This is a genomic window from Spiroplasma endosymbiont of Nomada ruficornis, assembly GCF_964030795.1.
In the GTDB taxonomy this organism is placed as follows: Bacteria; Bacillota_I; Bacilli_A; order Mycoplasmatales; family VBWQ01; genus Spiroplasma_E; species Spiroplasma_E ixodetis_A.
This window is the reverse complement of sequence record NZ_OZ034962.1, coordinates 1211102-1441787: the sequence shown is the minus strand read 5'-3', so window position 1 is coordinate 1441787 and position 230686 is coordinate 1211102. Positions and strand designations below refer to the sequence as shown.

The 230686-nt window shown below is 24.6% G+C and carries 250 protein-coding genes, 1 tRNA gene, 3 rRNA genes, 6 pseudogenes, 1 riboswitch and 1 other annotated feature (2 of these 262 cut by a window edge); of the genes and pseudogenes, 149 read left to right on the top strand and 111 right to left on the bottom strand.

From position 1 onward, the window contains the following. Positions 1-783, bottom strand: the 5' portion of a protein-coding gene (locus AAHM79_RS08675; protein ID WP_342257662.1) for a hypothetical protein. Its footprint begins 495 nt before the window's first position; 783 of the gene's 1278 nt are visible here — the first part of the coding sequence; the start codon lies at positions 781-783; the stop codon falls past the left edge of the window. A 73-nt stretch (positions 784-856) separates the two neighbouring features. Here AAHM79_RS08675 and AAHM79_RS08670 point away from each other — a divergent pair, with 73 nt between their 5' ends. Together AAHM79_RS08670 and AAHM79_RS08665 are read left to right on the top strand one after the other, a co-directional pair. Then, positions 857-2017: an Mbov_0401 family ICE element transposase-like protein gene (locus tag AAHM79_RS08670; protein WP_338957526.1), complete on the top strand. Its 1161-nt coding sequence runs from the start codon at positions 857-859 to the stop codon at positions 2015-2017. Between the two features lie 120 nt (positions 2018-2137). Beyond that, entirely contained in the window at positions 2138-3088 is a 951-nt protein-coding gene (locus AAHM79_RS08665; protein ID WP_342257661.1) for an IS30 family transposase, read from the top strand. A 329-nt stretch (positions 3089-3417) separates the two neighbouring features. Here AAHM79_RS08665 and AAHM79_RS08660 read toward each other — a convergent pair whose 3' ends face one another. The 5 genes from AAHM79_RS08660 to AAHM79_RS08640 all read right to left on the bottom strand — a co-directional run bounded on the left by AAHM79_RS08660 (position 3418) and on the right by AAHM79_RS08640 (position 6829). Continuing rightward, positions 3418-3807, bottom strand: a complete 390-nt coding sequence (locus AAHM79_RS08660; protein WP_339039284.1) for a hypothetical protein — start codon at positions 3805-3807, stop codon at positions 3418-3420. Positions 3808-3846: 39 nt separating this feature from the next. Further along, positions 3847-4440 (bottom strand): hypothetical protein, encoded by a 594-nt coding sequence (locus tag AAHM79_RS08655; protein WP_342257660.1) that lies wholly within the window; start codon positions 4438-4440, stop codon positions 3847-3849. A gap of 294 nt (positions 4441-4734) precedes the next feature. Beyond that, positions 4735-5667 carry a hypothetical protein gene (locus AAHM79_RS08650; RefSeq protein ID WP_342257659.1) on the bottom strand — a complete coding sequence of 311 codons (933 nt, stop codon included), beginning with the start codon at positions 5665-5667 and terminating at the stop codon, positions 4735-4737. A 224-nt stretch (positions 5668-5891) separates the two neighbouring features. Continuing rightward, positions 5892-6458, bottom strand: coding sequence for a hypothetical protein (locus AAHM79_RS08645; protein WP_342257658.1), 567 nt, complete (start codon positions 6456-6458; stop codon positions 5892-5894). 137 nt (positions 6459-6595) lie between these two features. After that, the gene (locus tag AAHM79_RS08640) at positions 6596-6829 is read right to left on the bottom strand and encodes a hypothetical protein (protein WP_342257657.1); all 234 of its coding nucleotides are present in this window, start codon (positions 6827-6829) and stop codon (positions 6596-6598) included. 392 nt (positions 6830-7221) lie between these two features. Between AAHM79_RS08640 and AAHM79_RS08635 the strand changes: the two genes are divergently transcribed. Together AAHM79_RS08635 and AAHM79_RS08630 are read left to right on the top strand one after the other, a co-directional pair. After that, positions 7222-7665, top strand: coding sequence for a hypothetical protein (locus AAHM79_RS08635; protein ID WP_342257656.1), 444 nt, complete (start codon positions 7222-7224; stop codon positions 7663-7665). A gap of 88 nt (positions 7666-7753) precedes the next feature. Then, positions 7754-8878, top strand: coding sequence for a hypothetical protein (locus AAHM79_RS08630; RefSeq protein WP_342257655.1), 1125 nt, complete (start codon positions 7754-7756; stop codon positions 8876-8878). Between the two features lie 12 nt (positions 8879-8890). Here the strand turns inward: AAHM79_RS08630 and AAHM79_RS08625 are convergent, their stop codons facing one another. Then, positions 8891-9841 (bottom strand): IS30 family transposase, encoded by a 951-nt coding sequence (locus AAHM79_RS08625; RefSeq protein ID WP_342257654.1) that lies wholly within the window; start codon positions 9839-9841, stop codon positions 8891-8893. A gap of 479 nt (positions 9842-10320) precedes the next feature. On the opposite strand from AAHM79_RS08625, the gene rpmE reads away from it, so the two are divergent. The 12 genes from rpmE to AAHM79_RS08565 all read left to right on the top strand — a co-directional run bounded on the left by rpmE (position 10321) and on the right by AAHM79_RS08565 (position 20958). Then, a complete protein-coding gene (gene rpmE, locus AAHM79_RS09700) occupies positions 10321-10650 on the top strand; it encodes a 50S ribosomal protein L31 (protein WP_368862541.1) in 330 nt (109 codons plus the stop codon). A 178-nt stretch (positions 10651-10828) separates the two neighbouring features. Then, entirely contained in the window at positions 10829-12799 is a 1971-nt protein-coding gene (locus AAHM79_RS08615) for a hypothetical protein (protein WP_342257653.1), read from the top strand. 14 nt (positions 12800-12813) lie between these two features. Beyond that, a complete protein-coding gene (locus AAHM79_RS08610; protein ID WP_342257652.1) occupies positions 12814-13839 on the top strand; it encodes a bifunctional oligoribonuclease/PAP phosphatase NrnA in 1026 nt (341 codons plus the stop codon). Between the two features lie 24 nt (positions 13840-13863). Beyond that, positions 13864-14454 (top strand): thymidine kinase, encoded by a 591-nt coding sequence (locus AAHM79_RS08605; RefSeq protein WP_342257651.1) that lies wholly within the window; start codon positions 13864-13866, stop codon positions 14452-14454. 15 nt (positions 14455-14469) lie between these two features. Continuing rightward, the gene (gene prfA, locus AAHM79_RS08600; protein ID WP_342257650.1) at positions 14470-15567 is read left to right on the top strand and encodes a peptide chain release factor 1; all 1098 of its coding nucleotides are present in this window, start codon (positions 14470-14472) and stop codon (positions 15565-15567) included. Positions 15568-16012: 445 nt separating this feature from the next. Beyond that, on the top strand, positions 16013-16852 hold the full coding sequence (gene prmC, locus AAHM79_RS08595; RefSeq protein ID WP_338980284.1) for a peptide chain release factor N(5)-glutamine methyltransferase: 840 nt from the start codon (positions 16013-16015) through the stop codon (positions 16850-16852). A 329-nt stretch (positions 16853-17181) separates the two neighbouring features. Next, positions 17182-17727: an L-threonylcarbamoyladenylate synthase gene (locus tag AAHM79_RS08590; protein ID WP_342257649.1), complete on the top strand. Its 546-nt coding sequence runs from the start codon at positions 17182-17184 to the stop codon at positions 17725-17727. Positions 17728-17920: 193 nt separating this feature from the next. Continuing rightward, the gene (locus AAHM79_RS08585) at positions 17921-18871 is read left to right on the top strand and encodes an IS30 family transposase (RefSeq protein ID WP_342257648.1); all 951 of its coding nucleotides are present in this window, start codon (positions 17921-17923) and stop codon (positions 18869-18871) included. A gap of 89 nt (positions 18872-18960) precedes the next feature. Beyond that, complete coding sequence (locus tag AAHM79_RS08580; protein WP_342257647.1) at positions 18961-19188, top strand: hypothetical protein; 228 nt, start codon at positions 18961-18963, stop codon at positions 19186-19188. 83 nt (positions 19189-19271) lie between these two features. Continuing rightward, entirely contained in the window at positions 19272-19520 is a 249-nt protein-coding gene (locus AAHM79_RS08575) for a hypothetical protein (protein WP_252319347.1), read from the top strand. A 60-nt stretch (positions 19521-19580) separates the two neighbouring features. Then, positions 19581-20279 (top strand): hypothetical protein, encoded by a 699-nt coding sequence (locus AAHM79_RS08570; protein WP_338958318.1) that lies wholly within the window; start codon positions 19581-19583, stop codon positions 20277-20279. Between the two features lie 82 nt (positions 20280-20361). Continuing rightward, the gene (locus tag AAHM79_RS08565; protein ID WP_342257646.1) at positions 20362-20958 is read left to right on the top strand and encodes a hypothetical protein; all 597 of its coding nucleotides are present in this window, start codon (positions 20362-20364) and stop codon (positions 20956-20958) included. Between the two features lie 70 nt (positions 20959-21028). On the opposite strand, the gene AAHM79_RS08560 is transcribed toward AAHM79_RS08565, so the two are convergent. After that, positions 21029-21436: a hypothetical protein gene (locus tag AAHM79_RS08560; protein ID WP_342257645.1), complete on the bottom strand. Its 408-nt coding sequence runs from the start codon at positions 21434-21436 to the stop codon at positions 21029-21031. A gap of 212 nt (positions 21437-21648) precedes the next feature. Between AAHM79_RS08560 and AAHM79_RS08555 the strand changes: the two genes are divergently transcribed. The 16 genes from AAHM79_RS08555 (at position 21649) to AAHM79_RS08480 (ending at position 34877) form a co-directional block, all read left to right on the top strand. Beyond that, on the top strand, positions 21649-21816 hold the full coding sequence (locus AAHM79_RS08555; RefSeq protein WP_342257644.1) for a helix-turn-helix domain-containing protein: 168 nt from the start codon (positions 21649-21651) through the stop codon (positions 21814-21816). Further along, positions 21804-22604 (top strand): IS30 family transposase, encoded by an 801-nt coding sequence (locus AAHM79_RS08550; RefSeq protein ID WP_342258251.1) that lies wholly within the window; start codon positions 21804-21806, stop codon positions 22602-22604. The genes AAHM79_RS08555 and AAHM79_RS08550 overlap by 13 nt, the downstream gene beginning before the upstream one ends. A gap of 275 nt (positions 22605-22879) precedes the next feature. Continuing rightward, complete coding sequence (gene upp / locus AAHM79_RS08545) at positions 22880-23506, top strand: uracil phosphoribosyltransferase (protein ID WP_252319382.1); 627 nt, start codon at positions 22880-22882, stop codon at positions 23504-23506. A gap of 53 nt (positions 23507-23559) precedes the next feature. Further along, a complete protein-coding gene (locus AAHM79_RS08540) occupies positions 23560-23916 on the top strand; it encodes a hypothetical protein (RefSeq protein WP_174480965.1) in 357 nt (118 codons plus the stop codon). Beyond that, positions 23917-24723: a F0F1 ATP synthase subunit A gene (locus AAHM79_RS08535; RefSeq protein WP_342257643.1), complete on the top strand. Its 807-nt coding sequence runs from the start codon at positions 23917-23919 to the stop codon at positions 24721-24723. A 26-nt stretch (positions 24724-24749) separates the two neighbouring features. Then, positions 24750-25043, top strand: a complete 294-nt coding sequence (gene atpE, locus AAHM79_RS08530; RefSeq protein WP_281749185.1) for an ATP synthase F0 subunit C — start codon at positions 24750-24752, stop codon at positions 25041-25043. 33 nt (positions 25044-25076) lie between these two features. Continuing rightward, positions 25077-25604 (top strand): F0F1 ATP synthase subunit B, encoded by a 528-nt coding sequence (atpF, locus tag AAHM79_RS08525; RefSeq protein ID WP_342257642.1) that lies wholly within the window; start codon positions 25077-25079, stop codon positions 25602-25604. A gap of 12 nt (positions 25605-25616) precedes the next feature. Then, the gene (locus AAHM79_RS08520; protein ID WP_252319360.1) at positions 25617-26159 is read left to right on the top strand and encodes a F0F1 ATP synthase subunit delta; all 543 of its coding nucleotides are present in this window, start codon (positions 25617-25619) and stop codon (positions 26157-26159) included. 11 nt (positions 26160-26170) lie between these two features. Then, positions 26171-27754, top strand: a complete 1584-nt coding sequence (atpA, locus tag AAHM79_RS08515; protein WP_281749182.1) for a F0F1 ATP synthase subunit alpha — start codon at positions 26171-26173, stop codon at positions 27752-27754. A gap of 27 nt (positions 27755-27781) precedes the next feature. Further along, on the top strand, positions 27782-28633 hold the full coding sequence (gene atpG / locus AAHM79_RS08510; RefSeq protein ID WP_342257641.1) for an ATP synthase F1 subunit gamma: 852 nt from the start codon (positions 27782-27784) through the stop codon (positions 28631-28633). A gap of 17 nt (positions 28634-28650) precedes the next feature. Beyond that, on the top strand, positions 28651-30213 hold the full coding sequence (atpD, locus tag AAHM79_RS08505; protein ID WP_342257640.1) for a F0F1 ATP synthase subunit beta: 1563 nt from the start codon (positions 28651-28653) through the stop codon (positions 30211-30213). A 14-nt stretch (positions 30214-30227) separates the two neighbouring features. Next, positions 30228-30545 carry a F0F1 ATP synthase subunit epsilon gene (locus tag AAHM79_RS08500; RefSeq protein ID WP_174480958.1) on the top strand — a complete coding sequence of 106 codons (318 nt, stop codon included), beginning with the start codon at positions 30228-30230 and terminating at the stop codon, positions 30543-30545. A 5-nt stretch (positions 30546-30550) separates the two neighbouring features. Further along, positions 30551-30781 (top strand): hypothetical protein, encoded by a 231-nt coding sequence (locus AAHM79_RS08495; protein WP_174480957.1) that lies wholly within the window; start codon positions 30551-30553, stop codon positions 30779-30781. A 265-nt stretch (positions 30782-31046) separates the two neighbouring features. Further along, positions 31047-33104, top strand: a complete 2058-nt coding sequence (locus AAHM79_RS08490) for a PTS transporter subunit EIIC (protein ID WP_342257639.1) — start codon at positions 31047-31049, stop codon at positions 33102-33104. Positions 33105-33207: 103 nt separating this feature from the next. Further along, entirely contained in the window at positions 33208-33840 is a 633-nt protein-coding gene (locus AAHM79_RS08485; protein WP_342257638.1) for a hypothetical protein, read from the top strand. 86 nt (positions 33841-33926) lie between these two features. Then, positions 33927-34877 (top strand): IS30 family transposase, encoded by a 951-nt coding sequence (locus AAHM79_RS08480; RefSeq protein WP_342257637.1) that lies wholly within the window; start codon positions 33927-33929, stop codon positions 34875-34877. A gap of 64 nt (positions 34878-34941) precedes the next feature. On the opposite strand, the gene AAHM79_RS08475 is transcribed toward AAHM79_RS08480, so the two are convergent. Both AAHM79_RS08475 and AAHM79_RS08470 read right to left on the bottom strand, forming a co-directional pair. Continuing rightward, positions 34942-36207, bottom strand: a complete 1266-nt coding sequence (locus tag AAHM79_RS08475) for a rod shape-determining protein (protein ID WP_342257636.1) — start codon at positions 36205-36207, stop codon at positions 34942-34944. Between the two features lie 252 nt (positions 36208-36459). Then, on the bottom strand, positions 36460-37410 hold the full coding sequence (locus AAHM79_RS08470; RefSeq protein WP_338979395.1) for an IS30 family transposase: 951 nt from the start codon (positions 37408-37410) through the stop codon (positions 36460-36462). Positions 37411-37580: 170 nt separating this feature from the next. Between AAHM79_RS08470 and AAHM79_RS08465 the strand changes: the two genes are divergently transcribed. The 13 genes and pseudogenes from AAHM79_RS08465 to thrS all read left to right on the top strand — a co-directional run bounded on the left by AAHM79_RS08465 (position 37581) and on the right by thrS (position 52864). Next, a tRNA-Phe gene (locus AAHM79_RS08465) sits at positions 37581-37656 on the top strand. Positions 37657-37788: 132 nt separating this feature from the next. Beyond that, positions 37789-38982 (top strand): N-acetylglucosamine-6-phosphate deacetylase, encoded by a 1194-nt coding sequence (gene nagA, locus AAHM79_RS08460; protein WP_342257635.1) that lies wholly within the window; start codon positions 37789-37791, stop codon positions 38980-38982. Positions 38983-39009: 27 nt separating this feature from the next. Next, positions 39010-39758, top strand: a pseudogene (gene nagB / locus AAHM79_RS08450) (glucosamine-6-phosphate deaminase). A 16-nt stretch (positions 39759-39774) separates the two neighbouring features. Then, positions 39775-40524, top strand: coding sequence for a triose-phosphate isomerase (tpiA, locus tag AAHM79_RS08445; RefSeq protein WP_342257633.1), 750 nt, complete (start codon positions 39775-39777; stop codon positions 40522-40524). Between the two features lie 41 nt (positions 40525-40565). Then, positions 40566-41942 carry a hypothetical protein gene (locus tag AAHM79_RS08440; protein WP_342257632.1) on the top strand — a complete coding sequence of 459 codons (1377 nt, stop codon included), beginning with the start codon at positions 40566-40568 and terminating at the stop codon, positions 41940-41942. A 17-nt stretch (positions 41943-41959) separates the two neighbouring features. Then, a complete protein-coding gene (gene gpmI / locus AAHM79_RS08435; protein WP_342257631.1) occupies positions 41960-43495 on the top strand; it encodes a 2,3-bisphosphoglycerate-independent phosphoglycerate mutase in 1536 nt (511 codons plus the stop codon). Positions 43496-43686: 191 nt separating this feature from the next. After that, positions 43687-44256 carry a hypothetical protein gene (locus tag AAHM79_RS08430; protein WP_342257630.1) on the top strand — a complete coding sequence of 190 codons (570 nt, stop codon included), beginning with the start codon at positions 43687-43689 and terminating at the stop codon, positions 44254-44256. Then, positions 44217-44522: a hypothetical protein gene (locus AAHM79_RS08425; RefSeq protein ID WP_342257629.1), complete on the top strand. Its 306-nt coding sequence runs from the start codon at positions 44217-44219 to the stop codon at positions 44520-44522. Before AAHM79_RS08430 ends, AAHM79_RS08425 begins: the two co-directional genes overlap by 40 nt. A gap of 16 nt (positions 44523-44538) precedes the next feature. Then, a complete protein-coding gene (locus AAHM79_RS08420) occupies positions 44539-46878 on the top strand; it encodes a hypothetical protein (protein WP_342257628.1) in 2340 nt (779 codons plus the stop codon). Positions 46879-46997: 119 nt separating this feature from the next. Next, complete coding sequence (eno, locus tag AAHM79_RS08415) at positions 46998-48302, top strand: phosphopyruvate hydratase (RefSeq protein WP_342257627.1); 1305 nt, start codon at positions 46998-47000, stop codon at positions 48300-48302. 106 nt (positions 48303-48408) lie between these two features. Next, positions 48409-49461 carry an ATP-dependent 6-phosphofructokinase gene (locus AAHM79_RS08410; protein ID WP_342257626.1) on the top strand — a complete coding sequence of 351 codons (1053 nt, stop codon included), beginning with the start codon at positions 48409-48411 and terminating at the stop codon, positions 49459-49461. An 18-nt stretch (positions 49462-49479) separates the two neighbouring features. Continuing rightward, positions 49480-50886, top strand: a complete 1407-nt coding sequence (gene pyk, locus AAHM79_RS08405) for a pyruvate kinase (RefSeq protein WP_342257625.1) — start codon at positions 49480-49482, stop codon at positions 50884-50886. Between the two features lie 43 nt (positions 50887-50929). Beyond that, entirely contained in the window at positions 50930-52864 is a 1935-nt protein-coding gene (gene thrS, locus AAHM79_RS08400; protein WP_342257624.1) for a threonine--tRNA ligase, read from the top strand. A gap of 205 nt (positions 52865-53069) precedes the next feature. Here the strand turns inward: thrS and AAHM79_RS08395 are convergent, their stop codons facing one another. Further along, positions 53070-53912 (bottom strand): IS30 family transposase, encoded by an 843-nt coding sequence (locus AAHM79_RS08395; protein WP_342257623.1) that lies wholly within the window; start codon positions 53910-53912, stop codon positions 53070-53072. A 306-nt stretch (positions 53913-54218) separates the two neighbouring features. Here AAHM79_RS08395 and AAHM79_RS08390 point away from each other — a divergent pair. The 3 genes from AAHM79_RS08390 to rrf all read left to right on the top strand — a co-directional run bounded on the left by AAHM79_RS08390 (position 54219) and on the right by rrf (position 59061). After that, positions 54219-55739: ribosomal RNA gene (locus AAHM79_RS08390) — 16S ribosomal RNA — on the top strand. Between the two features lie 192 nt (positions 55740-55931). Further along, a 23S ribosomal RNA gene (locus AAHM79_RS08385) occupies positions 55932-58872 on the top strand. An 82-nt stretch (positions 58873-58954) separates the two neighbouring features. Next, a 5S ribosomal RNA gene (gene rrf / locus AAHM79_RS08380) occupies positions 58955-59061 on the top strand. Together the 16S, 23S and 5S rRNA genes form the textbook arrangement of a ribosomal RNA operon. A gap of 82 nt (positions 59062-59143) precedes the next feature. Here the strand turns inward: rrf and AAHM79_RS08375 are convergent. Further along, on the bottom strand, positions 59144-59416 hold the full coding sequence (locus AAHM79_RS08375) for a hypothetical protein (RefSeq protein ID WP_338988300.1): 273 nt from the start codon (positions 59414-59416) through the stop codon (positions 59144-59146). A 282-nt stretch (positions 59417-59698) separates the two neighbouring features. Next, entirely contained in the window at positions 59699-60649 is a 951-nt protein-coding gene (locus tag AAHM79_RS08370) for an IS30 family transposase (protein WP_342257249.1), read from the bottom strand. A gap of 40 nt (positions 60650-60689) precedes the next feature. Here AAHM79_RS08370 and AAHM79_RS08365 point away from each other — a divergent pair, with 40 nt between their 5' ends. The 14 genes from AAHM79_RS08365 to AAHM79_RS09695 all read left to right on the top strand — a co-directional run bounded on the left by AAHM79_RS08365 (position 60690) and on the right by AAHM79_RS09695 (position 73675). Then, positions 60690-61871, top strand: a complete 1182-nt coding sequence (locus AAHM79_RS08365; protein ID WP_342257622.1) for a hypothetical protein — start codon at positions 60690-60692, stop codon at positions 61869-61871. Between the two features lie 297 nt (positions 61872-62168). Further along, positions 62169-62711: a translation initiation factor IF-3 gene (infC, locus tag AAHM79_RS08360; RefSeq protein WP_174480738.1), complete on the top strand. Its 543-nt coding sequence runs from the start codon at positions 62169-62171 to the stop codon at positions 62709-62711. Between the two features lie 16 nt (positions 62712-62727). After that, positions 62728-62916 (top strand): 50S ribosomal protein L35, encoded by a 189-nt coding sequence (gene rpmI, locus AAHM79_RS08355; RefSeq protein WP_338959025.1) that lies wholly within the window; start codon positions 62728-62730, stop codon positions 62914-62916. Positions 62917-62932: 16 nt separating this feature from the next. Further along, positions 62933-63292, top strand: coding sequence for a 50S ribosomal protein L20 (rplT, locus tag AAHM79_RS08350; protein ID WP_342257621.1), 360 nt, complete (start codon positions 62933-62935; stop codon positions 63290-63292). A gap of 235 nt (positions 63293-63527) precedes the next feature. Beyond that, positions 63528-64349: a hypothetical protein gene (locus AAHM79_RS08345; RefSeq protein ID WP_342257620.1), complete on the top strand. Its 822-nt coding sequence runs from the start codon at positions 63528-63530 to the stop codon at positions 64347-64349. 72 nt (positions 64350-64421) lie between these two features. Next, positions 64422-65372 carry an IS30 family transposase gene (locus AAHM79_RS08340; protein ID WP_342257619.1) on the top strand — a complete coding sequence of 317 codons (951 nt, stop codon included), beginning with the start codon at positions 64422-64424 and terminating at the stop codon, positions 65370-65372. A 130-nt stretch (positions 65373-65502) separates the two neighbouring features. Next, a complete protein-coding gene (locus tag AAHM79_RS08335; RefSeq protein ID WP_338959033.1) occupies positions 65503-66006 on the top strand; it encodes a dUTP diphosphatase in 504 nt (167 codons plus the stop codon). 35 nt (positions 66007-66041) lie between these two features. After that, the gene (locus AAHM79_RS08330; protein WP_342257618.1) at positions 66042-66749 is read left to right on the top strand and encodes a SprT family zinc-dependent metalloprotease; all 708 of its coding nucleotides are present in this window, start codon (positions 66042-66044) and stop codon (positions 66747-66749) included. After that, positions 66727-67506 carry an RNA methyltransferase gene (locus AAHM79_RS08325; RefSeq protein WP_342257617.1) on the top strand — a complete coding sequence of 260 codons (780 nt, stop codon included), beginning with the start codon at positions 66727-66729 and terminating at the stop codon, positions 67504-67506. Before AAHM79_RS08330 ends, AAHM79_RS08325 begins: the two co-directional genes overlap by 23 nt. Before the next feature lie 64 nt (positions 67507-67570). Next, positions 67571-68635 carry a phenylalanine--tRNA ligase subunit alpha gene (gene pheS / locus AAHM79_RS08320; protein WP_252320310.1) on the top strand — a complete coding sequence of 355 codons (1065 nt, stop codon included), beginning with the start codon at positions 67571-67573 and terminating at the stop codon, positions 68633-68635. A gap of 24 nt (positions 68636-68659) precedes the next feature. Beyond that, on the top strand, positions 68660-71065 hold the full coding sequence (gene pheT, locus AAHM79_RS08315; RefSeq protein WP_342257616.1) for a phenylalanine--tRNA ligase subunit beta: 2406 nt from the start codon (positions 68660-68662) through the stop codon (positions 71063-71065). Positions 71066-71141: 76 nt separating this feature from the next. After that, positions 71142-72563, top strand: coding sequence for an MATE family efflux transporter (locus AAHM79_RS08310; protein ID WP_342257615.1), 1422 nt, complete (start codon positions 71142-71144; stop codon positions 72561-72563). 162 nt (positions 72564-72725) lie between these two features. Then, positions 72726-73211 carry an IS30 family transposase gene (locus AAHM79_RS08305; protein WP_342257614.1) on the top strand — a complete coding sequence of 162 codons (486 nt, stop codon included), beginning with the start codon at positions 72726-72728 and terminating at the stop codon, positions 73209-73211. Then, positions 73208-73675 carry an IS30 family transposase gene (locus tag AAHM79_RS09695; RefSeq protein WP_425289560.1) on the top strand — a complete coding sequence of 156 codons (468 nt, stop codon included), beginning with the start codon at positions 73208-73210 and terminating at the stop codon, positions 73673-73675. Before AAHM79_RS08305 ends, AAHM79_RS09695 begins: the two co-directional genes overlap by 4 nt. Before the next feature lie 12 nt (positions 73676-73687). Here AAHM79_RS09695 and AAHM79_RS08300 read toward each other — a convergent pair whose 3' ends face one another. The 7 genes from AAHM79_RS08300 to AAHM79_RS08275 form a co-directional block, all read right to left on the bottom strand. After that, a complete protein-coding gene (locus AAHM79_RS08300) occupies positions 73688-74212 on the bottom strand; it encodes a hypothetical protein (RefSeq protein ID WP_342257613.1) in 525 nt (174 codons plus the stop codon). 12 nt (positions 74213-74224) lie between these two features. Next, entirely contained in the window at positions 74225-74356 is a 132-nt protein-coding gene (locus AAHM79_RS08295; protein ID WP_342257424.1) for a hypothetical protein, read from the bottom strand. A gap of 509 nt (positions 74357-74865) precedes the next feature. Further along, positions 74866-75234, bottom strand: a complete 369-nt coding sequence (locus tag AAHM79_RS08290) for a helix-turn-helix domain-containing protein (RefSeq protein WP_342257612.1) — start codon at positions 75232-75234, stop codon at positions 74866-74868. A gap of 76 nt (positions 75235-75310) precedes the next feature. Continuing rightward, complete coding sequence (locus tag AAHM79_RS08285; protein ID WP_342257611.1) at positions 75311-75595, bottom strand: cysteine peptidase family C39 domain-containing protein; 285 nt, start codon at positions 75593-75595, stop codon at positions 75311-75313. A 54-nt stretch (positions 75596-75649) separates the two neighbouring features. Then, positions 75650-75865 (bottom strand): hypothetical protein, encoded by a 216-nt coding sequence (locus tag AAHM79_RS08280; RefSeq protein ID WP_174480618.1) that lies wholly within the window; start codon positions 75863-75865, stop codon positions 75650-75652. A 220-nt stretch (positions 75866-76085) separates the two neighbouring features. Further along, on the bottom strand, positions 76086-76313 hold the full coding sequence (locus AAHM79_RS09690) for a phospho-sugar glycosidase domain-containing protein (RefSeq protein WP_425289559.1): 228 nt from the start codon (positions 76311-76313) through the stop codon (positions 76086-76088). A 35-nt stretch (positions 76314-76348) separates the two neighbouring features. Continuing rightward, positions 76349-77188 (bottom strand): MupG family TIM beta-alpha barrel fold protein, encoded by an 840-nt coding sequence (locus AAHM79_RS08275; protein ID WP_342257610.1) that lies wholly within the window; start codon positions 77186-77188, stop codon positions 76349-76351. Between the two features lie 175 nt (positions 77189-77363). Here AAHM79_RS08275 and AAHM79_RS08270 point away from each other — a divergent pair, with 175 nt between their 5' ends. Beyond that, on the top strand, positions 77364-78314 hold the full coding sequence (locus AAHM79_RS08270) for an IS30 family transposase (RefSeq protein ID WP_342257609.1): 951 nt from the start codon (positions 77364-77366) through the stop codon (positions 78312-78314). Here the strand turns inward: AAHM79_RS08270 and AAHM79_RS08265 are convergent. From AAHM79_RS08265 to AAHM79_RS08220, 10 genes are all read right to left on the bottom strand, one after another. After that, the gene (locus tag AAHM79_RS08265) at positions 78311-78802 is read right to left on the bottom strand and encodes a hypothetical protein (RefSeq protein WP_342257608.1); all 492 of its coding nucleotides are present in this window, start codon (positions 78800-78802) and stop codon (positions 78311-78313) included. The genes AAHM79_RS08270 and AAHM79_RS08265 overlap by 4 nt on opposite strands. A 171-nt stretch (positions 78803-78973) precedes the next feature. Next, a complete protein-coding gene (locus AAHM79_RS08260; RefSeq protein ID WP_342257607.1) occupies positions 78974-79636 on the bottom strand; it encodes a thiamine diphosphokinase in 663 nt (220 codons plus the stop codon). Beyond that, positions 79626-80312, bottom strand: coding sequence for a ribulose-phosphate 3-epimerase (locus tag AAHM79_RS08255; protein WP_342257606.1), 687 nt, complete (start codon positions 80310-80312; stop codon positions 79626-79628). The genes AAHM79_RS08260 and AAHM79_RS08255 overlap by 11 nt, the downstream gene beginning before the upstream one ends. Before the next feature lie 13 nt (positions 80313-80325). Further along, entirely contained in the window at positions 80326-81207 is an 882-nt protein-coding gene (gene rsgA / locus AAHM79_RS08250) for a ribosome small subunit-dependent GTPase A (RefSeq protein ID WP_342257605.1), read from the bottom strand. A 12-nt stretch (positions 81208-81219) separates the two neighbouring features. After that, complete coding sequence (locus AAHM79_RS08245; protein WP_174481523.1) at positions 81220-82191, bottom strand: serine/threonine-protein kinase; 972 nt, start codon at positions 82189-82191, stop codon at positions 81220-81222. An 84-nt stretch (positions 82192-82275) separates the two neighbouring features. Continuing rightward, positions 82276-83025: a PP2C family protein-serine/threonine phosphatase gene (locus AAHM79_RS08240; protein ID WP_342257604.1), complete on the bottom strand. Its 750-nt coding sequence runs from the start codon at positions 83023-83025 to the stop codon at positions 82276-82278. 11 nt (positions 83026-83036) lie between these two features. Next, the gene (locus AAHM79_RS08235) at positions 83037-83813 is read right to left on the bottom strand and encodes an RsmB/NOP family class I SAM-dependent RNA methyltransferase (RefSeq protein WP_342257603.1); all 777 of its coding nucleotides are present in this window, start codon (positions 83811-83813) and stop codon (positions 83037-83039) included. 169 nt (positions 83814-83982) lie between these two features. After that, positions 83983-84318: a transcription antitermination factor NusB gene (locus AAHM79_RS08230; protein WP_342257602.1), complete on the bottom strand. Its 336-nt coding sequence runs from the start codon at positions 84316-84318 to the stop codon at positions 83983-83985. Positions 84319-84472: 154 nt separating this feature from the next. Further along, positions 84473-84841: a SemiSWEET family sugar transporter gene (locus AAHM79_RS08225; protein WP_174481526.1), complete on the bottom strand. Its 369-nt coding sequence runs from the start codon at positions 84839-84841 to the stop codon at positions 84473-84475. Between the two features lie 5 nt (positions 84842-84846). Then, the gene (locus tag AAHM79_RS08220; protein ID WP_174481527.1) at positions 84847-85194 is read right to left on the bottom strand and encodes a SemiSWEET family sugar transporter; all 348 of its coding nucleotides are present in this window, start codon (positions 85192-85194) and stop codon (positions 84847-84849) included. Positions 85195-85507: 313 nt separating this feature from the next. Here AAHM79_RS08220 and AAHM79_RS08215 point away from each other — a divergent pair, with 313 nt between their 5' ends. From AAHM79_RS08215 to AAHM79_RS08095, 25 genes are all read left to right on the top strand, one after another. Further along, the gene (locus AAHM79_RS08215; RefSeq protein ID WP_342257601.1) at positions 85508-86458 is read left to right on the top strand and encodes an IS30 family transposase; all 951 of its coding nucleotides are present in this window, start codon (positions 85508-85510) and stop codon (positions 86456-86458) included. 332 nt (positions 86459-86790) lie between these two features. Beyond that, positions 86791-87033, top strand: coding sequence for a hypothetical protein (locus AAHM79_RS08210; RefSeq protein ID WP_338957432.1), 243 nt, complete (start codon positions 86791-86793; stop codon positions 87031-87033). Positions 87034-87640: 607 nt separating this feature from the next. Continuing rightward, on the top strand, positions 87641-87772 hold the full coding sequence (locus tag AAHM79_RS08205; RefSeq protein WP_338958910.1) for a hypothetical protein: 132 nt from the start codon (positions 87641-87643) through the stop codon (positions 87770-87772). Positions 87773-87784: 12 nt separating this feature from the next. Beyond that, positions 87785-88045 carry a hypothetical protein gene (locus tag AAHM79_RS08200; RefSeq protein WP_342257313.1) on the top strand — a complete coding sequence of 87 codons (261 nt, stop codon included), beginning with the start codon at positions 87785-87787 and terminating at the stop codon, positions 88043-88045. Between the two features lie 63 nt (positions 88046-88108). Beyond that, a complete protein-coding gene (locus AAHM79_RS08195; RefSeq protein ID WP_342257314.1) occupies positions 88109-88303 on the top strand; it encodes a hypothetical protein in 195 nt (64 codons plus the stop codon). 134 nt (positions 88304-88437) lie between these two features. Beyond that, entirely contained in the window at positions 88438-88602 is a 165-nt protein-coding gene (locus tag AAHM79_RS08190) for a hypothetical protein (protein WP_338957566.1), read from the top strand. A gap of 2 nt (positions 88603-88604) precedes the next feature. After that, entirely contained in the window at positions 88605-89042 is a 438-nt protein-coding gene (locus AAHM79_RS08185) for a hypothetical protein (protein WP_338957565.1), read from the top strand. Then, positions 89032-89352: a hypothetical protein gene (locus tag AAHM79_RS08180; RefSeq protein WP_342257315.1), complete on the top strand. Its 321-nt coding sequence runs from the start codon at positions 89032-89034 to the stop codon at positions 89350-89352. Before AAHM79_RS08185 ends, AAHM79_RS08180 begins: the two co-directional genes overlap by 11 nt. Further along, positions 89328-89489, top strand: a complete 162-nt coding sequence (locus tag AAHM79_RS08175; RefSeq protein ID WP_338957563.1) for a hypothetical protein — start codon at positions 89328-89330, stop codon at positions 89487-89489. Before AAHM79_RS08180 ends, AAHM79_RS08175 begins: the two co-directional genes overlap by 25 nt. 17 nt (positions 89490-89506) lie before the next feature. Next, positions 89507-89713, top strand: a complete 207-nt coding sequence (locus AAHM79_RS08170) for a hypothetical protein (RefSeq protein ID WP_342257224.1) — start codon at positions 89507-89509, stop codon at positions 89711-89713. Between the two features lie 61 nt (positions 89714-89774). Beyond that, a complete protein-coding gene (locus AAHM79_RS08165; RefSeq protein ID WP_342257317.1) occupies positions 89775-89999 on the top strand; it encodes a hypothetical protein in 225 nt (74 codons plus the stop codon). Then, positions 89938-90432, top strand: a complete 495-nt coding sequence (locus tag AAHM79_RS08160; RefSeq protein ID WP_342257318.1) for a hypothetical protein — start codon at positions 89938-89940, stop codon at positions 90430-90432. The genes AAHM79_RS08165 and AAHM79_RS08160 overlap by 62 nt, the downstream gene beginning before the upstream one ends. A 70-nt stretch (positions 90433-90502) precedes the next feature. Further along, positions 90503-90646, top strand: coding sequence for a hypothetical protein (locus tag AAHM79_RS08155; protein ID WP_338957559.1), 144 nt, complete (start codon positions 90503-90505; stop codon positions 90644-90646). Beyond that, entirely contained in the window at positions 90639-90914 is a 276-nt protein-coding gene (locus AAHM79_RS08150; protein ID WP_338957557.1) for a hypothetical protein, read from the top strand. Before AAHM79_RS08155 ends, AAHM79_RS08150 begins: the two co-directional genes overlap by 8 nt. After that, positions 90883-91155 (top strand): hypothetical protein, encoded by a 273-nt coding sequence (locus AAHM79_RS08145; RefSeq protein WP_342257221.1) that lies wholly within the window; start codon positions 90883-90885, stop codon positions 91153-91155. The genes AAHM79_RS08150 and AAHM79_RS08145 overlap by 32 nt, the downstream gene beginning before the upstream one ends. A 115-nt stretch (positions 91156-91270) precedes the next feature. After that, complete coding sequence (locus AAHM79_RS08140) at positions 91271-91654, top strand: hypothetical protein (RefSeq protein WP_342257220.1); 384 nt, start codon at positions 91271-91273, stop codon at positions 91652-91654. A 15-nt stretch (positions 91655-91669) separates the two neighbouring features. After that, positions 91670-91828, top strand: coding sequence for a hypothetical protein (locus AAHM79_RS08135; RefSeq protein WP_338957552.1), 159 nt, complete (start codon positions 91670-91672; stop codon positions 91826-91828). A gap of 34 nt (positions 91829-91862) precedes the next feature. After that, on the top strand, positions 91863-92054 hold the full coding sequence (locus AAHM79_RS08130) for a hypothetical protein (RefSeq protein WP_342257320.1): 192 nt from the start codon (positions 91863-91865) through the stop codon (positions 92052-92054). A 16-nt stretch (positions 92055-92070) separates the two neighbouring features. After that, positions 92071-92448 (top strand): hypothetical protein, encoded by a 378-nt coding sequence (locus AAHM79_RS08125; protein ID WP_342257219.1) that lies wholly within the window; start codon positions 92071-92073, stop codon positions 92446-92448. 18 nt (positions 92449-92466) lie between these two features. Next, entirely contained in the window at positions 92467-93651 is a 1185-nt protein-coding gene (locus tag AAHM79_RS08120) for a hypothetical protein (protein WP_338958609.1), read from the top strand. Between the two features lie 11 nt (positions 93652-93662). Continuing rightward, positions 93663-95360, top strand: a complete 1698-nt coding sequence (locus tag AAHM79_RS08115; RefSeq protein ID WP_342257600.1) for a hypothetical protein — start codon at positions 93663-93665, stop codon at positions 95358-95360. Between the two features lie 3 nt (positions 95361-95363). Then, entirely contained in the window at positions 95364-97256 is a 1893-nt protein-coding gene (locus tag AAHM79_RS08110; RefSeq protein WP_342257599.1) for a hypothetical protein, read from the top strand. Positions 97257-97260: 4 nt separating this feature from the next. Further along, complete coding sequence (locus AAHM79_RS08105) at positions 97261-97383, top strand: hypothetical protein (RefSeq protein WP_338957828.1); 123 nt, start codon at positions 97261-97263, stop codon at positions 97381-97383. 13 nt (positions 97384-97396) lie between these two features. Next, the gene (locus AAHM79_RS08100) at positions 97397-98635 is read left to right on the top strand and encodes a hypothetical protein (RefSeq protein ID WP_342257210.1); all 1239 of its coding nucleotides are present in this window, start codon (positions 97397-97399) and stop codon (positions 98633-98635) included. Beyond that, complete coding sequence (locus AAHM79_RS08095; protein WP_342257322.1) at positions 98586-100610, top strand: hypothetical protein; 2025 nt, start codon at positions 98586-98588, stop codon at positions 100608-100610. Before AAHM79_RS08100 ends, AAHM79_RS08095 begins: the two co-directional genes overlap by 50 nt. On the opposite strand, the gene AAHM79_RS08090 is transcribed toward AAHM79_RS08095, so the two are convergent. Then, on the bottom strand, positions 100607-100885 hold the full coding sequence (locus tag AAHM79_RS08090) for a hypothetical protein (RefSeq protein ID WP_342257212.1): 279 nt from the start codon (positions 100883-100885) through the stop codon (positions 100607-100609). The two genes, AAHM79_RS08095 and AAHM79_RS08090, sit on opposite strands and share 4 nt — an antisense overlap. Positions 100886-101035: 150 nt before the next feature. Beyond that, the gene (locus AAHM79_RS08085; RefSeq protein WP_338958622.1) at positions 101036-102742 is read right to left on the bottom strand and encodes a hypothetical protein; all 1707 of its coding nucleotides are present in this window, start codon (positions 102740-102742) and stop codon (positions 101036-101038) included. A gap of 73 nt (positions 102743-102815) precedes the next feature. On the opposite strand from AAHM79_RS08085, the gene AAHM79_RS08080 reads away from it, so the two are divergent. Then, positions 102816-103976: an Mbov_0401 family ICE element transposase-like protein gene (locus AAHM79_RS08080; RefSeq protein WP_342257598.1), complete on the top strand. Its 1161-nt coding sequence runs from the start codon at positions 102816-102818 to the stop codon at positions 103974-103976. 120 nt (positions 103977-104096) lie between these two features. After that, entirely contained in the window at positions 104097-105047 is a 951-nt protein-coding gene (locus tag AAHM79_RS08075) for an IS30 family transposase (RefSeq protein ID WP_342257214.1), read from the top strand. 518 nt (positions 105048-105565) lie between these two features. Here AAHM79_RS08075 and AAHM79_RS08070 read toward each other — a convergent pair. The 5 genes from AAHM79_RS08070 to AAHM79_RS08050 all read right to left on the bottom strand — a co-directional run bounded on the left by AAHM79_RS08070 (position 105566) and on the right by AAHM79_RS08050 (position 108828). After that, complete coding sequence (locus tag AAHM79_RS08070; RefSeq protein WP_252319596.1) at positions 105566-106429, bottom strand: DegV family protein; 864 nt, start codon at positions 106427-106429, stop codon at positions 105566-105568. Positions 106430-106600: 171 nt separating this feature from the next. Beyond that, positions 106601-106912: a single-stranded DNA-binding protein gene (locus AAHM79_RS08065; RefSeq protein ID WP_342257597.1), complete on the bottom strand. Its 312-nt coding sequence runs from the start codon at positions 106910-106912 to the stop codon at positions 106601-106603. Positions 106913-107047: 135 nt separating this feature from the next. Next, the gene (locus AAHM79_RS08060; RefSeq protein ID WP_342257596.1) at positions 107048-107653 is read right to left on the bottom strand and encodes an IS30 family transposase; all 606 of its coding nucleotides are present in this window, start codon (positions 107651-107653) and stop codon (positions 107048-107050) included. Then, positions 107608-107997, bottom strand: a complete 390-nt coding sequence (locus tag AAHM79_RS08055; protein WP_342257415.1) for a helix-turn-helix domain-containing protein — start codon at positions 107995-107997, stop codon at positions 107608-107610. The genes AAHM79_RS08060 and AAHM79_RS08055 overlap by 46 nt, the downstream gene beginning before the upstream one ends. Before the next feature lie 534 nt (positions 107998-108531). Then, positions 108532-108828 carry a hypothetical protein gene (locus tag AAHM79_RS08050; protein ID WP_342257595.1) on the bottom strand — a complete coding sequence of 99 codons (297 nt, stop codon included), beginning with the start codon at positions 108826-108828 and terminating at the stop codon, positions 108532-108534. A gap of 201 nt (positions 108829-109029) precedes the next feature. On the opposite strand from AAHM79_RS08050, the gene AAHM79_RS08045 reads away from it, so the two are divergent. Both AAHM79_RS08045 and AAHM79_RS08040 read left to right on the top strand, forming a co-directional pair. Then, on the top strand, positions 109030-109329 hold the full coding sequence (locus AAHM79_RS08045; RefSeq protein WP_342257594.1) for a hypothetical protein: 300 nt from the start codon (positions 109030-109032) through the stop codon (positions 109327-109329). 243 nt (positions 109330-109572) lie between these two features. Continuing rightward, a complete protein-coding gene (locus tag AAHM79_RS08040; protein WP_342257593.1) occupies positions 109573-109941 on the top strand; it encodes a hypothetical protein in 369 nt (122 codons plus the stop codon). A gap of 184 nt (positions 109942-110125) precedes the next feature. Here AAHM79_RS08040 and aspS read toward each other — a convergent pair whose 3' ends face one another. The 6 genes from aspS to AAHM79_RS08010 form a co-directional block, all read right to left on the bottom strand. Further along, positions 110126-111868: an aspartate--tRNA ligase gene (gene aspS, locus AAHM79_RS08035; RefSeq protein ID WP_342257592.1), complete on the bottom strand. Its 1743-nt coding sequence runs from the start codon at positions 111866-111868 to the stop codon at positions 110126-110128. Beyond that, complete coding sequence (gene hisS / locus AAHM79_RS08030; RefSeq protein ID WP_342257591.1) at positions 111852-113144, bottom strand: histidine--tRNA ligase; 1293 nt, start codon at positions 113142-113144, stop codon at positions 111852-111854. Before hisS ends, aspS begins: the two co-directional genes overlap by 17 nt. Positions 113145-113404: 260 nt before the next feature. Continuing rightward, a complete protein-coding gene (locus tag AAHM79_RS08025) occupies positions 113405-115657 on the bottom strand; it encodes a RelA/SpoT family protein (RefSeq protein WP_342257590.1) in 2253 nt (750 codons plus the stop codon). 13 nt (positions 115658-115670) lie between these two features. Then, entirely contained in the window at positions 115671-116192 is a 522-nt protein-coding gene (locus AAHM79_RS08020) for an adenine phosphoribosyltransferase (RefSeq protein ID WP_342257589.1), read from the bottom strand. Positions 116193-116201: 9 nt separating this feature from the next. Next, positions 116202-119366: a protein translocase subunit SecDF gene (gene secDF / locus AAHM79_RS08015; RefSeq protein ID WP_342257588.1), complete on the bottom strand. Its 3165-nt coding sequence runs from the start codon at positions 119364-119366 to the stop codon at positions 116202-116204. A 121-nt stretch (positions 119367-119487) separates the two neighbouring features. Next, entirely contained in the window at positions 119488-119790 is a 303-nt protein-coding gene (locus AAHM79_RS08010) for a Holliday junction DNA helicase RuvB C-terminal domain-containing protein (RefSeq protein WP_342257587.1), read from the bottom strand. A 270-nt stretch (positions 119791-120060) separates the two neighbouring features. Between AAHM79_RS08010 and AAHM79_RS08005 the strand changes: the two genes are divergently transcribed. Continuing rightward, positions 120061-121011 carry an IS30 family transposase gene (locus tag AAHM79_RS08005; RefSeq protein ID WP_342257586.1) on the top strand — a complete coding sequence of 317 codons (951 nt, stop codon included), beginning with the start codon at positions 120061-120063 and terminating at the stop codon, positions 121009-121011. 52 nt (positions 121012-121063) lie between these two features. Here AAHM79_RS08005 and ruvA read toward each other — a convergent pair whose 3' ends face one another. From ruvA to rplU, 27 genes and pseudogenes are all read right to left on the bottom strand, one after another. Continuing rightward, positions 121064-121609, bottom strand: coding sequence for a Holliday junction branch migration protein RuvA (gene ruvA / locus AAHM79_RS08000; protein WP_342258249.1), 546 nt, complete (start codon positions 121607-121609; stop codon positions 121064-121066). 83 nt (positions 121610-121692) lie between these two features. Continuing rightward, positions 121693-122415, bottom strand: a complete 723-nt coding sequence (locus AAHM79_RS07995) for a YebC/PmpR family DNA-binding transcriptional regulator (RefSeq protein WP_342257585.1) — start codon at positions 122413-122415, stop codon at positions 121693-121695. A 12-nt stretch (positions 122416-122427) separates the two neighbouring features. Next, on the bottom strand, positions 122428-123174 hold the full coding sequence (gene nadE / locus AAHM79_RS07990) for an NAD(+) synthase (RefSeq protein ID WP_342257584.1): 747 nt from the start codon (positions 123172-123174) through the stop codon (positions 122428-122430). A gap of 2 nt (positions 123175-123176) precedes the next feature. Beyond that, positions 123177-124268, bottom strand: a complete 1092-nt coding sequence (locus AAHM79_RS07985; RefSeq protein WP_342257583.1) for a DNA recombination protein RmuC — start codon at positions 124266-124268, stop codon at positions 123177-123179. A 24-nt stretch (positions 124269-124292) separates the two neighbouring features. Further along, entirely contained in the window at positions 124293-125579 is a 1287-nt protein-coding gene (obgE, locus tag AAHM79_RS07980) for a GTPase ObgE (protein ID WP_342257582.1), read from the bottom strand. A gap of 121 nt (positions 125580-125700) precedes the next feature. Further along, the gene (locus AAHM79_RS07975; RefSeq protein ID WP_342257581.1) at positions 125701-126651 is read right to left on the bottom strand and encodes an IS30 family transposase; all 951 of its coding nucleotides are present in this window, start codon (positions 126649-126651) and stop codon (positions 125701-125703) included. Between the two features lie 76 nt (positions 126652-126727). After that, positions 126728-126910: a hypothetical protein gene (locus AAHM79_RS07970; protein WP_342257580.1), complete on the bottom strand. Its 183-nt coding sequence runs from the start codon at positions 126908-126910 to the stop codon at positions 126728-126730. A gap of 16 nt (positions 126911-126926) precedes the next feature. After that, positions 126927-127118, bottom strand: a complete 192-nt coding sequence (locus tag AAHM79_RS07965; protein ID WP_342257320.1) for a hypothetical protein — start codon at positions 127116-127118, stop codon at positions 126927-126929. A 34-nt stretch (positions 127119-127152) separates the two neighbouring features. Further along, a complete protein-coding gene (locus AAHM79_RS07960; protein WP_338957552.1) occupies positions 127153-127311 on the bottom strand; it encodes a hypothetical protein in 159 nt (52 codons plus the stop codon). Positions 127312-127326: 15 nt separating this feature from the next. Further along, positions 127327-127710, bottom strand: a complete 384-nt coding sequence (locus AAHM79_RS07955) for a hypothetical protein (protein WP_342257220.1) — start codon at positions 127708-127710, stop codon at positions 127327-127329. Positions 127711-127825: 115 nt separating this feature from the next. Further along, the gene (locus AAHM79_RS07950; RefSeq protein ID WP_342257221.1) at positions 127826-128098 is read right to left on the bottom strand and encodes a hypothetical protein; all 273 of its coding nucleotides are present in this window, start codon (positions 128096-128098) and stop codon (positions 127826-127828) included. Continuing rightward, positions 128067-128342, bottom strand: coding sequence for a hypothetical protein (locus AAHM79_RS07945; RefSeq protein ID WP_338957557.1), 276 nt, complete (start codon positions 128340-128342; stop codon positions 128067-128069). Before AAHM79_RS07945 ends, AAHM79_RS07950 begins: the two co-directional genes overlap by 32 nt. Next, the gene (locus AAHM79_RS07940) at positions 128335-128478 is read right to left on the bottom strand and encodes a hypothetical protein (protein WP_338957559.1); all 144 of its coding nucleotides are present in this window, start codon (positions 128476-128478) and stop codon (positions 128335-128337) included. Before AAHM79_RS07940 ends, AAHM79_RS07945 begins: the two co-directional genes overlap by 8 nt. A 70-nt stretch (positions 128479-128548) precedes the next feature. Beyond that, a complete protein-coding gene (locus tag AAHM79_RS07935; protein WP_342257318.1) occupies positions 128549-129043 on the bottom strand; it encodes a hypothetical protein in 495 nt (164 codons plus the stop codon). Next, positions 128982-129206, bottom strand: a complete 225-nt coding sequence (locus tag AAHM79_RS07930) for a hypothetical protein (protein ID WP_342257317.1) — start codon at positions 129204-129206, stop codon at positions 128982-128984. The genes AAHM79_RS07935 and AAHM79_RS07930 overlap by 62 nt, the downstream gene beginning before the upstream one ends. 61 nt (positions 129207-129267) lie before the next feature. After that, positions 129268-129474 carry a hypothetical protein gene (locus AAHM79_RS07925; RefSeq protein ID WP_342257224.1) on the bottom strand — a complete coding sequence of 69 codons (207 nt, stop codon included), beginning with the start codon at positions 129472-129474 and terminating at the stop codon, positions 129268-129270. Between the two features lie 17 nt (positions 129475-129491). Further along, a complete protein-coding gene (locus tag AAHM79_RS07920; protein ID WP_338957563.1) occupies positions 129492-129653 on the bottom strand; it encodes a hypothetical protein in 162 nt (53 codons plus the stop codon). After that, entirely contained in the window at positions 129629-129949 is a 321-nt protein-coding gene (locus AAHM79_RS07915) for a hypothetical protein (RefSeq protein ID WP_342257315.1), read from the bottom strand. The genes AAHM79_RS07920 and AAHM79_RS07915 overlap by 25 nt, the downstream gene beginning before the upstream one ends. Continuing rightward, positions 129939-130376, bottom strand: coding sequence for a hypothetical protein (locus tag AAHM79_RS07910; RefSeq protein WP_338957565.1), 438 nt, complete (start codon positions 130374-130376; stop codon positions 129939-129941). The genes AAHM79_RS07915 and AAHM79_RS07910 overlap by 11 nt, the downstream gene beginning before the upstream one ends. Positions 130377-130378: 2 nt before the next feature. Further along, the gene (locus AAHM79_RS07905) at positions 130379-130543 is read right to left on the bottom strand and encodes a hypothetical protein (protein ID WP_338957566.1); all 165 of its coding nucleotides are present in this window, start codon (positions 130541-130543) and stop codon (positions 130379-130381) included. Positions 130544-130677: 134 nt separating this feature from the next. Then, complete coding sequence (locus tag AAHM79_RS07900; protein WP_342257314.1) at positions 130678-130872, bottom strand: hypothetical protein; 195 nt, start codon at positions 130870-130872, stop codon at positions 130678-130680. Positions 130873-130935: 63 nt separating this feature from the next. Then, the gene (locus AAHM79_RS07895) at positions 130936-131196 is read right to left on the bottom strand and encodes a hypothetical protein (protein ID WP_342257313.1); all 261 of its coding nucleotides are present in this window, start codon (positions 131194-131196) and stop codon (positions 130936-130938) included. Positions 131197-131208: 12 nt separating this feature from the next. After that, positions 131209-131340, bottom strand: a complete 132-nt coding sequence (locus AAHM79_RS07890) for a hypothetical protein (RefSeq protein ID WP_338958910.1) — start codon at positions 131338-131340, stop codon at positions 131209-131211. An 805-nt stretch (positions 131341-132145) separates the two neighbouring features. Then, a complete protein-coding gene (gene coaBC, locus AAHM79_RS07885; RefSeq protein WP_342257579.1) occupies positions 132146-133318 on the bottom strand; it encodes a bifunctional phosphopantothenoylcysteine decarboxylase/phosphopantothenate--cysteine ligase CoaBC in 1173 nt (390 codons plus the stop codon). A 102-nt stretch (positions 133319-133420) separates the two neighbouring features. Beyond that, on the bottom strand, positions 133421-133708 hold the full coding sequence (rpmA, locus tag AAHM79_RS07880; protein ID WP_338976131.1) for a 50S ribosomal protein L27: 288 nt from the start codon (positions 133706-133708) through the stop codon (positions 133421-133423). A 2-nt stretch (positions 133709-133710) separates the two neighbouring features. Beyond that, entirely contained in the window at positions 133711-134022 is a 312-nt protein-coding gene (locus tag AAHM79_RS07875) for a ribosomal-processing cysteine protease Prp (protein WP_281748879.1), read from the bottom strand. A 334-nt stretch (positions 134023-134356) separates the two neighbouring features. Then, positions 134357-134647 (bottom strand): annotated as a pseudogene (gene rplU / locus AAHM79_RS09685) (50S ribosomal protein L21); the annotation flags it as partial. A gap of 11 nt (positions 134648-134658) precedes the next feature. Next, positions 134659-134731: a sequence feature (ribosomal protein L21 leader region), on the bottom strand. Between the two features lie 153 nt (positions 134732-134884). Between rplU and AAHM79_RS07865 the strand changes: the two are divergent. From AAHM79_RS07865 to AAHM79_RS07850, 4 genes and pseudogenes are all read left to right on the top strand, one after another. After that, positions 134885-135121, top strand: a pseudogene (locus AAHM79_RS07865) (ISNCY family transposase); the annotation flags it as partial. A 105-nt stretch (positions 135122-135226) separates the two neighbouring features. Further along, positions 135227-136177: an IS30 family transposase gene (locus AAHM79_RS07860; protein WP_342257576.1), complete on the top strand. Its 951-nt coding sequence runs from the start codon at positions 135227-135229 to the stop codon at positions 136175-136177. A gap of 115 nt (positions 136178-136292) precedes the next feature. Then, positions 136293-136478: a hypothetical protein gene (locus AAHM79_RS07855; RefSeq protein WP_342257575.1), complete on the top strand. Its 186-nt coding sequence runs from the start codon at positions 136293-136295 to the stop codon at positions 136476-136478. A gap of 690 nt (positions 136479-137168) precedes the next feature. Then, positions 137169-137384, top strand: coding sequence for a hypothetical protein (locus AAHM79_RS07850; RefSeq protein ID WP_342257574.1), 216 nt, complete (start codon positions 137169-137171; stop codon positions 137382-137384). A gap of 97 nt (positions 137385-137481) precedes the next feature. On the opposite strand, the gene AAHM79_RS07845 is transcribed toward AAHM79_RS07850, so the two are convergent. The 5 genes from AAHM79_RS07845 to AAHM79_RS07825 all read right to left on the bottom strand — a co-directional run bounded on the left by AAHM79_RS07845 (position 137482) and on the right by AAHM79_RS07825 (position 140407). Continuing rightward, positions 137482-137937: a DxFTY motif-containing membrane protein gene (locus AAHM79_RS07845; protein ID WP_342257573.1), complete on the bottom strand. Its 456-nt coding sequence runs from the start codon at positions 137935-137937 to the stop codon at positions 137482-137484. Positions 137938-138093: 156 nt separating this feature from the next. Continuing rightward, positions 138094-138618, bottom strand: coding sequence for a hypothetical protein (locus AAHM79_RS07840; RefSeq protein ID WP_342257572.1), 525 nt, complete (start codon positions 138616-138618; stop codon positions 138094-138096). A 224-nt stretch (positions 138619-138842) separates the two neighbouring features. Next, a complete protein-coding gene (locus tag AAHM79_RS07835; RefSeq protein ID WP_342257571.1) occupies positions 138843-139061 on the bottom strand; it encodes a hypothetical protein in 219 nt (72 codons plus the stop codon). A 197-nt stretch (positions 139062-139258) separates the two neighbouring features. Further along, positions 139259-139888, bottom strand: a complete 630-nt coding sequence (locus AAHM79_RS07830; protein ID WP_342257570.1) for a hypothetical protein — start codon at positions 139886-139888, stop codon at positions 139259-139261. 78 nt (positions 139889-139966) lie between these two features. Then, positions 139967-140407 (bottom strand): hypothetical protein, encoded by a 441-nt coding sequence (locus AAHM79_RS07825; RefSeq protein WP_342257569.1) that lies wholly within the window; start codon positions 140405-140407, stop codon positions 139967-139969. A gap of 212 nt (positions 140408-140619) precedes the next feature. Between AAHM79_RS07825 and AAHM79_RS07820 the strand changes: the two genes are divergently transcribed. From AAHM79_RS07820 to AAHM79_RS07790, 7 genes are all read left to right on the top strand, one after another. Continuing rightward, a complete protein-coding gene (locus AAHM79_RS07820) occupies positions 140620-141510 on the top strand; it encodes an IS30 family transposase (RefSeq protein WP_342257568.1) in 891 nt (296 codons plus the stop codon). A gap of 247 nt (positions 141511-141757) precedes the next feature. Further along, positions 141758-143899, top strand: coding sequence for an ATP-dependent Clp protease ATP-binding subunit (locus tag AAHM79_RS07815; protein WP_342257567.1), 2142 nt, complete (start codon positions 141758-141760; stop codon positions 143897-143899). A gap of 83 nt (positions 143900-143982) precedes the next feature. Further along, positions 143983-144996 carry a heat-inducible transcriptional repressor HrcA gene (gene hrcA, locus AAHM79_RS07810; protein ID WP_342257566.1) on the top strand — a complete coding sequence of 338 codons (1014 nt, stop codon included), beginning with the start codon at positions 143983-143985 and terminating at the stop codon, positions 144994-144996. 15 nt (positions 144997-145011) lie between these two features. Then, entirely contained in the window at positions 145012-145656 is a 645-nt protein-coding gene (locus AAHM79_RS07805) for a nucleotide exchange factor GrpE (RefSeq protein WP_338957498.1), read from the top strand. A gap of 14 nt (positions 145657-145670) precedes the next feature. Further along, positions 145671-147518, top strand: a complete 1848-nt coding sequence (gene dnaK, locus AAHM79_RS07800; RefSeq protein ID WP_342257565.1) for a molecular chaperone DnaK — start codon at positions 145671-145673, stop codon at positions 147516-147518. A 20-nt stretch (positions 147519-147538) separates the two neighbouring features. Next, a complete protein-coding gene (locus AAHM79_RS07795; protein ID WP_342257564.1) occupies positions 147539-148648 on the top strand; it encodes a DnaJ C-terminal domain-containing protein in 1110 nt (369 codons plus the stop codon). 232 nt (positions 148649-148880) lie between these two features. Beyond that, positions 148881-149657, top strand: coding sequence for a BspA family leucine-rich repeat surface protein (locus AAHM79_RS07790; RefSeq protein ID WP_338957508.1), 777 nt, complete (start codon positions 148881-148883; stop codon positions 149655-149657). A 757-nt stretch (positions 149658-150414) separates the two neighbouring features. On the opposite strand, the gene AAHM79_RS07785 is transcribed toward AAHM79_RS07790, so the two are convergent. After that, positions 150415-153372 (bottom strand): AAA family ATPase, encoded by a 2958-nt coding sequence (locus tag AAHM79_RS07785; RefSeq protein ID WP_342257563.1) that lies wholly within the window; start codon positions 153370-153372, stop codon positions 150415-150417. A 289-nt stretch (positions 153373-153661) separates the two neighbouring features. Here AAHM79_RS07785 and AAHM79_RS07780 point away from each other — a divergent pair, with 289 nt between their 5' ends. Beyond that, on the top strand, positions 153662-154612 hold the full coding sequence (locus AAHM79_RS07780; protein ID WP_342257562.1) for an IS30 family transposase: 951 nt from the start codon (positions 153662-153664) through the stop codon (positions 154610-154612). A 19-nt stretch (positions 154613-154631) separates the two neighbouring features. On the opposite strand, the gene AAHM79_RS07775 is transcribed toward AAHM79_RS07780, so the two are convergent. Further along, entirely contained in the window at positions 154632-155000 is a 369-nt protein-coding gene (locus AAHM79_RS07775; RefSeq protein WP_342257561.1) for a hypothetical protein, read from the bottom strand. Between the two features lie 483 nt (positions 155001-155483). Here AAHM79_RS07775 and aguA point away from each other — a divergent pair. After that, positions 155484-156616 (top strand): annotated as a pseudogene (gene aguA / locus AAHM79_RS07770) (agmatine deiminase). Positions 156617-156721: 105 nt separating this feature from the next. On the opposite strand, the gene sepF reads toward aguA, so the two are convergent. The 12 genes from sepF to AAHM79_RS07705 form a co-directional block, all read right to left on the bottom strand. Further along, entirely contained in the window at positions 156722-157006 is a 285-nt protein-coding gene (gene sepF, locus AAHM79_RS07760) for a cell division protein SepF (RefSeq protein ID WP_174480582.1), read from the bottom strand. A 6-nt stretch (positions 157007-157012) separates the two neighbouring features. Continuing rightward, complete coding sequence (gene ftsZ / locus AAHM79_RS07755) at positions 157013-158167, bottom strand: cell division protein FtsZ (protein WP_252320022.1); 1155 nt, start codon at positions 158165-158167, stop codon at positions 157013-157015. Positions 158168-158202: 35 nt separating this feature from the next. Beyond that, entirely contained in the window at positions 158203-159483 is a 1281-nt protein-coding gene (locus AAHM79_RS07750; protein WP_342257559.1) for a hypothetical protein, read from the bottom strand. Between the two features lie 21 nt (positions 159484-159504). Continuing rightward, positions 159505-160455, bottom strand: a complete 951-nt coding sequence (gene rsmH, locus AAHM79_RS07745) for a 16S rRNA (cytosine(1402)-N(4))-methyltransferase RsmH (protein ID WP_342257558.1) — start codon at positions 160453-160455, stop codon at positions 159505-159507. A 5-nt stretch (positions 160456-160460) separates the two neighbouring features. Next, the gene (mraZ, locus tag AAHM79_RS07740) at positions 160461-160892 is read right to left on the bottom strand and encodes a division/cell wall cluster transcriptional repressor MraZ (protein WP_252320016.1); all 432 of its coding nucleotides are present in this window, start codon (positions 160890-160892) and stop codon (positions 160461-160463) included. 284 nt (positions 160893-161176) lie between these two features. Next, the gene (locus AAHM79_RS07735; protein WP_342257557.1) at positions 161177-162019 is read right to left on the bottom strand and encodes a BspA family leucine-rich repeat surface protein; all 843 of its coding nucleotides are present in this window, start codon (positions 162017-162019) and stop codon (positions 161177-161179) included. A gap of 240 nt (positions 162020-162259) precedes the next feature. Then, positions 162260-162664: a hypothetical protein gene (locus AAHM79_RS07730; protein WP_342257556.1), complete on the bottom strand. Its 405-nt coding sequence runs from the start codon at positions 162662-162664 to the stop codon at positions 162260-162262. Positions 162665-162831: 167 nt separating this feature from the next. Then, positions 162832-163026 (bottom strand): hypothetical protein, encoded by a 195-nt coding sequence (locus tag AAHM79_RS07725; RefSeq protein ID WP_342257555.1) that lies wholly within the window; start codon positions 163024-163026, stop codon positions 162832-162834. A 301-nt stretch (positions 163027-163327) separates the two neighbouring features. Then, positions 163328-164032, bottom strand: a complete 705-nt coding sequence (locus AAHM79_RS07720; protein ID WP_342257554.1) for a BspA family leucine-rich repeat surface protein — start codon at positions 164030-164032, stop codon at positions 163328-163330. 152 nt (positions 164033-164184) lie between these two features. Continuing rightward, positions 164185-166065 (bottom strand): hypothetical protein, encoded by a 1881-nt coding sequence (locus AAHM79_RS07715; protein WP_342257553.1) that lies wholly within the window; start codon positions 166063-166065, stop codon positions 164185-164187. A 253-nt stretch (positions 166066-166318) separates the two neighbouring features. Next, complete coding sequence (locus AAHM79_RS07710) at positions 166319-166690, bottom strand: hypothetical protein (RefSeq protein WP_342257552.1); 372 nt, start codon at positions 166688-166690, stop codon at positions 166319-166321. A 292-nt stretch (positions 166691-166982) separates the two neighbouring features. Beyond that, a complete protein-coding gene (locus tag AAHM79_RS07705; RefSeq protein ID WP_342257551.1) occupies positions 166983-167669 on the bottom strand; it encodes a hypothetical protein in 687 nt (228 codons plus the stop codon). A 328-nt stretch (positions 167670-167997) separates the two neighbouring features. Between AAHM79_RS07705 and AAHM79_RS07700 the strand changes: the two genes are divergently transcribed. Beyond that, entirely contained in the window at positions 167998-168489 is a 492-nt protein-coding gene (locus AAHM79_RS07700) for a helix-turn-helix domain-containing protein (protein WP_342257550.1), read from the top strand. Here the strand turns inward: AAHM79_RS07700 and AAHM79_RS07695 are convergent. Continuing rightward, positions 168486-169130 carry a hypothetical protein gene (locus AAHM79_RS07695; RefSeq protein ID WP_252319995.1) on the bottom strand — a complete coding sequence of 215 codons (645 nt, stop codon included), beginning with the start codon at positions 169128-169130 and terminating at the stop codon, positions 168486-168488. The two genes, AAHM79_RS07700 and AAHM79_RS07695, sit on opposite strands and share 4 nt — an antisense overlap. Positions 169131-169229: 99 nt before the next feature. On the opposite strand from AAHM79_RS07695, the gene AAHM79_RS07690 reads away from it, so the two are divergent. Continuing rightward, positions 169230-169784, top strand: coding sequence for an inorganic diphosphatase (locus AAHM79_RS07690; protein WP_342257549.1), 555 nt, complete (start codon positions 169230-169232; stop codon positions 169782-169784). A gap of 52 nt (positions 169785-169836) precedes the next feature. Next, a riboswitch (cobalamin riboswitch) is annotated at positions 169837-170015 on the top strand. A 124-nt stretch (positions 170016-170139) separates the two neighbouring features. Beyond that, positions 170140-170727, top strand: coding sequence for a hypothetical protein (locus AAHM79_RS07685; RefSeq protein WP_342257548.1), 588 nt, complete (start codon positions 170140-170142; stop codon positions 170725-170727). Between the two features lie 52 nt (positions 170728-170779). Here the strand turns inward: AAHM79_RS07685 and AAHM79_RS07680 are convergent, their stop codons facing one another. From AAHM79_RS07680 to AAHM79_RS07655, 6 genes are all read right to left on the bottom strand, one after another. Further along, complete coding sequence (locus AAHM79_RS07680) at positions 170780-171559, bottom strand: J domain-containing protein (protein ID WP_342257547.1); 780 nt, start codon at positions 171557-171559, stop codon at positions 170780-170782. A 334-nt stretch (positions 171560-171893) separates the two neighbouring features. Continuing rightward, positions 171894-172229 (bottom strand): hypothetical protein, encoded by a 336-nt coding sequence (locus AAHM79_RS07675; protein ID WP_342257546.1) that lies wholly within the window; start codon positions 172227-172229, stop codon positions 171894-171896. A gap of 14 nt (positions 172230-172243) precedes the next feature. Beyond that, complete coding sequence (locus AAHM79_RS07670; RefSeq protein WP_342257545.1) at positions 172244-172483, bottom strand: hypothetical protein; 240 nt, start codon at positions 172481-172483, stop codon at positions 172244-172246. Positions 172484-172654: 171 nt separating this feature from the next. Continuing rightward, on the bottom strand, positions 172655-173983 hold the full coding sequence (locus AAHM79_RS07665) for an FtsX-like permease family protein (RefSeq protein ID WP_342257544.1): 1329 nt from the start codon (positions 173981-173983) through the stop codon (positions 172655-172657). Positions 173984-174057: 74 nt separating this feature from the next. Then, positions 174058-174240: a hypothetical protein gene (locus AAHM79_RS07660; RefSeq protein WP_342257543.1), complete on the bottom strand. Its 183-nt coding sequence runs from the start codon at positions 174238-174240 to the stop codon at positions 174058-174060. 123 nt (positions 174241-174363) lie between these two features. Next, on the bottom strand, positions 174364-175707 hold the full coding sequence (locus AAHM79_RS07655; RefSeq protein ID WP_342257542.1) for an ABC transporter permease: 1344 nt from the start codon (positions 175705-175707) through the stop codon (positions 174364-174366). Positions 175708-175747: 40 nt separating this feature from the next. Here AAHM79_RS07655 and AAHM79_RS07650 point away from each other — a divergent pair, with 40 nt between their 5' ends. After that, a complete protein-coding gene (locus AAHM79_RS07650; RefSeq protein ID WP_342257541.1) occupies positions 175748-176698 on the top strand; it encodes an IS30 family transposase in 951 nt (316 codons plus the stop codon). A gap of 12 nt (positions 176699-176710) precedes the next feature. Here AAHM79_RS07650 and AAHM79_RS07645 read toward each other — a convergent pair whose 3' ends face one another. From AAHM79_RS07645 to AAHM79_RS07620, 6 genes are all read right to left on the bottom strand, one after another. Beyond that, positions 176711-177241, bottom strand: coding sequence for a hypothetical protein (locus AAHM79_RS07645; RefSeq protein WP_342257540.1), 531 nt, complete (start codon positions 177239-177241; stop codon positions 176711-176713). 117 nt (positions 177242-177358) lie between these two features. Next, positions 177359-180922 carry an ABC transporter permease gene (locus AAHM79_RS07640; protein ID WP_342257539.1) on the bottom strand — a complete coding sequence of 1188 codons (3564 nt, stop codon included), beginning with the start codon at positions 180920-180922 and terminating at the stop codon, positions 177359-177361. 2 nt (positions 180923-180924) lie between these two features. Then, positions 180925-181644 carry a ribonuclease III gene (gene rnc, locus AAHM79_RS07635; RefSeq protein ID WP_174481262.1) on the bottom strand — a complete coding sequence of 240 codons (720 nt, stop codon included), beginning with the start codon at positions 181642-181644 and terminating at the stop codon, positions 180925-180927. A gap of 28 nt (positions 181645-181672) precedes the next feature. After that, the gene (plsX, locus tag AAHM79_RS07630) at positions 181673-182701 is read right to left on the bottom strand and encodes a phosphate acyltransferase PlsX (RefSeq protein ID WP_174481261.1); all 1029 of its coding nucleotides are present in this window, start codon (positions 182699-182701) and stop codon (positions 181673-181675) included. A gap of 757 nt (positions 182702-183458) precedes the next feature. Next, positions 183459-183854: an IS30 family transposase gene (locus AAHM79_RS07625; RefSeq protein WP_342258248.1), complete on the bottom strand. Its 396-nt coding sequence runs from the start codon at positions 183852-183854 to the stop codon at positions 183459-183461. A gap of 12 nt (positions 183855-183866) precedes the next feature. Further along, the gene (locus AAHM79_RS07620) at positions 183867-184409 is read right to left on the bottom strand and encodes an IS30 family transposase (protein WP_342257538.1); all 543 of its coding nucleotides are present in this window, start codon (positions 184407-184409) and stop codon (positions 183867-183869) included. 158 nt (positions 184410-184567) lie between these two features. On the opposite strand from AAHM79_RS07620, the gene ruvX reads away from it, so the two are divergent. Together ruvX and udk are read left to right on the top strand one after the other, a co-directional pair. Continuing rightward, positions 184568-184993: a Holliday junction resolvase RuvX gene (ruvX, locus tag AAHM79_RS07615; protein ID WP_174481257.1), complete on the top strand. Its 426-nt coding sequence runs from the start codon at positions 184568-184570 to the stop codon at positions 184991-184993. Between the two features lie 16 nt (positions 184994-185009). Next, positions 185010-185630: a uridine kinase gene (gene udk, locus AAHM79_RS07610; protein ID WP_342257537.1), complete on the top strand. Its 621-nt coding sequence runs from the start codon at positions 185010-185012 to the stop codon at positions 185628-185630. Positions 185631-186054: 424 nt separating this feature from the next. Here the strand turns inward: udk and AAHM79_RS07605 are convergent, their stop codons facing one another. Together AAHM79_RS07605 and AAHM79_RS07600 are read right to left on the bottom strand one after the other, a co-directional pair. Further along, a complete protein-coding gene (locus AAHM79_RS07605) occupies positions 186055-186666 on the bottom strand; it encodes a hypothetical protein (RefSeq protein WP_342257536.1) in 612 nt (203 codons plus the stop codon). A 315-nt stretch (positions 186667-186981) separates the two neighbouring features. Further along, on the bottom strand, positions 186982-187932 hold the full coding sequence (locus tag AAHM79_RS07600; RefSeq protein ID WP_342257535.1) for an IS30 family transposase: 951 nt from the start codon (positions 187930-187932) through the stop codon (positions 186982-186984). Between the two features lie 242 nt (positions 187933-188174). On the opposite strand from AAHM79_RS07600, the gene AAHM79_RS07595 reads away from it, so the two are divergent. From AAHM79_RS07595 to AAHM79_RS07565, 8 genes and pseudogenes are all read left to right on the top strand, one after another. After that, on the top strand, positions 188175-189590 hold the full coding sequence (locus AAHM79_RS07595; RefSeq protein ID WP_342257532.1) for a glycine--tRNA ligase: 1416 nt from the start codon (positions 188175-188177) through the stop codon (positions 189588-189590). A 16-nt stretch (positions 189591-189606) separates the two neighbouring features. Then, a complete protein-coding gene (gene dnaG / locus AAHM79_RS07590) occupies positions 189607-191382 on the top strand; it encodes a DNA primase (protein WP_342257531.1) in 1776 nt (591 codons plus the stop codon). 32 nt (positions 191383-191414) lie between these two features. Next, positions 191415-192767 (top strand): sigma-70 family RNA polymerase sigma factor, encoded by a 1353-nt coding sequence (locus AAHM79_RS07585; RefSeq protein ID WP_342257530.1) that lies wholly within the window; start codon positions 191415-191417, stop codon positions 192765-192767. A gap of 8 nt (positions 192768-192775) precedes the next feature. Next, positions 192776-193030 carry a Nif3-like dinuclear metal center hexameric protein gene (locus tag AAHM79_RS07580; RefSeq protein WP_342257529.1) on the top strand — a complete coding sequence of 85 codons (255 nt, stop codon included), beginning with the start codon at positions 192776-192778 and terminating at the stop codon, positions 193028-193030. A gap of 86 nt (positions 193031-193116) precedes the next feature. Beyond that, positions 193117-194067 carry an IS30 family transposase gene (locus AAHM79_RS07575; RefSeq protein WP_342257528.1) on the top strand — a complete coding sequence of 317 codons (951 nt, stop codon included), beginning with the start codon at positions 193117-193119 and terminating at the stop codon, positions 194065-194067. A gap of 35 nt (positions 194068-194102) precedes the next feature. Beyond that, positions 194103-194279 (top strand): annotated as a pseudogene (locus tag AAHM79_RS09680) (JAB domain-containing protein); the annotation flags it as partial. A gap of 153 nt (positions 194280-194432) precedes the next feature. Next, positions 194433-195032, top strand: coding sequence for a LemA family protein (locus AAHM79_RS07570; RefSeq protein ID WP_342257534.1), 600 nt, complete (start codon positions 194433-194435; stop codon positions 195030-195032). Positions 195033-195292: 260 nt separating this feature from the next. Then, on the top strand, positions 195293-195439 hold the full coding sequence (locus AAHM79_RS07565; protein WP_342257526.1) for a hypothetical protein: 147 nt from the start codon (positions 195293-195295) through the stop codon (positions 195437-195439). Between the two features lie 19 nt (positions 195440-195458). On the opposite strand, the gene AAHM79_RS07560 is transcribed toward AAHM79_RS07565, so the two are convergent. Continuing rightward, the gene (locus AAHM79_RS07560; RefSeq protein ID WP_342257533.1) at positions 195459-196409 is read right to left on the bottom strand and encodes an IS30 family transposase; all 951 of its coding nucleotides are present in this window, start codon (positions 196407-196409) and stop codon (positions 195459-195461) included. A 242-nt stretch (positions 196410-196651) separates the two neighbouring features. Between AAHM79_RS07560 and AAHM79_RS07555 the strand changes: the two genes are divergently transcribed. From AAHM79_RS07555 to AAHM79_RS07525, 8 genes and pseudogenes are all read left to right on the top strand, one after another. Then, the gene (locus tag AAHM79_RS07555) at positions 196652-198067 is read left to right on the top strand and encodes a glycine--tRNA ligase (RefSeq protein ID WP_342257532.1); all 1416 of its coding nucleotides are present in this window, start codon (positions 196652-196654) and stop codon (positions 198065-198067) included. Positions 198068-198083: 16 nt separating this feature from the next. After that, a complete protein-coding gene (gene dnaG, locus AAHM79_RS07550; protein WP_342257531.1) occupies positions 198084-199859 on the top strand; it encodes a DNA primase in 1776 nt (591 codons plus the stop codon). Between the two features lie 32 nt (positions 199860-199891). Further along, on the top strand, positions 199892-201244 hold the full coding sequence (locus tag AAHM79_RS07545; RefSeq protein WP_342257530.1) for a sigma-70 family RNA polymerase sigma factor: 1353 nt from the start codon (positions 199892-199894) through the stop codon (positions 201242-201244). Positions 201245-201252: 8 nt separating this feature from the next. Next, positions 201253-201507, top strand: a complete 255-nt coding sequence (locus AAHM79_RS07540; protein ID WP_342257529.1) for a Nif3-like dinuclear metal center hexameric protein — start codon at positions 201253-201255, stop codon at positions 201505-201507. Between the two features lie 86 nt (positions 201508-201593). Further along, entirely contained in the window at positions 201594-202544 is a 951-nt protein-coding gene (locus AAHM79_RS07535; protein WP_342257528.1) for an IS30 family transposase, read from the top strand. Positions 202545-202579: 35 nt separating this feature from the next. Then, positions 202580-202756: pseudogene (locus tag AAHM79_RS09675) on the top strand (JAB domain-containing protein); the annotation flags it as partial. Positions 202757-202909: 153 nt separating this feature from the next. Further along, positions 202910-203509 (top strand): LemA family protein, encoded by a 600-nt coding sequence (locus AAHM79_RS07530; RefSeq protein ID WP_342257527.1) that lies wholly within the window; start codon positions 202910-202912, stop codon positions 203507-203509. A gap of 260 nt (positions 203510-203769) precedes the next feature. Then, positions 203770-203916 (top strand): hypothetical protein, encoded by a 147-nt coding sequence (locus tag AAHM79_RS07525; protein WP_342257526.1) that lies wholly within the window; start codon positions 203770-203772, stop codon positions 203914-203916. Positions 203917-203935: 19 nt separating this feature from the next. Here AAHM79_RS07525 and AAHM79_RS07520 read toward each other — a convergent pair whose 3' ends face one another. Continuing rightward, positions 203936-204886 (bottom strand): IS30 family transposase, encoded by a 951-nt coding sequence (locus AAHM79_RS07520; protein WP_342257525.1) that lies wholly within the window; start codon positions 204884-204886, stop codon positions 203936-203938. A gap of 320 nt (positions 204887-205206) precedes the next feature. On the opposite strand from AAHM79_RS07520, the gene AAHM79_RS07515 reads away from it, so the two are divergent. Next, a complete protein-coding gene (locus AAHM79_RS07515) occupies positions 205207-205536 on the top strand; it encodes a hypothetical protein (RefSeq protein ID WP_342257524.1) in 330 nt (109 codons plus the stop codon). A 71-nt stretch (positions 205537-205607) separates the two neighbouring features. Here AAHM79_RS07515 and AAHM79_RS07510 read toward each other — a convergent pair whose 3' ends face one another. Continuing rightward, the gene (locus AAHM79_RS07510) at positions 205608-206096 is read right to left on the bottom strand and encodes a hypothetical protein (RefSeq protein WP_342257523.1); all 489 of its coding nucleotides are present in this window, start codon (positions 206094-206096) and stop codon (positions 205608-205610) included. A 404-nt stretch (positions 206097-206500) separates the two neighbouring features. On the opposite strand from AAHM79_RS07510, the gene rpsB reads away from it, so the two are divergent. From rpsB to AAHM79_RS07455, 11 genes are all read left to right on the top strand, one after another. Then, positions 206501-207277, top strand: coding sequence for a 30S ribosomal protein S2 (gene rpsB, locus AAHM79_RS07505; protein ID WP_342257522.1), 777 nt, complete (start codon positions 206501-206503; stop codon positions 207275-207277). A gap of 15 nt (positions 207278-207292) precedes the next feature. Next, a complete protein-coding gene (tsf, locus tag AAHM79_RS07500) occupies positions 207293-208171 on the top strand; it encodes a translation elongation factor Ts (RefSeq protein ID WP_338957349.1) in 879 nt (292 codons plus the stop codon). A 56-nt stretch (positions 208172-208227) separates the two neighbouring features. Further along, positions 208228-208773 (top strand): hypothetical protein, encoded by a 546-nt coding sequence (locus AAHM79_RS07495; RefSeq protein WP_342257521.1) that lies wholly within the window; start codon positions 208228-208230, stop codon positions 208771-208773. A gap of 63 nt (positions 208774-208836) precedes the next feature. Next, entirely contained in the window at positions 208837-209565 is a 729-nt protein-coding gene (pyrH, locus tag AAHM79_RS07490) for a UMP kinase (RefSeq protein ID WP_342257520.1), read from the top strand. A 23-nt stretch (positions 209566-209588) separates the two neighbouring features. Continuing rightward, positions 209589-210581 (top strand): phosphate acetyltransferase, encoded by a 993-nt coding sequence (gene pta, locus AAHM79_RS07485; RefSeq protein ID WP_342257519.1) that lies wholly within the window; start codon positions 209589-209591, stop codon positions 210579-210581. 18 nt (positions 210582-210599) lie between these two features. Next, positions 210600-211853 carry an acetate kinase gene (locus tag AAHM79_RS07480; RefSeq protein WP_342257518.1) on the top strand — a complete coding sequence of 418 codons (1254 nt, stop codon included), beginning with the start codon at positions 210600-210602 and terminating at the stop codon, positions 211851-211853. A 201-nt stretch (positions 211854-212054) separates the two neighbouring features. Then, positions 212055-212192, top strand: a complete 138-nt coding sequence (locus AAHM79_RS07475) for a hypothetical protein (RefSeq protein ID WP_252319741.1) — start codon at positions 212055-212057, stop codon at positions 212190-212192. Positions 212193-212328: 136 nt separating this feature from the next. Then, complete coding sequence (locus AAHM79_RS07470; protein ID WP_342257517.1) at positions 212329-213831, top strand: FAD-dependent oxidoreductase; 1503 nt, start codon at positions 212329-212331, stop codon at positions 213829-213831. Between the two features lie 39 nt (positions 213832-213870). Next, positions 213871-215007: an alpha/beta hydrolase gene (locus tag AAHM79_RS07465; RefSeq protein ID WP_342257516.1), complete on the top strand. Its 1137-nt coding sequence runs from the start codon at positions 213871-213873 to the stop codon at positions 215005-215007. A 7-nt stretch (positions 215008-215014) separates the two neighbouring features. Then, complete coding sequence (locus AAHM79_RS07460) at positions 215015-216007, top strand: lipoate--protein ligase (RefSeq protein ID WP_342257515.1); 993 nt, start codon at positions 215015-215017, stop codon at positions 216005-216007. Between the two features lie 88 nt (positions 216008-216095). Then, positions 216096-216824: a hypothetical protein gene (locus AAHM79_RS07455; RefSeq protein WP_342257514.1), complete on the top strand. Its 729-nt coding sequence runs from the start codon at positions 216096-216098 to the stop codon at positions 216822-216824. A 76-nt stretch (positions 216825-216900) separates the two neighbouring features. Here AAHM79_RS07455 and AAHM79_RS07450 read toward each other — a convergent pair whose 3' ends face one another. Further along, positions 216901-217851 carry an IS30 family transposase gene (locus tag AAHM79_RS07450; RefSeq protein ID WP_342257513.1) on the bottom strand — a complete coding sequence of 317 codons (951 nt, stop codon included), beginning with the start codon at positions 217849-217851 and terminating at the stop codon, positions 216901-216903. Between the two features lie 153 nt (positions 217852-218004). Here AAHM79_RS07450 and AAHM79_RS07445 point away from each other — a divergent pair, with 153 nt between their 5' ends. The 8 genes from AAHM79_RS07445 (at position 218005) to lpdA (ending at position 226465) form a co-directional block, all read left to right on the top strand. Further along, entirely contained in the window at positions 218005-218313 is a 309-nt protein-coding gene (locus AAHM79_RS07445; RefSeq protein ID WP_342258247.1) for a hypothetical protein, read from the top strand. A gap of 37 nt (positions 218314-218350) precedes the next feature. Beyond that, positions 218351-219388, top strand: a complete 1038-nt coding sequence (locus AAHM79_RS07440; RefSeq protein WP_342257512.1) for a lipoate--protein ligase — start codon at positions 218351-218353, stop codon at positions 219386-219388. A gap of 1 nt (position 219389) precedes the next feature. Next, entirely contained in the window at positions 219390-220586 is a 1197-nt protein-coding gene (locus tag AAHM79_RS07435) for an NADH-dependent flavin oxidoreductase (RefSeq protein WP_342257511.1), read from the top strand. 29 nt (positions 220587-220615) lie between these two features. Then, a complete protein-coding gene (msrB, locus tag AAHM79_RS07430; RefSeq protein WP_342257510.1) occupies positions 220616-221056 on the top strand; it encodes a peptide-methionine (R)-S-oxide reductase MsrB in 441 nt (146 codons plus the stop codon). Between the two features lie 363 nt (positions 221057-221419). Continuing rightward, on the top strand, positions 221420-222577 hold the full coding sequence (locus AAHM79_RS07425; RefSeq protein WP_252320590.1) for a thiamine pyrophosphate-dependent enzyme: 1158 nt from the start codon (positions 221420-221422) through the stop codon (positions 222575-222577). A gap of 2 nt (positions 222578-222579) precedes the next feature. After that, a complete protein-coding gene (locus AAHM79_RS07420) occupies positions 222580-223620 on the top strand; it encodes an alpha-ketoacid dehydrogenase subunit beta (protein WP_342257509.1) in 1041 nt (346 codons plus the stop codon). Positions 223621-223650: 30 nt separating this feature from the next. After that, entirely contained in the window at positions 223651-224952 is a 1302-nt protein-coding gene (locus tag AAHM79_RS07415) for a dihydrolipoamide acetyltransferase family protein (protein ID WP_252320586.1), read from the top strand. Between the two features lie 16 nt (positions 224953-224968). Further along, on the top strand, positions 224969-226465 hold the full coding sequence (gene lpdA / locus AAHM79_RS07410) for a dihydrolipoyl dehydrogenase (RefSeq protein ID WP_342257508.1): 1497 nt from the start codon (positions 224969-224971) through the stop codon (positions 226463-226465). A gap of 66 nt (positions 226466-226531) precedes the next feature. On the opposite strand, the gene AAHM79_RS07405 is transcribed toward lpdA, so the two are convergent. The 3 genes from AAHM79_RS07405 to AAHM79_RS07395 form a co-directional block, all read right to left on the bottom strand. Further along, a complete protein-coding gene (locus tag AAHM79_RS07405; protein WP_252320582.1) occupies positions 226532-226876 on the bottom strand; it encodes a hypothetical protein in 345 nt (114 codons plus the stop codon). A 181-nt stretch (positions 226877-227057) separates the two neighbouring features. After that, positions 227058-228035, bottom strand: coding sequence for a hypothetical protein (locus AAHM79_RS07400; RefSeq protein WP_342257507.1), 978 nt, complete (start codon positions 228033-228035; stop codon positions 227058-227060). A 1149-nt stretch (positions 228036-229184) separates the two neighbouring features. Next, positions 229185-230132, bottom strand: a complete 948-nt coding sequence (locus AAHM79_RS07395; protein ID WP_342257506.1) for an IS30 family transposase — start codon at positions 230130-230132, stop codon at positions 229185-229187. A gap of 344 nt (positions 230133-230476) precedes the next feature. On the opposite strand from AAHM79_RS07395, the gene rpsP reads away from it, so the two are divergent. Then, positions 230477-230686, top strand: the 5' portion of a protein-coding gene (gene rpsP, locus AAHM79_RS07390) for a 30S ribosomal protein S16 (RefSeq protein ID WP_342257505.1). Its footprint extends 147 nt past the window's final position; 210 of the gene's 357 nt are visible here — the first part of the coding sequence; its start codon is at positions 230477-230479; its stop codon lies beyond the right edge, outside the window.

The window sequence follows — 230686 nt, the reverse complement described above, 5'->3', positions numbered from 1 at the left end:
TAATGGTAAAAATGGTGTACAGTATTTTAAATAAAATGGATGATATTTATCATAAGGATTACATGTAAAAGTAATGAAAAAACTTTTATAAAAATAACGAGTAATCTTTTGTCCAAAGGTAGAACTATATATATTTTTATCAATAAATGTTCAACTTCACTCTTTAATAGGTTTATTTGATACTTTAATACGATTACTTCTAAACATAGAGTTTTGTAAACGTTCATATCGATATGTTAATTGTTTTTCAGTTAATGTTTCTTTTTCTTCTGCCATAATAATTTCATCTGTTCTTGAACCTAAAAAACTTGACCCACCTGCTTCTTTTCCAAAAATCTTATTACCATTAGCATAACCAATAAAGTCAATTTGTTGATTACTTGGAAAGATAATACATCCCCCATCCTTAGTAATTTTTCATTTAATGCCATGTGGATTATTAGGTAATAAATTAATATTATATGTATCTAATAAAACTTGACAAACATTCATTAAAGCACCAATTGTAGTTTCACTATGAGTATTTTCATATCTTCTTACTTCTTGAACACTACTATCTCTAAAATTACAACATATAAATAAATCAAATGCTAAACAGTTTCAAGTTTTTCTTGTTCCACGTGCTGTTGGAACAAAACGATAAAAACAATTAGTAGTAAAATATTCTGCTCATTCATCACCAACAAATTCTTTAAAAATATCTCAACTAAAACCATAATTATTATCACTAAAATTAAGATTATATTTTTTATTTAATTGTCCATAACTACTAATAAAAGCCATATTTACTCCTTATTTTTAAAAAAAAATTAAACTTAAATTATTAACAAACAAAAATTAGAAAGGAACATTAAAAATGTTTATATTACCATTCGCAAATCATTTTGATTGAGACAAACATGATTTTAATCAAGATGAATTAAGTTTAAAACAAACAGAAGAATTATTTGCAAAAATAGATGATTATTTATGAAGTATATGTGATAAATCTGAATATAAATCATATAGATTTAGACAACGAAAATTAAAAGCAAAAAAAGGTTTATTAACTTATAAGCGACGTATTTGTACACATTATAACACAAAAACACAAAAAATGGAGTACGTATCATTATTAGATAATTATCTTGGTGTTAAAAAATATAGTAAACTTGCACCTAACGTTATTAAACAAATTTTAAAATATTTTGCTGATGGTAAAAAGTATCGTGATGTTTGTGATACTTTTATTGAAGATTTAATAAGTAATAGTACAGTTTGTAGAACATATCAAAAATTTGAATTACCAAAAGCAAATATTCCCAAAATACCATTACAACCAAATCAAAATTTATATGTAAATATTGATGATGGTCATCGAAAATTTAAGTTTAATGAAAAACACAATACTAAAAATTGTAAAAAATGTTCGATGAGATTAATAGTAATGTGTACTGGTAAAAAGAAAAATGGAAAATTAATTAATAAAAGAGCTGTATGTAAAATAAGAGTTTCAAAAACAGAAATTGGTGCTGAAAAAACCGCAAAATTAATAGAAAAATATGGTAATTTATTTTTTGAAAACTTTGACCAAGCAAATTTAATAGTTTGTGGAGATAGTGCAAAATGAATTAGAAAAACTGCTACAATTTTAAATGCTAAATTTATTTTAGATAAATTTCATGCTTTTCATGTTTTATTTCTTGGTATAATGGCAGGAAGAAGAAAAAATCAAATTGCTAAATTACACTATCAAAATGCAATAAATTTATTTGCCAAAGGTCAATATTATGAATTAATTGATTTTTTACAATCATTAACTTTACAATATAAAAAATTAAAAGTTGGTTATTTTATTAATGCAAAAGATGGTGTATTAAACCAAGCATTAGTTGAAAATATTGGTTGCTTTACTGAAACTAATATTAAACAAATTTTAAAGCATATGATTGGTGATAGAACTTATAACATTGATATGTATACAAAAATGGTTAATTTTAAATGTTATCAAATAAATACAATTATCCAGTTATTATAAATTAAAACTTAAATTTGCTGAATTATACTTGTAAGTGCAAGTAAATAAAATTGCAAAAAATTCTCATATAAAAATTTCATAATGCTAAATTTAGTTTAGAAAAAAGTAAGGAGTTTTTATATGAGTTATAAACATCTTGGCATAGATGAAAGGATTTATATTGAGAATCAATTGAAATTTAAATTTAAAATTAGTGAAATAGCTAAAAATCTTAATCGAAGTATTAGTACTATTATTCGAGAAATTAATAGAAATAAAGATAATAATCATTATTTTTCATTAATTGCACAAAATAAAGCTGAAAATCGAAAACAATCACATATTAGTTTTCATAAGTTTAAAAATAAGAATTTAGTAAAATATGTACAACAAAAATTACTATTAGGTTGATCATCTGAACAAATTTATGGCAGAATTAAAAATTTTCATAAAGAGTGAGTTATTAGTTTTAAAACAATTTATACTTGAATTTATTTTGGAATGCTTGATAAAGTTACTAGTAAAAATTTAAGAAGAAAAGGTAAAAAACGAAAATCTAAAGAAAATCGTGGCAAGTTTAATGGTAAATCAATTAAAGAACGAGATATAAATGTTAATGATCGTATAACACTTGGTCATTGAGAAGGAGATACTATAGTATCATCACGAGGTAAAAGCAAATCATGTTTAATAACTTTAGTTGAAAGAGTATCACGATTTACTTTAGCAATATTAGTTAAAAACAGAACTACTAAAGTTATTAATAAAAATGTCAGTTATTATTTATCAATTCTTCCTAAAAACATTGTTAAAACTATTACTTTTGATCGTGGCAAAGAATTTTCAAATTGACAACAACTTGAAAAAAATTTAGATGTAAAAATTTATTTTGCCAATCCATATTCACCTTGACAAAGAGGTACTAATGAAAATACTAATGGTTTAATTAGAGAAAAATTTCCTAAAAAATTTATTTTTTCAAAAACTAATAAAAATGAAGTTCATAAATTTATATTGTCTTTAAATCAAAGACCGAGAAAAATACTAAATTATCTTTCACCAATCGAATATTTGGATAGAAAAATAATTTAGTTGCACTTACCTTTACAATTTAGCAAATAAATAAAAATAAAATAAAACTTATTAAAGAAAACTTTAATAAGAATTTTTGAGTTATAAAAGTAAGTATTATTGTTGACTAATATTTTTGAAGTGTTAAGATTAACTTACAATTGCATATTGAAGTCTAAATTATTCTCGTCTAAACTTATAATTTAAAGACAAATTTGAATATTATTGACAACATCGGTACGCTCCCAATAATTTTACATTATTTCAAAAATAAAATAGTATTTATAATACTTTTGAGTGTTATTTATGAGGTTAATGTAAGTATTTTAGAAAGATATTAAATTAGAAATCTATATTAAATTTTTTTGATTAATATATGAAGTATTTACAAAAGGTTCATTTAATAAATCATTAATTTCTTCGATATTTATGATTTTTTCTGTAGTTATTTCTTGAATTTTATTTCAACTTAAACTTAAAAAATTATTTATTTCAGTATCATTTAATTTTAAAATTTTGCTTATTATTTCCAAAGTATTATTTGTTATTTTAACAGTTTTTTTAATCTTTTTATAATATAGTGAAACATCCGCTAGTAATTCTAAGTTACTATAAAATTTATTTTCTTCTTTTTTTGAATTTATAAGTTTTACTAAGAACTCTTTGATTTGATCATTTTTATATTGTTTTTCTAAAATTGATTTAACTTCTAAGTCACATTTTTCATCTTCATCATTCATTGTTATATTGTCCCCTTTTTATTATTATAATTAATAAATTTAGCTTAAATATGCACTATTTATTTGAAGTTTAAAGTGTGTTCCTTCTACAGCATTTTTTGATTCTTCTTTTAAATGAATAGATAAATATATATTGCCATTATTACTATATCAAAAAAATGCTTGAGCATAGATATGAATAAAAACTAACTGAGTAAGTCAACTGCCATAATAATACATAAATTCTATATTTCAAGTTTTGTTTTTTTCATCATTTGTGTTGTTTGATGTGTTAATTTTTGCTGTATTAACTGATAAGTTAGGTCCTGTAATTTGAAATGGTAAATTATGTCATATACAGTTTTTATATGTGGCAATTTCAACTTTAATAATTGCTTTATCATCAAAATTTAATAATTGATACTTTTTAATAAATGATTGTCAATCTAAATGATATTTTTTTCAAGACATTATATTGATATTGTCTACAATATTACCTTCATATTGAGAACTTGTGCCATTAAATCATTCTTCATTTTCATACAAAGGTTTTGATTTGTGAGAATTGTTATCAAAAAAGTCACAAGCGTTAATGTTAATAGTAGTTAATGCACTAAATGTTAAACAACTTAAAATATTTAATATTCTTTTCATTTTATACCTCTTTAAAATTTTTAAACTTATGGTGACATATTCAAATATGTCATTTATTTATTATAATATTTTTACAACTTTTTTCAGTGTATAAAAGATAATTTATTTCATTTCATTTCAAGGATATATGAAATTATATATGGATAAAAATTAATAACATCACTACCTTATAATTTCTCCAAACACTACTATAAATGAATTAATGAAGTAAAATATTAAATATTTTTTCAATTTTTAAAATTAATTAGTTGCGTAATATGTCTAAAGTTTTAAAGTATCTAAGATTTATATTTTTTATAATTTATTACTAGAACTTTGACCTTTACTTGTTGAAACTTTGCTATTTTCTTGATTAATAAAATCTATATCTGTTTTATTTCATTGTGAATAAAATGGTATTTCTTTTCATAATATTTTACTTAAAATAGTTTCAGTAAAATTTATAGATGCATTATTTCAATCTTCTGCTACTGTTATTGATTTTTTAACAATTTCTTCAACTACTTTTGTATATTCTTTAATAATTTTTAATTTCAATGAATCATTTTTCAAACACAAATCAATTATTTTATTACTAAAGTTTTCATAAGCATTTGCTTCAGATTTTAAATTTGGATAGAAATTTAATAATGTCTTAAATTCAAACAATTCATATTTAAAAAAGTCTTCAAAACTATAATTTTGATATTTTTTAAAACTTTCAACATTAAATTCTGAATTTAAAAAATTATTCAAATTTGTATCTTGTTCTATTTTACATTTGATGTGTTTTGGCAACTCTTTATATTTATAAATAAATTCTATTTCTTCTTTATTATTTTCTTTTTTAACAAGACACATTATTGCAATTAAATGTATTGTCTTATAATTTTCTATTAATGTATTTACGGTTTCTTGTGTTTGTTTTAGTAAAATTTTTGGTATTTTATGACTTAAATTTATTTTTGATACTTCATCTAATAATTCTAAAATATTTTGTATGTCATGTGAGGCTGATTGAGGAATTGATTTTCCTACCATAATTTTTTCAGCTATTTTTCCCGCAAGATTAGAAGATATCATTGATAATAATGAAACATTTTCTGATGGTTCTATCATTGTATGACCACCGCCATTGTTTTTAATAGTAATTCCTTTTTCTGATAATGAAATACCTTTTGCTAAGTTTATAAAAGCATGTCCTGCCTCATGATAAATTGTATTTATTAAATCATCATTGATAGTCATTTTTAACTTTCTCCTTTTTTAAAATATAAATAACTCCATTACTTATTCAAAAGTAATTTAGTTATAAACTATATTTGATTTATATACAGTATAGATATTAAAAATAAAAATGTCAATGTTATTAAATATTTTAATGATTTTCAATTATTAAAAAATATAAAAAATAAAAAATTATAATCTAGTAATATATTATAATTTTTTATTTATATTTAATATAATACTTTTTATAAAGTTGAAGATTGTTTTTGAACAGTTGTTTGTTCATCATAATAATTATTCATATCATCATCTGTATTAATTGAAGGTTGAACTTGTAGTTGGTTAACTTCGGTAATTATTTGTTCAGTAACTTTATTGTTTTCATTTTCTTCATGTTCTTCAATAGTTTGTAATTCTTTTTTAATTTTTGTAATTTCTTGATCAATTTGTTTATGTTTAGTATTATTTCAAGGTTTAAATTTAAGTTTCTTTTTTTCATCAAGTTTTTTATTTAATAATTCATAAAGAGCAATTTTTCTATTAGTATTGTTACTTTTTAATTCTTTAATTTCATCTTCTTCTGTTATATCTCATTCTTCATTTTCTTGCTCATTTTCTTTTGCCAATTGTTTAATATTTCTTTTTCTGTTTTGCATTTCATTCATACTATTTTTGCTTATACTTTCTTGAAATTCTGGTAATAGTTCTTCTAATAAAAAACAATTATCAGTAAAAACATCATCAAATTTATTAAGTTCTTTATAGATTTTTTCTAATTCTTTTAAATTTTTTAAAATTTCAGAAATTACCAAAGTATTATAATCATTGTTAAAATATTCATTAATTCTTTGATAAATAGCATAGTGAGTTTGAAATACTTCATCTGGATAATTTTGACGACTATATTTTATTCTTCTTTCTTCAAGAGCATAAATTTTTTTAAAATTTTTTAATTTTCATTCTTGTAGAGTTTTTTTACATCATTAAAAATAAACATTTTAATTTCTTTTTCAATTAGTGATTTAAATTCTTTGAAATCATTAGTTTCTTTTAATATTAATTCTTCCTCTGAAATATTAATTACATTTTCATTTTTTCTATTTTCTTTAATTATATTTTTCATGATTGAATCAAAATATTCACCATCACTTTGTAAATCAAAATATTTAGCAAAATCTAACATCTTTATTTTCTCCTTTAATATATTTCTAAATAAAAAAACCTATTTACTTTTAAATAAAGTAATAGGTTTTTTAAAAATTATATGTTTATGATTAAAGGTTATCAAATTTTCTATTTTTTTCAATATTTTTTTCGATATTAATAAATTTAAATAGTAAATGATTTAATATTAAAACTATTTAAAACATTCTATTATGATAAATAATTTATAGTTAAGGTAGAGGGAAATATTTGGTAGATATCTAAAATATATACAACAAACTTAAAACATATATAAGTGAATTTTAAATTCATTTTCAATAAGCGAATTTTTATTTACTTAAGGTTAGTCTAGTAAAAGTTTGTTATCAGAGGAAGGAGGTAAAGAATGTACTTGCATGCACTTATATCATTATGTGCCATTGGAGCAGTTCAAAGTATGCTGGTACTAGAAATACTGTAGTTAATTATTATACATATTTTTCGATAATGGTATTGGTGTTGACACCATTTGATGAAACAACTTTAAAACATTTTTTAGCAAGTAAAAATTGAGTAAATTTAAATATCACTATTTTTGCGCAAGACAAGTTTTTAAAGTGTATTAATGGCACAATATTACAATTAATTAATAATCCTAAAGTTCCACCTGATCCACTCATTCCTCTTAGTCCCCCAACTCCAATCCCAGATCCAGACCCTAATCATAGTACTAGTGGTTTTAACACAACATGAATTGTCTTTACAGTATTTCGTTCAATTTTTATTCTTACTGGAGTTGCTTATTTAAGATATCATCGTAAGAAAAAGTGTATTGGCGGTTTAAAGAGAAATATAAACACTAAAAAAATTAAATAAAGTTCATATTTACTTGTTTTTGTTTTTTATAAAAAATATAATTTTACTAAGAAATTTAATTTAACAATTTATAAGGGGGGTACTAATAATGATTTTTAATAGAAATAACTGTCTTAGTAATGTTTTTGAGTCAAAAAAACAACAAATTAAAAATGAAGTAGAACAATGTGAAGACAATTATATTTTGAATGTTAATGAAGAAGAGTATACAAATTATTTATATGATAAATTTTCGTTAGATGAAATTACATTAAGTTTTGATACTGCAGAATCCGATGTTGAAGAAGCAATAGTTAATGGTCAAGATTTTTTTGGTCATCATTGTCAAACAAAGAAACCAAGAATTAAATTTAAAATTCCTGTTTTTGGAAGTTATGAACTTTTATCTTATTCTCCAAGTTCTTTTATTATGGTTTGAGGTCTTTTTTCTAATAAAAATATAAACTTGAGTTCCAATTGTTTATCATTTGAAATTATTTCGTACCAAGATGATAATATAGAAAGTGTTAATCATGAATATAATCAAATGGAAAAAGTCATTAAGGATAATACAGGAATTATTAACAGAGATCTTAAAGAATTTAATGTTAATTTAAAACCATATATTAGTAATGTTTTTAAAAATAGAAAAGAAGTTTTATTAAAAAGACAAAAAGATTTTACTAGACTTAAAATACCACTAAAACAAAATAAAAATATGTCAGAGACTTTCTCTATACCTATTTCCAAACCCGGAAAAAGAATAGAAATTCCTAAAATAGTAACTAAAAGCCATATTAGTGAATCAACTCCAATAATAGATGTTAGATTTTATGAAGAAATACTTAAAATTATTAATGATTGTGGAAAAGAATTTGAAAGATTAAAAAATTCTTATCAACAAAATCAAGAAGAAGACTTTCGCAATAACATATTATTTGTTATTAACAGTCATTTTAATGGAACAGCAACTGGCGAAACTTTTAATGTTTCTGTAAAAACAGATATATTATTAAGATATGATAATTCTAATGTTTTTATTGCAGAATGTAAAATATGAAATGGCATATCTCATTTTAAAAAAGCTATTGATCAATTAATTGGTTATTTAACTTGACGAGATACCAAAACAGCTTTAATAATTTTTGTTCGAAAAAGTAATGTCAAAAATGTTATAGAAACTATTAAATTACAAATTAATGAACATAAAAAATTTAAAAAAGCTAAATTGTAAAGGTAAGTGCAACTAAATTATTTTTCTATCCAAATATTCGATTGGTGAAAGATAATTTAATATTTTTCTCGGTCTTTGATTTAAAGACAATATAAATTTATGAACTTCATTTTTATTAGTTTTTGAAAAAATAAATTTTTTAGGAAATTTTTCTCTAATTAAACCATTAGTATTTTCATTAGTACCTCTTTGTCAAGGTGAATATGGATTGGCAAAATAAATTTTTACATCTAAATTTTTTTCAAGTTGTTGTCAATTTGAAAATTCTTTGCCACGATCAAAAGTAATAGTTTTAACAATGTTTTTAGGAAGAATTGATAAATAATAACTGACATTTTGATTAATAACTTTAGTAGTTCTGTTTTTAACTAATATTGCTAAAGTAAATCGTGATACTCTTTCAACTAAAGTTATTAAACATGATTTGCTTTTACCTCGTGATGATACTATAGTATCTCCTTCTCAATGACCAAGTGTTATACGATCATTAACATTTATATCTCGTTCTTTAATTGATTTACCATTAAACTTGCCACGATTTTCTTTAGATTTTCGTTTTTTACCTTTTCTTTTTAAATTTTTACTAGTAACTTTATCAAGCATTCCAAAATAAATTCAAGTATAAATTGTTTTAAAACTAATAACTCACTCTTTATGAAAATTTTTAATTCTGCCATAAATTTGTTCAGGTGATCAACCTAATAGTAATTTTTGTTGTACATATTTTACTAAATTCTTATTTTTAAACTTATGAAAACTAATATGTGATTGTTTTCGATTTTCAGCTTTATTTTGTGCAATTAATGAAAAATAATGATTATTATCTTTATTTCTATTAATTTCTCGAATAATAGTACTAATACTTCGATTAAGATTTTTAGCTATTTCACTAATTTTAAATTTAAATTTCAATTGATTCTCAATATAAATCCTTTCATCTATGCCAAGATGTTTATAACTCATATAAAAACTCCTGACTTTTTTCTAAACTAAATTTAGCATTATGAAATTTTTATATGATAATTTTTTGCAATTTTATTTACTTGCACTTACAAGTATAATTCAGCAATTTAGCATTCAGCATGAACTATTAGTGAACTTGAAAGCTATTGTCAACAAGTAGTTAGTAAGGTACAACGTAATGGTTTTGGTTGTAATCAATTAACTAACTTTCAATTAGTTAATATTATTAATTTGATTTATAATTCTTATAGTAAACCTATTACTATAAAATAATTTAAACATTATAAAAATAATTTAGAAAATATTTTATCATTTAAAGATTTTACTCTAGTTAATTGAATTAGAACACATTTTTACAATATAATCTATCAAAATAAAAACTCTATCTATCATTAATATTTATTTGCTTTTTTATATTGTTAATGATATTATTTTTAAGTACTTTTTATTAATAGTAATTTTATAAGTGAGGTGAAACCATGGCAAAAGCAAGCATCCATCCAGAGTATTTTCAAACTAAAGTAACATGTATAACATGTAGCAATAATTTTATAAGTGGTTCAACTAAGGGTAAAGAAATCCGTGTTGATACATGTTCAAGTTGTCATCCATTTTATACTGGAAAACAATCATTTGTTTCAGCAAAAGGAAGAGTTGAACGCTTTAATACAAAAGCAAGCAAACAAGTTGAAACAAAATCAAAAACTGTTGAAATAAACAAAGCAAAACCACAAAATACTAAAACTATTGTATTAGAAACAGCAAAAGATGTTCTAAAACTAACTGATACTAAACAAGTGAAAAAATAATTTTAATTAAACTAGAAACTAATAATAGTTTCTTTTTTTTATACTTTAAAAATAAAATTATTTACAGACATATTTACCATTAATTAAGTTAAAATATTGTATGTATACAACCCAATAAATATAGAATATAATTTTAATAGTATATGAAATAAAAAACTTTAAGGTAGGGAATGGTTTTATGGAAAAATCATCTGATTTTAATAAATTGGTAATAAGTAAAGGTATTAGATATAATACTGAGCAAACTAGTAACTTTAATTTTAGTATTATTAATTTATCCGTTGAAAAAACCGTAAAAGATTGAAGTTTTGACGGAAAATATCCTAGTTGCTTGGCAATTTTTAGTAATGATGAAGATAATATTGAAAAATTAATTAATGCTCTAGCAGGTTCTTCTGCTATTATGGAGGGTAAAATTTTAATTGATGATATTGATGTTACTTATAATAGTATTGGTTTTGAACGAAAAATGGCTTATGTTAGTAGGCATTTACAGAGTTGAAATAAATTATTTAGTATTCAACGTAACTTAGCAAGAACAGCAATTACTAATAAACCCTTTTTACAAGAAATAAGCAATATTAATCAAAAAATTAAGACTGATATTGAAAACTTAAAAAATACAGGTTTAAATTTAGACAGTGGTTATTTTAAAGAAAAATTAATTAATATTATTAAAAATTTTATTAATGAAACACAAAGCACTCGTAATAATTTTATTAAAGAATATCAATATCAAATTAATCATTTTCATAAAAACTTTGCTCAAGAGAAATTTAATTTTGCTGGAAGTGAAAAATTAACAGATATTCTAATTAAAACATTTACTGCCGAAGAAAAAAATATTATTGCAAATAATAACTTATTATTTTTACAATCTTTGCAAGATCGTATTTCTAGTTTGGAAAGTTTAGTGGGACCATGTTTTTGTGGATGTAATCCACCAAAAGAAAGAAAATGAGAATTTCAACTACGAGAAATTAGTTTTGTTATTAAAGAAATAAATAATTATTTAAATAGAGAGATTAGTACTACTAGAAGTGAAATTAGAACTACGTTAAAAACTTGTAACAATCATAATCAAAATTTTAATAGCGAACTTAATCATTTAGTTTCATATCAACAAATTAAATGTACTCGTAGTCAAATTGATCAAATTTTAGACCAGTGAATTGACTTAGCAGAAGTACAAAGAATTAAATTTAATATGAAACAAGATTTTGTGGCAATGCAACTTTTACCAGATGAAATGCATTTACTTTTAAAAAATATTAAAGATGAAATTAAAATTTATCATGATAAAATTTTAAAAAATCCACAGTTACAAGATAAAGAAACATATCAACAACAATTACAAACTTTATATTCACAGTTAATTGATGTCCGTGATTTAATGAGTGAAAATATTGTTATGATATTTAAACATTTGGAACTAAGTCATTTATTGTCACTACGTTTAACACAATTAACAATAGTAGAGCGACAAATAATAAAAATCATTCAACAATTAATTGTACCTACTAAAATTTTAATTTTGCATAACCCATTTGAACTTTTAAATGTTGATAATAAAGAACAATTAGCAAATTGAATTAAAAAATTACAAAAATTTTTGAAAATAATTATTATTTTTACAACTAATAATCAAGTTGATATTAATTTATTAGCGACTAATGTTACTGTTATTGAAAATGAAATAATTATTCAACAAGGAAATGTTAGTGAAATCACTGATAAACCATTATCTTTAAATTTATTGAAAGAAATAAATGAACAGCATATTAATATTGCAAAGGGAGAATGAAATGCTCATAATTTATATTTTTATAATGTAAATTTAGGTAAGTTTGATGTTAAAACTGCTTCTACTATTGCTTTTAAATCAAATGCCATTTTGTTTAGTGCAAAGAAACCACGATTTACTTTTTTAAAAAATTCAATTATTATTAATGGTGTTATTAAAAATATTACTAAAGTTGATGATAAAAAAGCATATTTATTTGTTAAAACTACTAAATCAGAACAATTTGAAGTTTTAACAAATAATAATGATAATTTAGAAGTGGGAACTGTTGGTTGAATTAGTATTACTAAAAATTCAATTTTTGTTTTTGATGATGAAACAAAGCAATTAATTGGTACATGATAGAAAGGATATATAAAATGAATAAGTTTAAAAAAGAAGCACAAGCAATTTATGAATTAATAAAAATCAGTAATCCAATTATTATTCATCGTCATATTAATCCTGATGGAGATGCTTTGGGTTCACAATGAGGATTAAAAAAAATTATTGAAGATAATTTTCAAAATAAAAAAGTACTTGTTCCAGGCGAAACAAATGAACATATGGCATCATTATTTCCACAACCAACTTTTGTTAAAAAAGAAGATTATGAAAATGCACTAGTAATAGTCGCTGATACAGCTAATCGCGAACGAATTAGTGGTCAATTTTGAGAAGAAGGAAAAAAGATAATTAAAATTGATCATCATCCAATTGTTGATAAATATGGTGATATTGATTTAATTGAAGAAAAGGCTTCTGCTGCTTGCCAAGTAGTGGCAAAATGAGCACAAGTATTGAATTTAAAAGTTTCTGCTTTAGCAGCTAGAAATTTATTTCTTGGTTTAGTTACCGATTCTGGTAGATTTTTGTATCGCTCTGTTAATGAAGAAACTTTTCAGGTTGCTAGTTTTTTAGTTAAACAAAATTTTAATTTATTAGACTTATATCAAAGTTTATATATTCAAAGTTTAAAAATCGCAAGATTGAAAGGATATATATTATCAAATTTTAAAATTACTGATAATGGTGTTGCTTATATAATATTTAACGATAAAATAATTACTGACTTACAAACAAAAATTATTAGTCAAAATAAAATATTAAATATTAAAGGCGAAGTTGTTTTAACTAGAGAAGATTTAACTAGCCAAGTTAATGTAATGTCAAATATTGATGGTATTAAAATTTGATTAATTGCTGCTTATGATCAAATGAATAGTAAAATTAAAGTTAGTGTTCGTAGTGCAAGATGAATAATTAATGATGCTATTGCAAAGTTTGGTGGTGGTGGTCATCAGACAGCAGCTGGTGCATATTTACAAAATATTAATGAAGTTGAAAAATTGATTGATAGTTTAGATAAAATTGCTAGTAAATCACCAGAATTAACAAACAATTAAAATTAGAGATGGAGTTGGATATAAATGTATAGTCGTTATAATGAGGGATGAATTGAAGTAATTACTGGTTGTATGTTTGCTGGAAAAACCGAAGAGTTTATGCGACGTATAAATCGTTTACAGTATGCTAAACGCAAAGTGCTAGTTTTTAAACCCAAGGTTGATATTCGTTATGATGCTCAAAAAGTAGTAAGTCATAAAGGAGTATCTATCACAGCGATAGTAATTGATGATCCAATGCAAATATTAAAACATGTAGATAAAGAAATAGAAGCAGTTGCAATTGATGAAGTACAATTTTTTAAACCATCAATTATTGAAGTGATTAAAACATTAGCAAATCAAAATAAGCAAGTTATTGTTGCGGGTTTAGATCAAGATTTTCGTGGTGAACCATTTCCTGTTACTAAAGAATTATTAGCTTTAGCAGAATTTGTAACTAAATTAGATGCTGTTTGTGTAAAATGTGGTAAAGCAGCAACAAGAACACAACGTATTATTAATGGCCGGGAAGCTAGATATGATGATGAAATTATTTTAATTGGTGCGCAAGAACAATATGAAGCTCGATGTCGTAGTCATCATCGTGTCTTAACAAATAATCAGAATAGATAAATCAGGTGTGATATTATGAATGAAAAAACATTAGAACAGTTAATGCAACTTACTAAAAAATATAGTGAAATTGAAAAGCAATTAGAAAATCCCGAATTAATTCCTCGTGATAAATACACTGAATTAACAAAAGAACATAGTAGATTAGAACCAATTATTGAACAATATTGAAAATATGAAAAAATTAACAAAGAAATTATTGAAGCAAAAAAGGCATTAGTAACCGAACAGGATCAAGAACTTTGTGAAATGCTTAAAACAGATATTAAAGCAAATGAAATTGAATTAGAAAAAGCAGAAAATGAATTAAAACTAACACTAGTTCCTAAAGATATAAATGATGATAAAAATGTTATTATTGAAATTAGAGGAGCTGTTGGTGGCGATGAAGCAAATATTTTTGCTGGTGATTTATATCGTATGTATAGTAAGTATTGTGAAATTCAACGATGAAAAATTGAAACTATTGAAGCAAAAGAAGCAATAAATGGGGGATTTAGTTATATTGCTTTTATGATTAAAGGTAAACATGTATTTGCTAAATTAAAGTTTGAAGCTGGTGGACATCGTGTTCAGAGAGTTCCAAAAACCGAATCACAAGGACGAGTTCATACTTCAATTGCAACGGTTGCTGTATTGCCAGAAGTTAATGAAGTTGAAATTAAAATAAATAATTCTGATTTAAGAATTGATACTTATCGTTCTAGTGGTGCTGGTGGTCAACATGTTAATACTACCGATTCAGCAATTAGAATTACTCATATTCCAACAGGTGTTGTTGTAACTTCACAGGACGGACGAAGTCAACATGATAATAAAGATAAAGCAATGCGGGTATTAAGAGCTAAACTTTATGAAAAAAAAGTTGAAGAAGAACAGGGAAGAATTGGTAATTTAAGAAAAACAGCTGTTGGTAGCGGTGATCGTTCAGAAAAAATTAGAACATACAATTATCCACAAAATAGAGTAACCGATCATCGAATTGGATTATCTTTATTAAAGTTAGATCGTATTATGGAAGGTAATATTGATGAAATTATTATTGCTTTAATTAGTAGTGAACAAAAAGAAAAATTAGAAAATATTGATGAAAATATTACAGTATTAAAGTAAAAAAGGAAGAAATTATTATGGATTTTAAGATTTTAGACTCTAGAACAAAAATTTTGTTTTTAATATCAGTTATTTTTTTATATGCGGCATTAGGAACGTTTATTACATTAACTTTTAGTAGTGGTATTATTCACATTTTATTTTTAGTTTTAACATTATGATTTGCTAGTGCATCTAGTTTAATTTTTCATTATTTATTATGAAAAAATTTAGAATTTTTACGAAATATTAATGGTAATAATATTAATAATTTTGGTTTTATTATTAGTATTTGTAGTTACATTATTCTTTTTCCAATTATTTGTTTATTAACAATTAGTTTTTTATTTATTTTTAGTATTATTGTTTTAATTCTCGTTGTTAATAATTTAATAAAAAAAACTTCAAGAAATAATAATTCATCTGTTAATTTTCAATAAAATATTTATTTTTGGAGTATAAATTAATGACTTATAGAGATTATCTTTTATTAGCAAAAAAAATTAATAAAAAAAATGAACAAATTAATAAGATAATTTTATTAAAGTTTATTAATAAAGATTTATCTTGATTATATGCAAATCTTAGTCAAACAATAGCAATAGATTTTTTAGAATCATATTTACAACTAGTTAAAAAATTTGTTGCTGGCTATCCTTTACAATATATTATTGGTTATCAATGATTTCTTGATCATAAGTTTGTTGTTGATAATAGAGTATTAATTCCTCGTAATGAAACCGAAGAACTAGTTAAAAATGTTTTTGTCTATGCGCAAAACATTTTTAATAATGATAATTTAAAAGTATTAGATTTAGGGACAGGCAGTGGTGCTATTGCTATTAGTTTAGCGTTAAAGAAACCTAATTGAAATATAGTAGCAAGTGATATTAGCAAAGATGCATTAACTATTGCTAAGATTAATAATGATAATTTTAACCTAAAAAATATTAATTTTGTTGAAAGCGATATATTTACAAATCTTAAAAATCATAAATTTAATATTATTGTTTCAAATCCACCATATATTGATGAGACAGCAAATACTTTTTCAAAACATAATTTACAATATGAACCAAAATTAGCTTTATTTGCTGATCATAAAGGATTATATTTTTATGAAGTAATTTTTCAACAATGTCATGCAGTTTTAGAAAAATCTTTTTTATTAGCATTTGAATTTGGTTTTGATCAAAAAGAAGCACTAACTATTCTTATTAAAAAGTATTTACCACAATATAATTACAAATTTATTAAAGATATTAATAATAAATGAAGAATGCTATTTATTTGGCAAGCATTATAACATATAAAAATAATTTAAGAACAATAATTTTGTCACTCAAAAGGTGACTATTTTATTTTTTGAAAAGGAAAATCTCATTTAATCTTTCAATTAGGATAACGAGGGCAGTTTTAATGTGGCGTATCATTGAAATATGCTGAATTATACTTGTAAGTGCAAGTATAATTCAGCACCATTAATGAATGATTTTCCAATCTTTAATTAGTAATTTTAAGGTTTATTTTAAATTACAAATATCATTTATAAGTTTTTTATTCATTATTTTGAAACAACTATTATATTTAAAATAATAGGTGTATAATTTAGTTAAAATTTATAGTGGTGTTTTCATGATAACTTTACAGCAAAATAAAATTAAAGAAATTAGTCAAATCATTGCTAATGGCGAAGTGGTTGCTTTACCAACAGATACAATTTATGGTCTTGTTTGTAAATTTAATGATGACAAAGCTATTAATAAAATTTATCAAATAAAAAAACGTGATTATACTAAAGAACTGCCAATTTTAGTTGCTAGTTGAGAACAAGCTAAAAGCATTGGTATAATTAGCGATCAATTACAGTCATTTTGAATAAATAATTTTAGTGCTGGTAAAGTTACTGTTATAGTTTTAAAACAACCTAGTTTAAACACATCATATTGAATAAATAAAAAGACAATAGCAATTAGAGTTAGTGCTTCACATTTTATTCAAAAATTAATTAAATTAACAGGGCCTTTAGTAGCTACAAGTTGTAATTTAAGTAATGAACAACCAATTAACGATTATCATAATATAAACTTGCCTAACTTAAGGTATAGAGTAGCAGGTGAGATTTTAACAAATAAACCATCAACTATTTTTAATAGTTTTAATGATAAAATTATTAGATAATAATTAGATAACAGTATTAAAAAAGGAGATAATACTATGAATTGATGAATAATTTTAATTATTATTGCATGCACAACAATATTGATTTTGCTGAATTATACTTGTAAGTGCAAGTAAATAAAATTGCAAAAAATTCTCATATAAAAATTTCATAATGCTAAATTTAGTTTAGAAAAAAGTAAGGAGTTTTTATATGAGTTATAAACATCTTGGCATAGATGAAAGGATTTATATTGAGAATCAATTGAAATTTAAATTTAAAATTAGTGAAATAGCTAAAAATCTTAATCGAAGTATTAGTACTATTATTCGAGAAATTAATAGAAATAAAGATAATAATCATTATTTTTCATTAATTGCACAAAATAAAGCTGAAAATCGAAAACAATCACATATTAGTTTTCATAAGTTTAAAAATAAGAATTTAGTAAAATATGTACAACAAAAATTACTATTAGGTTGATCACATGAACAAATTTATGGCAGAATTAAAAATTTTCATAAAGAGTGAGTTATTAGTTTTAAAACAATTTATACTTGAATTTATTTTGGAATGCTTGATAAAGTTACTAGTAAAAATTTAAGCAGAAAAGGTAAAAAACGAAAATCTAAAGAAAATCGTGGCAAGTTTAATGGTAAATCAATTAAAGAACGAGATATAAATGTTAATGATCGTATAACACTTGGTCATTGAGAAGGAGATACTATAGTATCATCACGAGGTAAAAGCAAATCATGTTTAATAACTTTAGTTGAAAGAGTATCACGATTTACTTTAGCAATATTAGTTAAAAACAGAACTACTAAAGTTATTAATAAAAATGTCAGTTATTATTTATCAATTCTTCCTAAAAACATTGTTAAAACTATTACTTTTGATCGTGGCAAAGAATTTTCAAATTGACAACAACTTGAAAAAAATTTAGATGTAAAAATTTATTTTGCCAATCCATATTCACCTTGACAAAGAGGTACTAATGAAAATACTAATGGTTTAATTAGAGAAAAATTTCCTAAAAAATTTATTTTTTCAAAAACTAATAAAAATGAAGTTCATAAATTTATATTGTCTTTAAATCAAAGACCGAGAAAAATACTAAATTATCTTTCACCAATCGAATATTTGGATAGAAAAATAATTTAGTTGCACTTACCTTTACAATTTAGCGTTATAAAATTAAAGACATTAATCTTATCAAATCATCAGATTTTATACCTTTAAATCAAATAGACTTGTTAATTTCACGAAATAATCTTTATTTTATTGATTCTTTTGAACTACAAATAATACCATTAGTTAATGTTAAAAGTATTACATTTTTTTGAGAAAAAAATAATTATATAAAAAATAAACAAAAATATATTGGTATTGAAATTAATTTTCAAAATAAACGTTTATTTTTTCTTTTTAATAAATATGAAGAAGCAATTAGTTTTGCTGTTCATGTTATTAGTTTATAACAATTATTATTTAATAATTAAAAATTTTGCTTTTTTTGTGAAAATGATATAATTATACAAAATATATTATTAGGAGCAAAATTATGGCAAAAAAACACTTTAAATTTAATACTTGAAAGTTTATTCAATTTACTGGCTTTTTTTTAATTACTTTAGGAATTATATTTTCTTTTTCTTCTTTTAAAGTTAGCCTATTGTTATATTTTGGTTTAGTATCAGTATTAATAGGTTCTATTAATATTTTAATTTACTATATTTTTATTGGAACAAATAGTTATAAAAAATATTCAAGAAAACAAAATAATAATAAGTTAATAATCAAAAATAATTAAGAAATATAAAGTTAAAACTAAGAAGATTAGTTTTTTCGAGAGAATAATAGGTGAAAAACTATGAGAAAAATATTAAAAGTATTTAAAACGATGTTTTTAACGAGCATTATTTCTTTACCACTTATTGCATGTGATAAGGTAAATGATGCAAATCAAAAATATGTTGATATTAGTAATATTAATATGGAAGTTACTAATGCTCCTGTTGAATTAAATAAAGATATTTATAATACAGCTTTAATTAAATTTAAAACTAAAGTACAAACTGAAATTAATAAATTAGTTCCAGAAGGAAAAAAACCAGAAAATGGAACCGATTATAAAATAACAATTGTTAATCATAATGATATGTATGCTAAAATTGATAAATTTGAATCACTTGCTGTTAATGTATCTGCTTCAAATAATAGTAATTTTTTAAAAGGTAGTTTTAATGCTTGTGTAAAATTAGTATCAAAAGCTAAAGACATTAGTAATGTTAATATTGATAAGCAAGAAGAAAAAATTAAAATTAATACCACTACTTTTGGTGAAGCAATTGCTTTACGTTGTTTATCATTAATTGAAAGTAAAATTAATGCTATTGTTGCAACAGCAAAACAAGATAGTGACTATATTGTTAATGTAGAAGGTCATACTTTATCAGAATCTATTAAAACATTTGATGATGTTCATATTAATGTTAATGCTATTGAAGATGATTATCATTTTTTATTACATGGTAGTTTTAGTTTTGTCTTAGCTTTTGTTAAAGATTAATTTATATTATTTTGGGTAATAAAAAAGAAAACTTGATTTTCATTATTATCATAAAAATAAAGTAGTATAGTATGGGGTAAGAATGTCAGAAGTAGAAAAATTATTAACAATGAATTATGAAAATGTTTGTAATTTTTTAAAAAATAAATATGGATGTATTTCAAAAAATTATTTTTCAGATGCAACAATGTCTAAGAAATCACAAGGAATAACAAGGGGAAAAGAAGGTTTATATATTCATCATATTGATGAAGATAAAGCAATTTTGTTATCTACTCCCAAATGAGCTCAAAAGTCACCATTTGCATATCAATATGCTGATCGATTAGTTGATTGTAATTTACTAGAACATTTGGTTTTGCATATTAAAATTTTTGAATATCCTCATCCAAATAAACATAATTTTATGGAAGTTGGTGTTGGTGGAATTTATGCTTTTATTGTTCCTGAATTAAATGATATTTATAGTGGTATTCAATATAAACAACCACGAAAACAGAAAGTTACTGAAGTTGTTTTACCATTAAAAGGAGATTATTTTAAATGTATTAAAAAATTAGTAGAACTTGGGTTTTCTTATCCTTTGCTTACTTCTTTTAATCATCAATTTGGTACATGAAATAATAGAAATAATAATAGGTTATATGAAGAAATGAAAAAAATGGGTTTTAAACAGTAACTTTTTTTTATTGTTATTTAATCATAAATAAAAAATGTTAGTAAATTACCAACATTTATTTTTATTAAGTTTATGAAAAAGTTAATTGACAATGATTTTGATTAATTATTGGTAATTGTTCACCATTAATACTTGTTATATCGTTATTTCTTAATAATGGAGTTCTTTCAGATATTTGTTGTTCGTTATTACTTTCAACATTAATATCAGAAATATTTGTTGGAAAACATTTATCATAAATATTTGAAATGGAAGTGCTAATTCCATATCCTAGTTTAGAACCTAAAAATGCTCCAATAAAAGTTGAACCTGTTATACTAACCATTATTCCAAAGAGTGCCATTCCTGCTTCTGGTTCATATAAAGCTTCCTTATTTTTTGAAATTAAATCATAATAAAAATAACTTATGCCACTTAGCGCTGCACTACCACCTAATATTCCACCTGTATATGTAAAGTATTTTTGAATTTTTTTCATTTTTTCTCCTTTCAAAATAAAAAAACTATTTATTTTAAAATTAAAATAATAGTTTAAAAACTTGTATGAAGTTTTATCTTTTAATTTTAACATAAGATTTTTTTTGATGCTGAATTATACTTGTAAGTGCAAGTAAATAAAATTGCAAAAAATTCTCATATAAAAATTTCATAATGCTAAATTTAGTTTAGAAAAAAGTAAGGAGTTTTTATATGAGTTATAAACATCTTGGCATAGATGAAAGGATTTATATTGAGAATCAATTGAAATTTAAATTTAAATTTAAAATTAGTGAAATAGCTAAAAATCTTAATCGAAGTATTAGTACTATTATTCGAGAAATTAATAGAAATAAAGATAATAATCATTATTTCTATTAATTGCACAAAATAAAGCTGAAAATCGAAAACAATCACATATTAGTTTTCATAAGTTTAAAAATAAGAATTTAGTAAAATATGTACAACAAAAATTACTATTAGGTTGATCACCTGAACAAATTTATGGCAGAATTAAAAATTTTCATAAAGAGTGAGTTATTAGTTTTAAAACAATTTATACTTGAATTTATTTTGGAATGCTTGATAAAGTTACTAGTAAAAATTTAAGAAGAAAAGGTAAAAAACGAAAATCTAAAGAAAATCGTGGCAAGTTTAATGGTAAATCAATTAAAGAACGAGATATAAATGTTAATGATCGTATAACACTTGGTCATTGAGAAGGAGATACTATAGTATCATCACGAGGTAAAAGCAAATCATGTTTAATAACTTTAGTTGAAAGAGTATCACGATTTACTTTAGCAATATTAGTTAAAAACAGAACTACTAAAGTTATTAATAAAAATGTCAGTTATTATTTATCAACTCTTCCTAAAAACATTGTTAAAACTATTACTTTTGATCGTGGCAAAGAATTTTCAAATTGACAACAACTTGAAAAAAATTTAGATGTAAAAATTTATTTTGCCAATCCATATTCACCTTGACAAAGAGGTACTAATGAAAATACTAATGGTTTAATTAGAGAAAAATTTCCTAAAAAATTTATTTTTTCAAAAACTAATAAAAATGAAGTTCATAAATTTATATTGTCTTTAAATCAAAGACCGAGAAAAATACTAAATTATCTTTCACCAATCGAATATTTGGATAGAAAAATAATTTAGTTGCACTTACCTTTACAATTTAGCAAAAACAAAGTTATTAAAATAAAATTTATAAATTATATTTTTATTTAGTTAATTTTGAACTATAAGAATGTTATTAACAATTAAAAAAATAATTTTTGAATAAATCTTTTATCTTTTTTCGTTATTTTTATTGTTATTTTATTGATTTATAAATTAAAAGGCGTAAAATTTCATATTAGTATATATTTTAAATTATTGAAAATATACGCATTAAAGATAAAGGAGTGTTTTTAGTGGAAAGTAGTAAAAATCTGTTTATTGTTAATCATCCTTTAATACAAGATAAATTAACAAGAATTAGAAATCACTTAACCCAAAAAAAAGATTTCAAAGAGAATTTAAGCGAAATTGCAACGTTAATGGCTTATGAAGTATTTAAAGATATTCCTCTTGATGAAATTGAAGTTGAAACACCCATTACTAAAGTTATTGGTAAAACATTAACCAAGACAATCATTCTTTCTCCGATTTTAAGAGCAGGATTAGGGATGACAAATGGATTTGAGTATGTAGTACCTAATGCAATTATTAGTCATGTTGGTCTTTATCGTGATGAAGAAACTTTAAAACCACAAAAATATTTTTTTAAATATCCCAAAAATATTAAAAATATAAGTGATGCATTAGTATTTATCTTAGATCCAATGCTTGCTACTGGTGGTACTGCTGACGCTGCTATTAAAGAATTAAAAAAAGTAGGTTTTAAAAATATTACTTTAGTTTCCATTGTAGGAGCACCAGTAGCTATTAAGAAAATTAATCATAATCATCCTGATGTTAAGATTTTTTTAGCAGCGTTGGATAAAGAATTAAATGATGATGGTTATATTGTACCTGGATTGGGTGATGCTGGTGATCGAATTTTTGGAACTAAATAAATATTTTAATGAAAAAAATTAGAAATAACCTTTTTCTTTCAATACTTTTTACAATGTTATGCTATTGATTATTAATTAATGTAGGATTAATTATAACAGTTATAATTAATACAAACCATTGGTTATTAATTGCTGGATTTAATATTGGTTTTATAGGAAGTATGATTGGGTTATGCTTTTTATATTTATCGTCAAAATGATTAACCAGCGGAATACATTTAAAACAAACCTTAGCATATTTTGGATTCTTATTAAGAATGTTAATTTATGGTTCAATTATAGTTTTGAATATTTTCTTTAACTTTGCTAATATTTTTACTATAATTGCCGGAATGTCAATATTAATGGTTGCTACTATTACTGCAACATTATGTGTATATCAAAAAAATAACTTAAAAGAAGGAATTTAAATGGAAACTTTAGCTGGATTGGAAAGTTGGAATTATTTACAAATTATGCCACAATTGGTAACAATTTTGATAACAACAGTCTTTATCAGTGTTATTAGTTATATTTATTATTATAAAGTAAAAAGAATGAAGCCTGATGAAGATCCAAGAGGTATTGTTTTAGTTGTTGAATTAATAATTAAATCAGTTGAAAAAATTGTTGTTGATGTTCTTGGTGTAAAGTATAAAAACCTGACAGTTTATTTGTTATATGTAATGGGTTATATTTTAATTGGTAATTGATTATCGATTATTGGTCTTGAACCACAGTCATCAATGTATACTGTTACTTTATCAATGGCATTAGTTACTTTTATTGGAATATATTATATTGCTATTAAATTTCAGAAACTTTTATTTTTTAAAAAATTTATTATTAACCCTCTAGAATTAATTACTCAATTTGCACCTTTGATTTCTTTATCTTTTCGTTTATTTGGTAATATTTTAGGTGGAAGTATTATTTTGGCAATGCTTTATGGGGTAACTGCTAATATTTGAAGTAATATCCCAATTATTGGTCAGATGAATTTATTAATTGGTGTAATTGGACCATTCTTACATATTTATTTTGATTTATTTGCTGGAAGTATTCAAGCCTTAATTTTTGGTACCTTAACTCTTGTTTATTGGAAGTTACAAATGGAGGAAGGAAGTTCTCATAAGGGAGACCTTACTATTAAATTACCAAAAAAACTTCGTAAACAACAAGCAATAAATCATGAAGAAGAAATTTATACCGAACGTTCAATTATGGAAAAAAAATAAAACACAAAAAGGAGAATTTATTGATTATGGAATTATTAACAACAGTAATGACACATGTCTTTCATTTTTTTAATCATTTAGCAGCTGATCCTAATGGATTGATGAATTTAAAGTTTGTTGGAGCTGGAATTTCAACTATTTCTTGTGCAGGAAGTGGAATTGGTCAAGGTTTTGCTGCTGGTAAAGCTGTTGAAGCGGTTGCTCGTAATCCTGAAGTAGAATCTAAAATTAGAACACAATTTGTTATTGGTGCAGCTATTGCCGAATCAGGTGCTATTTATGGATTAGTTGTTTCTCTAATTTTAATATTTGTAGCATAAGGTATTAAAAAATATTAAAAAGTAGGTGATTTTATGAATTTTAATTTCAATGATTTAGTATCAGGTGATGATATTGTTAATCAATTATTTCCCAATCTTCCTGTTTTTATTGCTCATATTTTTGCAACATTAATTTTATTAATGGTACTTTGAAGATGAGTTTATGCTCCGTTTTGTAAGGCTTTACATTCGCGACATTTAGTAATTAAAGAAAAACTTGATGATGCTGCTTGCAAGCAATCATTAGCTAATCAAGATCGTGGTGAAGCTAGTCAAATATTAAAAGCTGCTAAAATTGAAGCTCAGGAAATTATTGCTAATGCACAAAATGATGGTTACAATAAGCGTAAACAAATTATTGATAAAGCGCAAGAAGAGAGTATGCGTATTACTAATCAATCAAATCGTGATTTAGTTCGTGCTCGTAAAGAGGTAGAAGCAAAGATTAACGAAAAAATCAAAGTAGTAGCATTAGAAGCAGCTAAAAAAATTATTGGTGCTGAAATGAATGCTAAAAAACATGAACAATTAATTACTGATTTTATTAAGAATTTGGAATAGTGGTGAAGTTAAATGATAGATGAAGGATTAGCTAATCAATGAAGTAATGGTCTTTTTCAATTAGCAAGAGAAATAAAAAAAATTACTCAATTTGCTGAAGAAAGTAATAAATTAATTGATATTTTTACTACTTATCCAGAATTTATTGATATTACTAGTAGTAGTAATATAACTATTGAAACACGTAAACAAATTATTAGTGAAACTTTTAAAAATCATATTGAACCATATATGTTAAATTTTTTCTTTTTGTTGATTGATGAACATCATTTCCAGTGTGTTCGTTTTATTTTAAAAGAATTTCGCAAATTATGTAATGAATATCAAGATGTAAACTATGGCATTATTTATTCAGTAATAGAACTTTCAAACCAACAAATAAATCAAATAAAATTGAAAATTGAGAAAGTCATTAAACATAAGATTAAAGTCGTTAACAAGATTGATAAATCATTAATTGGCGGTATTAAAGTTAAAGTACGGAATCAAGTTTTTGATGGTTCCGTTAAAGGTCAAATTGATCAATTAAAACAAGAATTATTAAGTCATGAATAGAGGTAAAACAAATGTCCTTAAATGTTAATCAAATTTCAGAAATTATAAAAAGCCAAATTAAAAATTATGGTAAAAAAATTAGTGCTAATGAGGAAGGCATTGTTGTTACTGTCGGTGATGGAATTGCGCTAATTCATGGTTTAGATAAGGCTGTTAATGGTGAATTAGTATTTTTTCCTAAAAGTAATATTTATGGTATGGTTTTGAGTTTAGAAGAAACTGCTGTTGGTGTTACTTTAATGGGGGATGACACAGGTATCAAAGAAGGAGATATTGTTAGTAGAACAGGTAATGTTGTTGAAACACCAGTTGGTAATATGCTTTTAGGAAGAGTTGTTAATGCACTAGGGCAAAAGATTGATGGTAAAGGTCCAATTAAAACTACGAAAACTAGACCGATTGAAAGAATAGCGCTGGGTGTGATGACTAGAAAATCTGTATCAGAACCTTTAGCAACAGGATTATTATCAATTGATGCAATGATTCCGATTGGCAAAGGTCAAAGAGAGTTAATAATTGGTGATCGTCAAACTGGAAAAACAACGATTGCTATTGATACTATTATTAATCAAAAGGGTAAAAATGTCTTTTGTGTTTATGTTGCTATTGGTCAAAAAGCTTCAACTGTTGCTCAAATTGTTGATAAATTAACACAACTAGGGGCAATGGAGTATACAACTATTGTTGCTGCTACTGCTAGTGAAGTTGCTCCTTTGCAATATATTGCTCCTTATACAGGAGTAACTATTGCCGAAGAATGAATGGAAGAAGGTAAAGATGTCTTAATTGTTTATGATGATTTGAGTAAACATGCAGTGGCCTATCGTGCTATTTCCTTATTATTAAGAAGACCACCAGGAAGAGAAGCTTATCCAGGAGATGTTTTTTATCTTCATTCACGTTTATTAGAGCGTGCAGCTAAATTAAATGAAAAACATGGTGGTGGGAGTATTACTGCCTTACCTATTATTGAAACACAAGCCGGTGATATTTCTGCATATATTCCTACTAATGTTATTTCAATTACTGATGGTCAAATTTTTTTAATGTCAGAATTATTTAATGCCGGAATTCGTCCAGCAGTTGATGTAGGTTTATCAGTTTCACGGGTAGGTTCATCAGCACAAATTAAAGCAATAAAACAAGCAGGTGGAACATTAAAATTAGAATTAGCACAATTTCGTGAATTACAAGCTTTTTCACAATTTGGTTCTGATTTAGATGAAAATACTAGAGCTGTTATTGAACATGGTAAACGTGCCATTGAAATTTTAAAACAAAAACAAAATGAACCATTAAATCAAATTGATCAAGCAATTATTTTATTAGCAATTAAAAATAAGGCAATTAAATGATTACCAGTAGAAATGATGGATTCTTTTAAAAAGGAAGTAATAACTTATTTTCAAAAACAACAACGAAAAAGTTATTTAAAGTTACAGCAAGATCAAGCATTTAGTGAAGAGTTACAAGTGAGCATTAGTCAAGGCATTATGCAGGTTGTTTATAATTTGACTAATAAGCTAAATGACTATAATCCTAAAATATATGGTAGTCTTGAAGAATGGGAAACACTAATTAAAACATTCAAATAATGTATTAGGAAGGTAAGGTGAAATATCATGGCTCAAAGCATGGAACAAATTAGACAAAAAATTAAATCTGTTAATACTAGTTATAAAATTACTAAAGCAATGCAACTAGTATCAACAGCTAAATTAAAAAAAGTAGGTAAAAGAATTGAGATGATTAAACCTTATTATTCTGAAGTTTATGATACATTCAATCAACTAATACCTAAATTAAGTAATTCAATTTATTTAAAAACAAAGGATCAAGTTATTAATAAAACAATATGAGTTGTTTTTAATTCTAATTTAGGATTATGTGGTGGTTTTAATAATAATTTAAATAAATTAGTACTAGAACAATATCAACCACAAGATGAAATAGTTGTTATTGGTAGTAAAGGAGTTTCATACTTTACTAATCATCATTGTAAAATTATGCAATCTTATACTGAAATTAACATTCAATCATCATATAATGAGTCGCAAGAGATATCTTTGTTGTTACTTTCTAAGTTTAATAATCAAGAAACTGATGCTATTAAAATTGCATATACAAAATATGTAAATACGGTAACAACAATTCCAACAATTATTGATTTATTACCAATTGTTTCTATTAAAACTAATCAAGAAAGTAATTTAATTCAAACTGATTTTGAACCAGACGCTAATACTGTTATTAATAGTGCTATTCCTTTATATGTTGGTGCCATTGTTTATGGTGCATTAGTAGAATCACAAGTGTCAGAGCAAGCATTACGAAGATTAGCAATGGAAAATGCTTCAAATAATGCCAAAGAAATGAAAGATAAATTATTAGTAAGTTATAATCGTGCCCGTCAAGGTGCTATTACCCAAGAAATTTCAGAAATTATTGGTGGCGCTGATTCCCAATCATCATAATAAAGGAGTAAACTAAAATGAAAAATGCAACTAGTAAAAAATCTATAACAATTAAAGAAAAAAATGTTAGTGATAAAAATTCTTTAAAAAAAGATAACACTAAAGTTATTGCTAAAGTAAAAGCAAAAGTGACTAAAAAAGTAGTTAATAGCAAAGAAAGTGTTAAAACTAGTAAACAATTACCAACTAAACGAAATATTGGAAAAATTGTTCAAATTTCAGGTCCAGTTATTGATATTGGTTTTAATGATAATAGTTTACCTAATTTAAATAATGCTATTAGTATTGATAATAATGGTCAAAAATTAATTGTTGAAGTTGCAAAACATATTGGTGATGATAGTGTTCGTTGTATTTCAATGGGTCCAACCGAAGGATTACTACGTGGTCTTGAAGCAGTTGATTTAGGAATACCAATTAGTGTTCCTGTTGGTGAAGAAGTTTTGGGTAGACTTTTTAATGTATTGGGTGAAGTCATTGATGATGGTAAAGAACTTAAAACTAAATTAAAATATCCTATTCATCGTACACCTCCTAGTTTTGATGAATTACAATCAAAATCTGAAATTTTAGAAACAGGAATTAAAGTTATTGATTTATTAGCACCTTATGCTAAAGGTGGAAAAATTGGTTTATTCGGTGGAGCTGGAGTTGGTAAAACAGTTTTAATTCAAGAATTAATTAATAACATAGCTAAAGAACATGGTGGTATTTCTGTCTTTTCAGGAGTTGGCGAAAGAACACGTGAGGGTAATGATTTATATTATGAAATGCAAGACTCAGGTGTTATTAGTAAAACTGCTTTAGTGTTTGGTCAAATGTCAGAACCACCAGGTGCTAGAATGCGTGTTGCATTAACTGGTTTAACAATTGCTGAATACTTCCGTGATGAAAAACAACAAGATGTATTATTATTTATTGATAATATATTTCGTTTTACACAAGCTGGTAGTGAAGTATCAGCTTTATTAGGAAGAATGCCTTCAGCAGTAGGGTACCAACCAACATTATCGACAGAAATGGGTGCTTTACAAGAACGTATTGTATCAACAACACGTGGTTCTATTACATCTGTACAAGCAGTATATGTACCAGCTGATGATTTAACTGATCCAGCTCCTGCGACAACATTTACTCACTTGGATGCCAAAATTGTTTTAGATCGTAATATTGCTGCTTTAGGGCTTTATCCTGCTGTTCATCCTTTACAATCTTCATCAAGAATGTTAGATCCTGCTATTGTTGGTCAGGAGCATTATGATGTTGCGCAAAGAGTTATTGAAACAATTCAACGTTTTTCTGAATTAGAACCAATCATTGGTATTTTAGGAATGGATGAGTTGAGTGAAGAAGATAAAAAAATAGTAGCTAGAGCAAGAAGAATTCGTAATTTTTGTTCACAACCATTTCATGTTGCTGAAAAATTTTCGGGTTTAAATGGTATTTATATTCCGATTAGTAAAACTGTTAATAGTTTTAAACAAATTTTAGATGGTGAATGTGATGATTTACCAGAGCAAGCGTTTTTATATGTAGGAACTATTGAACAAGCAATTGAAAAGGCAAAGAAATTGAGATAATTGAAGGTGATAGTATGGCATTAAATCTTAAAATTATTACTCCTGATGGTATTTTTTTCGATGGAGAAGTACAGTGAGTTAATGTTAAAACAACTGAAGGCTATGTTGGTATTCTTGAATGGCATACACCTTTGATTGCTAATATTCAAATATCGAAAATGTCATTTAAAATTAAAGAAAAAATTCGTAATTTAACGATTTCTGGTGGACTTTTGGTAACTGATTTACATATGGTTCGTATTATTAGTGATAAAGTTGAATATACATCAATTTTAAAAGAGCAAGAAACAAAGGTATTTGATGAGCGTATTAAAAGGGTTAGTGGAGGTTAATAAATATGCATGATTCACATTTAATAAAATGAATAATTGAAATAAGTATTTATCTTTTTAGTTTTATTGCTAGCGGATTTGCTGTAAAAGCAATTCCTTTTAATAAATTTCTTGATCATAAAAGAATAAAAGAATCATGAATTTTATATATGTTAACAACTTTAGTTTTTACTTATTGTATTGGTACGTTAATTATTAAATTTATTGGTTTAGATATTTGGTTTAATTTAAATTAATACTTAAAATTAAAAAAATAAAAATAGTAAGTGTTTTAAAATACTTACTATTTTTTTAATTACAATATATTATTAAAATTTATAGTAGTTATTGATAATACCTATATATATTATAAAATTTCTCCGAAATTACTATTATAGTAGTAAAAAAATCGTTTTTATTTATTTTATTGTTGTTTTTACTATTATATATATATATAATATTTTTATCTGTATAGAATAAAATTCTCATCTGTATAGAACAATATAGAATGGAGGTGAGAAAATGAGTAAATTTTTTCATAGTAAACAAACAACTCCTGAGGATAAGAAAAATCCTAGTTTTACTTTTAAAGGAACTTTTAATAAATTAGGTGGCAAAATGTTTGGTAAAATGCAAAACTTATCAAGAGCCATTGTTTTACCAATAGCCACATTACCAATAGCTGGCTTATTGTTAGGAATTGGTGGTGGAGTTGCTAGTGCTTTAAAGCAATTACCTAATCATGATAGTCTTGTTGGTATTATTAATATTTTTGCAATTATGCAATCAGCTGGAAACGTTGTTTTTGCTAATTTAGGATTGATTTTTGCTATTTCTATTGCTTTTGGTTTTGCAAAAGCTAGTAAAGGTGTAGCTGCTCTTTCTGGATTTATTACTTTTATTGTTATGACTTCAGTTATTAGTGGCATGTTTTTTTGAAATCCTAAAACAGGAATGTTGGGATTTGATCCATGAGGTTTAGGTGAAGGTGCCAAGATTACTCCAGAAAGTGGTAAATCTTCTGGTTTATTTTCTTCTGTCTTAGGATTATTTCCTACGTTTGATACTTCAGTTTTAGGTGGCATTCTTGTTGGTTGATTAGTATCAGTTGTTCATAATCATTCATACAATATTCGTATGCCAAGAGTATTAGCTTTTTTTGGTGGTGAACGTTTTGTGCCAATTTTAGCTGTTTTTGTTGGAATAGGAATGGGATTAGCTTTTTTCTTTATTTGACCAATGTTATTAATTGCTTTTAGAGAAATTGGTAATGGCTTAGCAGCTGGTATGAATACAGGTCAACTTACTGATGGACAGTTAACTGGTGATAATTTTCATCCAACAGTTGGTGGAGCATTTATTGCAATGTTTTTTGGAATTACTGAACGTTTATTAATACCAACAGGATTGCATCACGTTCAATATGCACCTTTCTGATATACTGGAATTGGTGGTACGTGAACTAATGGATCTGACACATTTGTAGGAGCGTACAATATTTTCTTTGGACAATTTGCTTCTAATGCAGTAGGACACATGAATCAAACACCAGGAACAATGTTTATGAGTGGGCGATTTGCATATATGCAATATGGTTATCCATTTGCAGCGCTTGCTATGTGAATGTTAGCACGACCAGAAAATAAAAAAATGGTTGGTGGTATTTTAGGATCTGCTGCTCTAACTTCTTTCTTAACAGGAGTTACAGAACCATTGTTGTTTTCATTCTTATTTGTAGCACCATTATGTTTTGTTTTCCATGCATTTATGGCAGGAATTAGTTTTATGATGGCGTATTTATTAAATATAGTTGTTGGTCAAGGTTTTGCTGCTGGATTTATTGACTTTTCTTTCTTTGGAATATTACCAAGTATTCTTGGTAAAGAAACAGGCTTCTATTGAGTATTTGCTACTGGATTAATTATGGCACCTGCTTATTTCTTTGGGTTCTATTACATTATTAAGTGAAGAAATTACAAAACTTTAGGTCGTGAAAAAGGAGAATTAGCAACCAACTTAGCTTTACAAAGTGTTGAAAGTTCTTTAGATAAGTCTTCAAAAAAAGGTAGAACAAAAGTAGAAAATTTATTACTTGGACTTGGTGGAGCATTAAATATTATTGATGTTAACGCTAAAGATAAAGTATTAGTTGCAACTTTAAAAGATGCAAATATTTATTCAAAAGCTTTATTAAGATTAAGTGGAACTAAAAATATTAAAGTAATTGCCAATAAAGTTGAAATTACTTATCTTGATGGTGCAGAGTCTATTCATAAAACTTTACAAGCAGAAATGACAAAGAAACAAACATTAACACCTGATACTAATAAAGATAAAAATAATGATATGTTAGAAAATATTTTTAAAGGTCTTGGTGGACGAAGTAATGTTAAATTATTAGACAATTGTGCTACAAGATTGCGTGTTACAGTTTTTGATGAAACTAAAGTTGATGATAATATTTTAAAATCAACTGGTGCAGTTGGTATCTTTAAAAAAGGTACAGCTATTCAAGTAATTTATGGGCCACAAGTAGGTAATATTAAAAATGATTTATTAAAAACTTGAACTCCAAAATAAACTATTACTAAAATATAAAAATGAGCAACTTTTTAAGTTGTTCATTTTTTTAGTTTTAGTTACGGATAATGTTAAAATTATGATATAGGATGGAGGGAAAACTATGTTTTTTGATGATGATGAAGAAAAGTTAGAAGAAGCTAGGTATGAAGAAATACAAACAAATATACAAAATTTAACATTAACAATTGATGTTAATATTGTTGTTAAAGATTTATTTAAATATATTAAATTAAAATGTACACAAAAAATTAGAATTATGGATATATTAGCATTGTTTTTATCAATATTTTCAATAATTCTTTCAATATTATTAACTGTTATTGATAAAACTGATCAAAAAATTAGTTTTGAACTTCGAAAATTATTGTATGCGGTAAATATATTTAAAGATTTAACAGTGGTAATGGTATTAGTAATTGCATTATTTATGATTATTTATGAGATTAAATATTGAATTAAACAAAATAAGCAATTCAAATCTTTTTATGCAGCAAATGCTGATTTTACACCCGAAGAAATTGTTTCGGAACTAATGGATCTTAATAATATTTTTAGTTTTAAGCATTGAAATGAAATTTCATTCCATATTAAATACTATAAAAAATGTAAATCATTTAAACGACATGCAATTTTAATCGCTATTTTGGATTATTATCAATTGCCAATTAATAAATGAAATTTAATGTATTTAAATCAAACAATTAATTATTTAAATGCTGAATTATACTTCTAAGTGCAAGTAAATAAAATTGCAAAAAATTCTCATATAAAAATTTCATAATGCTAAATTTAGTTTAGAAAAAAGTAAGGAGTTTTTATATGAGTTATAAACATCTTGGCATAGATGAAAGGATTTATATTGAGAATCAATTGAAATTTAAATTTAAAATTAGTGAAATAGCTAAAAATCTTAATCGAAGTATTAGTACTATTATTCGAGAAATTAATAGAAATAAAGATAATAATCATTATTTTTCATTAATTGCACAAAATAAAGCTGAAAATCGAAAACAATCACATATTAGTTTTCATAAGTTTAAAAATAAGAATTTAGTAAAATATGTACAACAAAAATTACTATTAGGTTGATCATCTGAAAAAATTTATGGCAGAATTAAAAATTTTCATAAAGAGTGAGTTATTAGTTTTAAAACAATTTATACTTGAATTTATTTTGGAATGCTTGATAAAGTTACTAGTAAAAATTTAAGAAGAAAAGGTAAAAAACGAAAATCTAAAGAAAATCGTGGCAAGTTTAATGGTAAATCAATTAAAGAACGAGATATAAATGTTAATGATCGTATAACACTTGGTCATTGAGAAGGAGATACTATAGTATCATCACGAGGTAAAAGCAAATCATGTTTAATAACTTTAGTTGAAAGAGTATCACGATTTACTTTAGCAATATTAGTTAAAAACAGAACTACTAAAGTTATTAATAAAAATGTCAGTTATTATTTATCAATTCTTCCTAAAAACATTGTTAAAACTATTACTTTTGATCGTGGCAAAGAATTTTCAAATTGACAACAACTTGAAAAAAATTTAGATGTAAAAATTTATTTTGCCAATCCATATTCACCTTGACAAAGAGGTACTAATGAAAATACTAATGGTTTAATTAGAGAAAAATTTCCTAAAAAATTTATTTTTTCAAAAACTAATAAAAATGAAGTTCATAAATTTATATTGTCTTTAAATCAAAGACCGAGAAAAATACTAAATTATCTTTCACCAATCGAATATTTGGATAGAAAAATAATTTAGTTGCACTTACCTTTACAATTTAGCATATTATCCCTCCAAAAATTTTAATTTTAATATTTTTATCTTATTCTTCTTCTTTTTTAAGAATTTCGCGGTTAGGATTTTGTTCGGCTATTATTTGTTTATAAATTGTATCACGATATTTTACACAACCATCAATAACGTTATCTAAAGGGTTTTTAGCAATACGTACTTCAAAGATATCTCCTTCATATTTTTGACGAATTAGTTTTGTATTTGATTTATTATATTTAACTTCAATGAAATATTCTTTAGATAATTCTTCTTTAATGAATTCATCTATTTTTTTAATGTAAGCTCCACCCCCGCAAATTGTAATACCTTTACCTTTCTTCTTTAAATCACTAACACTACCAGCAGCTTTTTCTCCAACAGTTCTTAAGACTGTACGAATGGACGGAATAACATGTTCTCTAAATTCAACTTTCATAACATTTTCGCGAATTTCTTCGGGTGTAATTTCAATAGTTTTAGAAATTGACATTGTTTCTCCGGGTTGGGAGTCCAATCTAGGTAATGAAATTCCCGAAATAGTATACGGTTTTTCATTTTGATATTTCATAAGTGAGCCAATATTTTTAAGAACATCTTCAGCTTCTTTTGTTCCGATTCTTATAGCATGTTTTTTAGCAATATAGTCTTTAATTTTTTGTGTTAAAAAATCTCCAGCACAATGTGTTGTATATGAATATAAAATTGAATCATTATTAATGACAGCAATATCAGTACTTCCTCCTCCAATATCAATACACATAATTGCTGTTCCAAAAATATCTTGTCCTGAACCTAAAGCTGCCATTTTAACTTCTTCTTGTACAAAACCACGAAGTGCTCCTAATTGATGAACAATATTTTCTAGAGCTTCTCTTTGTATTGTATTGATTTCACTTGGTGTAGCCATTAACACAATTAAATCACGATTTTTATCTATTTTTTCAAGTTCTTTAGAATTTTTTATAATATTATTATCAATTTGTTTTGAATTTTTAATTTCAAGTCTAAAATCTTGAAAAATTTTAGCAAGAATACGCTGTAAAGCATCGGGATCAGCAATATTACCATCACGAACTGGACGTTTAATAATAACATTTTCATTGCTTTTATCCATCAATGCTTTTGCTTCTTCACCATAAATAATTATATTTTTTTCATAATCTTCAGCTAAATATGTTGGTGCATCATATCTAAGACCAGTATTAATATATCTAGCTTTAAAATTTTCAGTTCCAATATCTAAAGCTAATCACTGATAATCATTTATAGATTTAAGCTTATTACTTTTTTTAATTTCTTTTATTCTTTTAAACATTTTCTTTACCTCATTTTTAAAAAATTTCAAACCCTAAATTTTCTTACTTATAATTTTATCAAATTTACTGAATAAATTTTTACTAATTATGGAATATGTCTAATAAAAGAAGAATTAAAAAAATTATCAAGTTTAAAAATGGAAATTTATAACAAAAATTTAGAAAAATTAAAAAGTTTGATGAAGTTAAAATTAATAGCTTTGAAAAAATTCTAAGGGTTATAAAATGCTAAATTGTAAAGGTAAGTGTAACTAAATTATTTTTCTATCCAAATATTCGATTGGTGAAAGATAATTTAATATTTTTCTCGGTCTTTGATTTAAAGACAATATAAATTTATGAACTTCATTTTTATTAGTTTTTGAAAAAATAAATTTTTTAGGAAATTTTTCTCTAATTAAACCATTAGTATTTTCATTAGTACCTCTTTGTCAAGGTGAATATGGATTGGCAAAATAAATTTTTACATCTAAATTTTTTTCAAGTTGTTGTCAATTTGAAAATTCTTTGCCACGATCAAAAGTAATAGTTTTAACAATGTTTTTAGGAAGAATTGATAAATAATAACTGACATTTTTATTAATAACTTTAGTAGTTCTGTTTTTAACTAATATTGCTAAAGTAAATCGTGATACTCTTTCAACTAAAGTTATTAAACATGATTTGCTTTTACCTCGTGATGATACTATAGTATCTCCTTCTCAATGACCAAGTGTTATACGATCATTAACATTTATATCTCGTTCTTTAATTGATTTACCATTAAACTTGCCACGATTTTCTTTAGATTTTCGTTTTTTACCTTTTCTTCTTAAATTTTTACTAGTAACTTTATCAAGCATTCCAAAATAAATTCAAGTATAAATTGTTTTAAAACTAATAACTCACTCTTTATGAAAATTTTTAATTCTGCCATAAATTTGTTCAGGTGATCAACCTAATAGTAATTTTTGTTGTACATATTTTACTAAATTCTTATTTTTAAACTTATGAAAACTAATATGTGATTGTTTTCGATTTTCAGCTTTATTTTGTGCAATTAATGAAAAATAATGATTATTATCTTTATTTCTATTAATTTCTCGAATAATAGTACTAATACTTCGATTAAGATTTTTAGCTATTTCACTAATTTTAAATTTAAATTTCAATTGATTCTCAATATAAATCCTTTCATCTATGCCAAGATGTTTATAACTCATATAAAAACTCCTTACTTTTTTCTAAACTAAATTTAGCATTATGAAATTTTTATATGAGAATTTTTTGCAATTTTATTTACTTGCACTTACAAGTATAATTCAGCAATTAAAAAATAAGTTTTAACCCCTTGTTATTTTTTACTTTTATATGCTATTATTGTATAGGTAACGGCTCGGTAGCTCAGTTGGTAGAGCATTCGCCTGAAGAGCGAAGTGTCAGTGGTTCGAATCCGCTTCGAGCCACCATTATTTAAAATATAGGCAATTAAGCCTTTTTTTTAATTATTTTTCTTAGATTTAGGTTTAAGTTAAAATTTTAGGTATAATAGTGTCATTAGCAATTTTAAACAATTAATAATTCTAGAAAGAAGGGTATTAGTGTCTAAAATTTTAGTTTTAAATAATGCGAAAATAATTAGCATTAAGAAAATAATAAATAATGGTTTTTTAGTAATTAAAGATAATTTAATTTTCCAAATTAATGAAGGAAAGTATAATTATGAATTTCAAGATGCTCAGGTTATTGAATGTCATAATCAAACAATAATACCTGGTTTTATTGATTTACATGTACATGGAGGTTATGGCTATAGTTTAATGGATGGTACCATTGAATCAATTAATAATTTTGCAAAATTAGTTCCAAAAGAGGGAGTAACAAAGTTTTGTTATGCAACAGTTACTGCCAGTAAAAAAGAAATTGATAATATTCTTTCAGTATTTGCTAAGTATATGAAAACAGAAAATAAAGGTAACAAGGCACGAATTATTGGTGCATATTTAGAAGGACCTTTTATCTCAGAATTACAAAAAGGAGCACATACTCCGTCATTACTTCATGTTCCTGATCTTAATTTAGTAAAATCTTGAAATATAATTAGTAACAAAAATTTAAAATTTATTGTTTATGCTCCTGAGATAGATCCTAATTTAAATAATAAAAATTCAAATTTTATTTCTTCATTAATTAAAAATAATATTATTCCTAGTGTTGGTCATAGTAATGCTACTTTTAAAGAAATAACTAAAACTGTCGAATATGGTTTAACGCATATTACCCATCTTTATAATGCAATGAGTCCCTATAATCATCGCGATCCTGGTGTTGTTCCAGCATCATTATATTATGATCAATTAGTTACTGAGTTAATTTGTGATGGAATTCATGTTGATATTGATATTTTAGCAATAACATATAAAATTAAAAGTGCCGATGGAATTTGTATGATTACTGATGCCATGAGTGCAAAGGGACAGCCTGATGGTAAGTATTTATTGGGACCATTACCTGTCATTAAAAGTAATAATAAGGTTACTGTTGAAGCAACCGGAAAATTGGCAGGCAGCATTGCAACAATGATTGCTGGTTTTAAAAATTTATTAAAAATTACTAATAATAATTGACAAGATTGCATCAAAATGGCCTCTTATAATAGTGCTAAACAAGTAGGAATTGCAAATAAAACGGGTGATATTGTTATTGGTAAATTAGCAGATATTATTGTATTAACTAAGAATAATGATATTTTTTTAACAATATGCGAAGGAAAAATTGCGTATCAACAAGAATAAGTAAGTAATGTAAGGGGTTTTTAAATTATGAAATTAATTATTTTAAAAGATAAAACTGAGGTTGCTCAATTATTAAGTAAAATTATTATTGATATTATTAAAGTTAAACCAAATGCTATTTTAGGATTAGCAACAGGAAGTAGTCCAATTGAAACATATAATTTATTAATAGCAGATGCAAAAATAACAAAAGAGATTGATCAAAAGTTGTAACATTTAATTTAGATGAATATGTTGGTTTAACTCCAGATCATGTAAAAAGTTATCGTTATTTTATGAATCATCAATTATTTAATCATATTAAAAGTCTTAATTTAAAAAATACGTATGTTCCTAAAGGTATTGGTGATTTAGACCAAAATGTGGAAGAATATGAAAAATTATTAAAAGAAAAAGGACCAATTGATTTACAAATATTGGGTTTAGGTACTAATGGTCATATTGCTTTTAATGAACCAGGTACTCTTGCAAGTAGTAAAACACATGTTGTTAATTTAACTAAAGAAACAATTGAAGCTAATAAAAGATTTTTTTCTAAAGTTGAAGATGTACCAACCAAAGCTGTTACGATGGGCATTCATACTATTTTACAAGCTAAATTGATTGTTTTAATTGCTACAGGAACTAATAAAGCACAAGCTATTCGAGAGTTAGTTGAAGGTAAAGTTTCTCCAAATTATCCATGTACTTTTTTACAAAATCATGATGATGTTACAATTATTATTGATGAAGAAGAAGCAGCATTATTAAAACCAACTATATCAAAAAAAAATTAACTTAAAGGAGAAACAAATGGAACGTAAAAAGATTATTATTGGAAATTGAAAAATGTATAAAAATATAGAAGAAACTCAATTTTTTTTAAATGAATTTAATAAATTAATAAAAACTAAAAATATTAAATATGATTATGGAATAGCAGCTAGTTTTACTAATTTACCCTTACTAAAAATGAATAAAACTTCTGCTTTAATTATTGCAGCTCAAAATTGTCATTATGAAACCGAAGGTGCATATACTGGTGAAATTTCAATTAAGATGCTAAAAGATATGATGGTTAGTCATGTTATTATTGGTCATTCTGAACGCAGAATGTATTTTAATGAAGTAGATGAAACAATAAATAACAAAATACATTCACTATTTAATGCTAATATTATACCAATTTTATGTTGTGGTGAAACTTTAAACCAATATGAAAATAAAGAAACTAATGAAGTAATTAAAAATCAAATTAAGTTAGCATTAAAAAATATTAAAGCAGAAAATATTGCTAAGTTAGTAATTGCCTATGAGCCAATATGAGCAATTGGTACTGGTAAAACAGCAACAGCTCAACAAGCCCAAACGGTTTGTAAAATGATTCGTGAATTTATTAGTGAATTATATAATAAAAATGTTGCAGAACAAGTACGTATTCAGTATGGTGGTTCAGCAAAACCCGATAATATTAAATTAATACTTTCTGAACCCGACATTGATGGTGCATTAGTTGGAGGTGCTTCATTAGTACCACAATCTTTTTTTGATTTACTAATTTAACTCTATTTAAATTACTAATAAAAATAAGGAGTTAACTAAACATGGAATTATCAAAGATACAAATTAAAAGTATGTGAACAAAACTAACAAAAAAAATTAAACATCGTGCCTTTCCGGCAACCACTTTTGTCAATGCTTTTAGGAATAAGTCAGAAATTTTAGCATTGTTTAGTAAAAATGGTGAAGACACTAATCAATTAGAACAAATTGGCTTTATTATTTGTACTAAAACTATTTTTGCTCCTAGTAGTGATAGTATTGTTAGTGACAAAGGTATTATTACTAATGAATATTTTACTGGTGAAGTAATTGATGTTAATAATACTCTTATTCCTAATACTTATATTCATTTAGTTAAGGTTAATAGTGGACCAATCGTTATTAACGATATTCCATTGTATTTAACTATCAATGAAAGTCATCATCAATCATTAGTTAATAATAAAATTGGTGCTAAATTATTTATAAATAGTTTGATGAAACAATTAAATTATAAAACTTCTAATTTTAGTTCTATTTCTATGACTGAACAAAATTTTATTGTTGCTCTTAATAATTTAAAGATAAATAGAAAACAAATATTGCAAAGTGAATTTATCATTAATTCTTTATTAGAACAAAAATTATCATTAGAACAGTTAATTTTATTGCAAAATAAAAAAGAATATAGTTATTTAAAAAAATTTAATGAAGTTGAATTACAAGAAATTATTAATTTGCAAAAAATAGCAGTTGTTGCTATTAAAACTAATAAAGATCAGCGAAAAATAACATTAATAGCAGGTAATAAACAACGAATTGAAAACTTTTTTATTAATGCTAAAAAACCAATCATTATTGCTATTAATGCTATTAATAAAAAAATTAGAGCAATTAATCAGCCCGAAAATATTCAACCAATAGCACCGATAACTAATATTACTAATTATCAAGATTTATGACAATTACAAAAAATTCATAAAGAACTATTGAAGTCATTTTCAAAATGGCGGATAGTATCTCAAGATATATTAGAAAATTTATCACAGACTTTTGCTTATGGTTATTATTCAGAAGTCATTGATAATTTGAAAATTACTCATTATTCTTTTAATAATGATTTATTAGATTATAATTTAATGGAAATTAAAGGACACAATTTATTAGCTAATAGTAGTAATACTATTTTATTTCTTTCTAATAATATTAGTGATAATCCTAGTATGGTTATTTTATTAAGTGAAGATTTAAAATCAATTTGTGATTTAAAAACAATAATTACTAAAATTACTAAAAAGCAATCTATTAAAATAGTCTTTAAAAGAGATATTGTTATTTTGAGTACTGTTCATTATCAATGTATTACTGATTTTATTACTAAAATGATTCCTATTTTTAAATCTGATAATTTTAAACATCAGTTACAAGTTATTAAATAAAATATGAGGTGAAATTTATGAAAACAAAACAACCAATATTACTATGTATTTTAGATGGTTTTGGTATTGCAAAATCTAGTTCAACTAATGCTATTAGTTCTGCAACAAAACCTAATTTGGATTATTTATTAAAAACTTATCCGCATACTGAAGTTTCAGCTTCTGGCCTTGCAGTTGGTTTACCAGAAGGACAAATGGGCAACTCTGAAGTTGGACATTTACAAATTGGTGCCGGTAGAGTAATTTATCAGTCATTAACATTAATTAATAAGTCAATAAATGATAAAACATTTTTTAAAAATGAAACAATATTGTCAGCAATTAATCATGCCAAAAAGAATAATAGTAATGTTCATATTATTGGTTTACTAAGTGATGGTGGAGTACATGCTCATATTAATCATATTTTAGCATTATTAGAAATTGCTAAACAACAAAATTTTAAGAATGTTTATGTTCATGCTATTTTAGATGGTCGTGATACAAAAGCTGATATTTCTAAAATTTATATTGAACAGTTATTAAAAACTATGAAACAATTAGGCATTGGTATGCTTGCTACTATTTCAGGAAGATATTATGCTATGGATCGCGATAAACGTTGAGATCGTTTAAAAATAGCATATGATGTAATAGTTAATCATGAAGGTGCTTCATTTATTGATCCTATTGCTTATGTTAATGCAGAATATAGCGCTGGTCGTAATGATGAATTTATTATGCCTGCTTATAATTCTGAAATTAATAATGGTAATATTAGGAATAACGATAGCATTATTTTTGCTAATTTCCGTCCTGATCGTGCAATTCAATTAGCATCAGCATTAACAAATAATAAATATGATTTTAATATTAGTATGAAAATACCAACATTAAAAAATACTTTTTTTATTTCAATGATGGAATATGCTAAAAGTGTTAAACCACAAGGTGTTATTTTTCCACCTATATCAATGCTTGATGCTTTAGGGGAATGATTAAGTAAAAATCAATATCATCAATTACGAATTGCTGAAACTGAAAAATATGCACACGTAACTTATTTTTTTGATGGTGGTGTTGATGTTGAATATCCACTATCAACAAGAATTTTAATTCCTTCACCAAAAGTAGCAACTTATGACTTAAAACCAGAAATGAGTGCTCGCGAAATTACTACTTGTTTAGAAAGTGAAATTTCTAAAAACATATATGATGTTATGGTTTTAAATTTTGCTAATCCTGATATGGTTGGTCATACTGGTGTTTTAAATGCTGCCATTGATGCGATTGATGTTATTGATGAATGTATTGGAAAATTGTATCAAGCAATAAAAAAAGTGAATGGTATTTTAATGATTACTGCTGATCATGGTAATGCTGAAATCATGATTGATAAAGAGGGTAATCCTAATAAAAAACATACATCGCAACCAGTACCATTTATTATTTGTAAAACAGGATTAAAATTAAAATCAGGTGGTTGCTTAGCAAATATTGCTCCAACGCTATTAGACGTTTTGGGTTTAGTTAAACCAACTGTTATGACCAGTGAGTCTTTAATTATTAAATAGAAATATATTGATTTTTCTTTTTATTGATAAGTGCTTGTTTTAAGAATATAAAAGTATTAAAATATAGGCATATGAATTAAATATAGTGTTTCCCCTTTTATTTTTTTAAATAAATATAAGGGGTTTATTATATTTAGTTCCTATATTATTTTAGAAATCTATACATTTATTAAAAATTATGGAGGTAAAGTATGCCATTATCAGAAACAGTAGAATATCGAGAACTTAATGACTTTCTACAAAAATCATTAAGTTCTAAAAAAGATGAATCATCACCCAATATAACTTTAAATAGTTTGGAAGTTAAGATTGATGATATAAAAACACAATTAGATAGTAGTTTAAAAGAATATATTATTGAACTTGTATATGTAGATGAAAAGGGACGTTTAGTAAAAAATACTAATGATGAAAATGTTAGTATTATTCAACAACCACCTTTAGCAATTAATAGTGATCAATTACAACAACTAGTAATAGTAAAAGAAAAATTAGATATTTCTCTAGTACATTTATATCGAACTAAAAAAGAAAATGATAAGATTATTCTTGAATATTTAGGTAAAAAAGAATTACCGGCATTATTATTAAAAACTCAATCAGAATCCAATAATTTAAATAATGAAGAATATAAAGAAGAGTTAGATGATCTTAATGTTAATATTATAAAAAGATCTGAAGAGCCTATGAAATTATCATTTGCTGAAAATGGAACGTGTTATTGTTTATTGATAATAAAAACAAAACAATTGTTCCTGTAGATGTAAATGATGCTAAGGAATTTAAAAACTTTGTAGCCAAAAAATGTCCTCGTAATGGTAGTATAAATATTGAAGTTGATAAAAATGGAAAGATTTTGTTTGCATATATTATTGATAACCAGACTCATAAGAGGAAAGATATAAAAATTGATGAAAAATTAATTGATACTCTTGAAAGAGTAATTAGTACAGCCTCTTCTTTACATTCACAACATTCACAAAATAATTCTGTTGCACCTAAAAAAGAAGTACAAAGTAATAATTAAAGGAGAAAATATAAAAATGCCACTAATGGAAAATTTTAAATGATTTACAAACATTATGAGAAGTATATATCAATCAGAAATAAGTGATGTTGAAGATATTGCTATTGAAGTAGAGGATGACCTATATTCAAAAAAGAATACACTTAATATTTTGAAGAATTCTTCTTTCAATATTAATCCATTAAAAGTAAAAAAAATAGTTAGTTTAAATCAAGATGGAAAATTTGTTGTTGATAGTGGTTCATTAGTTAATACTATATTTATTAGTGATGAATCATTAATTCAAAATGATCAAAGTATATTTAAAAAAGACCAATTAGTTTTCGTTGACGATGAAACTGACAATACTAAAATTAAAGTATATAAAATTTTATTTGATGAATCTGAAGGTGAAATAAGACCTGAATTAGGATTATTAGGAAGTATAAATTTATTAAAATTTAATGAAATTTTTATAAATTCTGGACTGTTTAAAGAAAATGATGTTTTAATTAATCAAAAGATTAAAAGTTTATTAGATACTCCACAGTTGCGAAATCCATTTGAACAATCAAACCCAGTTTGAGATGTGGAACAGTATAAAATTAATGATTATTCTTCAAATAGTACAATGATCGAAGATTTTAAAAAACATTTAAACTTAGTGAATGTTGAAAAAGACTATTTGATTTATCGTCAAGGAAATGAAATTTTTATTAAAAATGTTACTGATCCAAATGATACTTTTATAATCTCAACAACTGCTCAAAGTATTACTGATAATGATATTTTTTATTTAAATAAAAAGATTAACGAAAATGGAGAAATTTTTTGAGAAACCTATAAAATAACAAAAAAACCTGTTCTAGGATGATTATATGATAATGTAAAATATCAAGGACATAAAGTTAAATCTTTAACCGACCAGCAATTTGATGATTTAAAAGCATTAAGTACTCCTCCACAATTGGGATTTACTATAGAACCAACAATTAATATTGGATTAGCATCTGTTGTTAAAGAAGAACAAGAAGAAATTGATTTAGTTGCTATGCGTTTTTTAGTTATTGCACCAGAAGTGTTACCAGAAGATTTACCTGCACCTTTATCGATTACAAATAATATCATTGAAACATTACAAAATAATAGCATAGAAGGTTTGTATAGTTTAGTAATAGAAGATGGTAAAATAAAAATATCAGATGCTAAATCAGATCCAGAAAATGTAATTTTTGAACAAGAATTTTCTCGGGATAATAAAAAAATATGAAATGATATAGAAGTTGCTGGTAAGTATCAAAAAGTATACTTTGCAAAAAACCCAAGTAATAATTTAGTAGAAAAATGAGTAGTTATTGCTGATCAAAATCAACTACAATGTATTGGAACACTTTCTTTATTAGAGTTAAGAAAAAGTTTTGCAAATAATAATTTATTTCCTAATGGATTAAAGGGTATTCACTGTGGAGAAAATGGATCACAAGTTAAAGTGGCAAGAGCTGCTGCTGAACAGGTAATATCACCAAAACCATCAGCTACAAAATTATCTCCAGTTATCGTTAAAAATTTTATTAATTTAAAATGAGATGATAGTAGAGAATTATGAGATTTAAACATAACAACTGATGAGCAAACATTGGATAAAAAATTAAAATTAGAAAAAGATGAAAATGATATTTTGAAAAATTTAATAGATAAAAATAATAATGCAAATACTGTTATTTTATTTAATAAGTGTGATGGAAAATTTTTAAGAGCATATTATTTTGATGAAAATAATAAAAAAGTAAATTGCTCTAATAAGTTAAGTGATGAAGATAAAGAACAACTTAGTATCATAAATCAGAAAGCAAAAGTAAGAGTATCAGAAACAAGAACAGTAAGACCAATACATGATTTAAAATCAAACTTATTTTCAAAAAATATTAAAACTTTTAATTTTAATATTTTTAATGGAAAATGTTATGTTTTATGTAATGATGAACTTGGAATTCCATTAAAAGTAGAAGTGAAACTTAGTCCTGAACAAATTCGTGCATTATCATATTTAACTAAAAATGAAGTTGATTTTTCTTTAACTTTTGATAAAGATGATAATTTTAAAAGTATAAGTTATATCTTTTATAGAGATGAAGTAAAACAAAATGTAACTATTAACAGAAAAGATTTATCTAATAGTAATAATTTTCATCAAAAAACGATTGAAACTGATGAATTAATGGAAGCAATAATTACTGCTCTTAATAATCCTGAAAGTTTAATACCAGAGGATGATGGAGTAACTCCAAAACCATGAAATAGTGATACTGCTGCTAAAGTTAATGATACATCATCACCAAGTAGTACAACTCAACATTCACAACAACAACAAATGTAATTAAATCATCATTATTTTAGAAGCACAAATAAAAAATATTTGTGCTTTTTTGATTCTAAACAATATTTTTTTCTGTATAATAATTAGTGAAATATTAAAGAAAGAAGGAATTAACAAATATGTCTTGCATTATTGATATTAGAGCACTACAAGTAATAGACTCAAGAGGAAATCCAACTATTCAAGTTGAATGTTGAACTGAAGATGGTGGATATGGGATTGCTTTAGTGCCATCAGGTGCTTCAACAGGTACTAGAGAAGCTTTAGAACTACTAGACAAAGATACTAAAGTTTATGGTGGACTTGGTGTTATGAAAGCTATTAAAAATATTAATGAAAATATTGCCGAAGCCATTATTGGTTTGGAAGTGACTAATCAAAGATTAATTGATCAAACAATGATTAAGTTAGATGGAACAGAAAATAAAACAAAATTAGGTGCCAATTCTATTTTAGGGGTATCATTAGCAGTTGCTAAAGCTGCCGCTGATGAATTATATGTGCCCTTATATACATACTTAGGTGGTACTAATGCTTGTCAGTTGCCAGTCCCAATGTTAAATGTAATTAATGGTGGTGCTCATGCTGATAATAATATTGACTTTCAAGAATTTTTAATAATGCCAGTTGGTGCTAAAACATTTTCAAAGGCAATCCAAATGGCTGCTGAAACTTTTCATGCTTTAAAAAGTATTTTAAAAGGTAAGGGTTTAGTTACTGCAGTTGGTGATGAAGGTGGTTTTGCTCCTAATTTAAAATCAACTGAAGAAGCATTAGATTTAATTGTTGAAGCTATTAAAAAAGCGGGTTACACTCCAAATAAAGATATAAAAATTGCTATGGATTGTGCATCATCAGAGATTTATAAAAATGGTAAATATGTTTTTGGCAATAAAGATGGTAAAAGTAAAAATACTGAAAAATTATTAACTTCAGCGCAACTAGTAGATTATTTAGTTGATTTAACTAAAAAATATCCAATTATTTCAATTGAAGATGGTTTGGCTGAAGGTGATTGAGAAGGATTTAAATTATTATTAGAAAAATCAGAAGGTAAATTCCAAGTTGTTGGTGATGATTTATTCGTTACTAATCCAAAAATTATTAAAGAAGGAATTATTAAAAACGTTGCTAATTCAGTATTAATTAAACTAAATCAAATTGGAACATTAACTGAAACTATGGAGGCTATTGAAATGTGTCAAAAAGCTGGGTGAACAGCAGTAGTATCTCATCGTTCTGGGGAAACTGAAGATACAACGATTGCTGACTTAGCAGTAGCTTTTAATACTGGACAAATTAAAACAGGTTCAATGTCAAGAACTGATCGTGTTGCAAAATATAATCGTTTATTAACAATTGAAGCCGATTTAGCAGATCAAGCTAAATTTTTAGGTGACGATGTATTTTATAATATTAATTAATTAAAATCATATTTTATGGTTAAATTTACTGATATCCTTTTTAATTTTAAACAAATTATAATAATTATCACTAAAATAATGTAATTAGAAGAGAGGATGACTAAATATGCAAGAATTAAATAAAAGAAGAATTGGAATCTTAACTTCTGGTGGTGATTCACCAGGTATGAATAATGTTATTAATGCAGTATATAAGACTTTTCGTGGTATAAATCATGAAAATAGTAAAATTGCTACTGCTGATAAAAGACCATTTGAATTAGTTTTAATAAAAAATGGTTATAAAGGAATAATGACAAATGACATTCACGTTATTGATAACAATTGAGCAAATTTAATTGATCTAGGAACTGAGATGGGGGGAACAATCATTGGGTCTGCTCGTTTTAGAGAATTTGAGCAAGAAGAAACTCGTAAAAAATGTATTGAAATTTTAAAATCTAAAAAAATTGAAGGTTTAATTGCTATTGGTGGTGATGGCACATATAATGGTTTGCAAAAATTAAGTAATGAAGCAGCTATTCAATGTGTGGGTATTCCAGGTACTATTGATAATGATATTAGTTCAAGTGAGTTTACTATTGGTTTTGATACCGCTCTTAATACAATTGTTGAAAATCTTGATAAAATTCGTCAAACTGCTAATTCTCACGGAAGAATTATGATTGTTGAAGTAATGGGTCGTAATTGTGGTGACCTTGCTCTTCACAGTGCTGCTGCTGCAAATTGTGATTTAGTTGCAACTAAAGATTTAGGAATTGGAGAACAGTCATTGATTGATATTATTAAACAGTTGTACACTAAAAAACAACGTCGTTCATTAGTAATAGTAGTAACTGAACGTCAATATGATGTTAATAAAATAGTTAAAATCATTGAAAAGGATACTGATTGTGAAACAAGAGCAGTAATATTGGGTCAAATTCAACGTGGGGGAACACCAAGTGCATTTGATCGTTATTTAGCAACAATGATGGGTATTTTTGCTGCTGAAAGATTTGCAAATAGTAATAAATCTAGTATTTGTATTGGATTACAAGATAATAAATTAGTAGCTATTGAAATTCAAGATGCATTAAACACACCTTCAATAAATAAAAATAACGTTGCTAATAAAATTTTACGTTTGTCAGGAGTTATTTTTAAAAAAAATACTTAATAAAAAGAGGTGAATAATTTGATATCAATTATAAAAAGAACTAAATGTGTAACTACTTTAGGACCTGCTTCAAATTCTGCTGATGTTATTAAACAACTAATAGAAAATGGCTCAATTTGTGGGCGTTTAAATTTTTCTCATGGTACTCATGATGAACATTTAGCAAGGGTTTTAATGATTAGAGAAGTATCTAAACAATTAAATGTACCAGTTGCTATTATGTTAGATACTAGAGGTCCGGAAGTTAGAACACATACCTTTACAAAGGGTAGTGTAGAAATCAAAAAAAATGAAATTATTACGATAATTGATAATAAAGAGATTATTGGTACTGCGGATAAGTTTTCTGTAAATTATGGTAATTTAGCAAAGGATATTAAAGTTAATGATAATTTACTAGTAGATGATGGTAAATTATCATTAAAGGTTACAGCGGTTAAAGACCATACTGTTATTTGTCAAGCTTTAAATACACATACTATTAAAGATCGTCGTGCTATTAATATTCCAAATGTTAAATTATCTTTACCTTTTATTTCTGAAAAAGATAGAGCAGATTTAATTTTTGGTTGTCAGCAAAAAGTAGATTATGTTGCTGCATCATTTGTTTGTTCAGCAGCTGATATTAAAGAAATCCGCAAAGTTTTAGATGATAATGATGGTAAACATATTCAAATCATTGCTAAAATTGAATCACAATTATCAGTTAATAATTTTGATGAAATTTTAAAAGAATCAGATGCTATTATGGTTGCTCGTGGTGATTTAGGAGTTGAAATTCCTTTTGAAAAAGTTCCTTTTTTAGAACGTGAATGAATTAAAAAATGTCGTACTGTTAACAAACCGATAATTGTTGCTACGCAAATGCTAGATTCAATGATAGATAACCCTCATCCAACACGTGCTGAAGTTACTGATGTTTGGGTTGCTATGGATTGGGGAGCAACATGTACAATGTTATCGGGTGAATCTGCTAATGGTAACTATCCTGTGTTATCAATTGCAACAATGAGTAAAATTCTTGTTGATGCTGAAAGTCATCAAGAACAGATTAAAATTGCTACTGATTTATTGCATACAAAAGATCAATTAGTTGCTAAAACTATTAAAAAAATTATTGAAGAAAAACCACAATATTTAATTACTAATAGTCAAGATAGTAATTATATTAGAACTATTGCTAATGCTCATTTGCCAGTTTATATAATTCCTATTGTTAATAATGTTATTGATTATAATAAATTTGCAATAAACTTTGGAATTTATACTTTTTTAGCAACTGAAGGAATTCCAGTAGAATTAAGTAATTCTTCGCAATTAGTTAAAAGCATTAGTAGCACTTATATAATCCCTACTAAATCAAAAGTATTAGTAGTAGATATTAATAATAATACTAATCCTTTTACAACTTTTATTGTTAAATAACCTAGTACTACTGAGGTAAATTAGAAAAGGAATTAGGTAAAACATGAAAATTAATGTAATTAAATTAAATGGCAAAACAATGACTTATAATATTGAAAATCCAATTACTGGTTATCAATTATTAAAACAGGAAAATGAAAATATAGATTCTTCAATTATTGCTTTTACTCTGAATGGACAATTAAAAGATTTATATTGAGAAATTAAAGAAGATGCTGAAATCAAGTTTATTAAAAAAGATGATGCTTTAGGATGAACTATTTTAAATTATGGATGTGCTATGATTTTAGCTCATACTATTAAATTAATGTATCCACAAGCGTTAATTACGATTGCTAATACTAATGATAATAGTTTTTATTTAGATTTTGATTATGAAAAACGACTTTCTAATGATGAATTAATTAAAATTGAAGAGAAAATGCGTGAAATTTTAATAAAAAATATTGAAATTAAAAGAGTTTGTCAAACTAAAGAAGAATCTTTAAAAACTCATAAAGACAATCCTTTTGCTTTAGAATATATTAAATTAAATAATGTTAATGGATTAAAATGCTCTTATTTAGTTGATAATAAAACTTTAGTAGTAGCATCGGGTGTTGCTATTAATAATTCTTCATCAATAAAATATTTTAAATTATTAAGTATTACTGGTGCATATTGATTAGGAAATGATAAAAATAAACAATTACAGCGCATTTCTGGAATTTGTGATTATTCAAAAGTAAAATTAGTAGATAAACTTAATGAACTTGAAGAACAAAAAAATCGTGATCATCGTAAACTAGGTAAAGAATTAAGTATTTTTACTTTTAATGATGATTGTGGTAAAGGATTACCTATATTTTTACCAAATGGTATGGTTATTAAAAAAGTTTTGCAGGAATATTTGAGAAAACAAGAATTTATGTGAGATTATCAAGAAGTAGCGACACCAGTTTTAGGTTCTGTTGAATTATATAAAAAAAGTGGTCATTGAGATCATTATCGTGAAAATATGTTTACTCCAATTAAAAAAGAAGAAGAACAATTGGTATTAAGACCAATGACTTGTCCTCATCACTGTATGATTTATAAAAGTGCTCTTCGTAGTTATAAAGATTTGCCTTTGCGTTTAAGTGAACATGCTTTATTATATCGTTATGAAGCAAGTGGGGCTTTAACTGGTTTAGAACGAGTAAGAAGTATGGAATTAACCGATTCTCATATTTTTGTTAGATTTGATCAAATGAAAACAGAGTTTAAACGTTGTTATCAGTTAATTGCTGAGGTTTTAAAAACTTTAAATATTAAAATTGATTATTTATCATTATCTTTACGAGATCCTGCTGATAAAGAAAAATATTTTAATGATGATAAAATGTGAAATCAAGCAGAAACAGCATTACGTGAAGTATTAGATGAATTACAATTAGAGTATAAACCAATGATTGGTGAGGCTGCTTTTTATGGACCAAAATTTGATGTTCAAATTAAAACAGCATTAGGTCATGAAATTACAATATCTACTATTCAATTCGATTTCTTATTACCGAAAAAGTTTAATTTAACTTATATTGATGAAAATAATAATGAAATAAATCCAGTTATTGTTCATCGAGGATTAATTGGTACATATGAACGTTTTATTGCCACATTATTAGAACAAAATAAAGGTGTTTTTCCACTATGATTAGCACCAAGGCAAATTGCAATTTTACCAATAAATGAAAAAGAAAAAACCTTAGAATATGCTAATAAATTATTGCAAACTTGTAAACAACATAATTTACGAACGGAAATTATTAGCAGTGGAACTATTGGCAAACGTATTGTTGAAACACAAACTCAAAAAATTCCTTATCAAATTATTATTGGTGATAAGGAAATAGAAAATAATAATTTAAGTTATCGTCAGTATGGTCAAAAAGAAAGTAAAATTGTTACTTTATCAGAATTTTTAAAATTATTAACAAAACAAGTTGATAATAAAATATAATTATAAAAATTAAAAAACCATTTAAGGTTCTAATTCTTAAATGGTTTTTTTAGTTAATTAAGCAATTTAATTTTACTAAGTATATTAGTAAAATTTAAACCATTTTTTTATACGCTAAATTGTAAAGGTAAGTGTAACTAAATTATTTTTCTATCCAAATATTCGATTGGTGAAAGATAATTTAGTATTTTTCTCGGTCTTTGATTTAAAGACAATATAAATTTTTAGGAAATTTTTCTCTAATTAAACCATTAGTATTTTCATTAGTACCTCTTTGTCAAGGTGAATATGGATTGGCAAAATAAATTTTTACATCTAAATTTTTTTCAAGTTGTTGTCAATTTGAAAATTCTTTGCCACGATCAAAAGTAATAGTTTTAACAATGTTTTTAGGAAGAATTGATAAATAATAACTGACATTTTTATTAATAACTTTAGTAGTTCTGTTTTTAACTAATATTGCTAAAGTAAATCGTGATACTCTTTCAACTAAAGTTATTAAACATGATTTGCTTTTACCTCGTGATGATACTATAGTATCTCCTTCCCAATGACCAAGTGTTATACGATCATTAACATTTATATCTCATTCTTTAATTGATTTACCATTAAACTTGCCACGATTTTCTTTAGATTTTCGTTTTTTACCTTTTCTTCTTAAATTTTTACTAGTAACTTTATCAAGCATTCCAAAATAAATTCAAGTATAAATTGTTTTAAAACTAATAACTCACTCTTTATGAAAATTTTTAATTCTGCCATAAATTTTTTCAGATGATCAACCTAATAGTAATTTTTGTTGTACATATTTTACTAAATTCTTATTTTTAAACTTATGAAAACTAATATGTGATTGTTTTCGATTTTCAGCTTTATTTTGTGCAATTAATGAAAAATAATGATTATTATCTTTATTTCTATTAATTTCTCGAATAATAGTACTAATACTTCGATTAAGATTTTTAGCTATTTCACTAATTTTAAATTTAAATTTCAATTGATTCTCAATATAAATCCTTTCATCTATGCCAAGATGTTTATAACTCATATAAAAACTCCTTACTTTTTTCTAAACTAAATTTAGCATTATGAAATTTTTATATGAGAATTTTTTGCAATTTTATTTACTTGCACTTACAAGTATAATTCAGCATACGAAAAAAATATTTATATTTTTAGTATTATTTTCATTGACATTGGGTTTTGTTTTCTGTAAGATACTTATTGTGCCCGAAAATAAATGGGTTACAAACTAGAAAAAACGATCTTTGAAAACTAAATAGAACAAGAATTAATCCGTCAATTTTTTATTAAAAATTAAATAAGTCAGACATCATCTTTTCACAAAAACAATTTTATTGAGAGTTTGATCCTGGCTCAGGATGAACGCTGGCGGCATGCCTAATACATGCAAGTCGAACGAAAGTAGCAATCTTTAGTGGCGAACGGGTGAGTAACACGTATCTAACCTACCATTTAGTGGGGAATAACTGTTGGAAACGACAGCTAATACCGCATATGTTATTTATTTGCAATGATAAATAATGAAAGGAGCATTTGCTTCGCTAATTGATGGGGATGCGGTGCATTAACTAGTTGGTAAGGTAATGGCTTACCAAGGTAACGATGCGTAGCCGATCTGAGAGGATGAACGGCCACATTGGGACTGAGACACGGCCCAAACTTCTACGGAAGGCAGCAGTAGGGAATTTTTCACAATGGGCGAAAGCCTGATGGAGCAATGCCGCGTGACTGATGAAGGTCTTCGGATTGTAAAGGTCTGTTGTAAGGGAAGAAGTGCTAGAATAGGAAATGATTTTAGTATCGACCATACCTTACCAGAAAGCCACGGCTAATTATGTGCCAGCAGCCGCGGTAATACATAGGTGGCAAGCGTTATCCGGATTTATTGGGCGTAAAGCGTGCGTAGACGGTTTTGCAAGTCTGAGGTTAAATTTAGGGGCTCAACCCCTAACCGCCTTGGAAACTACATTACTAGAGTATAGGAGAGGTTAGTGGAATTTCATGTGTAGCGGTGGAATGCGTAGATATATGAAGGAACACCAGTGGCGAAGGCGGCTAACTGGCCTATTACTGACGTTGTGGCACGAAAGCGTGGAGAGCAAATAGGATTAGATACCCTAGTAGTCCACGCCGTAAACGATGAGTACTAAGTGTTGCCATGAGGCAGTGCTGTAGCTAACGCATTAAGTACTCCGCCTGAGTAGTATGCTCGCAAGAGTGGAACTCAAAGGAATTGACGGGGACCCGCACAAGCGGTGGAGCATGTGGTTTAATTCGAAGCAACGCGAAGAACCTTACCAGGTCTTGACATACCTTGCGAAGCTATAGAGATATAGTAGAGGTTAACAAGGATACAGGTGGTGCATGGTTGTCGTCAGTTCGTGTCGTGAGATGTTTGGTTAAGTTCAGCAACGAACGCAACCCTTGTCCTTAGTTGCCAGCATTAAGTTGGGGACTCTAAGGAGACTGCTAGTGTAAGCTAGAGGAAGGTGGGGACGACGTCAAATCATCATGCCCCTTATGACCTGGGCTACACACGTGCTACAATGGCTGATACAAAGAGTCGCTAAACCGCGAGGTCAAGCAAATCTCAAAAAGTCAGTCTCAGTCCGGATTGAAGTCTGCAACTCGACTTCATGAAGTCGGAATCGCTAGTAATCGCGAATCAGCAATGTCGCGGTGAATACGTTCTCGGGTCTTGTACACACCGCCCGTCAAACCACGAGAGTTGGCAATGCCAGAAGTCGGTGTCCTAACCGTAAGGAGGGAGCTGCCAAAGGCAGGGTTGATGATTGGGGTTAAGTCGTAACAAGGTATCCCTACCGGAAGGTGGGGATGGATCACCTCCTTTCTATGGAGTTTAGTTTCTAATAAGAAACCAAGACAACAAGAAAAATTAGATGGATGATTTATTGGATTACTTCTTTTGTTCTGTTTAGTTTTCAGGGATTGTTTTCTCTGAGCAATTGTTCTTTAAAAACTGGATAATAGACATCTTTTAAAAAAAATAAGATAATTTTTATCTTGCAATAGGATATTCTAAAAATAAATTATTAAGAGCGTATGGTGGATGCCTTGGAATTGGAAGACGATGAAGGACGCGATTACCTGCGATAAGCTTCGGGGAGCTGGAAATAAGCTTTGATCCGGAGATGTCCGAATGGGGAAACCCACTATCTTTAATCAGATAGTACTGTACAATGAATGCATAGTTGTGCAGAGTGATACCTAGAGAATTGAAACATCTTAGTACCTAGAGGAAAAGAAAGCGAATGCGATTCCCTTAGTAGCGGCGAGCGAAAAGGGAGCAGCCTAAACCAGTCGTCAGACTGGGGTTATAGGACTGTCTATTAGGTTCGACCTATGAAGAGTTACAAAATTTATATATAGCAGAAGTTGTTGGGAAGCAACGCCATAGATGGTGAAAGCCCAGTATGCGAAATGTATAAATCTCTTGACAGTATCCTGAGTACGGCGAGGCACGTGGAACCTTGTCGGAATTTGCGCAGACCACTGCGTAAGGCTAAATACTAACCAATTACCGATAGTGAACCAGTACCGTGAGGGAAAGGTGAAAAGTACCCCGAGAGGGGAGTGAAATAGTTTCTGAAACCATATGCTTACAACAAGTCGGAGCCCGTTAATGGGTGACGGCGTGCCTTTTGTAGAATGAGCCGGCGAGTTACGATTACATGCAAGGTTAAGTTGAAAAGACGGAGCCGAAGTGAAAGCGAGCCTGAATAGGGCGTTTAGTATGTGGTCGTAGACCCGAAACCAGGTGATCTAGCCATGAGCAGGTTGAAGTTAATGTAACAGTTAATGGAGGACCGAACCAACGTTCGTTGAAAAGACCGTGGATGACTTGTGGCTAGCGGTGAAATTCCAATCGAACCTGGAGATAGCTGGTTCTCCCCGATATAGTTTTAGGACTAGCGTCAGAATTAGTGCAATGGAGGTAAAGCTCTGAATGTATGATGGCCCCACCTCGGGATACTGAATGCAATTAAACTGCGAATGCCATTGTTACATATCTGGCAGTCAGTCTATGGGTGATAAGGTCCATGGACGTGAGGGAAACAGCCCAGATCATCAGCTAAGGTCCCCAAATCAATGCTAAGTGGAAAACGATGTGGAATTGTTCAGACAGCTAGGAGGTTGGCTTAGAAGCAGCCATCCTTTAAAGAGTGCGTAACAGCTCACTAGTCGAATGATTCTGCGCGGAAAATGTACCGGGGCTAAGCATTGTACCGAAGCTATGGGTCTATATATATATGTTTACATATATTGTGGGCGGTAGGGGAGCGTTCTAATCTGCGACGAAGTTAGACCGGAAGGACTAGTGGAGCGTTTAGAAGTGAGAATGCCGGCGTGAGTAACGATTGAAGGTGAGAATCCTTCATGCCGATTGACCAAGGTTTCCTGGGCTAGGTTCGTCCACCCAGGGTTAGTCAGGACCTAAGGCGAGGCCGAAAGGCGTAGTCGATGGATAACAGGTTGATATTCCTGTACCACCATGGTGACTGATGGAATGACGGAGAAGGCTAAAATGTCCCAGTGGTTGGTAGTGCTGGGCTAAGTACAAAGAGGGTTGTGTAGGCAAATCCGCACAGCGTTAACCTTGAAGTACGATGGGGAGTGAACGGTTCGCTTAGTAACGAAGCATTTGATGCCATACTTCCAAGAAAAGTTTCTAAAGACATCACCCATGGTGCCTGTACCGAGAACGGACACACGTGGTCAAGGAGAATATCCTAAGGCAAGCGAGATAACTATAGCTAAGGAACTCTGCAAAATAACCCCGTAAGTTAGCGAGAAGGGGAGCTCATAGCAATATGAGTCGCAGTGAAGAGGTCCGGGCGACTGTTTAGCAAAAACACAGCTCTCTGCTAAGTCGTAAGACGATGTATAGGGGGTGACGCCTGCCCAGTGCTGGAAGGTTAAAGAGATTTGTTAGCGTAAGCGAAGCTTTGAACTGAAGCCCCAGTGAACGGCGGCCGTAACTATAACGGTCCTAAGGTAGCGAAATTCCTTGTCAGGTAAGTTCTGACCCGCACGAAAGGCGTAACGATCCGGACGCTGTCTCGGCTATAGACTCGGTGAAATCTTAGTACCTGTGAAGATGCAGGTTACCCGCGATTAGACGGAAAGACCCCGTGGAGCTTTACTACAACTTGATATTGAATTTTGGTGTAGTTTGTACAGCATAGGTGGGAGACGTTGATATGCAGACGCTAGTAGGCATGGAGTCACCATTGGGATACCACCCTTGCTATATTGAAATTCTAACTTGAGACCATAATCTGGTCTAAGGACAGTGTCTGGTAGGTAGTTTGACTGGGGCGGTCGCCTCCTAAAAAGTAACGGAGGCGCCCAAAGGTACCCTCAATATGAATGGAAATCATATGTAGAGCGCAAAGGTAAAAGGGTGCTTGACTGCGAGACATACAAGTCGAGCAGGAACGAAAGTTGGGCTTAGTGATCCGGCGGTGCTGTGTGGAAAGGCCGTCGCTCAACGGATAAAAGTTACCCCGGGGATAACAGGCTAATCTTTCCCAATAGTTCATATAGACGGGGAGGTTTGGCACCTCGATGTCGGCTCATCGCATCCTGGAGGTGTAGTCGCTTCCAAGGGTTGGGCTGTTCGCCCATTAAAGCGGTACGCGAGCTGGGTTCAGAACGTCGTGAGACAGTTTGGTCCCTATCTGTCGTGGGCGCAAGAAATTTGAGGAAAGCTGTTCCTAGTACGAGAGGACCGGAATGGACCTACCTCTGGTGCACCAGTTGTCACGCCAGTGGCACAGCTGGGTAGCTATGTAGGGCATGAATAAGCGCTGAAAGCATCTAAGCGCGAAGTCAGTTCCAAGATGAGATTTCTCATTCGAAAGAAGTAAGATCCCTTGAATAATACAAGGTTGATAGGTCAGGTGTGTAAGCATAGTGATATGTTCAGCTTACTGATACTAATAGATCGAGGATTTATTGAAGAATATATTCTCTATTGCAAATCAAAAGTAATCAAATTTAAAGATGTCTGTTTCTAGTTTTTAGGGAGCAATTGCTAAACTATTTGGTGTCCATGGCGGAGTGGTCACACCTGTTCCCATCTCGAACACAGCAGTTAAGCACTCCATCGGCGAAAATACCAGCAATGGGAAAATAGCACGATGCCAAATTTTTTTTATTGTTAATCTTAATGTAAAAATTAAGATTTTTTTAATTTTTACATTAAAATAAGTAAAAAATTTTATTTTTAATTTATGATTGTTTTAAACCACTTATACGCTCTGCTATTGATAAATCATTTTTTATTCATCAATAAATAGTAATAATAAATCCAATTAATGATATATAAGTTATATATTGTAGTAAACTGCAAAGTCCATAGATTAGTTTTTCTTTACGATTTGATCCAACATTAATTCCGGTGACGATTTCACCAACGGATCTAATATTAAAAATTCATAAAATAGCATTAATAATAAATAAAAAATTATTAATTAAACTTTTAATTAAACGTTTTGTTTGCATATTATTCTCCTTTAAACTAAAAATATTAATAATAATAATAATTTTAACATTTTAACTATAAAATATATTATTTTAAACATTACCTTTATTATTGATATTAAAATAATATTAAATTAAAAATAATCTTGATGCTTTATCATAAGAAATGTAACAAATATTAATGTAAAGGAAATTGATATTAATTATTTTTTCATTGGTTTTTTATGTATAAAAAAGAAGGAAAAACAATGATAAAATATTATTCATAATTTTTTATTAGCTAAATTGTAAAGGTAAGTGCAACTAAATTATTTTTCTATCCAAATATTCGATTGGTGAAAGATAATTTAGTATTTTTCTCGGTCTTTGATTTAAAGACAATATAAATTTATGAACTTCATTTTTATTAGTTTTTGAAAAAATAAATTTTTTAGGAAATTTTTCTCTAATTAAACCATTAGTATTTTCATTAGTACCTCTTTGTCAAGGTGAATATGGATTGGCAAAATAAATTTTTACATCTAAATTTTTTTCAAGTTGTTGTCAATTTGAAAATTCTTTGCCACGATCAAAAGTAATAGTTTTAACAATGTTTTTAGGAAGAGTTGATAAATAATAACTGACATTTTTATTAATAACTTTAGTAGTTCTGTTTTTAACTAATATTGCTAAAGTAAATCGTGATACTCTTTCAACTAAAGTTATTAAACATGATTTGCTTTTACCTCGTGATGATACTATAGTATCTCCTTCTCAATGACCAAGTGTTATACGATCATTAACATTTATATCTCGTTCTTTAATTGATTTACCATTAAACTTGCCACGATTTTCTTTAGATTTTCGTTTTTTACCTTTTCTTCTTAAATTTTTACTAGTAACTTTATCAAGCATTCCAAAATAAATTCAAGTATAAATTGTTTTAAAACTAATAACTCACTCTTTATGAAAATTTTTAATTCTGCCATAAATTTGTTCAGGTGATCAACCTAATAGTAATTTTTGTTGTACATATTTTACTAAATTCTTATTTTTAAACTTATGAAAACTAATATGTGATTGTTTTCGATTTTCAGCTTTATTTTGTGCAATTAATGAAAAATAATGATTATTATCTTTATTTCTATTAATTTCTCGAATAATAGTACTAATACTTCGATTAAGATTTTTAGCTATTTCACTAATTTTAAATTTAAATTTCAATTGATTCTCAATATAAATCCTTTCATCTATGCCAAGATGTTTATAACTCATATAAAAACTCCTTACTTTTTTCTAAACTAAATTTAGCATTATGAAATTTTTATATGAGAATTTTTTGCAATTTTATTTACTTGCACTTACAAGTATAATTCAGCGTTTAGAAAATAAACATAGTGCAATTAACTTAGCAGATATAATAGTAAATAATAATTTAGGACTTATTAATAGTGGTAAGGATTTAGCACCATCTAAAATGAGTTTACTAATAGGTATTATTGAAGCAAATCATGCAATTAAATCATTAACTATTAATGATTTTGATATTAAAAGACAAGATACTAGTATTGCTACAATTATTGGCAAAGGTGATTATATAGGAACAGTTAATTTGTATTATAGTATTACTAATTTTGTTTCTCAAAAATTAACAAATGGAAACATTTATGCTTTAGGTGTTGATTCACAAGGTAATATTTTTAGAGCACAAGAAGATAAGGTTTATAAGATTACTCCAACAGGATTAGAAATTTTAATGGCAGGATTCGAAGGATATTGGGCAGTTAGAGCCTTAGTAATTGATAATGAAGATAATGTTTATGTTGGTAGTGATAATGGCTTTGTTTATAAGAGCGATGGTGTACGTAGTTTTGAAAAAATTATAATACCAGGACCAAAAAACTGAATTTGAGCTTTAACATTTGATAAAAATAGTGAAACCGTTTATGTTGGTAGTGATACTGGTGTATTCAAAATCAGCAAAAATGGAAGCACTAGTTGAATGCAAGGAACAAATGGTGATCATATTAGAAGTTTAGCAGTTGGTCCAGATGGTTCAATTTATGCTGGTGATGATGATCGTGGAATAATTTATAAAATCGATAAAATAAGTCAAACTTTTGGAATATTTCAACAAATAAACGATGGACATCAAATTGATAGTTTAGTAGTTGACAAGGATAATACTGTTTTTGCTGGTTCTTGAAATGGTCGTCTTTATAAGATAAAGAATGGAATATATGAGGTAATCTTAGAAACAAATCCAAACCACGAGGTTAAACTTTTAGTCATTGATAGAGATAATAATTTATTTGTTGGTATTGACTCCAATAAAGTATATAAAAAAATAGAAGGTACAGATTTATGTTCTGAATTATCTGGAATAAAAAATACTGATGATCATATTTTTGCTTTAGCAGTTGGTCCAGATGATTCAATTTATGCTGCTGGATCGCAAGGAATCTTATATACAGCTAAAAATTTTAATAAAAGATAGGTTATATATAAGTAATTAGTATTAAAATTAATAAAAATAAAAGACTTGCTGCCTAATTATATAGTAAGTTTTTTTATTTTTATTTAAATTTATGTATTAACATATTAAAAAAATCTTGTAATTTATTAAAAATCTAATATAATAATACTTGACATAAAGAAAGTAGTTTTTACGCTCACCTGATAGCTAAGTTGTTATAGGTTCAATGCTTTAAATTTTTATTTTTAAAATAAAGTTTTGTAGTGGTGAGTGTGCGTTTTAGCACACTTTTATTTATGCAAATTAAAGGAGGTATGTATGGCTTTTAAAAATAATGATAATTTATGAAATAGTAATATTCCCTTTTATGAATTTTTATTAATTGGTAATGATGGTACTAATTATGGTTTAATGAAAAAAAATGATGCTTTAAAAAAAGCAGAAGATTTAGGATATGACCTATTATGTATATCACCAAATGCTAAACCACCTGTTTGTAAAATGTTTAAATTTGATACATATCGTTTTGAACAACAAAAAAAGGAAAAAGAAGTTAAAAAAGCACAAAAATTAACAATTGTTGAAGAAAAAGAAATTCGACTAAGTGTTGTTATTGATAACAATGACATTAAAACAAAGGCAAATAAGGCTCGTAAATTTCTAAGTAATGGTAACAAAGTAAAAGTTACATTAAAATATCGTGGTCGTGAATTACATAATCCTGAAGCAGGATTTGAAGTAATTACAAAATTTTATAAAGAATTAGAAGATATTTGTATTTATGATAAAAACTTTGATAAAAAAGAAAAAAATATACAAACTATTTATCTTTTTCCAAAAAAGAAAAATCAAGAAAATTAACAATAGGAGGTAAAATATGCCAAAAATGAAAGCAAAAAAAGCTTTAAAAAAAAGAATTAAAGTAACAGGAAGTGGTAAATGAATGCGTAGTGGTGCTTTTGTTTCTCACTTAGCTCAAAATAAAACAACAAAACAAAAACGTCAATTACGTGGGTGAAGTGAAGTATCTGCTTCTGACTATAAGCGTTTAAAAGATTTAATTTAGGAAGGTGACAAAATAAATGGCTAGAGTTAAAGGTGGTTATACAACTAATCATCGTCGTAAAAAAATACTAAAAGCAGCAAAAGGATATTATGGAGCAAAACATAGTTTATATCGTACAGCAAATGAACAAGTAATGAACTCATTAGCATATGCTTATCGTGATCGTAAAAATTGTAAACGTGAGTTTCGCAAGTTATGAATTCAAAGAATTAATGCAGCTGTTCGTAATTATGATTTATCATATTCACGTTTTATTGATGGCTTAAATAAAGCTAATATTAATCTTAATCGTAAAATATTGTCTGAGTTATCAATTCATCAACCAGAAGAATTTGAAAAATTAGTTTTGGCATCAAAATCTGCTTTAGCAAAATAATTAATTGCATAATTTTATATAAATTAAAAACACTTGAAATAAATTAAATTTATTATAAGTGTTTTTAATTTATATAAAATTATGATAAGTTTTAGAAATGTATTTAATATAAATTTCAAAGAATATTTTTTTATCACAAACTTTGTTTTATAATATATTTAATGGTAAAATTAAAAAATAAATTCGCTTCTTAGTATAAAAATAAGAAAGAAATCTAAAAAAAGAGGGGGCCATTATGCAATTTGTTTTTCTTGGATTTTTTGATGGTAATCCACAAGCAGTTATTAATCCTTTATTTGGTATGTATTATTGAATTGGCTTATCTATATCATTATTCTTGATAATTAGTTTATTTATTTTTAAAAGGTTTTATGCTAATTTAAGTAAGTGCTATAGTTTTAAATGTAGTTTAGGTATTTTTCAAATACTTTTATATATTAGTTTTTATATTGTTCATGGATTGAATGGTGATAATTATCAATGGTATGATTATTTTCCTTTTCAATTATGTTCGGTATTAAATATTACTAGTGGTATACTATTAATTATTCCTAATAAAAGTTTATTTAATATTACTTTTCCTTTAATTGGTCCTGTTATTTTGGCATTTTTATTACCAGATAAAACAAAATGAGTTTTTGGTCCACAGCATTTTCTTTATTGAAATTATTATTTTATTCATATTATTATTCTTTTTTCTTATTTACTTTTATATTTATATGGTCATATTGAATATGACAAAATATATATCAAAAAAAGTATATTATATTTAACTTTATTTGGTAGTGGTGTTTTTATTTTTAATACTTCTTTTGGTACTAATTACTTATTTATTGGTAATGCTGGTTATACAGCAAGTTTTGGTAAAAAAGTATTAGAAACTTCAGTGTGGTTACCAATTTTACGTTTTACATTTATGTCTGTTGTTGGTATTTCATTACTAGTTTTAACATATATTTTTATTATAAAAACTTTATCTCCTTTTTATTTAGAAAAAGGAACAAAAATTAATCCTATTTATAAAGGCTGAATTATACTTGTAAGTGCAAGTAAATAAAATTGCAAAAAATTCTCATATAAAAATTCCATAATGCTAAATTTAGTTTAGAAAAAAGTAAGGAGTTTTTATATGAGTTATAAACATCTTGGCATAGATGAAAGGATTTATATTGAGAATCAATTGAAATTTAAATTTAAAATTAGTGAAATAGCTAAAAATCTTAATCGAAGTATTAGTACTATTATTCGAGAAATTAATAGAAATAAATATAATAATCATGATTTTTCATTAATTGCACAAAATAAAGCTGAAAATCGAAAACAATCACATATTAGTTTTCATAAGTTTAAAAATAAGAATTTAGTAAAATATGTACAACAAAAATTACTATTAGGTTGATCACCTGAACAAATTTATGGCAGAATTAAAAATTTTCATAAAGAGTGAGTTATTAGTTTTAAAACAATTTATACTTGAATTTATTTTGGAATGCTTGATAAAGTTACTAGTAAAAATTTAAGAAGAAAAGGTAAAAAACGAAAATCTAAAGAAAATCGTGGCAAGTTTAATGGTAAATCAATTAAAGAACGAGATATAAATGTTAATGATCGTATAACACTTGGTCATTGAGAAGGAGATACTATAGTATCATCACGAGGTAAAAGCAAATCATGTTTAATAACTTTAGTTGAAAGAGTATCACGATTTACTTTAGCAATATTAGTTAAAAACAGAACTACTAAAGTTATTAATAAAAATGTCAGTTATTATTTATCAATTCTTCCTAAAAACATTGTTAAAACTATTACTTTTGATCGTGGCAAAGAATTTTCAAATTGACAACAACTTGAAAAAAATTTAGATGTAAAAATTTATTTTGCCAATCCATATTCACCTTGACAAAGAGGTACTAATGAAAATACTAATGGTTTAATTAGAGAAAAATTTCCTAAAAAATTTATTTTTTCAAAAACTAATAAAAATGAAGTTCATAAATTTATATTGTCTTTAAATCAAAGACCGAGAAAAATACTAAATTATCTTTCACCAATCGAATATTTGGATAGAAAAATAATTTAGTTGCACTTACCTTTACAATTTAGCAAAGATAAAAAATCATTAATTACAAAATTTTATAAAAAATTAAATTTAAAAGATAAAAAAATAATGAAATCTTAATTAATAATTAAAAAAAGAAAGTGAGTTAATTATGTTAAATTCAAAACAATTTTTAACAATTATCCAACTTCAAAATGAGTTAGATAAAAAAATAATTATTAATCGTGGTGTTAGCGATATTAAAACATTAAATTCTAGATTTTTAGCACTTTTAGTTGAATTAGGTGAATTTGCAAATGAACAAAGATGTTTTAAATATTGAAGTTCAAAACCAAGTAGTGAAAAATCAGTAATGCTTGAAGAATATATTGATAGTCTTCATTTTATTCTTAGTATCGGTAATAGCCTTAATATTGATTTTCAAAATTTTAGTTTTTCAGAAAAAACAAATTATCAAGATCTTAATCTTGCATTCATTGATTTATTTGCTTTTGTTACAACTCTTTTTAAATCAAAATCAAGTAATGATTTTTTTGAATTATTAAATATTTATTTTACAATTGGTAAAAAATGTAATTTTAATAGTGAAGACATTATTTCTTGTTATATTTATAAAAATGAAATAAATCATTTACGACAATCACAAAATTATTAATGGAAATAAGTGATCGTTTTATTTAGGAGATTAAAATGACTAATGTTAAAATTTTCAATTATAATAATACAAAATGAGAGTACATTATTACATATAAACAACAAAAAAATATGTATTTAAAAGTGCGCAACGATCAAATTATTATTAGTGCTCCATTTTTTATGCAAGAAAAATTAATTGAAGATTTCATTTTAAAAAGTTTACCTAAAATTTTAAAAAAGAAAACTATATTAAAACCTAATATTGTTATTAATAATAATGACAGTTATCTTTATTTTTTAAGTAAAAAATATAAATTAATTACTAAGTATCATTCAAAAAAAACCATTATTTATTTTGAATTTAATAATTTGGTAGTATGCACAAATATTCAAGATGATAAGCAAATATTAATTAAAATTCAAAAATTTTTAAAAGAAGAGTCAAAAAATATTTTTATGAGTCGCTTACAATATTGATCAGAAATTATCAATATTGAGTTTTCAGTACTAAAAATTCGTTCGATGTTAAATAAATGAGGTGTTTGTCAACCAAATACTAAAATCATTACACTTAATTATAAATTAATTCATTTTGATTATGCTGTAATTGATTATGTTATAATTCATGAGTTAACGCATATAATTCATGCTCATCATAAAAAAACATTTTGAAATTTTGTTGCTCAATATTGTCCAGATTTTCAAGATTGTCAAAAAATATTAAAACAAGGAGTTATGGATGAAACAAATAACCTCACTTAAAAATCCAATAATTCAAGAATTAGTTTTATTACATGAAAGAAAACATCGCAATGTTAAAAAAAAGTTTTTAATTGAAGGAGAACATTTAATTAGTATTGCATTATTAAAAAAAAGATTACTTGCAGTATATGTTGATGAGAAGTATTTAGACAAATATGCAAATTTATTAAAAACTTGTAATAATATTGAAGTTATTGTTGTAAATAGTATGATTATTAAAAAAATTTCACAACAAAAAACACCACAACCAATAATTGGCGTTTGTAATATTGTTAAATCTTTAAATTATTTTTATTCTTCTCATATTATTCTAATTGATACAATTCAAGATCCAGGTAATTTAGGAAATATTTTACGCAGTGTTACTGCTTTTAATATTTCTGAAGTATATTTATCAAATGAAAGCGTTGATTTATATAATCACAAAGTAATTAGTGCAAGTCAAGGAGCTATTTTTTATACTAATGTGTATTATGAAAATTTTGATCAATTTTTATTAAAAGTAAAAAATGCAAATTATATGATTTATGGTACATTTCTACATGAAGATAATAGTACTAATTTATCTGAAATTACCTTTAAGCAAAAGAATGCTTTTTTATTTGGCAATGAAGGACAAGGTATTAATAAAAAGTATAAAGATAAAATTAATAGTAATATTTTTATTCCAACTTCTTTTAATGTTGAATCATTAAATTTAGCAACAAGTGTAGCAATAGTAACGTATTGCTTATTTACTAGTAATATATTAAAATAAATTATACTTATTTTGAATTATAAAAATTTAATTATACATATTAATAAATTAATGGAGGAATAGAATGTTAGCGGTTAACGATTTAAAAAAAAGATTAGAAATTATTAGACAGCAAGCATTTAATAATATTGATGAAGTTGCTGATTTACATAAATTGCAAGTTTTAAAATCACAATATTTAGGTAAAAATTCGGATATTAATAATATATTAAAATCTTTAGAAAAGTTTCCTCATAATTTTAGAATTGAAATTGGTCAAGCAGCTAATAAATTAAAAAAAGAAATTAATGAATATATAATAAAAAAATTTAATGAAATTGAGAAAGATAACATTAATGAGCGTCTTAAATCTTCAGAAATTGATTTAACACTACCGGGTATTGATTTTAATATTGGTCACACCAATCCTTTATTAAAAACTGTTACCGAAATATCTGAAATTTTTAAAAATTTGGGTTATCAAATCATTAGTGGTAATGAAGTAGAAAATGAAGAATATAATTTTAATCGCTTAAATTTACCATTTGATCATCCAGCAAGAGATATGCAAGATACTTTTTATCTTGAAAATAATAATGACAAACTTAATCGTTGATTATTAAGAACACACGCTACAAATATGACTGCACGCATTCTTAGCGAGCAAGATAAAAATTCAAAAGAAACCACGGCTATTATTAGTTTAGGAAATGTTTATCGAAAAGATGATGATGATGTTACTCATTCTCACCAATTTATGCAAGTTGATGGGTTTTTAGTTGGATCTAATATTACTTTTGCAAATTTAAAATGAACATTAAATTATTTTTGTCAGCAATTTTTTGGTATGGAAACTAAAACAAGATTACGTCCTAGTTATTTCCCATTTACGGAGCCTTCAGTTGAAGTAGATGTAAGTTGCCCAAAATGTAATACAGAAGGTTGTTCATTATGTAAGTATACTGGTTGAATTGAAGTTTTAGGTGCTGGTATGATTCATCCAAATGTTTTTATTGCTGCTGGTTTAGATGAAACAACAGCAGGTTTTGCCTTTGGTGTAGGCATTGAAAGAATTACTATGATTAAATATGGCATTGACGATATCAGATTATTTTATAATAATGATTTTCGATTCTTAAAACAATTTTAAAAATTAAAAGGAGTATAAAATAAAATGATAGTTTCACGTAAAATCATTTCGCAGTGATTGAATATTAATAGCATTAAAGATTATGAAATCGTTGATGCTTTAAATAGTTTGGGTTTTGAGGTTGATCAAGTCAAAAATTTAATGTTCAGTAATACAAACTTAGTTGTTGGTCAAATTACTAAAATGACTAAACATCCTAAATCAAATAAATTAAATATTTGTGAAGTAACAGTAGGCACTGAAATGTTAACTATAGTTTGTGGTGCAGCAAATGTAGTTATTGGTATTAAAGTTCTTGTAGCAAGGATAGGAAGTACTTTAGGTAATGGTCTTACTATTGTTGAAAGAACAATTCAAGACGTTGTTTCTTCAGGAATGCTTTGTTCATTAACAGAATTAGGATTAAGTGGTATTGTTCAGAATAAAGAAGAATTAAGTGGTATTATTCATTTACCAGATGATGCAATGGTTGGTAATATTAATCCATTACAATATTTAAATTTAGATGATACAATTTTTTTTATTGATTTAACAGTAAATCGTAGTGATTGTTTGGGGATTTATAGTATTGCTAGAGAATTAAGCGGTTATTTTAAAATTCCTTTAAAAAACATGGAAGTTAGTAGTATAGGAAAATTTGATAATAAAAGTCAAGTTAGTGTTCTTAATGGTAAAATTCAAGCTTTAGCAACATTAAAGATTGAATTTGATGATAAATCTGTAATAACACCAATTTGAATTAGAAGAACACTACAACTTGCAAATATTGTACCCAAAACTTTATCAGAAGATATTATTCATTTAGTAATGTTAGAATTGGGTCAACCCTTAATTACTTTTAGTGCCGATGTTTTAAAAAAACCATCTTTAAATATTTCACCTAAATCATACCCAGAAGGTAATTTGCAAATTAAAGAGGGTGATATTTTATTACATGATAAATATTTGGCTTTTAGTGTTTTAGGAGTTAGTCATAATATTGAATATGAAGTTAAACCAAGTTCCAAAGAAGTTTTTATATTTTCAATTAATCCTGATGTTACCTTAATGAGTAAACAAGCAAAGCGACATGGTGCTCTTATTAATACATTATTAGAACGTTTAACAAGACCAGTTGTTCCTGATTATTATTTAATTGCTTTACAACGTTATTTGTTTATTTTAGGACAATTACAAGTTAAATATGAAATTACTGGTTTTAGTAATGATGTTCCTTATCAAGTTAAAACAAAAGTGATCAATTTTAATTTTAATTTTATTCATAAAATTTTAGGTACAAATTTTGGGGTTCATGAAATAATTAATTATTTGACTATTATTGGTTGTCAAATTGAAATTGATGCAAAAAATCAAGAAATTTTAAAAGTAACAGTTCCTAATCATCGTAGTGATTTAAATAATGCTAATGATTTTAGTGAAGAAGTTGCCAGAGTATTTGGATATGATAAATTACCAGTTATTAAACCACAATTTAATGTATCATTTAAGTCACCAACGGCAATGGAAAATTTAATGATGAAGTGAAGACAACATTTAACAAGTTATGGTTTTAATCAAGTAAAAACATATAGTTTAACAAGTATGCAGAGATTAAATGATTTTAATTTTTTTAAATATAAAATACCTGTAAAATTAGAAGCACCTTTGACATTAACAAGAGAAGTTATGCGTTTTAGTTTGACAGATAGTTTATTAAGAATTTGTCAATATAATTATGCACGTAAAGAAACACAATTAAAAATTTTTACTGATGAAACTATTTATACAGGTGATGAAACTGATGATAATCATCATTTAGCTTTTATGATTATGGATAATTTTTGGTCAAAAATTAATACTAATAGAATTACTAATAGTACGTATTATTTTATTAAAGGTTTTTTAGATGGTTTTTTAGCAAAAGTTATGCCAAATTTATTTAACTCTATTGTTTATAAAACAAATAATAATTCTTTAATGCATCCGTATTTAAGCGCAGATATTTTTTATGAGCAAGAACATATTGCTACTATTGGCGCACTGCATCCACAAACTGAAAAAATAATGAATGTTGAAAAAATATTCTTAGCAGAAATTAATTGTAGTAAGTTAGTTAAAATCATAGAAGAACAACAAAAAGTAGTTTCTAAATTTAAGCTTTGATCAAAATTTAATGCTTTAAGTCGTGATATATCAATTATTGTTAATAGCGATATTCAATTTTCTGATGTAAAAAATGCTATAATATTTGCAAATATTGATTTTTTAGAACAAATATCTTTGGTAGATTTTTATAATGATGAAAAATTAAAATCACAAAATCAACACTCATTAACTTTTAATTTGAAATTTAATAGTCAAGAAGAACAATTAGATGAAACAAAAGTAAGTGGACAAATAAGTATTATTCAAGAAATATTAAAGAAAAAATTTCAAGCAATTATTCGTTAAAAATATAACAATATATTAAATAATAACATTAATATATTTTTTTATTATATTAAATTTTTAAATTGGGTGAGATAATATGAAAACATTAAACAAAGATAATTTAAACTTTTATAAAATGGCATTATTATTTATGATTCCAATTTGTGCACAATCTTTAATTGAAACATTAATAAACTTAATGAATAATTTTGTGGTTGGTCAATTTGGAAATGATGATGCTATTGCTGGAGTTGCATCATCAAGTAATATTTATGATATGGTTTGATATATCTTTTTTGCTATCGTTGCTACCGGTAATATTTTTACTGCTCAATATTTAGGTATTAAAGATAAGAAGAAAATTCAAGAAACTACTAATATAAAATTATTTTATATTTTAATTTTTTCAATATTTTTTGTTGTAATATTAGAATTATTTAGCAAACAAATTATGGGAGTAATTCTTGGTGCTGAAGATAATTCTCATGAAAATGCTATGGGTATTGCTGAAGAATATAGTAAATTAATTGCTTGAAATTACCCATTGTTAGGTTTTGCTTTTATTATGTCAATTACTATGAATACATGTGGTAATTTTAAAACACCATTGATAACTTCTATTTGCTCATTACTCTTAAATACATTTTGAGTTTGTATTTTATCATTACCATATAGTTGGGGACCACAATTAGGTATTGAAGGATTAGCAATAAGTTTAATTATTTCAAGAGCAGTAGAATGTTTTATATTGTTAGGTTATTTAATTTATAAAAAACCAATTTATGCTCCTAATTGAAATATTTTTAAATTTACAAAAGATTTACATAAAAAATATATTATTACTTTTATTCCTTTATTTGCTAGTCAAGTATTATTTGGTGTTTCAGTAGTAATGTTAACAGCTTTATATTCTCATTTTGGTGATACTGAAGTTGTTGCCGCTGTGCAAATTGTTGGTAGTGTTGTTGCTATTTTTTATTCTACTTTTAGGGGATATAATGCTTTAGTTGGATATGCTGTTGGTAGCAAGTTAGGTTCAGGAGAACTAGTACTGGCTAAAGAAAATGCTAACAAGATATTAAAATTGAGTTTTGCTATTTCAACTGTTATTGCTTTAATTATTTTGGGTAGTGCTTTTTGAGTTCCAAAAGTATTATTTCCAAATTTATCTAATAATGCTATGAAACTTGCAGTTTGATATATGGCTTTTTCAGCAGTAACTTATTTTTTCATTAATATGATGCAACCATTATTTAGTTTTCTTTATGCTGGTGGCTATACTTTAATTATTAGTATTGCTGATCTATTTTTAATTTGATTTATTGATATTTTTATTACTTTTGCTTTATTGCAGTGAACTGACTTAAGTATTAAAATGGTAATTATGATTTCGTGTTTAAGTAAATCAGCTGATTTTATTTGTTCTTATGTATTTTATAAAGTAATTCCTTGAAATAAAAATATTATTAATTCTAAAGTAGAAAATGTACCTCATCCGACATTTGAACCACATGGATAATATAAAAATCCCTTTTTAATAATAGATTTTATTTTAATAAATTTTGTTTAAAAAATGTGCTGAATTATACTTGTAAGTGCAAGTAAATAAAATTGCAAAAAATTCTCATATAAAAATTTCATAATGCTAAATTTAGTTTAGAAAAAAGTAAGGAGTTTTTATATGAGTTATAAACATCTTGGCATAGATGAAAGGATTTATATTGAGAATCAATTGAAATTTAAATTTAAAATTAGTGAAATAGCTAAAAATCTTAATCGAAGTATTAGTACTATTATTCGAGAAATTAATAGAAATAAAGATAATAATCATTATTTTTCATTAATTGCACAAAATAAAGCTGAAAATCGAAAACAATCACATATTAGTTTTCATAAGTTTAAAAATAAGAATTTAGTAAAATATGTACAACAAAAATTACTATTAGGTTGATCACCTGAACAAATTTATGGCAGAATTAAAAATTTTCATAAAGAGTGAGTTATTAGTTTTAAAACAATTTATACTTGAATTTATTTTGAAATGCTTGATAAAGTTACTAGTAAAAATTTAAGAAGAAAAGGTAAAAAACGAAAATCTAAAGAAAATCGTGGCAAGTTTAATGGTAAATCAATTAAAGAACGAGATATAAATGTTAATATCGTATAACACTTGGTCATTGAGAAGGAGATACTATAGTATCATCACGAGGTAAAAGCAAATCATGTTTAATAACTTTAGTTGAAAGAGTATCACGATTTACTTTAGCAATATTAGTTAAAAACAGAACTACTAAAGTTATTAATAAAAATGTCAGTTATTATTTATCAATTCTTCCTAAAAACATTGTTAAAACTATTACTTTTGATCGTGGCAAAGAATTTTCAAATTGACAACAACTTGAAAAAAATTTAGATGTAAAAATTTATTTTGCCAATCCATATTCACCTTGACAAAGAGGTACTAATGAAAATACTAATGGTTTAATTAGAGAAAAATTTCCTAAAAAATTTATTTTTTCAAAAACTAATAAAAATGAAGTTCATAAATTTATATTGTCTTTAAATCAAAGACCGAGAAAAATATTAAATTATCTTTCACCAATCGAATATTTGGATAGAAAAATAATTTAGTTGCACTTACCTTTACAATTTAGCGTTCAACAAAAATACTTTTTCATTATGAGTTGAAATTTCCTTATAAGAAGTAACTATATAATTAATTGGTAAATCATCATGTTTATATGGATTATTTATTTTAAAACCTTTTCTGTTTTCTTCTCACGTAATGTTATATTTAAAACAAGGATTAGTAATTTTAGTTTTGTTATCTGTTATTTCACCCATAAATCAACTATTATGCTGTTCATAAAATGTTAATTGTTCAAGTTTTATATCATTAAGATAATATTCTTTTGGAGCAGTTGGTTTATTAACAGTTATTTTTTGGTCTTTAATATATGGTTCTAATAACTTTATTAATTCATTACCACTTAATTCTTTTTTAATATTTTCTAAATTAAAAACTCAATATGTGTAACTGTTATCAACAATAAAAGAATTATTTTTAATCATTCATTTTGGAAGAGATAATTTATATTCAACATAATCAATAAGAATAGATGGTGGTTTATCTTTAACAATTTGTTCTTTTTTAAATTCTATTTGCATAATAATCCTTTCCTAATATGTTCTGTTGCTTCTAGCATAAAGAACATATATTTTTATTCTTAGATTATTAATAATACTACTATTTGTTTTATTCATTCCAGCCATTCTGGGCTCAAAAATAAATTGTGAAATTTTAAAAAACATTGAGGCATTCGATTCAATATTTATTTAATTTGCGTTTAGCAAATTAATATTTTAATTGAACCGGTCCCGCTCAATTTTTTTTACAAGTTTGAAATTTATTTTCTCGCCCAAAAATTTTTCAAAAAAAAATAAAAAATAAAACCAACACTTGCTCACTTGGTAGTGGCAAGGTTGGTTAAATAAAGAATAATAGTTGGTCCCCACTCCGGGTCTATATATACTAGTTTCCAATTCGCTCCCACCCCAAGAATTACCATTTCTGGTTAGTATATTTTATTAGGTATCACTCCACTTTTTATTTATCCATGCAAGTCCACATGCTAGCTACTATTTTTAACAACTATGTTGTAGTTCACTTTTTTAGTTCCCTAACACGTGTTGATAATAGTGCTAAAGACGGTTATTAAAAATTTTACAATTTTACAATTACAAAAAAAGACAAGAATTTTATTCTCGTCTTTTGTCATTTATTTTTTAATTTAATAGTTTAAAAAAGAAAGGAGTTATTTTTAAAAATTTTTATTTATCGACATCTTCGGTACGCTCCCAAAACTAATAACTCACTCTTTATGAAAATTTTTAATTCTGCCATAAATTTGTTCAGGTGATCAACCTAATAGTAATTTTTGTTGTACATATTTTACTAAATTCTTATTTTTAAACTTATGAAAACTAATATGTGATTGTTTTCGATTTTCAGCTTTATTTTGTGCAATTAATGAAAAATAATGATTATTATCTTTATTTCTATTAATTTCTCGAATAATAGTACTAATACTTCGATTAAGATTTTTAGCTATTTCACTAATTTTAAATTTAAATTTCAATTGATTCTCAATATAAATCCTTTCATCTATGCCAAGATGTTTATAACTCATATAAAAACTCCTTACTTTTTTCTAAACTAAATTTAGCATTATGAAATTTTTATATGAGAATTTTTTGCAATTTTATTTACTTGCACTTACAAGTATAATTCAGCATTTGAATAATTAATGGTTTAACAATTATTAGTGATTTTAATTTATCAAAATTAATATTATAAGCTTTTAATAATAAATTATAATTACTAGCCAATTGTTTTAATTCTAAAAGATTAATTCCCAATTTTGTTAAAAATATATCTTTTTTTATGTCATTAATTAATAACTTCTTCTTAAAATAAAACCTATATATCATAGCAAGACATGCCAAACCACAATCATTTTCTGTTTCTTGTTGAACAAAAGGATATTTCATATAAAAAATCACCGTCAATAATAATTAACAGTGATTACCATTTTTTCCTTTTTATTACTTACGATGTTTTTTCTTTTTAGCAGCAGCGCTTTGTTTTTCGCGTTTTTCATCACGCGCAGAAAGAAAATGTTTATGTCTTTTTTCTGCTCTTTTAGTTTCTTGGGCCTTTTTACTAAATCCTTTTAAAAGACGTTGAAACTCTTGTTCACTACTTGTTCGTTCTTCGTTTTCTTTGTTGTCTGATGATGGTGATTTTTTCACTGAATGCATTCATGTCAGCTCCTATTTTTTATTTTACTTTAACAATTATATTAGTAAATTAAAAAATTATCAATATTTTTATACAATATTAAACTTTTTATTTTAAAAAAAATTAAAAGTAAGATTATCTTTTAAAATTTCACACTTACTAACTATTATTTAATAATACTTAATGATTTTATCATATTTTAAATGTTTATGTTTTTAATAAATAAAACAAAAAATTTATTTATAAAATAAATCTAAATGAACGATTTGATACTAAAAATGGAATAAAATTTAAATCTTCTTTAGAAAGTTTGCCAACAACGTTACGAATACCATCATTTTTAATTTTATTTGTAATAATATGTAATTCACCACGATAATTTTGTGCTTTATTATTAAGAATAACAACATCACCTTTTTCTAATCATTGATTAGTATTGTTAGCAGGGATATCTAATTCTTGATATATAACTCGAGAAATAACACTACGAATTATATCACGTGCTAAATCAGATCTAACTTTATGAATATTTTATCAAAAAGAATCTGTTGTTCACTATCAGTAATATTAGAATTTAACTCAATTTTTAACGATAAATTTTTATAATCAATTTCATTTATCATTTTCAAATCATATTCTGTTAAAAACTGGTTAGCAATAATTATCATATCAATGCATAAAGCAATATAATGACGAATTTGTGTTACCAATGGTCAATCACGATGCAGTTCTAATGTTGGTAAATTATCATTATATTTTCAAGGTCCAATTTTATCTTTTCCTAATAATGTAACAAAGCTGGCAAATGGAATTTTATTAACAACGCTTTCAGATTGATTTAAACAAAAAAAGTCAATATCAGCACCGGTATATCTTTGTGGATAAAAATTATAACAACTAATAAGGTTATTAACATTAGCTTTATAAAATAATATTAAGTAGTTGATATCATTAATAACATATGAACCATTAATAAATATTTTAAAATTTAAACGATTTTGACTTAATTTTGCTTGATGCTTAATATCAATTCCTTCGTTGCAACGAATACCCGATAAACCATACATTTTAAAAAACTTTATGAAATCAAGTCGTTTATTAAGATTCAGATTAAATTCATTAATAAATTCAATATTAATATCTGCAAAAACATGCATATTATACTTTTTAGCAATTTGTGTTAATACTACTAATTTTTTTAAATTTTCATAATCTGTTTTTTTAAAACTAATTAAAGTTGTAAAAATAGTTTTAATATTATTCTTGGCTAATAATTCGGTATAATTTTTAATTTCTTCTAAATTTGCTAAATGTAAATAAACTGCAGCACCAATTTTTTCCATTTACTTCCTCCTTTACTTTTTATATATTAATTTTATCATTTTGTAACTTAATAATTTTTAATTTTTACAATGCTGAATTATACTTGTAAGTGCAAGTAAATAAAATTGCAAAAAATTCTCATATAAAAATTCCATAATGCTAAATTTAGTTTAGAAAAAAGTAAGGAGTTTTTATATGAGTTATAAACATCTTGGCATAGATGAAAGGATTTATATTGAGAATCAATTGAAATTTAAATTTAAAATTAGTGAAATAGCTAAAAATCTTAATCGAAGTATTAGTACTATTATTCGAGAAATTAATAGAAATAAAGATAATAATCATGATTTTTCATTAATTGCACAAAATAAAGCTGAAAATCGAAAACAATCACATATTAGTGTTCATAAGTTTAAAAATAAGAATTTAGTAAAATATGTACAACAAAAATTACTATTAGGTTGATCACCTGAACAAATTTATGGCAGAATTAAAAATTTTCATAAAGAGTGAGTTATTAGTTTTAAAACAATTTATACTTGAATTTATTTTGGAATGCTTGATAAAGTTATTAGTAAAAATTTAAGAAGAAAAGGTAAAAAACGAAAATCTAAAGAAAATCGTGGCAAGTTTAATGGTAAATCAATTAAAGAACGAGATATAAATGTTAATGATCGTATAACACTTGGTCATTGAGAAGGAGATACTATAGTATCATCACGAGGTAAAAGCAAATCATGTTTAATAACTTTAGTTGAAAGAGTATCACGATTTGCTTTAGCAATATTAGTTAAAAACAGAACTACTAAAGTTATTAATAAAAATGTCAGTTATTATTTATCAATTCTTCCTAAAAACATTGTTAAAACTATTACTTTTGATCGTGGCAAAGAATTTTCAAATTGACAACAACTTGAAAAAAATTTAGATGTAAAAATTTATTTTGCCAATCCATATTCACCTTGACAAAGAGGTACTAATGAAAATACTAATGGTTTAATTAGAGAAAAATTTCCTAAAAAATTTATTTTTTCAAAAACTAATAAAAATGAAGTTCATAAATTTATATTGTCTTTAAATCAAAGACCGAGAAAAATATTAAATTATCTTTCACCAATCGAATATTTGGATAGAAAAATAATTTAGTTGCACTTACCTTTACAATTTAGCATGTCTGAACTATCATATAGTGTTAAATCATCTAAACTTTTAGAACTATCTCTATACTTTATTTTAACTTCTAAATCAGTTTGTGAACCTAATACAAATAACTTATCTTCTGAAGTAGTTAAAACATTACTTAAATCATATTTATATATATTTTTAAAATCTATTGCTAATGCCCCCTTATTTACTTGTGCTTCTAAAAAACTAATAGTTACAGTAAACAAAGATAAAATTGGCATTATTGCTTTATCAGAATATTTTTTAGTACTTTTTCCGCAATTATCTTGAAGATAATTAAGGTTTTTAATAACATTAGGAATATCTGCAACCAAAGATATACCTTTTAATTCTTCAATAATTCTTTTAAAATAAGGAATTTGAGTATTATGTTGTTTTTGATATCTTAACTTTATACTTTCAAGTTTTTTTATTAACTCTGTTGCAGATGACATTTTTTCTTTTACCATTTTTTAATTTCTCCTCTTTTAAAAAATAAAAAAACCCATTTATTTTTAATAAAAATAAGGGTTAGAAAACTTATATTAAGTTTATGATTTTTATTATACTATCTTTTTTTTAAGATTTTATTAATATACTTTTGTCATAAAATAATAATTAGTTTTTCTAAATTTTAAAAATTATTTATGTAAAAAAACTAAACATTTTCCTTTTTTAATAATTAGTTTTGGTCTTTCTTCTTTGTTAAATTCATTACTAATAGTTTGCGTACTATTATTAGTAACAGTAATATCTTGATTTGGATAAAACTTACAACCACTAAAATTATAAATTACTTCTTCATTGTCTAAACTAAAAAAAGAAATATATTTATATGTTAATTGTCAATTGTAAACAATATATTCTGATTTTTCTTTTAGTAAAAAACAATAATTATTTTCACCTAATAAAATTGGGTTAAAACATTCATATTTTTTTAATATATTAATACTAGCAAGTAACATATCCCAACGTATTCCATCACTTACTATCACTATTTGTTGAAAATCAATTTTTTTGGAAATTGCAGTAACTATCGCAAGTTCACTATCAATAAAATCTTTTTCTTTATTAAAAGTAATAATTTCAAAATTATGTATTTTACTTTGATCATTTAAAATCTTTAACTGTTGTTTATTAATGGTATCATTATCACCACAAATAAACTTAATTGGTTTGTTATATTTTAATAATGATAAAACACCAGTTTCAACACCAATAAAAATTGGATTAATAAATTGTTCTCAATTTAAATTATAATCACGACAAACAATTACTAATTGTTTAATATCACTATTTTTCATAATTTGTTAACATCGCAACTTGTTTTTTTACTGAATTATCACTATTTAATAAATAACTACCCGCTACTAGGTAATTAGCACCAGCAGCAATACAATCATTTGCTGTTAAATTATTAATGCCACCATCAACAGCAATTGTAATATTTGGAAAATTATTATCGATATGTTTTACTAACATTTTAATTTTATTAATAGTTAAATCTAAAAAACGTTGTCCACCCGCACCTGGTTGCACACTCATAATTAAAATTGTATCAAGATCTTTCAAATAATCATAAATTTTTGAAATTGGTGTATCAGGATTAATGGCAATTCCTTTTTTAAAACCAGGGTTTTTTCACTGCAGAAATTCTTTTAATTGTTCTTCTGTTAATGCTTCATAATGCAAAGTAATATTTTTAACTTGCGGTAAAATTATAAATGGTTTTAAATAATCACATACTTTTAATGTTGTTATCTTTACCATCATATGACAATCAATATTGATATTAGAACTAAATTTACATACATCACTTAATATTTTTGCACCAAAACTTAAATTTTCAACAAAATGATGATCCATAACATCAAAATGAATTCAATTAATTCCTGCATTTTGTAAATTTAATAAATCATCTTTTAAAGATAGAAAGTTAGCAGTTAAAATGCTAGCGGCAATTGTTACTTCTTTTTTCATATATTACCATCCTTTATTTTAAATTATTAATTTTATTGAATTCTATTAAAATTTTACAATAATCTTCATAAAAAAAACTAGAAATTATTTTATTTGCAACTGCTTTTTTAATTGCACATTCTGGTTCTTGCTGATGTAAGCAAGTACGAAACTTACAATTTTGTCAAATATTAGTAAAACTAGGAAAATTAGTAGCAATATCAATACTACTTAGACCTTGTAACTGAAAGACCGAAAAACCAGGTGTATCTGCAATAATACCATCATGTAAAAAATAAAGGCGAGTTTTAGTTGTGGTATGTTTACCACGATTTAAACTTTTAGAAATATCCTGTGTTCATAATTTTAAATTATTATCCAAACTATTTAAAGTTGAACTCTTTCCCACTCCTGAAGTACCTGTTAATATTGATAACTTGTTTGTAAAAACTTTTTTTAAATCTTCAATACCATTTTTTTTAACATTTGAAATAAAAATTGTTGGTAAATTTAAATTCTGATATGCTTTAACTTTTGTTCAAACTTCATTATCTTTAGTTACCAAATCAATTTTTGTAAATATTAAAATTATTTTTAAATGATAATAATTAAAAATAGTTAATAATTTATTTAATAGAAAACTACTAAGAAAAGGATTAACAAGAGAACTAACAATTAATACTTGATCAACATTAGCAATGCTTGGTCGATATAGTTCATTAAATCGAGGTAAAATTGATTCAACCAAAGGATTTTTATCATCTTTAAAATTAACTTTAACATAATCACCAACTAAAATTTTTGCTGTTTGAAATTTTAAATTTCCTTTGATTAAACAAGAAAAAATTTGATTATCAATTCTTACTTCAACAAAGTTATTTGCAACTCCAATAACTATTCCTTGTTTAAAATTCATAGTGTCCTCCAATTAATATAAAATTAATATGCTTATAATAACACCAATAAGTAATAATATAATTAAAATTAAAGATAATAAAAATTCTTTTTTTAAATAAAATGGTTTTTTTAATTTTTGTGAATTTAAGTAATTTTTCTTAAATAACATATTATTTTTATTTTCCGTTTTTAAACAACAATCTAAATCATTACTCAATTCACTAATTGTCCGATAGCGATCATTAATATTCTTAGCAGTTGCCTTCAAAATAATATTTTCTAAACTTTGTGGAATATTCTTATTAATTTCATGAATTAATGGCATTGGTTCTTTAATATGTTTAGCGGCTAATATTTGTGGATTTTTATGAAAAAAAGGTGGTTTACCAACTAATAATTCATATAATATAATACCCAAAGCATAAATATCACTTTGAATTGTTGGTTTTTGAAATTTTACTACTTCTGGAGCAATATATTTCATTGTTCCTACAACTTGATTAGCGTGTTTTTTAACTTCATAATCATCAATAACAGCAATACCAAAGTCTAAAACTTTAATTGCTCCACTACTAGTTAAAATAATATTTTCAGGTTTTAAATCACGATGAATAATATTGACTGAATGACACGCATTAACCCCTTTTAAAATTTCTTTCATAATAACTATAACTTCATTAACTGATAAAACTGAATAATTACTTAAATATTCTTTTAATGTTTTACCTTCTAATAATTCAAAAACTAAGCATCAATCTTTCTTATCAATAAAAACATCATATACCAAAATAACATTGGGATGTCTAACTCTAGATACTGCTCTAATTTCTTGCAAAAATCGTTCTTTTATTAAGTCATCTAGTGGTGAAATTGGATTAATTACTTTTAAAGCAACTTGCCGATTTAAATATTTATCTTGTGCTTCATAAACTTTAGCCATACCACCCGAACCAATAATTTTTAAAATATGATAACGATTATTCAATAATTTATTTATTTCCATTAGTTTCACCATTACTTTTAAATTTATTTTTTAAAAATTACTAACTTATTTATAATTTATATTTTACACAAAAATATCAAAAGACTAAAATTTTATTTCCATTAATAATGCAGTAACATTATCAGTTGAAACATTAAGTAATGCTTGCTTAATTAATAATTTAACTTTATTATTAATATTTCCATTTTTTTCTAAAATATTAACTATTTCATATTCTTCTAAAAAATCATGAACACCATCACTAGTTAAAAGAAAATATGATGGAATTATTAATGGTAAATGCAAAATATCAGTTTTTAATGGCTTACGTGGACCAAGAGCACTAGTCAATGCCTTTCAATAAGTGTGATTTAAATCAACACTTGATTCTTTAGTTGTATTTTTTTGTAAATATAAATTTAAAATATTATGATCAACTGTTAACTGTTTTAATCCTTGTTCACTATATTGATAAATACGTGAATCACCAATATTTACTAAATAAGCTTTGTTATTAGTAATTAAAATTATTACCATAGTTGTTCCCATATCAAGCGCTTGTTCATTACTTAAACTAAAATTATTCATTTCAATTTGAATAATTTCTATCTTTTCTTGTAATCATGCATGAATTTGTTTATCATGTTTTAATTTAGTAAAATCTGTTGTTTCAAAAAATTTTTTTAACATACTAACAGCCATATTACTCGCCACTTCACCACATTTATGACCACCCAATCCATCACAAACAACACCAATAACTTGTCCAGTGTTATTTGTTAAATATAAAACGGCATCTTGATTATTTTTACGATAATTACCAACATCTGTTTTATAACTAGCATTTATTTTCATAAACTGTCCCCCTATATTCCTTTTTTTAATTTACAAATATAAAATCCATCAGTATTGTTATTAAAACCAAAAAATTGTTTTTCTGCAATGATTGTCATATCTGGGTGATTTTTAACAAAATTCTCAATTTGATTTTGATTTTCTTTAATATTGAAAGTACAAGTAACATACACAACTATCGCTTCAGGTTTTAAAAGTTGATAAGCCTTATTTAATAATTTTGCTTGAACAGTAATTAACTGATTAATTTCTTCTTTACTTCAATTGATAAGTTTAACTTCTGTTTTTCTTTTAATTAAACCTCAAGCAGTACTAGGAGCATCAATTAAAATTTTGTCAAATTTATTATTAAAATCTAATATTGTAGAATCACCATATTTAAGTTTAGTATTTGTTACCCCTAATTTTTTTAAATAAGTAGCACCAATTTTTAATCGTTCTTCATTTATATCACAAGCAACTATCTTACCGTGATTAGACATTAAAGCTGCCATATGGGCTGTTTTACTAGCAATTCCTGCACACATATCTAATACTTCATCATATGGTTGTGGATCTAAAATATGACTAACTAACATACTTGCTTGATCTTGTTTAATAATTTCACCATTTTCATATAATTTTGTGTTAAAAATTGACTTTGAACTAATAATACCATCAGATACTATCTCGCTTAAACAAAAGTTAAAAGATTTATAATTTTCATTGTTTAACACTTTATTAACAGTAGTTTTTAATGTATTAACTCTAAAACTAATTAATGGCATTCTTAAGTTATCTTTTATCAATTGATTTGCAATATTAATACTAAATTGTGATTTTATTAAAGAGTATAATCAACTAGGATAACTATATTTAATTAATTTAATATTTTGTTTACTTTCTTTTTGTAAATTAAATTCTGATCTAAATTCAGTAAAACATAAATCTAATACTTTAGAAATAATAAATGTTAGTTTAATTAATGGTGCTTACTTTTTTTAAAGTATTTTCAATGAAAATTTCTTTATTAGTAATTTCTAAAAAATAGATTTCATATAAAACTATTCATAATAAAATAGTTATGTGAAAAGGAATAGTAATTACTGATTTCAAAACATTTCATATTTGATTTAATATATAATCTAAATAAATTTGATTTTTTAAGGTTCCTAGTACTATCTTTTCAATTGCTTCTTTTTCTGATAATGTTAGATTTTTATCTCGCATCATTTGTGCTAATAAAACATTACAATGACCTTTTTCTAGGATTACTTGTACTAGAATTTTATAAACATCATTTTGAATTATCATTATTTAACCCCACAGAATTTTTAATTATACATATATTATAACTTAAATTATATTTTTAATTTTGATAAGTATTTTACTACTATAACTATTAAAAAATGCATCATTACAATGCATTTTTAGTAATAAATTATTATTTTTTTAAAAAAATAAACTATTAAAAGTTACTCTTTATATTTACTTTACCTTTTCATTTTTTACAATCTTCACCATATTTATACATATTATTAATTTTAATACCAAGAATAATTCCTGATCATATTGCACAAGGTGTATTAGCACAAATTATAACTAAATCTTTCATTAAAATTGTTGATTCAGATCCACCATGATATGATAAATGAATAATGCCCCATAATACTCATAAACTGTTAGCCGTTGTATAAAGAATAAATGTAAGTAAAGAAATACCATCTGTTTTTTTAGTTTTTATTGTTTTTAAAGACTGTGGACAAAATGCTATAACAGCAATAAGTGCTCCAATAATCCCTATTATAGTAATAATTCATCATTCAGTATTTGCCATTATTTTTATTCCTCCAAAGTTTTAGCATTTTCGCCCAACGTTTTCATATTTTTTACTTTAACATAAATAATACAATTAGTTGCAGTCATTGTTACTGTATACGGTATTATTAAGGTAGAACCTCAAATTGCAATTTCAAGAGTATCAGCACCTTCTGGTCACATTACTGGTAATGTTACTGAAAGTATTCCAAATATCAAGAAAAAAAGATTAGCAATATTATAAATAATATAAGTTGATAATATTATATGTTTAGTTTCCTTAGTTTTTATTGTTTTTATTGCTTGTGGAATAAATGTTATAATAGACAATATTCCGGCTAAATAACCTATAATTCCAATAAAAGTTTGCATTTTCATCCTCCATTAAATTTTAAAAATATTTTAGTAGTTTTTTTAAAACTATTAATATACTTATTTCTTGTTTTATTAAAAATAACATTATTTTAATTGTAATCATTTAAAATAGAAAGTGTTTAGTTAATTTTTTTTCAAATAAATCTAAAAAAAATGAAAAATAATTTATAATAAAAAAATAAAAAACCACTAAAATAGTAAAAATTGCTGAATTATACTTGTAAGTGCAAGTAAATAAAATTGCAAAAAATTCTCATATAAAAATTTCATAATGCTAAATTTAGTTTAGAAAAAAGTAAGGAGTTTTTCTATGAGTTATAAACATCTTGGCATAGATGAAAGGATTTATATTGAGAATCAATTGAAATTTAAATTTAAAATTAGTGAAATAGCTAAAAATCTTAATCGAAGTATTAGTACTATTATTCGAGAAATTAATAGAAATAAAGATAATAATCATTATTTTTCATTAATTGCACAAAATAAAGCTGAAAATCGAAAACAATCACATATTAGTTTTCATAAGTTTAAAAATAAGAATTTAGTAAAATATGTACAACAAAAATTACTATTAGGTTGATCACCTGAACAAATTTATGGCAGAATTAAAAATTTTCATAAAGAGTGAGTTATTAGTTTTAAAACAATTTATACTTGAATTTATTTTGGAATGCTTGATAAAGTTACTAGTAAAAATTTAAGCAGAAAAGGTAAAAAACGAAAATCTAAAGAAAATCGTGGCAAGTTTAATGGTAAATCAATTAAAGAACGAGATATAAATGTTAATGATCGTATAACACTTTGTCATTGAGAAGGAGATACTATAGTATCATCACGAGGTAAAAGCAAATCATGTTTAATAACTTTAGTTGAAAGAGTATCACGATTTACTTTAGCAATATTAGTTAAAAACAGAACTACTAAAGTTATTAATAAAAATGTCAGTTATTATTTATCAATTCTTCCTAAAAACATTGTTAAAACTATTACTTTTGATCGTGGCAAAGAATTTTCAAATTGACAACAACTTGAAAAAAATTTAGATGTAAAAATTTATTTTGCCAATCCATATTCACCTTGACAAAGAGGTACTAATGAAAATACTAATGGTTTAATTAGAGAAAAATTTCCTAAAAAATTTATTTTTTCAAAAACTAATAAAAATGAAGTTCATAAATTTATATTGTCTTTAAATCAAAGACCGAGAAAAATACTAAATTATCTTTCACCAATCGAATATTTGGATAGAAAAATAATTTAGTTGCACTTACCTTTACAATTTAGCATTCATTTTTTCAATTATAGACTTAAATTAAGATTTACTTATAATTCAAAAATAAACAATAAATAATAATTTTTCAATTAAAACTATATTCTATAAAAAAATCATTTGTTATCAATTTATGTTATTAACAATATTTTTAATATTGTCATAAATTTAACTTATCATTTTATTTTTTATAAATTTACAAACTAATTTAATGTTCTTACACCATTTCATATTTTTTTAAAATCCTAAATATTATAAATATAATCTATGTTCTAAGTAAATCTTAAATTATGGGAATATATAAAAAAGTATTGGAGTTAAAAATGAAAAAAAATAATTTTATTTATGCGAGATATGATAAAGAAGATAACTGTTTAGGTGTTTATGACACTATGGAAGAAGCAATATTAAAAGTTTACCACATTGATAAAACTAATAAAAAACGCTATTATCAAGCCTATAATAATATTTGTCGTTCTTATCAAAAATATAAAAATAATTTTGGAAATGTTGTTTGTTATGAAGGTTTTTGATTTAAAATACCACTAAATGAAAATGGCTATTAAAATTAAAAAAATAAAATATTTATACTATGAAATGGTTAAGGATACTTAATAAAAATATTGGGAGCGTACCGAAGATGTCGATAAATAAAAATTTTTAAAAATAACTCCTTTCTTTTTTAAACTATTAAATTAAAAAATAAATGACAAAAGACGAGAATAAAATTCTTGTCTTTTTTTGTAATTGTAAAATTTTAAAATTTTTAATAACCGTCTTTAGCACTATTATCAACACGTGTTAGGGAACTAAAAAAGTGAACTACAACATAGTTGTTAAAAATAGTAGCTAGCATGTGGACTTGCATGGATAAATAAAAAGTGGAGTGATACCTAATAAAATATACTAACCAGAAATGGTAATTCTTGGGGTGGGAGCGAATTGGAAACTAGTATATATAGACCCGGAGTGGGGACCAACTATTATTCTTTATTTAACCAACCTTGCCACTACCAAGTGAGCAAGTGTTGGTTTTATTTTTTATTTTTTTTTGAAAAATTTTTGGGCGAGAAAATAAATTTCAAACTTGTAAAAAAAATTGAGCGGGACCGGTTCAATTAAAATATTAATTTGCTAAACGCAAATTAAATAAATATTGAATCGAATGCCTCAATGTTTTTTAAAATTTCACAATTTATTTTTGAGCCCAGAATTGCTGGAATGAATAAAACAAATAGTAGTATTATTAATAATCTAAGAATAAAAATATATGTTCTTTATGCTAGAAGCAACAGAACATATTAGGAAAGGATTATTATGCAAATAGAATTTAAAAAAGAACAAATTGTTAAAGATAAACCACCATCTATTCTTATTGATTATGTTGAATATAAATTATCTCTTCCAAAATGAATGATTAAAAATAATTCTTTTATTGTTGATAACAGTTGCACATATTGAGTTTTTAATTTAGAAAATATTAAAAAAGAATTAAGTGGTAATGAATTAATAAAGTTATTAGAACCATATATTAAAGACCAAAAAATAACTGTTAATAAACCAACTGCTCCAAAATAATATTATCTTAATGATATAAAACTTGAACAATTAACATTTTATGAACAGCATAATAGTTGATTTATGGGTGAAATAACAGATAACAAAACTAAAATTACTAATCCTTGTTTTAAATATAACATTACGTGAGAAGAAAACAGAAAAGGTTTTAAAATAAATAATCCATATAAACATGATGATTTACCAATTAATTATATAGTTACTTCTTATAAGGAAATTTCAACTCATAATGAAAAAGTATTTTTGTTGAACATGTAAACAAAATAAATTAGATTATTTATTCTTTAATACTAATGATATAAAAACAAGAAAATATTTTTTAAGAGATAAAAATAGTAAAGCAATTTGTTATGACTGTATTTTAAATATTAGGTTAAGTAGGAGGTATAAATATGAATAAAGAAAAAATACTTGAATATCTTAAAGATGAATGAGAATGAAATAAAGAAATGAGAGACGATGAAAAAGTAACTAAACTTTGAAAAAGTTGTTTTAATGGAAGATTAAATCTTATATCTCAATTAAATCAAAAAATTAAAAATGGTGAATTTGATTAATAATGCAATATGACTTAATTATTGGGATTGACCCCGCTGGTATTGGTAATAATGGAATTGTTATATATTCAAATGAAACAAATAGGATTATTTATACAGAAACATTCAACACAACACATGTTTTTGAAAGTAAAAATCGTTATAAAAGAATATTATCAATAATCAAAGAACAATTTTTTGAAAACAAAATATTAGTTATTGTAGAAAATTTCTTTTTAAGTTCAAAACAATTATTAACTAATCCATTAGCAACTCCTAAAATTATTGGTTCATTAATGGTATTAGTACAAGATGTTTTCAACTGAGATTATCTAGAAAACCAACCAAAAAATAAAAATAAAATAACAAATTATAAAGGAAATATAAAATTAACAAAACATGAACAAGATGCATATAAACACATTCAATACTATTTAAGGAATTATAAAAATGAAAGATAAAGCCAATTATGTCAAATTAACAGTAAAACTAAGTAACACTATTGAAGCAAAATATTACGAAAAAGGTAATAAAGAATTATATTATAGTGTTCGTGGTCAATGAAATGGTTTAAACTATGTTACTTTAATTTTTAATAATCCAAAATTTTATAACCGATGTATTTTATTAAACAAAAACGATGAAATTATTGTCACTGGTCAAATTTTTAATACTTTAAACATTCCTAAAATCGTGTATTTTGTTCAATTAATGTTAAATGATTTAAAAAATGAAAAGAGTAAAAAATGATATGATGAGAAATTTTATTAATAGCACCAATATTAATAACAAGTATAACACTAATAATATTTTTAATATTTATTATTAAAGAATTAAAAAATGAATATAAAGTATTAAAAATATTAAGTGAAATTGCTAATCAAATTGAAAATAAGGAGAATAAATAATGAAATGTTTTCTTTGCATGCATGGAGAAATATATTCTCCAAAAACCTTGTATAAAATAAAAAAATTGAAAAAAATAATTTACCAAGATAGAGATATTGATAGTGAAGATTTTAAGAAAAGATATGAATATCTTTTAAAAAAATTAGGTGATGGTGATAATCAAATTATTTCAATAAATTTCTTAATAAAGCAAGAAAGAAATAATAGAAAGGAGAATAAATAATGAATAAAGAAGTATGTTGTGAAGATTGTTGTGTATGTGATAAAAAACATGATTTATTTACTTGCGAAAAAAACTGCTGAGAAATGTATGTGAACATTGTTATCAAGGTGATAAAGAACATAGAAATAAAGTTGATGAAATTAATAAATCAAGACATAAAAATTGTATTAATAAAGAAAGATTTATGCAATATCTTAAAAACACATATCGCTTAAACGGATATTATGAAGAAGTTTATAAACCAATTAAAACCAGAATTAAAGACCGGTGATTTGATAATGACTAATTATTTACTTTCAATTGACCCAAGTATTAAAAATACTGGATTTACTTTATGAAAAAAAGTTTATTTACATGATAAATATGATTTTTGAAATTGAAAACCAATATTTGTTAAAAGTTATAATTTAAAAGAATATGATGGACAAAGAAAATTTTATTGAGATATAAAAGTTAATGATAATGAATTGGATTTAATTATTGAACGTGGTACTTTTAATTCAAAAAATGGTATTGGTTATGAAACTCAAGAACATTTACGTGGTTTTATTGCAGGACAATTTAATAAATTATTAACAAAAGATATGTTAATAAGTCCAAGTGAATGAAAGAAATGATATGAACGTTATGACCCACCTATTTTTTGATTAAGACCTTGAGATAAAGAACTAAGTATATATGTTGCTGAAGAAATTATTAAAGAAATAATTGAAATATAAAAATATCAAATCATGATGAAGCAGATAGTTTATTAATTGGTTGATATTATTTAAATAAGGAGAATAAATAATGAATAAAGAAAAATTACTTAAATATATGAAAGATATAATTAAATGAACTAAAAAAATTAATTATACAAACTCTGATTTGGACAAAAATATTTTAAATTTATTAATTGAAAAAATAGAAAAAGGTGAATTTGATAATGACTAAATTAACAGATTTATTTGGTCAAGATAAAATAGAAATATTTTCACCAAATCCCAAAGATTTAACAGATAGTAATGATATAAAAGCAATTATTTTATGAAAATATCCTAATGTTATTGCTGAATATTTAGTTGTTTCTCAACCACATGCAAATACTGCTATTTTAGTTGGTGATAACGTTCACTATACAGGTTGAGTTGAAGTGTTTATTAAACCAAAAAATGAAGGAGTAAATGAAAATGCCAAATGACACGAATGTACAATCAAATAACTATACTTTATTAAAAATAATAAGAATTGGAATAAGTCCATTATCAGCAATGATTGGTACAAGTGCTTATTATGGTCAAATTATTGGTAATCCAGTATTAGGAAGTATTAATGCTTTATTATTTAGTAAAAAGTTAGGAATTGATATATGAAACTTAAATCAAATGCCAAGTACTAAAAAGAAAATATTAAATTCAAGTAAAAAAAATATTATTAGGTTTAGGAACTATTGGTTTAATTAATTATGCAAAATTTACAAAAATCAATCCTAATCCTGAACCACCACCTTGATTAACAACTACTACCACAGAAACACCACCATGACCATTATTATTAACTAATGATAATAAACAACAAATGGATTGAGATACATATATTAGTTTAAGTACTTATGGTATATCAAATCTAATTGGTGGGTTAAGTGAACTAATACCTAATAGATTTGAAGTAATAAGAAAAATATGTAATATGGCAACTAGTGGATGTCTAATTTCAAGTGGTGTAGCTATGGGTATAAATAATGATTTTAATAATGCTTATGCAGTACCAACAATAGTTGCTGGTGCAAGTGAAATTATACATAATTTATTACCTATGGAAACTACAAATTATAATCAAGAAATGCAAGAAACATCATTTACAAATGAAACAAGAAGATTAATTAATAGTGATGCTATTAGTAATAATAGTGGAAGTAGTGATGTTTTATATGAAAGACCAACTACATATGATAGTTTATAAAGGAGATGATAACTAATGAATAAAGAAAAATTGATTGAATATTATAACAATGAAATTCAGACATATAAAGAAAGAATGGAACAATTAAATAAAGAAATATCTTTATTGGTAACTATTATAAGTAATTCAAAATCAATGATTGAAAGAATTAATAATGGTCAATTTGACGAATAATTAAAAATAAATAATTGAAAGGAAATAATTGAAAATGAAAGAATTTTTACATGAATTAATTATTATTGGAACAAGTGTAGGAACATTAATTTGTAGAGAATTAATTGTTTGATTGAAAAGATTTATTACAACTCCAAAACATATTAGAAGAAATAATAAAGTGATGAAACATCAAAAAAAATTAGCAAAACTTAATGAAAAAATTAATGGAAAAGAAAATAAATAATAAAGGTGTGATTTAAATGTTAGAAAATGAAACTAATGTTGAACAAAATACTGAACCTTTAATTGAAAATAATAATTTACAACAAGAGCAAGAAATTAAGATTGTTGAATTAGAAAATAAGTTAAATAAACTTAATCAAGAAATTAAAGAAAAAGAAATAATTAATATATTTAAAAAATATCAAGTTAAAAAAGAATTTTATGAATTTTTAAAATTTAAAACAAGTAATATAGAAAATTCAAAAATTGAAGAAACTATTAAAAAAATGATTAAAGAACAACCACTATTTAAAGAACCAATTAATACAGGTGGTAAACAAGAAACAATATTAACAAATCAAGAAACTTCAATAAAAAGTAGTTTATTAGATTATAAAAAGAAAAATAATTTATAAAAGAAAGGAAAATTTAAAATGCCAAATCCAGTGCCATTTAAACAAAATTTAGATAATACTACAAAATTAGTAGAAACACCTGAATTTATAGAATTTTATAAACAATCAAATAGTCCATGAGCAAGTTTTTTTCCAATTGAAATGGTTAATTCTACAAAAATTGAATTTATAGTTAAAAAACCAAAAGACCCAACATTCAAAATACTTCATTGAAATGATAAAAGTAAAGGATTAGAAGTTGGTTATGTTGATACTGATAAAATTATTAAAGAAATTACAAAAGAAGCTAGTACAGGAGAAATGATTGGTGAAGTTGATTTATTTGCAGATAATGGGCAAAATTTACTAGAAAGTATGCAATATGAAGTTGCTAATGATTTAGCAGATTATTTAGCAAATAATGATACAAATACAATTGCTAAATCTGCCAAAAAAGTAATCATTACTGATACAACACCAGTAGGATATTTAAAATCAATGTTATCAGCATGAAATACTTTATTTCAATTAAGAAATAGTAATAATTGTAAATTTTTTATAACAAATAGTCTTTATGATACTTTAGTTTATTTAGCAGATAATAAAGGTTTAATTACTGATAATCAACTAGCACAACAATTAAGATTAAATGGAACAAATTTATATATTAAAGGTGTATTATGTCAAATTGTTATGGATGATTATATGACATTTAAAAATACTGAAAATAAAAATCAAATTATGAATTTTGTTTTAGCAACACCAAAAGCAATGAAAAGATATATGTTACAACAAACTAGTATATATGTTGAAGATATTAAAGATGGTAAAGTTCCAAAAAGATATTTAGTTGGTGGACAAGTAACAGGAGAATCTATTCCTTATATGTCAAACTCAGAAACAGAATCAAGATGAATGTTATGTGGTATTGTTAATAAAAAATATTTAAGTGAAGAAATTACAACATTAACAACTAATATTACTGCTGATACTACTAAAAAGAATAAATTATTAGATACAACAATTAAAAATACAACTGAACTAAATAATTTAAATCCAAATTTAACAACTCCAATTATTAATTATTTTAGTGATGCCCAAGGTCAAGTGGATGTAAGTAATCAAAACCAAAAAGCAGGAGATTTATATGTAGTAATCACTACTAATGACACTGATAAAAATTATCAAGGTTCAACAAATCCTATAAAAATAACTCTTAAATAAGGATAATTATTATGCCAATTGGTACAACTAGTACAGCAATACTTTTAAACATAAATAAACCAAAACATACTAGAACAAGTCAACAACAAGAACATAAAAGTTGATGATGAGAAATTTTAGAAATGATTGGTGTACAAGTAATAGCAGTAGCACTTGCTCCTTTTACTGGTGGATTAAGTGAAAGTTTAGCACTTGGTTTAGGTGCAAGTGATTTACTTGCTAGTATTAGTGCTGTTGGTGTAGAGTTTTTAACTGATTTTACTATTAATCAAGTTTATGATTATTTAAAAGGAAATGTTACACCATTAAATACTTTTTTTAATATATTACCTGCATTTGCTGGACTTAATAGAATTAGTCGTGGTTATCGTACAACTAAATTTATTAGTTTAGCAGAAAAAACTAAAACATTAGAACAAATTGGCATTAAAAAAGCAAAAAATTTACAAGAAATCATTAGTCAAGTAAGTGGAAAAGAAATTTTAACAGATAAAATTATTGGAAATAAACGTTATTTATTTAATTATAACCATGCTCCAAATCGCGAAACAATAATACAAAATTTAGGTTTTGTTGCTGAAAGACAATATAAAAATAATTTTGCAAAATTAGAAGTACAAGAATTAAAAAATTATTTATTATTACAAAATGAATTAATAAAGTTAAGTCCACAGTTAACTCCTAAATTTAAAATTAAAGATATTGATAAAGCAAACAATTTTTTACAAAAATATAATACTGATTTAAAAGAAGTATTAAAAATGAACCAACATGACTGATTAAATTTAGTTCATACAATACATGCAGAAAATAGATATGGAAAATCTTTAATTTTAGATTTACAAAAAATTCGTGCTAATGCAATTAAATTTAATTTTAAAAATAGTTCAATTCATAAATTAGTATTAAAAGCAAATCAAACTTTTAAATATTTTGATATTAAATTTTATTTTAAAAAAGGTTTAAATAAATTTTGAAAAGATACTTCATATTTTGAAAAAATAAGAATAAATATTTATAAATTACAAGAGAAATTCGAAAAATTAGAAAAACAAGCATTTGAAAAAATTAATAAATTAAAAGAAAAAACAATTGATGTATTTACAAGTGCTGAAAAGAAAGCAATTAAACATGCACAATTAATTCCATTAAATTCACCAGTATTTATGGCTTGTAAAATTCAACCTTTATCATTAGATAAATGTGGAATTACTATTTATCATCGTAATCCTAAATATAAACCAATTGTAGTTATTGATAGTATTATCAAAGCAGAAACTTTTGTTATTCAAATACATCCATTTCATTGATATAGATGATATAGCGGTTGATATATTGGATATGGAGTTAGTCAAAATAAATGATTAAAAAGTATTGCTTTTGCTCTACCAGTTGTACAACAAATGATTAAAGATAGTTTTAAAATTTATAGGCAAATATTAAGGACAATTAGAACTTATCATAAAGTAGTTAATGTTATTAATAATCCTATTGATAATGTCAATAAATCATTTAAAAGGGTGGGTTTAAAATTATCAGTTAATACTGTATTTGGTACTGGATTGTTAAGACATTTAGAAAAATTTGCATATAATCAAGTTGTAAAAAAAGGAAATAAAAAATTACAAAAAGAAATTACACATATATCACATAGAAAAACTAAATCAAAAACCAAACGTTATAAAAAAGCATTTTTTAAGGAATGATAAAATATGATTAATAAACTTTGAACTGGTGTCAGTTTAGAAAATTATAATAACTGATATCCATTAACTGGAACAATTACAGAAACACCACGACAATATATAAATACATGACCAAATGTTGATGATTGATTTAAAACATTTGCTATTCGTGCTCAAAATGATATTAATGCTTATCTTGATTTTATTTTATCTAAATTTCCTTTTGATAGTTTTAAAGATGAATTAATTAAAGAAACTTTAAGAGATATGGTTTATGTTATGGTTGAACATTGAGTATTTAATCGTACACCAATTGAATTTAATGTTGATGCTACTATTCAATTTAATAATGGTAATCAATTTAGTGCAAGTAGTACTCCTACGATTAATATTTGAGATTTAGCACCTAGTAGAATGAAAATATGAGCAAGATTAACAGAATTAAAACAAATATTTTCAAATTATAATAATGATGAAATAGATGTTGAAAAAATTGACTTAAAAGCATTTTATACTAGAAACCAAGTTAATGAATTAATTCAAGAACAAAAAGAATTTACATTATCAAAGCAAATAAAATTATATGATGATACCATTAATGGTAATAAAAATGAAACATATAGGGGACCAGTTACAAATTTAATAAATAAAGGTTATGTTGCAACAGAATATGACTCAAAAACTGAAACTATGATTTTATATTGACCTAATGAAATTGGAACATTACCACCTGATGTTTTACAAAACAATCCACAAATTGGTGATTATACACATGCACCAACTTGTGATTTTTCTGCTAAACAACAAAAACGAATTACTACAAATGAAAATGAAATTACCAAATTAAATAGTGAATTAATTAAAACAAACGAAAATATTAATGATGTTAAAAATAATTGATTTAATATTGAAACTAGTCCCTTATGAAAAAAAGTTGAAAATAATAATATAGAAATATTTAAATGATATTTTATTAAAATCAGTTATCAATATTCAACAGAAAATAACTTTATGAAATTTTATAAAGTAATTAAAATTTATTTAAATAATGTTTTTAACGAATTTGAATTGTTAAATGTTGATTCCATGACTTATGGAGAACAAATACAAAATAAAAATATTTTAAATATTGGAACTATTTACTATAACAATAAAAAGAAACAATTTAGTGGTGGTGGTAATTCTTATCCTGAACTTGGAAAAATTAATTTAATTGGTGATATAGAAGAAATATATCAATATCAAGGAATAGATACACCAACTGAATTTATAGCAGAAGAAAATACTGAACATGATTATTATACAAAACTAGAAACAAATCAATTATTAGATAAAAAACAAGATAAGTTAATTGCTGGTGAAAATATTAAAATTGATGAAAATAATAAAATTAGTGCTACTTGCGGGAAAACTGATTTAACTGATTATTATAAAAAAGAAGAAGTAGATAAAAAATTAGACAATAAAATGGATAAAGACCAATTCAAATATGCTTTTTCTATAAATACTATTGGTACTGAAATTCCTAATTTAGAAACTACTGATAAAACTGTTGCTGGTGCTATTAATGAAATTATCAAAAAACAACCACAACCAATTCCAATTCCTCCAAGTAGTTCAATTTGAAAAGAAGTAGGAATAAGAGAAAAAAATAAATGAGATAATTGACAAATTACTTATGATTTTATAGTTAATAAAAGATATAAAGTTTATTATTCTTGAAATATATATAATAATGTTTTTGCAATTAAAGAATTTATTATAACTAATACAAAAATAGCAGGTGTACCAATAGAAGTTTTTAACAATAATACTAATGTCTTAGTTTTATCAGTACAACACTCAAAATTTATTACTATTTATTCTTTAAAAGGTAGCGATAAAGGTAATACATGAAAAGTAGAAGAATTACAGGAATAAAATTATGATTTGAAAAATTATAAAAATTATTTTAAGTTTAATTGGAGTTTTATTATCTTCTGCTGTTGCTGGTTTAATTATATTTATTATAGTAAAAATTGTCTTAAAAATTAATCAAATATTTTAGAAAGGAGAAAAAAATGAAACCTTTTTGACCAAGAAAAGATAAAACAAATATTAATAATAATGAAGAAAAATCTAAATTAATTTTTTTAGAAAATAAAAGTACACACACTTCTATTTTAAGTTATTTTGGTTTTAATGATTTTAATCATGAGACTTATTTTACTGATTTTGTTGCTGAAAATAATGCTAATTTATATAATGCTCCATTGGATATTAATAATGAAACTATTAAACAATATTTAATTAAACAAGAATTTTATAGAAAGAATTGAAATTCTATTTTTAAATTAAGCAAATTAGGAATTAGTGGTTATTTAATTTATATTGCTAATGATGATTTTTATTTTCAAGTAGTAGATATACAGCAAAGAATTTATGATATTACTGGTAAATTAATTCAATGTACTATTTTTTATGATAGTTATCAACAAAATGCACAAACAGTAAGATTATTTGAAGTTTATAAATTAAATAATGAACAAGTAACTATTAATCGTGCAATTTATAGTATTAGTGATAATAAAAAACAATTTCCTTTACCTTTTAAAGAATATAGTAATAATCCTAATTTAGAACAAGAACAAACATTAAATATTAATTATATTCCAATAGCAATTATGAGAAATAAAGCAAATGAGTTAGCAGATTGTAATAAAGTAATGGATAAAATTAAAGCATTAGATGTTATTTATGAACAAATTGTTTTAGATACTATTTTAAATTCACCAAAGTTTATTTTTGACCAAACTTATGGTAATGCTAAATCTACAATGGATGAAGCCGTAAGAACATTAGTTACTAACAACTATATTTGAAAAACTACTGGTGATAATAATGAAAAAAGTGAAAATATTAATATGACAAGTAGTAATTTTAAAGGTAAAAATTTAACTGATATATATGATTGAAATATTAATGAAATATTTAAACGTTGTGGTATTCATATACCAAGTCAAAAGAAATCAGCACAACAATCGGTTCCCGAAAGTACAGCGGTAAATATTTCAACTATTAATTATATTGAACAAAAATTATGACAATTTAATATTGATATTCTTAAATTTATTCAAATATTAGTACGTTTAGATAAAGATTTATTAAATAGTAAAACATTTAATATTAATGATGAACAAGAAATTAATAACTTAACAGTTAAATTAAAATTATTTAATCCAGAAAATAACCAATTAATAGGAGAAAACAATGGAAAACAACAACAAACCACAAACGAAGTTTCCACAGAAACAAACTAAACTTAATCAAGCAGAAATAGAAAATGATTATTTAATTGATAATATTCCTTATGATTTTACTAATATGATGAGTGCTACTAGTGACCCTGATATTAATAGAGCATACGATGAATTTAAAAAAAGAAAAATTTATATTTATGAAATTGAACGTTTATTTAAAAATAATGAAAATAATAGTTTAAGATTTTCAGCAAATACTATTAAAATAGGTTTTATTGATATTGATAAAGTATTAAAAACTACTGCTGTTGAAACATCTGATTTTACTATGCAATTAAATCAAAGAGCAAGTACTAATATTAATGACAATACAATTGAATATAGTATGACTAATATTAAAAATTTAATATTTCAAGAAATAAATTTATTAAATCAATTTAAGTTATATGCAGTTAGTATAAATGAACCATTAACTGAAAATAATATTGATAATTTATATATTATTAATAATTATTCAGAACCTTATCAAAATCCAAAAACTAGAAGTACTAAAAGTATTACTATTATTAAAATTAAAGACTTTAAAACAAGAGATGGTTATCCAATTATTATTAAATTACAAAAACCACTAGATAAAGACACCAAAGTTATTGGTTTAAAAATTAAAGCACCTAGAAGCATGATTTTTGGCAATATAAAGGTACTTGGTGAAGTCGACAATATGGAGGTATACCCAAAGTTATTTGTCAAAGATAAGATAGCATTTCCGCTATTATCAATGCCTATTGAAACTCAACCAAAAGTTAGAATATTACAACAATGATTTAGTGAACAAATATTACCTTGAAATTTAGCAAAACAATTTATAGGACAAGAAAAATCAGTTTTAGATTTAATTGCTATTGGTGGTGGTAGAGAAACAAGAAAAGAAATTATTAATAATGCAAGAGTAACTAATGATAAAATTGGTTATGATGTTTCTAAAAATTCAAAAGTATGACCATTATCTGATGAACTAGAATTAAAAGATAAAAAATTAGAGTCATGATTTTTAGTAAGTGACTATAATTTATTTATTTCTACAACAAATAAATTTCATGATGTTGAACTAGAAATAAAAGATAGACCACCAATTGATAGTTTACAAAAAGTATTATTAGATATGTTAACTTATACATATACTTATAATAGAAACTTTGATGGTGCATCATTAAGTAATGTTTTAAAAGAAATGAATGATTTAGATAAAATTCGTGCTAAGTTTGAAGGACAAAAACCAAATGAAGTTATTACTAATTTATTTAAACAATGAGAATTAGATTATCCTAACTATACAAATTTACCAAAAGTTAAAATATTAAAACAAATAGTTATAATGCTATCAAAAAATATTTATTCAACCATGTCTATTAATAACGGTTTAAATGATGACTATAAATTATTATTACCTTATTATTTTGAATTAAAATCAAATCCTATACATTCTACACCTGATAAGATTTGAGAATTTAAAGATATAAAAGTAGTATTAAAATCTGCATATTTTGATTTTACAGATATCAATAACATTAAACTAAAAAACAATGACATTAGTCAAAATGAATTATTGAAATTAGATGATAATCAATTTAACTGACTATCCATAACTAATGAATTAGAAAGCAATAATATACCATCATTAATTCCGGCAGATTGAACATTAGGTAATGGTGAATATGGAAAATATTTTACAAGATTAATTATTAATAAAAATAAAACCGAAAATGCTTTAAATTTATATGGTTCAAATAAATCACAATTATTTTCTAAATTAGAATTTTATAAAGAAGTTTTACAAATTGACAATAATAGTGAATTTGAATTACAAATTGAAAATCCAATTAATAACTTAAATCGAATTGAAGTTAGCGGACTATTTGGTGCTGGTAATTATGATTTAATTTTAGTAACAAATAAACAAGAAATAAATTTAAATAATATTAATTTATTTGATAAATATAATGAAAATATTTCTTATATAAATTTAGAAATTTAATTATCAAAATATCCATCTGGATAAATACCATCTCATTTTACTGCATCATCAGTTAATTTATTTGATGCTCAGTAAAGAGTAATTTTATGTTTATTACTTACTGGTCTTGCTCAAATAGTTGCCCCCCAGTGTGCTTCATGGTCGTAATCATAAAAATATGTTAATTGATTATTTTTATTATATGAAACTATTCCTAAGATTAAACCGGTAACACCAGTTATTACAGCAAATGATAATGATATTTTTTGAAAATTTGTTTTTATTCATATTTTCATAATAAATATCTCCTTTTTTCCTTGATTTTACTTTTAAATTGTACTATTTTTGATTATTTTTACAAGTATGCTTTTAAAAGCAAAATAACGCCTAAATTAAAGGTGTTTATTTTTTGATACCTATAATATTAATTGTATTGCGCTTATTTATTATATTGCAAATGTGAAGATACTTTTTTTTACAGTAGCATTATTTTTACCCCTAATTACATTTTTATATGGATATAATGCATAAAATAATGCATCATAAGGGTCTTGATACATATTTTTGTCAGGAATGTTAGTTTTGGTTTGGTCATAACGTAATTCTTCTAAACATTGAGTTGTTTTTGGTAAATCATCTTTATTTGCATAAAAGTTTCCATAACTCATAATATTTCTCATTCAAACTACTCTATTAGTTAATCCGGCTTCTTGATTTAAATTTGAAGCATGTTTAATAGCGGTTTGTGTTATTAAAATAGTATTGTGTTCATCAATTAATTTTTGATTTAATCAATCCATTGCTGTTCTTGCTTTATCATCATAAAAATAAATTGCTTGTTCAAAATTTTCAAAATTATCCATTAATCCTAAAATTTCATTAACATAAGCATTAATTTTTTCATTTTCATTTATAAAATCATTTGGAGTAACTACTAATTCACAAATAATATAAGCATCATAATAACCAGTATTATTATATTCTTTAAAACCAACTACCATAAATACAGTATGGTCTTTTGGTCCCGTAGCTCAATCAATACCAACACTATAAAAATCAAATTTATACATTTCTTTTTCTTGATTATAAAATTGTTTTAAATCATATGATTGTCAATATTTTACTGTTTTTTGAAATGGGAAAATTGTTGCATCGCTATCTAAAAATTCAAAACCATAATAAACAGTATTATATTCATCTGGATTACTTTTTTCCATTTCTAATAATGTTCTTTGTTGAATGTCAGGTAATTTATTTCAAAATGGTTGAATAGTAAATCTTAAAACAAATAAACCTAAACCACTAAACATATCTTTATTTTCATAATAAACTTTACCAACTTTTTTAAGATTTTTCATGACTTCATCATTTAATGGTAAAAATGGTGTACAGTATTTTAAATAAAATGGATGATATTTATCATAAGGATTACATGTAAAAGTAATGAAAAAACTTTTATAAAAATAACGAGTAATCTTTTGTCCAAAGGTAGAACTATATATATTTTTATCAATAAATGTTCAACTTCACTCTTTAATAGGTTTATTTGATACTTTAATACGATTACTTCTAAACATAGAGTTTTGTAAACGTTCATATCGATATGTTAATTGTTTTTCAGTTAATGTTTCTTTTTCTTCTGCCATAATAATTTCATCTGTTCTTGAACCTAAAAAACTTGACCCACCTGCTTCTTTTCCAAAAATCTTATTACCATTAGCATAACCAATAAAGTCAATTTGTTGATTACTTGGAAAGATAATACATCCCCCATCCTTAGTAATTTTTCATTTAATGCCATGTGGATTATTAGGTAATAAATTAATATTATATGTATCTAATAAAACTTGACAAACATTCATTAAAGCACCAATTGTAGTTTCACTATGAGTATTTTCATATCTTCTTACTTCTTGAACACTACTATCTCTAAAATTACAACATATAAATAAATCAAATGCTAAACAGTTTCAAGTTTTTCTTGTTCCACGTGCTGTTGGAACAAAACGATAAAAACAATTAGTAGTAAAATATTCTGCTCATTCATCACCAACAAATTCTTTAAAAATATCTCAACTAAAACCATAATTATTATCACTAAAATTAAGATTATATTTTTTATTTAATTGTCCATAACTACTAATAAAAGCCATATTTACTCCTTATTTTTAAAAAAAAATTAAACTTAAATTATTAACAAACAAAAATTAGAAAGGAACATTAAAAATGTTTATATTACCATTCGCAAATCATTTTGATTGAGACAAACATGATTTTAATCAAGATGAATTAAGTTTAAAACCAACAGAAGAATTATTTGCAAAAATAGATGATTATTTATGAAGTATATGTGATAAATCTGAATATAAATCATATAGATTTAGACAACGAAAATTAAAAGCAAAAAAAGGTTTATTAACTTATAAGCGACGTATTTGTACACATTATAACACAAAAACACAAAAAATGGAGTACGTATCATTATTAGATAATTATCTTGGTGTTAAAAAATATAGTAAACTTGCACCTAACGTTATTAAACAAATTTTAAAATATTTTGCTGATGGTAAAAAGTATCGTGATGTTTGTGATACTTTTATTGAAGATTTAATAAGTAATAGTACAGTTTGTAGAACATATCAAAAATTTGAATTACCAAAAGCAAATATTCCCAAAATACCATTACAACCAAATCAAAATTTATATGTAAATATTGATGATGGTCATCGAAAATTTAAGTTTAATGAAAAACACAATACTAAAAATTGTAAAAAATGTTCGATGAGATTAATAGTAATGTGTACTGGTAAAAAGAAAAATGGAAAATTAATTAATAAAAGAGCTGTATGTAAAATAAGAGTTTCAAAAACAGAAATTGGTGCTGAAAAAACCGCAAAATTAATAGAAAAATATGGTAATTTATTTTTTGAAAACTTTGACCAAGCAAATTTAATAGTTTGTGGAGATAGTGCAAAATGAATTAGAAAAACTGCTACAATTTTAAATGCTAAATTTATTTTAGATAAATTTCATGCTTTTCATGTTTTATTTCTTGGTATAATGGCAGGAAGAAGAAAAAATCAAATTGCTAAATTACACTATCAAAATGCAATAAATTTATTTGCCAAAGGTCAATATTATGAATTAATTGATTTTTTACAATCATTAACTTTACAATATAAAAAATTAAAAGTTGGTTATTTTATTAATGCAAAAGATGGTGTATTAAACCAAGCATTAGTTGAAAATATTGGTTGCTTTACTGAAACTAATATTAAACAAATTTTAAAGCATATGATTGGTGATAGAACTTATAACATTGATATGTATACAAAAATGGTTAATTTTAAATGTTATCAAATAAATACAATTATCCAGTTATTATAAATTAAAACTTAAATTTGCTGAATTATACTTGTAAGTGCAAGTAAATAAAATTGCAAAAAATTCTCATATAAAAATTTCATAATGCTAAATTTAGTTTAGAAAAAAGTAAGGAGTTTTTATATGAGTTATAAACATCTTGGCATAGATGAAAGGATTTATATTGAGAATCAATTGAAATTTAAATTTAAAATTAGTGAAATAGCTAAAAATCTTAATCGAAGTATTAGTACTATTATTCGAGAAATTAATAGAAATAAAGATAATAATCATGATTTTTCATTAATTGCACAAAATAAAGCTGAAAATCGAAAACAATCACATATTAGTTTTCATAAGTTTAAAAATAAGAATTTAGTAAAATATGTACAACAAAAATTACTATTAGGTTGATCATCTGAACAAATTTATGGCAGAATTAAAAATTTTCATAAAGAGTGAGTTATTAGTTTTAAAACAATTTATACTTGAATTTATTTTGGAATGCTTGATAAAGTTACTAGTAAAAATTTAAGAAGAAAAGGTAAAAAACGAAAATCTAAAGAAAATCGTGGCAAGTTTAATGGTAAATCAATTAAAGAACGAGATATAAATGTTAATGATCGTATAACACTTGGTCATTGAGAAGGAGATACTATAGTATCATCACGAGGTAAAAGCAAATCATGTTTAATAACTTTAGTTGAAAGAGTATCACGATTTACTTTAGCAATATTAGTTAAAAACAGAACTACTAAAGTTATTAATAAAAATGTCAGTTATTATTTATCAATTCTTCCTAAAAACATTGTTAAAACTATTACTTTTGATCGTGGCAAAGAATTTTCAAATTGACAACAACTTGAAAAAAATTTAGATGTAAAAATTTATTTTGCCAATCCATATTCACCTTGACAAAGAGGTACTAATGAAAATACTAATGGTTTAATTAGAGAAAAATTTCCTAAAAAATTTATTTTTTCAAAAACTAATAAAAATGAAGTTCATAAATTTATATTGTCTTTAAATCAAAGACCGAGAAAAATACTAAATTATCTTTCACCAATCGAATATTTGGATAGAAAAATAATTTAGTTGCACTTACCTTTACAATTTAGCAAATAAATAAAAATAAAATAAAACTTATTAAAGAAAACTTTAATAAGAATTTTTGAGTTATAAAAGTAAGTATTATTGTTGACTAATATTTTTGAAGTGTTAAGATTAACTTACAATTGCATATTGAAGTCTAAATTATTCTCGTCTAAACTTATAATTTAAAGACAAATTTGAATATTATTGACAACATCGGTACGCTCCCAAAATATTTTTTAATTTTATAGTTAAAACTCAATAAATTAAAAAACCATTACTTTGATTTATAAATATTTATTTTATTAAATTTTTTCAATTATTTCTTTAGTTTAAAACTTTAATTATTAATAAGAATTTAAATCATAATATTTAATATTTTATTATTTATAAGTTGAAAAAATCTGAATGTTAGTAAACTAAATTAACCTTTACTAACATTCTTTTTTAGATTTAAAGTTTTTTATATATTTTCTAAAAAACAGAATACTTGATCAATCTTTTATAAAACTACTTTTTTATTAGACTTCTTTTACTCATTGATTAGGTACTACTGAAAAACCAATAGTATTATTACCAGTATGTGTTTTTAAAATATTACATAATGGTTCAACTTTATATTTGGTAAATCCTCTATTTTTTACTTTTTTAATTGCTTCATCAATAATATCTTTTCTACATCAACCATCAATAATATATATTGTTTCTTTAGTAACGTCTTTAATTTTAGTAATAATATCTAACATTTCTTCCATAGCTTTACTTAAGGTTCTAACTCTACCAATATTATCAATTGTTTCTTTACATCTTAAAATTGGTTTAAAACGTAAAAAATTACCAATTCTTGCTTTACTCATTGGTAATCTACCACCACGAGCCAAAAATTTTAAATCATTAGGAGCAATATAAGATTCATAAGTTTTACGAAATTTATTTAAAATTCCTAAAATTTCAGGAATTTTTTTTCCATTTTTAACAAGAGTAAAAGCAATTAAAACCATAAATTTTAAAGGTATTGAAGCAGCACCTGTTTCTAAAATATGAACTTTATTTTTATATTTTTCTTCTTTTTGTAAAACTTGTGAACTTGCATATTGTCCTGAAGCATTATTAGCAATTGGTAAAAATAAAATTTGATCATATTTACTTAAAGCATTATCTCAATATTGTTCAAGTTTACCACGACTAGTTTGACTAGTTTTTAAAATACAGTGTTCATCAATCATCTTTTTACGAATTGTTTCACTATCAATATCAATGTTATTATCATCATAAGCATTTTCTCCTTCAATAATATTTAAAGGAATAATTATTATTTCAGGATATTTTTTCATATCTTCAACGGTAAAACCAGTAGCTGAATCACTTACAATTCCAATTTTCATTTTGTTTGCTCCTAACCTTTTATACTAATAAATTATAGTAAAATTATAACAAATTTATTTTACTATATATCGTTTTAATTTGAAAAAATATAAAGTGACTATAAACTTATTAGTAGTAAAAATAAAAATAGTCTTAATTACTCAATAATTAAGACTATTTTTTAATTACTTTTAAGTTAAATAAATAATACGATCAGCAATAATTTCTGTATAGTAAAAATCATTAGCTTTATTAGCAAATGTTTGAATTCTACCTTTAATACCAATAATTGCATTCTTTTTTAATAGTGTTTTTAATTCCTCTGTATTAGCTATTCAAGTTTTAATAGTGATAAAATCAATTTCAAATTGATTTTGACGATTTTTAAAAGGTCTTTCAACAGCCATTATAAACTTGGTCCATTTTGTTGGAATTTGTTCTCTGGTTGGTATTATTTCTGGTTCATTCATTAATTTACCTGCTAATACAACATTATTTATCATTTTAACACCCCCTCTTATTTGATAATTATAAATTTAGTTCATAAATAAAATATCAAATTATTTTATTTATGAATAAAAGAAAAAATAAATTAATTCAACAAACTTAAATATGCTAAATTGTAAAGGTAAGTGCAACTAAATTATTTTTCTATCCAAATATTCGATTGGTGAAAGATAATTTAGTATTTTTCTCGGTCTTTGATTTAAAGACAATATAAATTTATGAACTTCATTTTTATTAGTTTTTGAAAAAATAAATTTTTTAGGAAATTTTTCTCTAATTAAACCATTAGTATTTTCATTAGTACCTCTTTGTCAAGGTGAATATGGATTGGCAAAATAAATTTTTACATCTAAATTTTTTTCAAGTTGTTGTCAATTTGAAAATTCTTTGCCACGATCAAAAGTAATAGTTTTAACAATGTTTTTAGGAAGAATTGATAAATAATAACTGACATTTTTATTAATAACTTTAGTAGTTCTGTTTTTAACTAATATTGCTAAAGTAAATCGTGATACTCTTTCAACTAAAGTTATTAAACATGATTTGCTTTTACCTCGTGATGATACTATAGTATCTCCTTCTCAATGACCAAGTGTTATACGATCATTAACATTTATATCTCATTCTTTAATTGATTTACCATTAAACTTGCCACGATTTTCTTTAGATTTTCGTTTTTTACCTTTTCTGCTTAAATTTTTACTAGTAACTTTATCAAGCTTCCAAAATAAATTCAAGTATAAATTGTTTTAAAACTAATAACTCACTCTTTATGAAAATTTTTAATTCTGCCATAAATTTGTTCAGGTGATCAACCTAATAGTAATTTTTGTTGTACATATTTTACTAAATTCTTATTTTTAAACTTATGAAAACTAATATGTGATTGTTTTCGATTTTCAGCTTTATTTTGTGCAATTAATGAAAAATAATGATTATTATCTTTATTTCTATTAATTTCTCGAATAATAGTACTAATACTTCGATTAAGATTTTTAGCTATTTCACTAATTTTAAATTTAAATTTCAATTGATTCTCAATATAAATCCTTTCATCTATGCCAAGATGTTTATAACTCATATAAAAACTCCTTACTTTTTTCTAAACTAAATTTAGCATTATGAAATTTTTATATGAGAATTTTTTGCAATTTTATTTACTTGCACTTACAAGTATAATTCATCATATTAAAATAAGACTAGATAAAATAATTTATTAATTAACACAAAAAGAGCATTGTCAACTGCTCTTTTTGTAAAATATAATTGTGTTAATATAGTTTTAATCTAAAACTGGTAATGATCCAATTCTTGAATCTTTTAGTGCATTTACTTTCCCAAAATCTACTTGTAATAACACTCTCTGAACATTAACAAATCCAGTAATTTTATTACCATTTTTAGCAGCATCATAAAAAAATGTATAAACTTTTGTATTTAATAAACTAATTAAAGCTTCTCATTGCTTTTGTGTATATGGTGCAAATTATAATTTAAAATCAGAGGCTAAACTTCCTTTTTTAACTCCCACATTGTTATAAAGTTTCAAATCAGGTAAAATTTTTCGAAATTCTTGACTAACATCTAAATCCTTATTGTCAGCTGTATTAATAATCTAAGATTTTAAAATTTCATTATTTTTGATAATATCAATTTGACACGTACCTGCTTCTAATTCAAAACTATCTTCGGTGTATTTTTCTTTAATTTCTCCTGGAAAAGTATTTTTAATACTAACAGTTAAACTAACAATTTCAGCATATTCTTCATCTGAATAAACGCCAATTTCATCACCAGTTTTGAAACCTAAATCTTTTAAAAAGTGTGCTGCATTAGCATTTTCTGCCCTATATTTATGAGGTGGTGCACCTGTTCTTAACAATTTATTTTTAAAAAGATCATTAATTTTCATTAAGTGATCATCTGCAATAACCGAATATTTTTCACTATCAGATGTATTATCATAGTTTAATTTTTGTAAAATTAATTAACAATATTTTACATTTTTTTCTAAACCTACGATATTAAATAATAAAAAATCAAATTTTTGGTAAATCTTAATATTAAAAATTAATATTTATATTAATTTAAAGAAAGAGGTACTTATTAAAAAATGATAAATAATAAAAAGAAAATATTAGAAAAAGAAAGTCTAACTAATAATAAATATAAAACCAAAATTGAAAAATTAAATAAAAAACTACAAGAAACTCTTGGTGATTTAAAAGAAATAAGTGATCTCTATGCAAAATCAGAAAGAGATGCATTAGATAAAAGAAAAATAATTACAAATCTTGCAAATAAAATTACAGAATTAGAAACACAGTTAATAGAAAATCAACAACAAGCAGAAATAAAAAATAATAATAAAAAAATTATAATTCCAAAAATAAATTTAATAATACCTGGTTAAATATGTTCTTTAGCAACTGATACAAAAGGTAATCTTTATCTTGGAACTAGAAATAGTTCTTGACATGGTGCTATTTATAAATGTTTAGCAGGAGAAACAAACTTTAAACCAATATTAGGAATATATGGTGAAATATGAACAATAGCTATTGATAAAAATGAAAATGTTTATATAGGTACTAGAGAAAGTAGTTTTAAAGGTAACGTTTATAAATATCAAAAAAATCAAAATACTTTTAAAAAAATGGATGGTATAAATAAATCTGTTTCTTCTTTAACTTTTGACAATTATGATAATATTTATGCAGGAGTTTGAACCGGTTCATATCAATCTCCTAGTAATGGTGAAGTTTACAAATGTTTAGCAGAAGAAACAAACTTTAAACCAATGTCTGGAATAAAAGGGGGAGTACTATCATTAGTTTTTAATAAAAATACAAATTTTTTATATGTTACTACATGAAACGGAGATGGAAAAACTAAAACTAATGATGGTTCACTTTATAAATGCTTACCACCAAATAATGTCTTTACTTTAGTTCAAAAAAATTTACCAGCTATATGACATCTAAAAACCAAAGATAGTGAACCATTTATTGAACTTGAATATTAACAAATATCAAAAAAAATATAATTGAAATTAATAATTATTAATTTAACATTATTGAAAAATTGATTTCAATTAAATTACATAATTAATCTCTAATGAAAAACAATTTCATTATTTTTCATTAGAGATTTTTAATATTTATATTTTCTAATTTTATTAAACTTCTAATCACTTTAAAATTAAAATTTTACTTCTTAAATTCCAAATTTAATATTGATAAATGATCAGATGAAATTTCACTAGGACTATTTGTTAATAAACAAATACCACGATTATTTTTAGGAAAAGCAATAGTATCACGAATTGATTCATTCTTAATTAAAATCATTAATAAACGATCAATGCCAAAAGCAATACCACCATGTGGAGGAACTCCGTAATTAAAAGCTGATAAGAAAAAACCAAATTTATTTTCAATTTCTGTTTTACTTAAATCTAATAATTCAAAAATCTTTTTTTGTAATTTATAATCATGAATTCTAATGCTCCCACCAGCAATTTCAAAACCATTTAAAACCAAATCATAAGCATCTGCAGTTAAAGTTCCTAAATCTTTATTTTTTATATCTAATAATTTTTCAGGATTTTTTGGACTTGTAAAAGGATGATGACAAGCTTGTCATTTATTTTCTTCCTGTTCAAACATTGGTCAATCAATAATTCAAATAAATTCAAAGTTTTCAATATTATTCATAAAATCTTTATGATTAATTCGTTTTGACAAATCATTAATATAAAAACTTCTAATAGCACCCATAACTTTATTAGCAACATCTTGTTGTTCATATACGAAAATTAAAAAATTATTATTATATTTTATTTTTGATATTTCTTCTGCTAAAACTAAATCATCAAACTTTACTTTAGAATTATTATGAATAATTTTTTTCTTAATTAAGTCATAAATTATTAATGTTTTTCCTCCATGCTGATTGCTAATTTCTGTTATTTTTTTTATAGTTGTTTCATTCATTTTATCATTAACTATAAAACCCTTATAAATAAATCCATCACTATTATTGTTAATATTAATATTTATTAACTTACATGTACAACGCAAATCAGGTTTATCACTACCATATAAATCCATTGCTTGATCATAGGTAATCGATGAAAATGTTGAGGGAATATTACCAATTTTTAAAGTATTAAAAAGACTTATTATCATATTTTCTACTATTAATTTAATTTCTTTACTAGTAGTAAATGCCATTTCTAAGTCTAATTGTTGAAATTCGGGTTGTCTATCAGCACGAAAATCTTCATCACGAAAACATTTAGCAATTTGATAATATTTGTCAATACCTGATATCATTAATAATTGCTTATAAATTTGTGGTGATTGTGGTAAAGCATAAAAATGTTTTTTTTGAATACGAGCAGGAACTAAAAAATCACGAGCACCTTCTGGTGTTGATTTTGTTAAGCAAGGAGTATCAATTTCTAAAAAATTATTTTGATTCAAAAATGTTCGTACGCAACTAAGAACTTGGTGTTTAAATTTAATATTATAATTCATTGCTGGTCTTCTTAAATCTAAATAGCGATATTGTAAACGTAATTCTTCACTAGCAAGCGTATTATCATTTTTAATAACAAATGGTAAATTAATAGAATTGCTTAATATTTCAATATCTTTTGCTACTACTTCAATCATATCATTAGCAGTTTTTGCATCTTTATTTTTTCGTAAGACAACTGTTCCAATTACTTTTAAAACAGATTCAACTTTAACATTTTTTATTTCTTGATAATATCCGTTATCTGGTTTAACAATGACTTGTGTTGTTCCATACATATCACGTAAATCAATAAAAATACCAAATTTATTAATACGAATATCTTTAACTCAACCACTAATAATAATTTCTTTTGTAATATCACCCTGCGTTAAATTACCACATGTATGAGTTCTAAAGAGTTTTTCCATATTCTTCATTCTCCTCTAATAATAGATTTTTAACCTTACTAAACAATTGCTGTTCAGTATCAAAAATTAATTTTATCATTTCTTTTTTAACAAAAGAATAAAAACTAACCTGATTTTTTTCTTTTAAAAATAGTATATTTTTGGCTAAACTACGATCAATAATCTGTGACTTATTTTTATCTTGATATAAATTATATTCCATATCAATATGATAATTTTCTTTACGTAATTGTAATAATAAATCGGAAGCTATTATTAATCCTAATTCGCTTAAAGCAATAATTTGTAAATCAATAATTGGTGGTTTATTAATATTTTTATTTTCTACCAATAATAACATTAATCTTTCAATACCAATTGCAAAACCAATAGCAGGTATTTTTAATGGTGAGCCCAATTTATGAAATAAATTATCATATCTACCACCACCAAGTAAAGTATTTTGACTTTCACCAATTCGTGAATCAATAGTAGTTATTTCAAAAATAATACCATTATAATAATCTAAACCACGAACTAAATGCTCATCAATAATAAAATTAACTTTATTATTTTTTAAACTATTAATAATGGTTGTAAAATATGTTTTTTCTTCATTAGTTAAAAAATCATTTAAATATGGTATTTCTAAATTTAATTTAGTACAAATTTTACAATCAAGAACTCTTAGTGGCGATACTTTAACTCTAATTTGACAATTTTCACACAATTGCTTACTTTGATTTAATAATTGTTCTTTAAGTGCTATTTGGTATTTATTTTTTGTTTCATTAGATCCAAAATAATTAATATTTAAAGTTAAATTTGGTATTGAAAAACTTTTTATCATTTCTAGGGCCATCATCATTACTTCAACATCAACTAAAGGATGTTTAACACCAACAGTTTCGATACCAAATTGATTAAATTGACGTTGACGCCCTTTTTGAGGTCTTTCATATCTAAACATTGAACCATAATAAAAATACTTTAACGTTTGCTTAGATTTATATAATTTATTTTCAATTATAGCACGAACAATACCCGCTGTTCCTTCAGGACGAAGAGCTAATAATCTATCATTTTTATCATTAAATTGATAAATTTCTTTCTGAATAATATCAGTTGTATCTCCCACGGCTCGTAAAAATAGTTGAGCATTTTCAAAAATAGGAGTAATAAATTCTTGATAATTATATTTAATTGCACACTGTGTTAAAGATTTAATAATATTACGATATATAATAACCTCTTCATTATACATATCACGTGTTCCTCTTGCTTTTTGAAATTGCATACTTTTTTTTACTCCTTTTAATAAAAAATAAATCTTCTAAAAAAACGTTCCTTTATTTTAGGAACGTTTTTTAACGCGGTACCATCCTAATTCATTTACAAAGTAAATGCACTTAATTATAATTTATCATATTTAATTAATTAATAATACAAGCTATTTAATGTCATAAAATTAGTTAACCAATGTTTGCACCAACCACACTGTCTCTTAATGTTTACCCTAAATTTACTTTTAAATGCTGAAAATATTATACTAAAATATTACATAATTATTCTGTTTATTGCAATAATATCAGGAATTTTTTTAATTGATGAAATAATTTGATGTAAACGTTCAATATTAGAAACTTTAATTAAAATTTTTAAACTTCCATGATTTTCCTTAAGCTTATTATTAGCATCAATACTTTGAATTTGTGCCTTTAAATAGCCCAAAATATTTAAAACATCAGTCATCAATGCTGGTCGATCTAAATATTGAATTTGAATTTTTGAATTATAAAGATGATGACTGGTTGCTAATAAATTTCACTTAGTATCAATAATACGTTCTTTACGCTCTGGCAAACTAACATTAGGACAAATTAAACGATGAACTTTAATACCTTGCCCTTTAGTAATATAACCCGCAATTGGTTCATCAGGGATAGGTAAGCAACAATGAGCCAATGATGTTTTAGTATTGGGGGCATTTTCAATAATAATTTCATTATTACTACTTAAATTCATTGTTGTTTGTTGTTTAGTTTTTAATTCTTGAAATGTTACTGAATCACTATATAAAATAGTAGTAACCGCCTGTTCAATTGTATAAGTTCCATTAGCAACATCTAAGCAAAAATCTTCATACGTTTTATATTTTAATGATCTAATTCTTGACATAATAACATTACGTTTTGCAATTTTTCAACGAATGTGATTTTCAATAATATATTCTTCTATTTTCTCCTTTGTTTTTTTTATTTTCTCTTTGTTTTCTGTATCTTTAATTTTATTTTCTTGATTAAATTTTTCTTGCTGATTATTTAAATATTTTTTTATTTTATGTTGAGCAAAATTGGTCTTAACAATATTTAATCAATCACGAGAAGGGCGTGCAGTTTTAGCAGTTTTAATTTCAACAATATCACCTGATTTTAAAACAGTATTAATAGGAGAATAAATACCATTTATTCTTGCACCTACTGTTGTTTCACCAATTTCAGTATGAACTTTAAAAGCAAAATCTAAAACAGTTGAACCAAATGGTAATGTTATAACATTACCATTTGGAGTTAATACATAAATTAAATCACTAAAAATATCTTGTCGAATTTCTTTTTCGAAATTATTATCTTTGGCAATATTATCTTCTAATATGTTTTCATCAACATTTGGATTTAAGTCATTTAAATTTAATATTTCTTGAAAAATATTTAATTTTTCATCAATTTCTGCTTGACGTTTCTTAGGATTTTTATTTTCCCCTTCTTTATATCTTCAATGCGAAGCTGCACCGGCTTCAGCAAAATCTTCCATTTCTTCAGTTCTAATTTGTAATTCATAAATTTCATTATCAAAAACAACAGATGTATGTAATGATTGATACATATTATTTTTTGGTGTTGCAGTATAATCTTTAAATCTACCCGGAACAGGAGTAAAACTTTGATGAATATAACCCAAAATGGCATAACAACTATCAATAGAATTAGTAACAACTCTAATTGCTAAAATATCATGTATATCATCAAAATCTTTTCCAAAATAATACATTTTACGATAAATAGAATATAAGTGTTTACTACGACCATAAATTTTAAAAATTAAATTTTTATGTTGTGATAATGTTTTAGTTAATTCTTTAATAATTTCATTAACTAATTTTTCACGTTTTTCACGATCCAAATTAATAAGATTATCAATTTTTTTATACTCTTTAGGATGTAATACTGCAAAAGAACAATCTTCTAGTTCTGATTGTAATTTACGAATACCTAGACGATGAGCAATAGAAGCATAAACTTCTAAAGTTTCTTTAGCAATAATTATTTGTTTTTCGGGATTTAAAAAATTAATAGTTCTAATATTATGTAAACGATCTGCCATTTTAATAATAATGACACGAATATCATGAGCTAAACTTAAATATAATTTACGTAAATAATTAGCTTTAATTTCATTTCTTTTTTCTTTTGCAAAATGACTAACTTTAGTTACAGCTAAAACTAAATTAGCAACTTCCAAACCAAATTCTGCTACTAACTCATCAAAAGTTGTTGGTGTATCTTCTAAAATATCATGTAAAAATCCTGCTTGTATTGAAGAGACATCTAAATGTCATAATACTAAATTATATGCTGTTGATAAAACATGATAAACATAAGGATCACCATTCTTTCGATATTGATCTTTATGTTTTAATAATGCATATTCATAAGCTACTTTAATTTTTGTAATTTGCTTAGGATCTTTGATAAATGTTTTTGCTTCCGCTAATAATTGGTTAAAATCTTTACAAGTTAAATTATTCATTATTTACTACTTATTAAAACTGAATTATTTCTAACAGCGGAATATTATCAAAATGATGTTTATTAGAAAATTCAGAAAGCGAAATTAAAGTAGCAATGCCAACTGATTGAGCATTACTTTGTTTTATTAAATTAAGACAAGCATTAATTGTTCCCGAAGTTGCAATCAAATCATCAATTATTACTACTTTATCTTTTGTTGAAAGTACATTTTGCTGCATTTCTAATATAGCAGTACCGTACTCTAAATCATAAGTTACTTTATAGGTTTTACCTGGTAATTTACCTTTTTTGCGTGCAAGAACTAATTTGATACCCAACTTATATGCTATAGCAGCACCAAAAATAAATCCTCTTGCTTCAGGTGCTAAAATTGCTGTTGCTCCACATTTTTTAATAAAATCTACAAAAATATTCACAACACTTTGAAATGCTTCTGGATTACTTAATATTGGGTTAATATCTTTAAATTGGATACCTTTAATTGGAAAATCAGGAATATTCATAATAATTTTTTTTAATGATTCTTTTGTCATTGCAACCACCTATTCATTAATACCTTTAATAACATATTCATCTGCACCAATGAAATGTTTTTGAATTTTATTAATACGTTTTTTATATCTATAAACTCTTCATTTCTCAAAATAAATTCAAATAAAAGGAGCAATAAAGTAAGATGATACTAAACTTACTATACAACCTATTAATAATGATAAACTAACTATTCAGAAACTAGGAATAATAAACATAACAATTACTGATGTTATTAATACTACACCATTAATAACTAATGTTCTTGGTAAAGCCTTTTGAACACTTTTATTTGAAATTTCAATTATTTCTTCTGTGCTAATAACTTGTGTTTGATTATTATTAATCTTAATTTCACGAATATTATCAAAAATTGACATAATACTAATTATTGTTAAAATCATTACTCCCAATAATATTCCAACAATTGAAGTAGAAATTACAATTTGGAAAATACTAATAATAGCAAGTGTCATTAGTAAACTAAAAATAATAGCTAAAATTAAAGGAATAACATAAGTTAATTGAAATCTAATAATAATATAAATTAAAATAACAATAAAAGATAAAGCAATTGAAATAATCATATTAACTAATAAATCTACACCTGACTTAGCAACAACTAGATCAATTTCTCCTCATTGTAAAATAGATTCTTGTTTTCAATTTCTAGTCATCTCCCCTAAAAAATTCTTAAACCTTTGCTGCATACTTTGAGAATTTACTGTTGTTTGAAAAATAATTTTAAACTGATATGGTTTTCCTTCACCACCAGCAATTAAGGAAAAATTAATATTTTTAAAATATTTACTAAATTGACTATTATTTTGAATTTCTTTACTAATAAAATCTTTTGCTAATTCTGCTTCTTTAATAATATTGTAACTAGGATCACTTGGATCTTGAGTAATTGTACCCATTCCAACAAAATCAGTTCGTTGATCAAAACCAGAACCAAAATTTGAACCAATTACACCATAAGTAATACCTGAAGCAAGAACAATAACAGCAGAGCCTGAAAGAATTCATTTTGTTAATTTATGAAAATAATTTCAGTTACTTATTTTAAGTTTTGAAAAAACATTTTTAAAATTAATAACTAATATTTTTTTGTCTTTTGCTTTAACTATTTGAATTTTTAACGGTTTTAATGCATTAATTAATTCTTGTTTCAGTTTATTAATTTCTTGTGAAAGATTTAATTTTAAATCTTTTACTTTTGACTTATAAACTGATCTTGATTTACTATGTTCTTTTTTTAATTGCTGTTTATCAACTTTAAATTTTTTAATTAATTCTTTAACTTTATTTTTATAACTAATTTGAAGCTGACATTTTTCTGAAATTAATTGTTTTTTTATTTTTTTATCACTACTTTTAATATTATTTGTATCTATTGAATTATTTAAAACTATAGTGCTTTTTCTACTAATATTATTAGTTCCTAAAAGTTGAGGTTTATTTTCTAACCAGTTATTTCGTAATAATGTTCATAACATTAATCTTAATAAGATAATTCCAAAAATAATTACACCAAAAGTAGCAATAGAAGTCATAATAATAAAACCTTTGATAGCACGAGTTCCAAATCAGAAAATAGTTAAATTAACAATTAAAATAATAGCGTTACAATCTAATGAAGAAGATAATGTTTTCTTATTTGCTGATTTAAAAGCACTAATCAAAGTTTTACCTTGCATATATTCATTTTTAAAACGTTCCAACAAATTAATAATCGTATCTAATAATAGTGCAAAACCAATAATTAAAGCAATTACGCTTTCAGGAGCAATTATGCCATTAATGAAAACAAAACTAACAATAGTAAATAATAAAAATAATGATATTATAATTAGAACAATAACTCCTAACATACGATAATAAAACAGAACAATAGTCATAAGAACAAAGGTAACTAATATAATAATAACAACTGCAATTTTTAAAGATGTTGCACCTAGCGTTGGACTAACATTAGCATAAGATAACATAGTAAAATTATTTTTTGACAATCCTGATATTAAAACACTTTTCATTTGTTCAACTGTTTCAAGATTAAAAGTATCTGAATTAATTGAAATACTATTGTTAGTTACTTTAACTTCACCAACTCAATATTGAATATAACGATAATCAATAACATCTTCATGTAAAATATCTGAAACATCTGGTAAACGTAATAAATCTTTAATATAAGGCAATCATGCATTCATAGGTGAACCAACAATAGGAGAAGCAAAAGGATCAAAGCGATTAGCAGGATCATATGTATTTTTTTCATCATTAGTATCAACAGAAAGACTATGAACTGAACCTAAATTATCAGAATAAATTCAATTAATACCAAATTGACCATTTTGATTAGGATTTAATAGTCGTGCTAAAGTAGGGTCTTGTGCTTTAGCTCTAGCTAAAATATCAGTACCTTTACCAAGACCTGGTGTATTATTATCTAATAATGATGTTAATGATGCTTTAATCTTACCATCAGTATCATTTTTAAGATTATCAATTATAAAAGCAAGGGAGCGAATACCCTCCATACTACTTCGAATATAATCTAATAACTGACCAATATCTGAATAAATATAAAATGTATTTTCTTTGGCAGAAGTAAGTTCTTTTAAACCTGAATCATTTTTAACATCAAAAACAAGTTCTGGGCGATGAGTAACAGAATTATTAACAGCTTTAATAGCAGAAAAAACATCACTAGTTAATAATCTTTTATCTCTTTTTGTTCAAGTAGTAGCTTTGTCATCTTTCTTTTCGGTTGCTAATAAGTCATTACCATCTTTATCAACAATATAAGAATAACCACGTCGTGATACACTGTGAACAAAAGTAGAAATATCAACTCCCGCATCTTTACTCAACGCTAAATTATACTTATTATTATTGCTAGTAATGCTTTCAATATAAACGTTACTAGTACCTAAAGGGTCAACTCTGTCTTTTAATAAATTAATAACATCTTTTTGTTTACCTTTACCCTCATATTGAACTTGTGTTTGATAACCACCAGCAAACTCAATACTTAATTTACTATTATTTTCAACATATTTAGCACTAAACACTACTGAAATTATTATTGCAGAAACAATAATTATTAAACTAAAAATCCTTAAAAAAAATCCAAGATTTTTAGTTTTTCTTGTCCTAGAAGAAGTGTTCATATTTCTTCACTCCTAAATCATTTTATTTGTATAAACATAGATTGTATATTATTTAAGCACTATATAAGAATACCAACATTCGTTATAAATAACAATTGTTTTACAGTAATATCAAAAATAATTATTTTCTAAATAAAATTATATTATTATTAATATACTCTTTACCAATAATTGTTATTTTACGACCCTTAGTTGTCTTAGTAATTAAACCACAATGAATAAGTCAAGTTTCATAATGAATTTCAAGATTTTTTCTTTCTTCATTCAAAAGTTGACAAATAGTTTCAATACTCAAACTTTTATCTAAATTTACATTATTAAACAATGCTAAATATGCCAATTGTAAACTATTTAAACCTAAAGGATAAATTTGCAAAAAAAATAAAATTTGCAAAATATTAGTTTCATTTAAATCTACATTCATAACAACACAATAATTATACAATTGTTTAATGATGTTAATAATGAGTCGCGGAATATTACGACAATGATTAGCAATAATATTTATTATATTATTTTCTAATTTTCAATTTAAACTTGCTGAATTATACTTGTAAGTGCAAGTAAATAAAATTGCAAAAAATTCTCATGCTGAATTATACTTGTAAGTGCAAGTAAATAAAATTGCAAAAAATTCTCATATAAAAATTTCATAATGCTAAATTTAGTTTAGAAAAAAGTAAGGAGTTTTTATATGAGTTATAAACATCTTGGCATAGATGAAAGGATTTATATTGAGAATCAATTGAAATTTAAATTTAAAATTAGTGAAATAGCTAAAAATCTTAATCGAAGTATTAGTACTATTATTCGAGAAATTAATAGAAATAAAGATAATAATCATTATTTTTCATTAATTGCACAAAATAAAGCTGAAAATCGAAAACAATCACATATTAGTTTTCATAAGTTTAAAAATAAGAATTTAGTAAAATATGTACAACAAAAATTACTATTAGGTTGATCACCTGAACAAATTTATGGCAGAATTAAAAATTTTCATAAAGAGTGAGTTATTAGTTTTAAAACAATTTATACTTGAATTTATTTTGGAATGCTTGATAAAGTTACTAGTAAAAATTTAAGAAGAAAAGGTAAAAAACGAAAATCTAAAGAAAATCGTGGCAAGTTTAATGGTAAATCAATTAAAGAACGAGATATAAATGTTAATGATCGTATAACACTTGGTCATTGAGAAGGAGATACTATAGTATCATCACGAGGTAAAAGCAAATCATGTTTAATAACTTTAGTTGAAAGAGTATCACGATTTACTTTAGCAATATTAGTTAAAAACAGAACTACTAAAGTTATTAATAAAAATGTCAGTTATTATTTATCAATTCTTCCTAAAAACATTGTTAAAACTATTACTGTTGATCGTGGCAAAGAATTTTCAAATTGACAACAACTTGAAAAAAATTTAGATGTAAAAATTTATTTTGCCAATCCATATTCACCTTGACAAAGAGGTACTAATGAAAATACTAATGGTTTAATTAGAGAAAAATTTCCTAAAAAATTTATTTTTTCAAAAACTAATAAAAATGAAGTTCATAAATTTATATTGTCTTTAAATCAAAGACCGAGAAAAATACTAAATTATCTTTCACCAATCGAATATTTGGATAGAAAAATAATTTAGTTGCACTTACCTTTACAATTTAGCATTTTGTCCAACAAAATTATTAAAACTACTAATACCCATATTTTATTTCCTTAATAGCTAATGCAATAATTTCTTCAACTTCCAAATCTCAATTAATATTTCTTAATAAAAAATTATTAATTACTATTGAACTAAAACCTAATTTTAATAATGTATCAAATACTAAATCTGATTTTTCATTTTGACTAGTTGTTAAATTACTTACTAGTTTAATATGATTACTAAAATAATTAATAATATTATTAGCAATTTTATGAGTTATACCTTTACACTGTTGCAATATCTTATAATCTTGTTTGCTTATAGCCAACTTAATACTATCAAGTGATATTTGATTTAGTAATCTTAAAGCAGTTTTTGGTCCAATATTACTAATATTAAGTAAGTGAATAAAAAAGGTTTTTATTGGTTTTGATACAAACCCAAAAAATTGTTCATAAGTTGGTTTTTGATGAAAATAAACATAAATTTTCACTTTAATATTTAATGGTAATGTTTGTAAATTAACACCTTCAATAATATATCCATGATCATTACATTCAAAAATAATTTTATTTTCATAAAATTCTTTAATAATACCTAAAAATATTCATCCATGACTTATTCCTCCTTTTCTATTCTTACTATTAATTAGATGAAAAAGAAAAATAAACCTTTTTATTTTTTAAAATTATGTTCAATTGAAAGCACATCATCATCATTTTCAATTGTTTCTAACAATATATCAATTAATTTAATTTGTTGTTGATCAGTAATGGTAATCAATTCATGGGGAATATTCACAATTTCATTAGTAATAAAATCATTAATATTATTTTTTTCTAATAAATTAGTTACAGCATTTAACTGTTTAGGATTAACTTCAATATCAATGATATCTTCATTTTTTTCAATATTAAAAATTTCCAAATCAATTATTAACTCCAAAATTTCTTCAACTGATAATAAACTTGAAAATTTAATTACCCCCGTTGTTTGAAATAAATATTGAACAGAATTAGTAGCAGCTAAATGACCACCCAATTTATTAAAATAACTTCGAATATTACTTGCAGTTCGATTTTTATTATCAGTTAAACAATGAATAATTATGACAATATTACTTGGTCCATATCCTTCATAAGTGACTGCTTCATAATTAGTTGTTTCATTTTTATTACTAGCTTTATTAATAGCACGATTAATATTATCCTTTGGCATATTTATACGTCGTGCTTTTTCTAACATTAATTTCAATCGCGGATTATTTTCAACATTTGCACCACCTAATTTAACAGCAACATAAATTTCTCTTGATAATTTTTGAAAAATTTTACCACGTTTGTTATCTTGGGCATCTTTACGATGTTTAATATTTGCATATTGTGAATGTCCAGCCATATTCTCATTCCTTTATTTTTTTCTTGTTCATTTCGGAGCTTGCGGTACAGGTATTCTTTTGTGTGCACTATTCTGATGCATAAATTCAATTTTATTAATTACTGATGATGGTATTAATGATTTATTTCCTAGTAAATATTGATCTAATTGTTCATACTTAAATTGCATTTCCATTTCATCAGTTTGTCCATCTCATAAACCAGCAGTTGGCTTACGAATAATGATCTCTTCACTAACTTTTAATATCTTTGCTGCAGCAAAAACATCTTTTTTTAACAAATGAATAATTGGTAATAAATCAACACCACCATCACCATATTTAGTAAAATAACCAATGTGTCATTCATCACTATTATCTGTTCCTACAACTAAATAATTATGATTTTGTGCATATGCATAAAGAGTATTCATTCTTAATCTAGCTTTTAAATTGCCTAAAATTAATTGTGATTTTTCTATATTAATTTCAGTTTCTAATGTTTTTTTAAAACTTAAAAAAACATTATTTAAATTAACTACTTTGGCATTTAATTTATGAATATTAACTAAATTATTTGCATATTCTAAATCAATATCTGGTGAAAAACAAGGCATAATTAATGCTAAATGATCATTAGGAAAAGCTTTTTTAATCAATAATGCTACTACTGCTGAGTCAACACCACCACTTAAACCAACAATTAAACCTTTGGCATTTGCTTTTTTTACTTCACTTTGTAAAAATTTAATAATTTCATCTAAATATTGTTCTAAATTCATAATTATTCACTCTCTTTTATTTCTTCAGACATTTCAAAAATATTGTTATAATGTCCAGCAATTTTATTATGGGTTTTATCTAAAGTTTCAATGGCTTTATTAGTTGTATCAAAACCAGCCTTAACTTTTTCTCATCTATAAACCCAACGATCAAAATCATCTTTGAATAAACGTAATTTTTTTGCCATTTTTTCTAAATTTTTATTAAAATCAATGTCTTTACGATTTTTATCAACTGTAAATAAAACAGCAGATAAAGTAGTAGGAGAGGTAATTCAAACACATTTCTTAAAAGCATATTCAACAATATCATCAGCAAATTGTGCGTAAATAAAAGCAAATATTTCTTCAGAAGGAATAAACATTACTGCGCTAGAAATCTTATTTTTAATATTAATATATTTTCCAACTTCATCAATTCGTTTACGAATATCATTACGAAAATCTTTTAAATAATTTTCTTTAACTTTAATATCTTCACTTACTAAATACCTTTGATAGTTATCAATTGAAAACTTTGAATCAATAGCAATTCCTTCTTTTTCAGAATCTGTTTTTACATAGGCATCAACAACTTTGCCATCAATTGTTTTATATTGTCGTTCTCATAATTTTTGATTTGAACCCAACATATTAGTCAAAATTTTTTCTAAAACAAATTCACCAACATTACCACGTTTTTTAGTATTAATAAAAACTTCTTGTAAACTTTGAATATTATCATTAATTTTTCCTAAAACAGTTGATGATTCTTGTAACTTTGCTAAATCTTTAATAACATCTACTACTTGTCTTTGAATGACATCAGCATTGCGTTTATAATCATCTTCTTTTTTATCTAAATTTTTTTGAAAATTATCAATATTACTCATTAAATTAATTAATTTTTCGGTTTTATCACGATCCGAACCATTTCATGATGTTTTAAAATCATTTAATTGTTCTTTTAAAGTTTCTACTTGCATTTTTAAAAAGTCTTGTGCAATTGGGTCACTAGTAACATTCTGACTTTTTTTAATTTGCATATAAATTATTAAGCCACCAATACTACTAATAATTAAAATAACTACCAATAAACTAATTACTATTTCCATTTCCTATTTTCCTTTGCCATTTTTTTATTCTTCTTCTCAAATCATATCATAATTAAAAATCTTAACATGATCACCTTTTTTTATTCCTTGCTTTCTTAATTCATCATAAATTCCTAAATCTTGTAATTGAATTTTAAATAATAAAATATTATGATAATTATTTCAAGGATTTTTTTGATATATTACTTCAACGGTTTTACCAGAAATAGTTCATTGATTATTTGCAAATTTAGTAATAATAACTTGTGGAACTTCTTCTTTATTAGTATATTCATAAAGAATATGTTCTTCATTATTTTCATTATTATTAACTTGATGCAGTTGTTCTTTTTCAACAGCTTTAGCAATATCTTTAATTAATATATCCAAACTAATATGTTTCATAGCAGAAATTGCAATTATTGGTAATTTAATTTGTTCTTTTAATTTCTCTAAATTAGTTTGTGCATCTGGTAAATCAATTTTATTTGCAACAATTAAATGCGGTTTTTTTGTCAAATCTTTATTATAACTTTCTAATTCACTCATAATTAATTGATAATTTAAAAAATGATCTTGAGTCTTATCACTAATATCAATCATATGTACTAAAACTTGACAACGTTCAATATGACGCAAAAACTGTAAACCTAGTCCTTTTCCTAAACTAGCTCCTGCTATTAATCCAGGCAAATCCGCCATAACAAAATTATTATTTTTATCAACTCTAACAACACCTAAATGTGGATTAAGAGTAGTAAAAGGATAATCAGCAACTGTTGGAGTTGAAGCAGAAATAGCTCCTAATAATGTTGATTTACCGGCGTTAGGCAACCCAACTAATCCGGCATTGGCCAATAATTTCAACTCACAAATTATTTCAAAATGTTGTCCAGGCATTCCTTTTTCACATATTTTAGGTACTCGATTTATTGCCGAAGCAAAACGAGCATTTCCTCGTCCACCAAGACCACCGGCAGCAATTATTATTTCTTGTTTATCTTTAATAATATCACCAAGAATATTTTGAGTTTTGTTATCACTAATAATAGTACCTAATGGAACTTTTACATAAGTATTGGTTCCTTTACGTCCATGCATATTTTTGGGTGCACCATTTTTACCATCTTCAGCAGTTATCTCTTTATTTTTACGTAAGTCTAATAGAGTATTCATACCTGAATCACCAATAAAGATAATATTACCGCCTCTTCCTCCATCTCCACCAGATGGACCACCTTTGGTTACATAAAGTTCACGACGAAAAGCAACAACACCATCACCGCCTTTGCCGGCAGTAACTTTTAATTTTGTTACATCTATAAAACGCATTTCTTACTCCTTTTTTATATTAATAATAACTCTTATTATATAGTGTTAACATTTTTGTGTAAAATACTATTTTATTTTTCATATAATTTTAGTATACGCTAAATTGTAAAGGTAAGTGCAACTAAATTATTTTTCTATCCAAATATTCGATTGGTGAAAGATAATTTAGTATTTTTCTCGGTCTTTGATTTAAAGACAATATAAATTTATGAACTTCATTTTTATTAGTTTTTGAAAAAATAAATTTTTTAGGAAATTTTTCTCTAATTAAACCATTAGTATTTTCATTAGTACCTCTTTGTCAAGGTGAATATGGATTGGCAAAATAAATTTTTACATCTAAATTTTTTTCAAGTTGTTGTCAATTTGAAAATTCTTTGCCACGATCAAAAGTAATAGTTTTAACAATGTTTTTAGGAAGAATTGATAAATAATAACTGACATTTTTATTAATAACTTTAGTAGTTCTGTTTTTAACTAATATTGCTAAAGTAAATCGTGATACTCTTTCAACTAAAGTTATTAAACATGATTTGCTTTTACCTCGTGATGATACTATAGTATCTCCTTCTCAATGACCAAGTGTTATACGATCATTAACATTTATATCTCGTTCTTTAATGGATTTACCATTAAACTTGCCACGATTTTCTTTAGATTTTCGTTTTTTACCTTTTCTTCTTAAATTTTTACTAGTAACTTTATCAAGCATTCCAAAATAAATTCAAGTATAAATTGTTTTAAAACTAATAACTCACTCTTTATGAAAATTTTTAATTCTGCCATAAATTTGTTCAGGTGATCAACCTAATAGTAATTTTTGTTGTACATATTTTACTAAATTCTTATTTTTAAACTTATGAAAACTAATATGTGATTGTTTTCGATTTTCAGCTTTATTTTGTGCAATTAATGAAAAATAATGATTATTATCTTTATTTCTATTAATTTCTCGAATAATAGTACTAATACTTCGATTAAGATTTTTAGCTATTTCACGAATTTTAAATTTAAATTTCAATTGATTCTCAATATAAATCCTTTCATCTATGCCAAGATGTTTATAACTCATATAAAAACTCCTTACTTTTTTCTAAACTAAATTTAGCATTATGAAATTTTTATATGAGAATTTTTTGCAATTTTATTTACTTGCACTTACAAGTATAATTCAGCAATATATTAATTATTTCTTTTTCTTTAATTTCTTGATTAAGTTTATTTAACTTATTTTCTAATTCAACAATCTTAATTTCTTGCTCTTGTTGTAAATTATTATTTTCAATTAAAGGTTCAGTATTTTGTTCAACATTAGTTTCATTTTCTAACATTTAAATCACACCTTTATTATTTATTTTCTTTTCCATTAATTTTTTCATTAAGTTTTGCTAATTTTTTTTGATGTTTCATCACTTTATTATTTCTTCTAATATGTTTTGGAGTTGTAATAAATCTTTTCAATCAAACAATTAATTCTCTACAAATTAATGTTCCTACACTTGTTCCAATAATAATTAATTCATGTAAAAATTCTTTCATTTTCAATTATTTCCTTTCAATTATTTATTTTTAATTATTCGTCAAATTGACCATTATTAATTCTTTCAATCATTGATTTTGAATTACTTATAATAGTTACCAATAAAGATATTTCTTTATTTAATTGTTCCATTCTTTCTTTATATGTCTGAATTTCATTGTTATAATATTCAATCAATTTTTCTTTATTCATTAGTTATCATCTCCTTTATAAACTATCATATGTAGTTGGTCTTTCATATAAAACATCACTACTTCCACTATTATTACTAATAGCATCACTATTAATTAATCTTCTTGTTTCATTTGTAAATGATGTTTCTTGCATTTCTTGATTATAATTTGTAGTTTCCATAGGTAATAAATTATGTATAATTTCACTTGCACCAGCAACTATTGTTGGTACTGCATAAGCATTATTAAAATCATTATTTATACCCATAGCTACACCACTTGAAATTAGACATCCACTAGTTGCCATATTACATATTTTTCTTATTACTTCAAATCTATTAGGTATTAGTTCACTTAACCCACCAATTAGATTTGATATACCATAAGTACTTAAACTAATATATGTATCTCAATCCATTTGTTGTTTATTATCATTAGTTAATAATAATGGTCATGGTGGTGTTTCTGTGGTAGTAGTTGTTAATCAAGGTGGTGGTTCAGGATTAGGATTGATTTTTGTAAATTTTGCATAATTAATTAAACCAATAGTTCCTAAACCTAATAATATTTTTTTTACTTGAATTTAATATTTTCTTTTTAGTACTTGGCATTTGATTTAAGTTTCATATATCAATTCCTAACTTTTTACTAAATAATAAAGCATTAATACTTCCTAATACTGGATTACCAATAATTTGACCATAATAAGCACTTGTACCAATCATTGCTGATAATGGACTTATTCCAATTCTTATTATTTTTAATAAAGTATAGTTATTTGATTGTACATTCGTGTCATTTGGCATTTTCATTTACTCCTTCATTTTTTGGTTTAATAAACACTTCAACTCAACCTGTATAGTGAACGTTATCACCAACTAAAATAGCAGTATTTGCATGTGGTTGAGAAACAACTAAATATTCAGCAATAACATTAGGATATTTTCATAAAATAATTGCTTTTATATCATTACTATCTGTTAAATCTTTGGGATTTGGTGAAAATATTTCTATTTTATCTTGACCAAATAAATCTGTTAATTTAGTCATTATCAAATTCACCTTTTTCTATTTTTTCAATTAATAAATTTAAAATATTTTTGTCCAAATCAGAGTTTGTATAATTAATTTTTTTAGTTCATTTAATTATATCTTTCATATATTTAAGTAATTTTTCTTTATTCATTATTTATTCTCCTTATTTAAATAATATCAACCAATTAATAAACTATCTGCTTCATCATGATTTGATATTTTTATATTTCAATTATTTCTTTAATAATTTCTTCAGCAACATATATACTTAGTTCTTTATCTCAAGGTCTTAATCAAAAAATAGGTGGGTCATAACGTTCATATCATTTCTTTCATTCACTTGGACTTATTAACATATCTTTTGTTAATAATTTATTAAATTGTCCTGCAATAAAACCACGTAAATGTTCTTGAGTTTCATAACCAATACCATTTTTTGAATTAAAAGTACCACGTTCAATAATTAAATCCAATTCATTATCATTAACTTTTATATCTCAATAAAATTTTCTTTGTCCATCATATTCTTTTAAATTATAACTTTTAACAAATATTGGTTTTCAATTTCAAAAATCATATTTATCATGTAAATAAACTTTTTTTCATAAAGTAAATCCAGTATTTTTAATACTTGGGTCAATTGAAAGTAAATAATTAGTCATTATCAAATCACCGGTCTTTAATTCTGGTTTTAATTGGTTTATAAACTTCTTCATAATATCCGTTTAAGCGATATGTGTTTTTAAGATATTGCATAAATCTTTCTTTATTAATACAATTTTTATGTCTTGATTTATTAATTTCATCAACTTTATTTCTATGTTCTTTATCACCTTGATAACAATGTTCACATACATTTCTCAGCAGTTTTTTTCGCAAGTAAATAAATCATGTTTTTTATCACATACACAACAATCTTCACAACATACTTCTTTATTCATTATTTATTCTCCTTTCTATTATTTCTTTCTTGCTTTATTAAGAAATTTATTGAAATAATTTGATTATCACCATCACCTAATTTTTTTAAAAGATATTCATATCTTTTCTTAAAATCTTCACTATCAATATCTCTATCTTGGTAAATTATTTTTTTCAATTTTTTTATTTTATACAAGGTTTTTGGAGAATATATTTCTCCATGCATGCAAAGAAAACATTTCATTATTTATTCTCCTTATTTTCAATTTGATTAGCAATTTCACTTAATATTTTTAATACTTTATATTCATTTTTTAATTCTTTAATAATAAATATTAAAAATATTATTAGTGTTATACTTGTTATTAATATTGGTGCTATTAATAAAATTTCTCATCATATCATTTTTTACTCTTTTCATTTTTTAAATCATTTAACATTAATTGAACAAAATACACGATTTTAGGAATGTTTAAAGTATTAAAAATTTGACCAGTGACAATAATTTCATCGTTTTTGTTTAATAAAATACATCGGTTATAAAATTTTGGATTATTAAAAATTAAAGTAACATAGTTTAAACCATTTCATTGACCACGAACACTATAATATAATTCTTTATTACCTTTTTCGTAATATTTTGCTTCAATAGTGTTACTTAGTTTTACTGTTAATTTGACATAATTGGCTTTATCTTTCATTTTTATAATTCCTTAAATAGTATTGAATGTGTTTATATGCATCTTGTTCATGTTTTGTTAATTTTATATTTCCTTTATAATTTGTTATTTTATTTTTATTTTTTGGTTGGTTTTCTAGATAATCTCAGTTGAAAACATCTTGTACTAATACCATTAATGAACCAATAATTTTAGGAGTTGCTAATGGATTAGTTAATAATTGTTTTGAACTTAAAAAGAAATTTTCTACAATAACTAATATTTTGTTTTCAAAAAATTGTTCTTTGATTATTGATAATATTCTTTTATAACGATTTTTACTTTCAAAAACATGTGTTGTGTTGAATGTTTCTGTATAAATAATCCTATTTGTTTCATTTGAATATATAACAATTCCATTATTACCAATACCAGCGGGGTCAATCCCAATAATTAAGTCATATTGCATTATTAATCAAATTCACCATTTTTAATTTTTTGATTTAATTGAGATATAAGATTTAATCTTCCATTAAAACAACTTTTTCAAAGTTTAGTTACTTTTTCATCGTCTCTCATTTCTTTATTTCATTCTCATTCATCTTTAAGATATTCAAGTATTTTTTCTTTATTCATATTTATACCTCCTACTTAACCTAATATTTAAAATACAGTCATAACAAATTGCTTTACTATTTTTATCTCTTAAAAAATATTTTCTTGTTTTTATATCATTAGTATTAAAGAATAAATAATCTAATTTATTTTGTTTACATGTTCAACAAAAATACTTTTTCATTATGAGTTGAAATTTCCTTATAAGAAGTAACTATATAATTAATTGGTAAATCATCATGTTTATATGGATTATTTATTTTAAAACCTTTTCTGTTTTCTTCTCACGTAATGTTATATTTAAAACAAGGATTAGTAATTTTAGTTTTGTTATCTGTTATTTCACCCATAAATCAACTATTATGCTGTTCATAAAATGTTAATTGTTCAAGTTTTATATCATTAAGATAATATTATTTTGGAGCAGTTGGTTTATTAACAGTTATTTTTTGGTCTTTAATATATGGTTCTAATAACTTTATTAATTCATTACCACTTAATTCTTTTTTAATATTTTCTAAATTAAAAACTCAATATGTGCAACTGTTATCAACAATAAAAGAATTATTTTTAATCATTCATTTTGGAAGAGATAATTTATATTCAACATAATCAATAAGAATAGATGGTGGTTTATCTTTAACAATTTGTTCTTTTTTAAATTCTATTTGCATAATAATCCTTTCCTAATATGTTCTGTTGCTTCTAGCATAAAGAACATATATTTTTATTCTTAGATTATTAATAATACTACTATTTGTTTTATTCATTCCAGCAATTCTGGGCTCAAAAATAAATTGTGAAATTTTAAAAAACATTGAGGCATTCGATTCAATATTTATTTAATTTGCGTTTAGCAAATTAATATTTTAATTGAACCGGTCCCGCTCAATTTTTTTTACAAGTTTGAAATTTATTTTCTCGCCCAAAAATTTTTCAAAAAAAAATAAAAAATAAAACCAACACTTGCTCACTTGGTAGTGGCAAGGTTGGTTAAATAAAGAATAATAGTTGGTCCCCACTCCGGGTCTATATATACTAGTTTCCAATTCGCTCCCACCCCAAGAATTACCATTTCTGGTTAGTATATTTTATTAGGTATCACTCCACTTTTTATTTATCCATGCAAGTCCACATGCTAGCTACTATTTTTAACAACTATGTTGTAGTTCACTTTTTTATTTCCCTAACACGTGTTGATAATAGTGCTAAAGACGGTTATTAAAAATTTTACAATTTTACAATTACAAAAAAAGACAAGAATTTTATTCTCGTCTTTTGTCATTTATTTTTTAATTTAATAGTTTAAAAAAGAAAGGAGTTATTTTTAAAAATTTTTATTTATCGACATCTTCGGTACGCTCCCAAAAAATTAGAGACTTTTTACTTGAATGTGTACCTTTAAATTAAAAAAACACTTAAATATATAACCTTTTCTTATATATTTATTGATACAAATTAATTACATATTCAAATTTTATTATAAAAAATTAACAATATATATTTAACATTAAAATATCATATTGTTCATTTTTTATAATAAAGTTAGCTATATAAATATTTTTTTAAAATAATCTATTGTTAGGAAAAAATATTAAAGCAATAAATTCTATTTTTATTATATTAATAATTTAAAATATTCTTACTTATAATATCAACTATCTGCTTAGCAACTTCCACTTTTGAACCAATTAAATTATAATTATTATTTTTAAAATAAAAATTAATTTCTGTTTCATTTTTACCCATAACACTAATATTATTAATAAAAATACCATCACAATTTTTAATTTTCATTTTTTCGATACCAAGATTTTTATCATTAAATTCTTGAGCAGCAAAACCAATTAAAACTTGTTTTGTTTTCTGCTTACCTAAAAATGCCAATACATCAATATTAGCAATCAGTGATAAAGATAAATTTTCGTTTTTATTTTTAATTATTTTATTAGGAATATATTTACTTACTTTATAATCATTTAAAGCAGCAGCACATATTACAATATCAGCATTATCAAAGTTTTCTTTCATTGCTAAGAACATTTTTTCATTAGTATTTGCTTCAATAATAGTTAGGTTTTTTTGCGATTTAATTTCAAAATCACAATCACCTGCAACTAATACTACTTTAGCGTTAGTTTTAAGAAAAGCATCTACTAATGCTTTACCCATTTTTCCTGAAGAATTATTAGTAATATAACGAATTGGATCAATATAAGTTCTAGTACGACCAATATTAATTAAAATTTTTTTATTAGATAAATCAATACTTTTTTTAAAAAAATCTTTAATTATTGTTAATGCATTATCTGGACTTTTAACCCGTCCATCACCAATCATCTTACAGGCTAACATTCCTGAATCTGGAGGAATAATAGTAATATTTTCAAAATTAGATAATTCTAATAAATTTTTTTGAAAACTTTGATTGTGATACATATTATGATTCATTGCTGGAAATAATATCTTTTCTGCTTTGGAAGCTAAAAATACTGATAATGCTAAACTATCAGCAATTGCTAAATTTGCTTTACTAATAAAACTCATAGTAGCAGGATAAACAACAATTAAATTTGTTTTAATTGCTAAATTAGTGTGAGTAATTAAATCTCCTTTAACATATGATTCTTGTTCAAACATTTCAGAATAATAAGAAAATGTTTTATCTTCTAGAAAATGTAAAGAACTTTTAGTACAAATAATATCAACTAAAAATTCTTTTTTTAATTGTTTTAATAAAATTAAGGCTTTGTTTGCTGCAATACTACCAGTAATTATTAAAGTAATATGTTTCATTATTTTCTCCTATCATATCATTAAACATAAAATAAACAAACAAAACCTATCTTCAAAATATGATAGCATTGAAAATAGGTTTTTATTATTAAAAATTTATTTTTACTTTTTATCAAGTATAACTGAAACTCGTGTTTTATTTTTTTTAAAAATAGTATACTTAACAATTCCTGATTTTAAAGCAAATAAGGTATCATCATCACCACGTCCTACATTTTCACCAGGGTGAATTTTAGTTCCACGTTGACGATAAATAATTGTTCCCTCTTTTAAACTTTGTCCATCACCAATTTTAGCACCTAAACGTTTAGAATGTGAATCACGACCATTACGAGTTGAACCCACTCCTTTTTTTGAAGCAAATAATTGTAAATTTAATTTATAAAACATAATTACACCTCCTTTATGTTAATATATTTTGGATATTGTTCTTTAATAGTTTTTAATTGTCAAAGCATTGTTTTTAAAATGATTTGACTATTATTAGTGAAACTAGCAACTTTAAGTTTAACTAATCCAGCAGTATTATTAATTACTTGAACTTGATTATTATCAAGTTCATGAAGTGCATTTAATGTACCAATAACAATGGCTGAAATCCCTGCACAAACAATATCATTTCCAATTTTTGAAAAATTAGCATGACCAGTAATTATAACTTCTACAATGTTACTATTTTGGTAATTATAAGTAACTTTAACCATAATTTGATATTACCTTAAATTATTTTTTATTATTTTCATCATCTTCTTTCACAACTTTAACAGTCATATTTTTATGATCAAAAATAGTTTTTAAATTACCTTCACTAACAACAGTTTTAGTGTTATCTGGTTCTGTAATATTATCCTTAACAACTGATTTAGTTTTAACAACTTTTTCTTTTGTAAGTTCTTTTTTTACTTTACTAACTACTGATTTTGGCTCTTTAATAATAGGAGTTACTACTTCAGAAATTACTTCTTTTTTTACTTCATCTTTAATTACTGGTTTTGATTGTTCTGCCTTCTTATCAACAAGACTTTTACCAGCAATTAAAATATCAGTAATTAATACCTTTGTATATGGCTGACGGTGTCCATACATTGTTTTTGAATTTTTCTTAGGTTTATATTTAAACACTCGAATCTTTTTTGATTTATCTTGTTTAATAATCTCACCATGAACTTCAGCACCTTTTAGGAAAGGTTTACCGAATTGTTGATCAATCATCAATATTTTGTCAAAAATAATTTTATCTTTAGCTTTGCCAACAAGTTTTTCAACAAAAATTTCTTGACCATAGGAAACATTAATTTGTTTTCCTCCTGTTTGAATAACTACAAACATTTTTCTTATTACCTCCAGTTTAGACTCGCCTTATAGGTGGAATAAATCACTTGTTAACCTAAAGTAGAGCGGTTGAAACTGCATAAACAGTCTTAAATATTATAAAGTATTTTTTATTAAAAGCAATACAAAATTTAGAATTATGTCATTATTTAGTGATAATTTCCTATTAGTTATCGAGCAAAAATTTCCCAAAAGTAAAGTTAAATATACTTGGTGATAAATACGGAAAGAAGCATGACTATGAAAGAAAAATATAAGTTTAATATTATAAATGACATTATTATTAATAAATTATCTAAACATCAAGCTAAGAATAAACTTAACCTAACTATTAGAAGAATTAACCAATTAATTCAAATTTTCAATAGAGAAGGTAAAGTTGGTTTTATTCATAAATCCCGAAATAAAATTTCTAATAAAACAACAAATTTTGAAATCAAAATTAAGATTATAAATTTATATAAAACCAAATGCTGAATTATACTTGTAAGTGCAAGTAAATAAAATTGCAAAAAATTCTCATATAAAAATTTCATAATGCTAAATTTAGTTTAGAAAAAAGTAAGGAGTTTTTATATGAGTTATAAACATCTTGGCATAGATGAAAGGATTTATATTGAGAATCAATTGAAATTTAAATTTAAAATTAGTGAAATAGCTAAAAATCTTAATCGAAGTATTAGTACTATTATTCGAGAAATTAATAGAAATAAAGATAATAATCATTATTTTTCATTAATTGCACAAAATAAAGCTGAAAATCGAAAACAATCACATATTAGTTTTCATAAGTTTAAAAATAAGAATTTAGTAAAATATGTACAACAAAAATTACTATTAGGTTGATCACCTGAACAAATTTATGGCAGAATTAAAAATTTTCATAAAGAGTGAGTTATTAGTTTTAAAACAATTTATACTTGAATTTATTTTGGAATGCTTGATAAAGTTACTAGTAAAAATTTAAGAAGAAAAGTTAAAAAACGAAAATCTAAAGAAAATCGTGGCAAGTTTAATGGTAAATCAATTAAAGAACGAGATATAAATGTTAATGATCGTATAACACTTGGTCATTGAGAAGGAGATACTATAGTATCATCACGAGGTAAAAGCAAATCATGTTTAATAACTTTAGTTGAAAGAGTATCGCGATTTACTTTAGCAATATTAGTTAAAAACAGAACTACTAAAGTTATTAATAAAAATGTCAGTTATTATTTATCAATTCTTCCTAAAAACATTGTTAAAACTATTACTTTTGATCGTGGCAAAGAATTTTCAAATTGACAACAACTTGAAAAAAATTTAGATGTAAAAATTTATTTTGCCAATCCATATTCACCTTGACAAAGAGGTACTAATGAAAATACTAATGGTTTAATTAGAGAAAAATTTCCTAAAAAATTTATTTTTTCAAAAACTAATAAAAATGAAGTTCATAAATTTATATTGTCTTTAAATCAAAGACCGAGAAAAATACTAAATTATCTTTCACCAATCGAATATTTGGATAGAAAAATAATTTAGTTGCACTTACCTTTACAATTTAGCAATAATTAATATTAATGCTTCTTCTGAAAAAATTGTTGATGCTATTAATGAAACAAAATATACAAAAAAAGTTAATTTTCAAAGTTCAGTAATGGAATTAAATGATTCAATTAATGAATTTATTAAAAATTCATTAATTTCTGAAATTAAAAATTCTTTTAAAAATAATTTATTTTCATTAAACAAAATTACTAATAATAAAGAAATTGATTTAAAAGATGAAGACTTCACAGTTAGTGGTTCTATTGATGCAAAAATTAATTATAATTATGATTAATTTAAAAATTTAACTACTAATCTAACAATTATCATAGGTGAAGGTCAAATTTCTAATAAATATAAATTAAATGATGGAAAAATAAATAAATTTCTTCAAATCTCAGATAGTATAATATTTGCTGCAACAGAGAACGGAAATATTTGAGAGATTGATTTTACTAATAATACAAAAATCAATAAATATCAATTAAATGAAGAACGTATAAATAGTTTAATTAAAGCATCAAATGGTAAAGTATATGTTGGTACAATAACAAATACAATTTGAGAAATTGATTTAGAAACTGAAACTGCAGAAAAGAAATTCATTGGATTTGGTGATAAGTATGATTCTAAAACTTTAATTGAAGGTTCAAAAGATAAGTTATATGTTGGTACTGGTATTGGTAATGTTTATGAATTAGATATTAATACTGGTAATACTAAAAAATATCGTTTTGACGATTGAGGTGATGTAAATGCCCTAGTTAAAATTACAGAAAATAAAATATACGCTGGCACTAGTGAAGGAAAATTATGAGAAATTGATTTAGAAACTAAAACCCATAAATTAAAATATGATTTTAAAAATAAAAGTAATATTATTTTTGATATTAAAGCACTATCTGATACTGAATTAATATTAGCAACAGAAGACAAAATTTATCAGTATGATTTAATCAAAAATGAAATAACAGAAAAAATTAATTTGAAAGATGGTAAAATTTTTTCTTTATCAATAGAAGATTTAAATAACAAAATATATGCTACAACTGATAATAATAATGTTTATGAACATGATTCAAGCTTTAGTCAAGTAAAAAACAAATATGAATTAAATGCTTCAGTATATTCATCATTAATAGTTGATAAAAAACTATTTGCTGGAACAATTACAAATGTATGAGAATTAGATATTGAATAATTTTTATACAGTAAATAAAAAACATATATTTAAAAAGGTGTGTAACATATATTACGCGCCTTTTTTTCGTTTTATTTTTTTAGATTTATATCACTTATTATAACTTAATATATGATTTTTTTTGTTTTTTTCTTAATACTAATCATAAAATAATACTCGTTAAAAAAATACCAATAACAGCACCAGCGATTGAAATAATAAAACTTATTAAAATTTGTTGAGGAGTTAAAAAGTATCCTGACAAATAAAATAATGATAAAACAAAAGCAAATGGAATACTATATGTAAATTGATCTAATTGATGTAATTTTAACTTATATGTAATAAAGGTTATAATAAAAGTAAATATGATTAAACTTAAACTAGAAAGTACCATTATTCAAAAAGGTAATTTAAAAGTAAAAGTAAAATCAGTACTAGTAGTAAAAAAAAGAATAATTCCTGGAATTAATACTTGTATTATTAAATAGCCAACACTTATCAAAAACTTAGTTCTTGGAAATGTATTTTCACTATTATTTTCAAAATTAACTTCTTGGTTTTTATTTTCCATACTTATCCTCTTCTATAATATAATTATTTACAATTTTAACATGCTTTTATCAATAATTAAATAAGATTTATATTTATTAAATAACACTTATTTTAATACAAAAATTTAAAATAAAAATAGTTTTCCACAATTTAATGAAATTAAAAATTACCTATCCTATAAATTAATTGATTTTTTTGATTTAGTTTTTGTTTTATTTTGTAAATCTGTATTAGAATTTATTGCGTGTTTTTGTGCTTCTTCTAAATCTTGTTTTTGTACTTTTTTCTTTTCATCAAATTTTTTTGCTGCTACTTTTCCCTTTATAATAGCTACATGACTACCTTTAACAACTGCATAAGTAACACCACCAGCAACAGCAGCTCCTGCAACAATAATGCCGGCAGGTGGAGATACAAAAAAAGTTGTAACCAAAACACCACCAGCACCAACAATAGTACCTCTAACAGCACCTTCAGGAATCCCTTCATAAGCCCCCTTAACAAGTCCTTTAGTAGACGCACAAATAATTTTTAATGTTTTTGCTGTTGTTGAATGCTTTGTTTTAAATTTTTTTCAGTATTTGTATTTTTTCTTAGTCATTTCTGGATGATAATTACTATCAACTAATATAAAATTAGTTTCATCTTTTTGTCTTTCATCTAAATCTGCAATTGCCTTTTCTACTTCTAATCAAGTCATTATTAACTTCTCCTTTTTTAAAAAAAATAAAAAAAACTCATTTACTTTTGAATAAGTAATGAGTTTAAAACTTATATTAATTTTTAAAAAAATAATATCATATTTTCTATATTTAGTATAGAAAATTTAATTATTTTTATCAATATTACATAAATTTTTATACTATCTATATGTTTAAAATTTAGTAAACTATATCTATAATGACTAGACTTACCCCAAACTGCTTACTTTTTAATTTTCTTTCTTCTTATTATTGCTATAACTACTGGAATAGCAATAATAACTAATAAAAAAGTACTACCAATAATTATAATATTTCAATTATTAATTAAAGTTGTCGTTTTTAGTTTTATTTCTGGTAAGGCAAAAGGGTTATTTTTATTTTTTTCATCATGTTTAACATTAGCATATAAATGAGTAATTAAATCGTGCTCATAAAACAATAATCAATAACGTAATTGACCTGGATTTAGTACATCAATTGCACAATCTATATTAGTGGTTTCTTGTAAATACTGATTAAAATCAATACCAGATTGACTATTAGCAAAATTAGTAAAACCAGAAAACTTAGTTGATAAAGGATTAATATTATAAATATTTAAATATTGTCTTGAAGAACTATCAACTTTATCATTTACTATTCTTTGTAATAAATAGTATGATCTTCAGATTGATATGTTTTTAATGGTTGATTTGAAATAGGTGTTACCTTTTCTTCTTGTGGAACAAGATTATCATCAACACGCTGATATATTCATTTATCTTCACTAACATTAGCAGTAATAACAGCTTCTGATTTAATTTGACTAAAAGCAATCATTTGTAAATTACTATTTTTTTCATCATTAATAAAATATTGATGAATTAATGAAGAATTAACTTCTTTTTCATTAATAACTTGAATGTCTGGCATAGAACTATTAATAGTAAGTGTTTCTTGTCTTAAAACAGTACTACCATCACTATCGTTTCATTTAACATTATATATAGTGGGCTTATTTTTACTATAATCTTGGTTTAAAATAGCATAGTCAAAAGTTTTATTACTATTAGTTTTAACATTTTTTTTCATTTCTCTGTTTTCATTATTAATAGAAATTTCTAATCCTGATTTTTTAAAAGGAGGATGCACATAAAAAACAAATATTTCATTACTAAAACTATCCTTAGTATTTGCAAATGGTCCAATTGGAAATATTTTAGCACGCGTTTCAAAATTAGATTTTTGAAAATTAGTACTTGGTTGTAAATTATATGGAACTTCCATTAAAGTATTAATGTCACTTGCTTCATATATTGTTGCAAAAAGTCCTGCATCAATACTTTCTTTAATTGTTTGATGATATTATAAAATTAAATTATTACTTTTTTCATTAAAAGTATGACCAAAAGCACCCGCAGTAAGAAAACCTTGTGCATTTTTAAAATAACTACTATTATCATTAATAATACTTTTTAATTGACTATAACCTTGATCATTAATAATATCATTGGTTTCAATATTACTATGTGTTCAATCATTATTAATAATTTGATCATAACTATCAAAATTAACATTTAATGGTGTACTTTTAACATTATTATATAAATATTGTGAATCATTATTTCAAGATTTAATACTATTAACTAAGTTACGATTTGATGACTTAACAGTAATATGAAAGCCGCTAACTTTACTATTACTAGTTTGATGATTTTTATTATTAAAACTAATACTTAATACTGAGGTTACTAATAAACTGCTAGCACTAAGTAATAAAATTAATTTTTGTTTAAATTGTTTCATAATATTTCCTTATAAATTTAATATTTAAAAGTTATTAAATTACTATTATTTATTTTTATCTAGCAATTATGTAATTAGTATATCAATTCTTTTAAAAATATGATATATACTGAATTATACTTGTAAGTGCAAGTAAATAAAATTGCAAAAAATTCTCATATAAAAATTTCATAATGCTAAATTTAGTTTAGAAAAAAGTAAGGAGTTTTTATATGAGTTATAAACATCTTGGCATAGATGAAAGGATTTATATTGAGAATCAATTGAAATTTAAATTTAAAATTAGTGAAATAGCTAAAAATCTTAATCGAAGTATTAGTACTATTATTCGAGAAATTAATAGAAATAAAGATAATAATCATGATTTTTCATTAATTGCACAAAATAAAGCTGAAAATCGAAAACAATCACATATTAGTTTTCATAAGTTTAAAAATAAGAATTTAGTAAAATATGTACAACAAAAATTACTATTAGGTTGATCATCTGAACAAATTTATGGCAGAATTAAAAATTTTCATAAAGAGTGAGTTATTAGTTTTAAAACAATTTATACTTGAATTTATTTTGGAATGCTTGATAAAGTTACTAGTAAAAATTTAAGAAGAAAAGGTAAAAAACGAAAATCTAAAGAAAATCGTGGCAAGTTTAATGGTAAATCAATTAAAGAACGAGATATAAATGTTAATGATCGTATAACACTTGGTCATTGAGAAGGAGATACTATAGTATCATCACGAGGTAAAAGCAAATCATGTTTAATAACTTTAGTTGAAAGAGTATCACGATTTACTTTAGCAATATTAGTTAAAAAAAGAACTACTAAAGTTATTAATAAAAATGTCAGTTATTATTTATCAATTCTTCCTAAAAACATTGTTAAAACTATTACTTTTGATCTTGGCAAAGAATTTTCAAATTGACAAAGAGGTACTAATGAAAATACTAATGGTTTAATTAGAGAAAAATTTCCTAAAAAATTTATTTTTTCAAAAACTAATAAAAATGAAGTTCATAAATTTATATTGTCTTTAAATCAAAGACCGAGAAAAATACTAAATTATCTTTCACCAATCGAATATTTGGATAGAAAAATAATTTAGTTGCACTTACCTTTACAATTTAGCATATATTATTTACACGAGAAATATATATTTAAGATCTAAAATACCTACAAGATCTATCACAAATATTAATATTATATTAAGTTTCTTTAATTGAAAATACTTATCCCTAATTCAATTAAATATAAAATTAGCAGTTACTACTTGAAACTGCTAATTTTATTTGTTAGTATATTAATATTATTAGCAATCAAGTAATTATAGTGCTAAAAAGAGGAGTGACATTATGCAATTAAATGAAATCCCTAACTATAGTAATGATCCTAAAATTATTGATAAATTTGCTCGTAATCTAATTGTACAAGCTAAAACAGGAAAAATGGATCCTATTATTGGACGTGATGAAGATATTCGTAAAGTAGAAGAAATACTCTCACGAAAAACTAAAAACAACCCCGTCTTAATCGGTTTACCTGGTATTGGTAAGACTGCTATTATTGAAGGTTTAGCCCAACGTATTGTTCGTGGTGATGTTCCTAGTAACTTAAAAGATAAAATTATTTATGAACTAGATATGGGAGCACTAATTGCTGGCGCTAAATTCCAAGGTGAGTTTGAAGAACGATTAAAAGCGGTTATTAACCAAATTAAAAATTCTAATGGAAAAATTATTTTATTTATTGATGAACTACATTTAATTGTTGGTGCTGGTAGAACACAAGGTTCAATGGATGCTTCTAATTTACTAAAACCAATGTTAGCACGTGGTGAACTACGTTGTATTGGTGCCACAACACTTGACGAATATCGTCAATACATTGAAAAAGATGCAGCCCTTGAACGAAGATTTCGTAAGATGATTATTAAAGAACCAACAACAGAAGATACAACTGCTATCTTACGTGGTTTAAAAGAACGTTTTGAAGCTTATCATGGTGTAAAAATTCATGATAGTGCATTAAGAGAAGCTGTGTATCTATCTAATAAATATATTAATGATCGTTACTTACCTGATAAAGCAATTGACTTAATTGATGAAGCTTGTGCTAGTATTAAAACTGAAATTGCTTCGGTTCCTAGTGATTTAGATGATATAAGAAGAAAAGTCTTACAATTAAAAATTGAACAAGCAGCCTTAAGCAAAGAAAAAGATGAAAACTCGCAAACAAGACTAATTGAAGTCGATAAACAATTAAAAACTAAAAAAAATACTTTACAACAATTAGAAGATAAATGAATCAAAGAAAAGTCAGCATTAGACCATATTACTAGTTTAAAAAATAAATTAGAAAATGCTAAATCAGAATTAGAATTGTATCAATTATCAGGTAATTTTACAAAAGCTGGTGAACTACAATATAGTATTATTCCCAACTTAGAAAAAGAACTTAAAGATAGTGAAAATATAAAAAAAGATAATCCTTTACTACGCGAAGATGTTACTAGTGAAGATATTGCAAAAGTTGTTGCAAAATGAACTGGCATTCCTGTTACTCGTTTATTAGCAACTGAAAAAGAAAAATTATTAAAATTACCCTTAACTTTAAATACGAGAATTAAAGGTCAAAGTAATGCCCTACAGTTGGTAAGCGATGCTTTAATTAGAGCTCGTGCTGGCATTAAAGATCCCAATCGCCCAATTGGTTCATTTATTTTCTTGGGTCCAACCGGTGTTGGAAAAACTGAAGTTGCTAGAACCTTGGCTGATATTTTATTTGATAGCGAAAAAAATATGGTTCGTATTGATATGTCAGAATTTATGGAAAAACACGCAGTTAGCAAATTACTAGGTTCACCTCCTGGCTATGTTGGTTATGAAAACGGTGGACAATTAACCGAAAAAGTAAGAAGAAATCCTTATAGTATCATTCTTTTTGATGAAATCGAAAAAGCCCATCCTGAAGTATTAAATATTTTATTACAAATTCTTGATGAAGGTAGAATTACAGACAGTCATGGTCTCTTAATTGACTTTAAAAACACAATAATTATTATGACTTCAAATCTTGGTTCACAAGAACTATTAAGTGGTAAAGATAACAGCAAAGAGCAAGCATTAAATATCTTAAAAAAATCATTTCGACCAGAATTTATTAATCGAATTGATGAAATTGTTATCTTCAATCCATTAAGTAAAAAAGTAATAACAGAAATTATTATTAAAGAATTAGATACTTTATTATTGCGATTAAGACAAGAAAAAAATTTACAATTATCTTATGAATCAGAAGTAGTTAATAAAATACTAAAAGATGCTTATGATGAAGAATATGGCGCACGACCGATTAAACGCTATATTCAACACTATATTGAAACTATTATCGCACAAGCTATTATTAAAGAAGAACTAATACCCCACAAACGAATGGTAATTACTATCAATAAAGACAATATGTTTATTCTCAGTAAAAAAATAAAATTCAATTAAGTCTTGATATTATTACACTCTCAGTTATAATTATATAAGTATTGGCATTCAATGTTAATGAATGCTAAAAAAGGTGGTGAACAATGTTAAGTAACAGACAATCACAAATTTTAAAAATCATTGTTGAAAAATATATTAAAACAGGATTACCAATTGGTAGCAAAACTATTTTAGAAAATAATAACAATATTAATTTTTCTAGTGCTACTATTCGTAATGAATGTGTTGAATTAGAAACATTAGGATTATTAGAAAAAGCACATAGCTCTAGTGGTCGTATTCCTTCAACAAAAGGTTATCGCTATTATGTTGATAATTTAATGAATATGGGTGAACATCAAGAACTAGAAATCTTGAAGACAAAAATAGCAGAAGTATTTAATAACCGTAACTTAGTAATTACCGAAGTATTAAATAAAACTAGTAGTATTTTAAGTGAAATGACTAATTTGATTAGTATTGTTACTGGTCCTAATATTAATGAAGATACTTTAAAAAAAATTGAATTAATACCGATTAGTAATGATAATGCTTTAACAATTTGTATTACTAGTAATGGTCATGTTCAAAACAAAATGTTTAATATTCAAGAAACATCATTAACCGATTTATCAATTGCCATTGATATTTTTAACACCAGATTAATTGGCACTAAAATTAGTGAAATTAGTGAGAAAGTAAATTTATTAAAACCAATCCTTGAACAACAAGTACAAAAATCAGAATATATTATTCAAGGATTTGTTAACACTTTAATTAATTTCTCACGACCACTATCAACAACACACGGTGTTCAATATATGTTAGAAAATCCTGAATTTAATGATATTAATAAGGTTAAAACAATTATTAAATTCATTGAATCACAATCACCATGAATGTATTTTGATGAATTAAATAATAATCAACTACAAATTAAAATTGGTGAAGAACTGGGTAATGAAAATAACGATATGGCAATGATTACTACTACTTTTAAAGTTCATGATGGTGAACAAGGACAAATTGCAATTGTTGGACCTAAACGTTTAGAATATGAAAAACTAACTGAAATTCTAAATTGGATTAATCAAACATTGATTAAAAACTTTAAATAGAAATGAGATGATAAAATGACAAAAGCTAAAAAAGATAACATTGATAAAGTATCAGCAACAGAAACTAAAGATACAACTATTTCAACTCCTGTTACTGAAACACCAGTAAGTGTCGAAGAAGAAAAAATATCATTAAATAAAGAAATCGAATTAGAAACAAAAATTAAAGAATTAACAACAGAACTTAATAAAATTAATTCACAACAAAAGCAATTAATGCTAGCTACTAGATTAAATACCATTAAAGAATTAGAAATTCAAAATAAAGAACACATTAAATATGCTAACCAAAAAATTATTAAAGATTTAGTTCATACTTTATTAAATTTCCAACGAGCACTAAACTTTAAAACTGATAATGCAGCTGTTCAAAATTTCCTAGTTGGTTTTAAATTTATCTATGAAGAATTAATTAAAGCACTTGGTAAAGAAGGTTTAAAAGAAATTACTGCTAAAGTTGGAGATCAATTTAATTCTCACCAACATGAGGCAGTAGAAATTATTAATGATAATACAAACAATGCTTATCAAAATGTAAAAAATAATACTATTGTTGAAGTTATAGCTAATGGTTATGAATTGCATAATCGTGTCATTAGCACTACTAAAGTTAAAGTTTTTCAAACTAAAGAAGAAAAAACAGAAACAAAGAAAAATTAAGGAGTGAAAATATTATGTCTACAAATAAAACAACAAATAAAGAAATCATTTTAGGAATCGATCTAGGAACAACTAATTCATGTGTTGCCGTAATGGAAGGTGATAAGCCAAAAGTTATTGAAAATGCCGAAGGTGGAAGAACAACACCATCAGTTGTTGCTTACAAAGATGGTCAAATTATGGTTGGTGAAGTTGCTAAACGTCAAGCTATTACTGATCCAGATAATACTGTTAGTTCAATTAAAAGAATTATGGGAACTAAAGAAACAGTTAAAGCCGCTACTAAAACACGTAAACCAGAAGAAGTATCTGCAGAAATTTTACGCACTATTAAAACTTTTGCTGAATCAAAATTAGGTAAAAAAATATCAAAAGCAGTTATTACTGTTCCTGCTTACTTTAACAATGAACAACGTGAAGCTACTAAAAATGCAGGAATTATTGCAGGATTAAAAGTAGAAAGAATTATTAACGAACCAACTGCTGCTGCCATCGCTTATGGTTTAGACAAACAAGATAAAGATCACAAAATTTTAGTATTTGACTTAGGTGGTGGAACATTTGACGTTTCAGTTCTAGAATTAGCAGGTGGAACATTTGAAGTATTATCAACTAGTGGTGATAACAAACTTGGTGGTGACGACTTTGATGCCTTAATTGTTCAAAATTTAGTTAGTGAATTCAAAAAAAGTAATGGTGTTGACTTATCAAAAGATAAAATGGCAATGCAACGTTTAAAAGATGCTGCTGAAAAAGCAAAAAAAGACTTATCAGGAGTAGTACAAGCTGATATTTCATTACCATTTATTTCAATGAATGCCTCAGGTCCATTACATTTAAATGAAAAATTAACACGTGCCAAATTTAATGAACTAACAAAATCACTAGTTGAAAGAACTATTGCTCCTGTTCGTGATGCCTTAAAAGAAGCTAAATTAAGCAAAAATGAAATTGATGAAGTTATTTTAGTTGGTGGTTCAACAAGAATCCCAGCTGTGCAAGAAGTTATTAAAAACGAAATTGGTAAAGAACCACATCGTGGTGTTAACCCTGATGAAGTAGTAGCTTTAGGTGCTGCTATTCAAGGAGGAGTATTATCGGGTGATGTTACTGACGTTTTACTATTAGATGTAACTCCTTTATCATTAGGTATTGAAACTTTAGGAGGAGTAATGACGCCATTAATCTCTCGTAATACTACTGTTCCTACTAAAAAGTCACAAGTTTTTTCAACTGCTGAAGATAATCAACCCGCTGTTGATATTAGTGTTTTACAAGGAGAACGTCCACTAGCCAAAGATAATCATTCACTGGGTCGTTTCCAATTAAGTGGTATCGAACCAGCACCAAGAGGTGTTCCACAAATTGAAGTTACTTTTGATATCGATGTTAATGGTATTGTATCTGTTAGTGCTAAAGATCTAAAAACTAATAAAGAACAAAAAATTACTATTAGCAATAGTGGTACTTTAAGTAAAGACGAAATTGAAAAAATGGTACAAGATGCTGAAAAGAATCGTGAAAACGATGAAAAACATAAAGAAGAAATTGAATTATCTAATCAAGCACAAGCCTATATTTATGATATTGATAAAATGACTGCTGAAGTTACTAAATCAGCAAAAGAAGGCGAAGCAGAAAATCCACAAATTGCTGAAATGAAAAAACTACGTGATGACTTACAAAAATCACTAGATGAAAAAAAATATGATGATTTAAAAGAAAAACTAGAACAATTAAAACAAGCATTTGCTGCTGCACAACAATTTATGAACCAACAAAAACAAGAACCAACAGATCATATTAAAAAAGATGATAATAAAAGTGATGATGTTATTGATGTTGACGCAACAACTAAATAAAATAATTAGAGGTGGACAAAATGGCAAGTAAAAAACGTGATTATTATGAAATTCTAGGAGTTTCACGTAATGCTACTCCAGATGAAATTAAGAAAGCGTTTCGTACGCTTGCAAAAAAATATCATCCCGATTCACCAAGTGGTGGTGATGAAGCTCGATTTAAAGAAATAAGTGAAGCTTATCAAGTTTTATCTGATACTAATGAAAGAGCAAAATATGATCAATTTGGTCATGATATGCCCGGAGTTGATAGTTCTTCTGGTTTCGGTGGCTTTGGTGGTTTCGGTGACTTTAGTTCGGCATTTGGTGACTTATTTGGTGGTAATAGAAGACAACAACAACGCTATAATGGTAAAACACCGGGTGATAATATCCTAACAAAAGTTGAAATTAGTTATCGTGATGTATTCTTTGGCAAAAAAATGACCATTAGTATTAACATTGATGTTGCTTGTAAGGATTGTAAAGCAACTGGTGCTAGAACTCCTAATGATATTAGTACATGTGATAAATGTAAAGGTAAAGGAGTTCTTGAATATGTTCAACAATCACCATTAGGTATGTTTAGACATCAAGGTGTTTGCAACCAATGTCAAGGACTTGGTAAAATTATTCGTCAAAAATGTTTAAAATGCAAAGGACATCGCTATTATATTGAAAATCAAAAATTAGAATTTGATATTCCTCGCAGTATTTTTGATGGTCAACAAATTAGAATTAAAGGTAAAGGTAAAATTGGTCATAATGGTGGTACTCAAGGCGATTTATTTGTTGGTATTAATATTAAGCGACACGCTTTCTTAGATCGTCAAGGTAGTGATATGTATATTAAATTACCAGTATCTTACTTAGATATTATTTTGGGAAATATTATTATGATTCCTACCTTTGAAGTAATAATTAAACATAAATTACCATTAGGACTACAATACGGTGACAAAATTACTTTAAAAAATCAGGGATTCTATTACCCTAATAGTAGTAAACGTGGTGACTTACATGTTATTCTTGATATACAAATGCCTAATAAAGTTACTAAAACAGAGCAAGAAAAATTATGAAATATTAATAACGAAACTAAATTTGATCCAAATGAAGATTTTGTTAATAGTGCAATAAAAAGAATTTAATAAATTAATATATAAAAAATAAGAACATATGTTCTTATTTTTTATATGCTGAATTATACTTGCACTTACAAGTATAATTCAGCAAATTTTTGCTCGATAACTAATAGGAAATTATCACTAAATAATGACATTAATAAAATAGTTAATTGCATTTATTTTTAAAAACACTAAAATGTAGTTAACTTCTTAAATTTAAGAAGTTATTGGAAAAAATAAAAAGGGGGTTTTCATAATGAAAACATTATTAACAGCAGTAAGTCTTTTAACATTTGCAACAACCACAGGAAATTTAGCAAGTTTCTTAAACTCAACTATACAAAAAAATAATATTACAACTAACTATATTCAAAATAAAACTCAACAAGACACAATTTATATTGACAAAGATGGCAAACAAATAACAACTAGTGAAAAAGACTTATCAAAGATAAATAGTAAAGAAATTATTCAAATTGGATTTTATAAAAATATATTAGGAGAAATTCAAGTTGTTAGAATGCCAAGAACAATTGAAAAAGTACCTGACAAATTACCACCAGAAATCACATCTTTAAAAAATATGTTTACAGGTGCAACCTCATTCAATCAAGACCTTTCAACATGAGATACTTCCAATATAACAAATATGAATTTTACATTTAATGGAGCCACTTCATTTAATAGTAATATTACTAATTGAAATGTTTCTAATGTAAAAAGTACTTTTGTTATGTTTGCAAATGCAACTTCATTCAATCAAGACCTTTCAACATGAAATGTATCTAATATAAACCGTTTTAGTCTTATGTTTTATGGTGCAACCTCATTCAATCAAAACATTTCAAATTGAATTACTTCTAATGCAGTATATATGAATTTTATGTTTTATGGTGCTAAAAAATTTAACCAAGACCTTTCAAAATGAAATGTAAATAAAGTAAGAGAACATAGTAACTTTGCAAATTATTCAGGAATTACTAATCCTAATAAATTACCAAAATTTAAAAATAATATTATAACAATATATTAATTAATATATTACTAATTTTTCTTGCCTTGTATATTAATACTTAAAGTGTTAAAATGAAGATGGATAGAAAATATTTCCAAGTTTTGGATTAATATTATCATTCCTAAAATTTATAGAAACTATTATTAATCCAAAATATCCTTTTAATTTATCACGTATATATAAAGAAGGTGTTTAAAATGAAAAATTTAATTACTGCCCTAAGTGTTTTAACACTTGGTACAACTGTAGGAAATTTAAGTAGTAACTTAAGACTAATCAAAAAACAGAAGCTGTTAATACTATTTTAAACCAAGATATAAAAAAAGTAAGTAATGTTGATTTATCTAATATTACTGCTGAAAATAACGTTTGAAAATATTTAACAAAAAATAACGTAGCAACATATGCAGGCGGCGAAAACTATTATCAATATTATTTTGCTTACCATGTTATTGGATTAAATCATGATACATTACATAAAAATTAAATAATGCGATTGGTTCGGGAATAGGAGCATTCTCTGCTGTCCTAGGTGTTGCCTTACCAGCATTAGCTCCAATAATTGGTGCAGTTGCAGCATATTAATTGCACAATGATACATATGACAAATTTCTGACTATGGTAATGGAGTTGTTATTGATATGGTTGGTTTAACACCAACATGAATCGTTAATGTTTCATCACAATAAAAAAATAATAATACTTAAATTTATTAAAAACAGACCTATTTCATAGGTCTGTTTTTAATAAATTTATTTTTAATATAACATAAAGTTTAAACGACATAATTAACATTTTTCACTGATTTATCGCTTTCAATAATTTTTTTAGCATCTGCTAATTTAATGGCTACCATTTTCGTAATTCCTTGATTTTGCATAGTTGTCCCATATAATACATCACAATTTTCCATTGTGCCTGGACGATGAGTAACAATAATAAATTGTGTATATTGTGAAAAACTACGAACATATCTAGCAAAACGCTCTAAATTTGCTGGATCCAATGGTGCTTCAACCTCATCTAATATTGTCAATGGCAACGGCTTGACTTTTAAAATAGCAAATAATACTGCTAATGCAACTAATGATTTTTCACCACCTGATAATAAGTTTAAATTACTAATTCTTTTACCAGGAGGATTAGCAAGCACTTCCACACCTGTATTTAAAATATCATCAGGTGATGTATATCGTAAACTACAAGTTCCTCCACCAAATAAAGTTTGAAATGTTTCGGGCAATACCATATTAATAGCTTTGATTGTTTCATCAAATTGCGTTACCATAACATTATCCATTTCATCAATGGCTGTTAACAACGATTGTGATGCTAATTGTAATTCATCATGTTTAGTTTTTAAACGTAAATAACGTTCATTTTCATTTTCAAATTCTTCAATAGCATTAATATTTACAAATCCTAAATCTTCAATTTCACTACGTAATTGTTGTACCAAATTACGTGCTTGTTGTTCATCTGCTAATGGTTCACTATAATGTTCTCTAGCATATTCATAAGTTAAATTATAAGTTTCAACTAAACGTCTTAAATGTTGTTCTACTTTTGACTCCATTTTTACTTGTTCAAGCTTTTGATTATTTAATTTATCACTAGTCATAAAATGTTCTTGATTTAAACTATATAATTCATTTTCTAAATTTTGCATTTGTTCTAATAATTGATGTTTCTGTTTACGAATTAATTGTAGTTGACTTTTTATTGTTGCTTGATCATATTTAGAATTTTCATATTGAATAAAAATATCATTTAATTGGTTTGTAGTATCAATATCTAATTTTTTACCAGTTAATGTTTGATATTGAGTAGTTAATAATTGTGATTGATTAGTGATTTCACTAATTTCACTAATCAGTTTATTTATTGTTAAAGTAATTGTCAACTTTTGACCTTGATAATTATTTAATTCGCTTTCAATACTTGTTCTTTGGACATTTTTATTAACTAATTGTTGTTCTAATGATTTAATTTCTTCTTTTAATTCAGAAACTATTAACTTTTCTTTAAAAACATTAATACTATTTTGATGTTGATAACCTCCAACAATAGCACCACCAGCTTTAATTAATTGACCATCTAAAGTTACACATTGGTATTTAGCAGCAATTAATTGTGAAATAACTCTTGCGCTTTCTAAGTCTTCACAAATAATAGTACGACCTAAAAGAAAATTAATAATCGGCTGAATTCTATTATCAACTGCTGTAACTAAATGATGAGCAAAACTTAAATAACCGGATTTACTATTAACAATAATTTCATCTTCTTTAGTCGCTGTTCGAACTTGAATTGAATTTAAAGGTAAAAAAGTGGCAATTCCCGCTTTATTTTGTTTTAAAAATTCAACAGCCTTGGTTGCATCTTTGTTAGTCGCCGTAACAATGTTTTTTAAAGTATTGCCCAATACTTTAACAATCGCTTCACTATAAAGATCGGGCACCGAAATTAAATCACTCACTACTCCAATGATGCCATATAGTTTATCTTTATTATTTAAAATTGTTTGAACACCCAAATATTTTTGATTTTGTCGTTGTTGATAATTAATTACCGATTCTAATTTTGCTTTTTTTTCACCTAAACCACGATGAATATTATTTTGTCCTAAAATTAAATCTTGATGTTGAACATTTAGTTCTTCAAATAAATTATTAATTTTATCAAAATTTTCTTGTTCTTTTTTTTGTAAAAAAGTTTTTTGTTCAATAATAGTAAGCAAAGTTTCAATTTCATTTTTTAATTTTTCAACTTCTGTTTGATCTTTTATTTCACTTTGTTTTGTTTTCATTAACGATTTTTGTTGTTCTAAAACTTGCAATAAACTATTAACATTAGATAAATTCATTTCTAAACTATTAATGTTTTTATCTAAATCATAACTTTTATTTTTTAAAAATTTTAATTGTTGTTCATTCTTACTAATATTTAAATTAAGTTGTTGTTGTAAAATTTCATTATCATTTATACTGAATGTTGTAAGTTTTAATTGATTATGATATGTCTCCAAATCTTTAACAATAATAGTAATTTCATATTTTTTTAAATTATCACGTAATTCAACATAAGTTTTAGCTTTCTGTGCTTGTTTTGCTAATGGTTCAATTTTTCTACTTATTTCACTAATAATATCATTAACTCGAACTAAATTTTCATTAGTACGCTCTAATTTACGTAATGACTCTTCTTTCCTCTTTTTGTATTTTGAAACACCCGCAGCCTCTTCAAATAAAGTTCTTCTTTCTTCTGGCTTAGAATCAGCAAATCGTGAAACATTACCTTGACTAATAATTGCAAGTGAACCTTTAGCTAAACCTGTACCCATAATAATTTCTTGTACATCTTTTAAACGAACACGAGCTTTATTAATGTAATATTCATTTTCTGAACTATTACGAAAAGTTTTTCTAGTAATTTGTACTTCATTAAAATCAACTTTAAATATTTTATTAGTATTATCAAAAACTAAAGTAACTTGAGCACTATTTAATGGCTGTTTTCCTTTAGCACCATTAAAAATTATATCTTCACTATTTTCACCACGTAATGATTTAACTGATTGTTCACCTAAAACTCAACGAATAGCATCATTAATATTAGACTTCCCAGAACCATTAGGGCCAACAATACCTACAATATTAGTATCAAATTCTATTGTTAAAGGTTCTGCAAATGACTTAAAACCATATGCTTCGATTCTTTTTAAGAATGCCATCTTACCTCACCTATTTTAAAATATATATTTATATTTTACCATGAATCAGCTTAATATTTATTGTTAATATTTAGCAGAAATATTACTTTATTTGCATTATTATTTGTTCTTTAATTGTTTTATAATAAAATTTATTAATTCACAAATAAAATAATGTAGTACTAATAATAGTACTAATAATTAACGCTGAATTATACTTGTAAGTGCAAGTAAATAAAATTGCAAAAAATTCTCATATAAAAATTTCATAATGCTAAATTTAGTTTAGAAAAAAGTAAGGAGTGTTTATATGAGTTATAAACATCTTGGCATAGATGAAAGGATTTATATTGAGAATCAATTGAAATTTAAATTTAAAATTAGTGAAATAGCTAAAAATCTTAATCGAAGTATTAGTACTATTATTCGAGAAATTAATAGAAATAAAGATAATAATCATTATTTTTCATTAATTGCACAAAATAAAGCTGAAAATCGAAAACAATCACATATTAGTTTTCATAAGTTTAAAAATAAGAATTTAGTAAAATATGTACAACAAAAATTACTATTAGGTTGATCACCTGAACAAATTTATGGCAGAATTAAAAATTTTCATAAAGAGTGAGTTATTAGTTTTAAAACAATTTATACTTGAATTTATTTTGGAATGCTTGATAAAGTTACTAGTAAAAATTTAAGAAGAAAAGGTAAAAAACGAAAATCTAAAGAAAATCGTGGCAAGTTTAATGGTAAATCAATTAAAGAATGAGATATAAATGTTAATGATCGTATAACACTTGGTCATTGGGAAGGAGATACTATAGTATCATCACGAGTTAAAAGCAAATCATGTTTAATAACTTTAGTTGAAAGAGTATCACGATTTACTTTAGCAATATTAGTTAAAAACAGAACTACTAAAGTTATTAATAAAAATGTCAGTTATTATTTATCAATTCTTCCTAAAAACATTGTTAAAACTATTACTTTTGATCGTGGCAAAGAATTTTCAAATTGACAACAACTTGAAAAAAATTTAGATGTAAAAATTTATTTTGCCAATCCATATTCACCTTGACAAAGAGGTACTAATGAAAATACTAATGGTTTAATTAGAGAAAAATTTCCTAAAAAATTTATTTTTTCAAAAACTAATAAAAATGAAGTTCATAAATTTATATTGTCTTTAAATCAAAGACCGAGAAAAATACTAAATTATCTTTCACCAATCGAATATTTGGATAGAAAAATAATTTAGTTGCACTTACCTTTACAATTTAGCATTCAATAATTAAGTTATGTTCTTCATTAAAAATTTGCTTTTCTTTTTCAATTAATTGTCATGAATTTTTTAAACTTTCTAATAAAAATTCATCAAATACTAAAAACTTTTTATTATTATAAAGAAAAACTAACTCTTGATAAAGATGATGAACAATATTTAAAAAGCAAAATAATGAATCTGCTTTAATTAAACTATTAAAAAATATAGTAAGGTCATCACTATTAATTGTTTTTATTAATTGTTTGCAATATTTTTTTTCTATTTTTGCACTTGTAATCTTAGAAGTTATTTCTTTTCTAAAATCCTTAATATTTTTTTGCTTTTTATTATCAGAACCTATTTCTTGACTTTCTGTAGGCACTTTTTTACATCCTTTCAAATAAAAAACCCATTTATTTTATTAAAAATAAAACAATGGGCTTGAAAAACATATTTTTTTAAATTTTTTATTTTAAATTTTCATTAAAATAAGCAAAGGAACAATTCTAAAATAAATTAATTATAATTTATTCGAAAAAGTTAATTAACAATTTCTAAAATCTCTTGTTAATTACCTATAATAATGCATATAGTTTATCTCAAATATTAGAGATAACTATTGCTAAATAATAGCATGTATAAAATGTATTGCAAATAATATACAAAAATCATACTTTATATTACATTCATTTTACTAATTAAAATGATAAATAAAATCAGATTCAATTAACTTTAACACTTTTATTATGAAATAAATTTTATTTTGTAAATAAAATATTTTATAATAAAAATACTATTTATATATAGAATAGGGGTTACATAAATCCACTATTATAAATAGTACTACTTAAAGGGGGAGGAAATTATGAGCAAATTATTAACATCAACACCAAAAAAAGATGGTTTTTTTGCCCCAATTGAATCAATAGAACATAAAGGCACATGAATGATTTGACCGCTTATGAAAGATAATTGACAAAAAGAATGTCAACCAGCACGAACTGTTTTTGCAAAAATAGCCAACTCAATCAATAAACATGAACCAGTAAAAATTTTTATTGATAAAAGTAATTGAAATGAAGCTCGCAAACTATTAGATCCAACTATCAAATTAATCGATATTAAATATCAAGATAGTTGAGCGCGTGATATGGGACCAATTTATTTAATAAATAAAAAAGGACAACGAAGAGCTGTTCATTTTCACTTCACTGCATGAGGCATGAAAAATGAACCAAATATTAATCCACCCAGTTGAAATTGAAATTATGAAATTGATAATAAAGTTGGAATTGAAATGACTAAAAATAGTAACATTGATTATTATCAAGCACCAATTGTATTAGAAGGCGGAAGCATTCATCAAGATGGTGAAGGAACAATTTATACTACAGAAGAATGTTTATTAAACCCTAATCGAAATCCTGATTTAACAAAAGAAGAGATTGAAGAACATTTCAAACAATATTTAAATGCACAAAAAATAATATGAATTCCTCGTGGTGTTTATAATGATGAAACAAGTGGTCATGTTGATAATCTACTACATATCATTACACCTGGTCATGTTGTTTTAACATGAACTGATGATAAAAATGATCCTCAATATGAACGTAGTTTAGAAGCTTTAATGTTTCTTAAAAATAGCACAGATGCTAAAGGACGAAAAATAAAAGTAACTAAATTACATCAACCAGCACCATTATTTATAACTAAGTCAGAGGCAGAAAATCATGAAAAAAGTCCTCGTTTTGCTAATCGTACCGAAGGATTTCGTATGCCAGCTAGTTATGTTAATTTCTATATTACAAATAAAACAATCATTATTCCCGTTTTAATGACCCAATATGGGATAAAAACGCAATTAATGTTTTGCAAAATTGTTTTCCTAATCATAAAATTAATTCATTTTATACACGTGAAGTACTATTAGGTGGTGGCAATATTCACTGTATAACACAACAAGATAAGCAAATTAAAACAATAAATCCCTTCTAAATTAGAAGGGATTTATATTCTAAAATTAATGTAAGAACAATTTAAAAAATAAATAATTTTATTTCTTTATTATTAGAAAGAAATAAAAAACCTATTTGTTCAAGATTAACTTAATTCATTTTTAAATTCATAAATATGAATATCAGTTTTATCAACAACAAAACCAATAACATACGAAATACCACAAAGAAAATCAATAATTCTTCTGCGATCATTTTCAACAGTTGTTGTTAAATTAACTTTAATTGGTTTTTGTAAAATCATAGCATTAGCAACTGATTCAATTTCTTGATAATTTTTAGGAGCAAATTCTTGTATTTGTTCTTGAAAACTGGTTTTATAATTACTATTTTCATCATTGTCTTTATATTTTTTACTTCTTCATCCCATAATTAATTAAACTCCCTTTCGTCTTCGTAAAAATGATGGTAAATCATCATCTGCTTCCATTGCTGCTTCTTGGACTAAATTTTGTTGTTCTTCTTCTTTTTTCTTTGTTTGTTCTTTAATTTCTTCACTTAAATATTGAGTCTTATTGGTAATAAATTCATGATTATCAACTTTTGAACTATAAACAAAATTATTAGCATTAGCACCTTCTTCATCAAAACCAGTGGCAATAACTGTTACAATCATTTCATCATTTAAATTTTCATTAACAGCAACACCAAAAATGATATTAACATCATTACCCGCAGCATCACGAACTAAATCAACAGCAATATTAGCATCAGTTAATGTCATTGTTGTTCCACCAGTAACATTAACAATAGCATTTTTAGCACCCTTAATTGTCACATCATCAAGTAAAGGAGAAGAAATAGCTTTTGTTGCGGCTTGTTTAGCTTTATGTTCACCCTTTGACATTCCAATACCAAATAAAGCATTACCTTTATTTTCAATAATAGTACGAACATCAGCAAAATCTAAATTTATTAAAGCAGGAACAGCAATTAAGTCAGTAATAGTCTGTACACCTTGACGTAAAATATTATCTGCTTCTTTAAACGAATCTTTAAGAGGGATATTACCAATTACTTGTAATAATTTATCATTAGAAATAATAATAATAGCATCAACTTGTTTCTTTAAATTTTCAATTCCAACTATAGCATGAGCATTACGATTACGTCCTTCAAATTTAAATGGTTTAGTAACAATAGCAATTGTTAAAGCACCACATTCTTTAGCAATTCTTGCAACAATTGATGCAGCACCAGTACCAGTACCACCACCCATACCAGCAGCAATAAAAACCATATCTGCACCATCTAAAGCGCGTTTAATCTCTGCTTCACTTTCAATTGCGGCTTGTTTACCAATTTCGGGATTAGCTCCTGCTCCAAGTCCCTTTGATAATTCTTTGCCCAAAATAATTTTATTTTCAGCTGGTGATGCATTAACTACTTGTGCATCAGTATTAGCAACATAAAAATCAACACCTTGTACCTCTGCTTCAATCATTCTATTAACAGCATTATTACCAGCACCACCAATACCAATTACCCGAATTGATGCTATTGGTTTAAATTGTGAATTATTATGTTCCATTTTATTTTCCTCCTGAGTAATCAAATTGTCTTCTTCTATTTACTACCATCATTATACTGATAATTTGGTTGAAAGGGGGAATTATAATGCTTATTATCATGATTATTAGAATGCGTATAATGATTTAATTTTGATACAATTTCTGGTTTATGTATTGATGAAATATAATTATTACTAAAAACATTTACTAAATGTTGGTAGTGAGTATTACCGATTAAAGTAGTTCACTGATAACTATATGCACCAGGAGTTTGGCTGAGCATATATTTTACTTCTTTTAGTTTGCTATTATTTTTAAAATAGTTGGCAAAACCACATAAACCAATAGTAATTCCCGTAAAAATAATTTCCATATCTGAACTATTATTATCACTAACTTCATCAAGAAAATATTCAATACAAGAAATAATTTCATTAATTTTTTTTTTAACTGTTGCTTGTAAATCAGTTTTTGTTAAACGAACAATAGATTTTGTTTGATCATCAACATACTTATCAACAACAACATCGCATAAATAATTACTACTTATATTAATAATTTTTTGTAAATATCTTTCAGCTTTATCATAACCACAATGCATTTGCTTCATTAATGATTGAATTATTTGATTTCAACCAATTTTAATATTAGTTGTTGCAAATAATACTGAATTACTAAAAACACTAATCTTAGTACTATTAATATTTCAATCAACTAAAACTGTATTACGATTAAAATCAGTATTTTTAATATTACATACTAATGCAAATTGATCTAAAGTAACAGTTAACAATTCTGTTTCGGCATTAGTTAATACTTCGAGGTGAGAATTATATAAACTTTTAGGTAATGAATAAACTAAAGCATCAACATGCATAACTTGTCCTTTTTTAGCAATTGGTAATTGTTCATTACCAATTGCATGATCAACTTTAAAATTGTATGGTTTAGTTAAACAAATAATTTCACTATTATCAATAGTAATGTTTTTAGCCATTTCAATCACTTTACTACAATCTTCATCAGTGATAATGTGATTAGCATCTTTAAAATCAAGTGATGCTTGTGATTGATAAATTTTTAAATTATTTGAAGGTAAAGTTAAGGCAATACGTTGTACTTTTATATTTAAAGTATTATTAATTTTATTAATAATTTGCCTTAATAACTTACCTGTAGCAATTGAATTAATAATTACACCATTTTCAGAAAACTGTTCAGTATCGACAGTTTCTTTATATAAAACCTGAATTTGATTATTAACATAATTATTAACCATAACTTTTAAACTAAAATCTTCAATTTGACATACAACATATAGTTCTTGAAAATTCATATTGCTCACCTCCAAACATTTTTATGAATCAATATAAGTAATAACTCTTAGTTTTGCACTTCGTGCTCTTGGATTTTTATTTATTTCATCAGGCTTTGGTGTAATTGGTTTTTTAATTATTAACTGATATTTTGTTTTTCAATTATTATGAACTGGTAATTTAGCATATAATTGTGCTTGTGGATCAATTAAAACTTCATTAAAAGTTTGTTTAACAATACGATCTTCTAAAGAATGAAAACTAATAACAACAATTCTACCATTAGATTTTAATAATTTTAAAGATTGTTTTAAAGAAGATTTTAATGTTTCTAACTCATTGTTAACAGCAATTCTTAATGCTTGAAAAGTCTTTTTGGCAGGATGATGATGCTTATTTAATACTCTTACTGGTAATGATTTTTTAATAATCCTAACCAATTGTAAAGTGGTATCAATTGGTTGAAAAGTTCTTGTTTTAATAATATTTTTAGCAATACTACTAGCAAATACTTCTTCACCATAATTTTTAATAATTGTTTTTAATTGCTCATAATTATAATTATTAACAATATCTCACGCATTTAATTTTTGACTTTGATCCATACGCATATCTAACTTAGCATCTTTCATATAACTAAATCCTCTAATATCTTCATCAACTTGTGGTGATGATATACCTAAATCATATAATATACCATCAACTTTAGTAATATTTCTTTTTAAAAGCTCAGATTGAATATTTGCAAAATTACTTTTAATTATTTCATATTTATCTTTAAAATCTTTTAAAATAATTTTACTATTATCAATGGCCATTTGATCTTGATCAAAAGCATATAGTTTGCCAGAGGTAAGTTTTGATAGTATAACTTTACTATGACCTGCTCGTCCTAATGTACAATCGACATAAATACCATCAGGTTTAACATTTAAGAAATCAATTGCTTCTGTTAACATTACAGAAATGTGTCTTGCATTGATATTATTCATAATTTTTATATCTCATCTAGAGCTGCTGCCGCTGACTCAAATTTATCCTTGGTATCTTGATTAAAACTATTTCAATTAGTTTCTGATCAAATCTCAATTTTATTGGATAGTCCAATCATAATTACTTTTTGTTTAATATCAGCTAGTGTCAATAATGAATGTGGAATATTAATGCGACCTTTACTATCAATAGTTAATTCTTCTGAATTAGCAAATACTTGTCTTGCTAAAATTCTAGCTTCTTTCTGACCTTCGGATTGTGATAAGATTTTATCTTGTCATTTAATAAATTCAATTTCGTTACGAATAACTAAACAGCCTTCAAAACCTTTAGAAACAATAACAATCTCATTGTTATGAAAATAACTTCTAAACTTAGAAGGAATTATCATTCGTTTCTTTTCATCTAATGTTGACAATGATTGTCCTAGTAGCATAATATCACCCACACTTTCCCACTATTACCCATATTATATAACCTTTGGCATATAATTGCAATTGATTACTTTAAATGTATGACTAGTCAGTAAAATAAAAGAGCATACAATAATAAAAATAAAAACTCATTTACTTTAAAAAAATAAAGAAATGAGTTAAAACTTTTTAAACTTACCGTTTGTCAATATTATATGCTTTTATAAAAAACAAATATAATATTTTATTATACTATTCTAAGTTTTATTATAGTTAATTACTTAGAAATTAAATACTTTTGATCAAATTAAATAGTGTTATTAATAAAAAAGTTTTTAAATTTAGGTAATTTATTAGAATTAGAAATTGCTGAACCAACAGCAAAATGAGTGTTATCTAGTACATTGGATACATCTCACTTTGAAAGATCTTGATCAAATAATACTGAGCCAGCAAACATACCAGTCATAATTCTTACATTAGATACATCTCAAGTTGATAAATCTTGATTAAATGCTAAAGTATTGGCAAATGTACCAACCATATCTTCTACACTAGATACATTTCAATTTGATAAATCTCGATTAAATAAAAAACAACCAGTAAACATACCACTCATACTTCTTACATTAGATACATTTCACTTTGAAAGATCTTGATCAAATTTTAAACTACCATTAAACATAGAAAGCATATCTGTTACATTATATACATCTCAATTTGAAATATTACCATTAAATGAAGTAGCACCAGCAAATACACTCAACATACTTGTTACTCTAGATACATCTCAAGTTGATAAATCTTGATTAAATTGTGAAGCACCCAAAAACATAAAATTTAAAGATGTTACTTCTGATGGTAATTTATCAGGTACTTCTTTAATTGTTTTTGGCATTCTAACAACTTGAATTTCACCTTGTTTGTTTTTATAAAAACCAATTTGAGTAATTTTGGTAGTTTTTATATTTGATAAATCTCTTTTATTGGTTGTTTGTTCTTTTCCATCTTTATCAATGTAAATAGTATCTTGTTGTGTTTTATTATCTAAAAGTTCAATTTTTTGTGAAGTTTTATTTAAACCAGTATTTAAAGTTCCAATAGATGTCCCAAATGTTAAAACACTTAGTGCAGTAATCAATGTTTTCATATTGAAAACCTCCCTTTTTATTTTATTCAATAACTTTTTATTAAATCTATAAGTTATTTATATCTTAGAATGCTTTTTAAGATAATGCAATAACAAATATTTATACTCCCACAAAACACTACTTTTAGCATAACGTTAACAAATCAAACAATAAAAAACACTAGCAACAATAAAGATGTTAGTGTTTTTTATTATTAAATTTTAAAAATTTATTTAAATAAATTTAACAAAAAACTATTACTAATTAGCAACAAAAACTGAATTAACAGAGTTTAATGAAGATGAATCATTATCAATATTTGTTTCATTACATCTTGTCTTAAATTCTTCATCATTAATTAATAAAGTACCATTTTCTTCATTATCCAATATGCTCTGATTTTCATTATTAGTTTCAAAATCAATAGGATTTCAAAATTTATTTATTAATCAATTAGTAGTTCCAGAAACTCCATCAAGTGTAGCAAAAATTGGAGCAATAATTTTTGAATCAAGACCAGGTGTTCAAAATAATGATCCTCCTCCAATAATTGCAGCAAAAGGACATAATAAATTAAAACCATCTTCAATTGACTTTAATATTTTATTAGTTGCTGAATCTTTATTAGTAAAATAAATACGTGTAAGTGTTGTTGTTCCAGCCAAAACACCAGAAATAGCAGATATTTCAAAACTAATAAATGGTATTAAATTAGGAATTGTTAAATCTCAATTACTTGCTTTAGTAAATATTGTTTTAATAAAATTAACATCTAATGTTGTAACTATATATGAGGTATTTGTTAATATTTTTCAAACTTCTATTAATGTTGCTACTTTTTACTCTCTGGTAAAAATGTAAATGCTGTCCCAAAAACACCCCTATTTAAAGCATTTGCTAAATTTAATCATTGTGAAACTTGACGAGCATTATGTAATAATTTAGTAGTTGCACCAGCACTACCAGCACCAATAGCATTTAAAGCAATAGTAATAATTTTTTTATATTGTTCTTGATTATTTATCATTTAATTACTCTTCTTTCTAAGTTAAAATTTCTCTAATTAAACAGCAAAAAAACCTGTTTAGGTAATAATACTAAACAGGCTTAATGATTTAAGCATATATTTCTTGTCTGTTCATATACATTATAAAATCAAAACATTTAAAAAACAATATTCAAAATAAAGAAAATAAAAATTATCTTAAGTAATGTAAATAATAATCTTTACTTAGATTATCAATAAAAAATTAAAAAAATTATTTTAAATAATATTTGTTTAAAATCATTTTTTTAATTTTTTATTGTTTCTTCTTGAAACATTTATTTTATTTATTAAATTTTGGTCATTTACTAAGATCTGATGCAATGCCTGACTCAATAGCAAAATTATCATGGTTTTTTACTTTTTCAACATTTCATTGTGATAAATTTTGATTAAAAGAAGTTGCATATGCAAACATACCACTCATATCTGTGACATTAGATACATCTCAATTTGATAAATCCTGATTAAATGATGATGAACCTTCAAATGATCCAGCAGCACTAAACATACTATTCATAGTTGTCACCTTCGACACATTTCAATTACTAATATTAGCGTTAAATTCTCAATTTTTACCAAACATAGCAGACATATCTGTTACATTAGATACATTTCATTTTGACAAATCCTGATTAAATGATTTCGCACGAGTAAACATATAACTCAAAGATGTTATTTCTGATGGTAGTTTGTCAGGTACTTTTTCAATTGTTTCTGGCATTCTAGCAACTTGAATTTCACCTTGTCGATTCTTATAAAAACCAATTTGAACAACCTCTTTACTTTCTATCTCTGACAAATCTTCTATATTAGTTTTTATTTCTTCTCCATTTTTATTTTTGTAAATTGTATCTTGTGGTGTTTTATTTTGAATGTAATTAGTTGTAATATTAGTTTTTTCTTCAATTGTATTTAAAATATTGATTAAATTTCCTGTGGTTGTTGCAAGTGTTAAAACACTTAATGTTGTTAATAATGATTTCATAATTAGTCCCCTTTATTTTCCCCAATAACTTTTTCTTAAATCTATAAGTTATCTATATTTTAAATTGTTTAAAGAGAAATGCAATAACTGACTTGTATATTAATATACTTTTTAAATTAAAATATCTAATTATTGAAGAAAATTATTAAAAATTATTGACTAATATGAAATAATTTTATTTTAAAGATTTTACTTGTAAGAAAATTAGCATTTTTAAATGTAATATCATAACTTTTATTATCTAAATTATTTTTAATTTTATAAATTAAAACTGCACTAACACTACCATCATCATGTTTAAATGTATTCATTGCAATATCACTTAAAGTAAAATAACTATTATTGTTAATATCAAAATATTTACTATACATATCTTTATATAAATTTTCTTGGTCCTTTAACATATTATCAAGAATACCATTATGATGTGTTTTATCAACTATTATATTTAGTAAGGAATTTAAACTACTAGTAGGAGTATTTAATCAATTAGAAAAGTTTGCAAGAACACTATCTTGTTGAAAATTAGTTTCATCACCAAATTGAACACCTAATAATTGTAATATTTCTTGAGTTTTACTAATATTATCTGTTGTTGGGTGATTAATAATATATTTAAGATTATTTAAAGCATTAATAAAATCTTTACTACCGAAAGTTAAATCTAAATATTTTACTCAATCTTTTAAATCAATTAATGGATTTGTTGTTAAATATTTATTAGTAAACTCAAATATTTTATTAATTGTGTCATTAATTGGAACATTTTTAATTGCTGATTCTAAACTATTAACAACTTGTTGAGGAATATCACTAATAGCTGAAATAAAAGAAAATTTCTTTTGAATCTCAGGTAATGTTCAATATGAATCAGTTCATGCAAAGGTAGCTTTCGCAATAATATCTTCACCAAAAGGTCCGGTCATTAAATTGGTAACTAATTTAAGCATATTATCTTTTGAAGATATTAATTCTTGAAAAATAGTTAATACTTTTTTTAGTTGAACTGTATTATTTTTAAGTGGTGTTTTATCATCTCAAGTAATACTATCAATACCAAGAGTTGGATTAGTTAATTTTAATACTTCACTTTTAACCATTGGTATTATTGTTTTTATTAAATAAGGTCATGCCACTGGATTTGTTAAAATCTTATTAAGAGTTTCACTAAATGTAACATTAAAATTATCAGAATTAAAACCGATAGGTGCAGCACCTCATAAAGCATATTTAATATTATCGCTAATCATTTCCCCAATATATTTTCCTGATATTGACTTAAACATATAATTAAAATTAACACCAGCTATATATTCATAAAATTGATTTCAATTTCAATTTTTTGCTTCATCTTTAACATAGTATCACTTTTCATGACTTGGAATATTTCAAGCTTGAGCAAATGTCGCTTTCTTTGACATATAATCTTGCATTTTTTCAAAAGTAGTATTACCACTAAAATTATCTTCTTGATCTCAATCTGCTAATAATTCATCAATAGTATTAGTTATAATTGGAATATAATTAGTATAAGATAAGTAATCATTAATATTTGGTATTAAATTTTTAATATTTTTTAACATTCCATCAATCATATTAACAGTATCATCATTAGATAAAATAGAATTATTTAAATAATTTTTAAGCATTGGCAATATGTCACGATAACTATTATAACTATTAATATTATTAGTGACAGAATCAACTTTAGATTGATTAATACCATTACGTTGAAATAAACCCTGAATAGTATTAATACTATTACCATCTAAGTTACTAGTTCAATCATTAATAAAATCATTTCCAGTATTCTTACCTGTAAGATTATCAATTTGAATAGAAGGGGTTTGATTATACATATCATTTAATAAATTATTAGTATTAAAACCTTTATTTTTAGCAATTAATAACGATTTACCAACAATAGAGGTTTCATTAGCATACTTAGTTGCTGTTTTAGTATCAACATTGTTGTTGGCAAAATTATTAATACTAATATTGTTTGTATCAATTGTGAATGCTAAAAGCGACATGCTAGAACTTAATAAAAGGCTGGTAGTAAAAAATAAATTTAATTTTCGTCTCATATTTTACACTCCATTTATAATGATTTTCTTATTATTATAAACTATTACAAAATAATGTACAGTAAATTTTATTTTTAAAAAAAATATCTACTAATAAGTTAAATTAGTAGATATTTAATACATTTTAATTATGAATTTAATTAGATATTCCGTTTTTGTTAAGTTAGGACTAATAACTAGTAAAGGAATATTTATAAATTTATGAGAAAGTATGTTTATTATTTTTTTTTGTTGTAGAAACATTAGTTTTTGGTGTAGAAGCATTAGTTTGTGTTTTATTAAAAACATGTGTTGGTTTAACTGAATGATTATTCTCTTGAGTAAAATGAGAATTTTTTTTGTGTTGATGTAATTTATTATTACATTTATTAAACAAATGTTTAATCAAATGTAAGGGATTTACCATACAGTGATGATGGTGACATAAAATATCAACAATATTAGTTAATAAATAATTAACATTTTTATTAGCTTCCAAATTATGTTGGATAGGTTTTTCCAAAATGCTATAAAAAGTAGGAATAATATTATTATAATTAGCGATATCTCTTTCCTGTAAATATGTTAACATTTCCAATACTTTTTTATTATTTACTAAATCATTATTACTTTTAAACTTTCTATTCTTGATAATGCTACTATGATAAGAATTTGGATCACATAAACGATATTTTATTTTCCTTGATGATTTTATTTTCTTTTTTCTTAATTTCAGAAAAAATATTATTATAAAACCAATTAAAAAAATAATACTCATGATAATAATTAAAATAACTATTAACTTCATATGTTACTCCCACATTTTATTTTTAATTAATAAGTATTAATTTAACATTTTATTTTATAAAATAAAATACTTTTTATTAAAAATAATAACGTTTAGCAGAACCTATCTTTCTTTCAACTAAGCTAAATAAGATAAAGATAAAAATAAATCTTAAAATTTCAATACCAAGTAAAATAAATAATATAATTACTGAATGATTATTAAAATTAAGAATATTATTATCATATTCATCAGGTCTTGGTAGGTTAGGACTAAAATAAAGTACTACTAAAGTTAAAACAAAAGATAAAGTAGCAATAATCGCATTTAAGGGTACTATTACTAGACCAGCACTTACTTTTTTGATAGTATCTACTTTTAAATTTTTACTTTTATTACACAATTTAAAAAGATAGTAGTAAATAAAATAAAAAGAAACAATAAATAAAATATTAGCAATATTATCAAAGAAAATTTGAATTGGCGGATGATCACTATCTGCTAATAAATGTAATCAAGGTTCAATAATACCAATTGCTAATGTATAATATAAACCAATAATTGGTAAAGCAAAAGAAATAATTAATGAATCAAAAATTCTTAATGGTAAAATTATTCCCATAAACTGAATAGGTATTTCAATTAATGAAGAAGCAACAGCTAATCCCAATAAAATTCCTGTCAAAGTAATATTAAAAATTTGTTGTTTTGAATTAATCTTTATTTTTTTCTTTGTTTTTATATCTACTTTTTCTTTTTCTTGGTCAACACTTTTAACTATCATTATAACTTCTCCTTTTTAAAATAGGTATTTAATTAATTAAATACTTATTTATAAAAATTATAAATTACTTTTAATTAAAAAACAAGACATTTATTAAATTTTTATAAAAAGTGTTAATACTACTCTAATTTAGAAAATTAATTAACAATAAAAATATCATAATAATAATTTGATAGATAATTTTTATTAAAATAAAAATAACAAAAACTAAAAAAATAAATTATAATATTAATCATTAATTTAAATAGTGTTAAATCCTTATATAGATATTTTTTCTGTATTAGGATTTTATTAAATAAAATTGCTAAAAGAAAAGGAAGATTAAAAGATGGCAAAAAAATATACACCGGAAATAAAAGAAAAAGTATTACAATATTTACAAGATGGTAAAAGTTATGGTGAAATCAAAAAAGAAACTGGCATTTCAAAAACAACAATTTGAATTTGAAAGCAAAAAGCAAGAAAGAATGAACTTAAAACAAAACATTCAGTCAACTCAGTTCCAAGAGATATATTAGAAGCAGCCATCAATATTGCAGAAATAAATTGTGATAATAATGAAAATCAAAATTATAAAGAAGAATTTTTAAATCAACAGCAAACAATAAATTTATTATCAGTAAATATTAACAAACAAATAGAAAACAACTATTTTGATAATTCAGAAGAAGATAGTGATTCAGAACGATTAGTAATTGATGAAGATTATAAAGAAGAAGTAAATATTTGAAGACCTTGAGAAGAGTCAGAAATAAAACAAAATAGTGAAGAATCTTTAGTAATAGAATTAAAAAAAGATCAATTAAAATATATTATTTAAATATTAAAATGTTGTACTAAAATTTGTACTGGCCTAACTAATAATAAATATAAAAGCAAAACTGAAGTAAATTTAATTAAATTAAATGGTACAAATACAATTCAAATCTTATCTTTAAGATCACCAGCACCATACATGTCTAAAATAAAAGCTCAATTATAAAAAGCACTAATTAATGATACTAAAATACAAGTAATAACAACTGTCGGTATTTCAATAATCATTAATCGTTTTCAAGAATTATTAGATTGTGTTTTTCAAAATGGTAATTGCTTAAATAATAATTTAAAACTACTATATAATAACAATAAAGTAATGGTACTTAACATATAAGCAAATTCACCAATTGGTTCAGCATTACCAGAAGGAAAATGAGGTAAGATTAAACTTAGTCAAGGAACAATAATGGCAATTAACAAACTATAAGGAAGTTTAATAATTAACAATGCAATTAAATTAATAGTATTACCAAAATCAATTTTTAAAAAAGGTAAAAAAATAGGTGGTGTTTCTAATAAGGTCATTAATGTTGTAACTGCCAATAAACTACTAATTAATGCTATCCTATGAGTAGTTAATTTTAAAGAATTATTAATATTACTTTTAAATTGTTGTCACTTTTTCTCATATTTTAAACTCATCTTTTACTCCTTAAAATACATTTATTATTTTAATTATATATAAAAAAACGTTTATTTATTATATAATAAAATTAATTTTTAAAAGGAGATGAAGTATTAATGAATAAAAGTGAAAATAACATTGTGCAAATGGTAGTTGAAATTCCCAAAGGCTCAAGTAATAAATATGAATATGATTGAAAATCTAAAACTATGATATTAGATCGTGTTCTTTATGGTGCTAATTTTTATCCCGGTGAATATGGATATATTCCTGAAACTTTAGATTATGATGGTGATCCTTTAGATATTATTAGTTTAATTACTTATCCAACTTTCCCTGGTTTCTTAGTAGAAGTTAGAGTTTTAGGAATGATTAAAATGATTGACGGTGGTGAAGTTGATACTAAATTATTTGGTGTTGTTAATTCTGATCCACGCTTTAATGAGTATCAAGATCTAAAAGATGTACCACAACATTTACGTGATGAAATTGTTAATTTCTTTTTACAGTATAAAGAATTACAAAAAAAGAAAGTCATAATTGAAGGTTGAAGTAACTTAAAAGAAGCATTAACTGAACTTACAACATGTAAAAATATGTTTAAACAATATCAAAATGAAATGAATAATTTACCAAAAGCACAATTAGTGTCATTATTAAACAAAAAATAAACAAAAAGTATAATATATTTTTAATATATTAAATCATTTATCCTTAAATACAACTGAATAAAATTAAATAGATGAACAACTGTTCATAAAAGGGAATTAAGTAATCTTAAGCTGCCCCAGCAACTGTGATACTGATAAAAGTTACATAATCCATTGAAATCAAAGATTTTGAGAAGGGTAACAAGTAAAATGAAGTTAAGCCAGTAGACCTATCTATTTAACACTATTAAACTAATCTCTGGGTGCAGATAACAGTTATATAATTTTAATTGATGTTTTATCTCCGATTAGTATAACTAAACCACCTCATAAAGGTGGTTTTAAATTTAAAAAATAAAGAAAGCCGAGAACAAATATGAGTAACCATGTCCAAAAATTAATTCGTATCTTGATTATTCCTTCATATGCAGCACTAGTTTTTGCTTTAAAAGAAGTATTAGCAATATTACCAAATATTGAAGTTGTAACTTTTCTATTAGCATTTTCAGCATTAGTTTTTCCACTATATATTTCAATTACTATTCCTTTAATTTTTGCTTCATTAGAAATTCTACTTTACGGTGGTAATAGTTGAATATTTTTATATTTTAGTATATGACCAATATTGGTCATAATAATTTGAATATTTCGTCATTTAATTAAAAAGCATTGATGAATTTTTGTAATTATTACAAGTTTATGAGGTTTTACTTTTGGTACATTTGATTCTCTAATTCATTTAATATTATTTGGTAAATCCAGTTTTTATCTTTACTGATTATCTGGATTAAGTTTTGATGCTATTCATGGCATTGGTAACTTCATGTTTAGTAGTTTTCTGTATAAACCAATTATCAGTATTTGAAATAAATATTTACAATATTATATTATTATTGATAATAATATTATTGAAGAAAGCAATGATGAACAAACATCAAATAATGAATTATTAGTTGAACCATAAATATAAATTTATATTTAAATAATTAACTATTCATATAATATTATTTATATCATTAAACTGATGATGAAAAGTATTTATTTCAATCTCTTATTGAATCTTTTTCTTCTAAATTAAATGAATTTATATATTTTTTCAAATCATTTTCTTTTGCAAATAATTCTTTAAGATCTTCTTGTAATAAGTTTTGCTCATTAATTAATATTTGCATATTAGTTTTTACTATATCATATTTTTCTTTTAAATTTTCTTTTTCCCTATTGGTTTTTATAAATTCATTTTTATTTTCACATAGTTCTTTTTCTGTTATTTTATTTCAATCATAAAAACCTAAAGTAATACATTTAATATAAAAATTAATTCTTGGATTTATTTTCTTTGTATTTAAATTAATAATAGATTTTCTGAATTTAGAACTTTTTGACTGTAAAGTTAAAAGTTCTTTTTCTAATTTCTTTAATTCTATTTTAAAATCAAGTATTTTAGGTAATAACTCAATATAATTTTTTTTCATTTTTTGATCAATTTCTTTTTTAAATATCTTAAATTTTTGCTTAGCTAAAATTTCTTCTTTTTGTTGATTTTGAAATGTTTCTTGTTCTGCTTGTTGTTTTTTTAAATTTTCTTTCCATATTTTATTAGTTTTTTCTTCATATTCTTTTTGTTTAAATAAAACATTACGCGCTTCACTTAATTTTTGAAAATTAATAGTTGCTTCTGGATTATTAGTATTTTTATCTGGATGTAATTTTAAAGATAAACGTCTAAAAGATGCATTAATTTCAGGAATTGTTGCACCAATAGATAAACCTAATAATTCATAATATTGTTCCATTTTTAGTTTTTTTCCCTTTTTAATAAGCACTACTATATTCATAAATAATGGTTATATTTATGGTAAGTTTTGTACACGATCATTTACTGGTTTTTGATTAATTAATTCTAAAGCATTAATTTCTTCAACAAATTTAGAACAAGAAAATTCTTTAGCTGATGAAGTGTTCTTTATACTATTTTTTTTATCATTAATATTTTTTCATAATTCAGTTAATTTAATTAAATTATTTAACTCATCATTTATTTTTTTTCTTTCTAAACTAATATTTTCAAATATTATTTTTAAATCTGTTCGTTCATTAGTTTTTTCTTGTATTTCCTTTTTATTTTATTTAGTTTTTTTCTATTCTTTTATTTTTATTAATACAACCAAAACTAAACATTGTAATAATAAAATTTTTAAAATTGCCAATTTTTTGCTTTTCCAAAAAAACATTTTCTTCTAATAAACTAGTTATTTTAGAAGTAGCATCAGTAATTACATCAATATAATCTGATAATATTATGGTTCTTTTTTCAACTTCTTTATCTAATACTTCAATTTTTTCATTAAATACTTGAATTTGTTCAATTGATAATGATTTAATATCATCTTCGGTAAGTAATTGAATTTGCTCATCTGTAAATATTTTAATTTGTAAATCTTGTTTATCCTTATCTAATGGCATATTTTACTCCTTATTTAATAAGCATTTTTGTTAAGTTGTTTTTTAACCTCATTAATCATTTTTTCTAATTGATTAATTGCTTCTATTTGTTCTGCAATTCCTTTTTTAGTTTCCTTAGAAACAGAAACTGTTTCTAATTCATTTTGTAATTTTATTAATTTATCTTTTTCTTTTTGTAATTTTTCTTGTCCAATTTCTATTTTTGATTTTAACTCATTGCTAGATGTTTGTGTTTTACTTTCTTGCTGTTCCATAAGTTCATCTCCTTTTTAACATAAAAAACCCATTTGCTTTAAAATTAAAACAATGGGTTTAAAAACATTATAAATTCATTATATGCCTTTCTAAGTGAAAATCAATTAAAAACATAATAAACTTCCTTTTTTAAATTTTTACTGGAATAAAATTTTTATTAACTAATATCTTTACTCCATAAATGCTCATAACTTATATTTTCTAAAATTTAATAATCAAGTAATAATATAAGCACTAATATAAACAATAATATTAATAGCAAAAGCTAATAAAAAATATCATCAACGAAAAATAATTGGATAAATAACATGACTAAAAGTAATTAACTGTTGTGCTAATATATTAATTAATATTGGACTAATAAAAACACTAAAAACTGAAAAAATTAAAATTAAAGGGACAATAATTATAATAAAATTGTACGATACTTCCATAGTATTATATCCCAATACTTTTAAAATATTAATCAATATTCAATTATCACGAACTAAAATATTAGTAACCAAAGTCATAATCATAAATGATAATATAATACTACAAATTGCAAAAAAACCAATAAGTAATTGAATACTTATTTCATTATTTTCCAATGCTGCTTTTTCATTACCAATTGGAACAATACCACTCAAAGAACTAATAAAACCACTAGAACTAATGTAGTCAGTATTAAAAATTTTAGTTAAATCAAGATTATAATTATTTTCAGTATTAATAAAAGTTAAGTAATGTCGTAACTCATTATCATTAAATTTACTCATTTTGGCATTATTAATTAATAATCCTGTATTTTCATTAATAGCACTATTTAAAAGTGATTGTGATACTAATAATGTTGACATTCCTAAATTCCTAAAGCCATCATAAATAATACCAATTAAATATTTTTTATTACCATTAAAATCAAAATATGGATATAAAATTGCTTTATCAATATTGTTACCATTACCAGTACTAGTATTGGATGCTGGGGCATTAGATGTTGCAATTGGTAAAAAGGTAACATTTGGAGCATTAGTACTAGTAATATGTAATTGTTTTTTTACATTGTTAACATTTTTAGTAAATTCTTTCTCTAATCAAAAATCAGAAGTGTTCATTGTATCACTGTTCATATTAATAAATTTTTTAAATTTACTATTAATTAAATTAGGTTTAATAAAATTATTACTATTTGCATTAATACCATAGATAGTTTGTCTTATTGTAACTTCATTACTAAAGCATGAATCATTAAAAGTTTGAGTTACACTATCATAAGTATTACCAATAGCATTGTTATGACTAAAATCCAAATCATAAGAATCTTCAATATTCAATTTAATAAAAGGTAACTCATTTTGTTCTTGATAAGGAATAATACCAAAACTAATTAATAAATCATTATTATTACCACTTTCATTTGTTAAATAATTAATAATATTTATTTGTTTTGCTCACTGTTTTTTAAATGTTTGTGGTAATAAATTTCATGTTGTCGATTTTTCAAAATTTTTACGCATCTTTAATAAATCGCTACCCAAAATATATTTATTACGTAAATCGCGAATAACGGGGGCTGGATTATTAGGATTTATTAAATATGAATCAATAGCATCTGTAAATCTTGTTTAAGTGATACTCCTGATTCTATTTGTGAAACTGGAGCAATGTTATAAAGCAACTGCTTGTTATTATTAATAAAATTATTTTCAATGTCTTCATAATGATAACTATTTAAATAATTAAAATTAATCCCTTCAAATTGTAATGATAACATATCATTAACTAAACCACTAGCTGCAATTGAAAATAGCATCAATGTGGCAGCAAAAATACTAACTATACTAATGATAACTCATTTACCAAAACTTCGCATGCTAATAGTTATTGGCGATATTAGTTATCATAATAAATTGGCAATAACTTTAACACTAATAAAATTAAAAATTTTGCTAATATTTAAATGATGATATTTTTTAAAATTTTTACTACTAATTAAGTCAAGTGGTTTTTTTTGTAAAAATAAATAAACTATAAAAAAACTAATAATTACTAATAACAATAAAGGAACAGTTACCACAATAATTGTCATATGCACATTTATATATCATCCATAGTTAATTAGCGCTAAATATAAGTTATGACTATTAATAAGAATATGACTAATAAATACTGATATTAAAACACCAATAATAGCAAAAATAAATAAAGGTCAAATAATAGCTAAAATTAAAGAAATTGTTAATTGTCAATTTTTATAACCCAATGCTTTTAAAATTCCAATTAATTTATGATTATGATGAATCATCTTTCATACTACCATTAAAATAATAATACTAGTAACAGTAAAAATTAATGTTAAAAATATTATACCAACATTTTGTGTTAAATTAATTCGCTCATTTAAGAAAAAAATAGCATTTTCATTATAAGGTCTTCATAAATAATCATCATTTGTTAAAATACTAGCAACATTAGCAAAATTTATACCATTAGTAAGATTTTGATAATGATGACCATATGCTAATTGATTATGTAATATATTATATAATCATGGATTTAAACTACGTTCAGGATAAACGGGATTAAAACTATTTTTTTGTTTATTTTTATCAATAAAACCCTTAAAATCATTATTGATGTTAACCATTGTATTACTATTAACAAAAGCAACGGTTTTATTTTTTGGATCCATCAATCCACTAATATTATTGGCAATAAAAGCACTATTTCAACTAGTAACAAATCCTCTAACAGTAAAAGTACGATTAACAATATTGTACTTATCACCAATTTTTAAATTATTATTATTAGCAAATTGTTCATAAATTAAAATTTCATTATCTTGTAATGGTAACTCTTCCAAACTTTGTTTATAATTACCTACTAAAATTGGTGGATCAATAATATTTTTAGGAACTGTTTGTGTAAAGAGAAAAGATTTACCGGTCATTAATAAATCATTAACTAAAGTATATTGATTTCATTCAATATTTTGAAATAACATGCCATTAATAATTAAAAAATATAGTTGTGATTGCAAAGAAATATCAATTGTATTATATTCATGATTAGCGTATGATATTTTATGATAAATTTCATCTTGATAAATTTTTAATGCTTTATCATTTAAAATAAAATAGTTTACTGGATTAATATTTGTCTTTCCATCATAAACATGCTGAATTATACTTGTAAGTGCAAGTAAATAAAATTGCAAAAAATTCTCATATAAAAATTTCATAATGCTAAATTTAGTTTAGAAAAAATTAAGGAGTTTTTATATGAGTTATAAACATCTTGGCATAGATGAAAGGATTTATATTGAGAATCAATTTAAATTTAAATTTAAAATTAGTGAAATAGCTAAAAATCTTAATCGAAGTATTAGTACTATTATTCGAGAAATTAATAGAAATAAAGATAATAATCATTATTTTTCATTAATTGCACAAAATAAAGCTGAAAATCGAAAACAATCACATATTAGTTTTCATAAGTTTAAAAATAAGAATTTAGTAAAATATGTACAACAAAAATTACTATTAGGTTGATCACCTGAACAAATTTATGGCAGAATTAAAAATTTTCATAAAGAGTGAGTTATTAGTTTTAAAACAATTTATACTTGAATTTATTTTGGAATGCTTGATAAAGTTACTAGTAAAAATTTAAGAAGAAAAGGTAAAAAACGAAAATCTAAAGAAAATCGTGGCAAGTTTAATGGTAAATCAATTAAAGAACGAGATATAAATGTTAATGATCGTATAACACTTGGTCATTGAGAAGGAGATACTATAGTATCATCACGAGGTAAAAGCAAATCATGTTTAATAACTTTAGTTGAAAGAGTATCACGATTTACTTTAGCAATATTAGTTAAAAACAGAACTACTAAAGTTATTAATAAAAATGTCAGTTATTATTTATCAATTCTTCCTAAAAACATTGTTAAAAATATTACTTTTGATCGTGGCAAAGAATTTTCAAATTGACAACAACTTGAAAAAAATTTAGATGTAAAAATTTATTTTGCCAATCCATATTCACCTTGACAAAGAGGTACTAATGAAAATACTAATGGTTTAATTAGAGAAAAATTTCCTAAAAAATTTATTTTTTCAAAAACTAATAAAAATGAAGTTCATAAATTTATATTGTCTTTAAATCAAAGACCGAGAAAAATACTAAATTATCTTTCACCAATCGAATATTTGGATAGAAAAATAATTTAGTTGCACTTACCTTTACAATTTAGCATATTCTTCAGAAGAGTTATAACCTTGATGATAATCATTAGGAACTAATAGTTTAAAATCAACATAATCATGATGATATTTAGTAGATATATTATTTCCAATTTGTAAATAATTATTAGCATGAGAATCACTTAAATCACTACTACCATTAAAAATAAAACGATAAGTATTGGTATTAGCTTTAACTAAAGCAATTTGAAAAGTTGCATGATTTAATTTAAAAGTATCAATACTATCATCTTGTTTATAATATGACATATTTTCCAATCATAATCCTAAATGTGTTTTATAATAATTATATTCTTTTTCAAAACTATTTTTTTCAATTGTTAATTCATTTAATTCTTGAAAATTAGTATTTTGACTAATATCATTTAAATATTGATTTTCTACATATTGATCAGAAAATTGAATGCTTAAAAAAGTTATAATCATAATCATAACTAAAAAGCCTAACCCTAAAACTTGAATAATATTTTTTCTTTGTTCACGCAAATAATTAAAAAATATTTTTACCATATTCCACTAACCTCAGTTGATACTTCAAATTAATTTTATCAATTTAAAAATATTTTTTCAAATTAAAACATTTTAATGTGTAATTTTTTATTTAATAGCAGCAAACCAGATTATATATTATTTAGTTAATGTCATTAATTGTTTATTATTAACGTTTAACTTTCAAGTAATAATGTATGAAACTAAATAAATTAAAATATTTATACTAATCATCAATGCAAAATATCATCAACGAAAAACAATAGGAAATGCGATTTTTGCAAAAGTTGCTAATAAATTAGAAAGTACCATTACTAAAGAAGGAACAATAAAAACAGCAACCAAACTACTCATTACCAATGCCGGTATTATTACCAGAAAGAAATTATAAGAAACTTCTAATGCCGTATAGCCTAAACTTCGTAAAAGATTAATTAATATTAAATTATCACGAACACTAATATTAGTAACAATAACAATAATCATTAATGATAATATAACACTAAAAATATCAAAAAATGAAATGATTATTTGTAAACTATATTGATTATTCTTCATAATACTACGTAAATTACTAATATCATACACTGATGATAATGAAGTACTAATACCTTTACTTTCCAAATATCCTGAGTGTGAAATTTGTGCTAAATCAATATTATAATCATTTTTATTACTAATAATTGGTAAGTAATGTTTAAACTCATTATCAGTAAATTTGCTTAATTTACTATTAGCAAAATTATTTTCTAATAAATCACTTTTACTACCAAACAAAATCTCATTAAGTCAAAGTTTAGGCATTACTATTATTTTTGGATCTAATTTATTAATATAATCATAAGCAATACCAATTATATATTTTATTTGATTATCTAATCCTTTATACCTATAAATAACACTATTATTAAGTTGTTCTCCACCATTATAAACATTGGCAACCGAAGGTAAAGCAGAAGTAGCCATTGGAATAAATTGAACAGCACTACTATCTGGATGTTTAATTCCTAATTTTTGAATTAAATGATTACGAATATTAATAAATTGTTTATCTTGCCAATTATTAGAAACTTCCATATCAGCTAAATTTAATTTACTAAAAGTAGAGAAATCACTTATACTAAAATTTAGAGATAAAAAATCACTTAAACTATCATCAATACCATAAGCAGTTCTTGGTGCACTTCAATTTTTAAAAGATTCTTTTGATAAGGTTTGTGTATCATTATCAAAAACAGCACCAAGCTGATTAGGAAGTAACAGATTAGCCTTATCAAGTTCTAATTGTGTGTATGGTCCTTCATACTGTTCATCATAAGGAATTAAACCAAAACTTACCAATAAATCAGTATTGTTTTTACCGTTATTATTGGTTAAATAATTAAATAATATTTTATTTTTTTCTAAGAAATCCTTAACTATTGGTGGAATCTTTGATGGATTAGCAGCAATTCACTGTTTTATTTTTAATAATTCACTACCCATAATATAACGATTTTGAACATTAATCATAATTGATTTATTAGGATTAAGAGGATCAAATCGTTTAATTGCCGCTAATAATTCTGGATATAATGAAATTTTGCTTTTAATATTATCAACACTATTAAATTGATACATTAATTTATTTTCGTTATTAATAAAGTTAATTTTAATATTATCATCAAATTGATAACCATTTTGATAATTAAAATTAGTTCCCACAAATTGTGAACCTAACATATTATTAACTAAACCACTAGCAGCAAGCGCAAAGAATACTAATGTTGCAGCAAAAATAATAGTAAAACACATAATTAATGTTTTACCAAAACTACGTAGTGAAGTAGTAACGGCCAACTTATTACGATAACTAAATCTACCAATCACATATCTTGCAATAAAAGTAAAAGTTGAACTAATATTTATTTTATATTTTTGTTTTGAAATATTATTAGTAATTAAATCTAAGGGTTTACTTCTTAATAAGAATAATACCATTAAAAAACTAATGAAAGTTAAACTAATGATTGGAATAACAAGTAATAAAATAGCGGTAACAATATTAAAGTACCAACCATAACTAATTAAGGCAACAGTACTAATATTAGTAATATAAATTAAATAATGCGCAACTGGAATCGAAATTAAAACACCAATAATAGCAAAAATAATTAAAGGAGCAATAATTGAAATTACTAATGATATACTTAACTGTCAACTTTTATATCCTGTTGCTTTTAAAATTCCAATTCATTTTTTATTACGATCAATCATTTTAAAAGTAATAATAAAAATAATAATAGTAGTCACAATAAAAATCAAAATTAAAAATAAACTAGAAATCTCTTCAATAACATTAATTCTATTATTAATGGAACTAAAAGATCATTCTTGCATACTAGTATAAAATCTAAGATTATTGATATTTAAAGGTGAAACTATTTTATTATAATCAATACCATTATTATAATATTTTGTACTTGCTATATCAGTAGGTGTTTTATAAGTTGCATGAAGATAATTATAAATTCATTCATTGTTTATTTGTGAATCAATATTTTTAGCCAAATCAGGATTAATACCTAAAAAAAAATCATCAATATTACTGCTAAATGCCTTTAAATCGGATTCAACTTTGCGCATCGTATTACCATTAGTAAAAGCGACAGTATTATTTTTTAAATCAAGTGAATTACCAAAATAACGACCAACAAATGCTGCTAATGAGCTTGTAGCATAACCACGAATAATAAACGTTTGTCCAGCAATTACATAATTTTGACCAATATGTAAATTATTTAGTTCAGCAAAATGTTTGTAAATTAAAATTTCATTATCTTGTAATGGTTTTTCTGTTAAACTTGGGCCACCATCTTTGACAATAATTGCTTTATTAACAATATATTCGGGTCCTGTTTCAATAAAAGCAAAATTTTTACTAGTAATTAATAAATCACGGACCATAACAGCATGTTGTCATTCAATATCTTTATATAACATTCCCATTGACATTATTTCATATAACTTAGCTTCATTTTTAATATCTATTTCACTATAGTTTCGATTAGCATATGACAATTGTCCCTTAAAATTATCATTATAAAACTGTAAAGCAGCTTCACTAGTAATCATAAAATTTGTTGCATTTTCTGGATTTTTTTCTGGATGTAATGGATCATATAGATATTGATTTAGCATATTAGCATATTGTTCTATCGTTGCTTTATGAATATCATAAGATGGATAATTAATAGGAATATTAATTTTAAAATCAATATAATTATGGCTAGTATCATTAAAAAGACTATCACCAATAGCAAAATATTCTTTACTACTAGCGTCCCCACCATGAAAAGTAAAACGATATATATCAGGTCTAGTAGCATCTGGTATTGTTAACTGAAAAGTAGCTTTTGCCATCTTTTCTTTATCAATAGTATTATCTTTTTGATAATAATTAATATTATTTAAATAAGAACCAGCTTTATCTTTTTCATTATATTTTCCATCAAAATTAACATATTCTACTGGTGAAAAAAATGTATATTGATCAAATTCATTATGAGCAATATCGTTAACATATTGTTCAAATAAATAATTATTAGAAAAATTTAATGATAAAAAGGCAATAATCATAATCATTACTAAAAAACCTAAACCAAACATTTGTAATAAATTGTTTTTTTGTTCACGAATATAATTACGTAATAATTTAAACATGTTTATCCCTTCTTATGATCACTTATTAATAAATTAGATTTTGACAGTTTTGCTAAAGCTGACTTTGCTGCTTCTTGCTCAGCTTTCTTTTTATTTGTTCCTACTCCTTTCCCCATTAGTATTTTATTATCTAAATACACATGAACAATAAAATAAGTAATATTATCTTTTTTAATTTGTTCCATAGTTTTATAATTAATAGGATCTCTTTTTTCTGCCTGTACTAATTCTTGTAATTTAGTTTTATAATCAATAATTGTTTCTAACTGATTAGTTTTAATCAATTCAAATAAGGTTAAGTCTAAGATTTTTTTCACTGCACTATTTCCTAAATCAAGATATACTGCAGCAAGAAATGATTCAAAAACATCTGATAAAATGCTTTCTCGTTGTTGCCCACCTGTATTTTTTTCACCATTTCCCAAAAATAAATAATCTTGTAATCCTAAAGCAATTGCCACTGCTGCCAATGTTTCTTGTCTAACTGCTTTACTACGTAAACTTGTTAATTGTCCCTCATCTTTATTTGGAAATAAGTGTCAAATGTAAGTTGAAATATTTTCCCCTAAAATCGAATCACCCAAAAATTCTAATCGCTCATATGAATAATCTAAATTATGTTCGTTTGAAAAAGAACGATGAGTAAACGCTTCACGATAATTACGATTAGATTTAATTTTTTCTAAAATACTCGATTTTAAAATATGTTCAATATTAATCATATTTTTCTCCTTAATACTTATTTATAAATTATAATTCTTGAATTTGTTTAGCTATTTTATTAGTAACATCTTGCTCAATAGCACGAATTAAAAGTTTTAAAGTACTATAATAAGATTTTTTATCACTAGATCCATGTGCTTTAAAAGCAATGCCATTAATACCTATTAATTGAGCACCACCTGTATTCTTATAATCAAAAGTCTTTTTAATATTTTTAAAAATACCAATTGACATTAAACCTAAAAATTTAGTTCATAAATTTTTTTTATAACCATTTTTAATTAATGTAAATAATAATGATGCCATGCCTTCAACTGATTTTAAAACAATATTACCTGAATAACCATCACAAATAATAATATCAACATCACCACTTAAAACATTTCGTGGTTCAATATTACCGTGAAAATTTAAAAAACTTAACTTTTCATTTTTTTGTGTTAATTGTTTTAGTTTAGCATATGTTGCTTTAGTTACTTCTGGACCTTTGCTTTCTTCAATACCAATATTTAGTAAACCAATTTTAGGACGTGAAATATTTTGAATAGTTTGACAATAAATATGACCCATTAATGCAAAATTAATTAATTCATCAACAGTGTTTTCAATATTTGCTCCAACATCCAATAATACTACTTGTCGATCTTTTATTAAAGTAGGCATAATTGGCATGAATGCCGGACGTTTAATGCCTTTGATTTCGCCTAATAAAAAATGACAAGCACCAAGATAGGCAGCAGTTGAACCCGAAGTTAGAATCCCATCTGCTTTTTTATTTTTAACTAACTGAATAGCTTGATTCATAGAAGAATCAGTCATTCTAATACCAGCGAGTGGACCATCATTCATAGTTATTACTTGGGTTGTTGCTAGTATTGTTATTCTTGATGATAATGGCTTATTTTTTAATAAAATCTGCAAGTTTCCATTAATTTGTTTTTCATCACCAACTAAACAAATTTCAACGTTTTTGAATTCTTTAATAACTTCTAACGCTGCAGCAATAGCGGGCAAACTACCATGGTCTGAACCCATTACATCAAAAGCAATTTTCATAGTTCCTCCTAAAAATAAAAAATAATTTAAGAAACCTTAAATAATATTATATTATAATTATTGATAGTTTAATTATACGTTAATTTTTTTAATTCCTTAAGATTAACAATCCAACTAATACTGCATTTATTTATTTATTTTTAAATATGAATATTTCATTATTTGCTAGTAAAAAGTTAAAAAACAATTTATCTCTAATTATTTTGATATTGATTTTCTAAATAATTGTTTTTATTTACACCAGTTTTTTTTAAAGACCAAAACCCTTTTATTTATTTTATTAATAAAAAAAACTTTAAAAGCAAAAAACTAATATAAATATAAAAATATCTTATCATAATTTTACTAAAATCAAAAATAATCAAAGAATTAAAAAAATATTAAAACATTTAATAGTGTTTATTTTTATTTATAAAATAAACACTATTAATTTGATTATTATTCATAAAAATAAAAATAAAGTTAATTAAAAATAATTTTTATTGTATTTTATTTTAAAAACTTTAGAATTTAGTTACTTCTTATTATATATCTAAGAAGGTATTGGAAAAAAATTAATAACACAACTAAAAACTTTACTTATAAACAGTAATTTTTTGGATATGATTTTAAAATACTTATAAATTGTTATAGTAAAACTAATTCAAAAAAATTAATACTACTGCTTTTGAGGATCTTGTAATATGATCCTTTTTAAAATATATAACTACTGTTATTAATAATAAATTAATATGCTAAATTGTAAAGGTAAGTGCAACTAAATTATTTTTCTATCCAAATATTCGATTGGTGAAAGATAATTTAATATTTTTCTCGGTCTTTGATTTAAAGACAATATAAATTTATGAACTTCATTTTTATTAGTTTTTGAAAAAATAAATTTTTTAGGAAATTTTTTTCTAATTAAACCATTAGTATTTTCATTAGTACCTCTTTGTCAAGGTGAATATGGATTGGCAAAATAAATTTTTACATCTAAATTTTTTTCAAGTTGTTGTCAATTTGAAAATTCTTTGCCACGATCAAAAGTAATAGTTTTAACAATGTTTTTAGGAAGAATTGATAAATAATAACTGACATTTTTATTAATAACTTTAGTAGTTCTGTTTTTAACTAATATTGCTAAAGTCAATCGTGATACTCTTTCAACTAAAGTTATTAAACATTATTTGCTTTTACCTCGTGATGATACTATAGTATCTCCTTCTCAATGACCAAGTGTTATACGATCATTAACATTTATATCTCGTTCTTTAATTGATTTACCATTAAACTTGCCACGATTTTCTTTAGATTTTCGTTTTTTACCTTTTCTTCTTAAATTTTTACTAGTAACTTTATCAAGCATTCCAAAATAAATTCAAGTATAAATTGTTTTAAAACTAATAACTCACTCTTTATGAAAATTTTTAATTCTGCCATAAATTTGTTCAGGTGATCAACCTAATAGTAATTTTTGTTGTACATATTTTACTAAATTCTTATTTTTAAACTTATGAAAACTAATATGTGATTGTTTTCGATTTTCAGCTTTATTTTGTGCAATTAATGAAAAATCATGATTATTATCTTTATTTCTATTAATTTCTCGAATAATAGTACTAATACTTCGATTAAGATTTTTAGCTATTTCACTAATTTTAAATTTAAATTTCAATTGATTCTCAATATAAATCCTTTCATCTATGCCAAGATGTTTATAACTCATATAAAAACTCCTTAATTTTTTCTAAACTAAATTTAGCATTATGAAATTTTTATATGAGAATTTTTTGCAATTTTATTTACTTGCACTTACAAGTATAATTCAGCTTATAAAATTAATATATTATTAAAATTAAAAAAAATATTAAGTATAATAAATTTATGAAATATTTAGGCATTGATTTAGGTAGTAAAACATTAGGGCTTGCTCGTGGTGAAGGAAAAATTGCTTTTTCTTGAAAAACTATTCGTTTCCCAGAGCATGATTTTAATAATGCTATTATCCAACTCCAAAATGCTATTAAAGAATATGATGCTGATATTCTTGTTTTTGGTTACCCTTTAAACATGGATAGCACAGTCGGCCCCAGCGCAAAAATTGTTTTAAATTTTATTGATAAATTTAAATTAACACAAAATAATGATAAACTAAATATTGTTTTACAAGATGAAAGAAGAACTACCTATTCTTCGCAGCAAATATTAATTAAATCTAATGTTTCTTCAAATAAAAGAAAACAAGTTAAAGATCAATTGGCTGCTGCTATTATTTTACAATCATACTTTGATAAAATAACTCAATCTTAAATTTTAGGAGATAAATGTGAAATATAAAAAAATTAATTTAATCGCTATCGCTGGCGGCAGTGCTTCAGGAAAAACAACAGTAGCAGAAAAAAATGCTGAAGCTTGTAATAAAAAAAATGTCATTTTTGTACAAATGGATAATTATTATCATGACCTTAGTAACTTAAAAGTTGAAGAAAGAAAAAAAACTAATTTTGATCATCCTAATGCTATTGATATGAAATTATTAATTCATGATTTAGAACAATTATTACTTGGCAATGCTATTGAAGAGCCTATTTATGATTTTAAAATCAATAGTCGCAGTAAAAACACTGAGATTATTGGTCCGGGTGATGTTATCATTCTGGATGGTATTTTTGCTTTAGAAAATCCTATTATTCGTGAATTATCTACTATCAAAATTTTTGTTGATACTGATAGTGATACTAGACTACTAAGAAGAATTAAACGAGATGTTAGTTTTAGAAATCGTACTCTTGACAGTGTTTTACAACAATATGCATTAACTGTTAAACCTATGCATGATGCTTTTGTTGAACCAACTAAACGTTATGCTGATATTATTATTCCTTTTGATTTTCATAATACTGTAGCTATTGATATTATTGCTACTAAAATTAAAGCAATTATTTAATAATTGCTTTAAGCTTTAATTTTTAAAATAACAATAAAATACATCTTAAATATGCATTTTTAAATTGTTTTTTATTGTTTTTTAAGTTAACAAGAAGATTATCAACTTAAATAATCAATTTTATTTTCATTTAAAAGAGATAAAATATTAAATTTCTGTATTTGCATTATTTGCTCATAAACACTATTTTTTATTTCATATTTTTTTTCTATACTATAAATATTTAAAACTTCAATTACTGTATTTCCATTTTCATGTGTTACTAAACCAAGTTCATTATTTAAATTAAATAATGTTTGAACATTAATTGATAAATCTAATACATAATTTACTTTATTACTATCTAAATCACTATAATATAATTTTGCTTTTTTACTTGCTAAATTTAAACTATAAAAATATATTTTACTATTTATTTCTGTTATTAATACTGTATCGTTAATGTTAAAAAATCATCTCCAATTATTGGTTTGGCTTCAGATTGACCTTTTTTTATAATTAACACACTATAACTTATAGGTTTATTTATAGATTTATAAATAGCAAGATAAATGTTTTCGTTTTTATCAATAAATATAGAATTAACCATTAGATTGTTTGGTAAATTTATTTTTTCAGCAATTTCAGTATTAATATTATATTTATAAAAACCATCAAAAGTTGTTACATAAATATTATTTTTTAAATAAGTAATATCAGTTACCATACCTGAAACTAATGGCATAGTTTTAAATTTATTTTTATTATTAAGAATTATTACTCCACCAGCAGAAGTTAAATAAATATTACCTTTAATATCAATTATCATGTGAAAAGAACCTACTTTGAATTCTTTATTTTCTCAATAAATTTCATTATCTCTGGTACTTATATTATATTTTCAAATTTTTTGTCCAGGTATATGAAGATCAGAACTATCAAAAGTTGTATAATACAAATTACCATTGTCATTCTGTGTTTGTTTTACATTTTTTGTTGATATTATATTTTTATAATTAAAGTTAGTATCTTGATAATTATCATATATTTTTTTCATTATATTGTCCTCTTCATTCTTTTTTTAAAATAGTTATTTTTATTATTTCTTATTTTAACTACATATCAATAATTCTAGTAACTAAAATCGATAAACGATATCACATGCTTACTAGAACTTACTATAAAAGAAAAATAATTAGTAGTTTTTTATTTTTGATTATCCATTATATTTTTATATTTCACATTATTTGAGTTAAACCTTGTTTACTTTAAAAATTAAAGTATCAGTCAAAAAATTCTATAAATTTTATAAAAATAATTATATTTATTTATTTTCTATAAGTCAAATGCTAAATTGTAAAGGTAAGTGCAACTAAATTATTTTTCTATCCAAATATTCGATTGGTGAAAGATAATTTAATATTTTTCTCGGTCTTTGATTTAAAGACAATATAAATTTATGAACTTCATTTTTATTAGTTTTTGAAAAAATAAATTTTTTAGGAAATTTTTTTCTAATTAAACCATTAGTATTTTCATTAGTACCTCTTTGTCAAGGTGAATATGGATTGGCAAAATAAATTTTTACATCTAAATTTTTTTCAAGTTGTTGTCAATTTGAAAATTCTTTGCCACGATCAAAAGTAATAGTTTTAACAATGTTTTTAGGAAGAATTGATAAATAATAACTGACATTTTTATTAATAACTTTAGTAGTTCTGTTTTTAACTAATATTGCTAAAGTCAATCGTGATACTCTTTCAACTAAAGTTATTAAACATGATTTGCTTTTACCTCGTGATGATACTATAGTATCTCCTTCTCAATGACCAAGTGTTATACGATCATTAACATTTATATCTCGTTCTTTAATTGATTTACCATTAAACTTGCCACGATTTTCTTTAGATTTTCGTTTTTTACCTTTTCTTCTTACATTTTTACTAGTAACTTTATCAAGCATTCCAAAATAAATTCAAGTATAAATTGTTTTAAAACTAATAACTCACTCTTTATGAAAATTTTTAATTCTGCCATAAATTTGTTCAGGTGATCAACCTAATAGTAATTTTTGTTGTACATATTTTACTAAATTCTTATTTTTAAACTTATGAAAACTAATATGTGATTGTTTTCGATTTTCAGCTTTATTTTGTGCAATTAATGAAAAATAATGATTATTATCTTTATTTCTATTAATTTCTCGAATAATAGTACTAATACTTCGATTAAGATTTTTAGCTATTTCACTAATTTTAAATTTAAATTTCAATTGATTCTCAATATAAATCCTTTCATCTATGCCAAGATGTTTATAACTCATATAAAAACTCCTTACTTTTTTCTAAACTAAATTTAGCATTATGAAATTTTTATATGAGAATTTTTTGCAATTTTATTTACTTGCACTTACAAGTATAATTCAGCGTTTTTAATAATATATAACACTTATAATAGGTTGACAAAACCTATCTATGAACATATTATTAACAAGATTATTCTTTTTAGAGATTTTATGTATTATTTAAGATATTTAAGAAAATTTTTATGATTAATGGAGGGGCAATGATTAATAAAATTATCAATGATAAGTCAATGAAGGAAATAATTACTCATTTAAAAGAAAATGGTTTTATTTTTCAAGGATCAGAAATTTATTCAGGCCTTGCTAATAGTTGAGATTATGGTCCGCTTGGTGTAGCACTTAAAAATAATATTAAGAAAAGTTGATGAGTTTTTTTTGTCGAAAAAAATCCATACAATGTTGGGTTAGATAGTTCAATTATTATGAAATCTAAAGTTTGAGAAGCTTCAGGGCATTTGAGTAATTTTAGTGATCCATTAATTGATTGTAAAAAATGTAAGTCTCGAGTTCGAGTTGATAATTTAATTAATCATTATTTTCCTAGTATTAATTGTGATAATTGAAGTAATGAAAAATTAGAAACATATATTAATCAAAATCATATTAAATGTATTAAATGCAATAATGAATATTGAACTAAAGTTAGACAATTTCAATTAATGTTTGAAACATATCAAGGTGTTTTAAAAGAAGATAAAAATAAAATTTATTTAAGACCTGAAACTGCACAAGGAATATTTATAAATTTTAATAATGTAAGAAATAGTTGTAATAAAAAAGTACCATTTGGTATTGGTCAAATTGGTAAAAGTTTTAGAAATGAGATAACTCCTGGTAATTTTATTTTTCGTACTAGAGAATTTGAACAAATGGAATTAGAATTTTTCTTTATTCCAAAGGATAAAAATGATAACACTTGATTTAATTATTGAGTTGATCAATGTAAAGAATTTCTCTCTCTAGTAGGTTTATTGAATTCAAAAAATATAAAATTTAAAAATCATGAACAAAATCAACTAGCACATTATGCATTAGCAACTACTGATATTGAATATAATTTTCCTTTTGGTATGAGTGAATTATGTGGTATAGCTAATCGTGGGAATTATGATTTAACAAAACATAGTGAGAATTCTGGTGTAAATTTTGAAATTCAAGATCCTAATGTTACAGTAAAAAGAATGGTTATTCCTTCAGTTATTGAACCTTCAATTGGTGTTGAAAGGCTTTTATTAGCTTTAGTTTGTGAAGCATTTACAAAAGAAGTTTTAAAAGACGATAAAGAACGGTTAGTGTTAAAATTAAATAAGATTATTTGCCCTTATCAAGTAGCTGTTATGTCTTTAAATAAAACAAAATTGGGTAAAGAGGCATATGACATTTTTGAAATGTTAAATAAAACACAATTAAGAGTAATTTATGAAGCATCATCAAGTGTTGGTAAATCTTATCGTTATCAAGATGGTATTGGTACTATGTATTGTGTAACAATTGATTATGACACAAAAACTAAAGGTACTGTTACAATTAGAGATCGTGATACTACAAATCAAGTGATAGTTAAAGTTGATCAACTTAAAGAATATTTATATGACAAATTAGACATTATTTGTTAGAATTGTGTGAAAAAATATGGATATCGAGTTTAATAAAAAAATTAATGAAGTTAAAGCAAAAATTAATATTGTTGAAGTTATGGGTAAATATTTAAATTTGATCCGTAAAGGCAATAATTTTTGAGCTATCTGTCCTTTTCACGAAGACTCTACTCCTTCATTATCAATTTCACAAGAAAAACAAATTTATAAATGTTTTTCTTGTGGTGAACAAGGAAACGTTTTTATTTTTTTACAAAAATATAAAAATATTAATTTTATTAATGCTCTTAAAGAAGCAGCAGATAATGTTAATTTAAATTTAAAAGAGTTTGATATTAATTTATCTGAATTTAATGTTGAAACTAAAAAAAATCCACTAAAAATTTTAAATAATATTACAATGAATTTTTTTAGTTATCAGTTACTAACTGATATTGGTCAAGAAGCAATGAAATATTTACAAAATCGTAATATTACTACTGAAAATATTAAATATTTTAATATTGGTTATGCACCTATTAATAATGAATTAATAGATTATCTTAATGCACAAGGTTATAAAGATAATATTGAATTTGTAAAATTAGGACTTATGAAAATTAATAATAAGGATCAACTTCTTCCTACCTTTTCAAATCGAATTATGTTTGCTATTAAAGATGAAGATGGAGATTGTGTTGGTTTTTCTGCAAGAAATTATAATAGAGAAGATAAAAGTTATAAATATATTAATAGTCCAGAAACAGATTTTTTTAAGAAAAGTAAAATTTTATATAACTTTAATAATGTTAAAAATTATATTAAAAAAAATGAAGTTATTTATTTGACTGAAGGTTTTATGGATGTTATTGCTCTAAATAATCAAAATATTAAAAATGTTGTTGCTTTAATGGGAACAAATTTAACAAAAGAACATATTTTACTCTTAAAAAAAATTACTATTAATATTATTATTTTTTTAGATGGTGATTTACCAGGAAAAATAGCATCTTTAAAAATAGCTAGTGTTTTATTATCAAATAATTTTAAAGTACAAATTATCAATAATGATACTAAATTTGATCCTGATGAATTAATAAATAAATTTCCTCAAAAATTTTATGAAATAATAAAAAAAACCATTCATCCTTTTGAATTTGCAATTAATTTATCATTAACTAAATATAACATTAAAAAAGATAGTTATGAACTTAATGAATTTTTAAAATCATTAGTTCCAATTTGAACAAAAATCAATGATGTTATTACTAAAAAGTTTTACTTAAATATGTTAGCAAAAATAACTAATTTATCCACTGAAGACTTAATACAAATTTTAAATATTGATAATAATTTAGTAACTACAACTTTTAGTATCAAAAATAAATCTAAAATAGAAGTAAAAAATATTTTTTTTGAAGCACAAGAACAACTTATTTTTTTAGTAATGTTATCAAAAAATGTTTATTTAATTTTAGAAAAAGAAAAATTTATTTTTCCAAATCAAGATTTTATGAATTTATACTTTTTAATTAGTCAAAAATATCAAAATAATCAAATAGAAGCAATTAATTTTGATTTAATTTTAGAAGAACTTAAAGGTAATTCACTTTTAAATATTTTAGAAAAACTTCTTGATAAGTATAAAAATAAAAAGTTTGATTTAAAACCTCAAATTATTAATGATTACTTAAAAATTATTAATAATCAACTAATTGATTATGAAATAAAAATAATCAATGGTAAATTGAAATCTGAAAAAAATATTGAAAAACAAATATTGTTATTAAAAGAAATATCAGTATTAAAAAATAAAATAAAGAAAAAATAAGTATGATGATAAATTAAGGATAAGGTGAAAATATGGCTGTTATACAACAAAAAACGAAATTGAAAAAACTTTTAACTTTAGAGGAAGTAGAAAGTAATTTAATTAAAAAATTAGAAAAGAGTCAAACAAAAGAATTAAAACAAGAAGATGTCATTAAAGAGTTTGCACATTTAAAATTAGATGATGATACGATTGAGGAAATTTTTGATCGGTTAGAAAAAGAAGGAGTAGTCTTTACTGATATTTTGATGGATGAAGTTGAAGATGATGCTAATTTTACCGATATTGATGATGAACAATTACCTGATGATTTAGATATTGATATTTTAGTTAGTGATTTGAGTTTTAAAAATACAATGGGGATCTCTAATGATACAAGAAGAAAAGATGGAATTAAGTCTTATTTTAATATTTTGGGAACGAGTAAAATATTGAGTCAAGGTGAGGAAATTAAATATGCTAAAATGTTAGAATCAAAAGATGTTGAGGAAAGAACATATGGTCGTGAGCAATTAATTAAATCAAATTTAAAATTAGTAGTTTCTGTTGCTAGAAAACATTTAAATCGTGGTTTAGATTTTGCTGATTTAATTGAAGAAGGTAATATTGGTCTTATTAAAGCAGTTGATAAATTTGATTATCGCCGTGGTTTTAAATTTTCAACTTATGCTACTTGATGAATTAGACAATCAATTACACGAAGTTTAGCTGATCAAGGTAAAATGGTTCGTGTACCTGTTCATATGGTTGAAAGAATTAATAAGTTAACAAGAATTGAAAGAAACTTAACACAAGAATTAGGTCGTGATCCTACTCATGAGGAAATTGCCAATAAAATGGGACAAAACATGACAGCCGATCGTGTTCGTGAAATTAAAAAACTTGCTATTGAACCAGTATCTTTAGAAAAACCAATTGGTGAAGAAGATGATACACATTTTGGTGATTTTATTAAAGATAAAAATATGCTATCTCCCGATGAATATGCTGAAAGACATTGATTAAGAGAACAATTGGATCGTGTTTTTGCTGAAGTATTAACAAAACGAGAAGAAAAAGTTATTAGAATGCGTTTTGGAATTTTACCAACAAAATTAAGAAGATTATTAGAACTTTGTGAAGATGAAAAAGAAATTACTGAATTAAAAACAGTAGTTAATAATTTACAGTTACACTATGATACTAGTTTAGATAAAACAGAATTGTTAAGTGATAAGGTTGTTCATCGTCATATTACTAAGTACGATTCTCCAAAAACTCTAGAAGAAGTTGGTAAAGAATTTATTGTTACAAGAGAAAGAATTAGACAAATAGAAGCAAAGGCAATTAGAAAATTAAAACATCCGTCTAAATCTAAACATATTAAAGAATTTTATAAAGGATAATAGTTAAAATGTTAACTATCAATAATATAATTAATGTTTTAGAAACATATTTTCCTTTAAAAGATGTTTGTGAATGAGATTTTTCAGGAATACAAATTAAATCAAAAACAAAGACCAATATTAATAAAATTTTAGTTTGTTTGGATGTTACTAATGAAGTTTTAACTGAGGCCATTAATAATAATATTGATTTAATAATTTCTCATCATCCATTAGTTTTTGCCAAAGATATTAATCAATCTAATGCTGAATTATACTTGTAAGTGCAAGTAAATAAAATTGCAAAAAATTCTCATATAAAAATTTCATAATGCTAAATTTAGTTTAGAAAAAAGTAAGGAGTTTTTATATGAGTTATAAACATCTTGGCATAGATGAAAGGATTTATATTGAGAATCAATTTAAATTTAAATTTAAAATTAGTGAAATAGCTAAAAATCTTAATCGAAGTATTAGTACTATTATTCTAGAAATTAATAGAAATAAAGATAATAATCATTATTTTTCATTAATTGCACAAAATAAAGCTGAAAATCGAAAACAATCACATATTAGTTTTCATAAGTTTAAAAATAAGAATTTAGTAAAATATGTACAACAAAAATTACTATTAGGTTGATCACCTGAACAAATTTATGGCAGAATTAAAAATTTTCATAAAGAGTGAGTTATTAGTTTTAAAACAATTTATACTTGAATTTATTTTGGAATGCTTGATAAAGTTACTAGTAAAAATTTAAGAAGAAAAGGTAAAAAACGAAAATCTAAAGAAAATCGTGGCAAGTTTAATGGTAAATCAATTAAAGAACGAGATATAAATGTTAATGATCGTATAACACTTGGTCATTGAGAAGGAGATACTATAGTATCATCACGAGGTAAAAGCAAATCATGTTTAATAACTTTAGTTGAAAGAGTATCAAGATTTACTTTAGCAATATTAGTTAAAAACAGAACTACTAAAGTTATTAATAAAAATGTCAGTTATTATTTATCAATTCTTCCTAAAAACATTGTTAAAACTATTACTTTTGATCGTGGCAAAGAATTTTCAAATTGACAACAACTTGAAAAAAATTTAGATGTAAAAATTTATTTTGCCAATCCATATTCACCTTGACAAAGAGGTACTAATGAAAATACTAATGGTTTAATTAGAGAAAAATTTCCTAAAAAATTTATTTTTTCAAAAACTAATAAAAATGAAGTTCATAAATTTATATTGTCTTTAAATCAAAGACCGAGAAAAATATTAAATTATCTTTCACCAATCGAATATTTGGATAGAAAAATAATTTAGTTGCACTTACCTTTACAATTTAGCATAAATCAAGTAAAGTAATTTGTATTCATAATCATCCTAGTGGTAATAGTGAACCCTCACTATCTGATTTATATATCACCGAAGAAATTAAAAAAAATTTTCAGGTTTTTAATATTACCTTAGTTGATCATATTATTATTGGCAAAGGTAATTATTTTAGTATAAATTTAAATAAAAAAATATTATAAGTTTAAATAAAAACTTAAAAAAATACATTACTTAAATTTAAAAATATAGTAAAATTATTATGGTTTAGTGTGTAAATAATATTTAACTTACCAAGAATGGACTAGTTATTAAACATAGTTTGTTATTAGATATTAATAAGAAAGGAGAAAATTATGTCAACAATTAAACCAAGCAATGAATCATTTACTGCCCAACCGTCACTATTTGGAAAAATTATGGTTTATTTATCTTTTGTTTTAATATTTCCAATAATTTTATTTATTGTTTCTCGTAATAATTTTCTAAGATTACAACAATCAATTGAAGAAACTGCTTCTGATATTGATGTGCAATTAAAGCGTCGTTTTGATTTATTAACAAAATTAGTAGATGCTACTAAAGGTTATATGAAATTTGAAAAAAGTACATTAACAGATGTTGTATCTTTACGAAGTGGAAAAATGGAAACAATGAGTGATCTTTCAAAAGCAGATAGTGGACTTAATGCAGCTTTTGGAAAATTTAATGCTTTATTAGAAAATTATCCTGATTTAAAAGCAAATACTACTGTTTTACAATTACAATCAGGTGCCAAAGATTGTGAAGATAATATTGCTGCTGCTAGAAGATTTTATAATGCTAATGTTAAGGTGTTCAATAGTAAAATTAAAACCTTTCCAAGTAATGTTGTAGCATCAACATTAAATTTAGTTTCAAAAGATTACTTTCTTACATCAGATAGCGATCGTCAAGATATTAAAATTGATTTATAAAATTAAATTTATTTTTGAAAATATATTTAAATTAGTTATTTACCCCTTTCTTTAGACAAATAAATTGTTTTGAATAAACATTTATGATTTGTTTAAAGAAAGGGTATTTTATTTAAAATTAAAATTTATATTAATTAGATTTAATTCTTTTGTTCTTTTATTATTTATTTCATTTTTTATTTCAGAAAAATTATATTTTGGTATAATCTAACTCATTAATTAAGTTCTTAATAAATACAAATGCTAATTCACTAGTTAAATTGAGTATTGATATTAATGCAACTAGTAAATTAGCATCATGAAAATCTGAACAATTAGCAATTACTTCGACAGCTTTATTAAAAGGTAATACTGGTGAGCAAAAAGCTAAGTCAAATGATGCTGCGAATTTTTTAGTTAATGGCTAAATTGTAAAGGTAAGTGCAACTAAATTATTTTTCTATCCAAATATTCGATTGGTGAAAGATAATTTAATATTTTTCTCGGTCTTTGATTTAAAGACAATATAAATTTATGAACTTCATTTTTATTAGTTTTTGAAAAAATAAATTTTTTAGGAAATTTTTCTCTAATTAAACCATTAGTATTTTCATTAGTACCTCTTTGTCAAGGTGAATATGGATTGGCAAAATAAATTTTTACATCTAAATTTTTTTCAAGTTGTTGTCAATTTGAAAATTCTTTGCCACGATCAAAAGTAATAGTTTTAACAATGTTTTTAGGAAGAATTGATAAATAATAACTGACATTTTTATTAATAACTTTAGTAGTTCTGTTTTTAACTAATATTGCTAAAGTAAATCGTGATACTCTTTCAACTAAAGTTATTAAACATGATTTGCTTTTACCTCGTGATGATACTATAGTATCTCCTTCCCAATGACCAAGTGTTATACGATCATTAACATTTATATCTCATTCTTTAATTGATTTACCATTAAACTTGCCACGATTTTCTTTAGATTTTCGTTTTTTACCTTTTCTTCTTAAATTTTTACTAGTAACTTTATCAAGCATTCCAAAATAAATTCAAGTATAAATTGTTTTAAAACTAATAACTCACTCTTTATGAAAATTTTTAATTCTGCCATAAATTTGTTCAGATGATCAACCTAATAGTAATTTTTGTTGTACATATTTTACTAAATTCTTATTTTTAAACTTATGAAAACTAATATGTGATTGTTTTCGATTTTCAGCTTTATTTTGTGCAATTAATGAAAAATCATGATTATTATCTTTATTTCTATTAATTTCTCGAATAATAGTACTAATACTTCGATTAAGATTTTTAGCTATTTCACTAATTTTAAATTTAAATTTCAATTGATTCTCAATATAAATCCTTTCATCTATGCCAAGATGTTTATAACTCATATAAAAACTCCTTACTTTTTTCTAAACTAAATTTAGCATTATGAAATTTTTATATGAGAATTTTTTGCAATTTTATTTACTTGCACTTACAAGTATAATTCAGCGTTTTTAATCATATATAAAACTTATAATAGGTTGACAAAACCTATCTATGAACATATTATTAACAAGATTATTCTTTTTAGAGATTTTATGTATTATTTAAGATATTTAAGAAAATTTTTATGATTAATGGAGGGGCAATGATTAATAAAATTATCAATGATAAGTCAATGAAGGAAATAATTACTCATTTAAAAGAAAATGGTTTTATTTTTCAAGGATCAGAAATTTATTCAGGCCTTGCTAATAGTTGAGATTATGGTCCGCTTGGTGTAGCACTTAAAAATAATATTAAGAAAAGTTGATGAGTTTTTTTTGTCGAAAAAAATCCATACAATGTTGGGTTAGATAGTTCAATTATTATGAAATCTAAAGTTTGAGAAGCTTCAGGGCATTTGAGTAATTTTAGTGATCCATTAATTGATTGTAAAAAATGTAAGTCTCGAGTTCGAGTTGATAATTTAATTAATCATTATTTTCCTAGTATTAATTGTGATAATTGAAGTAATGAAAAATTAGAAACATATATTAATCAAAATCATATTAAATGTATTAAATGCAATAATGAATATTGAACTAAAGTTAGACAATTTCAATTAATGTTTGAAACATATCAAGGTGTTTTAAAAGAAGATAAAAATAAAATTTATTTAAGACCTGAAACTGCACAAGGAATATTTATAAATTTTAATAATGTAAGAAATAGTTGTAATAAAAAAGTACCATTTGGTATTGGTCAAATTGGTAAAAGTTTTAGAAATGAGATAACTCCTGGTAATTTTATTTTTCGTACTAGAGAATTTGAACAAATGGAATTAGAATTTTTCTTTATTCCAAAGGATAAAAATGATAACACTTGATTTAATTATTGAGTTGATCAATGTAAAGAATTTCTCTCTCTAGTAGGTTTATTGAATTCAAAAAATATAAAATTTAAAAATCATGAACAAAATCAACTAGCACATTATGCATTAGCAACTACTGATATTGAATATAATTTTCCTTTTGGTATGAGTGAATTATGTGGTATAGCTAATCGTGGGAATTATGATTTAACAAAACATAGTGAGAATTCTGGTGTAAATTTTGAAATTCAAGATCCTAATGTTACAGTAAAAAGAATGGTTATTCCTTCAGTTATTGAACCTTCAATTGGTGTTGAAAGGCTTTTATTAGCTTTAGTTTGTGAAGCATTTACAAAAGAAGTTTTAAAAGACGATAAAGAACGGTTAGTGTTAAAATTAAATAAGATTATTTGCCCTTATCAAGTAGCTGTTATGTCTTTAAATAAAACAAAATTGGGTAAAGAGGCATATGACATTTTTGAAATGTTAAATAAAACACAATTAAGAGTAATTTATGAAGCATCATCAAGTGTTGGTAAATCTTATCGTTATCAAGATGGTATTGGTACTATGTATTGTGTAACAATTGATTATGACACAAAAACTAAAGGTACTGTTACAATTAGAGATCGTGATACTACAAATCAAGTGATAGTTAAAGTTGATCAACTTAAAGAATATTTATATGACAAATTAGACATTATTTGTTAGAATTGTGTGAAAAAATATGGATATCGAGTTTAATAAAAAAATTAATGAAGTTAAAGCAAAAATTAATATTGTTGAAGTTATGGGTAAATATTTAAATTTGATCCGTAAAGGCAATAATTTTTGAGCTATCTGTCCTTTTCACGAAGACTCTACTCCTTCATTATCAATTTCACAAGAAAAACAAATTTATAAATGTTTTTCTTGTGGTGAACAAGGAAACGTTTTTATTTTTTTACAAAAATATAAAAATATTAATTTTATTAATGCTCTTAAAGAAGCAGCAGATAATGTTAATTTAAATTTAAAAGAGTTTGATATTAATTTATCTGAATTTAATGTTGAAACTAAAAAAAATCCACTAAAAATTTTAAATAATATTACAATGAATTTTTTTAGTTATCAGTTACTAACTGATATTGGTCAAGAAGCAATGAAATATTTACAAAATCGTAATATTACTACTGAAAATATTAAATATTTTAATATTGGTTATGCACCTATTAATAATGAATTAATAGATTATCTTAATGCACAAGGTTATAAAGATAATATTGAATTTGTAAAATTAGGACTTATGAAAATTAATAATAAGGATCAACTTCTTCCTACCTTTTCAAATCGAATTATGTTTGCTATTAAAGATGAAGATGGAGATTGTGTTGGTTTTTCTGCAAGAAATTATAATAGAGAAGATAAAAGTTATAAATATATTAATAGTCCAGAAACAGATTTTTTTAAGAAAAGTAAAATTTTATATAACTTTAATAATGTTAAAAATTATATTAAAAAAAATGAAGTTATTTATTTGACTGAAGGTTTTATGGATGTTATTGCTCTAAATAATCAAAATATTAAAAATGTTGTTGCTTTAATGGGAACAAATTTAACAAAAGAACATATTTTACTCTTAAAAAAAATTACTATTAATATTATTATTTTTTTAGATGGTGATTTACCAGGAAAAATAGCATCTTTAAAAATAGCTAGTGTTTTATTATCAAATAATTTTAAAGTACAAATTATCAATAATGATACTAAATTTGATCCTGATGAATTAATAAATAAATTTCCTCAAAAATTTTATGAAATAATAAAAAAAACCATTCATCCTTTTGAATTTGCAATTAATTTATCATTAACTAAATATAACATTAAAAAAGATAGTTATGAACTTAATGAATTTTTAAAATCATTAGTTCCAATTTGAACAAAAATCAATGATGTTATTACTAAAAAGTTTTACTTAAATATGTTAGCAAAAATAACTAATTTATCCACTGAAGACTTAATACAAATTTTAAATATTGATAATAATTTAGTAACTACAACTTTTAGTATCAAAAATAAATCTAAAATAGAAGTAAAAAATATTTTTTTTGAAGCACAAGAACAACTTATTTTTTTAGTAATGTTATCAAAAAATGTTTATTTAATTTTAGAAAAAGAAAAATTTATTTTTCCAAATCAAGATTTTATGAATTTATACTTTTTAATTAGTCAAAAATATCAAAATAATCAAATAGAAGCAATTAATTTTGATTTAATTTTAGAAGAACTTAAAGGTAATTCACTTTTAAATATTTTAGAAAAACTTCTTGATAAGTATAAAAATAAAAAGTTTGATTTAAAACCTCAAATTATTAATGATTACTTAAAAATTATTAATAATCAACTAATTGATTATGAAATAAAAATAATCAATGGTAAATTGAAATCTGAAAAAAATATTGAAAAACAAATATTGTTATTAAAAGAAATATCAGTATTAAAAAATAAAATAAAGAAAAAATAAGTATGATGATAAATTAAGGATAAGGTGAAAATATGGCTGTTATACAACAAAAAACGAAATTGAAAAAACTTTTAACTTTAGAGGAAGTAGAAAGTAATTTAATTAAAAAATTAGAAAAGAGTCAAACAAAAGAATTAAAACAAGAAGATGTCATTAAAGAGTTTGCACATTTAAAATTAGATGATGATACGATTGAGGAAATTTTTGATCGGTTAGAAAAAGAAGGAGTAGTCTTTACTGATATTTTGATGGATGAAGTTGAAGATGATGCTAATTTTACCGATATTGATGATGAACAATTACCTGATGATTTAGATATTGATATTTTAGTTAGTGATTTGAGTTTTAAAAATACAATGGGGATCTCTAATGATACAAGAAGAAAAGATGGAATTAAGTCTTATTTTAATATTTTGGGAACGAGTAAAATATTGAGTCAAGGTGAGGAAATTAAATATGCTAAAATGTTAGAATCAAAAGATGTTGAGGAAAGAACATATGGTCGTGAGCAATTAATTAAATCAAATTTAAAATTAGTAGTTTCTGTTGCTAGAAAACATTTAAATCGTGGTTTAGATTTTGCTGATTTAATTGAAGAAGGTAATATTGGTCTTATTAAAGCAGTTGATAAATTTGATTATCGCCGTGGTTTTAAATTTTCAACTTATGCTACTTGATGAATTAGACAATCAATTACACGAAGTTTAGCTGATCAAGGTAAAATGGTTCGTGTACCTGTTCATATGGTTGAAAGAATTAATAAGTTAACAAGAATTGAAAGAAACTTAACACAAGAATTAGGTCGTGATCCTACTCATGAGGAAATTGCCAATAAAATGGGACAAAACATGACAGCCGATCGTGTTCGTGAAATTAAAAAACTTGCTATTGAACCAGTATCTTTAGAAAAACCAATTGGTGAAGAAGATGATACACATTTTGGTGATTTTATTAAAGATAAAAATATGCTATCTCCCGATGAATATGCTGAAAGACATTGATTAAGAGAACAATTGGATCGTGTTTTTGCTGAAGTATTAACAAAACGAGAAGAAAAAGTTATTAGAATGCGTTTTGGAATTTTACCAACAAAATTAAGAAGATTATTAGAACTTTGTGAAGATGAAAAAGAAATTACTGAATTAAAAACAGTAGTTAATAATTTACAGTTACACTATGATACTAGTTTAGATAAAACAGAATTGTTAAGTGATAAGGTTGTTCATCGTCATATTACTAAGTACGATTCTCCAAAAACTCTAGAAGAAGTTGGTAAAGAATTTATTGTTACAAGAGAAAGAATTAGACAAATAGAAGCAAAGGCAATTAGAAAATTAAAACATCCGTCTAAATCTAAACATATTAAAGAATTTTATAAAGGATAATAGTTAAAATGTTAACTATCAATAATATAATTAATGTTTTAGAAACATATTTTCCTTTAAAAGATGTTTGTGAATGAGATTTTTCAGGAATACAAATTAAATCAAAAACAAAGACCAATATTAATAAAATTTTAGTTTGTTTGGATGTTACTAATGAAGTTTTAACTGAGGCCATTAATAATAATATTGATTTAATAATTTCTCATCATCCATTAGTTTTTGCCAAAGATATTAATCAATCTAATGCTGAATTATACTTGTAAGTGCAAGTAAATAAAATTGCAAAAAATTCTCATATAAAAATTTCATAATGCTAAATTTAGTTTAGAAAAAAGTAAGGAGTTTTTATATGAGTTATAAACATCTTGGCATAGATGAAAGGATTTATATTGAGAATCAATTTAAATTTAAATTTAAAATTAGTGAAATAGCTAAAAATCTTAATCGAAGTATTAGTACTATTATTCTAGAAATTAATAGAAATAAAGATAATAATCATTATTTTTCATTAATTGCACAAAATAAAGCTGAAAATCGAAAACAATCACATATTAGTTTTCATAAGTTTAAAAATAAGAATTTAGTAAAATATGTACAACAAAAATTACTATTAGGTTGATCACCTGAACAAATTTATGGCAGAATTAAAAATTTTCATAAAGAGTGAGTTATTAGTTTTAAAACAATTTATACTTGAATTTATTTTGGAATGCTTGATAAAGTTACTAGTAAAAATTTAAGAAGAAAAGGTAAAAAACGAAAATCTAAAGAAAATCGTGGCAAGTTTAATGGTAAATCAATTAAAGAACGAGATATAAATGTTAATGATCGTATAACACTTGGTCATTGAGAAGGAGATACTATAGTATCATCACGAGGTAAAAGCAAATCATGTTTAATAACTTTAGTTGAAAGAGTATCACGATTTACTTTAGCAATATTAGTTAAAAACAGAACTACTAAAGTTATTAATAAAAATGTCAGTTATTATTTATCAATTCTTCCTAAAAACATTGTTAAAACTATTACTTTTGATCGTGGCAAAGAATTTTCAAATTGACAACAACTTGAAAAAAATTTAGATGTAAAAATTTATTTTGCCAATCCATATTCACCTTGACAAAGAGGTACTAATGAAAATACTAATGGTTTAATTAGAGAAAAATTTCCTAAAAAATTTATTTTTTCAAAAACTAATAAAAATGAAGTTCATAAATTTATATTGTCTTTAAATCAAAGACCGAGAAAAATATTAAATTATCTTTCACCAATCGAATATTTGGATAGAAAAATAATTTAGTTGCACTTACCTTTACAATTTAGCATAAATCAAGTAAAGTAATTTGTATTCATAATCATCCTAGTGGTAATAGTGAACCCTCACTATCTGATTTATATATCACCGAAGAAATTAAAAAAAATTTTCAGGTTTTTAATATTACCTTAGTTGATCATATTATTATTGGCAAAGGTAATTATTTTAGTATAAATTTAAATAAAAAAATATTATAAGTTTAAATAAAAACTTAAAAAAATACATTACTTAAATTTAAAAATATAGTAAAATTATTATGGTTTAGTGTGTAAATAATATTTAACTTACCAAGAATGGACTAGTTATTAAACATAGTTTGTTATTAGATATTAATAAGAAAGGAGAAAATTATGTCAACAATTAAACCAAGCAATGAATCATTTACTGCCCAACCGTCACTATTTGGAAAAATTATGGTTTATTTATCTTTTGTTTTAATATTTCCAATAATTTTATTTATTGTTTCTCGTAATAATTTTCTAAGATTACAACAATCAATTGAAGAAACTGCTTCTGATATTGATGTGCAATTAAAGCGTCGTTTTGATTTATTAACAAAATTAGTAGATGCTACTAAAGGTTATATGAAATTTGAAAAAAGTACATTAACAGATGTTGGATCTTTACGAAGTGGAAAAATGGAAACAATGAGTGATCTTTCAAAAGCAGATAGTGGACTTAATGCAGCTTTTGGAAAATTTAATGCTTTATTAGAAAATTATCCTGATTTAAAAGCAAATACTACTGTTTTACAATTACAATCAGGTGCCAAAGATTGTGAAGATAATATTGCTGCTGCTAGAAGATTTTATAATGCTAATGTTAAGGTGTTCAATAGTAAAATTAAAACCTTTCCAAGTAATGTTGTAGCATCAACATTAAATTTAGTTTCAAAAGATTACTTTCTTACATCAGATAGCGATCGTCAAGATATTAAAATTGATTTATAAAATTAAATTTATTTTTGAAAATATATTTAAATTAGTTATTTACCCCTTTCTTTAGACAAATAAATTGTTTTGAATAAACATTTATGATTTGTTTAAAGAAAGGGTATTTTATTTAAAATTAAAATTTATATTAATTAGATTTAATTCTTTTGTTCTTTTATTATTTATTTCATTTTTTATTTCAGAAAAATTATATTTTGGTATAATCTAACTCATTAATTAAGTTCTTAATAAATACAAATGCTAATTCACTAGTTAAATTGAGTATTGATATTAATGCAACTAGTAAATTAGCATCATGAAAATCTGAACAATTAGCAATTACTTCGACAGCTTTATTAAAAGGTAATACTGGTGAGCAAAAAGCTAAGTCAAATGATGCTGCGAATTTTTTAGTTAATGGCTAAATTGTAAAGGTAAGTGCAACTAAATTATTTTTCTATCCAAATATTCGATTGGTGAAAGATAATTTAATATTTTTCTCGGTCTTTGATTTAAAGACAATATAAATTTATGAACTTCATTTTTATTAGTTTTTGAAAAAATAAATTTTTTAGGAAATTTTTCTCTAATTAAACCATTAGTATTTTCATTAGTACCTCTTTGTCAAGGTGAATATGGATTGGCAAAATAAATTTTTACATCTAAATTTTTTTCAAGTTGTTGTCAATTTGAAAATTCTTTGCCACGATCAAAAGTAATAGTTTTAACAATGTTTTTAGGAAGAATTGATAAATAATAACTGACATTTTTATTAATAACTTTAGTAGTTCTGTTTTTAACTAATATTGCTAAAGTAAATCGTGATACTCTTTCAACTAAAGTTATTAAACATGATTTGCTTTTACCTCGTGATGATACTATAGTATCTCCTTCCCAATGACCAAGTGTTATACGATCATTAACATTTATATCTCATTCTTTAATTGATTTACCATTAAACTTGCCACGATTTTCTTTAGATTTTCGTTTTTTACCTTTTCTTCTTAAATTTTTACTAGTAACTTTATCAAGCATTCCAAAATAAATTCAAGTATAAATTGTTTTAAAACTAATAACTCACTCTTTATGAAAATTTTTAATTCTGCCATAAATTTGTTCAGATGATCAACCTAATAGTAATTTTTGTTGTACATATTTTACTAAATTCTTATTTTTAAACTTATGAAAACTAATATGTGATTGTTTTCGATTTTCAGCTTTATTTTGTGCAATTAATGAAAAATAATGATTATTATCTTTATTTCTATTAATTTCTCGAATAATAGTACTAATACTTCGATTAAGATTTTTAGCTATTTCACTAATTTTAAATTTAAATTTCAATTGATTCTCAATATAAATCCTTTCATCTATGCCAAGATGTTTATAACTCATATAAAAACTCCTTACTTTTTTCTAAACTAAATTTAGCATTATGAAATTTTTATATGAGAATTTTTTGCAATTTTATTTACTTGCACTTACAAGTATAATTCAGCGTTAATGTTTTAAAAATTGAAGCAAAAACCGGTGAAGGTGAAAACAGAATATTTGAGGTTAAAAAAACAAATGAAATTAGTATCAATGTTCAATCATATTCACCTGCAATTTCTAAGAAGGCAGGTAATGCTGATTATGTAGTTACTGGCGGAACACTAATTTTTAATTTTCAAAAAAATGATAAATCATTAGGTGATAATTTCTCATTAGATATTTTGGGTCAATCAGATCAAGGATTAGTTACATCAATTTTACCAACTACAATATCAAATGCTAATTTTGAATCTATTCCTGGATTTGTAGCTGGGGAACCAAAATCAAAATTTCCAGTTGGTATAGATTTAACACAATATTTTAAAACTACTGAACTTGAAGGTAAAACAGTAAAAAGTATTGCTGACCTTATTAAACAAGGTGCTTTAAAAATTAAAGTTAGTGAAGCTGCAGAAGGTACAGGAAATTTTGTTAAAGGAAATACCATAAAAGTAAAAATATCAATTGGTGATATTCAATTTGCTACTGAAGAGACTTTATTTATATCTTAATTATTAAAATTAATAAATATAACAAAGAAGAGTGAAATTTCACTCTTCTTTTTATATAGTTATATTTAATTTTATTTAAATGGAAAACTAAAATGATTACTATTTTGTTTTCTATCTCAATGAGAACTTCCAGCATCTTGATTACTTTTATTTTTCATTTCTTCATTTCATTGTCTAACTTGTTTTTTAGGGCTTCACATTGAATGTGTAGAAGTTGGAGCATAATAAACAGTTCTTATATTTTGTGCTATTTTACTTTTACTTGCTTTTATTTCTTTATCATATAAAACATCACTAGAACAAATGCCAGCATTTGTTGTTCCTTTAGTCTTTGTTTCTATGGCAAATCTATTTCTTAATCTTTGATCTATTTCTAAATTAGTTATCTCATTTCTATTAGCATAGTTGTGCTTTTTTAATTGTTGTTCAGTAAGTTTCAAAAATGATTCTGTAACTCCACATATTGTTTGTTCTTCTAGTACAGTTTCTTTTAATCTATTTTGTTGATTTTGCAAATGATATTTAAGTTGTTGTCTTTCTTGAGTTTTAGATTTAAACATTTTTCTTTCATCTTCACTTTTAAATATAAAAAAACTATTTACTTTTAAAATTAAAGTAATTAGTTTAAAAAAACTTAATATTAAGTTTTTAGTATTTTATATCATAAATGAATATTTTATATGTGTAATTTACTTTTTATTTTTATAATATATTGTGTGTTTTTATTGGTATTATTTTTTTAAGAAAACTAAAAAATATTTTTATAATATAGTTTATTAAAATACAATTCTATTTTTATGTTTAAAAATAATTTGTTTAAAATATAAAAAATATGCTACAATATACAGGCTTAATTTAATGAAAATAAGCAACACATTTGTGAATTCATTGCCTAGTGCTTTTTAATTAAAAAGTGGCCAATGTTAGAAATAAATGGAAGACAAACAAATTAGAAGGAGACAATATGTCAGTTGTAACACGTGAACAACTCCTTGAAGCGGGAGTTCAGTTTGGTCACCAAACTAAAAGATGAGATCCAAAGATGCGTAAATATATTTTTGGTCAAAGAAATGGTATTCATATTATTGATTTACAAAAATCAATGTGTAAATTAGATGAAGCTTGTCACTTTGTTAAAGAAACTAGTGAAAATGGTGGAAAAGTTTTATTTGTAGGTACAAAAAAACAAGCCAAAGAAGCTGTGCAAGAACTTGCAATTAGTTGTAATTCACCTTATGTAACAGAACGTTGATTAGGTGGTAATTTAACTAATTTTAAAACTATTAAATCAAGTATTAAAAAGTTAATTGATATTGAAAATAAAGAAAAAAGTGGAGAAATTAAACTTTTAACAAAAAAAGAGCAAATGCTAGTAATTAAAGAAAAAGCACGTTTAGAACGTAATCTTGGTGGTATTAGAAATATGTATAAATTACCAGAAGCTATTTTTGTTACTGATACTATTACTAATAAAATTGCTGTCGAAGAAGCAGTTAAACTTGGTATCAAAATTATTGCGATTTGTGATAGTAATTCAAATCCAGATAATATTGATTATATTATTCCTGGTAATGATGATGCTACAAAATCAATTACTTTAATTACAAAGAAAATTGCTGAAGCTATTAATGAAGGACAAAGTGTAAAACCAGTTATTTATAAAAAAGAAATAGTAGTAGAAGAAACTATTAGTCTTGATGAAAATAAAACTGAAAATGTAATTGAAAAAAATAAAGAATAAAGGAGAATAGTTTATATGTCAGAAGTTAAAGTAGATGTTAAATTATTGAAAAGATTAAGAGATACAACCGATTTACCAATTACTGATTGTAAAGAAGCTTTGATGGAAAAAAATAATATTTTTGAAGCAGCACTTTCCCTATTAAAAATTAAAGGTTTAGCAAAAGCAGAGAAAAAAAGTATTAATAAAGCTACTGAAGGGGTTACTAAAGTTGTTATTAGTGGTAATAATGCAATTATTGGTGAATTAAATTGTCAAACTGAACAAGTTGCTGATTTAGAAGATTTTAATGATTTATTTACTAAGATTTTAGAAACAATTTTAAAACATCAACCTAAAACTATTGAAGAAGCTTTAATGTTAAAAGCTGATGGAAGTAGTGAAAGTTTAAATGATGAGATAAGATTTGCTATCGCTAAATTAGGTGAAAATATTGTTTTAAATCGTTTTCAATATTTAAGTAAAAATAGTGATGAAGTTTTTGGTTCATATGTCCATGGTGGTGGTAAATATAGTGGTTTAGTTATTATCAAAGGTGTTGATAAGGAAAGTGATATTCCAAATAATGTTGCTATGCAATTAGTATCAGCAGATGCTAAATACATTGATATTGATCACATACCTGCAACAGTTCGTGATAAAGAATTATCAATTATTAGTGAAAAAACAAAAGAAGAAGAAAAATTGAAAGCAAAAAAACGTCGTGATAATATTCTTGAAAATATTATAAGAGGTCGTTTTGAAAAAGTATTATCTGAATTAACTATTGTTGATCAACTTTATATTAAAGATAATACAATTAAGGTTAAAGAGTATTTAACTAAAAATCATGCTACAATTATAGCTATGATACGTTATCAATTAGGTGAAAAAATTGATAGTTCTGCCAAATAAACATTTAGGAGGTAAATAAAGTGAATTTTCAAATTATATATTATATTGCATTAGTAATGTTTATATTATTATTAGTTATTCTTGGTTGAGGATGATATAGTTTTAATAAACCAAAAACAACTATTAAATTTTTGAATTTAAAATTATTAGTAGCAACATTAATAGTTGGTGTAATTGGTTTAGTTATCTCGATTGTTCCAATTGGAATGCAAGTTTGAACATTTGAACCAGAATATATTAAATCTGATCCTGCTTTTTTAACTTTATTAATAGTAGAGTATATATTTTTAGTTATCATGTTAGGATTAGCATATATTTTTAGTTTTGATTTTGGTATCGCAGTTGATGAACATAATATTTATTTCTTTGGACAAAGCGTTAATACTAGTAAAATTGTTGCATTGGAACAAAAGAAAAATGTTTTAAAAATTGTTTATGAACAGGGTATTAAAAAAATTAAAAAACGTTTAACAATTATTACTCCACAAGCACAACTTTTTGTTAAAGATCATTTAGCACAAAAAGTTATTGCTAACGTTGAATTAGAAACTGTCGCTGAAAGCGCAAATAATGATTCATTATCTAGTGATAACAGTAAATAACTAAGAAGCCACAAAGCAATCTGTGGCTTTTTATAATATTAAATTTAAGGAGGATGATCAAAAATGGAACAATTTAAATATAAACGAATATTATTAAAAATTAGTGGTGAAGCTTTAGGTGATGGTAGTAATGAATTATATAATAATGAAAGTATTGATAATGTTTGTCAACAAATTCAAACCCTAGTTAAGGCAAAAGTAGAAGTTGGTTTAGTAGTTGGCGGTGGTAATATTTGACGTGGTGCTAAACAAGGAGAAAAGATTGGTTTAAAAAGAATTAATGCTGATTATATGGGAATGTTAGCGACTATTATGAATGCTTTGGTAATTGAATCAAAGTTAAAAGCGCTTAACGTAAAAGTTATTGTGCAAACATCATTAGAGATTAATCAAGTTGCTGAACCTTTTTATTACAAAAAAGCTATTAGTAGTTTTGAAAAAGGCTATGTTTGTATTTTTGCTGGTGGTACTGGTTCACCATACTTTACAACGGATACTGCAGCAGCACTTCGTGCTACTGAAATTAATGCGGATATATTATTAATGGCAAAAAATGGCGTTGATGGTGTTTATGATAAAGATCCAAACATTAAAAAAAATGCTATTCGTTATTCACATTTATCATATCAAGATATTACTAATAAACAATTAAAAGTAATGGATTTAACTGCTTCAACAATGTGCATGGAAGCTAACTTGAAAATTATGGTATTTGATATTAAGGTTGAAAACAATATCATTAAAGCAGTACAAAATAAAGCAATTGCAACTATTATTAGCAATCAAAATTAACAAATTAAAGGAGAGAAGATAATATGAAACTATTAGATTTTATTTTATCTATTTTACAAAAAAGCAAAACACCAATCAGAATTTTATTTCCAGAAGGAGATAATGAAAAAGTACAGGGAGTAGCTTTAAAAATTATTAATGATAATTCACCTGTTAAAAATTTTATTACACCGGTTTTATTATTTAATAATGATAAAGAAATTCCTAGTAATATTAAAAATTCTAATATTAAAACATTATCTATTGAAGAAAATCAAGTAACAAATTTTACTAATCAATTATATGAATTAAGAAAAGCAAATGGTTTAACTTTAGAAGCAGCTAATAAATTGGTATTAAGTCGTAATTACTATGGAATGATGTTATTAAATAATAAAGAGGTTAATGGTTTTGTTGGTGGTATTACTTTTACTACTGCTGATATTTTACGTCCAGCTTTGCAAATTATTGGACCAAAAGCAGGTACTAAAACTGTTTCAAGTACATTTATTATGAATAAAAATGAAGAAATATTTTTATTTAGTGATGGTTCAATTAATTTAAATCCAACAGCTGAACAATTAGCAGATATTGCAAAATCTACAATTCACTTTGGTGAACTTTTAGAATTTAATCCAATTAAATTAGCAATGTTATCTTATTCTACTAATACTAGTGGTAGTGGTGAAAGTGTTGATAAAGTACGTAATGCTACTAACTTTGTTCAACAATTAAAATTAAAAAACGTGCAAGTAGCAGGACCAATTCAATTTGATGCTGCTTGAGATCAAGAAGTGCGAAATAAAAAATTCCCAGAATTAACAATTAAAAATCATTGTAATGCATTTATTTTCCCAACTTTAGATGCTGCTAATATTGGTTATAAAATTGCCCAAAGATTAGGTGATTATAAAGCTATTGGTCCTATTGTTTTGGGTTTAAATCAGCCAGTTAATGATCTTTCTCGTGGTGCTACTATTGATGACATTTATTACACAGCATTGATCACTGCTATTCAAACATTAATTAAGAATTAATAAGGAGATAAAACAAATATGTCAGAACAAAATAAAATTTTAGTTATTAATGCCGGAAGTAGTTCTATTAAATTTCAACTTTTTAATGCTATTAATAATGATAAACAACCTCATTTTACTATTCTTTGTAAAGGTTTAGTTGAAAGGATAGCTATTAAAAATAGTAATTTTATTATTGAAATTGCTAATGGTGATAACTTTATTAAACATGAAGTAACAAAAGATATTGCTGATCATGTTATAGGAGCGCAAACAGTAATTGATGCATTAATTGAGTATAAGGTCATTAATAATTTTGATGATATTAAACGAATTGGTCATCGTATGGTTCACGGTGGTCAAAAATTTAATAACTCAATTGTTATTGATGAGAAAGTCATTGCTGGTATCAAAGCATGTATTCCTTTAGCACCATTACATAATCCACCAGCTTTAAAAGGATTATCATCTTTCCAAAAATTAGTTCCACATGCTAAACATGTGGCAGTATTTGATACTTCATTTCATAGTACTATTCCTGAAGAAAAATATCTTTACTCAGTTCCATATGATTGATATAAAACATATGAGGTAAGAAGATATGGATTTCATGGTACTAGTTATCGTTATATTTTAGATAAATTAACTAATATTTTAAATAAACCAAAAGATAAGATTAATGCTATTATTTGTCATTTAGGTAATGGTGCTAGTATTTGTGCTATTAAAAATGGTAAAAGTTTTAATACTAGCATGGGATTAACACCGTTAGATGGTTTAATTATGGGTTCTAGAAGTGGTATCATTGACCCTTCTATTCATGGTTATATGTGTAATGTTAAAGCAGAAGCAACTATTGAAACTGTTACTAATGATTTAAATAAAAGTTCGGGTTTATTAGGAATTAGTGGACATTCTTCTGATTTACGTGATGTTCTTGCAAGTAGTAATGATAAAAACCATAAGTATCATTTACAATCACAATTAGCAATAAAAATGTTTGTGCAAAGAATTGCTAATTACATTGTTCAATATGGTAATGATTTAGATAGTAATATTGATGCATTAGTATTTACTGCAGGTATTGGTGAAAATTCTGCAATTATTCGTCAATTAGTTATTGAGGAAATTAAAGTGTTTACTTTAAAATTAGTAACTAATAAAAATAATGATAAGTATAATGATTACTTAGAAATTAGTGATAAACAATCAGAAGTTCCTATTTTTAAAATTAGAACAAATGAAGAATTAATGATTTGTCAAGATACATATAATTTATTCAAAAATATTTAAAAAATAAAAAAATATATTAAGGTTTTTTATTTTGATATATAATGTTTAAATTAAGTGAAAATACTTAATAATTATCAAATTTTAATTAAAAATAAATACTTTAAAGATTCAAGGAGAAAAAAGTATGGAATTTAAATACATTAAAGAAAAAAATAATCATAAAATTAGTGAGGAAAATCAATATAAAATTTTGATAAAAATATGATAAATGAAATTAATAAATTAACTAAGAAGTCATCATCAAGTCGTAGTAGGGTTACTTGTCGTGATTGAAAAGAAGAAAGTAATAAAGATAATTATCATGATGGAAATTGACCAATTGCAATTTTAGGTTTTTAAAATGAATGGTATATTGTCTACCGAAAGAAAGAGTTGTAACTATTAAATAAAAAGTGATAAAATAATATATATTTGTATTTGTGATTACACAATAAAAGAAATTGAAAAAAAGTAATAAGTAAGAGAGGATTTTAGCATGGAAAGAAAACAAAAGATAGTTGTTATAGGTGTTAATCATGCCGGAACAACAGCACTAAAGGCAATTATGAGGTCTAATCCAAATAGTGAAGTAGTAGCATATGATCGTAATGATAATATTTCATTTTTAGGATGTGGAATTGCGCTTTGAGTTGGTAAAGAATTTACTGATCCAAAAGGATTATTTTATGCCACAATTGAAAAGTTAAGAGCATTAGGTGTTAAAATTAAAGAAAAACATGAAATTATTAAATATGATAGTAAAGCTAAAATTGTTACTATTAAAAATTTAGATACTAATGAAGTATTTACTGAAAGTTATGATAAGTTAGTATTAGGGATTGGTTCATGACCAATCTTAAATCCAGGTGGTAAAGAAATTCCCGGTTTAATTGCTCATAAAGATGGCGTAGTTGTTAAAGATACTTTAAATGGTGTTAAATTAACAAATGGCATTCATTTATCAAAACTATACCAACATGCTCAAGAAATTATTTCTGATTTGAGTAAACCAGAAGTAAAAAAAGTAGTAGTAATTGGTGCAGGTTATATTGGTATTGAATTAGTAGAAGCTTTTTATAAAGATAAAAAAGAAGTTACTTTAATTGATTTTGAAAATCGTATTATGCCTCGTTATTATGATGAAGAATTTACAAATGATGTTGAAGCAGATATGAAAAAAGTAGGAGTCAAATTACAATTAGGAGAAACTTTACAAGAATTTATTATTAAAGATGATAAAGTGAGTGAAGTAAAAACTAATAAAGGAACATATAAAGCTGATTTAGTAATTATGGCTGTTGGTTTCTTACCAAATACTGCTATCTTGAAAGATGAGAATGGTAAAGTTCAACTTAGCTTAGATCCCCGTGGTGCAATTGAAGTTAATGAATATTTTCAAACTTCAGATCCTAATGTTTATGCAATTGGTGATTGTATTAATATTCGTTCAAATGCTTGAAATAAAAATGTTAATATTGCCTTAGCAACTAATGCTGTACGTAGTGGTTTAATTGCTGGATTAAATGTTGCAAAAACAGATCCTAAAACAAGAATCGCCTTTCCTGGTGTTCAAGGAACAAATGCAATTGCTGTTTTTGGTTGAAAACTATGTGCTACTGGTTTATCAGAAGTTTCTGCAAAAGCAATTTTAGGATCTAATAATGTAGAAGCATATTTTTATCAAGATACAGTGTTTCCACCTTTTATGAGTGAAAATCATGAAGTAAAAATTAAAATTATATGAGAAAAGAGTTCTCGTCGTATTGTTGGAGCTGAAATTGGTTCAACTCATGATCATACAGAAACAATTGCAATGTTTTCATTAGCAATATTGAAAAAGGTTACTATTGATGAAATTCCATTAATTGATATGTATTTCTTACCACACTTTAATAAGCCTTATAACTTTGTTACTGCGGCAGCACTTTTAGCAACAGGAATTTTAACAAAAGAAGATGTTACATATCCAGATCCATATTTAAAAGGTAAGAAAAAATAGATTGCCTTATCAAATTAATTTTGAGAGGAATAAAATATAATGGTTAGTAATGAAAAATATTTAAAACTTAGAGCAAGAATGACTTTACCAGTTAAAGAAAGTAAATATAAAATTGCTTGATGATTAAAAATTATTTTGATATTTACTTTTCCATTATGGATTATTCCTTTTTTAATTACTAATTTTTTTATTGGTTTGATGATGCGAAATGTTATGGAAAATTTTCAACGAATTGGGCGAAGTACTAATCCAAATTTTGCTAAAATTGATCTGAATACTTTGAGTTTTTATAATCGAGATATGGAATTACAAAATGCTCTACAACTAATGATTGATGATAGTAATTGGGATATGATGGAAGCACAAGATATGACGATAACTACTTATGATAATCGCTTGTTATCAGCTTTTTTCATTAATAATCATCAATCTAATAAAAATCATAAATGAATAATTGCAACTCATGGTTGACAACAAAATCGCTATAGCATTTTATATTTAGTTAAACATTTTTATGAACAGGGATATAGTATTGTTACTTATGATACAAGAGGTCATGGTAGTAATAATATCCATGATGCAATTACTTTTGGTAATAAAGAAGCAGATGATTTATATGCTGTTATTTTAAGTCTTAATAATTATTTAGCAGAAACAGATTTTAAACAACCTCCTAATATTACTTTAATTGGTAATAGCATGGGTGCCAGTACTGTTTTGGAAACAATATCTCGATTTGATACTGGTAAATTTGGTGTTAAATGTGCAATTTCTGATTGTGGATTTGATAGTTTTAGTCATATTATTAAAATTATGGGTCAACAATACTTTAACCTTCATTGATTTTGATTTTATTATGGTGTTAAATTTTTCTTTAGGTTAAAAGATAAATTTAATATTAATAGTATTGATCCTATTAATAAATTAAAATATTGTTCTTCAATTCCTGTATTATTTATTCATGGTAATGATGATGAAACTGTACCAGCAACAATGGCACAAAAAATGTATGAAGAGAAAATAAATTATGAAGAAGAAACAATAAGTGCATTATTAATTATGCCATCTGCTAAACATATAAGAGCCGTCACTACCGATTATGATACATATTGCAAAACTACTTTAAAATTTGTTAATAAATGAACAAATTTTAAAACCGAAGATAAAGGAGATTAAATTAATAATGATTTATTATATTAATAATAGCAAAGACCCATATTTTAATTTAGCAGCCGAAGAATATTTGATTACTAATCCTTATATAACTGATGAAATCTTATTATTATGACAAAATAATAATACTATTGTTGTTGGTAGAAACCAAAATACAATTGAAGAAATTAATAATGAATATGTAAGAACAAAAAAAATTAATGTTGTACGAAGATTATCTGGTGGTGGAGCTGTTTATCAAGATTTAGGAAATTTAAATTTTACTTTTATTCTTGATAAAAATAAAGATAATGCTCGTAATTATGCTCTTTTTACAAAACCAATAGTTAATGTTTTACAAAATCTAGGTTTAAATGCTCAATTTAGTGGTAAAAATGATATTTTAGTTGATGATAAAAAAATATCGGGTAATGCCCAATATACATATAAAAATCGAATTTTACATCATGGTACTATTCTTTTTAATGTTGATATGCAAATGTTACCAAAAGTATTAAAACCTGATTTGGATAAATTAAAATCAAAAGGTATTAAATCAGTACAAGCACGAGTAACAAATATTTTACCATTATTAAATCCACCAATAACAATTGAAGAATTTCAAAATTTAATTATTGAACAATTAAAAAGTACAAAAAATACAAAGATTATGGAATTTTCTGAAAAAATGATTGCTGATATTGAATCATTAGCAAATACTAAATATCGAACTTGAGATTGAGTTTATGGTAAATCTCCAGATTTTGATTTAAAACATAAAACACTTTTTCCTAGTAAAGGAACTATTCACGTTTGAATGAATGTTAAGGCAGGAATTATTGAAAATATTAAAATATATGGTGATTTCCTAGGCTCAGCAGGTACTACTAGTTTAGAAAAAAAACTAGAAAAACAAAAATATAATGTAGCAACTATTACTAATATCATTGAAAATGCTAATATTAACGAAATTTTTGGTGAAAATTTTCTTGCTGAAGAAATCATAAAAAGTATCATAAAATAATGAATAAAATTCTTATTTATGATATCCTTACTTTTATAACTAATATTAAAGAGGAAATATGAAGAAATATTTATGGATTTTATTTATAATGTTTATTTTTATAACACCAATTAGCAATGTTATTACATTTTTAGTAAATAATAGTTTTGATCAAACAAATAGTATAAATGATATTCTTTATCCAACACGTGGTTGACCAAAAAAAGATAGAAATCAATTAAATGTTTGACAATTTTTATATCAAGATGCTATTGATAAAGTAGGTAAAACTAATGATAATATTGTTAATGGTTTTAATAATTTTTATCTTGCTGAATTTGATAAATACCGTGATTCAGCAAGTAAAAATGCTGGTAAACCTGGCTATGATGAAATTGGTATACCAACAGCAGATATTCATGATTATATTAATAATAAAATTATTCATTCACAATTAATGCAAATATACATGGCCTTAACATTGCGAACATATTTTATTGAGTTTACTATTAATAAAATTAATGATCCAAGTAGTAATTATATTAATGCAAATGAATATTTAAACTTATGAGTTATGAAGTATTTTGAAGCTGGTTTTTATTTTCAATGAGTAAAAATTTGAATTCAAGATTTAGGTAGAACAATTGAAAAATCAATTGATATTGATTTTTATACTTTTGATAAATATGTGGAACGAAATAACAAAGGTGAATATATGTGAAATAAACCACCCAGTGACAATACAGTAAAGCCACTATTAATTTTGGATTCTGATATGAAAAAAATGTTTAATCAATTATATGAAGAAATTTTAAATAATAATTTACAAGGAAAATAAAAATGATTATTCTAGAAAATATAAGTAAAAATTATGGTAAAAATCAGGTTTTGCTAAATTGTAAAGGTAAGTGCAACTAAATTATTTTTCTATCCAAATATTCGATTGGTGAAAGATAATTTAGTATTTTTCTCGGTCTTTGATTTAAAGACAATATAAATTTATGAAATTCATTTTTATTAGTTTTTGAAAAAATAAATTTTTTAGGAAATTTTTCTCTAATTAAACCATTAGTATTTTCATTAGTACCTCTTTGTCAAGGTGAATATGGATTGGCAAAATAAATTTTTACATCTAAATTTTTTTCAAGTTGTTGTCAATTTGAAAATTCTTTGCCACGATCAAAAGTAATAGTTTTAACAATGTTTTTAGGAAGAATTGATAAATAATAACTGACATTTTTATTAATAACTTTAGTAGTTCTGTTTTTAACTAATATTGCTAAAGTAAATCGTGATACTCTTTCAACTAAAGTTATTAAACATGATTTGCTTTTACCTCGTGATGATACTATAGTATCTCCTTCTCAATGACCAAGTGTTATACGATCATTAACATTTATATCTCGTTCTTTAATTGATTTACCATTAAACTTGCCACGATTTTCTTTAGATTTTCGTTTTTTACCTTTTCTTCTTAAATTTTTACTAGTAACTTTATCAAGCATTCCAAAATAAATTCAAGTATAAATTGTTTTAAAACTAATAACTCACTCTTTATGAAAATTTTTAATTCTGCCATAAATTTGTTCAGGTGATCAACCTAATAGTAATTTTTGTTGTACATATTTTACTAAATTCTTATTTTTAAACTTATGAAAACTAATATGTGATTGTTTTCGATTTTCAGCTTTATTTTGTGCAATTAATGAAAAATAATGATTATTATCTTTATTTCTATTAATTTCTCGAATAATAGTACTAATACTTCGATTAAGATTTTTAGCTATTTCACTAATTTTAAATTTAAATTTCAATTGATTCTCAATATCAATACTTTCATCTATGCCAAGATGTTTATAACTCATATAAAAACTCCTTACTTTTTTCTAAACTAAATTTAGCATTATGAAATTTTTATATGAGAATTTTTTGCAATTTTATTTACTTGCACTTACAAGTATAATTCAGCATAGAAAAATAATTTAGTTGCACTTACCTTTACAATTTAGCATTCAGCAATAGAAAAAAGAGATAATATATACATAATTAGTCCTACACCCAAATTACAAGATGATATGGGTATGGCGTGTTATGTTAAATATAATACAGAAAATGATGTAGTTAATAAAAATGATTTAGTATTAACAGTAGAGGCTTCAAAAGCTATTTTGCATGCGCGCAGTCCACTAACAGGAAAGGTTTTGGAATATAATCAAAGAGCAATTGAAAATCCAACTCTTTTCAATTCAAAAAAGTCTAAAGATAATTGAATTTTGAAATTAACAGATGTAGTTGAAAAAGAATTTTTAGAACTTGAAGATAATTAAAATTGATTTACAAATTTAATAAAATTGGAGGAATATTATGATTTTAATTGAACCTATAAGAAATGGTAAATATATCAAAGATGGAGCTTATGCTTTAGCGATTCAAGTATGAGCACTACATAATTTAAAAGTAAAAAACAAAACGATAATATTTCCTTTTATTTGTGATCCTCATATTCAATTGGGATATTTTCAAAATCCAGAGGTTGAAGTTAATAAAGAATCTTTGGATAAAAATAATATTCCAGTTGTGCGTCGTGATACTGGAGGAGGAGCTATTTTTATTGATTCAAATTCAGTAAATTTTTGTTTTTTAATTCCATTAAATTCTAATACTAATTCGATTTATGCTAATTACCAAGAATTCTATAAGCCAATTATAAAAGTGCTTAAAGATATGGGGATTAAAAATATCATGCAAAGTGGAAAAAATGATTTGACAATTAATGGTAAAAAAGTTTCTGGAGCAGCTATGTTAAAAGAAGATAATATTATTTATGGTGGTTATTCATTACTTTATGATATTGATTTGGATGCTATGATCTTGGCACTTAAACCAAGTCGTAAAAAAATTGAATCAAAAGGAATTAAATCAATTAATCAAAGAGTAGATAAATTAAAAAATCACCTTAATGAACAATTCAAAAAATTAACTATTTTTGAGTTTAAAGATGAAATTATTAAACGATTGATGAATGTAGAAAAAATAGCAGATGTTGAACGATACGTTTTATCAAATGAGCAATGACTAGAAATTGACAAGTTAGTTGATCAAAAGTATAAGAATTGAGAATGGGTTTATGGTTTAAGTCCTCGCTATCAATATAATCGTGAAGCACGTTTAGAAATTGGAACAATGAATATTTCATTAATAATTGATAATGGTAAAATTAAAAGTTGCAAAATTAGTGGTGATTTTTTTGCTACAAAAGATTTAACTATTTTTGAGAAAGGTCTTGAAGGTACTAAAATGATTAAACAAGATTTAAAAATAAAATTACAAGAATTGGATATTTCTTCATATTTTTTAAAGAAAATAGATAATGACCAATTTTTAGAATTAATTTTGAGTTAACATGAATAAAAAATATTCTAAGTTATTTTCACCAATCAAAATTAAAAATTTTGTTTTTGATAATCGGTTTGTGCTTTCACCAATTACCTTAAATGTTTCTAGTTATGATGGTTTTGCTAGTAAAGAAGATATTGATTATGCTCTTAAAAGAGCTCATAGTGCATACTTAGCGATATCTAGTGCTTCTTATATTAATTTAGAGGGACAAATTTTTGAATTTTGTTTTTCTGCTGCTAATGATGAACATATTGATTCATTAAAACAAGTTGCTAATGCTATGAAATCAAAAGGTGCAAAAGCTATTTTACAGTTAGCACATTCAGGTCGTTTTTCTATAATTAGTTTAAATCGTTTAGGTTATGTAGTTGGACCTTCTAAGCAATCTTTTATGTATCCTTTTCCACATGAAGTTCAAGAACTGAGTATTAAGCAAATCAAAGAATTAATTAAAGATTATCAAAAAGCTACCTTAAGGGCTATTGAAGCTGGTTTTGATGGTGTCGAAATTTTTTCAGCACAAAAACTTTTAATTCAAGCTTTTTTTTCAGTAATTAGTAATCAAAGAAATGACATTTATGGTAATCAAAATTTAGAAAATCGTTCACGTTTGGGATTAGAAATTTTACAAGCAGTAAGAGAAACAATTGATAAGCATGCTAGTGAAAATTTTATTTTAGGATATCGAGCTACAGCTGAAGAAACTAGAGGTCAAGAAATAGGTTATCCAATTGAAGATTTTTTACAATTCATGGATCAAGTATTAATAAACATTAAAATTGATTATTTAGCACTAGCTAGTTGGGGAAGAAATATATATAAATATAAAGTTCAATCTCAGGGGGAATATTTTAATCAATTAGTGAATAAAGTTGTTTATCAACACATTAATCAACGTATTTCTGTTATTGTGAGTGGTGGTATAAATAGTCCTGATAAATGTTTAGAAGCCTTAGAATATGGAGATATGATAGGATTATCTTCTGTTTTTGTAGCCGAACCTGATTTTGTTAGAAAAATAAAAACTATGCAAATTGATAAAATTAATTTACATATTACTGAAAAAGATATTGAAAAATTAGCTATTCCTAAAGCTGCTTTTAAGGAAATGGTTAAACTTATGGATTATGGTGAAAGTTTACCTAAGGATACTAGGGATGAGTTAAGAAAGTTAGAAAATAATTATTCAATTAAAAATTAATATTTTGTTTAGAAAAAGGTAATAAAAATATGAAACAAAAATGAAAAATTAAAACTATTAATGAGTTAACTACTTTACAATATGAGGTCATTATAAATTCAGTAACGGAACTTCCTTTTAAAAATAAATATTGAGATAATAAGGAAAAGGGAATTTATGTCGATATTTTATCAGGTGAACCATTATTTGCATCATCAGATAAATGTAATTTTGGTCATGGCTGACCAAGTTTTACAAGACCAATTAGTGAAATATTTATCCTTAAAAAGGAAGATAATACTAACCTAATGTTGCAGCGTACTGAAGTACGTTCTAAAAAAACTGATATTCATTTAGGACATGTTTTTAAGGATGTTCCACAAAAAGAAGGCGGTTTACGCTATTGTATTAATTCAGCAGCTTTACGTTTTATTCCGTTATCAGAAATGATTACAGAAGGATATGAAGAATATTTATCTTACATTAAATAAAAATATTTTTATTGTATATTTATTATCTTGATAATGTTTTATGATTATAAATTTTATTATAAAGTCCTAATTTTATTAGGACTTTATGTTGTAAAAAATAAATAAACAATGATATTATGATTTAAATTATTTTTTCTGTTTTGTTTATTGTTAGAATATATTTTTCATTTTTACATGATAATAGGAAATAAAAAAAATAGTATATTAATAAAACCGGAGATAAATTAATATTTTAGTACAAATTATCTTGAACCAACAATTATTAGTAGTATAATGAAAAGGTATGTTCATTCATTATTTTAAAAATTAGTATAATTAAAAGTGTAACTGCAATTAACTAAAATATTTAGGAGGAAAATTTAAATGTGAGTTGAGAAATTTGATAATCCCCAAAAAGAAATTTTTCAAATATTAAATGAAAAAGGGGTAATTAATCCTAATTTTGTTGATTATTTAAAAAAATTTGATAGTAAGGTTTTATTAAAAGCATATGAAAACATGTGTTTTTCACGAATACAAGAACAAATGCAAATGGAATTAAACTATGAAAAAGATGAAAAAGGACAAGTTAAATTAGTAAATGGAATTCCAAAAGTAATCGGAAAAGTTATTAACTTTTTATCTTCAAAAGGTCAAGAAGGTGTTGAAGTTGCTTATGCTAGTTGCTTACGACCAGGTATTGATTGATTAGTACCGGCTTATCGTAATAATGCAGCATGAATTACTGCTGGATATCCAGTTGAAAAAGTAATTCAATATTGATTAGGAAATGAAATGGGAAGTCAAATGCCGAAAGGTGTTAATATTTTACCAGTTAATATTCCAATTGCTACTCAATATTCACATGCAACAGGTATTGCTTTTGCTGAAAAATATAAAAAAGATAAAGGAATTGTTATTACTACGATTGGTGATGGTGGTACTTCTGAAGGTGAGTTTTCTGAAGCAATTAATTTTGCTGCTATCCATAAATTAGCTGTTGTTTTCTTTGTTGAAAATAATCAGTGATCATTAGATACACCAACTGCTAAAGCAACAATGAGTCCAACTTTTGCACAAAAAGGAACAGCATTTGGTGTACCTAATATTCGTGTTGATGGTAATGATTTTTTTGCTGTTTATTATGCTACACAAGAAGCAATTGAAAGAGCAAAAAAAGGTAATGGTCCTTCATTAATTGAAGCTGTTACTTATCGTCAAAATGCGCATTCTGCTTTTGATATTAAAAAAGATTATTTTTCTGCTGAAGATTATAAAATTGAACAAGAATGATTAAAAAAAGATCCAATCGATCGTATTAGAGAATATTTAAAATCAATTAAACTTTGAGATGACAACAAACAAGCAGAATTAGATAAACAAATTACTAAAAAGGTTAATGATGCAATTACTTGAGCATTAAAAAATGAAAGTGTTTCAATTGATGAAATATTTGATTATACATATGAAAAATTAACACCACAATTAATAGAACAAAAAGCAGAAGCAAAAGCTTTCTTCAATGAAGGAGAGAAAAAATAATTATGAAAAGAAATAATGTGCAAGCTATTACTTTAGCCTTAGAATTAGCAATGAAAAAAAAACCTAATGTTGTTGTTTATGGTGAAGATGCCGGTAATGTTGGTGGTGTTTTTCGAGCAACTAAAGGTTTACAAGCAAAATTTGGAGTTAATCGTTGTTTTGATGCACCAATTGCTGAAGCAGTTATTGCTGGTAGTGCCGTTGGAATGGCAATTAATGGTTTAAATCCAATTATTGAAATGCAATTTTCAGGATTTGCTTTCCCTGCTCTTCAACAATTGTTATGTCATGCTGCACGAATGAGAAATCGTTCTCGTGGTAGATTCACTTGTCCAATGGTAGTACGTATGCCTTCATATGATTGAAATAATGGTAATAATGGTGCTTTGGAGCATCATTCAGAAGCAATTGAAGCTTTATTTTGTCATATTCCAGGTTTAAAAGTAGTTATGACTTCAAAACCTAATGATACTAAAAAATTATTATTGGCAGCAATTGAAAGTCCAGATCCTGTTATTGTTTTAGAATGTTTAGGAACTTATTTCAATAGTTATACTAGCAATAATTATACATATGATGTTAGAGAAGAAGTTAGTGATGCTTATGAAGTGGCTGTTCTTGGTAAAGCTAAAGTTCTTAAAGAATATAAGGCTGAAGAAAAACCTGATTTAACGATTGTAACTTATGGTTCAAAAGTTTATGATTGTGAAGCTGCTGTTAAAATTTTAGAAGAAAAAGAAAATTTTAAAATTGAATTAATTGATTTACAAACATTACAACCATGAGATGAAGAAACAGTTGTTAATTCTGTTAAAAAAACAGGAAGATTATTAGTTGTTTCAGAAGCGGTTCGTTCATTTTCAGTTGCCTCAGAAATTATTACCGTTGTTAATGAAAAGTGTTTTGAATATTTAGAATGTCCTCCAACAAGATTAACGGGTTATGATATTACTGTTCCACTGTCTAAAGGTGAAAAATGATTTATAATTAGTCCAGATAAAATTATGGAAAAAGTTAAACTAATGATGAATTATCCAGTTTAGTTAGTTGTTTAAAGAAAGGAAAGTGAAAAGATGGAATTGAAGTTTAAAGATATGGATGGAATAGATGAAGTTACTGTAACTCAAATTCATGTTAAAGTTGGAGATAATGTCAAAAAAGGTGATAATGTTGTTGATATCGAAGCAGATAAAGCTTCAGATAGTATTAAAGCCGAAGCAGATGGTAAAGTTTCTAAGATTCTTGTTAAAGAAGGAGATAGTATTAAGTCAGGTGCTGTTATTGTTGAGTTTGGTGGGACGATTAGTGATAATAAAAGTCCTTCATCAACAAATTCTTCACCAAAATCTGAATCAGTTGCTAGTACATCTACAGTATCACCAGTTGAATTACCAAAACAAAATGTGCAACCTATTCAACAAACGGGTAAAGTATTAGCAACACCATTAGCACGTAGAATGGCTCGTGACTTAGGTGTTGATATGGGAACAATTAAAGGAACTGGTCCTCGTGGTAGAATTTTAAAAGATGATTTATTAAATGCCAAGAATGGTGGTACAACAACTAGTGCTACTGCATCAACAACACCTATTAATTCAATATCTTCAGTTTCTGCTACAACTATTAGTTCACAAGGTATTAATGTTACTAAAATCGAAAGTTTTGGTAATGTTGAACATTTACCATTATCAGGAATTCGTAAGGCTGTTGCTAATCAAATGTCATTATCAGTTTATACAGCACCACATGTTAGTTTAATGATTAATGTTGATGCTGAAAACTTAGTACAATTACGTGCAACTTTAAAAGAACCAGCGGAAAAAGATCCAGATGGTAGTGCTAAATTAACATTTATGCCATTCTTTGTAAAGGCTGTTGCTAAAGCGTTAAAAGAAGAACGATTTAAATTACTTAATTCAACTTTGAACATGGCTAATAATGAAATTCTTGTTAAAAAATATTATAACATTGGTATGGCAGCTGATACTGAAAAGGGTTTAGTGGTTCCTGTTATTAAAAATGCTGATCAACTTTCATTATTTGAAATAGCAAGACAAGTTAATTCATTGGGTGATAAAGCTCGTAAGGGGCTATTAAAAGGTGATGAAATGCAAGGCGGATCATTTACTATTACTAATTTTGGTTCAGCAGGAATTGAAATGGGAACACCAGTTATTAATTATCCAGAAGTAGCAATTTTGGGTCTAGGAATGATGCAAAAAAAACTAATTATTGCTGATGGTAAAATTGTTGAGCATAAGTTCTTTCCATTATCACTTTCAATTGATCATCGTGTTATTGATGGTGCACCTGCTGGTTATTTCCTTTCTCGACTTAAAGAGTTATTAGAAAATCCAACATTAATTTTAGCTTAAGGAGAAAATGTAAAAGATGTCTAACTATGATTTTGATTTAATAATTATCGGGGCAGGTCCTGGTGGTTATGTAACAGCGGCTCGAGCAGCAAAGATGGGTTTAAAAACTGCAATTGTTGAAAAAGATAACTGAGGTGGAGTCTGTTTAAATGTTGGATGTATTCCTACTAAGACGTTACTAAAGGGCGCAAAAGTTTTTCATTATATTGAAAATGCTGATAAATATGGTGTTGCTATTAAAGATAAAAAAAATATTGAAATTAATTGAAAAGTAATGCAAGATCGTAAAGCTGGTGTTGTTAAAGGTTTAACTGGTGGTGTTGGCTTTTTAATGAAATCTAATAAAGTTGAACAATTATTAGGGACTGGAAGTGCTATTGATAAAAATACGATTTTAATGAAAGCTAAAGACGGTAAAGAAAAGAAATATACTACTAAATATATGATAATTGCTACTGGTTCAAAAGTAAAAATGTTTGATAATCCTAATGGTCCACAAGGTTTAAGTGAAAAAGATTTAAAAACAAACCAAACATTATTAACTTCGACTGAAATTCTTTCTTTAAAAGAAGTTCCAAAAACACTAACTATTATTGGTGGTGGTGTTATTGGAATTGAGTTTGCTTGTTTATTTAGTACACTTGGTACTAAAGTTACTATTATTGAATATTGAGATCGTATTTTAGCATTACTAGATGAAGATATTAGTACAACTTTAACTAAAATTCTTGAAAAAAATGGTGTTAATATTATTACTGGTCATAGTGTTAATGAATTAAAGGATAAAACTTTAACTTATTATGCTGCAACCGATAAAGAACATAAAAAACCATTAACAGTAACTAGCGACTATTGTTTATTAAGTACTGGAAGAACGCCAATTACTGAAGGTTTTACTAATTTGGGAATTCAAATTAAACCCAATCAAGCATTTGCCGTAAATAATAAATTGGAAGCTTTAGATGCTAACAATAATGTTATTGATAATATATATGTAATTGGAGATGCTAATGGTCAAAGAATGCTTGCTCACGTTGCGTCAACACAAGGATTAGCAGCACTTAATAATATTTTAGTTAAAGAAGGTAGAACGGATGCTGATAATCAGCCATTGAAAGAGCAAGAAGTAGATTATAATAAAATGCCTAGTTGTATTTATTCATTCCCTGAAGTGGCAAGTGTTGGTTTAACTGAAACTGAATGTAAATCTTTAGGTAAAGAATATTTGATGAAGAAAATACCATTTACTATTAATGGTAAGGCATTGGCTGATGGTGAGACTGATGGTTTTGTTAAAATAATTATTGATAAAAAATATGGAGAAATCCTAGGTGCTCATATTTTATGTTCAACGGCTACTGATATAATTGCTGAAATTGTTAATATTATGCAAACGGAAGGTACTATTGTTGAATTAGCCTCTTCTTGTCATCCACATCCAACAATGTCAGAAGTAGTTATGGATGTTGCACAAGATTTAGAATTAGAATGATACAAAGTTAATAAAAAATAGAAAATAATAAAAATGTACCTAAAAATTTAAAGGTACATTTTTATTGTAAAATTAATATAATATTGATTAAAAAGTATTGCTTCTTCTTTTTTTATCAAAAAAATAATTAGTGGTATTACTGTTAATTTCTTTTTGTAAATATTTATTTCATGTAGTTATTTGTTCAAATTGTATATTTTCTAAATTTTCATTACATAAATTATTATTTTCTGACGTTCTTTTTTTAAATAGTGTTTGAAATGTTTTTACTTCATTTTGTTGCATTTCTGTTTTATCTTTATCTTCTAATAATTTGCATATAATAGTATTTTTTTCTGTTCGGCATTTAATAAAAATATTTTCTTTACATTTCACTGCTTGTTCTCAATTTTTATCTTTTTCAATATCAAAATCATATTTATTTGTTGACATTTTATTATTGTTCCTTTCGAGATAAAAATGTTAATTATGTCACTTTGGATAAAAAACCAATAGTAGTGACAAGTTAATTTTATAATAATATTTAAAAATATTTATATATGATCTATAAATAAAAAAAGTGTAAAAAAATTACTTTAATTTTCTAAGTAAAAAATTAAAGTAATCATTATTTTTAAATAACCTTATTGATTTGATTTTTTGTTTTATATTCAATAAATATTTTTTGAAAAAGAGGATCTGTTAAAACATTATTTAATACTAGTTGTTCATATGTTTCATAGTTGTGATTTCTTTGCACATAATATGTTTCATAAGCAAATAAGTGCATAATCATATTACCAATGGTAGGATTACTTTCTTTATTATTTTTTCAAAGTATTTCTTGTAGTTTAATACCGTGTTTTTTAAATAACATATTCATTGAATGTTTTATTTTATGTGGTCTAGTTAATATTAATTTTTCAATAGCACTACTAATATTAAGACCATTAGCAAATATATCATCTAAACTATGAATAAAGTTTCTCAATTGAATTAATTCGAGATCTTTAAATAATTGTTCATTATCTTGCAAAATTTTTTTCATTAATAACATTTTAACATGACTATCATTTTGTTCAATATAAATAGGAATTTTAATCATATTAGTGAAACTTCTAATGATTGGAATTAATTCTTGTTTAAATTGATAGCCTAAATGGTAGTGAATTATAAAAAATAATAATAAAAGATTTTCATATATTTTATTTAAATTCAAAAAGGTAAGTGATTTTTTATGTTCATCTATTGTTTTAATAAATGACTGATGGAATTGAGTGATAATATTAATAATATCTTGTGAAGTATTTTCCAAACATACGTTTTTAAAATTGGTAAGTATAGTTTTTTTATATATAAGATTTGCATTATGAAATTCTTTTAAAGCATTTTTATAATAATCTGTTGTGAATGTTTCTGAAAGTTCTTTTTGTAAACTATTAATTTTTTCTTCATCACAAAGAATAACTGCATCTTGATAGTTTAAAAATAAAACAATTCAATTTATACACATTTTTTTTTGATCAACAGTTAAATTTGTATCAACGAAACATTGGAATAAAGCACCGCCATTTTCAATGATACACTCATCAGCTGTTTTGTTAATTAACATTATTTGGCACCTAACTTTCTTTTTTGTAGTTTTAATAATTTAATTAAAAAGTGTTTTAAGGTCAACTATCTTCTTTAATATTCTATCATTATAAATGACTTTTTTAAATTTTAGTAAAAATTACCAATTTTAATAATTTTTTTAAACAAGTTAAAAAATGACTATTAACTTTAGATTTTTAAATCACTTGAAAAAATATTTAAAAATTTTTTAAATCATTAGATAATCAGATGTATTTTTTTGTTCAATAGTTAAGTTTGCATCAATGAAACATTGAAATAAAAAACCTCTATTTTAATGATGTAATTATTAGTTGTTATATTAATTAACATTATTTGGCACCTAACTTTCTTTTATAATTTGATAACTTTTAATTAAAATATATTTTAAAAGTCAGTTATCTCTTTTAATCTCCTATCATTATAAATGACTTTTTTAAATTTTAGTAAAAATTACCAATTTTAATAATTTTTTAAACAAGTTAAAAAATATTATTAACTTTAAATTCTAAAATGTTATTTTTAAAATTATTTAATGATTTTAAAGTAGGTTACTATTATTATATTTATATAACATCAACATATACTTTAAAATTGAAGTAATGCTCATATTTTATCTCAAATTCTTTATACAAGGGATTCTAATAATTTTTAAATAAGTATAATTTGTTATGCAAGTTTTTTATAAACTTTTATATTTTTTCTAATTTTTTAAATATTAATTTTATAATCAAAAACTTAGTTAAACACTTATGGGACAAGATGTGATAGTGTGAATCTTGTATTCTTATTCTAACACATAATATTTGAAACTTCTTCTTTTTGGAAATTATTATTAATTGTAATAAAAAACTTTAGTATTAGCGTTAATTATTAATTAAAAGCATTTTTTACTATAAATTAATTATAAAATAGATTATTAAAATTATAGTATTTTGACTTTAATAAGAGTAAAAAAAACTAATTTTATGAAAAATAAATAAATTTTGTAAAACAAAAAATAATATGTACAATATAATTATTAAGTTTAATATAAGTTTTTAACCCATTGCTTTTTTTAAGTAAATGGGTTTATTAATAAAAAAAATAAGAGGTAAAGAAGAATGGTAAATGATTTAGTTAATATGCTAAATTGTAAAGGTAAGTGCAACTAAATTATTTTTCTATCCAAATATTCGATTGGTGAAAGATAATTTAATATTTTTCTCGGTCTTTGATTTAAAGACAATATAAATTTATGAACTTCATTTTTATTAGTTTTTGAAAAAATAAATTTTTTAGGAAATTTTTCTCTAATTAAACCATTAGTATTTTCATTAGTACCTCTTTGTCAAGGTGAATATGGATTGGCAAAATAAATTTTTACATCTAAATTTTTTTCAAGTTGTTGTCAATTTGAAAATTCTTTGCCACGATCAAAAGTAATAGTTTTAACAATGTTTTTAGGAAGAATTGATAAATAATAACTGACATTTTTATTAATAACTTTAGTAGTTCTGTTTTTAACTAATATTGCTAAAGTAAATCGTGATACTCCAACTAAAGTTATTAAACATGATTTGCTTTTACCTCGTGATGATACTATAGTATCTCCTTCTCAATGACCAAGTGTTATACGATCATTAACATTTATATCTCGTTCTTTAATTGATTTACCATTAAACTTGCCACGATTTTCTTTAGATTTTCGTTTTTTACCTTTTCTTCTTAAATTTTTACTAGTAACTTTATCAAGCATTCCAAAATAAATTCAAGTATAAATTGTTTTAAAACTAATCACTCACTCTTTATGAAAATTTTTAATTCTGCCATAAATTGGTTCAGGTGATCAACCTAATAGTAATTTTTGTTGTACATATTTTACTAAATTCTTATTTTTAAACTTATGAAAACTAATATGTGATTGTTTTCGATTTTCAGCTTTATTTTGTGCAATTAATGAAAAATAATGATTATTATCTTTATTTCTATTAATTTCTCGAATAATAGTACTAATACTTCGATTAAGATTTTTAGCTATTTCACTAATTTTAAATTTAAATTTCAATTGATTCTCAATATAAATCCTTTCATCTATGCCAAGATGTTTATAACTCATATAAAAACTCCTTACTTTTTTCTAAACTAAATTTAGCATTATGAAATTTTTATATGAGAATTTTTTGCAATTTTATTTACTTGCACTTACAAGTATAATTCAGCAAATAATTGTTAATTTTAATAATTAAATATTAATAAATAAATTATTTAAATACTTACATCAGTAAGTGTTTTTAATAGAAAAACTTATTTATTGAGAAAAAATATGTAACTTAGTAAAAATAAAGAAATTATTATTTTAAAATCTTTTTATCTGTTAAGTATTTTAACTTGACATCATTATGTGAATAAGATATTATTAAAAAGGTTTATTTGCCACAAATTAATAGAAGGAGGTAATTTATGGTTAAATTACGCTTAATACCAACAGGAAAAAGTAAATCAGTGCAACCTAGTTACAGAATTGTTGCAATTGATGCAAGAACAAAACTAAATGGTAGATATATTGATAAATTAGGTACTTATAATCCAACAAGCAAAGAAAAACAAGTAACTATCGATGAAGTAAAAGCATTAAAATTTTTATCAAATGGTGCTCAACCAACAGAAACT